This is a genomic window from Streptomyces afghaniensis (genome assembly GCF_044327915.1).
Classification (GTDB): Bacteria; Actinomycetota; Actinomycetes; order Streptomycetales; family Streptomycetaceae; genus Streptomyces; species Streptomyces afghaniensis.
Genome location: NZ_JBIRGJ010000005.1, coordinates 81,043 through 307,933, shown reverse-complemented (window position 1 = coordinate 307,933; position 226,891 = coordinate 81,043). Strand labels below are relative to the sequence as shown.

Here is a 226,891-nt window from a genome sequence, read left to right as displayed (position 1 = left end):
TCGCGGCACCGTCCGGCAGGCTGCCGGTCACGGTGAAGGTGCCGGCCTGGGCGTACTTCGACGCCGGTACGTCCTCCCAGGTGACCGCGACGGGACGCTTGACGCCGTCGGCGTACTCGGCGATCACCGTGGCCGGCAGCACCGGCGCCTTGCCGATCCCGGTCTTCACGGAGACGTCCTCGACGCTCTTCACGATCTGATCGGGCTGGTAGGCGCGCAGCAGCCGGTCGTACTCGGCCTGGGTGACCGGCAGCACCGTGCCGTGCCGGGGCTTGGCGGGCAGGTCGTAGCCGGTGGACGGGGTCCAGGTGCCGGAGTCGAGGTCGGTCGTCTCGAACGGGATGTAGCCGCGGCCGCCGAACTCGTCGAGGAACGCGTACCACTTCTCCTCGGTGTTGGACTTGAACACCAGCGGTCCCTCGGCGGCGTTCATCGCGCCCTTGCCGATGCCCTCGGCGACCGCGGTCCACGACGGGTCCAGGATCGAGTCGCTCTTCTCCTGGAAGATGAACTTGCTGTTGGGGGTGGAGGAGGTGTTGTTCCGCTCGTCCTTGGACAGGCGGTAGTACGTGCCGTCGTGGCGGATCATCGTGGAGTCGATGACCGAGTAGCCGCGGTCGATCCAGACCTTGGGCTCGCTGAAGGTGTGGAAGTCGCGGGTGGTGGCGTACATCATGCGGTTGTACGTGTCGCCGGAGTGGTCGGCGTTGTCGTACAGCTTCGACGCCCAGAAGACCACGTACTCGCCGCGCTCCGCGTCGTAGAACGCCTCCGGCGCCCAGGTGTTGCCCGCGCTGTCGGGCGACACCTCGACCAGGCGCTGGTCGGTCCAGTGGACGAGGTCGGTGGACTCCCAGACCATGATGGACTTGCTGCCGGTGCGCTGGGCGGCGTCCCAGTCGCCGTTGCCGTAGATCCTGAGGTCGGTGGCGATCTGGTAGAACTTGTCGCCCTCCGGGGAGCGGATGATGAACGGGTCGCGCAGGCCCTTCTCGCCGAGCGTGGAGGTGAGGACCGGCTTGCCGTCGTTCAGCTCGCGCCAGTGCAGCGGGTCGTTGCCCTTGCTGAGGGCGGCGTAGAGCTGTTCGCCGTCGGAGGTGCCCTCGCCGGTGAAGTAGCTGAACATGTAGCCCTTGAGGGCCGCTTCGGCGGGCAGTTCGGGCACCTTGGCCGTCATGACGCGCGTGGCCTCGGCCTCGCCCTTGGTGACGGTGGCGGTCAACTCGACGGTGGTGGCGCCGTCGCCGTGCGCGGGGCGGTTGACCTCGCCGCCGGCGGACACGACGTCGGGCTTCGCGGAGGACCAGGTGACGGCCGTGCCGAGGGCACCGCTCCTGGGGAGGGTGAGGTTGCCGCGGGCGTCGTCGAGGTTGTGGACCGTGAGCGCCTCGGCGGCCTGCCGGACGGCGGCCGCGTCGTCGAGTGCGGGCCGCACCGTGACGTCGAAGGTCTTGGTGCCGGTCACGGTGCCCTTCTTCAGGGTCGCCGTGAGAGTGGCGCGGCCGTCCGGTGAACCGGCCTCGGGGCGGGTGACCTTGCCGGTGTCGGACACCACGGACGGGTTGTCGCTGTTCCAGCTGATGGTGGAGCCGCCGGCCGGGCCGACCTTGGGCAGGTCCAGGTCCGAGGTGACGCCGCTGGTGTCACCGAGGCTCAGCGCCTCCTGGTCGGCGGCGACGCCCTGCGTGGCGACCGGGAGGGAGAGCTGCTCGGCCTCCGACCCGTCCAACGCCCGGTCGTAGACCCGGAAGTCACGTATCCGGCCCTTGAAGAGCTTGTCGCCGTCGTAGACGGACTTGCCGATGTAGTTGGCCTTGGTGGTGCCGGAGCCGATGGCGCCGGGCGTGATGGTGACCGAGGTGTTGCGGCCGACCTCGACGCCGTCCTCGTAAAGCACACCGGTGGAGCCGCTCTGGGCGTAGGTGATGTGCTTCCACACCCCGCGGGTCAGGTTGTGGGAGTCGGACGGCTTGGTGGTCTGCTCGGTCGACCAGTTGCCCGTCGCGACGGAGGTGCGGAAGGAGTTGCCGGTGGTGAACAGGTAACCGTTGCCGCTGCCCGCGCTGGTGTTGCCGAAGCCGTAGAGGAAGTAGGGCGTGCTCTGGGCGGAGTCGATCAGTACGTCCATGGAGACGGTGATCGAGTCCATGCCCTTCATGATGTCGTCCGGCACCTTGATGTAGGTGTCCGAACCGTTGAAGGCGAGCCCCTGACCTGATGCCGACCAGTCGGCGGTGCCGCTGACCGTGCCGTTCCGGCCGTTGCCGGAGGCGTCGGTCACGGTGCCGCCGGAGCCCGCGTCGAGCTTGTACCACAGGGCCAGGCCGTCGGTGATGTCCGCGGCTTCGGCCGCCGGTGCCGCCTGGTCCGCCTGGGCGGAAGGGGTGGGTCCGGCGAGGGTGAGCAGCATCGACGCGGCGGTCAGTCCGGCGAGTTGGCCCGCCCGACGTCTCGCGCGGCTGCGAAGTCGTGCGCATCGTGCGACGTGCGTCATGTCGAGGTTCCCTGCTGAGGCATGCGGACAGGCGGACAGGCGGAAAGCTGAACGAGGAGCCGACGAGGCGGCGGCAATCCCTTGCCGTGGGCCTGCCGTTACACACAGGTGACGTGTGTGTTGCGAGAGTCTCAGTCGACGCCCTGGGCAGCGTCAATAGGTTCCGAACAATGTCCGACAGGTCGAACAAATCCGTCCGACTCGCGGTGGTCTACGGGGGTGAGCCGTGTGCCCTGTGTCTGGGCCGGTCAGCGCGGAGTGCTGCGCGCGCCCAGGGCCAGTGCCGCCGCCAGGCCCCGGCCGTCGGCGATGCCGCCCGCGGCCACGACGGGCGTGTCTCCCGCGATGTCCACCACCTGCGGAACCAGCACCATCGTGGCCACCTCGCCACCCTGACCGCCCGCCTCGCCACCCTGGGCGACGATGACGTCCGCGCCCGCACCCACGGCCTGCTCCGCCTGCTGGACGTCCATGACCTGCTGGATCCACAGGATGCCCGCGTCGTGGGCGCGCTCGATCAGGTCGCCGGGAACACCGAGGTGGAACGAGACGGCGGCCGGGCGCTCGTCCAGGGTCGCCTGGAACGCCTCCTCGTTCAGCGGGCGGAGAGTGTGGTTGATGGCGCACCGCCGTGCCCAGACTGCCGAGGGCCCCCGCCCCGCACAGGGCGGCAGCGAGGTCGACCTGCTCGAACGGCCCGTACGGTGCGCCGATGACCGGCACCTCGATACCGAGTACGTCGCACAGCCGCGTCCGCAGCATCGTCGCCTCCTCCCGGCACAGGGTCGATCGGTGCCGTTCCCGACCATCCTGACCCGCCGGCGGCGTCGCCCCACGCCAGCCGGTGCACTACGGCTCCCCGGCGCCCGCGGCCGTGCGACGTCCGGTCCGAGAGCCGCGGTCAGGAGCCGAGCCGGTCGGCTGGGGCGACTGCCGCCGGCCGGCCGGCGGGAATGACCGGTGGCGTCTCCCGGGGCCGCCGCACCCGCACCCCGACCAGAGCCCGCGCCATCACCCCGGGGTTGAGCAGGACCGAAGGCTCCGCTGCCCGCATGCGAACATCGCCAGGCGACGGGCGATGCAGGGATCGGACACGGCTGCCGTCCGGACCGCCCGTTGGAGCGCGTCGGGCGGTTTCGCGAGCGCTTCCTTCCGGCCGAGGGCGTCGTACTTGTCGATGAACCTGTGCGCTCGGCGGTAGGAGCGCAGCGCCTGGCGCAGCTGCCCGCCCCCAGCCAGGGCTTCGGCGGTCGCGTCGGTCAGCCACGCCGCGGTGTGGGATCCCGGCGAACGCACGGACAGTCGGTGCCGACGAGGTCGACACCTGGCGCGCACCGGCGAGCGACTTACCGCTTGGCCGCGAGATTCCGGTCGATCCGCTCGTGCAGCGCGATTCCGAGGGAAACGGACACGTTGAGAGACTCGGTCGAGCTCATCATGGGGATGGAAACCGAGGCGGAAGACGCTTTCTCGAACAGGTCGGAAGGCCCGCCTTTTTCGCTGCCGAACAACAGGGCCAGCCGATCCGGACGGTCTCCGAGTTCCTTCACCGAAATGTCGCCGTCTGCCTTGAGCGTCATCAGCTGCAGACCGCTGTCCCGAATGAAGGCAATCGCCTCCTCGCGACCGGAGAGGACGACGGGAAGTGAGAAGACATAACCGCGGCTGGCCCTTTGCAGACGCCGGTCCGCGATGCTGGTGATGTCACTGTCGACCAGGACGATCCCCGACGCCCCGAGCGCGAGCGACGTTCGTACTATCGCGCCGATATTGCCGACGATCTTCACCCCGTCGAGAACGACGACGTCCCCGCTCCGGCTTTCGATGTCGCTGAACCTGGCCGGGCGGGGAACGCGGGCGATGCCGAACGTCTTGGCCTTCCGCTCCCCCTTGAACAACTGGTTGACGATCGAGGAGTCGATGAGGCGGACCGGTACGTTCTGCCGCCTGCACAGATCCAGCAACTCGGGTGGGAAAGGACTGCTGTCGCTGCCGTAGACCTCGATGAACTCCACCCCGGCCGTGATGCTGTGCATCAGGGGCTCGACGTCCTCGATCAACGTTGTCTTTATGTTGGATCGCGAAGGTTTGGTGACGTCGATGATCCGCTGCACCGCGGGATCGGACGGGTTTGCGATGGTGTCCAACTCAGTCATGGTCGTCCTACCGGCTGCTGTGTTCAGTGACGCGATTCCTGGGAGTCGCCGCTATTCGGCGAAACTCCCCGCTCTTCCCCAGGCCCGCGCGGCCTGTCCCCGCACGCCGAGTATTCGCCCAGATCATACCTTCACGGGCTGCGCCGAGCCAGTTCGGTTCACGGCAGCAAGGTCTCGTTCGCCCCGCGAGCGGCGGGGGCTGCGCCCTAAGGGACTGTAAGGACTTCGCTCCCGGCATTGAGCGCCCCTGTTCGCGCCGTCGACTCTGTGTGCTCCCAGGGCCGCAGACAAGGGAGTTCCGATGGCCACACAGACCACCGCCGAGCGTGCGCGCAAGCCGCGCCACGACGAACGCAGGGTCGTCAGCAACATCGTGCGCGGATCGATCGGCAACCTGATCGAGTGGTACGACTGGTACGCGTACACCGCCTTCAGCGTCTACTTCGCCTCCGTCTTCTTCCCCTCCGGCGACCAGACCGCCCAACTCCTGAACACCGCCGCGGTGTTCGCCGTCGGCTTCCTGATGCGGCCGATCGGCGGCTGGATCCTCGGCCGCTACGCCGACCGCCGTGGCCGCCGCGCGGCGCTGACGCTCTCGGTGACGCTCATGGCGGCCGGTTCACTGATCGTCGCGCTGACCCCGTCGTACGGCTCGATCGGGGTCGCGGCCCCAGTGCTCCTGGTCACCGCGCGGCTGCTGCAGGGTCTCTCGGTGGGAGGTGAGTACTCGACCTCCGCCACCTACATGTCCGAGGTGGCCTCGCCCGGCCGCCGCGGCTACTACTCCAGCTTCCAGTACGTCACCCTCATCGCCGGCCAGCTGACGGCGCTCGGTCTGCAGATCGTCCTGCAACAGGTGCTCAGCCCCGCGCAGATGGAGTCCTGGGGCTGGCGGATCGCGTTCGTCGTCGGCGCCGCGGGGGCGGTGGTCGTGCTGTGGCTGCGGCGCGGCATGGACGAGTCCGAGAGCTTCGAGCGTGCCGCCTCGGAGGGTGAGCAGGAGCGGAGCGGCCCGGCCCGCGGCAGCCTGCGGCTGCTGCTGTCCTACCCGCGGCAGTGCCTGGTCGTCGTCGGGCTGACCATGGGCGGCACGCTGTTCTTCTACACGTACACCACCTACCTGCAGAAGTTCATGGTCAACACCAGCGGCATCGACAAGCCCACGGCGGCCTGGATCAACTTCTTCGCGCTGCTCGTGTTCGTCGTGCTCCAGCCGGTCATGGGCCTGCTCTCCGACCGGGTGGGGCGGCGTCCCCTGCTGATCGCGTTCGGCGTGCTGGGCACCGTGGTGGTGGTGCCCTCGCTGACTCTGCTGTCGCACACCAGCGACCCCGTGTACGCGTTCCTGCTGATGGTCGTGCCGCTGGCCGTCAGTTCCCTGTACACCTCGATCAGCGCGGTGGTGAAGGCCGAGCTGTTCCCGACCTCGATCCGGGCGCTCGGCGTCGGCCTGCCGTACGCGCTGACCGTGGCCGTGTTCGGCGGGACCGCCGAGTACGTCGCCCTCTGGTTCAAGAACGCCGGACACGAGAACTGGTACTTCTACTACGTCACCGCCTGTGTCCTGATCTCGCTGCTCGTCTACATTCGGATGCGCGAGACCTCCGACGCGTCGCCGCTGGACGAGGACGTTTCCCGGTCTCGCGGCTGACGAGGCGGGAAGGAGGCGACCGTGCGGGTGCTGCTGGCCGAGGACGACGACGGGGTGGCGGGCGCGCTGACCGAGGCGCTGTACGACAACGGCCACCTGCCGTCCCGGGTGCGGCGCGGCGAGGACGTGCTCGCCCGTCATCGGCAGGCGGACCTGCTGCTGCTCGACCTCGGCCTGCCCGACGTGGACGGTCTGGAGGTGCTGCGCAAGCTGCGCGCGGTCAGTGCCCTGCCGGTGGTGGTGCTCACCGCGCGGGGCGACGAACGGTCGGTGGTGCGCGGCCTGCGGCTCGGCGCCGACGACTATCTGGTCAAGCCGGTCCGGCTGGCCGAGCTGCTGGCCCGCATCGAGGCCGTCACCCGTCGCGCCACGGCACCCGCCGCCCCGGCGCCGCGCACCGTGCGCGTCGCCGACGTCGAGGTCGACCTCGACGCACGCCGGGTGACGGTCGGCGGCGCGGAAGTGCGGCTGACCACCAAGGAGTTCGAGGTCCTCGCCGCCCTGGCGGCCCGGGCCGGCACGGCGGTCAGCCGCCAGCAGCTGATGGACGAGGTGTGGGGCGACGCCTTCCTCGCCGTGTCCCGCTCGCTCGACGTGCACCTCACCCAGGTGCGGGCCAAGCTCGGCCGCCCCGAGGTGCTGACCACCATCCGCGGCTTCGGCTACCGCTTCGGCGACTGAGCCGGTCACCGACGGCAGGCCCTGTTCATGCGCACCCGCGTCCTCACCGTGGTCCTGGCCTTCGTGGTCCTCGCCGTGGCCGGCTTCGCCGTCCCGCTGCTGGCCGTCACCGCCGCGCAGCGCACCCAGCAGCTCGTCGCCGCGCGCACCGCCGACCTCGACCGTTTCGCCGGGCTGGCCGAGCAGGCCGCCGAGAGCGACGACACCGGCGCGCTCACCGCCGACGTGCGCCGCTACACCGAGCTGTACGGCGAGGCCGTCGTGGTCGTCGACGCCCGCCGTGCCCCGCTGGTGCAGACGGGCGGCCTGCGCGCCGCCGACCCGGCCGTCGCCCGGCTCGTCGACGCGGCGCTGCGCAACCAGCCCGTCTCGCCCGGGGGGACGCTGCGGCCCTGGTCCCGGTCCGACCGGCTGCTCGCCCGCCCCGTGGGCACCGGCACCAGGGTGTCCGGCGCCGTGGTGCTGCGGGCCTCGGTGCGGGCCGCCGCGGACGACATCGCCCTGCGCTGGGCGCTCGTCCTGGCCGGCGCCGGCCTGTTCGCCGTGGCCTGTGTGCTGCTCGCCCGCCGGGCCACGCGGTGGGTCGTACGGCCGCTGCACCGCCTCGACCGCGCGGTCGGCACCCTGGCCGCCGGCCTGCCGCCCGAGCACGCGCGGGCCGGCGGCCCGCCGGAGCTGCGCCAGCTGGCCACCGGCTTCAACCGCATGGCCGACGCGGTCACCACCGCGCTGGAACAGCAGCGCCGGCTCGTCGCCGACACCTCTCACCAGCTGCGCAACCCACTGGCCGCCCTGCGGCTGCGCATCGACTCGCTCCAGCCCCACCTGCGCACCTCCGCCGGCCGCACCTACACCGGGGTGACGGCCGAGCTCGAACGCATGGAGCACCTCCTCGACGACCTGCTCACCCTGGCGAACGCCGAGCACCGCGCCGGCGAACTGGCCGTTACAAAGGCGCGGGCATCATGCTGCGACGCCACGGCGGTCGCCGCGGCCCAAGTCCGGCTGTGGCAGCCGGTGGCCGAACAGGCCGGAGTCCGCCTGAAGTTCGTCCCCGGCCCCGCCGTCCTCATGGCCTGCCCGGAGGGAGAGCTGGCCCAGGTGGCCGGCATCCTCTTCGACAACGCGATCAAGTACGCCGGGAACGGCGCCCGCGTGGAGGCCCGTTGTGTCACCGAGGGCGCGGACGCGGTGTTCGAGGTACGGGACGACGGACCGGGCCTGAGCTCGGGCGAACTCTCCCGGGCGGGCACCCGCTTCTGGCGCTCGGAACGCCACCGCGAGGTACGCGGCAGCGGCCTCGGCCTGGCGATCGCCGAGCGGCTGGTGGCCGGTCACGCCGGACACGTCGCGTTCACGGCGTCCGAACCGCACGGCCTGCGCGTCCGGGTCGTGCTTCCGAAGGGGCACGCGGCATGACCGGCCCCGCCCGCCCCACGACCCGCCGCACCGTGCTGCGCACCGCACTCGGCGCGGCGGGCACCGGCCTGCTCGCAGGCTCCACGGCGGCGGACGCGCGGCATGCGGACAGGGGCCCCGAGGGGCTTGTGAGGATCGCGACCGGCGAGACCGACGGGTTCTACGCGGCCTTCGGGCGACTGCTCGCGGCCCAGATCACGGCCGCCTACCCCCGGCTGTCCTGCGAGGTGGTCCTCAGCGAGGGCAGCGTGGCCAACGTACGGCTGCTCCGGGCCCGCCGGGCCGACGTGGCCCTGGCCCTGTCGGACATCGCGTGGGCGGCGTACGGGGGCACCGCACCGTTCGGCCGCCGCGTTCCGCTGTGTGCGATCGGCAGGGTCTACGAGAACTACGTCCAGCTGGCCGTGCGCGCCGAGTCGCCGCTGCGCACCGTGTCCGACCTGGCGGGCCGCACGGTCTCGCTGGGCGCGCCCGCGTCCGGGGGTGCCGTGCTCGGCGACCGTCTGCTGCGCGTCGCGGGCCTGACCCCCGGCACGGACGTGCGGGTCCGGCATCTGCTGATGCCACAGGCGGCCCGCGCGATGCGGACCGGTGAGATCGACGCGCTGCTGGTCGCGGGGGGTGTACCGCTCCCCGTACTGTCCGGGCTCGACACCCGCCCCGGCATCCGCTTGCTGCCCCTGTCCGGCCTGTTGCCCCGGCTGCGCGCCGGCCTCGGCCCGGAGGGGGCGGGTCTGGAGGCGGTGACGGTGCCGGCCGGGGCGTACCGGGAGACCCCCGAGGTCTCCACCATCGGCGTCGCCAATCTCCTGCTCTGCCGCCCCGGCCTCCCCTCCCCCGTCGCCGCCGCCCTCACCCACGTCCTGGTCCGCCGGGCCACCCGCCTCGTGCCCGCCCCGGCCCTCGGCACCCAGTTCCTCGACGCCCGCAGCCTGATCTCCACCGGCGCCGTCCCCCTGCATCCGGGGGCGGTCGCCGCCTATCGCGAACTGCACGGCTAGCAGGGCTAGGATCCTGGTCATGGCCCTGACCATGAACGACGTGGACCTGTTCGAGGCAGCCAGGCCCCGCCTGGAGGCCATCGCCTACCGTCTCCTCGGTTCCGCGAGCGAGGCCGAGGACGCCGTGCAGGAGACGTTCCTGCGCTGGCAGGCCGCCGACGTCGACCGCGTCGAGGTCCCCGAGGCCTGGCTGACGAAGGTGCTCACCAACCTGTGCCTCAACCAGCTCACCTCGGCCCGCGCGCGGCGGGAGACCTATGTGGGCCAGTGGCTGCCCGAGCCGGTGCTCGCCGGGGATCCCATGCTCGGCCCGGCCGACACCGCCGAACAGCGCGAATCGGTCTCGTACGCGGTCATGGCCGTACTGGAGCGGCTGTCCCCCAACGAGCGGGCGGTGTACGTCCTGCGGGAGGCGTTCGACTACCCGCACCGGGAAATCGCCGAGATCCTCGACATCACCGAGGCCGCCAGCCAGCAGATCCTTCACCGCGCCAAGAAGCACGTCGCGCGGGGCAAGGCCCGCACCGAGGTCGACGAGGCCGCCGCCCGGCGGATCGTCGACGAGTTCCTCGCGGCCGCCACCAGCGGACGGACCGAGCCGCTCGTGCGGCTGCTCACCCAGGACGCCATCGCGGTCGGCGACGGCGGCGGGAAGGTCCCGGCCCGCGCCAAGGCGTTCGAGGGTGCCCTCGCGGTCGCGAAGTTCATGCGGGGCCTGTTCAAACCCGGCAAGGCCAAGCGCGACCTGGTCGGCGGCTCGCCCGACGTCTACGCCACGACCGCCAACGGCGACCCCGCCCTCGTCGTGGTGCTCGACGGCCGGGTCATCGGCGTCATGTGCCTGGAGGTCACCACCGAGGGCATCACCGCGTTCCGCAGCCAGGTCAACCCCGACAAGCTCGAACGCGCGACCAGGCGGTGGGCGGCCACCGACCACGGCGATCCCCTGCTCAGGGCCTTCTGACCCTGCCGACCATGATGTGACGTGCTTCACACCGCGTTCCTGTCAGGAAACGGCGGGCTGCCCGGTTCAAGGGGCGAATCCCGCTCAAGAGCTCGAGACAGGAGCCCGGAAATGCAGCACCGCATCGTCGTCCTCGGAGCCGGCTACACCGGAGCCATCGCCGCCGGCCGCCTCGCCAGGCGGCTGCACCGCGCAGACGTCGCCATCACCCTCGTCAACGCCGAGCCCGACTTCGTCGAGCGGGTCCGGATGCACCAGCTCGCGACGGGTCAGGACCTCAGGCCCCGGCCCTTCAGCGAGATGTTCGCGGGCACCGGTGTCGAAGTGAGGCCGGCGGTGGTCAGCGGCGTCGACGTCGACCGCAGGACCGTCGCCGTCGTCGACGCGAACGGCCCCGGGGAACCTCAGGCGCAGGAGCTGGAGTACGACACCCTCGTGTACGCCCTCGGCAGCGGCTGGAACGACCAGGGTGTCCCCGGCGTCGCCGAGCACGCCCACCAGATCGCCGGCCGGCCCGGCGCGCTGCGGTTGCGCGAGCGCCTGGCCCGCCTGGAGGCCGGGGAGTCCGTGGTCGTGGTCGGCGGCGGACTCACCGGCCTGGAGGCCGCGACCGAGATCGCCGAGGCACGCCCGGATCTCGACGTGGCCCTCGCCGCCCGCGGCGAGCTCGGCGACTGGCTCTCGCCCAAGGGCCGCCGGCACCTGCGGAAGGTCTTCGACAAGCTCGGCATCACCGTCCACGAGCACGCCTCGGTCACCGCCGTCGAGGCCGACCGCGTCACCACCGCCGACGGCGGGACGATCCCCGCCGCGGTCACCCTGTGGACCACCGGCTTCGCCGTCCACCCGATCGCGAAGGCCACCACCCTGGACGTCACGGACACCGGCCGGATCGTGGTCGACGGGACCATGCGCTCGATCTCGCACCCGGACGTGTACGCCATCGGCGACGCCGCCCTGGCCATGGGCCCGGGCGACAAGCCGCTGCGGATGTCGTGCGCCTCCGGCACCCCCATGGCATGGCAGGCCGCCGACGCCATCGCGGCCCGCCTGACCGGCGGGAAGCTCCCGAACGCGCCGCTGCGCTACTTCAACCAGTGCATCTCGCTGGGCCGCAGGGAGGGTCTGATCCAGTACGTCACCGCCGACGACCGCGCCGTCCGGGCGGCCCTGACGGGCCGGCTCGCCGCCGTCTACAAGGAACTGGTCTGCAAGGGAGCGGTCTGGGGCGTCGCCAACCCGACGCTCGGCCTGCCGACCCGCCGCCGTCACGTCGTACGGCAGCCGGCCCGGGCGGGCTCGCCGGTCGGCACAGCGTCCTGACACGGTCCTTCGCACCCCCCTCTGAGTCACAGCGCCGGCCCGGTACCGCACCAGCCAGAATGGGGACGTGAGCCTCGACCATGTCTTCGTCTGCGGAAACCCGGCACTCGACTTCGCCGCCACGCTCCGGGCGCGCCGTTCGGCGCGCTCCGAGATGTTCGTGACGCCGGAGAGGCTGAACGCCTGGTACGTGGAATCGGGCATCGTCGACGCGGTCTCCCCCGGCCAGGAGGCTGACGTCGAGCAGGCGAAGAACGTACGGGAAGCCATCTACCAGTTGGTCAGCGCCCGCCGGCTCGGGCAGGGGTACGACGCGACGGCGCTGACCCTCCTGAACGACGCGGCACGCAAACCGCCGGCGGTGCCGCAGCTCACCCCGTCGGGCCGATGGACGCAGGCGACGCCGGACGAAGCCCTGGCCATGGTGGCGCGCCAGGCCGTGGAGCTCCTGAGCGGGCCGGATGTGCCCCTGCTCAAGGAATGCGGCAACCCGGAGTGCACCCGCGTCTACCTCGACCGCTCGCGGGGCATGCGACGGCAGTGGTGCGGGATGGACTCCTGCGGCAACAAGATCAAGGCGGCGGCGTACCGCGCCCGCAAGAGGACCGCACCCGCGGCCACCAACTGACGAGGCGCCTCAGCCCCGCATCCCGAACAGGAATCGCGTCACCCGCGTCCTGCGCACCAGCAGCTCGTACGCCGCGAGCGTCAGGGCGAGGGAGATCGTCACCAGCGCCACGTACTCGACCGGGATCGGCGCCGCCCAGCCCACCACGAAGTAGGCGACGGCGACGACGATCGGCTGGTGGAGGACATACAGCGGAAGGACGGCGGCGGCGAGGTACCCATAGCTGCGCTGACGCGTCGTCGGAGCCGTCGGAGCCGGGGGCTCCGGGGACGGCTGTGGGCGGGGGCGGTCGAGGAGGCCCGGGATGGCGACCACCAGGCACCAGCCCGCCGCCCCGAACAGGGCCCGGGAGACGACGGCCAGGGGGGTCGTCGCGGTGAAGGGGTCGTCGGCCGTGATGAAACCGGGGGCGGCGGCCGTGAACAGGAGGGCGCCGAGACAGGCCGTGGCGCGTGCGTCACGGCGCATGACCGCGCGGAAGCGGGCGTCGGCGGCGAGGGTGAAGCCGGCGGCGAAGAAGAGGAGGTACGACCAGCGGTGCCAGCCGGCGTAGTCCTCCTCCATGCCGGCGAAGGCGCAGATCGCCGCGAAGGCGAGGGCCGGGAGCAGCACGACGCCTCGTCGGCGCAGGGTCACGGCGGCCACGCGGTCGGCGAGCCGGCGGAAGGGCCCGTGCGGCAGGAAGCGGTGCAGGGGCGCCAGCATCAGGGAGAACGTCAGCAGGAGTACGACGAACCAGAGATGACCGGTCTCGAAGTGCTCGCCCTGGACGAAGAAGGGGAACTCGCCGAACTCCACGTGCACGTCGAAGAAGCGGGGCAGGAAGTCGACGTACGACTCGTCGTGGTCTGGGTCGGACGAGCGCTGCCGCAGCCACTGCGGGAGCGGGTTCAGAAGGAGGGTCCCGACGAGCAGGGGGACGCCCAGCCGGAGCAAGCGCTCTTTGGTGAAGATGCCCGCGCCACGGCGCTGCAGTGAGTGCCAGGCACCCAGACCGGAGATCAGGAACAGCAGAGGCATCGCCCAGACGACCCCGAACCCGGCGATGACCGTGATGGCTTCGGTGGTCTCGGTGTTCGTGACGTAGAAGTCGCCCTCGGTCGCGAACACCAGTGCCGAGTGGAAGAAGACCAGCCCGATGACCACCAGCATCCGCATCGCGTCCAACTCCGGCCGCCGCCGCTCCGGTAACGCCGCCCGCGGTGATTCCGTACCTGCCGCCATGCCGCTTCCTCCCCCGACTCGCCCGCGTTCCCACAGTGTTGGGCGGACGGCCGTCGAGGGCCATACCCGCGGCCGAGGACGTGCTCACGCTGCGGTCAACCGTTCGACGGCATCCCAGAGTTCGCCTTCGCGCCGTGGGTCATAGGACTCCTCGGACGAGCGGTCCACACGGTTGCGGTCGACGTAGGAGCCGGTCGGCGCCACGGTCGTGCCCAGGACGACGTCGGCGAGGTGACGGCCCGCGGCGTTGCGGCTGGTGGCGAACGGGGTGAGGGTCGTCATCGGCAGGATGTGCCGCATCGCGAACCGGGAGACGGGGTCGGCGTGGCGGGCGAGGCCGGTGCCGGGGACGAAGCCCGGGTTGTAGGCGACCGCGTCGATCCCGGCCGGCAGGCGGCGCGCGTACTCGTGCACGAGATGGACGACGGCCAGCTTGCTCGTGGAGTACGCGGTGCGCCCGGCGACCGCGGTGTCCGGCTCGGCGAAGGCACCGGTGCGGGCGAGGATGTCCGGGGACTTCCACTCCGGGCCCGGCACCATGCCCAGGTTGTGCCTGAAGTCGCCGAAGTGGGTGTCGCTGGCGGTGATCACGACCCGGGCGGGAGCGGCGAAGCGGTCCTGGAGCAGGCGGACGAACAGGTGGTTGGCGAGCACGTTGACCGTGAAGGTGGACTCGAACCCTTCCGGCCCCTCGGTGAGCGCGTTCGTGTACTGGATGCCCGCGTTGCCCACGAAGCCGCGCAGCGGCGGCAGTTCACCGTGATCGAGCCGGTCACGGATCCCGGTGGCGGCCGAGCGGACGCTGTCCAGCGAGCCGAGGTCCGCCGGGACGTGCGAGACCTCGTGCCCACCCGTGGCGAGTTCCGCGGCGAGCCGCGCACCGGAGGATCCGCGGGCGACGACGAGGAGGTGCACGTCCGTCGACCGGCGCAGGATGTGCCCCGCGGCCACGCGGCCGATCCCGCGGCTCGCGCCCGTCATCACGATGGTGTGCTTCATGGGTGGCTCCTTCAGTGGCCGGCGTCGGCGCCCGGCTCGGGCGCATGTCCACGTTCGCCGGGTGTGCCACCGCCAGCCAGTGCCGTCCCCGTCACCAGGACTGGCAGTACCCAGGCTGATGCGCCGCCGCGCGGCGAGAATGACCCCATGGCTCCCTCCCGATCCGGCTTCGCCGAACTCCTGCGCGCCTGGCGCGACCGCCTCTCCCCGGCCGACGCCGGCTTCACCGTGACGGACGGCCGCCGTGCCCCGGGTCTGCGCCGCGAGGAACTGGCGCAACTGGCCGGGCTTTCCGTCGACTACGTGCTGCGCCTGGAACAGGGACGCGCGAAGAACCCCTCGTCCCAGGTCGTCGGCGCCCTCGCCCGGGCCCTTCAGCTCTCCCGCACCGAGCGCGACCAGCTGTACCGCGGCGCCGGGCTCCTGCCGCCGCAGGACGGGACGGTCAGCACCCATGTGCCCGCGGGCGTCCAACGGCTCGCCGTTCGCCTCGGCGACGTTCCCATCGGCGTGTTCACCGCCGACTGGACCCTGGTGTGGTGGAACACCATGTGGAGCGCCCTGCACGGGGACCCCGCCGTCCTCCCGACCGCCGAACGCAACCTCGCCCGCGCGCTCTTCGGCAACGGCGCCGCACGCGCCTCGATGCTCCCCGTACGGTCCGAGCGTGGACCGGACGCCCTCGCGGCGTCGATCGTCGCCGACCTCAAGGACGCCGTCTCCCGCTACCCCGCTGACGCCCAGCTCGATCGCCTCGTGCGGGAACTGCGGGAAACATCCGGCGCCTTCGCTCACCACTGGGCCGCGCGTACGGCCGCCGCGCAGCACACGACCGACCGCAAGACGATCCGGCATCCCGGGGTCGGCGACATCCTGCTCGACTGCGACGTCCTCATCGTCCCGGGCGCCGACCTGCGCATGGTCACCTACACGGCGGCGGCCGGAAGCAGCGGCGCGGGGAAACTGGACCTTCTTCGCGTCACAGGCGGTGATCAGACCCGCACGAGCCGACCCGGCACCACTGCGGACGTGGGCCTGCGACCTGGCCGGGCCTCCTAGGAGGCCCGGTATCGGTCCCGGACCTCGGGGAGGCGCTGGAAGCCGGCTGACGTGTAGGTGGCGACGGCGCCGGAGTTGGAGCTCGGGGTGCAGACGAGTGCGCTCGACGAGCCCAGCTCCTTCAGTGCGGCCGCCGCGGCGACGGTGATCGCCCTGCCGTGGCCGTGACGGCGATGGTCCCGGTGCACGCCCATCGGTTCGAGCAACCCGGGCTTTCCCGGACCGGCCGACCACACCGTCACCGCCGCCACGCCGTTGCCGTGGTCGTCGTACGCGAGCAGACACCGGGCGTCGGCGTACGGCGAACCGGCCGCCATCGCGTGCCAGCGCTCGTGCGTGAAACTCGACCCCTCGAACGCCGCCCGATGCACGGCGGCGAACACGTGCGCCTGCTCCGGCCCGACCACCTCGATCCGCACGCCCGGGTCCTCCACCGGTTCCGTGAGGTCACGGCGCAGCGGCGTCCACGGCTCGTCGACGTCCCAGCCGTCCTCGGACAGCAGATCCTGGACCAGTGCGCCCACCGGCGCCTCGATGTTCGCTCTCCCCTCCGGCAGCACGCCGCGCTCCGGCTCGGTCACGTCGTCGACGAGCCGCTGCGCCAGCTCTTCGTCCCGCCGAGCGTCCGGCGCGATCGTCAGCCGCAGCAGCGCGGGACCGTCCAGCAGCCCGACGGCGAGGATCCGTCCGTCCCGCCTCCACGTCCTGACCGCGTCGGCGGTCGCTTCCGTACCCGATCGCCAGAACCATCCGAGGTCCCCCGGATGCAGTTGCATCGGCGCCCCGTCGTACTGCCAGTCCCGCAGCACGCCCACGGCCTCGCTCAGCCCGTCGACTCCCGGCTTGCCCAACGCGATCGCCATGCCCCCGATCACACACCACCGCACCGACGGTCCGCACCCGGTTTCCGACGGGTCCGTCCACGTCGGTGCGGGGGCCGGTGGTGCGTCAGCGGTCCTGCGACAGGGAGACGAGTTCCGCGAAGAGCCCTCCGGCGTTCGCCAGGTCCTCGTACGTGCCCTGTTCGATGACGCGGCCCCGGTCCATGACGAGGACGCGGTCGGCGAGCTTCGTGTTCTCGAGCTGGTGGGTGACGACGATCGTGATGCGCTCGGCGGCGATCCGCTTGATCTCCATGAAGATGGCGTGCTCGCCGCGGGCGTCCATCTGCGAGGTCGGTTCGTCCAGGATCAGGAGCGGGGTCCGCCTGTAGAGCGCCCGGCCGCACGCGAGGCGTTGCCACTGCCCGCCCGACAACTCGGCGCCGCCCCAGAGTTCTTTGGCGAGGAGGGTGTCGAGCTGCCGGGGCAGCTTCTCGATCGCCTCGCGCATGCCGACGGCGTCGACGACGTCCCACACCGGCCCGTCGTCGCTCGTCCGGGGCTGGCCGAGGGTGATGTTCTCGCGGGCGCGCAGGGGCCAGGCGGCGAAGTTCTGCGGGACGAGCGCGGTGCGTTTCCACACGGCGTCGGGTTCGGCCTCGGCGAGGTCGACACCGTCCCACAGAACGCGGCCCTTGTCGGCGAGCAGGATGCCGGTGATGAGTTTGGTCAGGGTCGACTTGCCCGAGCCGTTCTCGCCGACGACGGCCAGGATCTCGCCGCGCCGCAGGGTGAGCGAGACCCCCGCTACGGCGGGTTCCTCCTTGCCCGGGTACTGGTAGACGACCTCGTCGAGGCGGATCCGGTCCACCCGTTCCGGAATGGCCAGGTCCCCGCGGCTGGGCGCGCGTTCACTCGCCATGTCGAGGAAGGCCCGCATGTCGGCGAGGTAGAGCGAGGTGTGGAACATCGCGGCGCCGTGGATGACGAACTGGGAGAGCGCGGCCAGTGTGGTCTGCACGGCGACCACGGCGGTGGCCGCGACGGGCAGGGCGATGCGGCCGCCGGCGGCCAGCCAGGCGAGCGTGGCCCAGGTGCACAGCAGGAAGATCCCGCCCAGGGCGCTGGTGCCGAGGGTGATGCGCAGCATGCGCGGGGCAGCGGTCAGGGTGCGCTGGTCGATCCGGTCGGACAGGGCGCGGTACCAGTAGGTGAGGTAGCCGGTCATGCCGTTGGCGCGGACCTCGTCGCCGAACCGGGAGTAGGTGGCCCACCAGCGCATCATGGAGCGCACGTTGCGGTCGCCGAGGTTGAGGTAGTGGGTCTCGTAGTCGACGCGTGCCGACAGGACGGCTCCGGCGCCGGCCGGGAGGACGGCCAGCAGGAGCAGGGGCAGCAGCAGCGGGTGCAGCGTCGTGACGACCCCGCTCGCGGCGATCATGCGGATGAGGGCGGACATGAACCGCTGGGCGTCCTGCACCATCAGCCGGGTCCGGGTGACGCCGATTTCGGCGGCCTCCTGCCGGTCGGCGAATCCGTCCTCGCCGTAGGCGCTCGACTCCACGCGGCACACGGCGGTCACGAGCGCGATGTCCGCTTCGGTCGTCAGCAGCGGGGTGATCCGTCCGTCGGCGTACGAGGACAGGGCGCCGCTGATCCGGCCGAGGGCCGCGGCCGCCGTCACGACGATCAGGGCGGGCAGCGCGGCGTGCAGGCGTTCGGACACGGTGCCGGTGCCGAGGATGTGGGTCATCGCCCGTGCGGTGAACGCGAGGACGACGGCGGCCGCGCCGCCGGTCAGCACCTGGCAGGCGAGGAGCAGCACGACACCGGTCCTGTCGACGGCCCACGCCATCCGGGCCGTGTGCCCGAGCACGGCGGGCAGACGCCGGCACATCGCGGCGAAGCCGGCGTCCGCCAGCGGGTTCTTGCCGAACTTGCCCTCGAAGGTGATGGTGGCCGGGGGTGGAGGGGGCGGCGTCTCCGCCTGGCCGGACGCGGCGTCAGTCACGGTCACCTGCATCGCTCCTCGGGTCGTGCCGCACCTGGATGGCTCGGCGGTGCACGGCATAACGACGCAGCGCATGAATCGAACGCGATCGATTCCGGACGCGTGTGCCCCCGGACGCGGCAAGGGCTCGAACGGGTGGACGCGGTACTCAGGCCGCCTCCGGGCGGCCCGAGTTGGCCGAAACGCCGAGGTCTGAAACCCCTGTGACGGACGAGGTTGGTGGGCCTTGAGGGAGAAGCTGGTGCCGGTCAGCTCGCCGGGGCCGGGCCCGGCGGCAGATGGACCGTCATGATCAGGTGGCTGGCCTCGGTGCCCGAGCCGCGGTAGGTGTGCGGGGTGTCGCCGTCGAACGTGGCGGTCTGGCCCGCCTCGACGATGTGCTCGGTGCCGTCGACGATCAGGGTCATCCGGCCGGAGGTGACGCTGACGGTTTCCACGACGCCGCCCTGGTGGGGGTGACTGGGGTACTCCTCACCCGGTTCCAGCCGCCAGCGCCAGACCTCGACCGGCGCCGGCCCCGACGTCGTCAGCATCAGCCGGGCCTCGCTGCCCCGCTCCCCGGTCCATAGGGGGGCCACGGCCTCGGCGGACACGACACGGACACGGCCTTCGGGCGATCCCTGCATCAGGGCGGACACCGAGATGCCGAGGGTGTCGGCCAGCCGGACCAGGGTGGCCAGGTTGGGGTTGCCCTGCGCTTTCTCCAGACCCACCAGGGCGCCCTTGCTGACCTGGGCGCGCCGGCTGAGTTCCTCCAGCGTGAGACCCGCGCGGATGCGGGCCGCCCGGACGTTGTGCGCGACCGTCCGCAGGGCTGCGGCTGTCTCGGCCACCTGATCACCATCCTTGCCGACTGGAACATTCGACTGCACCGTCCGGTCGTTTGGTTGACACAGGACGGTCGTTCTGATGTACGGTCTGGTCGTTCCACTGAATAGTAAGGGATGCGCTGTGATCGCTCTGCTGCTGGCCCTGGGCAGCTCGCTCGCCTACGGATGCGCCGATTTCCTCGGCGGCCTCGGCGCCCGCAGGGCTCATGTGCTGCGCACCGTGATGATCGCGGCTCCGGCGAGCCTCGCGGTCGAGCTGGTGCTGTGGCCGGTGCTCGGAGCCTCGTTCAGCGTCGGCGCCCTCGGCTGGGGCGCCGCGTCCGGCGTCGCCTCCGCCGCCGCGTTCGCCCTGCTCTACCGCACGCTGGCGATCGGTCCGATGAACGTGCTGTCGCCCGTGACCGCCCTGGTGTCCGCCGCACTGCCGGTCGGTGTGGGCCTGGTGCAGGGCGAGCACCTGGCCACCGCGGGGCTGGTGGGACTGCCGCTCGCCCTGGTGGCGGTCGTGCTGGTCAGTGCCGGGCACGGCGCGGGCACGGCGCGCCCCTCCCGTACGGCGCTGCTGTCGGCCTTCGGAGCGGGCGCCGCCATCGCGCTCCAGCTGGTCTGCCTGCACCAGGCGCCGTCCGACAGCGGGGTAGCCCCGCTGGTCGTCGGCCGGGCGGTCTCCTCGGCCGTCACCCTGGCCGCGGCGGGGCTGATGTACCGCAGGCTGGGCGCCGAGCGGCCCGCGTACGCCATGTCCGCCGCCGCGGGTGCGCTGGACTCCGTGGCGAACCTGCTGTTCCTGCTGGCCGCCCGTAGCGGGGATCTCGCCGTGGTCGCCGTGATCACCGCCCTCTACCCGGCCGGTACGGTCCTGCTCGCCCGTGGCGTGCTGGCCGAACGGATCCACCGAGGTCAGCTCGTCGGCCTCGGCACCGCCGCTGTCGCGGTCAGCCTCCTCGCCCTGACCTGAGCAGCCCGGACCCTGAACGGCCCCGCTCCCGCGCACCACCGAACCAAGGCCCGCCCCCGAGTCGAGAAACGGAAAACCCGCCGTGCCCACCTTCCACCTCACCCCCGCCGTGGCGGAGGCGTTCCCCGGCACCCTCATCGCCCTGGTCACCGCCACCGGCCTGCGCGGCCGTGAACCCTGGCCGCACACCGCCACCGCCCTGGAGGAACTGGAGCAGCAACTCGCCGACGGCACCTGGCAGCCCGCCGACGAGACCGACCCGCGCATCGAGGCCTGGCACACCGCCTACCGCTCGTTCGGCACCAACCCGCGCCGCATCCGCCCCAGCGTCGACGCGCTCGGCCGCCGCCTCGCCAAGAAGGGAACACTGCCGCGTATCAACCCGGCCGTCGACTCCTACAACGCCGTCTCCGTCCGCCACGGCCTGCCCGCCGGTGCCTTCGACCTGGACCACGTCGCCGGGGACGTCGCCATCCGTCACGCGGACGGCACCGAGTCCTTCACCCCGCTCGGCGAACCCGGCACGGTCGAGCACCCCAAGTCCGGCGAGGTCGTCTACGCGGACGCCAACGGCGTCCTGACGCGCCACTGGAACCACCGCGACGCCCACCGCACCCGGGTCACCGAGGACTCCGCGCAGGTCGCCTTCGTCCTCGAAACCCTCCACGCCACCCGCGACGGCGACCTCCTCAAGGTCGCGGCGGACGAGTTGCAGGGTCTGCTCGCCCCGCACACCACGCGGACCGCCGTGCACTACCTCAGCCCGGCCGGGCCCCAGGCCACCGCCTGAGCTTTCACCCGGGAGTCGAGGGCACTGAATCGGGACGGGCTCGTCAGTCGGCGTCCGTGCCCGGGAGTCTCCTGGTGACGAGGCCGAGCGCGTGGGCGAGTTGTTCACGGTGATCGTCCAGCACCTCGGGGGTGATGCCCCGGCCGGCCGTCACACGGGCGAACTCGTCGGCCGCGACCTTGAGCACGGCGTTCATGGTGGCGGCCTGCACGCGCACCTCGAACGCCTCGGGCGGCATGCCCATGCGTGCGGCGAGCACTTCGGCGAACGTCTCTTCCGCGCGCTCCCGGAGCACGAGGTAGGCGGCGCGCAGCGCGGGTTCGTCATGGGTCATCCGGACCACGGCGAGAACAGCCTCGACGTCCTCACCGGATGACGAGTCGAGGACGGGGCGGTAGGCAGCGCGCAGATGCTCGATCAGGCCGGCGCCGGGCGGCCAGGCGTGCAGGACCGTCCGGAAGGCGTCGAGCATCTTCGTGAGCAGCGGTTCGACGCAACTCTCCTTCGTGGGGAAGTAGCGCCACAGCGTGCGCTCGGAGACCCCGGCGGCCCGCGCGATCTGCTCGCCGGAGGTGGCGGACACGCCCTGCTGGGCGAACAGCCGGACCGCGTGGCGGGAGATGTCGAGGCGTTGCCGCCCGCGCTGCTCGTCGCTCACCGGTGGCCGGCCCCGGCGGGATGTACGACCGCTGTCCACCATGACGTCCTCCATCAGGCGATCTAAACACGCGCGCGACAGGGGCGACGACTGGCCGAAACTTTAATGACAGTTACTGCCAATAAACTGCTACGGTCGGGGCGGCTCGAAGATCGCATGCGGAGATCACAGGAGGAGCGCCATGAGCGTTACCGCCGAGCGTCAGCAACTGCCCTTCCCGAGGCCCAACGTTCTCGACCTCGCGCCGCTGTACGACGTGCTGCGCCGCGAGGCGCCGGTCACGCCGGTCACCACACCGGCCGGTGACCCCGCCTGGCTGGTCACACGCTTCGAGGAGGTGCGCGACCTGCTCGGCGACAAGCGACTCGGCCGCTCCCACCCCGAGCCGGACCGGGCGTCACGCCTGACGTCCGCCGCGGTCCTGGACGGCCCCTCGGGCAACTACGACACCGAGGAGGCCGACCACACCCGGATGCGCCGGCTGCTGACCCCGGCGTTCTCGGCCAAGCGGATGCGGATGCTCTCCGACCACGTCCAGCACCTGGTCGACACGTGCGTCGACCGGCTCGTCACCGAGCACGCGGCCGCCCCCGACCGGATCGTCGACCTCCACGCCGGGCTGGCCTTCCCGCTGCCGGTCGCGGTCATCTGCCGGCTGCTCGGGGTGCCCGAGAGCGACCGTGAGCTCTTCGCGTCGTTGTCGGAGCGCATGTCGAACTACGCCATCGGCGACGAAGCCCACCGTGCGCGGGACGAGTTCAACGCGTACATGACGAAACTCGCCGAGACCAAGCGCGCACAGCCGGGCGAGGACGTGATCTCCGACCTCGTCCGCGCCCAGAGCACCGACGCGGACTACGACTACGCCGACATGATCCAGCTCTGCGTCGGTCTGCTGTTCGCCGGGCACGAGACCACGGTCAACCGCATCGGCCTGGGCACGCTCTTCCTGCTCACGCGTCTCGACCAGTGGCAGGCGCTGACCGCCGACCCCGACGGCCGGGTCAACGCCACCGTCGAGGAGATCATGCGCCTGGGCGCGCCCGGCGACCTCGGGCTGCTGCGGTACGCGCACACCGACGTCGACGTCGCCGGTGTCACCATCCGGCGCGGCGACGCCGTCATCCTGTCGGTCAACTCCGCCAACCGCGACGCCTCCGTCTACACGGACGCCGAGACCTTCGACCCCGACCGCCCCGAGCGCACGCACCTGGGTTTCGGCCACGGCGTGCACTTCTGCATCGGCGCGAGCCTGGCCCGGGTGGAGTTGCGCATCGTGTTCGCCACGCTGGCCCGCCGTCTGCCGGGGCTGCGGCTCGCCAGGGAGCTGGACGAGCTGGAGGTCCGCACCACCCTCACCGGTGGCGTCACGGAGCTGCCCGTGACGTGGTGAATCCCCGGGGGTGATCCGGTGTCAGTGCGACTCCCGGGTCACCTCGGAGCCGCTGGAGCCGACGAGGAAGTCGAGGTCGGCTCCGGTGTCGGCCTGCAGGACGTGGTCGACGTAGAGGCGTTCCCAGCCGCGCCGGGGAGCGGCGAAGCCGGTGACGGTGGCCTTGTCGGGGGCCCTGCGGGCGAGTTCGGCGTCCGGCACGTCGACGTCGATACGGCGGGACCCGACGTCGAGGGTGATGAAGTCCCCGGTCCGTACGAGGGCGAGGGGGCCGCCGGCCGCTGCCTCGGGGGCGACGTGCAGGACGACCGTGCCGTAGGCGGTGCCGCTCATCCGGCCGTCGCAGACCCGGACCATGTCCCGGACGCCCTGTTCCAGCAGCTTCTTGGGCAACGGCATGTTGGCGACCTCGGGCATGCCCGGATAGCCCTTGGGGCCGCAGCCGCGCAGCACCAGGACGGAGTCGGCGTCGACGTCGAGACCGGGGTCGTCGATCCGGGCGCGGAAGTCCTCGATGCTGTCGAAGACGACGGCCCGGCCCCGGTGCCGGAGCAGGTGCGGGGAGGCGGCGGCCGGTTTGACGAGCGCGCCGTCGGGTGCGAGGTTGCCGCGCAGGACGGCGATACCGCCCTCGGCGACCAGCGGCCGGTCGCGGGTGCGGATGACCTCGCCGTCCCAGATCCCGGCGTCGTCGAGGTAGGCGGCGAGCGGTCTGCCGGTGACGGTCAGCGCGTCGGGGTCGAGCAGGTCGCGTACCTCGCGCAGCACGGCGAGCAGGCCGCCGGCGCGGTGGAAGTCCTCCATGAGGAAGCGGCCGGCCGGCTGGAGGTCCACCAGGACCGGCACGCGGGAGCCGATGCGGTCGAAGTCGTCGAGCGACAGGTCGATGCCCAGCCGGCCCGCGACGGCCAGGAGATGGACGACGGCGTTGGTCGAGCCGCCGATGGCGGCCAGCGCGACGATCGCGTTGTGGAAGGACGCCTCGGTCAGGAACGTCGCGGGCCGCCGGCCGGCGCCCACCATGTCCACCGCGAGCCGCCCGGTGTGGTGCGCGGCCTCCAGCAGCCGGCTGTCGGGGGCGGGGGTCCCGGCGGTGCCGGGGATGACCGTGCCGAGCGCCTCCGCCACCAGCGCCATCGTCGAGGCCGTGCCCATCGTGTTGCAGTGGCCGCGGCTGCGGATCATCGCCGACTCGGAGCGGGTGAACTCCTCCTGGGTGAGCGTGCCCGCGCGGACCTCCTCCGACAGCTGCCACACGCCGGTGCCGCAGCCCAGCAGACCGCCGCGGAAGGTGCCGTTGAGCATCGGTCCGCCGGGGACCACCACCGCGGGCAGGTCCACCGAGGCCGCGGCCATGAGCAGCGAGGGGATCGTCTTGTCGCAGCCGCCGAGCAGGACCACGCCGTCGACGGGGTTGGCCCGCAGCATCTCCTCGGTGGCCATCGCGGCCATGTTCCGCCACAGCATGGCGGTGGGCCGCACCTGGGTCTCGCCCAGCGACACCACCGGCAGGTCCAGCGGGATGCCGCCCGCCTCGTACACGCCGTTGCGCACCGAGGCCGCGACCTCGTTCAGGTGCGCGTTGCAAGGGGTCAGGTCCGAGGCGGTGTTGGCGATGGCGATCTGCGGGCGGCCGGTGAACGCGTCGCCGGGCACGCCGCGCCGCATCCAGGCCCGGTGGATGTAGGCGTTGCGATCCTGTCCCTCGTACCACTGCGCGCTGCGGAGTCTCTCCATGGAGCCCTTCCAATGGACGGTACAGCGGTCTAGATTCCGGAACGTCATGAAGCATAGGCAGACGGTCGACCGAGCGACACGCCCACCGTGCGCCGCCCTGTGATGCGCGCGTTCGTCCTGACCGGGCCCGGCGCGTACGAGGTCCAGGAGCTTCCGGCGCCGGTGGCCGGTCCCGGTGAGGTCGTCGTCGACGTCGAGCGGGTCGGTGTGTGCGGCACGGACGCGGAGTTCTTCACCGGCGCGATGGCCTACCTCCACCAAGGCCACTCCACCTACCCGATGCGGCCGGGCCACGAGTGGGCCGGGCGGGTGGCGGCGGTCGGTGACGGTGTCGATCCCGCCTGGCTCGGCCGCCGTGTCATGGGCGACACCATGCTCGGCTGCGGCTCCTGCCGGCGCTGTGTGCGCGGCCGTCAGCATGTGTGCGAGCAGCGCCGGGAAGTCGGCATACGCGGGGGCCTTCCCGGCGCGCTGGCGGAGCAACTCGCCGTTCCCGCCTCCTCGTTGCACGCCCTGCCCGACTCCGTCGACGCGGTGCTCGGGGCGCTCGTCGAGCCCGGCGGCAACGCCCTGCGCGCCGCTCGGGCCGCCGCGCCGGCGCCCGGGGACCGCGCCGTGGTGCTGGGCCCGGGGACGATCGGGCTGCTGGTGGCGATGTTCCTGCGCGCTTCCGGTGCCGAGGTGCACCTCCTGGGCACGACCGGGAGCTCCCTCGGCTTCGCCCGCTCCCTGGGCTTCGAGCACGTATGGACACGGGAGTCCGTGCCGGACGTGCCCTTCGACGCGGTGGTGGACGCCTCGAACGCCGCCTCGCTGCCGGATCTGGCCCTGGAACTGGTCGAGCCCGGGGGCCGTCTCGTGTACATCGGGCTGGCCGGCGAACCGAGCAGGATCGACACCCGCACGCTCGTCCTCAAGGACGTGACCGCGACGGGTGTCCTGTCCGCCTCCCCCGGCCTCGACGCCACCATCCGGGCGTACGCCGCCGGATCGGTCGACCCGAGGCCGCTGGTCGCCGCGACCGTGGGCCTCGACGAAGTGGGCCCCGTCCTCGCCGGCGAGCGCCCGGCCGGCTGCGGGCCCGGCCCCAAGATCCATGTCGAACCCTGAGGGTCCGCCGTCGGGTCACCGGTCGAGGGCCGGTCCCCTGGGGGCAGGTGTGCGCAGGGCCAGGAGGGCGACGTCGTCCTCGTTGTCGGCGGGGCGGACGCGGCGCAGCAGGTGGTCCGTGAAGGAGGAGAGGGGGCGGTGGGCGAGGGCGGCGGCGTGCCGGCGCAGCCGGTTCAGGCCCTCGTCGAGGCTGTGGCCGGGTGCTTCGATCAGACCGTCGGTGTACAGCACGAGGGTGGATCCGGGCGCGAGCAGGGTCGTGGCGTCGGGGCGCGGGGTGCCGGCCCCGGCGCCCAGGACGATGCCGTGGCCGTCGGTGAGGTAGCGCGCCAGGCCGTCGCGGCTGATCAGCAGGGGCGGCGGGTGGCCCGCGTTGGTCCAGGACAGCTGCCACTGACCGGCGTCGGCCGCCTCGATCCGGGCGAAGATCATCGTGGCCATGTCGACGTCCGTGATGTGCTGGAGCGCTTCGTCGAGCCGGGTGACGATCCGGCTGGGCGGTTCGTGCTGGGACCAGGCGTAGGCGCGGAGCATGTTGCGCACCTGGGCCATGCCTGCCGCCGCATCCAGGTCGTGCCCGACGACGTCCCCGACAGCCAGGGCGGTGGATCCGTCGGACATGGGGAAGGCGTCGTACCAGTCGCCGCCGACCTGTGAGGCGTCGGGGGCGGGCAGGTAGCGGACGGTCATCTGGAGTCCCGGGACCCCCGGCATCTGGGGCAGCAGATGGTTCTGCATGGTCTCGGCGACCTTGCGCTGGCGCTGGTACAGGCGGGCGTTGTCCAGGGCGAGGCCGGCCCGGCGTGCGATGTCCTCGACCAGCGGGAGGTCGGCGGAGGTGAAGGCGACCGGGTCCTCGGCCCGGCCGAGGGTCAGGGCCCCCAGGACCGCGCGGGTGCTGCGGATGGGCGCGATGGCCGCCGAGTGCATCCCCGTGGCGTCGAACAGCCGCCGTTGCTCGACCGCGATACCGGAATCCGGTTCGCGCCGGTAGGTACCGGGCCCGGCCACCGTGGAGGCCACGCCGCGCAGGGCTCTGGACAGGGGCATCGGGGACTCCTCCGGGACGGGCGGCATCGGTCCCTGAAGGTCGTCCCGGCGCACCAGGGCGCCGCCTTCGGCGTGGACGACCGCGGTACGCCAGACTTCGTCGTGCTCGGTGATCAGATCGACGATCACCCAGTCCGCCAGTCGGGGCACGACCAGGCTCACCAGGCGTTCCAGCGCCTCGTCGACGTCGAGCGTGGAGGTCAGCCGCGTGGTGGCGTCGGCCAGCAGGGCCAGCCGTTCCAGTTCCCGCAACGGGCCGGTCGCCGGCTCCGGCCGCGGATCGGTTTGCGCGGTGTGTTCGACGGTGTGGAAGACCACGAGCGTGCCGGCTCCCTCGTCCCCGATGTCGTACGGGGTGAGCAGCCAGGCGATGGGCAGCAGGGAACCGTCTCCGCGTGCGAAGTAGTCCTCCTCGCCCTGGGCGGTGCGCCCGGCGTGGAAGGCCTGCCGCATTGCGCACCGGGACGTGGGCAGCGGCTGCCCGTGGGCGTCGCGGTGCAGCAGGTCGTGCGCGTCGTGCCCGAGCAGGTCCTCGGCGGTGCGGGCGAGCAGGTCCCGGGCGCGGGTGTTGACCGCGAGGATGCGGCCCTCCTCGTCCACGACGTAGGCGCCGGTTCCGATGGCCTCCAAGCCTCCGGTCAGCGAGGTGTCGAGTACGGCCACGGGCTGTTGCGCGGCAGTCTCCGTACGGTCCGGCCCTGCCATGTCGTCGCCTCCCTGCTGATCGGCCGCCGCTGCCGGCTGTCGGCTCGTCCCCCTCGGGATGCCGTCCGGCGTTCCCCGTGTGCCCCGTGGCGGCGAAACCAGCCCCCCGCGTGGCTGCTGCCGTTCGGTGCCTTGTGAAACACCCGGAGGTTGCCCTGGTATGTGTGGTCCGCGCCCGGGTAAACGCAGGGCGACAGAGCAACCCCGACAGGGGCGAAGACAACGAAAGAGCCTCCGTATGGTCCTCCCGCTTGGGAAGCAGGCGGCAGATCGGCCGGGCGCGGACGAGCACGCCACGCTGCGTTTCGGCGCGGCCTGGGCTGACGGCGCGGCAAGCGCCGTCGACGCACGTCTGGCGCTGCGCGCCTTCCTCGCCCACGGCCCGCACAATGCCCTCGCCCCGATTCCGGCCTCCGCGGCCATGGATGCCGAACTGGTCGTCAGCGAACTGGTCACCAACGCCATCCGGCATGCTCCCGGGCCCTGCGAGCTGATCCTTCGGCTGTTCAGGGGAAGGCTGGCCATCACCGTGCGGGACACCTCGGCGGAGCAGCCCACTGTGTACAAGGGTGACCGGTTCCGCGTCGGCGGCCACGGACTGCGGCTGGTGCACACGGTCAGCGACCGGGTCGCCGTGGCACCCCGCGCCAGGGGGAAGCAGATCACGGCCTACCTGGGGCTGGCCCGGAACGACCAGGTGAGCGCCGGTACCGGGAAGGCTGTGCTGGCCGCCGGCTGAGACAGGTCCCCGTACTCGGCCGGTGGTTCGGTTCCCAGGGCGCGCCTCGGGCTCAGTTCTGCCGGGCGTGTACGGGACTGTTGGCGACGTCCTCCGGGCACGTCCCGTGCTGCTGCCGGGTTCGCCGGTCGCGCCTCCAGTCGGACGTCGCGAGGGCCAGGGAGGCGAGCATGCCGAGGAGGGCGGCGCCCAGTGCGGTGGCGAGGGCGCCGCGGTAGTCGTCGCCACTGCCGAGCACCAGATAGAAGAGGCCGGGCACCGCGGCGGTGCCCACCGCGGCGCCGAGCCGCTGGCCGGTCTGGAGGGCGCCGCCCGCCGCGCCCGCCATGCGCACGGGCACGTCGCGCAGCGTCATGGTGATGTTCGGTGAGATCACGCAGCCACTGCCGAAGCCGCCGAGGAACAGCACCGGCGCGGCGACCCAGGGCGCGACGTCGAGGGGCGCGAAGCGGAGCAGCAGCGCGGTGCCGCCCAGGCCGGCGATCACGGCCGTGAGGCCGCCCACGGTGAGCATGCGGCCGAGCCGGTCCACCAGCCGGCCGGCGACCGCGGCGCCGCAGGCCGAGCCGAGGGCGAAGGGCGTCACGGCGAGGCCGGACCGGAGCGGGGAGAAGCCAAGGCCGTCCTGGTAGAAGAGCGCGAAGACCAGCCAGACGCCGCTGAAGCCGATGAAGTAGAGGGTGCCGACGCCGGCGCCGACGGCGTAGCCGCGCACGGTGGTGAACAGGCGGGGATCGAGCAGCGGCTGGGCGTCCCGCTCGACGAGACGACGCTGCCACCGGGCGAAGCCGAGGAGGATCGCGGCACCGGCGGGGAACATCCACCACAGCCGGCCGAGGCCGCCGGAGCCCGCCTGGACCAGCGGATACATCAGCGCGAGGACACCGAGGCCGAGGAGCAGCACGCCGGGCAGGTCCACGTGCTGCCGGCCGGACGGCCGGGTGCGGGGCAGCAGACGGCGGCCGAGGAGGACGGCGAGGATCCCGATGGGCACGTTGACGTAGAAGACCCACCGCCAGCCCTGGTCGCCGGAGGCCAGGGCGAGGATCAGGCCGCCGGCGAGCGGGCCGACGGCGGACGAGATGCCGACGGTGGCGCCGAAGAAGCCGAAGGCACGGCCGCGTTCGGCGCCGCGGAACATCTGCTGGATGAGCGCGGAGTTCTGGGGCGCCATGAACCCGGCCGCCAGACCCTGGGCGAGACGGGCCACCACCAGCAGCGTGATGCTGGGGGCCGCCCCGCAGGCCACGCTGAAGAGCACGAATCCGGTGAGGGCCAGCAGGAAGATGCGGCGCCGGTCCAGCGCGTCCCCGAGTCGGCCGGCGGTGACGAGCGCGAGGGCGAAGGCGAGGGCGTATCCGGACACCACCCACTGCACCTGCGCGGGAGAGGCGTCCAGGCCGCGCTGGACGGAGGGCAGGGCGACCACCACGATCGAGACGTCCAGCAGGCTCATGAAGCCTGCCACCAGGGTGACCCACAGGGCCCGCCACCGGCGCGGATCCGGCTCGTAGCCGGCCTCCTCTGCGCCCTGGTTCCGGTCGCCCGCCGCTGACGCTGTCACATGGGGCTCCTCTCACCGGGTGGGCACCGGCGAACCAAGTTCCCCCTCGAAGGCCCGGACACACCACAGCCGGTCAGCGGCATGGGTCTCACCGAAAGCACCCGGTCGTCACCCGGGGTAGTCGTCCGGGCGCCGTGCGAAGGGGGTCGTTTGAGCGGCCGAGATCTGTGCAGGCGTTGTGCTTGGGATGGACGACCGGCGAAAGGAACGACGTGATGGCGGCGCCCGACAACGACGAGTCGGTGGACCCCGCAGCCGTGAGACGACACCGGGTACTGTTCCGGGCGATCGAGAAGCGACGTCACCCGAAGCTGCGCCGCAGCGACATCACCGTGACCGACGAGGCAGCGGTCAAGCGCGCCACGAAGGCCGCCGCCCTCGGCAACGCGATGGAGTGGTACGACTTCGGCATCTACAGCTATCTGGCCTCGACCATCGGGAAGGTGTTCTTCCCCTCCGGGAACGACACGGCCCAGCTGCTCAGCTCCTTCGCCACGTTCGCGGTGGCCTTCCTCGTGCGACCGCTCGGCGGCATGGTCTTCGGGCCGCTCGGCGACAAGGTCGGCCGCAAGCGCATCCTCTCCCTCACCATGATCATGATGGCGGTGGGGACCTTCGCCATCGGCCTCGTCCCCTCGCACGCCGTCATCGGCCTGTGGGCCCCGGCCCTGCTGATCTTCTTCCGGCTGGTGCAGGGCTTCTCGACCGGCGGGGAGTACGGGGGCGCCTCGACGTTCATCGCGGAGTACGCGCCCGACAAACGGCGCGGCTTCTTCGGCAGCTTCCTGGAGCTGGGCACGCTCGCCGGCTACGTCGGGGCCTCCGGCCTCGTCGTCGTCCTCCAGATGCTCCTCAGCGACGACGAGATGCTGGCGTGGGGCTGGCGCATCCCCTTCCTGTTCGCGGCCCCGCTCGGCTTCATCGGCCTCTATCTGCGGCTGAAGCTGGACGAGACGCCCGCCTTCCAGAAGCTGGAGGGCGGCCAGGTCAAGGCGAGCGAGGCCGCCGAGGCCGTGGAGACCTCGGCCGCCGCCGACCTCGGCAAGATCTTCACCCGGTACTGGCGGCCGCTGCTGCTGTGTCTCGCGCTGGTCGCGGCGTACAACATCACCGACTACATGCTGCTGTCGTACATGCCGACGTACCTGTCCGACGAGCTGGGCTACGGGACCAACCACGGGCTGCTGATCCTGCTGATCGTGATGGTGCTCCAGATGTGCGTCATCAACCAGGTCGGGCGGCTGTCGGACCGCTTCGGGCGCAGGCCGCTGCTGATGGCGGGGATGCTGGGGTTCCTCTTCCTGTCCGTGCCGTCCTTCCTGCTCATCCGGCAGGGCAGTGTCGTCCTGATCGCCCTGGGGCTGCTGCTGTTGGGGCTCTCCCTGGTGACGATGCTCGGCACGATGTCGGCGGCGCTCCCGGCGATCTTCCCCACCCACGTCCGGTACGGCTCCCTCTCGGTCGCCTACAACCTGGCCACGTCGATCTTCGGCGGTACGACTCCCCTGGTGATCACCGCCCTGATCAGCGCGTTCGACTCGACCCTCATGCCGGCCTACTACTCCACGGTGGCCGCGGTCATCGGGGTCATCGCCGTCCTGTGCATGAAGGAGACCGCCAACATGCCCCTGGCCGGCTCCCCGCCGTCCGTGGAGACGGAGGCGGAGGCCGCAAAGATCGTCGAGGAGCAGGCCCCTCGCCCCAGGTTCTGACCCTCGTGGCCTTCCTGGGCTTCGCCCTGGCGGGCGCACGCATCATCACGCGGTGGACTCAGGAGGAGGCGGGCAAGGTCCACCTCCATCTGGCCCACGCGCTCGCCCACCTCGGCGAGCGCGCCGAGGCCGCCGCCGAGTACCGCGCCGCGCTCGCGCTGCACGACTGCCTGCCCGCGGGCCTCCGGGACGAGGCCCGCGCGGGCCTCGCCGCCCTGCCCGCGGGTGGGCCCCCAACTCCTAGTGCCTGCGGCCCGTCGTGGAGGCGAAGCCCAGCCAGGTGTGACGGTTGTTCCACCAGCACCAGCCGACCTTCGGGGCGTTGCGGCGCTCGCGGCCGTCGCGCCCGGTGCCGTTGCTGATCCAGATCGCCGGAGTGCGGGCGTCCAGGCTGCCGTCGGGCTTGCGCAGCCGGGAGCCGATGGTCATGAAGCAGCGGTTGCGCTCCAGGGCGTCCGGCTGCTGGAGCACCCAGTGGATGCCCTCGGTGAGCAGCAGAGGGGTGCGGTCCTCCTTGGTGAGGGCGGGGAGTGCCTCGTCCGGGCTCCAGTTGGCCATGTGGTCACCACGGTCGACGCCGGTGACGACGTAGAGGGGGGCGTCGGGCAGGTCGACGGCGCTGGGCGTGAACTCGTCGACGTCGGGCATGTCGACGACGACGAAGCCCGGTTTGCCGTCGCGGCGCAGCAGCGGCGCGAGCACGGAAGCGGGGGCTCTGTCCGGGTGCACGGCCAGCAGGGCACCCTCGCCGTCGGTCTCGGCGGCGAACGTACGGATCTCGTCGGCGGACAGCCCGGCGATCTCGTGCACCCCCAGCTCGATCAGCCGCTCGGCCTGTGCGCTCAGGGGCGGGAGTGCGGGGACGGTGGACGGACCGGTCGTGGTGTCGGGCACGATGCTCCCATGGTCGGTGACGTGGGCGAACTCCTGTGCAACGAGCCGGTTTGCGGAGGCGTTCCCTCCCTTTCCCCTCCGTTCCGACCGTCTTCGACTGCGTTCCGCCCGTCTCCGACCGCGTTCCGACCGTCGCCGGACAGGCCGTTCCTCTGCCACTCGCGCGGCGTCACGCCGTAGGCGGCGCGGAAGGCGCGGCTGAAGTGGCTGGGGCTCACGAAGCCCCAGCGCCGGGCGAGGGCCGCGACCCCGTACCCGAGTGCCGGGGGACGCAGAAGATCCCTGCGGCACCGCTCCAGCCGCTGCGTGCGGATCCACTCCCCGACCGTCGAGCCTTCGAGCTCGAACAGTTTGTGCAGGTAGCGCACCGACATGAAGTGTGCGGCGGCGATGCCGGGCGGTGACAGGCCGGGGTCGGAGAGATTGCGCAGAATGTGGTCCTTGACGCGCACGAGGGTGGCCGCGGCGGTCTCCGGAGCCTGGGAGGCGAAGTGCCCGCGCCGCTCGTTGATCAGCAGGGCCAGCAGGTCGAGCGCGGTGGCCGCGAACTGGCGGCCGACGAAGGCGTCCAGGCTCGGCGCTTCGCGGGCCAGGCGCTCGAGGTACGTCGCCACGAGTGCGGCACTGCCCTCCTGCCCGGAGAACGGCGTGGCGGTCACCGCCCGCAGATCCTCGTCGCGCACACGGAGATCCGTGCGGGGGAAGTGGAAGGAGGTGAAGGCGAAGTCGCTCTGCACTGTCTTCCGGAACGGCCGGGAGGAGTCGGAGAGGGAGAAGTCGCCCGGCCCGATCCGCGCCTGTCTGCCGTCCTGTTCCTTGATGGCGCCGCCCCGCTGCTGGAGGGTGAGGATGAGGTGCTCCTTGCCGTCCCTGATCAGCCGGCTGCTGCGCGTCACCCGCTGCGGACCCGCCTGGACCCGCGAGATCCGTAAGGAGCCCAACTGGTTGCTGACGATTGTTCCGGGCGACGGATCGTCCTCGAGGAGCTGTACGTCGAGCGGTATGAAGGTGTGTGACACCGCGTGGTGCCAGCGCTCCCTCCGGTCGGCCGCCGACAGTGACGCAGTGGACAGGACGACGGACACCTGGTTCCCCCCTGGGCATCATCACGGCCGGCAGCTCCTATGCGCTGCCGGCTTCGACGATGTCACCATCCCGGCCCGGCCCGGACCAGGAAGAATCGGTGGAAAGTCCGGATCACTTCTCCAGGAAGGCGAGCAGTGCCGAGTTGACCTCCTCCGCGTGGGTCCAGAGCAGGCCGTGCGGGGCGCCCTCGATCTCGACGTAGTCGGCGGCCGGAAGAGCCTTGTGGAACTGCCGGGCGGTGCCCTCCACGGGCAGGATGCGGTCGCCCGTGCCGTGCAGGATCAGGGCCGGCACGTCGATCGCCGGGATGTCGGCCCGGAAGTCGGTGTACCAGGTCGACGGCGCGGCGGCCGCCGCGAAGAAGCCGCCGCCCGCGGCGACGTTCCAGCTGTTGCGGACGGCCTCCTCGCTGATCCTGGTGCCGAGGTTCTCGTCGAGGTTGTAGAAGTCCTGGTAGAAGGCCGTGTAGTACGCGTAGCGGTCCGCCTTGACTGCCGCGACGATCCCGTCGAAGAACTCCTTCGGGGCGACCCCCTGCGGGTTGTCGTCGGACTTGAGCAGGCAGGGCTCCAGCGAGGCGAGGAAGGCGACCTTGGCGACCCGCCCGGTGCCGTACCGGGACACGTACCGGGCGACCTCGCCGGTGCCCATCGAGAAGCCGACGAGGACGGCGCCCCGCAGGTCGAGGGTCTCCATCACGGTGTTCAGGTCGGCGGCGAAGGTGTCGTAGTCGTAGCCGGTCGTCGGCTGCGAGGACTGCCCGAAACCGCGCCGGTCGTAGGTGATCACGCGGTAGCCGGCGTCGAGCAGCACGGCACTCTGCCGCTCCCAGGAGTGGCCGTCGAGCGGGAAGCCGTGGATGAGGACGACCGGCTGTCCGGATCCGTGGTCCTCGTAGTACAGGTCTATGGCGGTGGAGTTCTCCTGGCCCACGGTGATGTACGGCATGTGCTGGCTTCCTCGTTTCCGGGTGGCTGGTGACAGACCCGGCCACGCTAGTTCCGGGACCGCAGGGCCGGTTGCCGGGCAGCGCACCGGTTCTTGACCGGGGGCGCACGGGAGCACGCTTCGGAGGTCGTTAACCTGTCGCACGCCCGTGACCCGCGTGACAACATCGTCGGCATGGAAGGGTTTTTGACGTCTGATCAGATCGACGCCCGCACGTCCCGGGCCCTCGCCGCGGCCGTCGCCGCCGGTCGTGATCTGGGGCTCACGGTGACCGACGCGCGGGTGCTCTACGACGTGTTCTCGGTCGTGGTGCATCTCGCTCCGTCGCCCGTGGTGGTGCGGGTACCGACCGTCCTGCCGTCGTTCGCCGGTCCCGGGTACCAGGCGGCGCGGCAGCGGCTGGAGCTCGATGTGGCGGGGTGGCTCGCGGACCAGGGGCACCCGGTGATTCCACCGAGTCCGCTCGTGCCGCGGGAGCCCGTGCGGCGGGACGGTTTCTCGATGACGTTCTGGCAGTTCGTCGAGCTGGACCAGAGCGTCGAGCCCGACTACGTGCGCAACGCCCAACTGGTCGCCGGCCTGCACGCCGCGCTGCGCTCGTACCCGGGAGAGCTGCCGTTCCTGTCGGCGGCGGAACCGCGGTTCGTCTCCGAGGGGCTTGCCACGCTCGAAGGGCGGCCGGATCTGCTGGAGCCGGCCGATCTCGACCGCGCGCGGCGCGAGTGGGACGTCCTGGAGCCCCTCGTCAGCTCACGCGCGGCGTTCGAAGCGGCCTTCCCCGGCATCGAGTTCCAGCCGATCCACGGGGACTCCCCCGCGGCCAACATCGTCTCCGCTCAGGGCCGCGAGCTGTACTCCGACTTCGAGTTGACCACGTTCGGACCGGTCGAGTGGGACCTGGCTGCTCTGGGCCCCGCGTGCGAGGCCGCCTACAACGCGGCCGCCGAGCGCCGGGGGCTGCGGCGCCTGGACGAGGGTGTGCTGCGCGTCGTCAACGCCGTGGGCATGTCCCGCGCGGTGGCGTGCCTCGCGCTCGCGCCGCAACTGCCCCTGCTGGTGGAGGCGTTGAAGCCGGCCGTCGAACAGTGGCGGACGATGCCGTTCGCCGGTGGTCTGGACGGCTGAGCGAGCGGCGGCCCTGCTCACTCGGGCAGGGGCCGGTCGTCCACGACGTGTTTCATGACGAGGGTGGAGTTCAGGCGCTGGACGCCGGGCAGCCGGGCGAGCTGCCGGTCGTAGAGCTGCTGGAAGGCGGCCAGGTCGGTGGTGGCGACGCGCAGGAGGTAGTCGGGGTCGCCGAACAGGCGCTGCGCCTGGAGCACGTGCGGGACGGCGGCCACGCCTTCTTCGAACGCGGAGACGGTGTCGGCGTCCTCCCAGTGCAGGGTGACGAAGACGAGGGCCTCGAAGTTGAGGCCCACGGCGGCCGGGTCCACGACCGCCCGGTAGCCGCGGATCGCGCCCTCGCGCTCCAGGTCGCGCAGGCGGCGGTGGCAGGGCGAGACGCTCAGTTTCACGCGTGCGGCCAGCTCGGTGACCGTGAGACGGCCGTCCAGCTGGAGCTCGGTGAGAATTTTCCGGTCCAGGGCATCCATGGAGAAGATTCTGCCCCAGAACCCGCGATCAAGGGGTAAAGAAGGGAACACTTTCGGGCTGATCCGGCCTAGCCTTCCTCTCGCGACAAGGCACGTGAGAGGGACCGGTCCATGGATACGACGACACTGGCGGCATTTCTGGCAGTGGATCTGCTGCTGGTGTTCACCCCCGGTGCGGACTGGGCCTACGCGATCACCGCGGGCATCAGGGGCCGGTCGGTCGTCCCGGCGGTCGCCGGGCTGGTCGCCGGATACGCGGGATACACCCTGCTCGCGGTCGCGGGCCTGGTGGTGATCGTGGCGAACTCGGCGACCCTGCTCACCGCGCTGACCGTGGCCGGTGCCGGCTACCTGGTGTGGCTCGGCTGCGGCGTGCTGAGGCAACCTGCCGCCCTGACGGCTTCCGAGGGCGAGGACGAGGTGGGCTTGGGCTCCTCCCGCTTGCGGATCATGGTCAGGGGCGCCGGGACCAGTGGCCTGAACCCGAAGGCGCTGCTGCTGTACTTCTCGCTGTTCCCGCAGTTCATCGACCCCGCGGGCGGCTGGCCGGTGGCCACGCAGACCGGCCTGCTCGGCACGCTGCACATGACCGCCTGCGCCGTCGTCTACCTCGCCGTCGGAGTCCTGGCCCGCACCCTCCTGAGGACCAGACCCTCGGCGGCCCGGGCGGTCACCCGCCTCTCCGGCGCGATGATGATCGCCATCGGCGGCTTCCTGCTGGCGGAGCGTCTGGCCGGCTGACGGCGCACGCCCCGGGAAGCCGCGAGGGGTACCCGGCGGCCCTTCCTGAGATGATGACCGGGAAAGCGGCAGGGCGTCACATCCGGAGGCACCGTGCAGGGACGCGTACCGGAGGACCTGGCGGTCGTCGTCGACGCCCGTGGGGTGATCACGGTGTGGAGCGACGGCGCCCGACGGCTGCTCGGATACGAACCCGACGAGATCGTGGGCCGGGCCGTCGATCGTCTGCTCGCCGCCGGCCTGCCCGGTTCCACGCGACGTCACATGGCCGACGGACAGCGCTGGGCCGGTGAGGTGGCGCTGCGGCACCGGGACGGCGACCGGGTCGTGGTCCGGCTGCAAGGCACGCCGTTGCTGGGCGCCGACCGCGGGCGGCTCTGGCTCGTCACCGGCACCGCGGTGGCGCACACGGCGCGGCGGGCCGGGGACGGAGCCCTGCCCTTGTGGGACCTCACGCTCGCACAGCTGCCCGTGCCGGTGGCGGTCTACGACCGTGAGGCCCGGCTCGTGGCCGCGAACGAGATCATGACCCAGGTGATGGGCAGGTCCGAGGAGGAGATGAAGGGCCTGACGCTCCGGGAGATCGAGCCCGGCCCGCCCTTCGACGAGTACGACCGCCTTCAGCGTGAGGTCCTGCGCACCGGCGAGATGATCTTCCACGAGGAGCACGGCCGGGCGCCGGGCGAGACCCGGCCGCATGCCTGGTCGATGTTCATGGCGCCGCTGACGGACGAGACCGGTGCGGTGCAGGGCCTGTCCGCGACGGTTTTCGACACCACGGAGCAGTACTGGGCCCGCCGCCGGCTGGCGGTGCTCAACGACGCGAGCCTGCGCATCGGGAGCACCCTGGACGTGACCCGGACGGCCGAGGAGCTGGCCGAGGTGGCCGTGAGCGGGTTCGCGGACTTCGTCACCGTGGACCTGCTGGAGTCCGTCGCCCTGGGCGACGAGCCGGAGCCGGTGCCGCTGGACGCGCCGGTCACCGTGCGGCGCACCGCCCAGCGGTCGGTGCTTCAGGGCTGCCCGGAGTCGGTGGTCGCCACGGGCGACGCCACGCCCTATCCCGTGGACACGCTGCCGGTGCGGACGCTGGTCGCCGGCCGGGGATCCCGCTACCAGCCAGGGGACCCGGGGCTGCGGGAGTGGATCAGGTCCTCCCCGGCCCGCGCGGAGTCGGTGGCCAGGCACATGATCCACTCGGTGATGATGGTGCCGCTGCGCGCCCGCGGGGTGACCCTGGGGCTGGTGCACTTCGTGCGGCACCGCACGCCGGAGCCGTTCAGCGAGGACGATCTGCTGCTCGCGGAGGAGATCGTCACCAGGGCGGCGGTGAGTGTGGACAACGCCCGCCGCTACACCCGGGAACGCCGGACGGCGCTGGCGCTCCAGCGCAGCCTCCTGCCCGACCGGCCGCCGGTCCTGGCGGCGGTGCAGGTCGCCTACCGCTATCTGCCGGCCGGTTCCGGAGCGGACATCGGCGGCGACTGGTTCGACGTGATCCCGCTGTCCGGCACGCGGGTCGCCCTGGTCGTGGGTGACGTGGTGGGACACGGCATCCAGGCCTCGGCCACGATGGGCCGGCTGCGGACCGCCGTGCGGACGCTCGCGGACGTCGATCTCGCCCCCGACGAGCTGCTCACCCAGCTGGACGACCTCGTCATCCGGATCGACCGGGAAGAGGGCCCGGAGGCGCGCGGGCGGTCGGCGGAGGCGTCGGGGCAGGTCGGCGCCACCTGCCTGTACGCCGTGTACGACCCGGTGTCCCGCCGCTGCACGATGGCCCGGGCCGGGCATCCGCCGCCCGCCCTGGTCACGCCCGACGGCGCCGTACGGTTCCTGGATCTGCCGGCCGGGCCGCCGCTGGGCCTGGGCGGCCTGCCGTTCGAAGCCGTCGAGGTGGAGCTGGAGGAGAACAGCCTGCTCGCCCTCTACACCGACGGGTTGGTCAAGGCCGCCGACCACGACATGGACGTCGGGCGCACCCTGCTCCGCGAGGCACTGGGCCACCCTGCCGGGGCACTGGAGGAGACCTGTGACCAGGTGCTGAACACTGTGCTGACCGGGCGTCCCGCCGACGACATCGTGCTGATGCTGGCCCGGACCGCCGTGCTCGGCGCCGGGAAGGTGCGCACCTGGCAGCTGCCGCCCGAGCCCACGGCCGTGGCCCGGGCCCGCAAGATGGTGGGCGGGCAACTGGCCGCGTGGGGGCTGACGGAGGCGGAGTTCACCACGGAACTGATCGTCAGCGAGCTGGTCACCAACGCGCTGCGGTACGGCGGCTCCCCCATCGAACTGCGGCTGATCCGCGACTCGGCCCTCATCTGCGAGGTGTCCGACGGCAGCAGCACCGCACCCCACCTGCGCCGGGCCCGCGTGTTCGACGAGGGCGGACGAGGGCTGCTGCTCGTCGCCCAGCTCTCCGAACGCTGGGGCAGCCGCCAGACCCCGACGGGCAAGACCATCTGGGCGGAACAACCGCTGCCCGCCGGGTCCTAGGTCGTGTCCGCAAAGTCCCGCCTGCCCCGCGACGCCTAGCGCGTGTCGACGATGCCGCCGGTCACCGCGATGACCTCGCCGACCGTGTAACTGGAGTCGGCGTCGGAGGCGAGGTAGACGTACGTCGGTGCGATCTCCTCCGGCTGGGCCGCGCGTTCGAGCGGGGCCTCGCTGCCGATGTGGGCGAGTCCGTCCGGTGGCATGTGCTGGTCCGCCTCGTTGAGCGGCGTCCAGGTCGGGCCCGGCGCGACCACGTTCGCGCGCACGCCGCGCTTGGCCAGGTGCACGGCGACGGACTTGGTCAGGGTGATCAGCGCGGCCTTGGACGCCGCGTAGTCGATCATCGTCGTACTGCCCTTGAGCGCCTCTTCGGTCGCCGTGGCGATGACGGCGTCGCCGGGCTCGAGGTGGGGCAGCGCCGCCATCAGCAGGTGGAAGTACGCGTAGACGTTCGTCTTGAACGTCCGGTCGAAGTCCTCAGCGGTCAACTGGTCGAGTTCGAGCTTGCTGTTGAGGTACGCGGCATTGCTCACCAGGATGTTCAGCCCGCCGAGCTCCGCCGCGGTCCGCTCGACGGCCTCGCGGCAGAACTCCGGGTCGGTGAGGTCGCCGGGCAGCAGCAGGCAGCGCCGGCCCTGCTCCTCCACCTCGCGCCGGACCTGCTCCGCGTCCACCTGCTCCTCCGGAAGGTGGACGATGGCGACGTCGGCGCCCTCCCGCGCGTACAGCAGCGCCACCGCCCGTCCGATACCCGAGTCGCCGCCAGTGATCAGCGCGGCCTTGCCCTCCAGCTTCCCGCTGGCCCGGTAGCGGCTCGCCCGGTAGCGCGGCCGGGTGCGCATGTCGGCCTCCAGGCCGGGCCGTTGCTGCTTGTCGGAGTCGTAGGGCGGGTCGGGCTCGGACACGACCTGCGGTGCGGACCGTTCCTGCTCGGGCTGCACGGAATTTCCTTTCGCCGGTGTCGTCCACGGCGCGGCCGTTCACCTGGGGTCACGCCGCTTCTTCCCCGCACCGCGTTCCCATATCGGCGGCAGGCATGTTCCCCGGTGTCGCCGGGCCGGCGGCGCGCCGACCGGCATGGCCGCACCCGCGAGGGGTACTCAGTCGATCTTGGAAGGCCCGGCCGGAGGGCCTGCTGTCGGAAGGAGATCCGTGTCTGACGAGACGGTGAAGAACGTCTTCGTGATCGGGCTCGACGAAGCCAATCTGCCGACGCTGCGGGCGGTTCCCGGAGCTGACCGGCTGCGCTTTCACCAGCTGCTGACCGTGGAGGAACTCCAGGTCGGCGAAGTGCACCTGCCCACGCTGTTCGACAAGGCCCGGGAGGTGCTGGACGCCTTCGACGGCAGCATCGACGCGATCGTCGGCTACTGGGACTTCCCGGTCAGCACCCTCGTGCCGATGCTGAGCGAACGCTACGGGACGCGGAGCACCAGCCTGGAGTCGGTGGTCAAGTGCGAGCACAAGTACTGGAGCCGTCTTGAGCAGCAGAAGGCGACCGACCGGCACCCGGGCTTCGACAGGGTCGACCTGTCGGCGGAACCGCCTCGCCCGCCCGAGAACGTGACCTTCCCGATGTGGGTCAAGCCCGCGCTCTCCTATTCGTCCGAACTCGCCTTCGGAGTCGATGACGAAGAGGAGTTCCGCAAGGCCGTCACCGAGATCCGTGAGGGCATTTCCCGTATCGGCCGCCCCTTCGAGCACATCCTCGAACGCATCGACCTGCCGCCGGAGATGGACGGCGTCGGCGGCCGGGTCTGTCTGGCGGAGGAGGCGATGTCCGGCGTCCAGGTCGCCGTCGAGGGCTACACCCACCAGGGCGAGGTGACCGTCTACGGAGTGCTGGACTCCATCCAGTACCCGGACTCCCCCTGCTTCCTGCGCCACCAGTACCCCTCGACGCTACCGCCGGCGGTCGTCGCGGAGCTCCACGACGTCTCGGAGCGGGTGATGCGGCAGATCGGAATGGACTCGGCCACCTTCAGCATCGAGTACTTCTACGACCCGCGGACGCAGTCGATCAATCTGCTGGAGATCAACCCCAGGCACTCCCAGTCGCACGCGGAGCTCTTCCAGTACGTCGACGGCGTCCCCAACCACCACTGCATGGTCCGCCTCGCGCTCGGCGAGGACCCGCGCATGCCGCACCGCCAGGGCCCGTACGCGATGGCGGCGAAGTGGTACCACCGCTGGTTCACGGACGGCGTGGTGCGCCGGGTGCCGGGGCCCGAGGAGATCGAGCGCATCGAGCGGGAGACGCCGGGCGTGCGCATCGAGGTGGTCCCCGAGGAGGGCACCCGGCTCTCGGACCTCCCCGGACAGGACAGCTACAGCTACGAGTTGGCGCACATCTTCACCGGCGGGGCGGACGAGGAGGAGCTGCGGGAGAAGTTCGACCACTGCGTGGCCGCCCTGGGCCTCGCCTTCGACGAACCCCCGCAGGGGTGAAGCCCGGCCGGAGTGAACCCCGACAGTAAGGAGCACGTGGGTTCCATGCGTTACGTGACCAACCTGCCGTACGCGACGAAGGAAGAAGAGCACGTCACGATCCCGATGTCCGACGGGGTCCGGCTCTCCGCGCACATCTGGCGCCCCACTTCGTCGGACCATGAGCCCGTGCCCGCGGTGCTGGAGTACATCCCGTACCGCAAGCGCGACCTCACGGCCGTACGCGACTCGATCCACCACCCGTACCTCGCGGGGCACGGTTACGCCTGTGTCCGCGTCGACCTGCGCGGCACCGGCGACTCGGAGGGCGTGCTGCGGGACGAGTACCTGGAACGGGAGCAGGCCGACGCCGAGGAGGTCCTGGCCTGGCTGACGGAGCAGCCCTGGTGCGACGGCGGCGCGGGCATGATGGGCATCTCGTGGGGCGCGTTCGCGGCGCTCCAGGTGGCGGCCCGGCAGCCGCCGGGTCTGAAGGCCATCGCCATCGCCTCCTTCACCGACGACCGGCACGCCGACGACATGCACTACATGGGCGGCGCCCTGCTGTCGGACAACCTGGCGGAGGCGGGCACGATGTTCGCCTACGGCACCTGCCCGCCCGACCCGGCCGTGGTCGGCGACCGCTGGCGCGAGATGTGGCACGAACGGCTGGAGAACACCGAGCCCTGGGTCCTGCAGTGGCTGCGCCACCAGCGCCGGGACGACTACTGGCGGCACGCCTCGGTGTGCGAGGACTACAGCAGCGTGCGCTGCCCGGTCCTGGCCTCCAGCGGCTGGGCGGACGGCTACTCCAACGCGGTGACCCGGCTGCTCGGCCACCTGGACGTGCCCCGCAAGGGGCTGATCGGCCCCTGGTCGCACAAGTTCCCCCACCTCGGGGAGCCCGGCCCCGCGATCGGCTACCTCCAGGAGCTGGTGCGGTGGTGGGACCACTGGCTGAAGGGCGTCGACAACGGCGTGATGGACGGCCCCATGCTGCAGACGTGGATGCAGGACAGCGTGCCGCCCTCCACCGCGTACGAGGAGCGGCCGGGACGCTGGGTCGGCGAACCGGAATGGCCCTCCCCGCACATCCGGCAGGCCGTTCATCCGCTCACCCGGCACACGATCGGACCTCCGCGGGAGGCGGCCGACGAGGGGGACGCCCCCGAGGGCGACGCTCTGACCGTGCAGTCGCCCCTTTCCGTGGGCCAGTTCGCGGGCAAGTGGGCCTCCTACAACGCGCCCCCGGACCTGCCCTACGACCAGCGTGAGGAGGACGGCGGTTCCCTCGTCTTCGACACCGAGCCGCTGACCGAGCAGGTGGAGATCCTCGGCTCACCGACCGTGGAACTCGACCTGTCGGTCAGCGAACCGGTCGCCATGGTGGCCGCGCGGCTGTCGGACGTGAGCCCGGACGGCTCCGCGACCCGCGTCTCGTACGGCATCCTGAACCTCACCCGCCGTGACAGCACGGAGTCCCCCGAGCCGCTGGAGCCGGGCCGCCGTTACCGCGCCACCGTCCCGCTGAACGGAGTGGCCCAGGCGTTCCCGCCCGGCCACCGCATCCGGCTCTCCCTCTCCACGTCCTACTGGCCGCTGGCCTGGCCGGCGCCGAAGCCGGCCCTGCTGAGCGTCCACGAGCACTCCAGCACGCTCACCCTCCCGGTGCGGCCCGTGGAGGAACCGGACGAGGTGCCGGCGTCCCCCTTCGGTGAACCCGAGGGCACTCCCCCGCTCGCGATGAGCCAGGTGACGCCCCCCGAGGAGCGCTGGGAGGTCAAGCGGGACCTGATCGGCTACCACTCCGAGCTGGACATCGTGAAGGACCGGGGCACGGTCCGCTTCGAGGACATCAACCTGGAGGCGGGGCGCCGCGCCCACGAGCGCTACACGGCGGTCGCCGACGACTTCACCTCGGTCAGCGGCGAGTCCACCTGGACCATGCGGTTCCAGCGGGACGACTGGGACGTGCGGGTGGTGACACACACGCAGCTGACGTGTGACGACACGGACTTCTTCGTGGACGCGACCCTCGACGCGTACGAGGCCGACCGCCGGGTGTTCTCCCGCACCTGGAACGAGAAGGTCCCGCGCGACCTGCTGTAGCGGGGCCGGGGCGGGGTGACGAGGAGCCACCCGGGGAAAAGTTGCTTGACTTAGGCAACATGCATCTGCTTGCCTAAGTCAAGCAACCTAGCTCCCCTGCTCCACGGAGGCCCCGCCATGTCCGCCACCCCCGCCCGCCACGTGAAGGCGGGGTCGTCCGCCCCGCCCGGCCCGCCCAGACCGAACGCCGTGGTCGCGGTGCTCGCTCTCGCCGGGATCGTGGTCTCGCTGATGCAGACCCTGGTCATTCCGATCGTCCCCGAGCTGCCGCAGTACCTGGACGCCTCGCCGTCGAACGCCGCCTGGGCGGTCACCGCCACCCTGCTCGCCGCCGCCGTCGCCACCCCGGTCGTCGGACGCCTCGGCGACATGTTCGGCAAGCGCCGCATGCTCCTGGTCAGCATCGTGCTGCTGGTGTCCGGCTCGGTGGTCTGCGCCCTGAGCGACTCGCTCGTCCCGATGATCGTCGGCCGGACGCTGCAAGGCCTGGCAGCGGCCGTCGTTCCGCTCGGCATCAGCGTCCTGCGTGACGTCCTGCCCGCCGAGCGGCTGACCGGCTCCACCGCCCTGATGAGCGCATCCCTCGGCGTCGGCGGTGCCCTCGGACTGCCCACGGCGGCATTCATCGCCGACCACTACGACTGGCACACGCTGTTCTGGATCTCCGCCGTCCTCGGCGTCGCCTCCCTGGTGCTGGTGCTGCTGGTCGTGCCCGAGTCGAAGGTCCGCACCGGCGGCAGCTTCGACCTGGCCGGCTCGCTCGGACTGTCCGCCGCGCTGGTGTCCCTGCTGCTGGCCGTCTCCAAGGGCGGCGACTGGGGCTGGACCAGCGGCACCACCCTCGGGCTGTTCGGCGCCGCGGCCGTGATCTTCCTGGTGTGGGGGTGGTACGAGCTGCGTACCGCTCAGCCGCTGGTGGATCTGCGCACCACCGCGCGCCGGCAGGTGCTGTTCACCAACCTCGCCTCGGTCGCGCTCGGCTTCTCGATGTTCGCCATGTCGCTCGTCCTGCCGCAGGTCCTCCAGCTGCCCGAGCAGACCGGCTACGGGCTGGGCAGGTCGATGCTGGCCGTCGGCCTGATCCTGGCCCCGCAGGGTCTGGTGATGATGGCCATGTCCGCCGTGTCCGCCGCCCTCACCAAGGCGAAGGGCCCCAAGGTCACCCTGATGATCGGGGCGGTCGTCGTGGCCGCCGGGTACGGCCTGAGCCTCGTGCTGATGTCCGAGGTCTGGCACATCGTCCTGGTCGCCTGTGTCATCGGCGGCGGCGTCGGCTTCGCCTACGGCGCCATGCCCGCCCTGATCATGGGAGCGGTTCCCGCCTCCGAGACGGCCGCGGCCAACAGCCTCAACACCCTGATGCGCTCCATGGGCACGTCGTTCGCCAGCGCCCTCGCCGGCGTCATCCTGGCGCAGATGACCACCGACTTCGGCGGCCACGCCCTGCCCTCCGAGAACGGCTTCCGGACGGTCATGGCCATCGGTGCCGCAGCGGCCCTCCTGGCCTTCGTCCTCGCGTCCTTCCTCCCGCGTCGACAGGCCGCCGCCGAACCCGCCCCGGTCGCGGAAGGCCCTGCCGGGCAGGCGGAGTTCTTCGGCGCGCGTTCCTAGGACCTGCCGTTCGGAAACGCCGAACCGGTCTCCCTCCCCCTCCCCCTCCACCGCGTTCCAGCCCGAGAGGTACCCCCATGTCCCAACTCACCACCGCCGTCAAGGCGTTCGTCACCGACCTGCTGCTCTGGAGCTTCTTCGCCGCCGGCCTCGGCGCGGCCCTGGGCGCCGGTGCCGTCCTCGACGGCGCGCACAAGGACGTGGCCACCGTCGCCGGGTCCGCCGTCGCGCTCGTCACCGGGTCGCGTCTCGCGCGGAAGCCGCGGATCAAGGGCTTCCTGTCGAGGCCCGGCACGCTGTGGTTCCTGTTCCTGTTCAACGGCGGTGCGGCCGTGGCGATGTACGTCGCCCTGGACGGTGTGAAGGCAATCGCCGCCGCCGCTGCCATGGGGCTGGTCTCGCTCGGCGCGGCCGGCGGGATCGTCTCCGGCCACCGCACCCGTACCCGTGACTCTTCCACCTCCTTCGACCCGACTCCGGGATCCGGCAAGCCGGTTCCATCCGGACCCCCCTCCCCCACCCACCTCTGAGGAGATGTCATGTCCGATGCCCTGACGTGCCCCGTCACCGGCGCCTCCGGGCCGCTGCCCGAGTACCCGCTGCCGCGGGCCGCTCAACGGCCGCTGGCCCCCGCCCCGGCCGCGCAGGAGCTGCGGTCCGGGAAGCCGATCACCCGGGTGCGGATCTGGAACGGCAGCACGCCCTGGCTGGTCACCCGGCACGCCGACCAGCGGGCCCTGCTGCCCGACCCGCGCGTCAGTGACGACGACCTCGACCCCGGCTTCCCGTACGTCAACGCCCACCGGGCGGAGATCGCGCCGATCACACCGCGGCTGATCACCAACACCGACGCCCCGGAGCACACGCGGCTGCGGCGGACCGTCAACGGGCCGTTCGTGGTCAAGCGGATCGAGAAGATGCGCGAGCCGGTCCAGAAGATCGTCGACGACCTGATCGACAAGATGCTCGCCGGACCCGACCAGGCCGATCTGCTCACGGCGTTCGCGCTGCCGGTGCCGTCGCTGGTCATCGCCGAACTGCTCGGAGTGCCCTACGAGGACCACGACTTCTTCCAGCGCAGCAGCAGCCTGGTCCTGGACGGTTCGGCGCCGCCGGAGGAGGCCAGGAGGGTCAGCGGTGAGCTGGCCGCCTACCTGGACGACCTGATCACGCGGAAGACGGCCGACCCGGACGACGACGTGCTGTCGGAGATGGCCGGCCGCGTCCAGGCCGGGGAGATGACGCACACCGAGGCCGTCCACATGGGCGTGGCGATGCTGATCGCCGGTCATGAGACCACCGCGACGATGATCAGCCTCGGCACCCTCGCCCTGCTCCAGCACCCCGACCAGCTGGCTCTGCTGCGCGAGACCGACGACCCGAAGCTGGTCGCGAACGCGGTGGACGAGGTGCTGCGCTACCTGTCGATCGTCCAGACCGGGGTCCGCAGGGTCGCCAAGGACGACATCGAGATCGGTGACGTCGTCATCCGCAAGGGCGACGGCATCATCTTCGACCTGCACGCGGCGAACTGGGACCCGGAGGTCTTCCCCGAGGCGGAACGGCTGGACATCACCCGCCCGGCCCGTATCCACCAGGCGTTCGGGTACGGCCCGCACCAGTGCCTGGGCCAGAACCTGGCCCGCCTGGAGCTCCAGGTCGTCTACGGCACCCTCTACCGCCGCATCCCGACGCTGCGGCTGGCCACGGCGATCGAGGACCTGGAGTTCGACCACACCGGGACCACCTACGGCGTGCACAGCCTGCCCGTGGCCTGGTGACCCCTCCCCCCGCTCAGAAGCAACCGAGGTGACAAACATGCGTGTGGAACTGGACGTACCGAAGTGCGTGGCGTCGGGGCAGTGTGTGATGGCCGCTCCCGACGTCTTCGACCAGCGCGAGGACGACGGTGTCGCGATCCTGCTGGAGGAGCGGCCCGGTGAGGAACTGCTCGACGACGTGCGCGAGGCCGTGGCGGTCTGCCCGGCCGCGGCGATCAGGCTGGTGGAGCGGTGAGGCGCGTCGTGGTCGTCGGTGCCTCGGCCGCCGGGCTCGCGGCGGCCGAGACCCTGCGCCGGGCGGGATACGACGGCACCCTCACCCTCGTCGGCGACGAGCCGCACGCCCCGTACGACCGTCCCCCGCTGTCCAAGCAGATCCTGTCCGGCGAGTGGACCACCGGACGGCTGCCGCTGCGCCCGCAGGCCGACCTCGACGCCCTCGGCCTCGACCTGCGGCTGGGGACCGCGGCGACCGGTCTGGACACGACGGTCCGTGAGGTGTGTCTGGCCGACGGGTCGCGAGTGCCGTACGACGGGCTGATCGTGGCCACCGGGGTGCGCCCGCGGCGGCTGCCCGGTGACGGCGGCGCCCATGTGCTGCGCACCCTGGACGACGCCCTGGCGCTGCGCGAGAGGCTGAAACCGGGCTGCCGGCTGGTCGTCGTGGGCGCCGGGTTCCTGGGCGCCGAGGCCGCCGCGGTGGCCCGGCGGCTGGGCGCCCGCGTGACCCTGCTCGAACCGGCTCCCGTGCCGCTGGCGCACGCCGTCGGCACCGAGGTCGGCCAGGTGCTCTCCCAGGTCCATCTGGACCACGGCGTGGAGCTGCGGACCGGTGTCACCGTGGCCGAGGTGAGCGACGGGGGCGTGCGGCTCGCGGACGGCCAGGTGGTCGAGGCCGACGAGGTCCTGGTCGCCGTCGGCTCGCTGCCCAACACCGAGTGGCTGGCGGACAGCGGGCTGCGCGTCGGCGACGGCGTGCTCTGCGACGCGTACTGCGAGGCAGCGCCGGGAGTATATGCGGCAGGTGACGTGGCCCGCTGGGACAACCCGCTGTTCGGGACGTCGATGCGGATCGAGCACCGTACGAACGCCGCCGAGCAGGGCATGACCGCCGCCCGCAACCTGCTCGCCGCGCCGGACGCGCGCCGGCCGTTCGCGCCGGTGCCGTACTTCTGGTCCGACCAGTACGACCTGAAGGTCCAGGCGTACGGCTGTCTGCGCGGGCACGACGAAGTCGCCGTCGTGGACGGTGACTTGGCCGGGCGCAGGTTCGTGGCCGCCTACCGCACGGGCGAGCGGCTGACCGGCGTCCTGGCGGTCGGCATGCCGCCCAAGGCCGTCCGCGCCTGGCGGCAGGCCATCGCGGGCGGGACGGCCTGGCGCGACGCCGTACCGGCCGCCGGCACCGAGGCGGCCTGACCCCCGGCACCCCCACCCCGGGCGGGAGCGGACGCCGTGCCGCTCCCGCCCTTTTTCGGCTTCAGCAAGGAGATCGCACATGGACAACCGTACGGACGACGCACGTGACGTGGTCGTCGTCACCGGAGCGGGCGGGATGGGAACGGCGGTCGCGCGACGGCTGGGCAGCGGAAGGACGCTGATCCTCGCCGACCACGCACGCGAGCGGCTCGATCAGGTCGTGGCGGAGCTGGGGGCGGAGGGTTACGCGGTGCAGGGCGTGCCGACCGATGTCCGCGACCGTGCGTCGGTCGAGAGGCTCGCCCGGACCGCGGCGGAGCAGGGGCGGATCACCGCCGTGGTGCACACCGCCGGTGTCGCCGCCGCGACGGCCTCGGTCCGCAGGATCCTCGACGTGGACCTGCTCGGCACGGTGTACGTGATCGAGGCGTTCGAGAAGGTGGCCGTGCGCGGCACCTCGCTGGTCTGTGTCGCCAGCCTGGCCGGGCACATGGCCTCGATCGACGACGAGGACGAGACCGCCCTGGCGACGGCTCCCGCCGAGGAGTTGCTCGGGCTGAAGGCGGTCACGGCCCTCGGCGACGACCCGACCGCCGCCTACATCCTCGCCAAACGCGCCAACCAGGTACGCGTGCAGGCCGCCGCTCTCGCCTGGAACCGGCTCGGTGCCCGCGTCAACACCATCAGCCCCGGGGTCGTCGCCACCGCCATGGCGAAGGCGGAGGCCGACTCGGACGCCGACGGGCACATGCTCGCGATGCTCGACGCGTGCGGCGCCGGCCGGCCGGGCACGCCCGGCGAGATCGCCGACGCGGTGGCCTTCCTCACCGGACCCGAGGCGCGGTACATCACCGGCAGCGACCTCCTCGTCGACGGCGGGCAGGCGGCCTGGATCCGCCGGCACATGCGGCGTCCGGGCTGACGGTCACCGGGGCGACGGGTTTCCGGGACGGATGCTTCCGGGCGACCATGGCGGGGCACCCCTACCGCAGGGAGGTACCCCATGACCGACTCACCCGCCCCCGACCCCGGCGTGCTGCCGACGACCGCGCGCACGGGACGTGTCGAACTGACGCCGGCCGCCGAGGATCTGCTCCGGCGGCTGACCGGGACGCACGGGCCGGTGATGTTCCACCAGTCCGGCGGCTGCTGCGACGGCAGCGCCCCGATGTGCTACCCGCGCGGCGAGTTCCGGGTCGGTGCCGGTGATGTCCTGCTGGGACACGTGGCCGGGGACACTCCGTTCTGGATGAGCGGGGACCAGTACGCGTACTGGTCGCACACCCACCTCACCGTGGACGTGGTCCCCGGCCGCGGCAGCGGCTTCTCCCTGGAGGCCCCGGAAGGCGTCCGCTTCCTGCTCCGCTCCCGCCTCCTCACCGACGAGGAACTGCGCCGCATCGAGTCGGAACCGCCCCTGCCGACCGGGGCGGACCAAGGCGTTTAGGCCGGTCCTCAGCCCGTGAAGTCGGCCCCGCACACCGACGGCAGTGCCCGCCCGAGCGCCTTCAGGTGCAGCGTGTCGAACCCGTGGGTGTACGCGGACCAGCCGGCGGCCGTGGCCAGGCGCGGGCCGCACGACGGCAGACTCCGGGCCCGTTCCGTGTCGTCGAGCGCGGCCAGCAGCTGGGTGGTGATGCGGTCGAGGGCCGGGCGGACCTCCTTGGCCAGGTCGGGCCGCTCGGTGGGGCGCTCGGCGGGGTGCGCGTCCCAGCGGGCGTACAGACCGCGCTGCACCAGCTTGTTCGCCTCGATCTGGTCCCGGAACACGGCGGCCACGGCGTCCGGTTCGAGGCCGAGGCCGACCGCCCGGGCGCGGACGTCGTCCAGGATCCGCGCCTCGCGCTCCGGGTCGTCGATCGGCGTGTCCGTGCCGTACTTGGCGGCGGCGACCTTGTCGGCCAGCAGCAGTCGCTGGGCGAGCAGTTCGGTCACCGGCGTCAGGTCCGGCGTCGGGCCGTGCGCGACGGCCGTATGACGTACGGGAGCAGGCCGCTCGGCGGTGGTGGCCGGGCCCGCCGTACCGACGGCCAGAGCCGCCGCGGCCGTCAGGGTGCCGAGGAGGGTGAGACCGGGCCGGGGACGTCGAGGGAGCACAGGAGTGTCCTTCCGTGGGGGCGGGGGCGCCGGACCGCGGCGCCGTCCGCAACCTACCGAGCGGCGTCTGGCGCGTGTTCGCCGAGGTCCCAGAACAACCCCGCCATGATGCGCAGCCCTTCGCGGGCCACCGACCCCAACAGGTGCTCGTCGGGGGCGTGTTGGGAGCATGAGGGGTGGGAGTGCGGGACCCACACCGTGGGCAGGCCGAGGATGTCCGCGAAGGCGTCGTTGGGGAGGGTGCCGCCGAGGTTCGGCAGGACCGCCGGTTCCTTGCCCGTGGTGTGCCGCAGGGAGTCCACGGCCCGGCGGACCCACGGGTCGTCCGGGCTGAGGCGGGTCGCGGGGACGGCCTGGAGCACCTCGACGTCGACCATGGACAGGCCGTGGGCGTCGAGGTGGTTGCGGACGATGCGTTCGAGGTCGCGCCAGGGCGTGCCGACGACGAAGCGGAGCTGGACGTCGGCGTGGGCGGTGCCGGGGATGGCGCCGACGGGCTTGGCGGGGTCCCCGGCGGCCAGGGTGAGGACCTCCAGGGTGTTCCAGCCGAAGACGCGTTCGGCCGGGCTGAGGCCCGGCTCGCCCCAGTCGGTGTCCACGTCCGGGTCGCCGTCCCCGCCGCCCACGGTGAGGTCCGCCAGGGCGGCGGCGACGGGCCCGGGCAGTGCCGGCGGCCGCAGCCCCTCCACCAGGATGCGGCCCCGGGAGTCGACCAGGGCGGCCAGGGCGCCGGCGAGCACCGTGGCGGGGTTGCGCAGGGCGCCGCCCCAGTTGCCCGAGTGGTGGGCGCCCTCGCGCAGGGCCACCCGCAGACGGAAGTTGGCGGCGCCCCGGGAGCCGAGGAACAGGGTGGGGCGGCCGGCCGCGAGGCGGGGGCCGTCGGAGGCGACGAGCAGATCGGCGGCCAGGTCGTCCGCCAGGCTGCGGCATACCTCGTGCAGGCCCGGTGAGCCCGACTCCTCCCCCGTCTCCACGAGTACCTTCAGGTTGAAGCCCAGCCGGCCTCCGCGAGCGGCGAGGACCTGTTCGAGCGCGGCCAGGTTGACGGTGTGCTGGCCCTTGTTGTCGGCGGTGCCGCGTCCGTAGAGGCGGTCGCCCTCGACGACGAGTTCCCAGGGGGACAGGCCGGTGCGCCAGCGGCCGTCCTGCCCGGGGACGACGTCGCCGTGGCCGTAGACCAGGACGGTGGGCAGGCCGTCGGCCTCGTGCCGGTGGGCGAGCAGGAACGGGCCCGCGTCCGGCACCGGGTTGTCGACGATCCGCACGGTGGCGCCCAGGCGGCGTACGGCGGGGGCGAGTTCGTCGGCCAGGTAGGCGCGCAGCGGGCCCGTGCCGTCGGGCGGCGGGCTCTGGGTCGGGAACGCGACCCGGCGCCGCAGGTCGGCCAGGAAGCCGCCGGAGTCGAAGTAGGCCTCCGCCAGGCCGATGGCGGTCTCACGTGTCGTCATGCCGTGCGCTCCCGGTGTCCGTCGGGCCGGGTACGGCGGCCAGGCGGCCGTCCTCCCGGTCGAGCCAGTGCCGCCGCAGTGCCTGGAGCACGACGGAGACGTCGAAGGAGATCACCCCGTCGAGCTTCGCCAGATCCCGGGTGAGGAACTCCGCGAGCCCCTCCTCGTCGCGGAAGACGCCCTGGTGGACGACGGAGAAGGTGCCCGCGTTCGTCGACACGTACCGGGCGGAGGGATGCCGGGCGAGCGTCCGGGCGGCCTCGCGCACCCCGCCCGGCGACACGGTCAGCGCGACCACCGCCTCCAGGGCGTAACCCAGCAGTCCGGGCTCGATCTCCACGCGGGGCCGGACCAGTCCGCGCTGGAGCAGCGACTGGGTGACGCGGTAGGCCGTGGACTGCCCGATGCCCAGCTCCCGGGAGACCTGTGCGGCGGTCATCCGGCCGTCGGCGGCCAGCAGCCGCAGGGTGCGCAGCTCGTCACCGGCGGGGCGGGCGGGCCGGTCGGTGCCTCGCGGGTCCGTCTCGCGTTCCCCCGCCGTGTACGTGGCGAGCAGCCGGCGCTGGTCCTGCGTCAGGCGCGGCAGCCGCCAGGCGTCGGACTTGGTGTCCGCGCGCAGGACGAGTTCGGTCCGGGTGGACCGTACGCCGGGAAGGGTGGCGATACGCCGGGTGAGCAGGTCGCGGGTCTCGGCTCGGCGCGCGGGCTGGACGACGCAGTAGACGTCCGCCTGTCCGGCGGTGACCGCGACATGGGCTGCCTCGGGCAGTTCGACGAGCCGCCGGGCGACGTCGACGGCCCGTCCGGGCGCGGCGACCCACACGTGCCAGGGCGTGCCCTCGCCGGTGACCGACAGGTCGACCTGGCCGATCACCCGCAGCAGCCGGTTCGACTCCAGCCTGGCCAGCCGCCGTCCCACGGTGCTCGCCGACACGCCCAGCGCCTGGGCCAGCAGGCTGAGCGGGGCGCGCGGTGCGCGCTGGAGCGCGGCGACCAGGTCGAGGTCGTCGTCGTCCAGGGCGTTCTCCATGCGACCCATCCTCCTTGGAACGATTCCTTCAACCAGCGACTTCACACGACCGATACGACCGCAACAACCTTTTTACTTGCATGATTTCACCAAGAGGGTCGTCAATAGGGATGTGACCACCGCCACTTCACCCCCGCCGCCCGACGTCCCCTCGAAGCAGCTCTCCCGACTGCTCGCCGTCCTCGGTCGCATCGAGCGCCTCGGCAACAAACTGCCGCACCCCTTCTGGCTGTTCGGTGTCCTCAGCGTCGTCCTCGCGCTGGTCAGCTGGCTCCTGTCGGCCACCGGCGCCTCCGCGCTCAACCCCGCCACCGGCAAGACGGTGGGGGTGCGCAGCCTCGTCTCGGGCGAGGGGCTGCGGATGATGATCTCCGACGCGGTGACCAACTACGCCACGTTCCCGCCGCTCGGCACGATCCTCGTGGTCATGCTGGGCGTGGCCGTCGCCGACCGGTCGGGGCTGCTGCCCGCGATGCTGCGGGCGGCCGTCGCCCGGGTCCCGGCCCGGTGGCTGACGTTCACGCTCGCCTTCACCGCCATGGTCGCGCACGTCGCGTCCGACGCCGCCTACGTGGTGCTGGTGCCGCTGGGCGCGATGGCGTTCCGGGCGGTGGGCCGCAGTCCGATGCTCGGTGCCGTGGTGGCGTTCGTGTCGGTGTCCGCCGGGTACGACGCGAGCCCGCTGGTCACGCCGACGGACGCGATCCTGGCCGGTCTCACGACGGCCGCCGCGCACACGGTCGACCCTTCGTACGTGGTCAACCCGTTGTCCAACTACTTCTTCTCCGTGGCCTCGTCGGTCGTCCTGGCCATCGTGGTCACCGTCGTCACGGAGAAGGTCATCGCCCGGCGGGTGGCGGCGATGCCGGAGGAACCGGAGCCGGAGGACGCCCCCGAGGCCGCCGGTGCGGAGGACGGCGGGCTGACGCTGCGTCCGGTGGAGCGCACGGGCCTGCGCAACGCGGGTCTCGCGCTGCTGGCGTACGCCGCGCTGGTCGTGGTGGCGATGGCCCCGCCCTCGTCACCGTTGCGGGGCGAGGGCGGCAGCATCGTGGAGTCGCCGGTGCTCACGGGCATCGCGGTCGTGCTGGCGGTGGCGTTCCTGATCGTGGGCGCCGTGTACGGGCGCACGGTCGGGACCGTGCGGACCGGCCGGGACATCCCCGACCAGATGGCGCAGGGCCTGCGCGAGATGGCGCCGATCCTGGTGCTGTTCTTCGCCATCTCCCAGTTCCTGGCGTACTTCAAGTGGACCGGCGTCGGCGAGGTCCTGGCGATCCGGGGCGCCGGGCTGCTGAAGTCGGCGGGCATCACGGGCCCGGTCGCGTTCCTCGGCGTCCTGCTCGTCTGCACGGTCATCAACCTGCTCGTCACCAGCGGATCCGCCCAGTGGGCCCTGGTCTCCCCGGTGTTCGTGCCGATGTTCATGCTGCTCGACATCCCGCCCGAGGTGACCCAGGCGGTGTACCGCATCGCCGACTCCTGCACCAACGCGGCGACCCCGATGAGCGCCTACTTCGTGATGACCTTGGGTGTCGTCCAGCGCTACCGGCGCTCGGCCGGCATCGGCACGCTGCTGTCGCTGACCCTGCCGCTGTGCCTGGTCATGCTGGTGGCCTGGACGCTGCTGTTCTACGCCTGGTGGGCACTGGGCATTCCGCTGGGCCCCGGGGTGCCCGTCCGCTGACCTCCCGGCCGCTTCCATCCGTACGAGGAGGACCGTCCATGTCCCTGAGCCGCGTCGAGTCGTCGGCCCGCACCGCCCTGCCGGAGATGACCGGTGACCTGCGGAGGCTGGTCGAGCTGGAAACGCCCAGCGACGACAAGGAGTTGCTGACCGCAGGCCTCGCGGCCGTCGAGGCCTGGACCCACCACCGGCTCGGCCCTCCCGACGAGGCGCGCAGGTACGACGGCGGCCCGCACGGCGACATGCTGGAGCTGTTCTACCGGGGCACATCCCCGGCCGTGGTGCTGGTCCTGTGCCACTACGACACGGTGTGGCCGGCCGGCACCCTCGCCGAGTGGCCCTTCCGGGTGAGCGAGGACGGGCGGGCCACCGGTCCGGGCGTGTTCGACATGAAGTGCGGTCTGCTGCAGGCGGTGTGGGCGCTGCGCCTGCTGCGGGAACTGGAGCTGCCGCGTCCGTCGGTGCGGCTGTTCCTGAACGGCGACGAGGAGATCGGCAGCCCGGCCTCCCGCCCGCACATCGAGCGGCTGAGCGAGGACGCGACGGCCACGCTCGTGTGCGAGGCGTCGGCCGGGCCGGAGGGGGCGCTGAAGACGTCCCGCAAGGGCGTCGGCCTCTTCGAGGTGACGGTGGAGGGCGTGGAGGCACACGCGGGCCTCGATCCGTACCGGGGCGCGAGTGCCGTGCACGCCCTCGCCGAGCTGGTCACCCGGGTTGCCGGCCTGGGTTCCCGGGAGCGGGGCACGACGGTCAACGTCGGGGTGATCGGCGGCGGCACGGGCCGCAACGTCGTCGCCGGAAGGGCGAGCTGCGGCATCGACGTACGGATCCCCGACCCCGCCGAAGCGGCCCGCATCGACGCCGCACTGGCCTCTCTCCAACCCTCCGACCCCCGGGTACGGGTCTCGGTCACCGGCGGCTGGAACCGGCCCCCGATGGTGCCGACGCCCGCCTCCCGGCTCCTGTTCAAGCAGGCGCGCGCGGCTGCGGCGGAGCTGGGGTGGTCCCTGCGGGAGACGGCCGTCGGCGGGGCGAGCGACGGCAACTTCGTCTCCGCGCTCGGCCGTCCCGTCCTCGACGGCCTGGGCGCGGTGGGCGACGGCGCCCACGCACGGCACGAACACGTCCTGCTGGACCACATCCCGCCGCGCACGGCCCTGCTGGCGGGGCTGCTCATGGCAGGGGCGCAGTAGCCGGGGAATCGCCGGGCGGAGTAGCCAGGGAACGGCCGGGGCGCAGTAGCAGGGGAACGGCCGGGGCGGTGCACCGCGGACGCCTTCCGGCCTCTGGACGCCCGCACGCGGGCTCGCCTAGGGTGCGGTGCGATGGCAAGCGCTTTCTAGCCTGCTCATGCCAATCAGTCCGTTCCTACCATCCCACGTGCGCGCAGCCCCGCCGACGGCCCGGACGAGGAACCGACGCGGGCTGACGCGGAAAGGCAGTGCCCCGTGCCGCACAGCGAGCCCCGCAGACCGTCGCACCCGTCATGGACCCGCAAGTCGTTCTTACGGGGAATGGCAGCCGTCGGCGCCGCCCCCCTGCTCCCCGCCGCCGTACTCCCCGCCACCACCGCCGAAGCCGCCGCCTCGGCCCGACCGGACTTCCCGCTGCTCCGCGACGGCACCACCACGGACGTGTTCGTGGACGCGGCGGACGACCCCGCCGTGATCCGCGCGGCCGGTGACCTCGTGGCGGACGTGGAGCGGGTCGGCGGTGTCAGGCCGCAGCTGCTGCACGCCGTGCCCCGGCGGGCCGCACTCCTGGTCCTGGTGGGGACGATCGGCGCGAGCCCGGTGATCGACCGGCTGGTCCGGCACGGGCGCCTGGACGTCTCCCGGGTCCGGGGCCGCTGGGAGGCGTCCGTCACCCAGGTCGTGGAGCGTCCACTGCCCGGCGTGGACCGAGCCCTGGTCATCGCGGGCAGCGACCGGCGCGGCACGGTCTACGGCGTCTACGACACCTCGGAACGCATCGGCGTCTCGCCCTGGTACTGGTGGGCCGACGTCCCGGTGGTCCGCCGCGACACGGTGACGGTCCCGGCGGGCCCCTTCGTACGCCACGAGCCCGCCGTCCGCTACCGCGGCGTCTTCATCAACGACGAGCAGAACCTCACCACCTGGTCCCACCGCACCCAGGAGCCCGACAAGAACATCGGCCCCCGCACCTACGAGCGCGTCTTCGAACTGCTGCTGCGCCTCAAGGCCAACTACCTCTGGCCCGCGATGCACCCGTACTCCGACTTCTTCAACAAGCACCGCGAGAATCCCGAACTGGCCGATCGCTACGGCATCGTGGTGGGCTCGAGCCACCCCGAGGCCATGCTCCGCAACGGCGTGCACGAGTGGGAGCCGTGGGCCCAGGAGCACCGGAACCCCGACGGGACCGTGCCGCTCTACGACTACACGGTGAACCCGGCCGTCATCTCCGACTACTGGCGGGCGCGGGCCCGGCAGAACGCGGCCTACGAGAGCAGCTGGACGATCGGCATGCGCGGTCTGCACGACTCCGCGCTGGAGACGAAGTACGCCACCACGATCCCGGAGAAGGTCGGGGTGATGAACGACATCATCAGCGACCAGCGCCGCATCCTGGCCGAGGAGGTGGGCGAGGCGGCCGAGCCGCAGATCTTCATCCCGTACAAGGAGGTCCTGGAGCTGTACAACGCGGGCGTCCAGGTCCCCGACGACGTCACGCTGATCTGGCCGGACGACAACCACGGCAACATGCGCCAGCTCCCGGACGAGGCGGAGCGCCGCCGCTCCGGCGGCAACGGCATCTACTACCACCTGTCCTACTGGGGCCGCCCCCGGAGCTATCTGTGGCTGGACACCACGCAGTTGAGCAAGGTGTGGCAGGAGTTGCGCCGGGTCCACGACCACCGGGCCGACCGGATGTGGATCTTCAACGTCGGTGACATCAAGTCGATCGAGACGGGCCTGTCCTTCTGCCTGGACATGGCGTGGGACGTGGACCGCTGGGGGCCGGACGACGTCGAGGACTTCCTGGTGGAGTGGGCCGGGCGCCAGTTCGGCCAGCGCCACGGCTCGGAGATCGCCGCCATCCGCACGGAGTACTACCGCCTGGCGGCGGAGCGGCGCCCGGAGTTCATCGACAAGGCGATCTTCTCGACGGTGCACCACGGCGATGAGGCGGGCCGCCGGATGACCGCCTACGCGCAGTTGCTGGACCGGGTGCGCAAGCTGGGCGCGAAGCTGCCCGAGCCCTACCGCGACGCCTTCTACGAACTGGTCGAATACCCGGTGCACGGGGCCTGCTTGATGAACCTGAAGTACTACTGGGCGGACCGGAACGCGCTCGCCGTCCGTCAGGGGCGCGGCGCGGGCACCAACCGCTTCGCGGACCTGGCCGAGGCCGCGCACGCCGAGGAGCAGGCGATCACCCGCCGCTACAACGCGGAGGTCGCGGGCGGCAAGTGGGACGGCATCGTCAACCCCTACCCCTCCCAGATCCCCAAGGCCCCCGGCCGTCCTGCCGTCACACGGGTGCCACGCCAGGAGACCTCGGGCCTGGGGCTGGCCGCGGAGGGCAACGAAACGGGAGCGAGCCGGCCGCTCTCCTTCTCCTCCTACACCCGCGACCGCCGCTTCGTGGACGTCTTCAACACGGGGTTCCTCCCGCTGGAGTGGCAGGCCGAGCCGAGTCACCCCTGGATCCGGCTGAGCACGGCCGGCGGCGAACTCACGGACCAGACGCGGGTATGGGTGGAGATCGACTGGCCGCGGGCGCCGGAGGGCACACACCTGCCCACACTGACCTTCACCAGCGCCGGCTCGACCGCCGAGGTGCCGCTGCGGGTGGTCAACGACGGTGAACGGGCCCGGCAGCGCGCCCGCGGTTTCGTCGAGGCCCACGGCCATGTGTCCATCGACGCGGCGCACTTCGACCGCCGGGTGGCGCGCGGCGGGGCCCGGTGGCGGGTCGTCCGCGGCCTGGGACGCCGTACGGCCGCCGTCGAGGCGGTCCCGACGACCGCACCGCCGATCACCGAGGACCTGCCCACCCGGTCACCGGAGCTGCGCTACCGGGTGCGCTTCACCAGCACCGGCACCTTCCCGGTGACCGTCTTCCGGCTGCCCTCCCTCGACGAGCGGGGCCAGCGCCGGCTGGCGGTCGCCCTCGACGACCAGCCGCCGACGGTCCTGTCCGGCCAGGCGATCGCGACGGGCAACCGAGGTGACGCCTGGGCCCGCAACGTCGAGGAGGGCATCGAGAAGCTGACGGCCCGGGTGACCGTCACGGAGCCCGGGGAACACGTGCTGCGGGTGTTCATGGTGGACCCGGCGATGGCGGTGGACCAGATCGTCATCGACACGGGTGGCCTGGCGGCGAGTTGTCTCGCGCCCCCGGAGAGCTACCACCGCGTCTTCAACCCCGACCCGGCAAGCATGTCCATGCCAGCCGCGCCCGGACTGCCGTGGGCTTGAGGAGCACTGCCGGGAACACGGATTTCCGCGTGCACGGAAAACCAATAAAAAGCTGATACATGCCGCAACCGTGATTCGCTCGACGCCCCTCCATGCCTCCGTGCGCCCCTATAGAGAAAGGATTCGGCGCACCGGCGGCGGATTCCACTGGGCAGGACATGAGGCGAGCCCCAAACCGGTGCGCCCGCACCGAAATCCTGTGTGCCGAATGAGGCAGGTGGTATTCGATGAGCGGCTCCGTTCCCGGACCGGCCCGAGATTGGACAGTGGGCACTGCTCCAGGCATATTCCCATTCATCGGCCACGGTGTCGACCTGGTCCGTCGACCGCTGGCCTTTCTGAATTCTCTGTCCCAACACGGGGATCTGGTCGAGATACGCCTGGGTCCGCAGCGTGCCTGGATGGCGTGTCACCCCGACTTGGTCCACCAGGTGCTCAGGGACCCGCGCACGTTCGACAAGGGCGGCCCGCTCTACGACAGGTTACGGATGCTGCTGGGGGACGGCGTCGGCACCTGCCGCCATCAGGACCACCGGCGCCAGCGCAGGATGCTCCAGCCGGAGTTCCGCAAGGCCCGCGTCGCCGACCAGGTGCGGCTGATGGGCGAGGAAGTGGAGTCGGTGTGCCGCGCGTGGCGGGCAGGGCAGGTGGTCGACGTCAGCGCGGCCATGATGGACCTGTCCACACGCGTGGTCAGCCGCGTCCTCTTCTCCGACTCGCTCGACACCGACACGGCCGCCGAGATGCGCAGGTGCCTGGCCACCGTGTTCCGCGGCGTGTTCGTCCGGACGGTGATGCCGGTCGACGCGCTGTTCCGTGTTCCCACGCCGGCGAACCGGCGTTACCGGCAGGCTTCCGACCGCCTGCGCGCGATCGTCGACGCGGCCATCGCCCAGCGCCGGCGAGGCACTCCCCACGACGACCGCGACGACCTGCTCGGGACCCTGCTGTCGGCCACGCGGACCGGCGGCGGGACGGCGATCACCGACAGGGAAGTCCACGGCCAGGTGCTGACGCTGATGTTCGCCGGCGTCGAGAGCACCGCCCTGTGCCTCTCCTCCGCCTTGGAGCTCCTGGGGCGGCACCCCGAGGAGGAACGCCGCCTGCACGCCGAAGTCGACGCCGTGCTCGCTTCGGGGCAGCCGCCCGGCCCGGACGAGCTGCCGCGCCTCCTCCACACCCGGTGCGTCCTCACCGAGACCCTCCGCCACCGCCCGCCCGGCTGGCTCTTCACCCGCGTCACCACACAGGAGACGGAGCTCGCCGGGCACCGTCTGCCGCAGGGCGCCACCGTCATGTTCAGCCCCTACCTCCTGCACCACGACCCCGCCCTGTTCCCGGACCCCGATCGCTTCCTCCCCGGCCGCTGGCTGCCGGCGCAGGCCGACACGGTCCCGCCCGGAGCGATGATCCCGTTCGGCGCGGGCAGCCGGAAGTGCATCGGAGAGACACTCGCTCTGACGGAGGCCACGGTGGCCGTCGCGTTCATCGCCCGCCACTGGCGGCTGCGTCAGCTGCCCGGCCGCACCGAACGGCCGCGCCCCGCCGCGTCGTTGGGGCCGAGGGAACTGATGATGGTCAGCGAACCGCGAACGAGGCGACCGGCGGGCACACCGCCTCGCGCGGATTCCCGCGCACCCGGGACAACCGTCGTGCCCGTCGTCCACGACTCCCGAACGGCAGGTGGCCGCGATGTCCGCGACGCATGAGGAAATCACGCTCGCCCCGCAGGACGGAATTCAGGTCGTCGATCTGAGGGAACTGATCGACGCGAACCTCTACATGCCCTTCCCTTTCCAGCGCAATCCCCACGCCTGCGAAGCCGCGGCGGGCGTCGAGGAATGGCTGAGCACGTGGGGGCTGACCGATGACCCGGCGGTGGCGGCCATGATCTCCTGTACGCGCCCCGCCGAACTCGCCGCCTACAACAGTCCGACCATGGATTCCGGGCTCCTCCAGATCATGGCCAACCAGATCGCCTACCAGTTCATCTTCGACGACCGCGCGGAGGACGTCGGCCGGCACACGCCGGGCCGTCTGCTGCCCATGCTGTGCGAGAGCATCGCGATCCTGCGGGACGGCCAACCACCCACCACCCCGCTCGGGGCCGCCCTGGCCGACCTCCATCGACAGGTACAGGAGCGGTGCACACCCGCTCAGGCCGCACGATGGGCCTGGTACAGCCGCGAGTACGTGCACGGCCTGCTGTACGAAGCGGTGGCCCAGGCCCACCCCGTCCCGGTGGGCAGCGGGCTGTGCCGGTCCATCCGCTCCCTCATCGCGGGTGTCGAGCCGTTCTACCCGCTGTGCGAGGCCGCGCAGCCGTGCGAACTGACCCCCGAGGAGATCCACCACCCCGCCATGCGACGCCTGAGCCGGCTGTCGGCCGACGCGGCGGTGTGGATACCCGACCTCTTCTCCGCGGTGAAGGAACAGCGGGCGGGCGGCGTGATCAACCTGGCCCTCGCCTACCAGCGGACACACCGGTGCTCCCTGCCGGTGGCCGTCACGCTCGCCACACAGCACATCAACAGCACGATCCGCGAGTTCGAGGATCTCTTCGGTGAACTCAGGCCGCAGTTGTCCCCGTCCGGTGTCGGCTACGTGGAGGGCATGGCCGGCTGGATCCGCGGTTGCTACTTCTGGTCCCGGACCGTGCCACGGTACGCGGACACGATGGCGGCACCCGTGGTGCTCTGATCCGCTGCCCGACCGGTCCTCGCCACAGGTCCAAGAGAGAGGAAGAAACGCGACACTTTACCCGAAAGACTGAGAGCCGAACCGCTCCTGCCAGAAATTCACCCTCCCTGTCGACCTGCTGTTCCGACCCGGCCAAGAGGCGTGCACCAGGGCGTACGCTCGCCCCGTCCGGCGGGGAGCAACGACAGGAAGCGGTAGACCACATGGCCCATGGGCTGCGGCAACCGATCACCGAACACCGGCCTCTTCTCGAACGCGACGAAGAACTCCAGGCCACCGATCACGCGTTGGCGGCGCTCCGTGACACCGTCGACGGCGTCCCCCGGGTACCGCGCGGCGGGCTGCTCGCCTTCACCGGTGAGGCCGGGCTGGGCAAGACGACACTCATCGCGGCGGCGCGCGCCCGCGCCGCCGCCCTCGGGTTCACGGTGTTCTCCGGCAAGGGCGGCGAGAACGAGTCGGGGATGGCATTCCGTGTCGTCCGCCAGATCATGCAGCCCGTCCTGGCCAGGATGGGCGAGACGGAGCGCCGGGACTTCCTGGGCAGTTGGTACGACATCGTCGGCGCCGCGCTCGGTCTCGAGGCGACGGACACCGCCCGGATGCCGGACCCGACCGGAGTGCGCGACGGCCTCGACTGGGTCATGACGCGCCTGACGATGCTGAACTCCCCCGTCGTCCTGCTCCTGGACGACCTGCACTGGGCCGATGCCGAATCGCTCGACTGGCTCGCCTCCTTCGCACCCCGGGTCGCGGACCTCCCGCTGCTGATCGTCGTCGGCTACCGGCCCGATGAACTTCCGTCCGACGCGACCTCCTTCCGCACCCTCGTCGAACGCCACGAGCAGCGCCCGCACCTGCTGTCTCCGCTCGGTGAGGCCGGTGTGGCGCGGATCATCAGGGACGAGGTGGGTGAGGAGGCCGAGGACGAGTTCTGCGTCGAGTGCTGGACGGTCACCGGCGGAAGCCCCTTCGAGGCCGTCGAGCTGGCCATCAGGCTCCGTGAGCGGAAGGTGAGGGGCACCCAGGACGAGTTGCCCGTGATGCGGGACCTCGCCGCCGCGGTCAAGGGCCCCGGCCTGATCGAGCGCCTCAAACGGCTCGGCCCGGGCACCATCCGCTTCGCGTGGGCCGGCGCCGTCCTGGGCGGGCCCTTCTCACCGGAGGTCGCCGCCGACCTCGCGGTACTCGGCAGCGAGGAGGCCGCCGAGGCGGCCGAGAAGCTGCGCGCCCGGCGCATCCTCGCGGACGCCTACGAGCCCACGGGCGGCCTGGAGTTCGTCCACCCCCAGATCGCCACGACGATCTACCGCGACATCCCCGCGGGCCTGCGGGTCGGCATGCACAACGCGGCCGCCCATGCCGCCCAGGCGGTCGGGGCCGACCCCACCGTCGCCGCCCGGCACCTGCTGGAGGTTCCCTGCGACGGCCGGCCCGAGGCGGTCGCGTGCCTGCGCGCCGCCGGGCGTGAGTATCTGCGCGCCGGGGCTCCGGAGGCCGCCCGGCGCGTGCTGGCCCGGGCGCTGCGGGAACCGCCCCCGGCGGAGGACCGCGCCGCCCTTCTCCATGAGCTTGCCTGCTCCACTTTCCTGATCGAGCCCACGGCCACCGTCAGCCATCTCCGGGAGGCGCTGACGGAGCCGGGAATCGACCCCGACCTGCGCGCGTCCATCGTCTACCGGCTGACCCAGGCGCTGGCCCACACCGACCGGCTGACCGAGGCCGCGACCGTGGCCGCCGAAGAGGCGCGGCGCGCCACCAACGCGCGCGTCAAACTGCGCATGCAGGCCGATCACTTCGTGTGGAGCGCGTTCCGCGCCGACGAGCCCGACTCGTCCGCCCGCTCGCGCCGGCTGGCGCGCCTTGCGGACAAGCTGCCGGGCCGGGGCCTGGAGGAGCGCTACATCCTCGGTCTGCGGGCCTGGGACGCCCTCGTGCGCGGCGAGCCGCGGCGGACCGCCCTCGGGTATGCCGAGAAGGCCCTGCGCGGAGGGATGAGCTGGACCGACGAGAACCGCGGTTTCGAGGTGCCCGCGGCGGTCGCCCTGCTGTTCATGTACTGCGACCAGCCCCGGCGGGCCGAGGAGCTCTTCGCCGAAGGCATGGCCGAGTGCGAGCACATGGGGTGGCGCGGCTCCCACCTGGCGCAGGGCCAGACGCTCCTGGGCTACATCCGCTACCGACGTGGCTGCCTGCCCGAGGCGGAGGAACTCGTCCGGGCCGGGCTGCACACCGCCGAGCGCGTCGAAGGGGCGGTGCCCGCCCAGTGGTTCGCCATCGGCATTCTCATCCAGACCCTGCTGGCCCGCGGCCGCGTCGTGGCGGCACGCAGGCTCGCCGACAGCTACCACTACGGCGACGTGGTCCCCAACGCCGTCATCTTCCCGGATCCGCGCACGGTGTACGCCGACCTGCTCCTGGCGGAGGGGCGACTGGCGCAGGCGGCGCGGCTGTTGTCCGAGGTCGGGGACTGGCTGGACGCCCGGGACTGGCACAACCCCGCGTGGTGCCCCTGGCAGCTCGGGCTGGCCTCGGCACTCGCCCGTACCGCCCCCGACGAGGCGGTCCGCCACGCCCAGGACGCGGTCAAGCGGGCCCGGGACTTCGGTGCGGCGTCCGCGATCGGGCAGGCGCTGCACGTCCAGGCGGAGGTGACCGGCGGGCAGGCGGCACTCGATCTGCACACCCAGGCCGTCGACCATCTGGAGCGGTCGCCCGCCGCGTACGAACTGGCCCGTGCCCTGGTCGGCCACGGCGCCGCGCTGGCCCGCAGCGGCCGTCTGCACGACGCCGCCGACCGGCTCTACCAGGGCCTGGAGGGCGCGGTGCACTGCGGTGCCGAAGGTCTGGCCGCCCGGGCCAGGCGGGAGCTGTCCGCCGCGGGACTGCGCCCGCTGCCCCTGCGCTACGCGCAGACGGACATGCTGACGGCCCGGGAGCGCAGGGCAGCCGAGATGACGAGCACGGGCAGCCCGGCATCGGTCGTCGCGAAGGAGCTGCGGCTCACCGAGCAGGGCGTCCGGCAGCTCCTGTCCTCCGTGTACCGAAAACTCGGCACGGACGCGTCCGGCCTCGCCGACGCCCTGGCGAACCGCTCCCGGCACGACCGGTAGCGGCCGCCGGTCCGCTCACCGCTGCCTCGAGTTGTGCTGCGCCCGATGCCCCATCGACTCCCAGAACCTCCGCAGCTCCGTGGTGTTCGTGCGGCGCTGCCAGGAGGCCTTGGGACGGAACGGGAAGCGGGACAGAAGGGTGGACTGGGCGCGGCAGAAGGCCTCGCCGAGTTCCGCTCGGTGGCCGTCGAGGCCCTTGGGCGGGTACGGGCACAGTTCGAAGGCGCAGTCGTCGCGGCAGTTGGAGCCCGCCTGGGAGGAGGCCGTGCGGACGGTGGTGCCGCCCGGGTCCAGCGGGGTGCGGTCCAGGGTGAGGCAGGGCGGCAGGTCGGGCCGGTCGGTGTGCTGGAGGCGCCGGATGCGGTCGGTGGGCCAGTCTCCCCGTTCGGCCAGGTTCAGGAGCAGCAGCACGTCGGCGAGGAGTTGCTGCGCGGTCGGGTGCAGGGCGCTCCAGCCCGTGGAGGGCGGGATCCACAGATTGTGCTTGCGTGCCTCGCCCTGGGACGTCTGGGAGCCGACGTGCGCGGCGACGCCCGACTCGTCGATCCACAGGAACCGTTCGGGCTGCCGCGTCTCCAGGGCCCAGACGCAGAGTTTCCCGGCCGCGGTCACGAACGGGTGCTCCGGTTCGCCGTCCGGCCGGGCCAGCCACTGACGGACCTGCTGGGCGGGGTCGGACCCATGACCGCCTGACGGGCGACCTGCGACGTTGCCGTCGGGCAGGTCCCACAGGGTCAGCGCGTGCAGCAGCGTGAGGCGCGTGAACCAGAACCGGGAGCGCTTGAGCATGTCCCACGCCTGCTCGCTCAGGTACTCGCGGGCCTCGGGCCGGGCGTGCGGATGGCGGTGCCGGCGGTTCGCCGCGTACTTGAATCCCTGGGCCAGTGCCACCTCCACGCTGAGGTCGAGCCCGGCGACCCCGTCGAGACCGTCCGACCGGACGCCGACGCGCCGCACCCAGCTCTCCAGGAACGCGTACGGGGTGTCCTGGTGCCGGTGGGTGGTGACCGATCCGACGAGCAGCGGGATCAGCCAGGCGCACAGGGTGTTGTCCCGCCACTGCCGTTCCTCGGCCTCGCGGTCCTCGCGTTCCCGTCTGCGCTCCAGGCGCCGCTCGTCCTCACGCTCCTTCAGTTCCCGCTTCATGCGCGCGACCTGGCCCTCGCCCTGCCGGCGCAGTCTGGTCTCCCGCTCCCCCACCAGCTCCGGCTGCTGCCCGCCCCACAGCTTCTCCCGCCAGTCGGACTCCCGCTCGACCCGCAGGCCTTCGACCAGCTGCGGCCCGCGCAGCCTCGGCTGGAGCGCGGCGAAGGCGAGGTCCCCGCCGGCGCCGATCTCCTGCGCGATGGCCAGCCGCACCGGGTAGGAGGGCTCGAGTCGTGCGATCTCGAACATCTCCAGATAGGCGGGCCTGAGGGTCTGCCGCTGTGCGACGCCGCGCATGGCGTCGCCGAACCGGCCCACGAGCAGGGCCTTCGCGGTGCGCAGGGTGTGCGGGTCGCGGGCCCGCAGATCCGGCCAGGACGTGCACAGCCGCATGGCGATGAGGTGCTGCTCCGGCTGGGCGTCGACGCTGTCGATCTCCAGGGCGGCCGCGTACAGCTCCAGGGCCTTGCTGTGCAGGGTGCGGCCGAAGAGGGGCCGTACCTGGTGCTTGTCGTCGTTGTGGGGTGTGGTGTTCCTGACCGTCTGTGCCTGGCAGGCGGCGTCCATCAGCAGGTCCCGGGCGGCGCTCACCGGGCACCACAGTGTCCCGTCGGAGCCCGCCGCGCCCGGCTCTTCGTGGACGCACGCGCCGTCGGGCAGCCGGGAGTGCAGCACCATGGCGATCAGCAGTTCCCGGCCCGGTTCGCGCAGGGCCGCCGGGAAGTACGAGCCCTCCGTCGGCTGTGCCGGGACGTCGGGGTGGATCACCGCGTTCAGGAAGCGGGCCCCCAACTGGGCCTGGATCACGCTGTGCTGGAAGCGGACGCGGTCGCCGCCGAGCTCGACCAGCTCCATCCCGGCGCCCCAGTGGGCGGCGAGCCTGAGGTCGATGCCGCTGTCGCCGACCCTGCGGGCCAGCTCCCGGACGATCTCGGGGAAGCGGGAGCGGGCCGGGTCCTGCTCGTCGACGACGTCGGCGAACCGCACCTCGGAGGTGTCGAGGGCGAGTCCCACGCACGCCAGCGCGGACAGGTAGTGGACGACCGCGCGGCGCTCCTCCGGGGAGAGCGGCTGTTGCGGGCCGATGCGGCCGCTGATCAGGGCGCTGAGCCAGGTCTCGAACAGGTGGAACCTCAGGGACGCCCGGTCGCCGCCCCGCGTCTCGACGGCTTCCTCCTCCCCTTGGCCGGCGAGGGCGCGCTCCAGCAGTCCCTGCTCGTGCAGTTCGGCGGCGATCTCCAGGTAGGTCGGGGCCTCGGCGATGCCGGCCCGCTCGACGATCCAGTCCAGCCGCTGCCGGTCCTCCCCTGCGCCGCCGGACGAGATGTAGGTGAGGGCGGCTTCCTCGCTCAGCGGCTCCAGCTCGGTCAGGGACGCCTCCATGCCGTGCAGTGAGTCGTGCGGCCGGGAGGTGATGATCAGCGGCAGGCCCTCCTCGTTGGCACGGCGGATGGCCAGCCGGATGATGGTGTCGCGCTCCTCCGTCAGGTCCTCGGCGGTCAGCGCCTCTTCCAGGCCGTCCGCGAGCACCACGATCCGCCCCTGCTGGCACAGCCGCCGCCACACCTTCTCCGCCTCGGCGGCGGAGCGGATGTTGCCCTGCACCTCCCGGCAGAAGCGCTCGAAGGCCAGCTCCCGGAAGTCGAGGTTCTTGTCGGCTGCGCGCATCCGCAGCGGCACGGGCACCGCTCCGCGCTCCGCGAGCCGCTGCGTCAGCAGCACGACCAGCGCGGTCTTGCCGGTGCCGATGCCGCCGACGACGACGTGCGTGCGGCGGAAGCGGCGGTCCCGCAGGTCCTCCATGAGGACGGAGCAGAGCTGGTCGCGGCCCACGACCCGGCCGAAGATTCCGCCCGCGGTCTCCACGAGCTCGTGGGGTTCCTGGCGCGCCTTCCGCAGGTAGCCCCGGCGCACATGGCTGAACCGGAAGAAGAGGTAGGTGACGGTGGCCAGGGCGAGGGTGAGGAAGGGCATGAAGAGGGACTGGAGGACGGTGCAGCTGAAATCATCCTTTTTGCACTGGTCGCCCACCCATGCGGTGGGCGACCAGAAGCTCTTTTCCTGCGACAGGGTGATGACGGCCGTGACGACCAGGAACAGCAGGAGCAGCGCCCCGAGGAACGTCAGCACCAGCAGCGCCACGTACCCGCCGCTCTTGCGGACCCGCCAGGTCCGGGTCCGGTCGTAGCCCTGCCGCATCAGCCGGCGCCGGTGCAGCGCGCGGCGCAGGCCGAGCCCGTCACGGAGCATCCGCCCGAGCAGTCGCGACAGTCCTCCTCCTTCGAGTCGCGGGGCGGCAGGACCTTGAGAAGCACGCGTACCACCGTTCACCCCGTGAGGGTTCCGCGCCCGCAGGGTCCGGGGCGTCCGCGGGCGCCAGGTTCACCCGACGGAAGCCGCCGGGACCCGCCACCCGGCCGTACCCCGCCACGCCGGGCCGCGCGGACCCCCGTTCGCAACTTTCGCCCCTGCTGGACCACTTGACGTCTGAACCGTTTCACTGCTTCCCTCGAAACGCTGCTCATGGGAGCGCTCCCAACCACCCCCCACGTGAAAGGGAACCCCGTGCAGACCTCCCCCCATCCCTCCCCCAGACGGGCCCTGCCCGCTCTCCTCACCACCGCGCTGCTCGCCTGCCTGCTGTCCCTGACGGGCGGCTCTCCCGCGCGGGCCGCGGCGGGGGACGGCTCGGTGTCCGATCCCAACATCGCGTACGTCGGACGCTGGGACACCTCCTCCGGGACCGCGGCCGTGCCCAACTGGACCGGCGGCTACCTCCAGACCGGCTTCACCGGCACGACGGTGAAGGTCAGGGCCAGGAACGCGGTCAATTTCTACGCCAGCATCGACGGCGGCCCCGACGTCTTCCACGCCGGTGTGCGCGGCACGGTGAACCTCACCCCCCGGCCGCTCTCCCCCGGCACCCACACCCTGCGCCTGTCCTACCGCTCCGGTGACACCGTCTTCCAGGGTCTGGTCCTGGACTCCGGCGCGGGGACCGTCGCCGCCGGCGCCCCGTCCGGGCTGGTGGAGTTCGTCGGCGACTCCATCACGGCCGGGGCCCTGACCGAACGGCTGGCGCTGGACTCGTACGCCTGGAAGACCGGGGAACGGCTGGGGATGCGGCACACGCAGATCGCCCGCTCCGGGTACTGCCTGGTCGCGCAGTCGGGGTGCACCGGTCTGAGCGGGCAGTTCTTCAAGACGGCCAGCACGGGAGGCGCGAACTGGGACTTCTCCCGGTACCGGGCCGACGCGGTCGTCATCAACCTCGGCACCAACGACATCGGGCACGGCGTGTCCGGCGCCGCCTTCCAGTCGGCGTACACGACGTTCCTGCGGGACGTGCGCGCGAAGTACCCCACGGCGCATCTCTTCGCGGTGCAGACGCTGAAGAAGCGCTACGTCACCGAGACCAGGGCCGCCGTCAGCGCCCGCAACAGCGCCGGTGACGCCCGGGTGCACTACGTCGACACCTCGGGCTGGCTCACCGACGGCGCCGACTACGAGGACGGCAACGGGCATCCCAACGAGGCGGGTCACACCAAGTTCGCCGAGCGCCTGGCATCGGTCGTCCGCGCCCGGCTCGGCAGCGGCGCCATGGTGAAGGCGGCGGCTCCCGGGCAGCCCGGCGACCCGAACATCAAGTTCACCGGCCGCTGGGACACCACCAGCTCCGCCACCGCCTACACGCCGTACTGGGCGGGCGCCTACTACCGCGTCGGCTTCACCGGCCGGACGGTCAAGCTGAAGCAGCGGGGCACGATCGACCTGTGGGCGCGGATCGACAACGGGCCGGTGACGTTCTACGACGACGTCAAGGGAACGGTGAACCTGACCCCGTCGGCCCTCACCTCCGGCAACCACACGCTCCAGGTCAACTACCAGGTGGTGGCAGGCTCGTACAAGGGCGACGCCGTCTTCCAGGGGCTCGTCCTGGACAGCGGCGCGACGACCTTCGCCCCGCCGGCCCCGGCGAAGCTGGTCGAGTTCGTCGGCGACTCGATCACCGTCGGCACGACGACCTCGCAGAACGCCCGTACCGCGTACGGCTGGCTGATCGGGGAGCGGCTCGGCGTCGAGCACACGCAGATCGCACAGGGCGGGGCGTGCCTGGTGGCCGCGGCGGACGGCTGTGTGGGTCTCGAGCGGCAGTTCACCAAGCTCAGCCCCAACGCCGCGACGCCCGACTGGAACTTCTCCCGCTACCGGGCCGACGCGGTCGTCATCAACCTCGGCACCAACGACGTGGGGCACGGGGTGAGTTCCGCGCAGTTCCAGTCGGCGTACAGCAGTCTGCTGCGCAAGGTCCGCGCGGCGTATCCGCAGGCGTGGATCTTCGCGCTGGAGACGTTCCGCGGACGGTACGTCCCGCAGACCGAGGCCGCTGTGAAGGCCGCGGTCGCCGCCGGTGACGCTCGGGTCTCCTTCGTCGACACGACCGGCTGGCTGGGCTCCGGCGATCTGACGGACTCGGTGCATCCCAACGACCGGGGGCACCGGGTCATCGCCGACCGGCTGGCGCCGGTCATCGCGGCGAGGATCGGAGGGTAGGCCGCCGGGGCGGGCCTCACATCGGGCCGGGGCCCGCCCCGCCCTTGAGGCGGTCCAGGTCGGAGGGGCGGACCTGGATGACGATCAGGGCGATCAGCGCGGCGACGGCGGTGAAGATCGCCGCCATGATGAAGGCGGCCGAGACGCCGGCGGTGAGGATCTCGTCGGACCAGGGTTTCGGCAGTTGCCCGGTGCGTTCGAAGCGCAGGCGCTCGGCAGGGGGCGCCTGCTGAAGGAAGAGCGGTATCTGCTTCCCGGCTTCGTTGGTGCTGGCCGTGCCGTACATGGTGACCAGGATGGACAGGCCGAGGGAGCCGCCGACCTGCTGGGTGGCGTTGAGCAGTCCGGATGCGGCGCCGGTCTCCGGCGTGGACACGTTGGACAGCGCCATGAGGGTCAGCGACACGAACTCCATGCCCATGCCGAGGCTGAAGACGAGCATCGGGCCGAGGACGCTGCCCGCGTAGGTGGAGTGCACGTCGGTCAGGGTGAGCCAGGCCAGCCCGGCCGCGGCCAGGATCGCGCCGATCACCATGAACGGCTTGGGCCCGTAGACGGGCAGGAACCGCGAGGCCAGTCCGGCGCCGATGGCGATGACCGCGCTGACCGGCAGGAAGGCGAGGCCGGCTTCGAGCGGGCTGAACCCCAGTACGTTCTGCACGAAGAGCGTGAGGAAGAAGAACATGCCGAAGATCGCGGCGGCCAGGCACAGCATGATGCCGTACGTGCCCGCACGGTTGCGGTCGGCGAACATGTGCAGGGGCGTGATGGGCTGTCTGGAGCGCCGCTCGATCAGGATGAAGCCCGTCAGGACGACGGCCGCCGCACCGAACGAGGCGAGGGTGAGGGCGTCGCGCCAGCCCTCCTGCGCGGCCCTGATGAATCCGTAGACGAGCAGCACCATGCCCGCGGTGGAGGTGAGCGCGCCGGTGATGTCGAAGCGCCCGGGGTGGCGTTCGGACTCCCTGATCCAGCGCGGTGTGGCGAGCACGATGAGCAGGCCGATGGGCACGTTCACGAACAGCACCCACCGCCAGTTCAGCCACTCCACCAGGATTCCGCCCGCGAGCAGGCCGATCGCGCCGCCGCCCGCCGATACCGCGGCGAAGACCCCGAAGGCACGGTTGCGTTCCGGTCCTTCGCGGAAGGTGGTGCTGATCAGGGCGAGGGACGTCGGGGAGGCGATGGCGCCGCCGACACCCTGGAGGGCGCGTGCGCCCAGGAGTTGACCGGCGTTCTGGGCGAATCCGCCGAGGAGGGAGGCGAATACGAAGAGCAGCACGCCGAAGATGAAGACGCGCCGCCGTCCCAGGATGTCGCCCGCCCTGCCGCCGAGCAGCAACAGGCCGCCGAAGGTGAGGGTGTAGGCGTTGACCACCCAGGCCAGGCTCGTGGTGGAGAAGTCCAGCGCGCTCTGGATGTGCGGCAGCGCGATGTTCACGATCGTGATGTCGAGGACCACCATCAGCTGGCACGAGGCGATGACGAACAGTGCCATCGCGTTCCCGCCACCACCGGATTCCCTGGTGGTGGTCGCCTGTGGTGTAGCCGGCTGCGGGCTGCTGCCTGCGGTGTCCACCGTTCGACGGTACGCCCGGCTTCCGGGCCTCACCACTCGATCAACGGCGGTACCGCCGCACTGAAATTGCCATGGTTTGCGGTGACAATCGTTCAAGGCGGTCATCGGGCCGCGACGGCCGAGTGGGAGCGACAGTGATCCGCGTTCTTCTCGTCGAGAACACCCGCCTGGTGCGGGGAGCGTTCGCTGCGCTGCTGTCCCGTGAGGACGACATCGAGGTCGTCGCCGAGGCCGACGGCAACAGTGACGTGGTGGCGCGTGCCGTGGCGTGCCGGCCCGACGTGGCCGTGATCGACGTGGACTCCAGGGAAGGCGAGGCGGTCGCCGTCCGGGGCGAGCTGCGGGCGCGGCTGCCGGAGTGCCGGATGCTGCTGATGATGGCCTCGACGACGCCCGAGCGGCTGCGCCGCATGCTCGATCTGCACGCCGCGGGCGTCATCAGCACCAACGCCCCGCCGGACCGGCTGGTCCACGGGGTGCGCAAGCTGGTGCGGGGGCAGCGGTTCGTCGACCCCGAGTTCGCGCTGGCCGCGCTGGACGCGGGGGCCAACCCGCTGACCCCGCGCGAGGTGGAGGTGCTGCGGCTGACCGCCGACGGCACTCCCACCAGGGAGATCGCGCAGCGGCTGTGCCTGTCCGTTGCGACGGTCCGCAACCATCTGTCGGCGATCACCAGGAAGACGGGCGGCCGCAATCGGATCGATGCGATCCGGATCGCCGTGGAGTCGGGCTGGGTGTGAACCGGGCAGGTCATCGAGGTGAACCTGCCCGGCCCCCGCGGGCCCTCTCGCCCTGTCCCGCCGATCTCCGTCGAGCATCGCAGAGCGGGAAGCCGTGCAACAGCATCGTTCGTCACGCCGGCGCCGTGAGACCGTCACCCCCGGACCGGGAGGAACAGTGATACGGCATGGGCGTTCCGACCCGGCCGCCCGGTCAGCGGCCGCCTCGGATCAGGCCGGTCAGATAGCGCCACAGCGAGGAGCGCTGCCTGGCGGACTGGTCCGGCAGGACCTCCTGGGCCACCTCCGGCGCGGGTCCGTCCGCCGGCGGCCGGGCAGGCGCCGCGGAGAGTTCGTACCGCACGGGCAGCGAGCGCAGGCCGCGCATGAACGGGGAGGAGCGCCAGGGCAGTTGGTCGGCGGGCAGGGCGAGATCGAGGTGGTCGAACCGCTCGAACAGGCGCCCCACACCGGCCGCCGCGACCGTCGAGGCGAGCTCCCGCGACGGGCACTGGCGCGGTCCGGCTCCCCAGGACAGATGCGCCCGGGTGCTGATGGTGGTGCCGGAGGCGACGTGGTCGGCGAAGAGCGGGTCGGCGTGCGCGGCCGCCGAGGAGACCCACACCGGGTCGCCGGCCCGGATGGTGTAGTTGCCGAGCGGGGTGTCCTCGGCCGCGAAGCGCGGGACGAAGTTCACCAGGGGCGGCTTGCGCATGACGGACCGGTTCATGGCCTCCCTGACCATCCCGGCGGACAGGCTGGCGCGCACGCTGCCCTCGCCCGAGATGACCTCCACGACGGTGTTGGAGATGAGGATGCCGACGTGGTCGGAGGTCATGCCGAGCAGCATGAACAGTTCGCGGGCCAGATGGTCGAGCGACAGATCCGGGTGCGCGGCCAGCAGGTAGGAGGGGAAGTCGTCGCCCGGCTTCTCCAGCTTCGTCGCGGCCAGTTCCGCCAGTGTCGCGAGCAGGCGCTCCAGTGCGGCCTCCGCGTCCGGGCCCGCGTCGAGCACGCGCCACATGTCCATCAGCGCGTCGTCGCCCTGTGAGCCGGGGAAGCCGAGCAGATGGCTGGCCACCATCAGCGGCAGCGGCCGGGAGAACTGCGCGGACAGGTCCGCCACGCCCGTCTTCCCGCCCTGCCCGACCAGGGTGATCAGCTCGTCGGCGTAGGCGGTGACGGCGGCCTTGAGGCGCTTGGCCTGGGGGTGGCGCGGGTCCTGGAACGGCTTGAGGGCCACGTCCCAGGCCGTGCGCAGCGGCCGGTAACCGGGGCCGCCCTGGATCAGGATGTGGTTGACCTCCAGGGACGGGCCGAGCGGCCAGTCGGCCGGCACCCGGCCCTCGGAGCGGGCCCGCCAGTTCTCCAGCCCCTTGGGGAAGCCGTCGTTGTCCTGGAGGACCTGGAGCGCCTCGCGGTAGCCGAGGACCAGCCAGGCGGGTACGCCGAGCAGGTCGACCGGCGCGACCGGGCCGTGCTGCTGCCTCAGCCGCTCGTACACGAGCGCGGGGCGCGTCTCGTAGTCACGGGTCAGCAGCGGCTGGGGACTCAGCGCCTCCAGCCGCGTGTCGTCCAGGTCCACTGATCCGCCGTCACCCCACTGGGAGTCCATCGTCTTGCCACCCTCCGACACGCCCCGTACCGGTGCACCATCAGCCGGTAACCGGAAACGGTGGGGACCCTACCCCAGAGGCAACCGGCGGGTAACGACGGGGGGTGGGATCACACGGGGGTGATCCGGCGCCGGGCCGTGGATCAGGCAGCGGTGTAACCGAGTTGGCGCCGCATGTAGGGCGTCATGAGGGTCTTCGCCTTGGCCATGACGGTGGTACGGCTGCCGAGGACGGCGGACTCGCCGCCCGGCACGGGCAGCACGGTGAGTCCGTCGGCCGGGCCGAACGGCACGATGAGCGGGGTGCGCTGGACCGGCCGGTAGAAGCGTGGCTCCTTGCGGTGCCTGCCCGAACTCTGCAGGTAGGCGCGGATGTTGTGGGCGGCGATGTCCGCCTGCGCGAGGGCGGCGGGGGTGATCTTGAGTTCGCTGACGTCGTTCACGTCGCCGACGGCGAACACGTCCAGCTTGCCCTCGACCCGGAGCGTCCGGTCGACCTTGACGCGTCCGTCCCTGTTCAGCCAGTCACCGTGTCCGGCCAGGCGGAGCCAGAGCGTGTTGGGTGTGGTGCCCGTCGCCCAGAAGGAAAGGTCGGCCTCGATGACGTCGCCGCGGCCGTCGCGGTAGGTGCCGAAGTCGTTGCCGGGGGACATGAACGAGTCGAGCCGTACCTCGATGTCGTGGGACTCCAGCCACGACAGGGCCTTGCGTCCCGGCCGCGCGCTGCCCGTGGAGTCGAGCAGCGCGGGCCCGGAGTGGGCGAGCGTGACGCGGGCTTCCGGCCGGGCGAGGCGGATCTCGGCGCTGAGTTCGACGCCGCCGGGGCCGCCGCCGACGACGAGGACGTGCTCGGCCGTGGCGACGTTGCGCTGGTGTTCGGCGAACGACTTGGCCGCCTCCTCGACGGTGGTGCCCACGAAGCGGGCCGGCTCGGGGTAGTCGGCGCCGGTGGCGATCACGACCACGTCGTAGGGCAGCCGCTCGCCCGTGGCGAGGACGACCTGCCGCTCGGCGGTGTCGATACGGACGGCCTTGCCCGCGACGACGCGGCCGTGGTGGAGCAGCCGGTCGTACGGGATGAAGGGCGTGTGCGTCCACTCGGGGCGCACACCCGCGCGCAGGGAGGCGACGCGGTGGAAGAAGACCTCCTTGCGGTCCACCAGCGTGACCCGGGCCGTCGTGTCCAGCCGCTTCGCCAGCCTGACACCGCCGTAGCCGCCGCCGATCACCACTACGTCGCCGTCGTACACACCCAGTCTCCTGTGCCTGGTGGGGGGTGCGAGTGCCGCCGCGGAACGGGCCCCGCTCGGATCGGCCCCCGGCGGCCACTCGACTGACGGTGAGATTAGCTCTTGAAACTTAAAGAGATTCCGAGGTTCCGTGCATGTTCCGTGAAGGGATCGGCACCCTGACCGGACGTCACTTCCCCCAGATCTTCCGGTACGCCTCCCGGTAGCCCGACGGATCCCAGCTCGTGGCGCCGTCACTGTTGCCGGCCGTGGCGATGTGGACGGGGGCCGTGTAGCCGCTGGCCGGGCGGCCGGAGAAGGCCCGGTTGAACTCGTCGACGATCTGCCAGCCCTGGAGGGACAGCGGTTCGGGCACGGTGGCGGCCTGGTACTGCCTGCTGTTGATGCGCTGGAAGGCGGACGGATCACCGTCGCCCGCGCCGATGTTGTACGGCGGCCCCGAGCCCTTCTCGCCGGCCGCGCGGAAGGCGGGGGCGGCGTCGGCGAAGTACAGGTCGTTGATGGCGACGGAGTGCGTCCACCGGTCCTGGAACCGGGAGAGCAGCGAGGAGATCTCCCGGGGGGTGCGGCTGCTCGCGTCGGGGATCGGGATGTTCTCGACGGACAGCAACCGCACCCCCCGGCAGCTGGTGAGTTCCTTCCTGATCAGGTCGGATTTGTTCCTGGCGAAGGGGATCGACGCGTCGGTGATGAGCACGACCCCGGCGCGGCCGTCCGAGTCGGAGATGATCCACTGCGCGCTGATGCGGGCCACCTCCTGGACGCGGGTGGTGACGTTGGTGAAGAGGTCGGGCTGCCGGCTCGGGCCGGGCTCGGGGACCGCGTGCCAGCCGATGAGCGGGATGCGCTGCGCGTTGGCCCGGGCGGCCTGCTGTGCCGTCGAGTCGGGGTCGAAGCCGCCGATGACGATGCCCGACGGCCTGAGGGCCACGGCCTCGCTCATGGCCGCCTGGATGCCGGCGGGGGTGCCTTGGCCGTCGATCACGCGGACGTTCCACCCGATGACCCGTGCGGCTTCCCGCACCCCCCTCGCGGCGCCCGCGACACCGGGATTGGTCATGGTCTGGGCGACGTAGACGATGGTCCTGCCCGGCACCGCCTCCGGGCCGCTGGTGGGGCCGCCCCAGGGGATGTCGGTCCGCTCCGCCCGGGTGACGGCGGCCCGGGCCCCGGCCTGGACGTCGGGGCAGCCGCTCGGGCCCGTCGCGGTCTGGTCCGCGCCGTCCGACGAACCGCGTTCGCAGCCGAGGAGGGCGGTCGCCGTCGCCAGCAGGGCGCAGCAGGCGAGCCGCGTGGTGCGGGCTCCGGGGGCGGCCTTGCGATTGCGGTGCACGGGGGCTCCTGTGAGGGGATCGGCGCGGCGGAACGTGCCGAGGGGGTCAGGGGGGTGATCCCGCGGTACCGCCCTCCGGCGTCGGGGAGGACGGTGGCGGGGACGACGGTGCTGGGGTCGACGGTGGTGGGGGCGGCGCGGCGGGTGTGTCGCGGGCGGCGGCGCCGCCGCGCAGCCGGCGGCGGGCGGCGTATCCGGCCAGGCCCACGGCGATGAGCAGGGTCCCGCCGTGGAACAGCGGCACCGTCCAGAAGTCGGCGCCCAGCTGGGCGATGCCGGTGAGGCCTACGGCCAGGACGGCGACGGCGACGACGGTGCCGAGGGCGTTGGGCCGGCCGGGTTTGATCGCCGTCGAGCCGAGCAGGGCTCCGACGAAGGCGGGCAGCAGGTAGTCGAGGCCGACGCTCGGGTTGCCGATCTGCTGCTGGGACGCGAGCAGCACACCGGCGAAACCGACGATCAGCCCCGAGGCGGCGAACGCGTAGACGGTGTAGGTCCGGGTCGGAATGCCGACGAGGTCGGCCGCGCGCGGGTTCGATCCGACGACGTACAGGTACCGGCCGAGCGGCAGCCGCTCCAGCACCAGCCAGAGGATTCCCGCGAGGGCGAGCACGTAGAAGGCGGGGACCGGGAGGCCGAGGAACGTGGAGTCGTAGAGGTCGGTGAACCCGGGCGGGAGGCCCTGCGGGCCCGGGACGATCCGGCTGCCGTCGGTGATCCAGCCGGTCACGGCGTACATCATGCTGCCGGTACCGAGGGTGGCGATGAAGGAGTCGATCCGGCCGAACTCGACGATGACGCCGTTGAGGACGCCCACGACCAGCCCTCCGGCGAGCACGGTGAGGCAGGCGAGCGGCCAGGGCCAGTTCTCGTTGACGACGAGCTGCATCACCATGACGTGGGCCAGTCCGAGGCCGTAGCCGATGGAGAGGTCGAACGCGCCGGTCACGATGGGCACCATTGCGGCCAGCGCGAGGACGGCCGGGATCGACTGGTTGGACAGGATCGAGTCGACGGTGTCCAGGGTGGGGAAGGTGTCCGGCAGGGCGAGGGAGAAGACCAGGTAGAGCAGGGCGGTGAGGGCGAGCAGACCGTAGGCGCCGATGCGGTGCCCGCCGGGGGCGCGCGGGCGCTTGGAGCGGGGCGGGGAGGGGGCGGGCGGTTCGGTCATGGCTTCGTCACGGCCGTCGCGGTGGGCGCGGGCATGGCCGAGGCAGCCCGGGTGAGCCCGGTGACGGTGAGGGCGCTGCCGCTCAGCTCGGCCGTCACGGCCCCGCGGACGAAGACCAGCGTGCGCCCGCACACGCTCGCGATCTCCTCGAAGTCGGTGGACAGGAGCAGGACCGCGAGGCCCGCCGACAGCGCCTCGTCGAGCAGGCGGTGGATCGCGGCCTTGGCGCCGATGTCGACGCTCGCGGTCGGCTCCTCGAGGATCAGCAGCCGCAGCTCCGTCCGCAGCCAGCGGCCGATCATGACTTTCTGCTGGTTCCCGCCGGAGAGCGTGGCGATGGGGGCCTCGCTGTCGCGGGGACGCACCGAGAACCGGTCGATCAGGGCGGCGGCCTGGACGCGCTCGCGGCGGGGACCGATCCAGCGCGGCGCCGGCCGGCCGCCCGCGCGGGGATTGGCCAGGAGGTTCTCCCGCACGGTCAGTTCGGCGAGGCAGCCCTCGCGCAGCCGGTCCCCCGGTACGAAGCCGACGCCGCGGGCGACGGCCTCCGCGACCGTGCGGGGCTGATAGGGCCGCCCGAGCAGCACGGCCCGTCCTCCGAGGAGGGGCCGGTCCCCGGCGAGGGCCCGCCCCAGCTCCGTGTGCCCGGCATCCGACAACCCGACCAGCCCGAGGACCTCACCGGCCCCGAGCTCCAGACTCACCGGCCCGGCCCGCGCGGCCCGCACACCGTCGAGGGTCAGGACGGGCGGTGTACGGCCCGGGGGCTTGGCGGGGCGGGCAGCGGGCGGCGCCGTACCGCCAGGGCCGGCGGCGCCCCGAGGACTGGCCGCGCGATCGGCGGCCGAACCAGCGGCGGGACGATCCGCACCGCCACCGGCGATACGGTCACCAGCCGGAGTACCGCCCGGGCCGTCGACGGCCGGAACACCGGCGAGACCGTCGGAAGCCGGAGTGCCGGGCGGGCCGTCGGCGGGCGGAGCACCAGCCGGGCCGTCGGCAACCGGCGCACCGGCAAGGCCGTCGGCAGGCGAAGCGCCAGCGGGACGATCCCCACCCGGGGACACGGCCGAGCGGTCGACGGGCCGCATGCCGACGGGACCGTCCGCAGCCGGAGTACCGGCGGGACGGTCAGCACCCGGAGTACCGGCCGGGTGGCCGGCAACCGGAGTGTCAGCCGGGCCGTCGGCAACCCGCGCATCGGCGAGGCCGCCGGCAGCCGGAGTGCCAGCCGGGCCGTCGGCAGGCGGAGCACCAGCCAGGCCGTCGGCAACCGGCGCACCGGCCAGGCCGTCGGGCGGGCCCTCCGTGGCCGGAGTTTCAGGGGACTGGGGAGCCGGTGAGGGGCCGGTGGCAGGGGGTTCGGGGTGCTCGCCGACGATGTCGTGGACCAAGCTGGTGGGGGCGTGGTCCGCGAGTCTGCCGTGGCTGACGAGGCGGCCGTCTCGCAGTACGGCGTAGGTGTCGGCCACCTGGTACACCTCGTCCAGGCGGTGGCTGACGTAGAGGATGGCGTGGCCGCGGTCGCGCAGGTCGTGCAGGACGCCGAAGAGCCGGGCGCTGTCCGCGGCGGGCAGGCGGGCGGTCGGCTCGTCCAGGACGATGAGCTTCGCGCGGGCCGCCAGGGCCCTGGCGATCGCGACGAGTGAGCGCTCGGCCGGTGAGAGCCCGGAGACCGGCGCGTCGGGGTCGAGGTGCCCGGCGACGGTCCGCAGCGCGTCGACGCAGCGCTCGCGCGTGCGCCGCCAGGAGATCAGCCCGGTCCGGCGTGCGTACCCGGTGGTCAGGGCGATGTTCTCGGCGACCGTCATCCACTCCACGAGACCGAGGTCCTGGTGGATGAAGGACATGCTCCGGGACGCGGCGGGACTGCCGAGAGGCATACCGTCGACGGTGATCTGTCCCGCGTCGGCGGGGTGGACGCCGGCGAGGACCTTGATGAGCGTGGACTTGCCGGCGCCGTTGGGCCCGAGGAGGGCGAGCACGCTGCCGGCGTGGACGTCGAGGTCGACCCCGGCCAGCGCGACGGTCCCGCCGAACCGCTTGCCGAGCCCGCGGATACGGACCAAGGGCTCCGGCCCGAAGGGTGAAGCCGCCTTCACCGGCGTGTCAGGAGCGTCGCGCACCCGATCAAATTACAGCATTTCGGGCACCTTTCGGCCGCTGCGACTCCCACGCGGGTCGGCGGACCCGTCAGGCGGCGTCGAGCCCGCATTCGGCCCAGATGACCTTGCCCTCGGGGAGGTAGCGCGTGCCCCAGCTCTGCGAGAGCTGCGCGACGAGGAACAGTCCGCGTCCGCCCTCGTCCGTACTGGCCGCCCGGCGCAGATGGGGGGCGGTGTTGCTGACGTCGGAGACCTCGCAGATCAGGGTGCGCCCGTACAGCAGCCGGACCCGGATCGGCCCGGCGCCGTGCCGGATGGCGTTGGTGATCAGCTCGCTGAGGATCAGCTCCACGGCGAACGCCGTCTCGTCCAGCCCCCAGTCGGCCATGCGCCGCATGGCCGACGCCCGCGTCTCGGCGACCACCGCCGGGTCGGCGGGCAGCTCCCAGGTGGCGATCCGGCCGGGATCCAGGGCGTGCACGCGGGCGACGAGCAGGGCGATGTCGTCGTGCGGGTGCGCGGGCGCCACGGTGTCCAGGACCGCCTGGCAGGTGTCCTCGGGTGCCCGCTCCGGGTGGGCCAGGGCGGTACGCAACTGCTCCAGGACCACGTCGACGTCGCGGTTGCGGTCCTCGATGAGTCCGTCGGTGTAGAGCACCAGCTGACTGCCCTCGGGGAGGTCGATCCCGACCGTGTCGAACGGCAGACCCCCGAGACCGAGCGGGGGCCCGGCCGGAAGGTCGGGATAGGACACGGTGCCGTCGGGGTGGACGAGTGCGGGCGGCGGGTGACCGGCGCGCGCCATGAGGCACCGCTGCTCGGTCGGGTCGTAGACGGCGTACAGACACGTCGCGCCGATGACCCCCGCGCCCTTGCCGTCGGGGTCCTCCCGGTCCAGGCGTCCTACGAGGTTGTCGAGGTGGGTGAGGACCTCGTCCGGGGAGAAGTCGAGCTCGGCGAAGCTGCGCGCGGCGGTGCGCAGCCGGCCCATGGTGGCCGCGGAGAGCATGCCGTGGCCGACGACGTCGCCGACGAGGAGCCCGACACGGGTGCCGGAGAGCGGGATGACGTCGTACCAGTCCCCGCCCACGTCGGACTCGGCGGGCAGATAGCGGTGGGCGACCTCGACGGCGTCCTGGTCGGGCAGACCGTGCGGGAGGAGTCTGCGCTGCAGAGCCAGGACCATGGTGCGCTCGTGGGTGTAGCGCCGGGCGTTGTCGATGGACAGGGCGGCGCGGGCGGCGAGCTCCTGGGCCAGCGAACGGTCGTCGTCCCCGAAGGAGCTCCCGGCGCGGTAGAAACTGGCGATGCCCAGGACGACACCCCGGGCGAGCAGGGGCACCGCGATGAGGGACTGGACGTGGGCGAGCAGGTGTGCGGTGTGCTCGGGGTCCTGGGCGAGCCAGCCCGCGGCGGCCTTCAGGTCGGGTTCCAGCACCGCCTCGCCGCTGGTCAGGCAGCGCAGCTGGGGCGCGGTCGGGCCGAACTCGATGCGCTTGCCGGGCTGTGTGAAGGGCAGTCCGTCGCGGACGCCGTGCAGCACCGTGCGGCGCAGGTCGGCGAGGGGGTCGGCGGACTCCTCACCGCGCAGGACGGCGTCGGGCAGGTCGATGGTGACGAAGTCGGCCAGGCGCGGGACCGCCGTCTCGGCCAGTTCCTCGGCGGTACGGCGCACGTCCAGGGTCGTGCCGATGCGGGCGCTGGCCTCGGACAGCAGCTCCAGGCGCCGGCGCGCGGCCAGGGCGTAGGCCCCGACGTGCGGCTCCCCCACCATGACGAGCCCCCGGGCCGGGAAGGGCGAGCCGGTGCGGTCGTCCACCGCGCCACTGCCGCCGTACGGCGCGTCCCCACCGCCGTCGGCGGCATCCCCGCCAACGTCCCCGCCACCGTCCCCGCCACCGTCGACGGTGCCCGCACCGCCACCGGCCACACCGGGACCACCGTCAGCCACGCCCCCAGCGCCGTCCGCCGCCCCCCTGCCGCCCTCGGCCCCGCCGGTGTCGCCGTACCCCGCGGGCAGCCGGTCACCGTCGGGCGCGACGGCCGGGCCGGACGCGGCGGCGAGATATCCGGACGGCAGGGTGACCGACGGTCGGGCGGGCAGCTGGGCGGCCGCAAGGGCGGCGAGGTCCGGCAGCTCGTCCGCCTGGTGCGGGAGGACGAGAGCCCCTCCTGCCGGGGCGCCGGGCAGTACCGCCTCGACAGCGAAGCCCCGCACCCCGGAGGCGCTCGTCATCGGGCGGCTCACGAGAGTCACCCGCCGGCCTCCGGGCAGGGTCACGTCGATGGCGGCCCGCTGCCCGCGGGAGATCAGCTCGGCGGCCTTCTCCCTCAGGACCGCCTGGTCACGCGGGTGGAACTCGTCGGCCACCGCGTCGAGGGCGATGCCGCCGTGCGCGCCGGCCTCGCTCCCGGCGGCCAGGTACGTCCGCAGCAGGGCGCGCTCGTGCGCGGAGCTCTGCCCCAGCAGCCGCCGCTCGATGTTCTCGGCCGCCCGGCGGATCGCCGCGCCCAGCGCGGGCTGTTCGAAACTGCGCGGATAGCCGAAGCACAGGACGCCCTCGATCCGCCCGTTGAGCGGGTCACGGACGGGCATCGCGACGCAGGCGTTGCCCTGGGAGCGTTCCGCGAAGTGCTCGGCGCCGTAGACACGGATGAGCTGCCGCTCCGCCAGGGCGAGACCGATGCCGTTGGTGCCGGCGACCTGCTCGGCGAACACGAATCCCGGCACCCGCTGGATCGCCGGGAGGTTCCTGGCCATCGAGGGATCCCCGAACCGGCGCAGGAGGACCGTCCCGTTCGCGTCGGCGACCGAGATGTTGATCTGGCTGCCGGAGAACGCGATCTGGAGCCGGTCGAGCACCGGCACCGCCGCGCGGACGATACGGCCCCCGGCGTCGAAGTCCTCCCGGTAGGGGAGGTCGGTCCCGTCCGGCGACAGGCCCAGGGACCGGCTGCGCCGCCACGAGTTCAGGATGGACGTCCGGACACCCGTGTCGACCGGCTCGCCCTGGAGAAACCGCTCACGCAGCCGGGCGGGCCCCGTGCCCTCAGTCGCACGTCCCGCCGGCTTGGGTTCCTCGCCGGACCGAACCACGCTTCGCCTCGCTTGCGCCCGCGATCATCCGCTGCTCGGAAGAGAATCTGGCATTGACGAGGATACGGGCATTACGGGCACGCGTCACGGTGTGCCAGAGCCGTTCGGGCACCGCACCGAGGGCTCCGGCCGGGCGGACCCCGGTCACCCCAGGAAACTCAACCGCACCTTCCGCTCCGGGTTGTCCTTGTTCGTGTCCACGAGGCACACCGACTGCCATGTCCCGAGCTCCAGCCGGCCGCCCAGCACCGGCAGGGTTGCGTGCGGCGGGACGAGGGCCGGCAGGACGTGGTCGCGGCCGTGGCCGGGACTGCCGTGCCGGTGCTGCCAGCGGTCGTCGGCGGGCAGCAGGGTGTGCAGTGCGGCCAGGAGGTCGTCGTCGCTGCCGGCACCGGTCTCGAGAACGGCGATTCCGGCCGTCGCGTGCGGGACGAAGACATTGAGGAGGCCGTCACGCCCGGCCGCCGCCTCCCGCAGGAAGGACTCGCAGTCGCCGGTGATGTCGACGACCCTCTCCGTGGAACCGGTGCGGACGTTCAGAACTCGGGTGGTGAAGACATCTGACATGCCCCCATCCTGACGCACGCGCCCGGTTCCGCCCGGCTGCCCCCGCCCGGGTGGCGGTACCGGCGTCCACAGGACGAGACGCCCGTTGACCGTGCGCAGGCAAGCTGGCTAAGTTCAGCCGCATGTTGCGTTCAGCCCTGCTCACCACGCGCGGTCACATCGACCTGCTGCGGGTGGCATCCGCCGCGTGTCGCCGCGGCTGCTGACGCCCTCCCCCCCTCGCATTCCGGTTCCCTCGCCGTGGTTCCGCCTGCCCGCTGAACTTCCCTGTTCTCGCCTGAACTTCCCGGTTCTCACCTGAACTCCTCCGTTCTCGCCTGAACTCCCTGTTCTCGTCGGTGCGGCGGTGGCGAGGTGCGCCTCACCCTGCCCTCGCTCTTCCCTCGTGGAGCCTTCATGAGCATCAGCCATGCCCCGCCCAGGTCATCAGAACCCGATATTTCGCCTATATCGGCTCCTGACCTGGACCTCCAACCCCTCGTCCCCACCTCTGCCCGCCGCACCCGCGTCCCCCGCTGGCTGCGCCGCACCACCGGCCCGGTCCTGCTGCTGGCGTTGTGGCAACTCCTCAGCAGCACGGGCGCGTTGCAGCCGGACGTGCTCGCCTCGCCCGGCCGTATCGCCCAGGTCGCCGGGGACATGGTGGCCGACGGCTCACTGCCCGCGGCCATGGGCACCTCGCTCCAGCGGGTCGCGGCCGGACTGCTGCTCGGCCTGGCTGTCGGCACCGGACTCGCCCTGCTCTCGGGCCTGTTCCGGATCGGGGAGGACCTGGTCGACGCGCCAGTGCAGATGCTGCGGACCGTGCCGTTCGTAGGGCTCATCCCGCTGTTCATCATCTGGTTCGGCATCGGCGAGGCTCCCAAGGTCGCCATCATCACGCTCGGCGTGACCTTCCCGCTCTACCTCAACGTCTACGCCGGGATCCGCGGCGTGGACGCCCAGTTGATCGAGGCCGGGGAGTCCCTCGGGCTGTCGCGCTGGGGACTCGTACGGCACGTCGTCCTCCCGGGCGCGCTGCCGAACACCATGACCGGTCTGCGCTACTCGCTCGGCATCGCCTGGCTCGCGCTGGTCTTCGCCGAGCAGGTCAACGCCGACTCCGGCATCGGGTTCCTCATGGTGCAGGCGCGGGACTTCCTGCGGACCGACGTGATCGTGGTCTGCCTGGTCGTCTACGCCTTCCTCGGCCTGCTCGCCGACTTCATCGTCCGCTCTCTCGAAAAGGTGCTGCTGCAATGGCGACCGACGTTCACCGGCCGGTGACCCCCCAGGCGGTCCACGTCGAGGGGCTCACGCGGTCCTTCGACGGCCGTGCCGTCATCGACGATCTGCGACTGGACGTCCGGCCGGGCGAGTTCGTGGCCCTGCTCGGGCGCAGCGGCTGCGGCAAGTCGACGCTGCTGCGCATCCTCGCCGGGCTCGACCGCGACATCGAGGGCACCGTCCTGGTGCCGCGCCGCAAGGCCGTCGCCTTCCAGGCACCCCGGCTGATGCCGTGGAAGAAGGTGTGGCGCAACGTCCTGCTCGGCCTGCCCGGCAAGCCCGAACGGGCCGTCGCCGAGCAGGCCCTCGACGAGGTCGGCCTCGGCCACCGCTCGGCCGCCTGGCCCAAGACGCTCTCCGGCGGCGAAGCCCAACGTGCCTCGCTCGCACGGGCGTTGGTGCGCGAGCCCGATCTGCTGCTGCTCGACGAGCCGTTCGGCGCGCTCGACGCCCTCACCCGCATCAAGGCCCAGCGGCTCGTGGGCGAGTTGTGGCAGCGCCGGGGCTGCGCGGTGCTCCTCGTCACCCACGACGTGGAGGAGGCCGTACTGCTCGCCGACCGCGTCCTGGTGATGGACGGCGGCGTCATCGCCCACGAGCAGCGCATCGACCTCGACCGTCCCCGCGACATCACCGACCCGCGCTTCGCCGCACTGCGCGCCACTCTCCTCGAACGCCTGGGCGTCGAGGCGACGGCCGCCGAAGCCGCCTGAACTTCTTCACGCACGACCCACACGAACGGAACCGCCATGCGACGACGCCTCGCCCCCGCCGCCCTGCTCCTCCCCCTCGCCCTGCTGCTCACCGCCTGCGGCGGGAACTCGGCCGCCGGCACGTCGGACGGCGGCACCGACGGCCACGGCCCCGTCACGATCAACGTCGGTGACCAGAAGGGAGGTTCGGAGGCCATCCTGCGCGCGGCGGGGGAACTGAAGAACCTCGACTACAAGATCAAGTGGTCGACGTTCACCTCCGGCCCGCCCCTGCTGGAAGCCGTGAACGCCAAGGCCGTGGACATCGGCGGCGTCGGCAACACTCCGCCGGTGTTCGCGGCCGGGGCGGGTTCGAAGATCAAGGTCGTGGCCGCGTGGCACGGCACGTCCAAGGGCGACGCCGTCCTCGTGCCGGACGACTCGCCCCTGAAGAACCCCGCGCAGCTCAAGGGCAGGTCGATCGCCGTCGCCCAGGGATCCTCCGCTCACTTCCAGCTGGTCGCGTCCCTGAAGAAGGCCGGGCTGAAGCCGAGTGACGTCAAGGTCAAGTATCTCCAGCCGGCCGACGCGCTCGCCGCGTTCACCGCCGGCAAGGTCGACGCGTGGGCGGTGTGGGACCCGTACACCTCGCAGGTGCTGAAGGCCGGGCAGGGACGGGTCCTGACCGACGGCGACGGTGTGACCAACGGGCTCACCTTCCAGGTCGCGGCACCGGATGCGCTGAAGGACAAGAAGAAGGCCGCCGCCGTCAAGGACTACCTGGAGCGGCTGCGGCGCGCCTACACGTGGGTGTACGACCACGAGGAGGAGTGGGCGAAGGTCTGGGCGAAGGACACCGGGCTCCCCGAGGACGTGGCACTGGCGGCGGTGAAGCGCACCTACACCACCCGGGTCGAGGTCGCCGTCGACAAGCCGCTGATCGCCTCCGAGCAGGAGATCGCCGACACGTTCACGGCGTTGAAGCTCATCCCGCGCAAGGTCGACTTCGCCGACTTCACCGACACCCGGTTCAACGGCGACCTGCCTCCGTCGACGACCGCGCCCCGGCCCTCGGAGGGCTAGGGACGTCCGGTGATCGGCGGGGAAGATCGACGCCCCCGGCGCTGTTAGTAGAAGCGTGAACAACACACGCGAGGTCGAGGTAGTCGTCATAGGCGCTGGTCAGGCCGGTCTGGCCGGCGCCTATCACCTGCGGCGAGCCGGTTTCGAGCCGGACCGCGACTTCGTCGTGCTGGACCACTCCCCCGGTCCCGGCGGTGCCTGGCAGTTCCGCTGGCCGTCGCTGACGTACGGCAAGGTGCACGGGATGCACGCGCTGCCGGGGATGGAGCTCACGGACGCGGATCCGGCGCGGCCGTCCGCCGAGGTGATCAGCGACTACTTCGACCGGTACGAGCGGACCTTCGACCTGCGGGTGCGGCGCCCCGTCGACGTGCGGGCCGTACGCGAGGGAGTCCTTGGGGGAGGGCGGCTGCTGGTGGAGACCTCGCAGGGCGTGTGGTCGACGCGGGCGCTGATCAACGCGACCGGCACCTGGGACCGGCCGTTCTGGCCGCGCTATCCGGGCCAGGAGACCTTCCGGGGGCGGCAGTTGCACACCGCGCAGTACCGCGGACCGGAGGAGTTCGCCGGGCAGCGGGTCGTCGTGGTGGGCGGTGGCGCCTCGGGCACGCAGCATCTGCTGGAGATCGCCCCGTACGCGGCGTCCACCACCTGGGTGACCCGGCGCCCGCCCGTCTTCCGCGAGGGCCCCTTCGACGAGAACGCGGGCCGGGCGGCCGTCGCGCTCGTCGAGGAACGGGTTCGGCAGGGCCTGCCGCCCAGGAGTGTCGTCTCGGTCACCGGGCTGCCGCTCAACGACGCGATCCGGCAGGGCATCGAGGACGGGGTGCTCGACCGGCAGCCGATGTTCGACCGCATCACGCCGACGGGGGTGGACTGGCAGGACCGCCGGCACGTCGACGCCGACGTCATCCTCTGGGCCACCGGCTTCCGCGCCGCCATCGACCACCTCACCCCGCTGCGCCTGCGCGAGCCGGGCGGCGGCATCCGCCTGGAGGGCACCCGCGCGGCCGCCGACCCGCGTGTCCACCTCGTCGGCTACGGCCCGTCTGCCAGCACCATCGGCGCCAACCGCGCCGGCCGCGCGGCCGTCCGCGACATCAGGCGACTGCTGGCGCAGGAGCCGGTCGCCGCGTGACGCCCTGGCGGGTCATCCGGCCGCCCGCGCGGCGCCCTTCTTCTGGTGCGCGTTGAACTCCGCGACATTCCGCTGGTGTTCCGCGTAGTCCGCGGTGAAGCGGGTGTCGCCCGGGCGCACCGTGACGAAGTACAGCCAGTCACCCGGGGGTGGGTTGATGGCCGCGCGCATGGCCTCCTCGCCGGGGTTGTCGATGGGGGTGGGGGGCAGGCCCATGCGCTGGTACGAGTTGTAGGGGCTGTCGATCCGGGTGTCGTTCGCCGTGGTGCGGAGAGTGAAGCGGCCGAGCGCGTAGTTGATGGTGGAGTCCATCTGGAGCGGCATGCCGCGTTCGAGGCGGTTGAAGACGACGCGGGCGACCTTGCCCATGTCGGCCTTGGTGGCCGCCTCCGCCTGGACGATGCTGGCGATGGTGACGGCCTGGTAGAGGTTCATGGCGTTGCGCTGCGCCCCCGCGGCGATGGGCGCGCCGTTGTACTTCTCGTTCGCGGTGTCGACCATCTGCGCCAGGAGCTTCTCCGGGGTCGTCGTCTCCTCGAGCGAATAGGCCGCCGGGAAGAGATAGCCCTCCGGGTTGCCCTCGGCGTCGTTCGGCAGTTTGAGGGCGGCCTTCGGCAGGGACTTCTTCGTGCTGCCGGGAGGCAGGGCCAAGGCCTTGTCGACGGCGGCGTAGACCTGGCTCGCGCGCCAGCCCTCAGGGATCACCAGGGTCGAGGGCCGGCCGTGCTCCTCGTGGCCCAGGGTCAGCAGCGGCACCGCCACGGCGGTGCCCACCACGACGGCTCCGGTCGCGACGAGCGCGATACGGCCCCGGCGCGTCAGTCGAATCGTGCTCCGTGGCGGAGTGTTCTTCTGCATGCGGGCACGGTAACCCGCATACCGTCATAAACCTGGCATATTTTCATCTTGTCGGTTCCAGTTGGGCATCTCGGCGTACGAGCGCCGCGTACCGGCCGTGCCGCTCCAGCAGTTCCTCGTGCGTCCCGAGTTCGACCGCGCGTCCCGAGTCGAGGACCACGATCTGGTCGGCGCCCCGGACGGTGGACAGCCGGTGGGCGATGGTGAGCGTGGTGCGGTTCGCCGACAGCGCGTCGATGGCGTCCTGCACGGCCGCCTCGGTCCGCGTGTCCAGCGCGCTGGTGGCCTCGTCGAGGATGAGGACCGGCGGGTCGCGCAGGATCGTGCGGGCGATGGCCAGACGCTGCTTCTCACCGCCGGAGAAGCGGTGGCCGCGCTCGCCCACGACGGTGTCGTAGCCGTCGGGCAGGGACGCGATGTGGTCGTGGATCTGCGCCGCCTTCGCCGCCTGGTACAGCTCCTCGTCGGTGGCGCCGGGCTTGGCGAAGCGCAGGTTGTCGGCGACCGAGGCGTGGAAGAGGTACGTCTCCTGCGAGACGACGCCGACCGCGCGCGCCAGGGTGTCGAAGTCGAGGTCACGGACGTCGACCCCGTCGAGGGTGACGCGGCCGCCCGTCACGTCGTAGAGGCGGGGCACCAGGTAGCCGAGCGTGGACTTGCCGGCGCCGGTCGGGCCGACGATCGCGAGACTGCCGCCGGCCGGGACGGTGAGGTCGATGCCGTCGAGGACCGGGCCGCCCTTGTCGTCGTAGCCGAAGGAGACGTTCTCGAAGCGGACCTCTCCCTTGATCCGGTCGAGGCGGACCGGGTCCGGGCGCTCGGTGATGTCGATCGGCAGGTCGAGGTACTCGAAGATGCGCTGGAAGAGGGCGAGCGAGGTCTGGATCTGCACACCCGTCGACAGCAGGCTCACGGCCGGGCGGAACAGGCCCTGCTGGAGCGAGACGAAGGCGACGATCGTGCCGAGGGAGACCTCCGGGCCGCCCAGTTGGAGGGCCATGCCGGCGGTCCAGTAGATGACGGCGGGCAGGGCGGCCATGACGATCGTGATGACGGCCATGCGCCAGCGGCCGGCCATGTTCGACCGCACTTCCAGGTCGACGAGTTCCTCGGACTCCTCGGCGAAGGACTTCGTCAGCGAGTCGGAGCGGCCCATCGTGCGCCCGAGCAGGATGCCGCTGACGGAGAGCGACTCGGTGACCGTGGCGGCCATGGCGGCCATCTGCTTCTGGCGCTGGGTGGTGATCTTCCGCCGTTCGTTGCCCACCCGGCGGCTGATCCACACGAACACCGGCAGCAACAGCAGCGAGACGACGGTCAGGCGCCAGTCGAGGACCACCATCGCGACGATCGTGGCCACGACGCTGGTGAGGTTGGAGACCAGGGAGGTCGCCGTGGAGGTGACGGTGGCCTGCATGCCGCCGATGTCGTTGGCGATGCGGGACTGCACCTCGCCCGTGCGCGTGCGCGTGAAGAAGGCGAGGGACATGCGCTGGAGGCGGCCGTAGACGGCGGTGCGCAGGTCGTGCATGACGCGCTGGCCGACCGTCGTGGAGATCAGGGTCTGGAGGACGCCGAAGACGCTGGTGAGGACGGCGCTGAGGATCATGCCGAGGGCGAGCAGGCTGAGCAGGCCCGTACGCCCCTGCGGGATCGCGACGTCGAGGATCTCCTTCAGCAGGAACGGCGTGGCGACCGAGACCAGCGACGCGGCGCCGACCAGCAGGCCGACGATCGCGAGGCGGCCTCGGTAGGGGCGGAAGAGCCTGAGGATGCGGCGGACCTGCCGGGGCTGTTCCTTCGCGTCGGCGGGTGCGCTCCAGGGGGCTTCATGGTCGGGATGCATGGGCTCCTTCGAGAGAGCGATACGGGTGGCGATACGGGCGGGGGCGAGGCGGCGGATCGGATCGTAGCTCATTGTTACCTATACTCACAATGAACATCATCCTGATATTGTTCCCGCATGACCTCCCCCGATTCCGACGGCCTGCTCGCCGAGCAGTTGCTGCGGCTGACCCGCCGGGTGCACCGCATCCAGAAGCGCCATCTGGAGCAGCGCGACCTCGGCATCACACCGGCCCAGTCCCGGCTGCTGCGCACCCTCGCGCACTGGGGTTCGCCGCCGCGCATGGCCGATCTGGCCGAGCGTCTGGAAGTGGTGCCGCGGGCCGTGACGACCCTGGTCGACGGGCTGGAGGCGAGCGGCAAGGTGCGGCGGGTCCCGGACCCGGCGAACCGGCGGGTGATCCGCATCGAGCTCACGGACGACGGCCGGGGTGCGCTGCGCGAGCTGCGGGCGGCGCGCAGGTCGGCCGCGGAGGAGATCCTCGCGCCGCTGACGGAGGAACAGCGCGCGGCACTCGGGGGGCTGCTGAACACGCTGATCGACGGGACGCCGGTGGCACGGTGCTGAGGGCCTGGAGCGCGTTGAAGACTGCAGCACGCTGACGACCGGCGCACGAAACGGGCCCCGGTGCCACTCCCTGCGGGGAGCGGCACCCGGGGCCCGTTCGGTGACGGCCGGTTGTGGTCAACCGACCTCGGGAGCGGGTTCCTTTTGCTTCTGGGCGGGGATGCCCGGCGCCGGGTTCACCGCCGCGGGGGCGTCGCCGTCGCCCCCGTCGCCACTGCCGTCCAGCTCGTCATCGGGGTCGGACGTGTCCTCCCCGTCGAGCGTCTTCCTGGCCCGCTCGAGGTCCAGCGCACCCTCCCAGCGGGACACCGCGAACACGGCGACGCAGTTGCCGAGCAGGTTGGTGACGACGCGCATCGAGTCCATGATGCGGTCCACGCCGAGCAGCAGGGCGACGGCTCCGGCCGGGATGGCACCCAGGGACGAGGCCGTCGCGGACAGGGCGAGGAACGCCGAACCAGGGATGCCCGCCATGCCCTTGCTGGTCAGCATCAGCACCAGGACCACGGTGACCTGCTGCCCCAGGCTCAGATCCACGCCCACGGCCTGGGCGATGAACAGCGTGCCGATGGACAGGTAGAGCGAGGCGCCGTCGAGGTTGAAGGAGTAGCCCGTGGGCAGCACCAGGCCCACCGCGTCGTCGCGGGCACCGGCCCGGCGCAGCTTCTGCATCACGCGCGGCATGACCGACTCGGTGGACGCGGTGCCGAGCGCCAGCAGCATCTCCTCGCGGATGTAGCGCAGGAACTTCCACAGGCTCAGCCCGGTCACCATCCGCAGGGCGACGGCGAGCAGTGCGACGAACAGCGCGGCCGCCACGTAGCAGAGCACGATGAGCTTGGCGTACGTCTTCATCACGCCCAGCCCGTAGTTGCCGACCAGGTGGGCCATCGCGCCGAACACCGCGATCGGGGCGAGCCGCATGATGAACCCGACGACCGTGAAGATCACTTCCTGGGCCTGGTCGATCGCGGGCAGGATCTTCGGCACCTTGGTGTGTCCGAGGTGCAGCAGGGCGGCGCCCACCAGGCAGGCCAGGATGAGGACTTGGAGCAGTTCGTTCTCGGCGAAGGCACCGACGAAACTCTCGGGCAGCGCGTTGAGGACGAACTCGGTGGTCGAGGGCAGCTGGCCGCCGCCCGTCGTCTGGTTCACCGCGGCGGCGTCCAGCGAGGAGGGGTCGACGTTCATGCCCTTGCCGGGCCCGACGACGTTGGCGGCGACGAGGCCGATGACCAGGGCCGCCGTGGAGGCGACCTCGAACCAGATCAGGGCCTTGACGCCGATCCGGCCGAACGCCTTCAGGTCTCCGGCCTTGGCGATGCCGACGACGACCACGCAGAACACCAGAGGCGAGATCACCGTCTTGATGAGCCGGGTGAAACCGTCGCCGAGCGGCTGGAGAGCTGTGGCCGTATCCGGCCACAGCTTCCCGACGAGGATTCCGAGGACGAGCGCGCAGAGGACCTGCGCGAAGAGTGAGGTACGCAGGGTGCGTGCGACGCGCCGCGGCAGGGACGGTACGGACGGTGGCACGAGGCCTCCTAGGGGGACGGGAGACACAGAGGCCGGACGGGACTTCTGCGATACGGAAAGCGGCTTCCGTAGCCGTACACTCTGGAGGCTGTCTTGATCGCGCACAAGACCGCAACGTTTCAGCCAAGTAAAAGCGCCCTAAGTGGCGCATGTCACATCAGTCACACAGGCCCCTTCAGCAACGACGACGGTCCCCCGTGAGCACCCCCTGCACGGTGGTCAGCGTGCGGTCGTAGCAGCCGTGCGAGCCGAACAGCCGGTAGCGCTCACTCGTCGTGCCGACCGCGTGCCGCTGGTCCCGGGGCACGTTCGCCGTGTACGTGGCGTCGCCCGTGTAGGAGTCGTCGAGCCGTGACCACGCCGTGCGCCGGCCACCGCGGGTCTCGACGGCTGTGGCGCGGTCGCCGAGGGTCAGCACGGTGCGCAGCCGGTCGCCCGCGCCGAGGGTGGTCGTGCCGTCCATCGTGTAGGTCCGCTCCGTGCGGGTGGAGCGGGCCGGTCCGCGTCCGTCGACGGTCACCGACTCGTCGTCGGACCAGGTGGCCGTGAGGGCGTCGGTCGTCTCACCGTCCGTCCAGCGGTGCCCGGAGGTGTGGGCGAGCGAACGGCCGACGGTGGTCGTGACGCGGCCGTGCGAGGTGTCGACGTATCCGGCGACGGTGAGCCGGTGGGCGCCCTCGGTGTCGACCCGGTGCTCCGAACCGGGTGTGTACGAGGAGGAGTCGGCGAGGTCGCCCGCCCGGTGCACGGTGAGCTTCCCGGGCACGTGGGCGCGCTGCTCGTCCTGCCAGACGAGGACGTTCACGGGGGTGCTCCAGCCGGTCTGCCCCTCGGGCACGCCGACGACCGAGACCTCGACGCGGTGCGGGCGGCCGTCGTTGAGGAGCCCGGCGAAGGGGGTGAGGTCGTAGGTGATCGGCTTGACGTCGAAGGCGCGGGGGCCCGGGATCACGTGCCAGAGGAACGGGTTGGACCAGCCGCCGGTCCACACGGTGGGGAACGGTGCGGCGATGCCCGCGAGCCGGCCGTCCACGCGGATCTGCACCTCGCGGTAGGGGCCTCGGCCCGCCTTGCAGGAGTACGGCGCCGGGTCGGGCACCGTCAGGTACCAGTACTCCTCGCAGCCGCCGCCGGAGCCGGTGGCGTACACCTCGGCGACGACGCGTTCGCTGTTGCGCGGGGTCGTGAGGGTGGTCGCGCCGTCGGTCCCCCGGTCGAGGGTGAGGACCCGGTCGGGGCTGTCCTTCCCGTCGGGGCGGCCCGGGTGGAACGTCAGCGTGACCTTGACGTCGAGGACGCCCGTGTAGGTGTCGTCGACGACGTTCCCGATGAGCATCTCGACGTCCCTACGGCTGCGGAAGGTGTCGCTGTAGCGGGTGACGTCCTTCTCCACCGACCACTCGATACCGTCGGGCGAGGGTTGCGGTGTCGACGTACGGAAGATCTCGACCCCGCCGACGTGCAGATAGCCGAGCCGGTCGTACTGGCGCCCCTTGACCTTGCCGTCGAGCCGTAGCACCACCTTGCTCCAGCGGTCGCCGCAGTCGCGGGGCGGGGTGTACGTGCCCCGGTACGGGGTGAAGTCGCGGAACTGCGCCTGGGCGACGGTGACTTCGCAGGACCTGCCGCCGGGCTTGGTGACGGGCGGGGCGGCCGTGACCGGGTCGTGCCAGTCGGTGCCGAACTCGGCGGGGACGTCGGCCGCACGGGCCGGACCGGTCCCGAGGAGGGTGCTCGCCAGGAGGGTCGCTCCGGCAAGCATGGACATGACGATCCGTCTCTTCATGGGCGGTGTTCTACGGGGAGTCGGCCGCCTGGCGCAATGAGCACCGGCCCGCCGAGCCACCCTGTTCCCACCCCTGTCGGCCGGTTCCGTTCGGCGGGTCGAAAACCGTTTGCCTCCGACCACGTGGCGAGGCGAACCTGTCACGGTTTGCTGCCCTCGGCCGAACCCTCATCCCCCCATTCCCCCCATCGCGCATTCCCCATTCCCCCATCCCTCTTTCCCCTGACACGAGCCACTGGGACGTCATGCAGATTCAAGACCTTCCGTACCCCGACCCGGGCGTGCCGGACGCGCGTTCGGGTCCCCGATTCCTGTGGTGGCTCTTCCGCAAACAACTGGACGGGCAGCTCAAGTCGCTGGCCTGGGGTCTGCTGCACTTCGCGTCCGTCGCCGCGCTGCCGTTCTGCGTCGGAGTCGCCGTACAGGCCGTCGTCGACCGCTCCGGCACGCAACTCGCCCTGGCGGGCGGCCTGCTGGCGCTGGCCTGCGTCGGCAACGCCGTCGGCGACACCTTCCTGCACCGCACCGCCGTCACCAACTGGATCACTGCGGCCGCCCGCGTCCAGCAGCTGCTCGCCCGCAAGGCCGCCCAGTTGGGCTCGGCGCTGACCCGGCGCGTCGCGGCCGGTGAGGTCGTGGCCGTCTCCACGGGTGACGTCGAGAAGATCGGCTGGTTCGTGGAGGCCTGGTCGCGGTTCACCGCGGCGCTGGTCACCATCGTGCTGGTCTGCGCCGCGCTGCTCGTCTACCAGCCCGCGCTCGGCGTGGTGGTCGCCGTGGGTCTGCCCGTGCTGGCGCTCGCCGTGCTGCCTCTGCTGCCCCGCGCCACCCGGCGTGCCGACGTGCAGCGCGAGAAGGCCGGACGCGCCACCGAACTCGCCTCGGACACCGTCGCCGGTCTGCGGGTGCTGCGCGGCATCGGCGGTGAGGAACTGTTCCTCGACCGCTACCGCCGCGCCTCCCAGGAGGTCCGGCACGCGGCGGTGCGCAGCGCCCGGATGTGGTCCCTGATCTCCGCGATCCAGGTCCTGCTGCCGGGACTGCTGCTCATCGCCGTCGTCTGGTACGGCGTGCACCTGGCGCGCCAGGGCCGGATCACCGTCGGCGAACTGGTCACCGTCTACAGCTCGGTGATGGTCCTCACCTATCCGCTGCGGCACTTCGAGGAGATCGCCATGGCGTACTCCTTCTCCCGGCCGTCCGCCAAACGGGCCGCGGGCGTGCTGTCGCTGGAGCGGGCCACGGACACCGCCGGGTCCCGCGGGGCCGACCTGCCGTCCGGAGACCTGTACGACCCGGCCACCGGGCTGCTCGCGAACGCCGGCCTGTTCACCGCCGTGGTGTGCGGCGACCCGGACGCGGCCGGCCGGCTGGCGGAACGGCTGGGCGGGCACCCGCCGCAGGCGGGCACCTCGGCGCTGCTGGGCGGCGTGCCGCTCGACGAACTCCCGCTGGACAGTGCACGTACGGCCGTCCTCGTCCAGGACAAGGACCCGGTGCTGCTTTCCGGCTCGCTGCGCGAACTGCTCGACGTACCCGCCTCGGGCAACGTCGAACCGCGGGCGGCGCTGGCCGCCGCGCAGTGCGACGACGTGCTGGCGGCGCTGGTGCAGGGCTCGGTGGACGCCGCCGACCCCATGGACGCGCGGATCACCGAACGCGGCCGGTCCCTGTCCGGCGGCCAGCGCCAGCGGCTCGCGCTCGCCCGGTCGCTGCTCACGGACCCGGAGGTGCTCGTCCTGGACGAGCCGACCTCGGCCGTCGACTCGCACACCGAGGCGCGGATCGCCCAGGGCGTGCGGGGGCTGCGCGCCGGGCGCACGACCGTGGTGTTCACCTCCTCGCCGCTGCTGCTGGACCGCGCCGACCGGGTGGTGTTCCTGCACGACGGCGAGGTCGCGGCGACCGGCACGCACCGCGAGCTGCTGCACACCGAGCCCCGCTACCGGGCGGTCGTCACCCGCGAGACGGACGACGAGGTCGCCCTTCTCCAAGAACACGACTCGCCTCAAGAACACGAATCGCTTCAAGAACACGACTCGCTTCAGGAACACGACGTCCTGCACGAACTGGAAGAGATCGAGGAGAAGGCATGATCGGCGTGGCGCCACCGGCGTACGACCCGGCCGCCCCGACGACGGCGAACACCCTGCCGGTCGGCGCCCCCACGACCGTCCGCGCCTACGTGGCCGAACTGCTGCGCCGGCACCGCCGGGCGTTCCTGTTGCTCGTCGTCGTCAACACGGTCGCCGTCATCGCCTCGATGGCCGGTCCGTGGCTGCTGGGCGGAGTCGTGGAGCGGGTCTCCGACGGGGCGCGGGACCTTCGGCTGGAACTCACCGCGGGGCTGTTCGTGGCGGCGCTGGCCGTCCAGGCCCTGTTCGTCCGCCAGGTGCGGCTGCGCGGGGCGATGCTCGGCGAGCGGATGCTGGCCGACCTGCGCGAGGACTTCCTCGTACGGTCGGTCGGGCTGCCGCCCGGCGTGCTGGAGCGGGCCGGGACCGGCGATCTGCTGTCGCGGATCACCACGGACATCGACCGGCTGGCCAACGCCATGCGCGAGGCCGTGCCGCAGCTGTCGATCGGCGTGGTGTGGGTGGTGCTGCTGATGGGCGGGCTGGTCGTCACGGCGCCGCCGCTGGCGCTCGCCGTGCTGCTCGCCCTGCCGCTGCTGATCGTCGGCTGCCGCTGGTACTTCCGGCGGGCACCGGCCGCCTACCGCTCGGAGGCCGCCGGGTACGCCGCCGTGGCCGCCGCGCTCGCCGAGACCGTGGACGCCGGCCGCACCGTCGAGGCGCACCGCCTCGGCGACCGGCGCGTCGCGCTGTCGGAGCGCCGGATCAAGGAATGGACGGCCTGGGAGCGCTACACCATGTGGCTGCGGTCGGTCCTCTTCCCGGTCATCAACGTCACCCACGTGACGGTGCTCGCCTCGGTCCTTCTGGTCGGCGGCGTGTTCGCCCTGCACGGCTGGATCGACGTCGGCCAGCTCACCACGGGTGCGCTGATCGCCCAGATGCTCGTCGACCCGGTGGGCATGATCCTGCGCTGGTACGACGAGCTCCAGGTGGCCCAGGTGTCGCTGGCCCGGCTCGTCGGGGTCCGGGACATCGAGCCGGACGCGGGCGACCCCTCCGTGTCCCCCGACGGACGCCATGTGCACGCCGACCGGGTGCACTTCGGCTATCTGGAGGGCGTCGACGTCCTGCGCAAGGTGTCCCTGGAGGTCTCCCCCGGCACCCGGCTGGCCCTGGTCGGCCCGTCGGGTGCGGGCAAGTCGACGCTGGGCCGGCTGCTCGCCGGGATCTACGCGCCCCGGGACGGCCGGATCACCCTGGGCAGCGCCGAGCTGTCCCGGATGCCGGCGGAAAGCGTCCGCGCCCATGTCGCCCTCGTCAACCAGGAGCACCACGTCTTCGTGGGCTCCCTGCGCGACAACCTCCGGCTCGCCCGGACCGGCGCCGACGACGCCGAGCTGTGGGCGGCGCTGGGCGCGGTCGACGCGGACGGCTGGGCCCGGGCGCTCGACGACGGCCTGGACACCGAGGTCGGCTCGGGCGGCCTGACGCTCACCCCCGCCCAGGCCCAGCAGATCGCCCTGGCCCGCCTGGTGCTGGCGGACCCGCACACCCTGGTCCTGGACGAGGCGACGTCCCTGCTCGACCCACGCGCCGCCCGCCACCTGGAACGGTCCCTGGCCAAGGTCCTCGACGGCCGCACGGTCGTCGCCATCGCCCACCGCCTGCACACCGCCCACGACGCGGACGTCATCGCCGTCGTCGAGAACGGCCGCATCAGCGAACTGGGCAGCCACGAGGAACTGGTGGCGGCGGACGGGGCGTATGCGGCGCTGTGGAGATCATGGCACGGGTGACGAGCGGCTGAGGAGGGGGCATGAGCCGCACCGTCTCGGCGTACCGGGCGGGGGCGGGACTGGCCGGGCCGGGGCGGGACTGGCCGGGGCGGGACTGGCCGGGCCGGGGCAGGGCTGGCCAGGGCGGACCGGGCGGGGGCTGGCCGGGGCGGCAGGGAGCGGCGTCCCGAACGACCGGCTCTCCGGGGCCTCCCTCCGGCGCGACCCGGGGCTTGGTCGGGCCCGGACCCTGGTCGGCGGGGGGCCAGATTCGAAGCGGGGCCAGTCTCTCGGCGCGGGGCCAGATACGCCCGGTCCAAGCCCGGCGCGGCACCCGGCTCGGCTCGGCTCGGCCCAGGGCCCGGGCGGCCCGTGTCCCGGACCAACGCGGGCCTCGGGCCGGCGCGGGCCGCAGTCCACCGCAGGCGCGCAGGCCGACGCGGGACCCGGAGCAGCGGTCCCGTGCCGGCGGGGCCCCGGGGCAGCGGTCCCGGGCCGGTACGGACCCCGGGGTTGGTGCGGGCCCGGGCCGGGGTGCGAGCCCACCCGGTCAGCGCGCCCCCGGGTCGACCCCACCCCCTGCTCGGTGACCGCCGGAGGCGTTCCGTGGCGTTGCGCGGTTGCGAGGCGGGGTGGAAGGCTGGAATCAGGCACCGGCTCGGGGAAACGCCCGGGAACCGCGGCAGCGGTTCGGCGGCGGGCGGCGTCAGTGCTCCAATGGCGGCGGCCCGGCGCGGGCCCGGGTGTGAACGGGCCCGCCCCACCCCCTGGAGGTACCCGTGAAGAGCTCCGACGGCTGGGGAGACGACGTCTACCAGCCGGAACCATCCGAGCAGAGAGAGGACACGGGGCTGCTCGACGCCGAGGACACCCTGGAGTACGACGGCGTCGACGATCCCCTCGACCGGGGCTGGTCCCCTCCCGAGCGGCCCTGGGCCGTGGAGCACGACGGCGTCACGGCGGCGGAGCGGCGGCGGGGCGAGACGCTGGACCAGCGGCTCGCCGAGGAGCTGCCGGAGCCCGTCGCCCCGGACGGTGACGGCCTCGGGGACTGCCAGGGCACCGACGGGGAACTCCTGGACAACGAGGTTGGCGCCGCCCGCTCCGGCCGGCTCGTCGCCCCCGACGAGGGCGCGCACGAGGACGAGGAGAGCGCACTGGTCGCCATGGACGTGGGCATCGACGGCGCCGCGGCGTCGGCCGAGGAGGCAGCCGTGCACATCGTCGACGAGGACACCCTGCCCGGCTGACAGCAGCACCGACCCGAGCCGCACGAGGAGCATCCATGCAGCAGGACAAGCACCCCGACTACCACCCCGTCGTCTTCCGCGACCGGGCCGCCGGTTACGCGTTCCTGACCCGGTCCACCGCGACGAGCGACCAGACCATCGAGTGGGACGACGGCGAGACCTACCCGGTCGTGGACGTGGAGATCTCCTCGGAGAGCCACCCCTTCTACACGGGCAAGGCCCGCACGGTGGACTCGGAGGGCCGCGTCGCCGCGTTCGAGCGCCGTTACGGCGGCAGCTGAGCCCCGTTCTCCGGTCCCGGCCGGCGCTCAGATGACGTTGAGCGCCGCCGCGCAGCCCACCCCGCCGAGCAGCATGAACACCGGCATCAGCACCCTGAGCTCGACCCAGCTGCCCGCCCGGAACCGCAAGGCCTTCGGTGGCCCGACCGGGTACCAGCGCTTGCGCCCCACCGGTATGGGCCACAGGACCGGGCAGCCCGAGACGGTGAGCGCGTCCCCGAGGTCGTGCACCAGCGCCCCCAGGACGACCGGCAGCCCCAGCCAGAGGTACTCCTGACCCGGCGCCGTGAACAGCCAGTCCCCGCCGTTGCCCGGTTTGTCCAGGACGCCCGCGAGGATCCACGCGGTGGCCGCGGCCAGCAGCCACACCAGGACGTCGCTGCTGGAGCCGCGCGCCGCCCGCCACAGCAGGCCCTCGATGGCCAGCACCAGGTGCACGAAGAGGATCGCCAGCACCCCCCAGCGGTCGCTGGTGATCGCCACGGCCGAGGTGCCCGCACCGATCAGGACCGCCCACAGCCAGGTGTGCGTGAGCGTCCGGTGCCCACCGGAGCGACGCGGGTCGCCCTGCTTCTTGGTGGCCTTGTAGACGGCGTACGACAACTTGTCGACGATCTCGCACAGCCAGCGCGACAGCGGTCCGAAGGACCGGGAGATGGTGGCCGCCTTGTGGTCGAGGTCCGGGGCGAGCGCGGCACCGGCGCAGATCAGGGCGCCGACGAGGAGGACCGGCCAGGGCATCGGGTGCCCGGCCGCGGCGGCCGCCGCACCTACGCCGAGCCAGGCGGCGGCGCCCGACAGTGAGTGTGCTGGTCCCATCATCGGCGTGGCCCGCCCCATTCCTCGTGTACCGCTGTCCAGTTGACCGGCGCGCTGACATCCCGTCGGCGACACAGCGTAGCGTTCGCGATCTTCGAGACCGCAGCCGATTCCCGCATCGGGCGGGAGGCCAGGCAAGATGGGGGGCGTGACCCTCATCGATCAGCTGCCGCGGACCGCCGACCCCGACGCCCTGTACGAAGCCTTCGAGTCGTGGGCCGGTGAGCGGGGTCTCACGCTCTATCCCCACCAGGAGGAGGCGCTGATCGAGGTGGTCTCCGGCGCGAACGTGATCGTGTCGACGCCCACCGGGTCCGGCAAGAGCATGATCGCGGCGGGTGCGCACTTCGCCGCGCTGGCCCGGGACGAGGTCACCTTCTACACCGCCCCGATCAAGGCGCTGGTGTCGGAGAAGTTCTTCGAACTGTGCAAGATCTTCGGCACGGAGAACGTCGGCATGCTGACCGGCGACGCGTCCGTCAACTCCGACGCCCCCGTGATCTGCTGCACCGCCGAGGTGCTCGCGTCGATCGCGCTGCGCGACGGCAAGCAGGCGGACGTCGGCCAGGTCGTGATGGACGAGTTCCACTTCTACGCGGAGGGCGACCGCGGCTGGGCCTGGCAGATCCCGATCCTGGAGCTGCCGCAGGCGCAGTTCGTGCTGATGTCGGCGACGCTCGGCGACGTGTCCTTCTTCGAGAAGGACCTCACCCGCCGCACCGGCCGCCCGACGGCGGTGGTCCGCTCGGCGACCCGCCCCGTGCCGCTGTCCTACGAGTACCGCTACACGCCGCTCACGGAGACGCTCACCGACCTGCTGGCGGCCAGGCAGGCACCCGTCTACATCGTGCACTTCACACAGGCGCAGGCGGTGGAGCGGGCGCAGGCCCTCATGAGCATCAACATGTGCTCGAAGGAGGAGAAGGAGCAGATCGCCGACCTGATCGGCAACTTCCGCTTCACCACCAAGTTCGGCCGCAACCTCTCCCGCTACGTCCGGCACGGCATCGGCGTCCACCACGCCGGCATGCTGCCCAAGTACCGGCGCCTGGTGGAGAAGCTCGCACAGGCCGGCCTGCTGAAGGTCATCTGCGGCACGGACACGCTCGGCGTGGGCGTCAACGTGCCCATCCGCACGGTGCTGTTCACGGCCCTCACCAAGTACGACGGCACCCGCGTGCGCACCCTGCGGGCCCGGGAGTTCCACCAGATCGCGGGGCGTGCCGGGCGGGCCGGCTACGACACGGAGGGCTTCGTCGTCGCGCAGGCGCCCGAGCACGTCGTCGAGAACGAGAAGGCGCTCGCCAAGGCCGGTGACGATCCGAAGAAGCGCCGCAAGGTCGTCCGCAAGAAGGCCCCGGAGGGCTTCGTCGCGTGGTCGGAGCAGACCTTCGAGAAGCTCATCGCCTCCGAGCCGGAGCCACTGACCTCCCGCTTCCGGGTGACGCACACAATGCTGCTGTCGGTGATCGCCCGCCCCGGCAACGCCTTCGAGGCGATGCGCCACCTCCTGGAGGACAACCACGAGCCGCGCAAGCAGCAGTTGCGGCACATCCGCCGGGCCATCGCGATCTACCGCTCGCTGCTGGACGGCGGCATCGTCGAGAAGCTCGACGAGCCGGACGCGTCCGGCCGCATCGTCCGCCTCACCGTCGACCTCCAGCAGGACTTCGCGCTCAACCAGCCGCTGTCCACGTTCGCGCTGGCCGCGTTCGAGCTGCTGGACCCCGAATCTCCGTCGTACGCGCTCGACATGGTGTCCGTCGTGGAGTCCACCCTGGACGACCCGCGGCAGATCCTCGCCGCCCAGCAGAACAAGGCGCGCGGCGAGGCCGTGGCCGCGATGAAGGCGGACGGCGTCGAGTACGAGGAGCGCATGGAGCGGCTCCAGGACATCACCTACCCGAAGCCGCTGGAGGAGCTGCTCTTCCACGCGTACGACACGTACCGCAAGAGCCACCCCTGGGTCGGCGACCACCCGCTGTCGCCGAAGTCGGTCATCCGGGACATGTACGAACGGGCGCTGTCCTTCACGGAGTTGGTGTCCCACTACGAGCTGGCCCGCACCGAGGGCATCGTGCTGCGCTACCTGGCCAGCGCCTACAAGGCCCTCGACCACACCGTCCCGGACGACCTCAAGTCCGAGGACCTGCAGGACCTGATCGAGTGGCTGGGCGAGATGGTGCGCCAGGTCGACTCCAGCCTGCTGGACGAGTGGGAACAGCTGGCCAACCCGGAGGAGATGACCGCCGAGGAGGCCCAGGAGAAGGCCGACGAGGTCAAGCCGGTCACCGCCAACGCGCGCGCTTTCCGTGTCCTGGTCCGCAACGCCATGTTCCGCCGGGTGGAGCTGGCCGCCCTCGACCAGGTCGAGGAGCTCGGCGAGATGGACGCGGAGTCCGGCTGGGACGCCGACGCCTGGGGTGAGGCGATGGACAAGTACTGGGACGAGTACGACGACCTCGGGACCGGCCCCGACGCCCGCGGCCCCAAGCTGCTGATCATCGCGGAGGAGCCGGAGAACGCCCTGTGGCGGGTCCGGCAGATCTTCCACGACCCGAACGGCGACCACGACTGGGGCATCAGCGCGGAGGTCGACCTCACCGCTTCCGACGCGGAGGGCCGCGCGGTCGTCCGGGTCACCGACGTCGGCCAGCTGTGAACGGCCGGGCAGCAGCGAGCACAGGAGAATTCCACCGATGACGACGAACCCTGCCGAGAGACTGGTCGACCTGCTCGATCTGGAGCAGATCGAGGTCAACATCTTCCGTGGCCGCAGCCCGCAGGAGTCCCTGCAGCGGGTCTTCGGCGGCCAGGTGGCGGGGCAGGCCATGGTCGCCGCCGGCCGCACCACGGACGGCGACCGTCCCGTGCACTCGCTGCACGCGTACTTCCTGCGCCCGGGCATCCCGGGCGTGCCGATCGTCTACCAGGTCGAGCGGGTGCGCGACGGGCGGTCGTTCACGACCCGCCGGGTCACGGCCGTGCAGCAGGGCCGCACGATCTTCAATCTCACCGCCTCCTTCCACAAGCCGGAGGAGGGCAGCTTCGAGCACCAGCTGCCGCCCGCCCGCAAGGTCCCGGACCCGGAGTCACTGCCCACAGTCACGGACGAGATCCGGGAGCATCTGGGCACGCTGCCCGAGCAGTTGGAGCGGATGGCCCGCCGCCAGCCCTTCGACATCCGCTATGTGGACCGGCTGCGCTGGACCACCGACGAGGTCGCGGACGCCGAGCCGCGCAGCGCCGTGTGGATGCGCGCGGTCGGGCCGCTCGGCGACGACCCGCTCGTGCACACCTGCGCCCTCACCTACGCCAGCGACATGACCCTCCTGGACGCCGTCCGCATCCCGGTCGAGCCGCTGTGGGGCCCGCGGGGCTTCGACATGGCGTCACTGGACCACGCCATGTGGTTCCACCGCCCGTTCCGCGCGGACGACTGGCTGCTGTACGACCAGGAGTCGCCGATCGCGGTCGGCGGCCGCGGTCTGGCCCGGGGCCGGATCTACGACCGTGAGGGCCGGCTGGTCGTGTCGGTCGTGCAGGAGGGGTTGTTCCGGAAGCTGGGCTGACCTGGTCGCGTGCCGACCGGATCCGCTGCCGAGGGCTCCGATCGCGCGCGTGCCCGGTTCCGGCGACCATGGCAGGAGGAGGCACCGCCGGCGTCACACGCCCGCCGATCCGGGAGGTGGCCACGCTGCACACCGTGCTCCCCGTCGTCTTCGCGGTCTGCGCGGCCCTCAGCAACGCCGTCGCGACGGTGTTGCAGCGCAAGGCGGCGCTCACCGTGCCCCGCTCCCAGGGGCTCCGTGCCGGGCTGATCGCCGACCTGCTGCGCCGGCCCGTCTGGCTGGCCGGCATCGTCGCGGTGATCGGCGCCGCCGTCTGCCAGGCGCTGGCGCTGGCGACCGGGCCGCTGACGATCGTGCAGCCGCTCTTCGTGCTGGAGCTGCCGCTGACCCTGATCGTCGCGTCGCTGCTGATGCGCCGGCATCTGCCGCGCACGGGCTGGCTGGCCGTGGCGGTGGTGGTGGCCGGCCTGGCGGTCGCGCTCGCCGCCGCGTCCCCCGCCGGCAACCGCACGCATGTGGAGCTGGACCGCTGGATCCCCGCGCTCGCCGTGTGCGCGGGGGCCGTCGCCGGCCTCGCTGTCGCAGCCCTGCGACGCCCTGAGGGCCGGGCCCGGGCAGCATGTCTGGGTGCAGCGACGGCGATCAGCTACGCGGTGACCGCGGCGCTGATGAAGACCGCCGTCCACATCCTCGACGAGCAGGGACTCGTGGGCTTCCTCACGGCCTGGCAGACCTACGCGTTCGCCGTGACGGGGGTGTGCGCGCTGTTCCTGCTGGAGCACGCGATGCAGGCCGGCCCGCTGGTCGCCTCGCAGCCCGCGCTCACCCTCGGGGACGCCATGGTGAGCCTCGCCCTCGGCATCACCCTGTACGAGGAGACGGTCCGCTCCGGGTGGTGGCTGCTGCCCCAGCTCTTCGGTGTCGCGCTGATCGCCGCGGGTGTCCTCGCCCTGGCGCGGATTCCGTTCACACAGTCGGTCGTGGCGCCGGACGAGGAACACCGGACGGCTGGCGTGCTCTGAGAGCCGGCAGTGCCCGGGAGCGGGCAGGTCGCCATGGGACGTCTCGGTCGTCACCGACGCCACGCTTCCAGTGGCCTTCGGCGCGTGTCCGACCCCCGGCCGATCACCCGTCCGGCTGGCACCGCGGGCACCACACCGTGCCACGGCCCGCCATCCGGGACCGGCGCAGTCCGCTGCCGCAGCGCGGGCATCTGGGGTCGGGGTCGTCACGATGTCCGGTGAGCCAGGAGTCCCGCGGCGGCACGCACCCGGCCTTGACGGCGGACCGCAGGGTTCTGCGCATCTCGCTGTACAGCTGACGACGGTCGTCCTGTGTGAGCTCCCGCGCCCGGCGGTCGGGGCGCAGCCGGGCACGCCAGAGGATCTCGTCGGCGAGCAGATTGCCGAGGCCGGCCAGGACGGACTGGTCGGTGAGCGCGGTCTTCAGGTGTCCGCGGCGCTCCGAGAGCACGGCCTCGAACTCCGCACGGTCCACCGCCATCGCGTCGGGGCCCTGCCGCCGAAGCAGCCGGTCGAGATCGGAGTCGTCGTGGGCCAGCCACAGGCCCTGGAGTTTGCGCTGGTCACGAAAGCGCAGCTGACGGTTGCCGGTCAGGGTGAAGAGCACGCGGTCGTGGGCCTCGACGGGGTCCTCGGGGCGAGCGCAGACGAGTCGGCCGGTCATGCCGAAGTGCAGCACCAGGGTGGGGCCGCCGGTGCGGGCGAGCAGCCACTTGCCGTGCCGCTCCGGTGTGCCGAACCTCCGTCCCTCCAGCGCGTCACGCAGGCCCCGCACCCCGACCCCGCGCAGGACGCCCGCGTCCCGCACCTCGACACGCCGCACGACCCGTCCCTTCGCACAGGACTCGAGCACCTGCCGGAAGCCCTCGACGTCGGGCAGCTCGGGCATGACGGGCGGGTCAGATTTCCTGGAGGACGGACAGCACGTGCCCCGCCGCTATGTCGTTCACGGAGAACTCGCTGAACGCCTTCGTCGTACCGGACATGATCGCCTCCCGGTCCCAGTCTCCTCACAGGTCGGACCGGGACGCATCCGGAAAGTCATCGCTCATCGGGCGGACAGCGGGGCGCGCGCCCCGGCAGGGGGTGGGCAGGGTCATCCCGTAGGCCACCGGCTTCTGCGGCGCAGCCAGCCCAGGAGGCCATGGGAAGGAGTGTGGTCCGAGGCTGCCGGACCGTCCTCCTGCGGTAGGGCCGGTTCGGGGGACGGGCGTGGTGCCGGGTGCTGCCTTCGGGCCGTTTCCATCGTGTGGGCGAGGTCCGCGCGGAACCAGGCCACCTCGTCCGGCTCGCTCGCCGTCATGAGCTCTTGTGCCCGCTCGGCGGTGGGTGAGCCGGGCGCGCCGTGTGCCGGGAGCCGGGGGCGGCAGCGGTTCAGGTGGTCGCGCTCATACGGGTCCTCGACGACGTCCGCCACGTCGGCCGGGTCGAGGAGGCAGGCGACGGCCGCCGCGTGCGCCCACGGGTCGTTGCCCGCCTGCCGCAGCAGGAACCCGATGTGCCGTCCTCGCCAGTTGCGGGGCCGCCGGTCGGGCTTTGCCTTCATCGCGTCCCGCACTTCTGCGGGCATGCGGCCGGTCAGCAGCCGGGCGTTGCTCTTCTCGGCGGCGAACTGCCGTAGTTCCTCTGCCAGATAGAGCCAGACCACGGTGCGGTAGCGGTTCAGGTAAAAGCGGACGGGCACGAGCAGGCCGAAGCGCGCGAGGTTCGTGAACCTGGTGGGCGTCACTTCCATGATCTCGGCGCCCTCATGGGTGCCCACGGTCGCGACGCGCTCGCGCAGTGCGTCCGGGAAGCCGTCCTCGGCGCGCAGCCGGTCGATCTCGGCGCGGGCGACCCGTCGGCCTCCGCCTCCTTCGTCGGGAACGGTCCGGATGAGTCCGAGATTCACCGCCAGGTCGAAGTCGCCCCTCCTGAGGTCGAGTTCGCGGGCGGCCCGGCTCGGGGCGCAGGTGAGGCGGTCGGATTTCGCGATGGTGCCTGACATGGTCGTCTCCCCCGTGGAGTCAGCGGCTCACGCCGTGTGCGGTCGCCGTGAAAAAACCGTAGCCGCTTCGGCGGATCTCGCGGCGAGCCTGTGGAAAACTCCGCGGGGGATGACGAACGCCCAGGTCAGACGTCTGTTGCCGGTTTCCGTTCGGGCTGACGCGCATCCACGTCGAGGTGCTCGCCGACCCGGTTGACCAGAAGGGTCATCTCGTATGCGATCTGGCCGATGTCGGCCTCCGCGCCGCTGAGGACGCACAGACAGCTGCCCGTGCCGGCGGCGGTGACGAAGAGCACCGCGTCGTCGAACTCGATCATCGTCTGGCGTACGCTGCCCGCGCCGAAGTGCCGTCCCGAGCCCTTGGCCAGACTGTGCAGTCCGGACGACACGGCCGCGAGGTGCTCCGCGTCCTCGCGGCGCAGTCCGGTGCTCGCCCCTGTCACCAGGCCGTCGTTGGACAGGACCAGTGCGTGCCGCACCTGGTGGACGCGCTCGGTCAGGTCGTCCAGCAGCCAGTCCAGTCCCTGGTTCTGCGCCATGTTCCGATCTCCCCGTTTTCTCCCCGTGCGATTCTCCTCCTGGCCGGAGGATCTCCACGCCAGCCTTCCCCACGACCGCTGCCGGGGCAAGGAGGATGGGAGCCATGGCAGAGAAGATGACCGACGCGCAATGGCGAGAGTTCGTTTCCCGCGGTACCCGCACCGGAAAGCTCTCCACGGTCCGGGCCGACGGGAGCCCGCACGTGGCCCCGATCTGGTTCGTCCTGGACGGCGACGAGCTGGTGTTCAACACCGGCAAGAACACCGTGAAAGGGCGCAATCTCATCCGTGACGGCCGGGTCGCCCTGTGCGTGGACGACGACCGGCCGCCGTACTCCTTCGTGGTCGTGCGGGGGCGCGCCCGGGTCTCGGAGGACCTCGACGAGATACGGCACTGGGCCACCCGCATCGGCGCCCGGTACATGGGCGAGGAACGCGCCGAGGAGTTCGGTGCCCGCAACGGCGTCCCGGGCGAACTCCTCGTCCGGGTCGCCATCGACAGGGTCCTCGCGGAGCGGGACGTCGCGGACTGACCACGGGACCCGTGTTCCGCTCATCCGACCGAGTCGAGGAGCCGGGCGGTGTGCATCCGCCCGGCGTACTCGACGAGCCGGATCAGCACCTCCTTCCCCGAGTCGCGGTCCCGGGCGTCGCACAGCACCACGGGCGTCCCCCGGTCGAGGTCGAGGGCGCGCGAGACGTCGGGGGCGCCGTGCCGCCGGGCGCCCGCGAAGCAGTTGACGGCCACCACGAACGGGATGCGCCGGTGCTCGAAGTAGTCGACCGCGGGGAAACAGTCCTCCAGGCGCCGGGTGTCCGCGAGGACGACCGCGCCGAGTGCCCCTTGCGACAACTCGTCCCACAGGAACCAGAACCGGTCCTGGCCCGGCGTGCCGAACAGGTACAGGGAGAGGCCGGAGCGGATGGTGATGCGTCCGAAGTCCATGGCGACGGTCGTGGTGGTCTTGTGGTCCACGCCGTCGGTGTCGTCCACCAACTGGCCGGCTTCGCTGAGCAGTTCCTCGGTGCGCAGCGGCCGGATCTCGCTGACGGCGCCCACCAGGGTGGTCTTGCCCACGCCGAACCCGCCGGCGACCAGGATCTTCAACGCCAGTGCGGAGGCCTCGCCGCCGGTGGCGTCGGAGTGCTCGGAGACCATTGATCACTTCTCTCTGGAGTGCCGGCAAGGGGTGAGGTGTGGGGAGGTGAGTACGGGATGGTGTGCGTGCGACTACAGCGCCCTCAGTCCTGCGATCACCTCGCGCAGAATGCGCTCGTCGGGCAGTTGCGCCGGTGGCACCGGGCGGCTGACGGTGACGCAGCCCAGTTCCAGGAGGTCGCCGAGGAGGACCCGCACCACACCCACGGGCAGGTCGGCGCCCGCGGCGAGTTCGGCGACCGACTGGGTCTCCGTACGGCACAGGTCGAGCAGGTTCCGGTGTTCCGGCCCGAGCGGGGCGTCGTCCACTCCGGGTGCGGCCGGGTCCAGCGTGACCAGGGCGATCAGGTCGAACCGCACGCCGGTGGGTCCGGGCCGGGTGCGTCCGCCCGTCATGGCGTAAGGGCGTACGAGCGGGCCGGCCTCGTTGTCGTACCACTGGCTGCCCTGCTCGGCCGGGGTGCCCGTCATGTCCTCGGTCATCTGCGCGGACCGCCCTTTCGGTTCATCCGGCGGCGGGTGGCCGGGCGCCGACGCGGGGCGCGGTGCCGAGGTGCTCGCCGACGCGTTTGACCAGGCGTGCCATCTCGTAGGCCACGAGGCCGATGTCGGCGGTCACGGCGGTGAGGAGGGCGAGGCAGGAGCCGTCGCCCGCGGCGGCCACGAACAGGAAGCCCTCGTCCATCTCCACCATGGTCTGGCGGACACCGCCGGCACCGAAGTGCCGTCCGGCTCCCTTGGCGAGGCTGTGGAAGCCCGAGGCGACCGCAGCGAGGTGTTCGGCGTCCTCGCGGCGCAGGTCGCTCGAGGCGCCCACGGCGAGGCCGTCGTTGGACAGCACAACGGCGTGCCGTATCTCGCTCACGCGGAGCACCAGATCGTCCAGCAGCCAGTCGAGTTCGCCGGAGCTCCGGGCGGAATGCGTGCTCGGGTCCTGGATCATGCGGGGTCTCCTTCGCTGCTGTCGCTGCCCGTCGGGCCGGGAGTGATTCCGCGGCCGGGTTGCCTGCCGCCGCCGCGCGCCCAGCCGGCGCGGTACGCCGCCATGCGGTCCCGGACGACCTCGGGCGTGCGTTCGTCGTCCCGGGGTGCGGGCGAGGGCGGCGGCTCCTCGGGGCGCCCCTCGCGCAGTTGGGGCGCGAGGCTGGCCTGCCGTACGCGGCGCGGGAGGTCGTCGGAGTCTTCGGGCTGCTCCTTGGGCCGATGCAGTCGCAAGGCGGCGACTCCTGGGGGTGTGGTGTGGCTCGTGGTCTCCGCGACGGCCGGGACGGGAGCCACCAGGGAGCGCCGGTCGGCCGGTGCAGGGACGGCGTCGGGGACGGTTTCCTGACGCGGGAGGTCGTCGGGCACGCGCGCGTGGGCGCGCTCCTCGGGCTGCCGCGCGTGCACCGTTTCACCGTGGGAACGTGCCGCGGCACCGGTGTGCAGCAGGGCGGTGGGCACCAGGACGACCGCGGTGGTGCCGCCGTACGGCGAGGTCCTCAGGTGGACCTTGACGCCGTGCCGGGCGGCGAGCCTGCTGACCACGAACAGGCCGAGCCGATCGCTGTCGAACAGGTCGAGCGCCTCGGACTGCTCGATGCGGCGGTTGGCCTCGGCGAGGGTCTCCTTGCCCATGCCGAGGCCGCGGTCCTCGACCTCGACGGCGTAGCCGTTGCCGACGGGTTCGCCTGTGATGCGCACGCGCGTGTGGGGCGGCGAGAACTGTGCGGCGTTCTCGATGATCTCGGCCAGGAGGTGCGTGAGGTCGGCGACGGCCGCGCCGACGACGGCCGCCTCGGGGAGTTGCCGTACCTCCACGCGCGCGTAGTCCTCCACTTCGGAGACGGCCGCGCGGACCACGTTGGTCAGGGAGACGGGCATGCGCCAGGCCCGGCCGGGGGCTGCTCCGGAGAGGATGATCAGGCTCTCGGCGTGGCGCCGCATGCGGGTGGTGAGGTGGTCCAGGCGGAAGAGGTCGCTCAGTTCGTTCGGGTCGTCGGAGCGGCGTTCCATGCTGTCGAGGAGGCTCAGCTGCCGGTGGACGAGGATCTGGCTGCGGCGGGCGAGGTTGACGAAGACGCCGGAGATGCCGCTGGCGAGTTCGGCGCGCTCGACGGCGGCCCGCAGCGCGGCCCGGTGGACGGTGCCGAGGGCCTCGGCGACCTGCCCGGTCTCGTCCTCGGCGGCCGGTCCCGGCGGTGCCTCGGCGCGGATGTCGATCTCCTCGCCCGCGCGCAGTCTCCGCATGGCCTCGGGCAGTTTGCGCCGGGCGATCTCCAGGGCGCCGTTGCGCAGGCTCACGAGCTCCACCACGAGACCGCGGCCGATGCGCACGGAGATGACGAGCGAGGCAGCGACGGCGGCGAGACCGAGCAGGACGGCCGCGCCGGCCGGGGTGAGCAGCCCCCGGGTGAACGGGTCGGCCCGCTGCGCGACGGATCGTGCGGCGTCGTCCTCGATCGTGCGCATGCCGTTCTGCACGCGCGCGTGGGCGGTGTTCCAGGTGCTCACGGGTGCCGCCTCGATCGCCTTGGCGCCCGGTCCGGCGGCGAGGATCGCGTCCTCGGCGTCGCCCAGCCCGGCGTAGGAGCTGCCGGCGGTGAGGGCGTTCCAGGCGGAGCGTTCGGTGCCGCGCAGGTCGGCGACGGCCGACTCGGTCAGGGTGCGGCGCAGCTCGACGGCGCCGGTGAAGAGCCGGAGCCGCTCCCCGGTCAGGGTGCCGGACAGTCGGGCACTCGCCAGAAGGGCGTCCTCCCGGGCCAACGCTTCGCCCGCGCGGGAGAATTCGAGCAGCACGCGCGCGTCGGAGCCGAGATCGGCGTCCTGGATGCCGGTGAGGGCACCGCCGACGCCGAGAGCCTGCGAGATGGTCCGGGTGTAGCGGCGGTACGTCTCGGACCAGCCCGCGCGCCGGTCCTGCACCTCGGTCCGCAGGGCACGCAGTTGCCCGGCACCCGTGACGAACGCCTCCAGCCGACGGGCGACTCCGGCGGGCAACTCCTCGCTGTCCGCGACGGTGCTGTCCTCGTCGAGCCGCAGTTTCGCGACGGCCCGGTCGGTGCGCCGGGCGAGGTCGTCCAGCTCGTCGGTCTGTGCGGCGGAGGGGTCGGTGGCGTGGCGAACGGCGGCCGCGCGTTCCGCCTGCAGGGCGGCGACCGCGGCGGAGACGGGGGCGCGGACCGTGGCGTCCACGCGCTGGACCTGCCGCAGCCGGGAGACGTCCTGGGCGGTGGTGACGGTGGCGTGGGCCCACAGGGCCAGGAGGGAGACGACCGGCACCATCAGCAGGCAGACGATCTTGGCGCGCACGGTACGGGGGCGTATGTGCCAGCGCTCCGCGCGCGTGGCCGCTGCGTCCGGTGTGGCCTCCGCGGGGGCCTCGCCGTCCTCGTCGGCCGGTGGTCCGGCGTGCGCGCGGCGACCGCGCACGGGCGGTGGCGGCGCCTCGGCGCCGGCCGTGGGGGTCCTACGGGGTGTACGCATGAACTCCTCGCTCGGGGGTGGTTCGGGGCGTGTCACCCCGGCTTCAGGGCGTGCCGTCCGGGCTTCGGGGTCTGCCGTCCGGACCGCGGGGCGTGCCCGGGAGGGCCTGTCGCCTGCCCCGCCGGGCCCGGTCGCGGCTATGGGGCGGCGCTCCCGACCGGCCGCTGGGCCGACGCGGACGCCTCACGCTCCCCCGCCGTCGGCGACAGCGCGACGAAGGCGGAGGTCAGGAAGAGGTAGGACCCGAGGCCGACGGCGAGGGGGAAGATGAACTGCATCGCCGTGGCCCCGGGCAGTGCCTCCCCGGAGGGCATCACGCGCACGCTCACCGCGAACATCCCGGTGTAGTGCATGCTGCTGACGGCCGCGCCCATGATCAGGGAGGCGATGGTGACCGCGACGGGCGACTTGATGTTGAGTGCCGCCCACAGCGCCGCCGTCGCGGCGACGACGGCGATCAGGACGGAGAGCCCGACGAGCACCGGGTCATAGGTCACGTCGCCGTGCAGGCGGACGGCCGCCATGCCCAGGTAGTGCATGCTCGCGACACCGAGGCCGGTGGTGAGCCCGCCGATCAGCAGGGCCCGGCCGCGGTCCCGGCTGTAGCCGACGGCGAAGACGCCGGCGCAGACGACGACCATGGCGACGAGCAGGCTCAGCAGAGTGAGCGGCACGTCGTAGCGGATATCGGTGCCGGCGACGCTGAAACCGAGCATGGCCACGAAGTGCATGGTCCAGATGCCGGTGCCGATCGCCGAGGCGGCGGTGACGAGCCAGTTGCGGCGCGAGCGCCCGGTGGCGGCGAGCGCGCGGACGGTGCAGCGCAGTCCGAGCGCGGCGCCCGTGCAGGCCATCACGTACGACAGCGCGGGGGTCAGCCACCCCAGGGCGGCGTGGTCCAGGTGTCCCATGGCCCCGGGACGCTAGACCCAGCAGGGGCGCGCGAAGGGGGCGCATTTCGAAAGGTGTTGGAATATGACGCAAGGATGTACCGGAACGATCGGGTCACGCTCGAACGTGTGCACTGAAGCGTCATCCGTGCCGGTGAGGAATCATGCCGTACATGAGCGACGACCAGACGCGTGTCCAGGAGTTCTTCACCGCCCGCGCCGCCGACTGGGACAGCCGGTTCCCCGACGACGGTCCGGCCTACGCGGCCGCGGTCGCCGAACTCGGACTGCGCCCGGGCGACCGCGTGCTCGACGCGGGGTGCGGCACCGGACGCGCCCTGCCGCCCCTGCGTGCCGCCGTGGGGCCCTCTGGAGTGGTCCTCGGAGCCGATCTGACCCCGGCCATGCTGCGGGAGGCCGTGCGGGCCGGACGGGACCGTGACGGGGCGTTGCTGCTCGCGGACGTCGCCGCGCTGCCGCTGCGCTCGCACTCACTGGACGCCGTGTTCGGGGCGGGCCTGATCTCGCACCTGCCGAGTCCGGCCGAGAACCTGCGGGAGCTGGCACGCGTGGTGCGTGCCGGCGGCGTGCTCGCGCTGTTCCACCCGATCGGCAGGGCGGCCCTGGCCGCGCGCCACGGCCGCGCGCTCACCCCGGACGACCTGCGCGCCGAGCCCAACCTCCGGCCGCTGCTGGCCGCTTCGGGGTGGCGCATGACGTCGTACGTCGACGAGGACTCCCGTTTCCTGGCGCTCGCCGTCCGCGAGGACTGAGCAGTCTCTGTCCGCGAGGACGCAGCACTCGCTGTCCGCGTGGACTCAGCACTCGCTCTCCGCGTGGACTCAGCAGCCGCGTCACCCGGCCTCGGTGTCCGGCGCCGCCACGTGCCGCGCGGGACAGCCCCGGACGCCCGGGACCGGGCGCGTGCCCAGGTCGGCGAGCCGGTACCCGTACGGGTAGCCCTTGATCTCCCAGTTCTGCCGGGCGAAGTGCGGGGCGCGCCGGGGTGGCAGCAGCCGGACGGCGCGGCCCCGCAGCCGTACCGCGCGGCGCGCCCACGCACGCGTGGCGGCGCCCGGCGGGGTGTAGCGGAAGGCACGCAGCAGCGAGTCGTCGAGCAGCGCGAGGGTCGTGGTCCGCAGCAGCGGGGCGAGCGGGCTCGGGTACCAGGAGGCCATCAGGTCGAGCGTGGCGTCCGAGACCCGCCGGGCCTGCTCGTCCCAGGCGAAGTGGGCCGCCTCGTAGCTGTCGAGGCAGGTCTCGAACTCCTCGTAGGTCTCGGGGATGTCCTTGATGCCCATGTGCCGGCCCAGCGTGCGGTGGTGGACGACACTCGCGACGATCTCGTGGCGCGACATCCTGCGCCACCCGTAGGCGTCGATCCACCGCTTGGGCATCACGACGAACGTGCAGAGCACGTAGCGCATGTCGTCGTCGCTGATGTCGTAGCTGCGGTGCATCTGGTTGATGCGGCGGATCGCGGTCCTGCCCTGGTCGCTGCCGAAGCCGTGCTCGACCACGGCGTCCAGGAGCAGCGACGTGTCGTCGTAGCGCTTCTGGGTCCGCTCCGTGAGCTCCGCCGTCCCGGCGAGCAGCCGGCCGATGCCGGGGACGGCGTAGGTGCGGAACAGGGCCAGCTCCAAGGCGCGGGTGAAGTCCCACGGGAACTCATACGCCACGCTCAGCCGGTAGATCTCCGTTGCCTGCCGGTACGGGTCCATCCGCCGTATCTGTTCCAGCCGCGCGAAGCGCTTCACAGTGCCGTCCCCCTTCTGTCACCGGAGCTGCAACTTTACGTTGGTGTCCGGAAGATGACCGGCACGCGGGACATCCGCACAGGGGGAAGGTGGTCAGCATGTGGGGCAAGGTCCGGAAGGCCGGAGGCAGAGTCACTCATGCCTTGCGCACGGAACCGAAGGCCGGTGGGGACAAACGTCCACACAATCTTTTCGAGGCGGCAGCGGCCTACGTCACGGCGAGCGCGGAGGACGACCAGGAGCGGGCCGACGAGGCCGCCGGCTGGGTGTCGCCCGAGGCGCTGTCGTTCGGGGTGAACGAGCTGGCCTGCCGGGCCGTCATCGCGCTCGCGCGGGAACGCGGCCAGTCACCCCGGACCGTGGCCCGTGAGTTGCTGGGACTGCCCGCGGAGTGACGCGCCCGGACGGGGCGGCCGATTCGCCCCGTCCGCCGGAAAACGGCAGCTCCGCGTGTACTCGCGGGGCCGTGACAAGGGGCTTCCGCGCACACTAGGGTGCGCGCCGGTGGACGAACCGATGGGGAGGCTGGGATGGCCGGGACGGACGAGGACACCGTCGCCGCCGCGGACGATGCGCTCTATGTGCTCACGGCGGTGCTGCTGACGCCGGCGAAGTTCCCGAGCGTGCTGGGCGACGACTATCCGGAGGCGTGCGCGGCGCTCGGTCTCGCGCCGCTCGCCGACGGGTACGGGCTGGTGCTCGGCCAGGACGGTGACGGCGCCCGGTGGACCGTGGTCATCGACGACGTCTCTCTGGTGGCCGTCGCGATCGCGTCCTGGGACTGCGGGATGGAGTACGAGCTGTCTCCCGACGAGCGCACGGTCGTCGCGGCGCTGCCCGGCTGGCCCCTCGCGGTCGCCGTCGCGGCGCCCGGAGTGCCCGCGCCGCACGATCCCGGTCCGGAGGCTGACGACCGGCCGCCGCTGGCTCCGCCGGACACCACGGTCTGGGGCCCCGCCCAGCGGCGCCTTGGCGCGGACGAGATCGCGCTCCAGTGGGCGACGTGGCGGGAACAGGTCGACGACTCCGCCTTCCCCGCACCGGGGCCGTCGGCGGCACCGGGCGACGCAGGCGCGGCGGCCGAGGGTCCGGGCGGAGGCGGGGAGAACGGGCAGGGCCACAGCGGCATCCGGCGCGTCCTCGCGGAGGCCCGCACCTACATCGACTCGCCGCCGCCGCTGGGCCGGGTCCGGTCGTCGTTCGCGCCGGGTGACGCGCGGACCCTGCGGGCCGACGGTCCCGGCTGGTCGCTCGTGGCCAGGACCGACGACATCGCCTTCGTGCTGCTCGACGAGGAACCCGGCGAGGTCCTGCCGGTGGGGCGGGGACCGGAGCTGCCCGGTCTCCTCGAGGCCCTCGACAAGATGGCCGTACGGCCGAACTGAGCCGGTGGGACGTACGGCCGGTGCGGGCCCGTGGGCCGTAGGACCGGTGCGAGCCGGTGCGGCCTTCGGCCGCGCCAGTCAGCGGCGCGTCAACGGCCCAGCTCCTTGCGGGTGGCGCGGCGCAGCCTGCGCCGCTGTGAGGGGTCGAGCGTGAGATACGCCGCGGCCGGGACTCCCAGGATGATCAGGAGCGATGCCCACCAGGGCAGCCAGATCAACAGGATGAGCCCGACCGCCACACCACCTGCGGCGATCTTGGCGTTCTTGGACATGGTGTCGCCTCCTTCGCGGCCACTGCCGCTCTCTGTCTCGAGAACGGGCCCGCGCTTGCGGCAGTTCCGGACCGCGACCCTGAGACATCCCTGAGGTGCGCCCCCTACACACCCCTGACCTCCTCATAGTGACCCAGGCCACACCTCAGTCATACCCGTGTGCGCCGGAAGTGCTGTACCCTCGGCGACTCCGACCTACTAGTCAAATTTGAGGAATAAGCCATAGCCGAGCATCCGACTCTCCCGGCACCCTCCTTCGAATTCCCCGAACTGGCCCACTGCCACACCGTGTTCGTGCCCGGCGACCCGGCCCGAACCGGCAGCGTCGCCTTCTGGCGACCCGACGGCGAGGCCCCGCCGGCCGTGACGTCGGCGTCCGCCGCGCACCTGACCGTCGTCGTGCCCGGCGCTGACGGCGTCGAGCCGCTCGGTGTGCCCGCGGTTCTGCTGCCGGTACGCGCGGCCCTGCCGGTCCTCACGCGCGCGCGTGCCGAGGCTCATGGGCACCGGTCCACCGTGTTCTGGGGCGCGGCGGCCGCGCACGCCCTGCACCTCGTGGCGCGCGGACTGCTGCTGCCGGGGCTGTCCCCGGGCGACCACGACGCCTGGCGGGCGGGCCCGCTGCGCGCCCAGGACGTCGAGGCCCTGCGGCACCTCGCCGCCGCGATGCCGCCCGAGGCACACGCCGTCCCGCTGGCGGGCGCCGGGCCGCTGCGGCTGCCCGACCCGGAGCGGCTGCTGCGCGCCTTCCTCGACGCGGTCGCCGACACCCTGCCCCGCTCCCCCGCCGCGCCGCTGGTCACCGGCGGCCCCGCCTACGCGTCGCCCGAGCCGGTGCGTCTGCCCGAGCAGCGCGCGTGGGCCGCCGACGTCGCCGCGGGACACGACGCGGGGGTGCGGCTGTCGCTGCGGATCGAGGCGGACGGTCTGACGGACGCGGCGGACGACTCGGACGACTCGGACGTGACGTTCCGGGCCGTGCTCCAGGTGCACAGCGTGAGCGATCCCGCGCTCGTCGCGGACGCCGCGGGCATCTGGGCCGGCGCCGGGGCCGAGGCCTTCGGCCCGCGCGCGCGGATGGACGCGCTGCTCGCCCTGCGCCGCGCGGCCCGGGCCTGGGCCCCGCTCACGCCCCTGCTGTCGGCGACCGTGCCGGACGCGGTCGAGCTCGCCGACGAGGAGGTCACCGAGCTGCTCGGTGCGGGCGCCCGGGCGCTGGCGGCGGCCGGAGTGGACGTGCACTGGCCGAAGGGGCTGACCCGTGAGCTCACCACGCGCGCGGAGGTGGGGCCTTCCGACGACGAGGCGGGTTCCGGCCGGGACTTCCCGACCATGCCGTCGTTCCTCTCCGCCGACGCGCTGCTCGCCTTCGACTGGTCGTTCGCGCTGGGCGACCGGCGGCTGAGCCGCGAGGAGCTGGACCGGCTCGCCGAGGCCAAGCGCCCCGTGGTGCGGCTGCACGGCCAGTGGGTCCTGGTCGACCCTCAGGAGGTCCGCCTGGCCCGCTCCCGGCAGGACCACAAGGTGACGCCGGTGGACGCGCTGGGCGCAGCGCTGACGGGCTGGGCCGAGGTGGACGGCCACCGGGTCGAGGTGCGGCCCACCGGATGGCTGGCGGCCCTGCGGGAGCGGCTCGCGGACCCCGAGGCGCAACAGCCCGTGGAGCAGCCGGCCGCCCTCGCCGCCACCCTGCGGGACTACCAGCGGCGTGGCCTGAACTGGCTCGCCGGCATGACCTCGCTGGGCCTCGGCTGCTGCCTCGCCGACGACATGGGGCTCGGCAAGACGATCACACTCATCGCCCTGCACCTGCACCGGCAGACCGACGCCCGGTCGGCCGGGCCCACCCTGGTGGTCTGCCCGACGTCCCTGATGGGCAACTGGCAGCGGGAGATCGAGCGGTTCGCGCCCGGCACACCCGTGCGGCGCTTCCACGGCGCGCGGCGCGGCCTCGACGGCCTGGCCGACGGGGAGTTCGTGCTCACCACGTACGGCACGATGCGCCTGGACGCGCCCCGGCTCGCCGAGGTGCCGTGGGGCATGCTCGTGGCGGACGAGGCCCAGCACGTGAAGAACCCGCACTCCTCGACCGCGCGGGCACTGCGTTCGATCGGCGCACGCGCGCGTGTCGCGCTCACCGGCACCCCGGTGGAGAACAACCTGTCGGAGCTGTGGGCGATCCTCGACTGGACCACTCCGGGGCTGCTGGGCCGGCTCGGCACGTTCCGCAGGCGGTACGCGGAGGCCGTCGAGGGCGGTCAGGACCCGGCCGCGGCCGGCCGGCTGGCCCGGCTCGTACGGCCGTTCCTGCTGCGCCGCCGCAAGTCGGACCCGGGGATCGCCCCCGAGCTGCCTCCGAAGACGGAGACCGACCACGCCGTGTCGCTCACCCAGGAGCAGGCAGCCCTGTACGAGGCCGTGGTGCGCGAGGCGCTCGCGGAGATCGCCGGCGCGGACAGCATGGCGCGGCGCGGACTGATCGTGAAGCTGCTGACCGGCCTCAAGCAGGTCTGCAACCACCCGGCGCAGTACCTCAAGGAGGAGCGGCCGGTGGTCGCCGGACGCTCCGGGAAGCTGGAGCTGCTGGACGAACTGCTCGACACCATCCTCGCCGAGGAGGCGGGCGTACTGGTCTTCACGCAGTACGTGCAGATGGCCCGCCTCCTCGAACGGCACCTGGCGGCCCGCGGCACGCCCTCGCAGTTCCTGCACGGCGGGACGCCCGTCGCCGAACGCGAGGCCATGGTGCGGCGCTTCCAGGACGGTGAAGTGCCCGTGTTCCTGCTGTCGTTGAAGGCTGCGGGCACCGGCCTGAACCTCACCCGGGCCGAGCACGTCGTGCACTACGACCGCTGGTGGAACCCGGCGGTGGAGGCCCAGGCGACCGACCGCGCCTACCGCATCGGTCAGACCCGGCCCGTGCAGGTGCACCGGATCGTCGCCGAGGGAACCATCGAGGACCGCATCGCCGAGCTGCTGGCCCGCAAGCGGGAGCTGGCCGACGCGGTCCTGGGCTCCGGCGAGGCCGCCCTGACGGAGCTGACGGACGCGGAACTGGCGGATCTGGTCGCACTACGAGGGGGTCTGCGATGACTCGGCACGACGGTGACATGGAGCGCACGTTCGCCGCGCTGCCGCCCGCGCACGGGCGGGGCTTCGCACAGACCTGGTGGGGCCAGGCGTGGCTCAAGGCACTGGAGGACACGGCACTGGACTCGGCGCAGCTGAGGACGGGCCGCCGGCTCGCGCGCGCGGGAGCGGTCGGCGCGGTGTCGGTGCGCCCGGGGCGGCTCACAGCCGTCGTCCAGGACCCCGACCGCACGGCACACCGGGCCGACGTCCTGCTGGAGGAGCTCTCGCCCGGACAGTGGGACCACTTCCTGGACATGGCCGTCGAGCGGGCCGGTCATGTGGCGGCGCTGCTGGACCGGGATATGCCGCCGCACCTGGTCGAGGACGCGGCGGCCGCGGGCGTCGAACTGCTGCCGGACCTGGGCGATCTGGAGCCGGAGTGCGGCTGCGGGGCCTGGGACCACTGCGGGCACACGGCGGCGCTCTGCTACCAGGTGGCACGCCTGCTGGACCAGGACCCCTTCGTCCTGCTCCTGATGCGGGGACGCGACGAAGCCACCCTGCTGAACGATCTCCAGTCGCGCAGCGGCGGCGCGTCGGCCACGCTGCGTTCGGGCCAGGAGGGCGTGGACGCGGCCGAGGCGTACGCGGCCGGCGACATCCTGCCTCCGCTGCCGCCCCTGCCCGCACTCCCCGACGAGCCGGGGGTGCCGCCGTCCCTGGACACCGAGACGCCGCCCGCCCCGGGCATCGACCCGGCCGCGCTGGAGTTCCTGGCCGCGCGGACCGCCGTACAGGCCCACCGCCTGCTCGCCGAGGCGCTTCGAGGCAGGCACCCTTCCGGGGCGGACTCGACCGTCCCGGAAGACGCCGTACGGCTGGCCGCGGGCGACCCCGGGCAGGAGGTGGCGGACCGTCTGGCCGCCGGTTCGGGACGCGGCCGGGAGGGGCTGGCGGCGGCGGTCCGTGCCTGGCGGCACGGCGGTACGGCCGCGTTGGCCGTGCTCGACGAGGAGTGGAAGGCTCAGGGCGAGACGCTCGCACGCGCGCGTGCCGCACTGGAGTCGGCCTGGGACGCGGACGAGCGGCCTGAGCTGCGGGCGCGGGGCAACCGCTGGACGGTCGTCGGCGCACCGGTCCAGCTGCGCCTCGGCCGGGACGGCCGGTGGTGGCCGTACCACAAGGAGCGCGGCCGCTGGCTGCCCTCGGGAGGCGCCGCACAGGACCCGGCGACGGCACTGACGTCGGCGGAACTCGCCGCCGGGGACGGGGCTGCTCAGAGCTCAGGGCAGTAGCCCGCCGGTATCCAGGGACGGCAGGAGCGATTCCAGTTCGCTGGGCAGATCGCTCGGCAGCCGGCTGGGAAAGCCCGACGGCAGCCGGGTCGGCAGGTTGCTGGGCAACGCGGTGGGCAGCTTTGTCGGGATGCCGAAGGACGGGGCGGGGGTGGCGCTCGTGCTTTCGGCGGGCGGCTCCGGGTCCGCCGAGTCGTCGCTGCCCCTGGCCATCAGCACCACGACGGCCACGGCTGCGACGGCCACGAGCACGGCGAGCAGGACGAACAGGGGATTCCGGCGCCGGGGAGGCCGCGGCGGATGAGGCGGTACGGGTGGCATGGCCATACCGACCAGAGTCGCCGCGCGCCGCTCAAGGCGGGAGGGGCGCACGGAAGTTGGTACGGGCCTATGGCGCGGATCGCATGATTCCGGAGCATTGCGGTCCCTCGGCCGGTCACACACGCCGTGACCGGCCGAGGGACCCACACGCGGGCCGACGAGCCCGCACGCGCGCGTGCGCTCAGCCGCGCGCCCCCAGCAGGTGGTCCATCGCCAGCTGGTCGAGACGCTCGAAGGCCATGCCGCGGGCGGCGGCCGCCTCGACGTCGAAGGTCTCGAAGGCCGACCGGTCGGCGAGCAGGGCCTGGAGGCCGTCCGCGGCGGTGGGCTGGGCCAGCTCGTCCAGGCGGGCCGCGCGCAGGGCCTCCTGGACCTCCGGGTCGGCGCGGAAGGCGGCGGCGCGCTCCTTGAGGATGAGGTAGTTGCGCATGCAGCCGGCCGCCGAGGCCCACACCCCGTCGAGGTCCTCGGTCCGCGGCGGCTTGAAGTCGAAGTGCCGCGGGCCGGTGTAGCCGGCCGATTCCAGCAGGTCGACCAGCCAGAACGCGGCACGCAGGTCACCGGCGCCGAAGCGCAGGTCCTGGTCGTACTTGATGCCGGACTGGCCGTTGAGGTCGATGTGGAACAGCTTGCCCGCCCACAGCGCCTGCGCGATGCCGTGCGGGAAGTTCAGCCCGGCCATCTGCTCGTGCCCGACCTCGGGGTTGACGCCGTACAGCTCCGGACGCTCCAGGCGCTCGATGAACGCCAGGGCGTGGCCGACGGTGGGCAGCAGGATGTCGCCGCGCGGCTCGTTCGGCTTGGGCTCGATCGCGAAGCGCAGGTCGTAGCCCTGGGAGGTGACGTACTCGCCGAGCAGGTCGAAGGCCTCCTTCATCCGGTCCAGGGCCGCGCGGACGTCCTTGGCGGCGCCCGACTCGGCACCTTCCCGGCCGCCCCAGGCGACGTACACCTGGGCGCCGAGCTCGACGGCGAGGTCGATGTTGCGGATGGTCTTGCGCAGGGCGTAGCGGCGCACGTCGCGGTCGTTCGCGGTGAAGGCGCCGTCCTTGAAGACCGGGTGCGTGAAGAGGTTGGTGGTGGCCATCGGGACCTTCATGCCCGTGGCGTCCAGCGCCTGCCGGAAGCGCTTGATGTGGGCCTCGCGCTCGGTGTCGCTGGAGCCGAAGGGGATCAGGTCGTCGTCGTGGAAGGTGACGCCGTGGGCGCCGAGCTCGGCCAGGCGCTGCACCGTCTCGACCGGGTCGAGGGCGCGCCGCGTGGCGTCGCCGAAGGGGTCCCGTCCCTGCCAGCCGACGGTCCACAAGCCGAAGGTGAACCTGTCCTCGGGGGTGGGCTGGTAGCTCATGCCGCGGCTCCTCGCTCGCTGAGACTATTTCGTCATGCCGATTTACAAATTAGTATGCGAGCACCTTCCTGGGAAGAGACAAGGTGTCTCGGGACGAGAGCAGAGGGAGAAACCCGATGTCAGCAGCCGAGGGTCCGCTCGTCGTCGGCGTGGACTCGTCCACCCAGTCCACCAAGGCGCTGGTCGTCGACGCGTCGACCGGCCGGGTCGTCGCGAGCGGCCAGGCGCCGCACACGGTCTCCTCGGGGGCCGGGCGCGAGAGCGATCCGCGTCAGTGGTGGGACGCGTTGTGCGAGGCGCTGCGCCAGTGCGGCGACGCGGCGCACGAGGCCGCCGCGGTGTCGGTCGGCGGGCAGCAGCACGGCCTGGTCGCCCTGGACGACCGGGGCGAGCCGGTGCGGCCCGCCCTGCTGTGGAACGACGTGCGCTCGGCGCCGCAGGCACGCCGGCTCACGGAGGAACTGGGCGGCGCCAAGTTCTGGGCCGAGCGCACCGGGCTCGTCCCCGCCGCCTCCTTCACGGTCACCAAGTGGGCCTGGCTGGCCGAGCACGAGCCGGAGGCGGCGCGCGCCACCAAGGCCGTGCGCCTCCCCCACGACTACCTGACCGAGCGGCTCACCGGGCAGGGCACGACCGACCGCGGCGACGCCTCCGGGACGGGCTGGTGGGCATCCGGGACGGAAGGCTACGACGAGGAGATCCTGGCGCACGTGGGGCTCGACCCGGCCCTGCTGCCCCGGGTGGTCCGGCCCGGCGAGGTGGCGGGCACGGTGCGCGACAGTCATGATCTGCCGTTCTCCAAGGGCACCCTGGTCGCGCCCGGCACCGGCGACAACGCCGCCGCGGCGCTCGGCCTCGGGGTGCGTCCGGGCGTGCCCGTGATGAGCCTCGGCACCTCGGGCACGGTGTACGCGGTGTCGCAGCGGCGGCCCGCCGACCCGACCGGCACGGTGGCCGGTTTCGCCGACGCCCGCGGTGACTGGCTGCCGCTGGCCTGCACCCTGAACTGCACGCTCGCCGTCGACCGCGTGGCGACACTGCTGGGCCTGGACCGCGAGGCCGTCGAGCCCGGCACGGCCGTCACGCTGCTGCCCTACCTGGACGGCGAACGCACCCCGAACCTGCCCAACGCCTCCGGTCTGCTGCACGGCCTGCGCCACGACACGACCGCCGGCCAGCTGCTCCAGGCCGCCTACGACGGCGCCGTGCACTCCCTGCTCGGCGCGCTCGACCTGGTCCTCGACGAGGACGCGGACCCCGCGGCGCCCCTGCTGCTGATCGGCGGCGGCGCCCGCGGCACGGCCTGGCAGCAGACCGTGCGGCGGCTGTCGGGGCGTCCCGTGCAGGTGCCCGAGGCGAAGGAGCTGGTCGCGCTCGGCGCCGCCGCACAGGCGGCCGGGGTGCTGACCGGGGAGGACCCCGCGGCGGTCGCCCGGCGCTGGAACACGGCGGCCGGGCCGGTGCTCGACGCCGTCGAGCGGGACGAGGAGACGCTGGCCAGGATCGCCGGGGTACTCTCCGACGCGGCTCCGCTGCTGGAGCGGCCCACGGACACCCACTGAGGACTGGCGTCAGGCATGACCGCACCGCTGCACCAGGACCGTCCGGCCGGACCGGGACGTGCCCTGCCGGACACCCAGCAGGGCATGCGCCGCCGCAACCTCGCCCGGGTCCTGCACGCCGTCCGTGCCGGGGGACCGCTGTCGCGGGCCGCCGTCGCGTCGCGGATCGGCCTGACCCGGGCGGCGGTGTCGACGCTCGTCGACGAACTGATCCGCTCGGGGCTGCTGGAGGAGCTGGGGCCCGAACGGCCCGGCCGGGTGGGCCGCCCCGGGTCCGCGCTCGCGCTGAGCGGACGCGGCCCGGCGGGGATCGGTGCGGAGATCGGCGTCGACCATCTCGCGGTCTGTGCCGTGGACCTGCGCGGCCAGACCCGGTCGCGGGCGATACGCCAGGGCGCGAACCGCGGCCGCTCCCCCGGGCCCGTGCTCGCCGAGCTCACCGAACTCATCCGCCGGGTGGTCGCCGAGGCGGAGGGCGAGGGCCTGTGGCCGGCCGGTCTCGCCGTGGCCGTGCCCGGTCTGGTGGCGCGCGACGCCCGGACCGTCGTACGCGCCCCGAACCTCGACTGGCACGACACGGACCTCGGTGACCTGCTGCCGGCGGACCTGCCGCTGACGGTGGACAACGAGGCCAACTTCGGCGCCCTCGCCGAACTCTGGCTGGGCGAGGGCACGCCGCGCGACTTCCTGCATGTGTCGGCGGAGATCGGCATCGGCGCGGCGGTCGTGGTGGACGGCGGGCTGCTGCGCGGAACCCGCGGTTTCGCGGGCGAGTTGGGGCACGTGCCGGTCCAGCCGGACGGCCCGGAGTGCGCGTGCGGCGGGCGCGGGTGCCTGGAGCAGTACGCCGGCGAGGAGGCGGTGCTGCGCGCGGCCGGCCTGGAGCCGGACGAGGACCGGGTCGGGCTGCTCGCGGGGCGCGCGGCGGAGGGCGACGAGGACGTACGCCGAGCCCTGCGCGACGCGGGCACCGCACTCGGGGTCGCCCTGACCGGGGCGGTGAACCTGCTCGACCCGGAGAGCGTGGTGCTGGGCGGGGAGCTGTCCGGGCTGGCGCCGTGGCTGCTGCCGTCGTTGCACGACGAGTTGGCGCGCCGCACGGCGGGTCCGGCCTGTCCCGTGTCCGTGTCCGGGCTGGGGCCTCAGGGGCCGCTGCTGGGGGCAGCGCACTCGGTCGTGCGGACGGTGCTGGACGATCCGGCCACCGTCGCCGAGCGGGCCTGAGACAGCCCGGCCTGCCAGGGCGAGGCCGATCCGGGCCGCCACCGGGACTGGAAGCGCTGCCTGAGACCGGTCGGCAACTCCGCCTGAGACCGAGGCACTTCCCGACCCTGTCGCCCGGCCGTCACCTCACGTCCCGGTTACAAAACGCTCAACCTCTGGTTGCGGCACGGTAAGCACGCGACCATGGGACCATGACCCTGGCCCAGCGCGCCCTGGAGCGTCTGCAGGCCTGGCCCGACCTGATGGCGGGCCCGGCGAGTTGCGGTACCGGACGGGCGCTCCGCTGCGTCCGTGACGAGATCGTCCACTTCCACTCGACGCGGGACGTCGATCTCCACCTCACCCGCCGGGCCATCCAGCGTTTCCACTACGACCTCGCCGCATCGAGTGCGATCCACCTGGTTCCCGGATCGTGCTGGGTGACGGTCCACCTCGACTGCGAGGCGGACATCGAACTGCTGATGAGCCTGGTGAGCATCGCCCTCAAGGCCCACCAGACCCGGCCCGCCGGTGAGGAGCAGGGGCTCGCCGGGTGCAACTTCCACCGGGTCACGGTCCTGCCGCGCGACGCCGTAGCGGGCGGCTGAGCCTTGGCGACCCGGCCGGAGTCCGTCAACGCCGAGGCCTGGCGCACGTACGGAGCACACCACCTGCGGCGGGGCACGGTGCTGCCCGAGGTGGCCCGGATCGACTGGGGGTTCGAGGGCGCCGGGCCGGGGACCGAGGTGCTCGGGGAGCTGACGGGACGGCGTGTGCTGGACCTCGGGTGCGGTCCGGCGCGGCACGCCGCCCACCTGGTCCGTGCTCACGGCGCGCTGGTGGACGCGGTCGACTCCTCGGCCGGGCAGTACGAACGGGCCCGCGCCCGCTACGGCTCCCTGCCCGGGCTGCGCCTGGTCCGGGCGGACGCGGTGGAACATCTGCGCTCGGCGGAGCCGTACGACGTCATCTACTCGGTCAACGCCGTGCCGTACATCGACCCGCACCGGCTGCTGCCCGCCCTGGCCGCTGCGCTCAAGCCGGGCGGCAGGCTCTGCTTCACCGTGCTGCACACCAACTCGCACGGTGACGGACCGTCGGACCAGGTCGTCGCCCGGCCGGAGATCCTGCGGCTGGCCGGCGGCGGGGACGTCACCGTCCAGATGTGGGTCCTCGAAACGGAGCTGTGGACGGCCCTGCTCGCCGAGCACGGGCTGCGCGTGGAGCAGGTCGACGTCCTCGACACGCCGCAGACCGGCAACCACGCCTCCTACCGGCTCTTCCGCGTGACACGGCCGGTCCGTGTCTCCTCCCGGCCGCGCACCGCCAAGCCGCCGGTGGCCCATGCCGCGCTCGGGGTCGGCGCCGTCCTGCACGGTCCCCGCGGACTGCTCCTGGGCCGGCACCGGCACGGGACGTGGGAGCTGCCCGGCGGGACGGTGGAGCCCGGCGAGTCGCTGCGGGAGGCGGTCGTGCGCGAACTCGGTGAGGAGACGGGGCTCGACGCCCGGCCTGAGGACGTCCGGCTGCTGGGCACGCTCCTCGACGACGCCGGCGGTGTCGTGCGGGTGACGGTGGCCGCCCGGGTCACCGCCTGGCGGGGAGAGCCGTCGGACCAGCCCGGGGAGAGCGTGGGCCGCTGGCGCTGGTTCGCCCTGGACCGGCTGCCGGAGGAGCTGTTCGTGTGCAGCGCGCAGGCCCTCACCGCGTGGCGGCCGGGTCTGCCGATCGACCACGCGCCCGCTCACTTCACGCCGTACGACACCGGAACGGGCGACGGCTGAAGCACCCAGAGGGGTGCGTTTTTTCAGCCGTTCCCGTGGAGTCGGCGCACAGCCGCCCTGCCGGCACCCGTGGTCTGGTGCACTGCCCCTGAGGATCCGGTCGGTTGACGAGGCATCAGGGGGCACGGTGGCAGGTCGTCGCGGGCGACGGGGAGCAGGCAGAGCGGTACTGGCGTTTCTCACGGCGTTCGGCGCGCTGACAGGTGCGGCCCTGGCGGGGGCGGCTCCGGCCGCCGCCATCCACAAGGGCGTACGGGTCGCGCCGGGTGTCACGTACGAGCAGTTCGACATCGAGGCCGCCAAGGGGGTGACGCACGCGCACGTCCTGAGGGTCGACCTTGGCCATCCGCGGGTACGGGTCGATCTGCTGTACCCCGGGGCGGTGGCCTCGCGTGCGCAGGTCTCGCGGATGGCCGACGCCCAGGGGGCCGTCGCCGGTGTCAACGGCGACTTCTTCAACATCACCGAGACGCAGCACCCGGGCGTCGAGGTGACCGGTGCGAGCGTGGGCCCGGCGATCGCGGCCGGGCGGACGCTCAAGGCGGCCGTGCCGGACGGTCAGCGTTTCGGCCCGGCGCTGCCGCCCGGCACGAACACCGAGGACGTGTTCGGCGTCGGTACCGACCAAGTGGCGCGGCTGGACCGGCTGGCCCTGGACGGCTCGGTCCGTACGGCCGAGGCGCAGCTTCCGCTGGGCGGGCTCAACCAGTACGCGCTGCCGGTGGGTTCCGTCGGCGCGTTCACCTCCGACTGGGGCAGCGTCTCCCGCGTGCGCGCCACGTGCGGCACGGACACGGACCGGGCCGCGCCGTGCAGCACGGACACGTACGAGGTGACGGTCCGCGACGGCAAGGTCGTGTCGGCCGCCGACACACCCGGCAGCGGCCCCATCGCCGCGGGCACCACCGTGCTGGTCGGCCGGGAGGCGGGGGCACAGCAGTTGCGGAAGCTGTCCACCGGTGAAGCGGTCGAGGTCGAGCACCGTCTCGTGGCGGCCACGGACGGCGTCGCGTACCGCCTCGCCCTCGGCGGCTACCCGGTCCTCGCGGGCGGCCGGCCGCTGCCGGGTCTGGACGACACGACGTCGGCCGTTCGCACGGCGGTGGGAATCGCCGACGGCGGGCGGCGCATGCTGCTGCTCGCGCTGGACGGCGCCGCCGCCTACCGCAGCGGCCTGACGATCGCCGAAGTGGCCGACACCATGCGGAAGCTGGGCTCGGACGACGCCTTCAGCCTGGACGGCGGCGGGTCGTCGACGCTGGTCGCCCGGAAGACGGGCGCGAGCACCGTCTCGGTGCGCAACCACCCCAGCGGCGGTGCCGAACGCGCCGTCCCGAACGGCATCGGCGTGTTCTCGGCGCCGTGACCTCAGGGCCGCAGGCTGCTGACGATGTCAGCCGTCGCCGTGAGGCCGCTGTGGATGGTGGGGGCGATGCTGGTGCTGGCCAGGTAGAAGCCGAGCAGCAGGCAGACCAGGGCATGGGAGAGCTTCAGCCCGCCGTTGCGCAGGAAGATCACCGCAAGGACCGAGAGCAGCAGCACCACAGAGATGGAAATGGCCATCGTCAACTCCTCCGCCACGCCGCCATGTCCGGTTCACGGCGTTCGGCCGTAAGTGTGGCGTAGCGGAGGGTTCATCCGGGCAGCTGACCTGTCCGCCGAACGTGTGATGTCCTACGCGGCCCGCCGGGCGTCCAGGAACGCTTCCAGTCCGGCGAGGTCGTCGGTGTTGAGGTGGTCGACGTCCGCGGCGAGCAGTTCGGCCCACACCGCGTCCCGGGCGGGGCCGGCCAGGTCCGGGGTCGCCCAGAACCGTACCCTCTGCCCCCGCTGGTGCGCGGTCCGGACGATACCCCGCAGCTTCTCCCGCTCGGCGTCCGGGAACGCGCCCACGCCCCGCCAGGTGAAGTTGAGCGTCCAGTTGTCGCTGATCAGCGGGATGAAGGCGGCGGGCGCCTGGCTGCCGAGGTCGGCGAGCCGGCCGTCGTAGAAGGCGCGCCGGACGGTCTGGGCCTCCATCGGGGCGCGGGCCGCGCGGTCGCCGGAGACGACGGCGGTGACCGGGCCGGGGAGGACCCGGCCGTGGGCGTACGTCGTGAACAGGTGCCGGTAGCGGCTGAGGTGGCGGTCGAGTGCGAGGTACGTCGACGAGCCCTCGGTCTTGATGTCGACGAGCAGTTGCAGTGACCCGCGGTACCCCCGGTACACGCGGCCGCGGTTGGCCCGCACGCGCGCGGCGAGCGGGTCGAGGTAGAGGGACTCCAATGTGCGGGCCGGGTCGAGGTCCTCCGGGTCGTGGGCGACGAGGAGCTGGTCGCCGACGAGGTGGATGTCGGCCTCGACGCTGCCGAAGCGGTGGTCGAGGGCGTCGAACAGGGGGCGCGGGTGCTCGTAGTCGTTGTGGGCATGGGCCCGCCACAACGGGCGGGGTCCGTGCCGCCGTTCGCCGGCGAGGGCGTGGCCGGCGGGCAGGGCGACCGAGCCCGCGAGGGCGGCGCCGAGGGTGGTGAGGGCTCTGCGACGGGTGGTGAGGTCCATGCTCTGCCTCCCTGGGAGTGCCGTACGGGAACCCTGCGAGTATGGGGTTCGCGCAGGGCCAAGGAGCAGGGCCTTGCGGGGAGTTGGCCGGAGTGCCGTCGGGTGTTCACTTCACGCAGGCAGGGCACACGAAAAAGCCCGCCCCTGGTGGGGCGGGCTTTTCACCGGCGTCGGCGTGACGTCGGCATGGCGTCGATCAGGTGTGCCTCAGGGTGCTTGGAGGCCGACCAGTCCGGCCAGTGCCTCGCGGTGGGCGCCGGCCGTGCCGTAGGCGATCGAGTCGGCCTTGGCGCGCTTCAGGTACAGGTGCACCGGGTGCTCCCACGTCATGCCGATGCCGCCGTGCAGTTGCAGGGCTTCCTCGGCGGCGTGGACGGCCACGGGTGCCGCGTAGGCCTGGGCGACCGTGACGGCCACGTCGGTGTCCTCGCCGGTCGACAGGGCGTCGGCGGCGTTGCGGGCGGCCGCGCGGAGGTTGGCCACCTCCAGCCACAGCTGGGCCAGCCGGTGCTTGAGCGCCTGGAAGCCGCCGACGGGCCGGTTGAACTGCTTGCGGTCCTTGAGGTAGCGGACGGTCTCCGTCAGCGTCCAGTCGGCCAGGCCGAGCTGTTCGGAGGCGAGCAGCCCGGCTCCGGCGCGCAGGGCCCGGCGCACGGCGGGTTCGGCATCGCCCAGCAGGCGGCCCGGCGCGCCGTCGAGGGTGACGGTCGCCAGCGGCCGGGTCAGGTCAAGGGAGATCTGCGGTGTGACGGTCGCGGCGGTGGCGTCGACCGCGTACAGGCCGCCGTCGTCGGCGGGCACGAGCAGCACGTCCGCAACGGCCGCGTCCGCGATGCCGGTCAGTTCGCCGCGCAGCAGACCGTTCTCGTGCCGGACGACCTTGTAGGCGGCGCCCGGTGCGACGTCGAGGGCGACCGCGAGGCACCCGATCGACGTCCCGGAGGCGAGCTCGCCGAGCAGGTCGCCGGTCCCGCAGGCCAGCAGCGCCTCGGTGGCGACGACCGCGCTCGTGAGGTACGGGACGGGCGCGACCGCACGCCCCAGCTCCTCCAGCACCACGGCGGCCTCCCGGTGCGTGGCACCCTGGCCGTCCAGTTCCTCCGGCACCAGCAGGCCCGCGAGGCCCATGCCGTCGGTGAGGGCCTTCCACAGCGCCGGGTTGTGCGGGGCGTCCGATTCGATGCGGGCGATGACGCCCGGGGCGCCGCTGTGGTCGGCGAGCAGGTCGCGGACGGCGGCCCGCAGCGCCTCTTCCTCTTCCGAGTACAACAGGTCGGGCGATGCGCTCATCGGGCCAGGTCCTTCCAGGCGACGTCCTTGTCGGTGCGCGGTTCGGCGGGCAGGCCGAGGACGCGCTCGGCGACGATGTTCAGCAGGACCTCGCTGGTCCCGCCCTCGATGCTGTTGCCCTTGGAGCGCAGGTAGCGGTAGCCGGCCTCGCGGCCGGTGAAGTCGACCAGCTCCGGGCGGCGCATGGTCCAGTCGTCGTACAACAGGCCCTCGGCACCGAGGAGTTCCACCTCCAGACCGCTGATCTCCTGGTTGAGGCGGGCGAAGGCGAGCTTCATGCCGGCGCCCTCGGGGCCGGGCTGGCCGGCCACGAGCTGCTGGCGCAGCCGCTCACTGGTGAGCCGCGCGACCTCGGCCTCGACCCAGAGCTTCAGCAGGCGCTGGTGCAGGTCGTGGGTGCGCAGCTCGGGGCGTTCCCGCCAGGTCTTCGAGATCGGGCCGATCATGCCGCCCTCGCGGGGCAGCCGCATGCCGCCGATGGCGACGCGCTCGTTGTTCAGGGTGGTCTGCGCGACCCGCCAGCCGTCACCGACCTCGCCGAGGCGGCGGGAGTCCGGGATGCGGACGTCGGTGAGGAACACCTCGTTGAACTCGGCCTCGCCGGTGATCTGCCGCAGCGGCCGCACCTCGACGCCGGGGTCGGTCATGTCGCAGACGAAGTACGTGATGCCCCGGTGCTTGGGCACGTCCGGGTCGGTGCGCGCGATGAGGATCGCCCAGCGGGCCACATGGGCGCTGGACGTCCACACCTTCTGCCCGTTGACGACCCAGTTGTCGCCCTCCCGCACCGCTCGCGTACGCAGCGCGGCCAGGTCGGACCCGGCACCCGGCTCGCTGAACAGCTGGCACCAGACCTCCTCGCCCACCCAGAGAGGCCTGAGGAATCGCTGCTTCTGCTCTTCGGTGCCGTACTTGAGGATCGTCGGCGCGGCCATCCCGAGGCCGATGCCGATGCGCCGCGGATCGTTGTCGGGCGCCCCGGCCGCCTCCAGCTCGGCGTCCACGACGGCCTGGAGGGACCGCGGAGCGCCGAGTCCGCCGAGGCCCTCCGGGTAGTGCACCCAGGCCAGTCCGGCGTCGAAGCGGGCCCGGAGGAAGTCCAGGCGGTCGGTCGAGGCCGGCGGGTGAGCGGCCAGCAGGTCCTGTGTGCGACGGCGCAGTTCCTCGGCGTCGGTCATGCGGCGGCTCCCTTCTCCAGGACGACGGCCACCCGGCCGGTCGTCACGCCGTCGGCGACCCGCTGCACGGCGGCGGCCGCCCCGCCGAGCGGAACGCGTTCACTCACCAGCGGCTTGATCGCGCCCCGGGCGGCCAGCTCGGTGAGCTGCTCGTGGCAGTGCTGGACCAGCTTCGGGTTCTTGGTGTTGTACAGCCCCCAGTGCAGGCCGAGGATCGAGTAGTTCTTCACCAGGGCGTGGTTCAGCCCCGGGCTGGGGATCGTGCCGCTGGCGAAGCCGACGACGACGATCCGCCCCTCGAAGGCGACGACCTTGGTGGACTGCGTGTAGGCCTCGCCGCCGACCGGGTCGTAGATCACGTCGGCGCCCCGGCCGCCGGTGGCCTCCTTGACGGCGGCGACGACGTCCTCGGAGCGCCGGTCGATCACGACGTCACAGCCCAGCTCGCGGGCGACGGCCGCCTTCCCGGAGCCGCCGACGACACCGATGACGGTGGCGCCGGCGGCCTTCCCGAGCTGCACGGCCGCGCTGCCGACCCCTCCTGCGGCAGCGTGGACGAGCAGGGTCTCGCCGGCCTGCAGACCGGCCCGGCGGTGCAGACCGAACCAGCCGGTCTGGTAGCCGATGTGCAGGGCCGCGGCCTGAGCGTCGTCCAGGGCGTCCGGCGCGGGCAGCAGGGCGGCGGAGTCCGCGACGGCGTACTCGGCGAAGCCGCCGTACGGCAGGACCGGGTTGGCGATCACCCGGCGGCCGTCCTCCGTCTCGCCGCAGATCTCCACACCCGGGGTGAACGGCAGCGGCGGCCTGACCTGGTAGTGACCGCGGCACAGCAGGGCGTCGGGGAAGTTGATGTTGGCGGCCCGTACCTTCAGCAGGAGCTGGCCGTCACCGGGTGTGGGCGGCTCCACGTCCACGAGCCGCATCACCTCGCCCGGCTCGCCGTTCTCGTGCACTTGCCATGCCTGCATGCGGGGCCTCCACGGGGGACTGCTTCGTCTGACCGGGGTCGGTTCGCATACTAAGCGGTCGCTTGCCGATCAGGGAACAGCCTCCGGGAGAAGAGTCCCGCGAACGCGCGTCTCGTGCGTCACGACCGCTTCGGCCGCGCCCGCACGTGCATCCGCTCCCCCTGCGGCCCGAACAGGCTGAGGAACTCCACGGGCCCCTCCCCCGTCGACCCGAACCAGTGCGGCACCCGGGTGTCGAATTCCGCGGCCTCCCCCGCCGTGAGCACCACGTCGTGCTCGCCCAGCACCAGGCGCAGCCTGCCGGACAGCACGTACAGCCACTCGTAGCCCTCGTGCGTGCGCGGGTCCGGCTCCTGTGTGCGCTGGGGTTCCAGCACCTTGTAGGCCTGCAGGCCGCCGGGCTGGCGGGTGAGCGGCCAGTGGGTGCGGCCGAACATCTCGATCGGCTTCGACCGTACCCGCGGGTCACCGGCCGACGGGGCTCCCACCAGCTCGTCCAGGGCCACCTGGTGCGCCCGGGCGATCGGCAGCAGCAGCTCCAGGCTGGGTTTGCGCAGGCCGGACTCCAGGCGCGACAGGGTGCTGACGGAGATGCCGGTGGTCTCGGAGAGCGCCGCCAGGGTCACCTCCCGCTCCTTGCGCATCTGCCGCAGCCGGGGGCCGACGCCCGCGAGTACCTCGTCCGTAGTCATGGTGGTATTGCAGGTTCGGCAAACGAGTTTGTCAATCCCGCGGCAACGCGCGACTCTCGGCGGTGGAGGTGGTCACCATGACCGAGAGGTACGCAGTCGTAGTCGTGGGCGGCGGTACGGCGGGCCTGTCCGCGGCGCTGGTGCTGGGACGGGCCCGGCACCGCACGCTGGTCGTCGACGCGGGTGAGCCGCGCAACGCGCCCGCCGCGCACATGCAGGGCTATCTGTCGAGGGACGGCATGCCGCCCGCCGAGTTCCTCGCCGCCGGCCGGGAGGAGATCGCGCGGTACGGCGTGGAGCTCGTGCGGGACCGGGTGGTGGAGGTGGACAAGAGCGAGGACTTCGCCGTGGTACTGGCCGGCGGGCGGACCGTGCGGGCCCGGCGGCTGGTGATCGCGACCGGGCTGAAGGACGAACTGCCGGCGGTCCCCGGGGTCGCCGAGCGGTTCGGCCGGGACGTGCTGCACTGCCCGTTCTGCCACGGCTGGGAAGTGCGCGACCAGCCGTTCGGAGTGCTGGCGTCGAGCCCGGCGAGCGTGCACCAGGCGCTGATCGTGTCCCAGTGGTCGAAGGACGTGCGGTTCTTCCTGCACACGGTCGCCGAGGAGGAGCTGTCCGACCAGGACCTGCGCCGGCTCGCCGCGGCCGGGGTGGACGTGGTGCCCGGCGAAGTCGCGGGGCTGGTCGTCGAGGACGACCGGCTCACCGGTGTCCGGCTCGCCGACGGCACGACGCACGGGCGCTCCGTACTGTTCGTCGCCCCGCGCCCCGTCCCGCAGACCGGCCTGCTGGAGCGGCTCGGTGCCGAGCTGCACGAGACGCCCTTCGGCGCGTATCCGGTGGTCGACCCGACCGGGCTGACGACCGTCCCGGGCGTGTGGGCCGCGGGCAACGCGATCGGCTTCGCCGAGCAGGTCGTGCACGCGGCGAGCGGCGGCTACCGGGCGGCGGCCGCGATCGTCGGGGACCTGCTGATGAGCGACCTCGACGCGGCCGTCCAGGAGTAGGGGTGCCGGCTACCCGATCGCGGGCGGCCGGACGGCGAACCGCGAGCCCCACCGTCCGGGTGTAGAGGCGGCTCCCCCGGTGCACCATGGCTGCATGCTGTTGCACCGGCTGGCCCGAGTGTCCCAGGAGGTCGCCGCCACCTCGGCGCGGTCCCGGAAGACGGCCCTGCTCGCGGACCTCTTCCGGGACGCGGAGGCGGACGACGTGCCGATCGTCATCCCGTATCTGGCGGGCCGGCTGCCGCAGGGCCGGATCGGCGTCGGCTGGAAGGTGCTGAGCCGCGCGGTCGCCCCGGCCGCCGAGCCGGGCCTGACCGTGCGGGACGTGGACGCCCGGCTGTCGGATCTCGCCGAGGTGTCCGGCCCCGGGTCCCAGGCGGAACGGGCCCGGCTGGTCGGGGAGTTGATGGGCGCGGCCACCGAGGACGAGCAGCGGTTCCTGATCGGGCTGCTCACCGGCGAGGTACGGCAGGGCGCGCTGGACGCCGTCGCGGTCGAGGGACTGGCCCAGGCGACCGGGGCGTCCCCGGCGGACGTACGGCGGGCCGTGATGCTCGCGGGCTCCCTCCAGACGGTGGCCGAGGCGCTGCTCGCGGACGGCCCCGCCGCCCTGGACCGCTTCCGTCTCACCGTCGGCCGCCCGGTCTGGCCGATGCTGGCGCACAGCGCCTCCTCGGTCGCCGAGGCGGTGGACAAGCTCGGCGCCTGCGCGGTCGAGGAGAAGCTGGACGGCATCCGCGTCCAGGTGCACCGGGACGGCGACACGGTACGGCTCTACACCCGCACCCTCGACGACATCACCGACCGGCTGCCGGAAGTGACCGCCGCCGCACTGGAGTTGCGGGGCGAGCGGTTCATCCTCGACGGCGAGGTGATCTCCTTCGACGAGGGCGGCCGCCCCCGCTCCTTCCAGGAGACCGCCGGCCGTGTCGGCTCGCGCACGGACGTGGCGACGGCCGCACGCGCGGTGCCGGTCTCCCCCGTCTTCTTCGACGCGCTGTCCGTGGACGGCCGCGACCTGCTCGACCTGCCCTTCGCCGAGCGGCACGCGGAGCTCGCCCGGCTGGTCCCCGAGCCGATGCGGGTGCGCCGCACCACCGTGTCCGGCCCGGACGACCTGGGCACGGCGGAGGAGTTTCTCGCCGAGACCCTGAAGCGCGGCCACGAGGGCGTCGTCGCCAAGGCGCTGGACGCCCCCTACAGCGCGGGCCGGCGTGGTGCGTCCTGGCTGAAGGTCAAGCCCGTGCACACCCTCGATCTGGTCGTCCTGGCAGCCGAGTGGGGACACGGCCGCCGCACCGGCAAGCTCTCCAACCTCCATCTGGGCGCCCGCACCGCCGACGGCGGCCTCGCCATGCTCGGCAAGACCTTCAAGGGCATGACCGACGCGATGCTGGCCTGGCAGACCGAACGGCTGCAGCAGCTCGCCGTCGACGACAACGGCTACGTCGTGACCGTACGCCCGGAACTCGTCGTCGAGATCGCCTACGACGGCCTCCAGCGCTCCACCCGCTACCCGGCCGGGGTCACCCTGCGCTTCGCCCGCGTGGTCCGCTACCGGGAGGACAAGCGCCCCGAGGACGCCGACACGGTGGAGACGCTGCTGGCCGTGCACCCGGAGGTGAGGCCGTGAAGCGCAGTGCCGGCCTGCTGCTCTTCCACCACACCGACGACGGCCTCGCAGTGCTGCTCGGCCACATGGGCGGCCCGTTCTTCGCCCGGCGCGACGCCGGGGCGTGGACCATCCCCAAGGGCGAGTACGAGCCCGACGAGTCCGCCTGGGCGGCGGCCCGCCGCGAGTTCGAGGAGGAACTGGGGCTGCCCCCGCCCGACGGCGAGGCCCTCGCCCTGGGCGAGGTCCGGCAGACCAATGGCAAGATCGTCACGGCTTGGGCGATCGAGGCGGACCTCGACCCGGCGACGATCGCGCCCGGCACGTTCCGGATGGAGTGGCCGCCGAGGTCGGGCCGGCTCCAGGAGTTCCCCGAGCTGGACCGGGTCGCGTGGTTCGCTCTCGATCGCGGCCGCGAGGTGATCGTCAAGGCGCAGGCGGCGTTTCTCGACCGCCTGGCGGAGCACTCGCCCTGAGGAGACGCTCCCGCGTTGCGGTCCCCTCCGCCACGCGGGAAGGTCGGACTACAGCCCGCTCCGAGGGAGGTCAGCCATGCCCATCGCAACGGTGAACCCGGCGAACGGCGAGACGCTCAAGACGTACGAGGCCATGGGCGAGGAGGAGATCGAGCGGCGGCTCCAGCTCGCGGAGGCCACCTTCCGCACGTACCGGACGACGACGTTCGACGAGCGCGCCCGGCTGATGAGGAAGGCCGCCGATCTTCTCGAAGAGGACCAGCGGGACATCGCCCGCGTGCTGACCACCGAGATGGGCAAGCCGATCCAGCAGGCCCGGGCCGAGGCGGCGAAGTGCGCCAAGGCGATGCGCTGGTACGCCGACCACGCCGAGGAACTGCTCGCCGACGAGGAACCCTCCGACACCGACGTGAAGGACTCCGGCGCCTCGCGCGTGCGGGTGCGCTACCGGCCGCTGGGGCCGGTGCTGGCGGTCATGCCGTGGAACTTCCCGCTGTGGCAGGTGGTCCGCTTCGCCGCGCCCGCCCTGATGGCGGGGAACGTCGGCCTGCTCAAGCACGCCTCGAACGTCCCGCAGACCGCCCTCTACCTGGAGGACCTGTTCCACCGGGCGGGCTTCACCGAGGGCTGCTTCCAGACCCTGCTGATCGGCTCCGCCGCGGTCGACGAGATCCTGCGCGACGAGCGGGTCAAGGCGGCCACCCTCACCGGCAGCGAGCCCGCGGGCCGCGCGGTCGCCTCCACCGCCGGAGAGATGATCAAGAAGACGGTGCTGGAGCTGGGCGGCAGCGACCCCTTCGTCGTGATGCCCTCCGCCGACATCGACCGGGCCGCGAAGGTCGCGGTGACCGCGCGGGTGCAGAACACCGGGCAGTCCTGCATCGCGGCCAAGCGGTTCATCGTGCACTCGGACGTCTACGACGCCTTCGCCGAGCGGTTCACCGAGGGCATGAAGGCGCTCAAGGTCGGCGACCCCATGTCCGACGACACCGAGGTCGGGCCGCTCTCCAGCGAGCAGGGACTGCGCGATCTGGAGGAGCTGGTCGACGACGCCGTGCGCGGCGGTGCCGGGGTGCTGTGCGGCGGCGAACGCCCCGACGGGCCCGGCTGGTACTACCCGCCGACCATTCTCGCCGGCATCACCCGGGAGATGCGCATCCACCGGGAGGAGGCGTTCGGTCCGGTCGCGACGCTGTACCGGGCGGCCGACCTGGCCGAGGCCGTGCTGATCGCGAACGACTCGCCGTTCGGGCTGAGTTCGAACGTGTGGACGCGGGACGAGTCCGAGGTGGACCGGTTCGTCCGGGACCTGGAGGCGGGCAGCGTGTACGTCAACGGCATGACGGCCTCCCATCCGGCGTTCCCGTTCGGCGGAGTGAAGCGGTCCGGTTACGGGCGTGAGCTGTCCGGGCACGGAATCCGGGAGTTCTGCAACATCACGACCGTTTGGCACGGTGCGTGAGTGTTGCGGAGCTACGATCCCGTCTGTGAACCGCGAAGTGACTCTGCCTCTGATCGTCGACGACCGCGGGACCTTGCAGGTGGCTGCGGCCGATGTCAGCAAGCTGCTGCGGACGGTGGGGGGTCGGTGGGTGCGGCTTGTCGAGGCCGGGGAATCGGGGCTCGACGAGGACACGGTCGCCGCGTTGACGATCGAGCTGGCGAAGCTGGCCGACCGTATCGATGTGGCCTGTATCGCGCACAGCAGTGGGGGTGCGCCGTAGTCAGGGGGCCGCGGTCAACGCGTTCCAGAACATGGCCTCGTACGTCTGCAGGAGACGTCCGTAGCGCCGCGCGCTCGTCTCGTCGAGTCGCCCCGCGTCCAGGCCGGCCCGCACTGCCGCCGTCGCCTGGCTCTCCAGCTCCGGGGACGGCTCCCCGAAGAAGTCGAAGAAGGCACACGCCTCGTCCGTGAAGCCGTACCGCGTGCGCAGGGCCCGGGCGATGGTCGCGCAATAGCCTCCCCACGCGGAGAAGTTGGCGGTCAGGGCCAGGACGACGTCCGCCGGTGCGGCGTTGAGAGCCAGCCAGGCCACGTACGCGGGGTACGCCTGGCATCCCGGGAGCGGCTCGTACGCTGCCGTCCGTACCTCGTGCACGCCGCACGCCCGGGCGAACGACGGCAACCGCTCCTCCGCCAGCGCCTCGCCCTTGGCGAGTGTCCCGAAGAAGACCGCGGCCTCCGGGTCCCTCGCCAGGGAGCGCTCCGCCAGATACCCGAAGGCCCGGCGGTCGGCGGGGATCACCCAGGACTGTTCCAGGGCGAGCGCGGCGAGGGTGGAACGCGGTGCTGTGCCGTCGGCGATCCGGGGGACCAGGGGGTTGGACCGCGGGTCCGGAGCGAGGTCCGCCGTGGTCGTCCGCAGCAGGTCCCGGGCCGGGTGCGTCATCGCGTCCTCCGTCGTCGAGGTGTCGGGACGAGCCTGGCATGGAGTCCCCGGTACGGAGTAGTCCGGCGCGAGATCGGTGCCCCACCGGGTGATCGTGAAAGGACCACCCTCTGCGGTGAACCAGCTTCTGACCGGGGGCAAGGATGAGCGAAGAGACGATCGTCGAAACGCCGCCGGTCACTCGGCCGGCCCCGCATTCCTTCCCGGCCCTCGATGCGGTCGGATTCCTGGACGCGCCGGACCAGGCCCGGCTGCGCCGCAGCGTCGCCGCGGCGTTCACGGCGCGCCGGGTGGAGCGGGTACGGGAGCGGTCCCGCCGCATGCTGGCGGAACTGGTCGACGAGATGCTCCAGGACGGCCCGCCCGCCGACCTGACCGAGGCCGTGCTCAGCCCGTTCCCTGTCGCGGTGATCTGCGAGCTGATGGGTGTCCCGGCCGCCGACCGGCAGGGCGTGCACACCTGGACACAGCTGGTCCTGTCCTCCTCGCACGGCGCCGAGGCCGCCGAGAAGGCGAAGAAGGACATGACCGCCTACTTCTCCGAGCTGATCGGGCTGCGCGAGGGCAGCACCGACGAGGACGTCACATCCCTGCTCGGCGCCGCCGTGAGCCGCGGCGAGCTCACACTGGAGGAGGCGGCGGACTTCGCGGTGCACCTCCAGATCGGCGGCGAGGCGGTCACCGGCAACGGCGGCCAGATGCTGTACGTCCTGCTGACCCGCCCCGAACTCGCCGAGCGGCTGCGCGCCGAACCGATCCATGTGTCGTACCCGGACGTGTCCTTCGGACTCGGCCCGCACTACCGTCCCGGCGGCACGCTGGCCCGGCTGGTGTCGGAACTCCTGATGGACGCGCTCCTCGACGGTGTGCCCGGACTGCGGCTCGCCGTCCCCGCCGAGGAGGTGCCGTTCAAGAAGGGCGCGCTCGTCCGCGGCCCCGAGGCCCTGCCCGTGACGTGGTGAGCCGGCGATGACGACGCAAGGACCGCTCGTACCACCTGGCCGCGTCCGGGCCGGGCTCACCGCGGGTCAGGTCAGCTTCCACTCCCCTGTCTCGTCGGCGAAGCCGGAGTCCATCGCGAACTGGACCGTCGCCATCTTCGACGCCTTCGGCACCTCGAACACGACCCAGCCGAGCGCCTTCGCGCCGGGCTTCAGGCGGACGTCGGAGGACATGGACGGGCCGGCGGTGACGTCGGCGAAGGTGGACTGGAACTGCTGACCCTGGTCGTCGGCCACCTGGGTGCCGTTCTGCGGGCTGTCCGAGTAGGCCTTGGTCCCGGTGTTGACGAGCTGGAACTGGACGGCGATCCAGCGGTTGCCCGACTCGGGAGCGGTGAACTCGTCGCCGGACTTGGCGTTGTCGACGACCTTGACGACGGTGACGTCCAGCTTGCTGCCGGCCTCCATGCCCTTCAGGGCGAGAGTGTCGCCGGGCTCGGCGACCTCCGGTGCGGCGCTCGCCTTGGCGGCGGGCTTCTTCGCGGCCTGCTGCCCGCTGCCGGCCTTGGCGGACGCCTTGGCCTTGGGCTTGTCGACGACCGTGTCGCCGGAGCTGCACGCGGTGACGGTGAGCGCACCGATCACGGCCACCGCTGCGGCGGTGAGTCTGATGCGGCTGTTGTTGTTCATGATCCCCCCAGGGTTCTGTGACACGTAAGTGAAGGACCCGTGAAGAGAGAACATGGTTGCACGGTTAATCAAAAAATTTTCGGGGTCGCGGGCAACCTCCGGGGGCCTTGTCGCGTCCGCCCCGCAACGCGACGGCCCCCTCGAGGAGAACGCCGGTTACCGGATCGGCGTGCCCGACAGCGTCCGGGCGATCACCAGGCGCTGGATCTCGCTGGTGCCTTCGAAGATCGTGTAGATCGCCGCGTCCCGGTGCATCCGCTCCACCGGGTACTCCCGCGTGTAGCCGTTGCCGCCGAGGATCTGGATCGCCTGGGCCGTGACGTTCTTGGCCGTCTCGCTCGCGAACAGCTTGGACATCGAACCCTCGGCCGCCGTGAACGGCTTGCCGTTGACCGCCATCCAGGAGGCGCGCCAGACGAGGAGCCGGGCCGCGTCGATGGACGTGCGCATGTCCGCGAGCTGGAACGCCACGCCCTGGTTGTCGATGATCGGACGCCCGAACTGCTCCCGGGTCCTGGCGTAGTCGAGGGCGACCTCGTACGCGGCGCGGGCGGTGCCGACCGCCATGGCGCCGACGGCCGGGCGCGAGGCCTCGAAGGTGGCCATGGCCGCGTTCTTCACGCGCTCCCCGCCCTGCTTGGCCTTCTCACGGGCCCGGGCGAGCCGCTCGTCCAGCTTCTCCTTGCCGCCGAGCAGACAGGAGCCGGGAACGCGCACGTTGTCCAGGATGACCTCGGCGGTGTGCGAGGCGCGGATGCCGTGCTTCTTGAACTTCTGCCCCTGGGACAGGCCTTCGGTGCCCGGCGGGACGATGAAGGAGGCGTGGCCCTTGGAGCCGAGCTCCGGGTCGACGACCGCGACCACGACATGGACGTTGGCGATACCGCCGTTGGTCGCCCAGGTCTTGGTGCCGTTGATCACCCACTCGTCCTTGGCCTCGTCGTACACGGCCCGGGTGCGCATGGAGGCCACGTCGGAGCCGGCGTCGGGCTCGGAGGAGCAGAAGGCGGCGACCTTGACGTCGCTGGCGTCGCCGTACATCTGCGGGATCCAGGTGCCGATCTGCTCCTCGGTGCCGTTGGCGAGGACACCGACGGCGGCGAGACCGGTACCGACGATGGACAGGGCTATGCCCGCGTCGCCCCAGAACAGTTCCTCCATCGCCATGGGGATGCCGAGGCCGGTGGGGTCGAAGTACTGCTGGGCGTAGAAGTCCAGGGAGTAGATGCCGACCTTGGCGGCCTCCTGGATGACCGGCCAGGGAGTCTCCTCACGCTCGTCCCATTCGGCGGCCGCGGGGCGGATCACATCGGCCGCGAAGCCGTGCAGCCAGTCCCGGACCTCCTTCTGTTCGTCGTTGAGCTCCATGGTGAACTCGGCCATGTCGTCCCCTCCAGCGGCACACCTGCGTGTTACTTGCGGTAACACCATACCAGTCTGTTACCGGCGGGTAGTGGAAGTCAACTCCTACCGACCGGTCGGCACCCGTTCGATGTCCGGGGCATGTTTGAGTGTTAGTTTGCGCAGGCGTCATCGAATCAGCACGGGTGGGGAGAGCACATGGACACCACGCAGCGGACGGACCAGCAACGGTCCGCCGACCGCCGACGGCGTGAGCTGCTGGAAGCCGCCGACCGAGTGGTGCTGCGCGACGGTCCGCATGCCTCGATGAACGCGATCGCCGCGGAAGCGGGTATCACCAAGCCGATTCTGTACCGGCACTTCGGCGACAAGGGCGGACTTTACGCGGCCCTTGCCAAACGGCACACCGACGCCCTGCTGGACTCGCTGCGGGCTGCGCTGGACGCGCCGGCGGAGAGACGGGAGCGGGTCGAGGCGACACTGGACACGTACCTCGCCGCGATCGAGGCGCGGCCCCAGGTGTACCGGTTCCTGATGCATCCGGCGGAGGGGGGCCAGCCGGGGGATCAGGGGTTCGATGTCGGCAAGCACAGTGCGCCGTTGCTGCGGCGGATGGGGGAGGAACTCGCCCAGGTCATCGAGGAACGGCTGGATCTCGGGCCGGGCGGGCAGCAGCTGGCGCGGGTGTGGGGGCATGGGATCGTCGGCATGATGCATGCGGCCGGGGACTGGTGGCTGGGGGAACGGCCTTGTTCTCGTGCCGAGTTGGTGCGGAGTCTGGCTGATCTGTTGTGGGGGCGTCTTGCGGCTGCGGGGGACAAAATGGGCGGGCCGGGGTTCTGACCGTCGTCCTTCGGCTGCGGGCCGGTGGGGGTTGTTCGCGCAGTTCCCCGCGCCCCTAGGGTCGGACACCTCACCCGCGCCATGAAGCCCGGGCCACCTTGCGCATCAGTCTGCGGTGGCGCCAGCCCTTGAGGTGGTCCGCGTAGATGCGGCCCTCCAGATGGTCGTACTCGTGTTGCAGGCAGCGGGCGAAGAAGCCCGTGCCGTGGATGGTGACCGGCTCTCCGGTCATGGTGAAGCCCTCGACCACCGCGTGGTCGTAACGCTCCGTGCCCGCTTCCAGGCCCGGTAGGGACAGGCAGCCCTCCGGGCCCCGGATCACCACTCCGTCCGCCTCGGCCAGGCGCGGGTTGACCACATGGCCCAGGTGCCGGACGTCCTCGTCGTCGGGGCAGTCGTAGACGAAGACCCGCAGCGGCTCGCCGATCTGGTTGGCGGCGAGGCCGACGCCCTGGGCGGCGTACATGGTTGCGAACAAGTCCTCCACGAGGCGGGCCAGTTCGGGGCCGAAGTCGGTGACCTCCGCGCAGGGTGTGTGCAGGAGCGGGTCTCCGTGCAGGGTGAGGGGTCTCACGTGGCCGTGGGCGCCGGGGATGGAGCTGTTTCGCATGGCGGCAAGAGTAAGGTCCCTGTCATTCCGCGCCTCCCACACGAGTTCACCACAGTGCCGCGGTTCGGGAGTGCTAATGGATCTCGATAGGCTGAGGTCCACACCACGTGGCCGTCAGGCTTCAAGGCGCGGCGCGTACGCAAGGAGGATCGAGAACTGATGGCAGGCAACTCGGACCCGCTCTCGCCGCGGGCCAAGCTGGCCGTGACCGCGGGCAAGGCGGTCGCGGCGGCATCGCGCGCCGCGGGGCGCGGCAGCGGTTCGGTGATCGGCGGCCGGGTGGCGCTCAAGCTCGACCCCGACCTCCTCGCCCGGCTCGCCCAGAACCTGGACGTGATCCTGGTCTCCGCGACGAACGGCAAGACCACGACCACCCGGCTCATCGCCGAGGCCCTGCGCGCCGCGGGACCGGTCGTCTCCAACGCGCTCGGCGCCAACATGCCGGCCGGCATCACCTCGGCGCTCGCGGGCAGCTCGGACGCCCGGTACGGCGTCATCGAGGTCGACGAGAAGTACCTCGCCGGCGTCGCCCGGGACACCGCGCCGAAGTGCATCGCCCTGCTCAACCTCTCCCGCGACCAGCTCGACCGCGCCGCCGAGACCCGCATGCTCGCCGAGAACTGGCGGGAGGGGCTCGCCGGCTCCAAGTCCGTGGTGGTGGCCAACTGCGACGACCCGCTGGTGGTGTGGGCCGCGTCCTCCTCCCCCAACGTGATCTGGGTCGCCGCCGGCCAGATGTGGAAGGACGACGCCTGGTCCTGCCCGTCGTGCGGTGGCGTGATGCAGCGCCCGGGCGACGACTGGTACTGCGGTGAGTGCGGCTTCCGCCGTCCGACGCCGAGCTGGGCCCTCTCCGGCGACCACGTGCTGGACCCGCACGGCTCCGCCTGGCCGATCCACCTCCAGCTGCCCGGCCGCGCCAACAAGGCCAACGCCGCCTCCTCGGCCGCCGTCGCCGCCGTGTTCGGCGTGCCGCCGCAGGTCGCGCTGGAGCGCATGTACCAGGTGCAGGCGGTGGCCGGCCGGTACGACGTCGTCCAGTTCCAGGGCCGTGACCTCAGGCTCCTCCTCGCGAAGAACCCGGCCGGCTGGCTGGAGACGTTCTCCCTGATCGACCCGCCGCCCGCCCCGGTCATCCTGTCCGTGAACGCGCGCTCCGCCGACGGCACCGACACCTCCTGGCTGTGGGACGTCGACTACACGCGTCTGACCGGCCACCCGATCTGCGTCGTCGGCGACCGTCGGCTGGACCTCGCGGTGCGCCTGGAGGTCGCCGACCAGCACTTCCAGGTCTACGAGAACCTCGACCAGGCCGTGCAGGCGTGCCCGCCGGGCCGGATCGAGGTCATCGCCAACTACACGGCGTTCCAGGACCTGCGCCGCCGGGTCGGCAACTGAGCACGAGACGTCAGGGGACTTTTGTGAGCGACAACCAACTGCGGGTCGTCTGGATCTATCCCGACCTGCTCAGCACCTACGGCGACCAGGGCAACGTCCTCGTCGTGGAGCGCCGGGCCCGGCAGCGCGGCCTGGACGTGGCGCGACTGGACGTGCGCAGCGACCAGGCGATCCCGACCTCCGGTGACATCTACCTGATCGGCGGCGGCGAGGACCGTCCGCAGCGGCTCGCGGCCGAGCGGCTGCGCCGGGACGGCGGACTGCAACGGGCCGTGGAGAACGGCGCCATCGTGTTCTCCGTGTGCGCCGGCTACCAGATCCTCGGCCACGAGTTCATCAACGACCTCGGGCAGCGCGAGCCCGGCCTCGGCCTGCTGGACGTGGTGTCCGTACGCGGCGAGGGCGCGCGGTGCGTCGGCGACGTGCTGGGCGACATCGACCCGCGCCTCGGCCTGCCCCCGCTGACCGGCTTCGAGAACCACCAGGGCGTCACCCACCTCGGACCCACGGCCCGCCCGCTCGCCAACGTGCGCTTCGGCAACGGCAACGGCACGGGCGACGGCACGGAGGGGGCGTACAACGACACCGTCTTCGGCACGTACATGCACGGCCCGGTGCTGGCCCGCAACCCGCTGATCGCGGACCTGCTGCTGAAGCTGGCCCTCGACGTCAACGCGCTGCCGCCGACGGACGACCGCTGGTACGAGGCTCTTCGCAACGAGCGCATCGCGGCCGCGCAGCAGCCTGCCTGACCAGAAGCGTGTGTGGAGCACGCGTCAACCTGCTGGTCAACAGCCCGTCTGACGGCACATCCGCACAGGTGAGCGGGGTCGTCCAGCAGGCGGACGCGTGCTTCGGTCCGGCCCCTCGATGCCGCTAGGGTGGCGGGGATTCGAGCCGGACAACGTGGTCCGGTCCCGGCCCACGTTGAGAAGGTTTTCGGGCTATGCGCATTGGTGTCCTCACGTCCGGCGGCGACTGCCCCGGTCTGAACGCCGTCATCCGGTCCGTCGTGCACCGCGCCGTCGTCGACCACGGCGACGAGGTCATCGGCTTCCGGGACGGCTGGAAGGGCCTTCTGGAGTGCGACTACCTCAAGCTCGACCTCGACGCGGTGGGTGGCATCCTCGCCCGCGGCGGCACGATTCTGGGGTCCTCCCGGGTCCAGCCCTCCCATCTGCGGGACGGTGTGGAGCGGGCCAAGGGCCATGTCGAGGAGCTCGGCCTCGACGCGATCATCCCTATCGGCGGTGAAGGCACCCTCAAGGCCGCGCGGCTGATGTCGGACAGCGGCCTGCCCGTCGTGGGTGTGCCGAAGACCATCGACAACGACATCGCGGTCACGGACGTCACGTTCGGCTTCGACACCGCCGTCGGGGTGGCGACCGAGGCCCTGGACCGGCTGAAGACCACCGCCGAGTCCCACCAGCGGGTGTTGGTGGTGGAGGTCATGGGCCGGCACACCGGCTGGATCGCGCTGCACTCCGGCATGGCGGCCGGCGCGCACGCCATCGTCGTACCCGAGCGGCCCTTCGACATAGAGGAGCTGACCCGGCGGGTCGGCGAGCGGTTCGAGGCGGGCAAGCGCTTCGCGATCGTGGTGGCGGCGGAGGGGGCCAAGCCCCGCGCGGGGACCATGGAGTTCGACGAGGGCGGCAAGGACATCTACGGGCACGAGCGGTTCGCCGGGATCGCCCGTCAGCTGTCGGTCGAGCTGGAGGGGCGGCTGGGGAAGGAAGCCCGGCCGGTGATTCTCGGGCATGTGCAGCGGGGCGGCACTCCGACCGCCTACGACCGGGTGCTGGCCACGCGGTTCGGGTGGCACGCGGTGGAGGCCGTGCACCGGGGCGAGTTCGGGCAGATGACCGCGCTGCGGGGCACCGACATCGTGATGGTGTCGTTGGCCGAGGCCGTGGAGACGCTGAAGACCGTGCCGGAGGACCGGTACGCCGAGGCGGAGACCGTTCTCTGAGGCCCCCGCGCCCCTGAGCACCGCTTACCGCCCCCGGTCACCTGTGTGGCCGGGGGCGGTTCTACTCTTGGGGCGGACAGATTGCTGCACACCCCCACGAAACAGGAGCCGGCGGTATGGATCACAGCGGGCACGGCATGACCATGGATCTGCCGCCGTTCACGCTGGGACGAGGTCTGGAATGGTCGACGGACCCGTTCTTCCTCGTCGCGTGCCTGGCCGGGCTGGCGCTGTACGGGTGGGGTGTCGTGCGGCTGCTGCGGCGCGGTGACAAGTGGCCGGTGGGACGTACGGTCGCCTTCGCCATCGGCGTGCTGAGCATCGTGCTCATGATGTGCACCCGGCTGAACGACTACGGCATGGTCATGTTCAGCGTGCACATGGTGCAGCACATGGTGATCAGCATGGTGTCGCCCATCCTGATCCTGCTCGGGGCGCCGATCACGCTGGCCCTGCGCGCGCTGCCGACGGCGGGGCGAGGCCGCAAGGGGCCGCGTGAGCTGCTGCTGATGTTCCTGCACAGCCGGTACATGCGGATCATCACGCACCCGGCGTTCACGATCCCCCTGTTCATCGCGAGCCTGTACGGGCTGTACTTCACGCCGCTGTTCGACACCCTGATGGGCTCCAAGGCGGGGCACATCGGGATGATGGTGCACTTCCTCGCGGTCGGCCTGGTGTTCTTCTGGCCGATCATGGGCGTGGACCCGGGCCCGCACCGGCCGGGCTATCTGATGCGGATGCTGGAGCTGTTCGCGGGCATGCCGTTCCACGCCTTCTTCGGGATCGCCCTGATGATGGCGTCCGAGCCGATGGTCGAGACGTTCAAGAACCCGCCCGCCTCGCTCGGCATCGAGGCGCTCTCCGACCAGAACGCGGCGGGCGGCATCGCCTGGGCGTTCAGCGAGATCCCGTCCGTGCTGGTACTGGTAGCGCTGCTGTTCCAGTGGTACGCCTCGGACCAGCGTCAGGCCAGGCGTGAGGACCGGGCCGCCGACCGCGACGGGGACAAGGAACTCGAGGCGTACAACGCCTATTTGAGCTCGCTGCACGCACGGGGAAACTGACTTTTCCCACGCCCCAGTTCGCCCGTCCGTCCTCGTTCTGCTCTTTCTCCACAACGCGGCTGAATAGCATTTTCCTTCAGTAGCATGAAACGCGTCGGGGGAACCGCAGGGGGGAGCGGTGATGCGGAGGTTCGCTGTCCTGGTCGCTTTTCTGCTGGCGCTCGGGGGGTGCGATTCTGGTGGGTCTTTGCTCGAGGTGAAGGCGGTCGCCGCGGGAGTTCCGTCCCTGGCGCCCTTCTTCGCCGAGGACATCGGGCTCGGCCGGGACGGGCAGGTGCGGTCGCGGGCCGTGCCGGGTGGCCTGCAGCAGGGGGACACACCGGGGCTGTACGGCGGGACGAAGCAGCCGGGGATCTGTGATGTCGAGCGGCTGAAGCGGTTCCTCACCGCGCCGCGCAACGATCGTAAGGCGCGGGCCTGGGCGGCGGCCCTCGACCTTCGTACGGACGAGATTCCGGGATATCTCGACCGGCTCACACCGGTTCTCCTGCGCCACGACACTCTCGCACTGAACCACGACTACAAAAAGGGAAAGGCTGTTCCCTTCCGTGCCCTCCTCCAGGCGGGAATCGCGATTCTCGTCGACGAGCAGGGACTTCCGTCGGTCAAATGTTCGTGCGGAAATCCGCTGCGGCCCTTCGAGGACGACACGAGCCGGATATCCGTCACGTTCGGGGACGGCAACGAGAAGTGGCAGGGATACGACCGTGCCGAGGTGGTGGTCGTACGGCCCGCTCCCCGGAAGCTGGAGCGCATCGCCCTCGTCGACGTCCAGGACCCCGGCCGGGGCATCGAGCGGCCCGTCGGCACGACCGGTGAGGCCGACGCCGGCTTCGACGCGACGGAGCGGCGGGCCGTGCCGCGTCTTGCCGGGACGACGTTCGGGGAGGCGAGCCGACGGCTTGCCGATGCGGGACTGGCGGTCGCGTTGAGGGGTGCGGAGCCACCTTCGGACCGTGCGCGGGTCATCGCGTCCGACCCGGGCGCGGGGGTCCGGCTGCGGTTCGGCGCGCATGTGACGCTGACCGTGGCGGCGGAGTCGGGGACGGACGGGCGTACGGAGGATACGGCGACACCTGCGCCCTCGGCGTCCTCCACTCCCCCGGTCGGCTCCAGGCCTCCGACGGGTGCCGAACCCACGCCGTCGCGGCAGTCCCCGTCGAAGGCGCCGCCCGGCTCCGTGCCGCCGCCCGCGTCGAGCGCCGCGCCCAGGAGCAGTGCGCCGCCCACGGAGACCGGCTCACCGCCGCAGGTCAGCAGCTCCCCTCCGCCGCAGGTCAGCAGCTCGCCGCCGATTCGTGAACCGGTCACGAGCAGCGCGCCGCCGCCGGTGAGCAGCACGCCCGTGTCCAGCGCTCCCGCGACGACCGCCCCGGGGACAACCGCCCCCACGACAAGCGCACCGGCGACGACCGCCTCAGCGTCCAGCGCCCCGGCGACCACCCCGACCACCCCGACCACCCCAGCCACGCCGGCCATCACCGTCTAGCACCGCACCCCCGCCGAACCCTGGAGTCACCGGATGTCCTCAGGATCACCGACGTCGGGAGTGGGCCGGGTCGTCGCCGGCCGTTATCTGCTGCTGCGCCGGCTCGGCAGCGGCGGCATGGGGCACGTCTGGCTCGCCCACGACCAGAGACTCGCCTGCGAGGTCGCGTTGAAGGAGATCGTGTTCCGCGACCCGGCCGAGGCAGGAAACGAGCGGGAGGCGCGGGTCGCGCGGGCCCGGGCGGAGGCCCGGCACGCGGCCGGGCTGCGCGGACACCCGCACGTGGTGACGGTGCACGACGTGCTGGAGCACGAGGGGCTGCCGTGGATCGTCATGGAGTACGTGACGGACGCCGTGGACCTGCGGGAGCTGGTGACCCGGCGCGGACCGCTCGCCCCGGCCGAGTGTGCCCGCGTCGGCCTCGCCGTGCTGGACGCGCTGACCGCGGGACACGAGCGGGGCGTGATGCACCGGGACGTGAAGCCGGCCAACATCCTGCTCGCGCCGGACCGCGCGGGCTCGCCGTACGGTCGGGTCCTGCTCACCGACTACGGCATCTCCGTGCAGCCCGAGGCCGGTGAGACGCGGTACACCATGGCGTCCGCGCTGGTCGGCACGGCGGGGTATCTGGCGCCGGAGCGGGCCTCCGGCGGTACACCGACGCCGGCCGCCGACCTCTTCTCGCTGGGCTGCACGCTGTACTTCGGCGTCGAGGGCCGCGGCCCCTTCGAGCGGGAGTCGCACCTGGCGGCGCTCACCGCGGTGGTCATGGAGGAGCCGCTTCCGCCGCTACGGGCCGGGGCTCTGGAACCCGTGCTGCACGGGCTGCTCGCCAAGGATCCGGAGCTGCGGACGACCGCCCAGGAGGCGGAGGCCGGGCTGTCGGCGCTCGTCACGCCCCATGCGGAGGCGTACGAACGGACCCGGACGGACCCCGGGTCGCCGTCCCCGTGGGAGACCCCGCCCGTGCCAGCCCCCGGGCCGGGCGGTGTCGGACCGGTCACCGCCGAGCCCGGCGCACGGCGTCGCCGGCGCTCCCCCGCTCTCCGGGCCGTCGCCGCCTGCGGTCTAGGGCTGGTCCTCGCGCTCGGCGGCGTCTGGTACGCGCTGGCCGACCGGGCGGGCGGTGGGACGGCCGCGCCGTACGGAGAGACCGTCGGGCTGAGCAAGCCGCTCGCGGACGGGGACTGTGTGCTCGCGGACTGGCCGGGCGGGGCCCGGTTCGCCGGCCCGCCCCGGCTCTCCCTGGACCCGAGTTGCCGGGACCAGGCGCCCGACGGGCAGGTGGTGGCGTTCGCCGAGGCGGCCTCGGCGGACGAGGCGCGGAAGCTGGGACCGGCCCGGTGCGAGGAGCTGACCCGGGAGCTGCGGGACCGGCTCGCCGATGTGCGCAGCCACGCCGTCGTGCCGAGCGGCACCGGGTTCGAGGCGGCGGGGCGGCGCACCGCCTGCCTGGTCCTCGGCGCCCACGGGCCGCTGTACGGGCCGCTCGGGGAGCGACGTAGATTCGGTACGGCGTTCGCCGACACCGCGACCATGCAGAAGCGGGACTGTCTGGACGTCCGTTCGAACCGGGAGGCGCGGCTGGTGCCGTGCGGCGGGCGGTACGACCAGCAGGTGCTCGGATTCACCCGGCTGGGCGCCGATGTGACGCTCGCCGAGGCCCGGACCTCGTCGGACGCGGCATGCGCCCGGGACGTGGCGCCGCGCGACTACGGCTTCGACCCGTCCGTCTACGAAGCCGGTTCGTGGACCAGCGACGGACCCTGGAAATCCGGTACTCATGTCGTCGTCTGCACCGTCAGGAGGCAGAACGGGGGCACCATGGGGGGAACAGAACCATGAGGAGGGTGTTGCGATGCCCGGTTCCACGAACGGTTCGAACGCGACGAAGACCATGGGAGGCATCACCGTCGGCGGCCTCGTCCTGGTGACGGCCTACACGGTGGCGCTCGGCAGCAACGGCTGGCTGTGGTTCGGCTGGGTCGTCCTGGGCCTGATCACCCTCGGGATGGTGGTCACCACGAAGAGCACCTGAGAGCTCACTCCTGGATCAGCCGTCCGGCCGAATGCACGCCCGGCTGGTACTTCGGGAGCCGGACGGTGATCTTCATGCCCGCGCCCGTGGCGGTCTCGATGACGAGGCCGTGGTCGTCGCCGTAGACCTGGCGGAGCCGGTCGTCGACGTTGGAGAGCCCTATGCCGCCCGAGGGGCTGACCTCGCGGGCGAGGATGCGGCGGAGCAGGCCGGGGTCCATGCCGGCGCCGTCGTCCTCGATGACGACCAGGGCCTCGGCGCCCGCGTCCTGGGCGGTGATCTGGATGTGGCACTTGTCGGCCTTGCCCTCCAAGCCGTGCTTGACGGCGTTCTCGACGAGCGGCTGGAGGCACAGGAAGGGCAGGGCGACGGGCAGTACCTCCGGGGCGATCTGGAGGGTGACCGAGAGGCGGTCGCCGAAGCGTGCCCGCACGAGCGCCAGGTAGTGGTCGATGGCGTGGAGCTCATCGGCGAGGGTCGTGAAGTCACCGTGCCGGCGGAACGAGTAGCGGGTGAAGTCGGCGAACTCCAGGAGCAGTTCGCGGGCGCGCTCGGGGTCGGTGCGGACGAACGAGGCGATCACCGCGAGCGAGTTGAAGATGAAGTGCGGGGATATCTGGGCCCGCAGCGCCTTGATCTCGGCCTCGATGAGGCGGGTGCGGGACTGGTCCAGGTCCGCGAGCTCCAGCTGTACGGACACCCAGCGGGCCACCTCGCCGGCCGCCCGGACGAGGACCGCGGACTCGCGGGGCGCGCAGGCGACGAGGGCGCCGTGCACGCGGTCGTCGACGGTGAGCGGGGCGACGACCGCCCAGCGCACCGGGCAGTCGAGGAGGTCGCAGGTCAGCTGGAAGGCCTCGCCGCGGCCGGTCTCCAGAGGGCCGGCGAGGCGTTCCATGATCTCGGTGCGGTGGTGGGCGCCGTCGCCGTCCCAGACCAGGACCTGTTTGCGGTCGGTGAGGCACAGGGCGTCCGTGCCGAGCAGGGAACGCAGTTTGCGGGCGGACTTGCGGGCGGTCTCCTCCGTCAGCCCGGCCCGCAGCGGGGGTGCGGCGAGGGTGGCGGTGTGCAGGGTCTCGAAGGTGGCGTGTTCGACGGGCGTGCCCAGACCACCGAGGCTCTTGGGACGTGCCGTGCGCCGGCCGAGCCAGACCCCCAGGGCCAGGACCGGGAGCACGGCGACGCACAGGCCCGCCAGGAATCCGCTCATGCCGTCACCTCCGTGCGCAGTTCCTCGGGCAGGTGGAACCGGGCCAGCACCGCCGCCGTGCCCGGTGGCACCCGGCCGGGGGTGGCCAGGGAGACCAGGATCATGGTGAGGAAGCCCAGCGGCACCGACCAGAGCGCGGGCCAGGCGAGCAGCGCGTGCAGCGCGCCCGCGCCCGGGTAGCCCGCCATGGTCGCGGCGACGGCGAGCAGGGCCGAGCCGCCGCCGACCAGCATGCCGGCGGCCGCGCCGGGCGGGGTGAGCCGCCGCCACCAGATGCCGAGGACGAGCAGCGGGCAGAACGACGACGCGGACACGGCGAAGGCGAGCCCCACCGCGTCGGCCACCGGGAGTCCGCCGACCAGGACGCTCGCCGCGAGGGGCATCGACATCGCGAGGACGGTCCCGAGCCGGAAGTGCCGTACGCCGCGCGCGGGGAGGACGTCCTGGGTGAGCACGCCCGCGACGGCCATGGTGAGCCCCGAGGCCGTGGAGAGGAACGCGGCGAAGGCGCCGCCCGCCACCAGCGCGCCCAGCAGATCGCCGCCCACTCCCCCGATGATGCGGTCGGGCAGCAGGAGGACGGCGGCGTCCGTGTCGCCGGTGAGGGTGAGTTCGGGGGCGTAGAGGCGGCCGAGGGCGCCGTAGACGGGTGGCAGGAGGTAGAAGGCGCCCACCAGGCCGAGGACCGCGACGGTGGTGCGGCGGGCGGCGACGCCGTGCGGGCTGGTGTAGAAGCGGACCACGACGTGCGGCAGGCCCATGGTGCCGAGGAACGTGGCGAGGATCAGCCCGTACGTGGCGTACAGCGGGCGTTCCTCGCGGCTCTCGGCCTGTGCGGGCGACAGGTCGCCGCCGCCGGTGCGCTGTGCCTCGGGGACGGGCGCTCCCTCGGCGAAGGTGAGGCGGGTGCCGCGTTCGACGCGGTGGGTGCCGGTGGGGAGTTCGAGGCGGGTATCGGTGTGCGTACGGCCGTCCACGGTGCCGGTCACCGTCACGGCGAGGGGCCGGTCCAGTTTCAGGTCGATGCTGTCGCCGACACGGACGACGCGCTGCTCGCGGAAGGTGGCCGGTTCGTCGAAGGCGTGGCGGGGGGCTCCGTCGCTCTGCCAGGCGAGGACCAGGAACAGGGCGGGGACGAGCAGGGCGGTGAGTTTCAGCCAGTACTGGAAGGCCTGGACGAAGGTGATGCTGCGCATGCCGCCGGCGGCGACGGTGGCGGTCACGACGACGGCGACGATGACTCCGCCCAGCCAGTCGGGCGCCCCGGTCAGCACGGTCAGGGTCAGTCCGGCCCCCTGGAGCTGGGGCAGCAGATACAGCCAGCCGACGCCGACGACGAAGGCTCCGGCCAGCCGCCGCACGGCCTGGGAGGCGAGGCGGGCCTCGGCGAAGTCGGGGAGCGTGTAGGCACCGGAGCGGCGCAGCGGGGCGGCGACGAAGAGGAGCAGGACCAGGTAGCCGGCGGTGTAGCCGACCGGGTACCAGAGCATGTCGGGGCCCTGGACCAGGACCAGGCCCGCTATGCCCAGGAAAGAGGCGGCGGAGAGGTACTCGCCGCTGATGGCGGCGGCGTTGAGGCGGGGGCCGACGGTGCGGGAGGCGACGTAGAAGTCGGAGGTGGTGCGGGAGATGCGCAGGCCGAAGGCGCCGACCAGGACCGTCGCGACGACGACCAGGGCGACGGCGGGGACGGCGTAGTTGGAGTTCATCGGGCGCCAGTTCGATCGTCGTTCATCGGTCTTCGACGAGGCGTACGAAGTCGCGCTCGTTGCGCTCGGCGCGGCGGACGTACCAGCGGGCGAGCAGGACCAGCGGGGCGTAGAGGCCGAAGCCGAGGACGGCCCACTCCAGGCGGCGGGTGCCGGGCATCGCCGCGAAGAGCAGCGGGAGCGGGCCGATGAGCAGGCCGAGGATCGCGAAGACGGTGAGGGCGGCGCGCAGCTGGGTGCGCATCAGGGAGCGGACGTAGGTGTGGCCGAGGGTGGTCTGCTCGTCGATCTCGGTGCGCGGCCGGTAGTAACCGGAAGCCCTGCGGGTCCGGCGGGGCGGCCCGGTGACGACGACGCGGCGCTCGGTGTGGTCCTGGGGCACCGTCACGTCCTCCTCATGAGCAGGTCGCGCAGTTCGCGCGTGTGGCGCCGGCTGACCTGGAGCTCCTCGGAGCCGACCAGGACGCTGACGGTGCCCGCGTCGAGGCGGAGCTCGCCGATGTGGCGCAGGGCGACGAGGTGGCGGCGGTGGATGCGGACGAAGCCGCGGGAGCGCCAGCGCTCCTCCAGGGTGGACAGCGGGATGCGGACCAGGTGGCTGCCCTTGTCGGTGTGCAGCCGGGCGTAGTCGCCCTGGGCCTCGACGTGGGTGATGTCGTCGACGGCGACGAAGCGGGTCACGCCGCCGAGCTCGACGGGTATGTGGTCGGGGTCGGGCTCGCTCACGGGGATGCGGGGCGCGGCCCCGCGGAGCTCGGCGGCACGCCGTACGGCCTCGGCGAGCCGTTCCTTGCGGACGGGCTTGAGGACGTAGTCGACGGCCTTGAGGTCGAAGGCCTGGACGGCGAAGTCCTCGTGGGCCGTGACGAACACGACGAGCGGCGGCCGGGCGAACCCGGTGAGCAGCCTGGCCAGGTCGAGGCCGTCGAGGCCGGGCATCTGGATGTCGAGGAAGACGACGTCGATCGCCTCCGGCCCGCCCGGACCGGACTCCAGGGCCCGGTTGATGCGGCGCAGCGCCTCGGTCGCGTCGCCGGCGCCCTCCGCGCTGCCGATGCGGGGGTCCGCGTGCAGCAGGTAGAGCAGTTCCTCCAGCGAGGGGCGTTCGTCGTCGACAGCCAGGGCGCGCAGCATGAACCCGGAGTGTAGGGGTGATCCGTACGTCTGGACATGTGCCGGGGGTGGACGTTCGCGCTGGACGCGGTGGCCGCGTCGGGCCGGGCGCGGGGCGGGGTGCCGGTGGATACAGTGCCCGCATGAACAGCAGGTCCTCGCCGTTCGACGAACTCGACCGGAAGATCATCACCGCGTTGATGGCGAACGCCCGGACGTCCTTCGCCGAGATCGGCACGGCGATCGGGCTGTCGGCCACGGCGGTCAAGCGCCGGGTCGACCGGCTGCGGGAGACGGGCGTGATCACCGGCTTCACGGCCACGGTGAAGCCGTCGGCGCTGGGCTGGCGGACCGAGGCCTACGTCGAGGTGTACTGCGAGGGCGCGGCCCCGCCGCGACGGCTCGCGGAGGTCGTGCGCGACTACCCGGAGATCACCGCGGCGATGACCGTGACGGGCGGTGCGGACGCGCTGCTGCACGTGCGGGCGCGGGACGTGGAGCACTTCGAGGAGGTGCTGGAGCGGATCCGCCAGGAGCCCTTCATCCGGAAGACGATCAGCGTGATGGTGCTGTCCCATCTGCTCCCGGAGAGCCCGGAGGCGGGCGCCAGCCAGCCGGCGCCGGAGGAGGTTCCGGGCGGCGCAGCAGACGTGCGCTGACCGGCCGCAAGACGCAGCGTTCCTGCGCGAACACGCAACCTTTGTTCCTTGTCGGCCACCTCCGTCAGTTCCTACCGTTGTGTCAATCCCCAGTCACACACCGTGAGGAAGCGGAGGGACCCCTCTGTGCCCGACTCCCGTGTGCCGCGCCGGCGGCGCTACCTCGTCTGCGAACCCAGACACTTCGCCGTGCAGTACGCGATCAACCCGTGGATGCATCCCGACGAACCCGTCGACGTCATCCGCGCACTGGACCAGTGGCAGGCGCTGGTCGACACTTACCGCGCCCACGGCCATACCGTGGACACTGTGAAACCCGTTCCCGGTCTGCCCGACATGGTCTTCGCCGCGAACGCGGCGGTCGTCGTGGACGGCCGCGTCTTCGGCTCCCTCTTCCACGCGCCCGAGCGCCGCCCCGAATCCGTGCCGTACGAGGCGTGGTTCAAGTCGGAGGGCTACGAGGTCTACCACCCCGAGTCGGTGTGCGAGGGCGAGGGCGACCTGGTGCCGGCCGGCCGCTGGATCCTGGCCGGGACGGGCTTCCGGACCACCCGGGAGGCGCACAGCGAGGTGCAGGAGTACTTCGGGACGCCGGTGATCAGCCTGACGCTGGTCGACCCGTACTTCTACCACCTGGACACGGCGCTCTTCGTCCTCGACGACGACAACATCGCCTACTACCCCGAGGCGTTCTCGCCGGGCAGCCGCGAGGTGCTGGCCCGGCTGTACCCGGACGCGGTGCTCGCCACCCGCGAGGACGCGATGGCGTTCGGGCTCAACTCCGTCTCCGACGGGCGGCACGTGTTCATCTCACCGGGGGCGACGGCCCTGGCCGGCCGGCTCGCCGGCCGTGGTTACGTCCCCGTCCCCGTCGACCTGTCCGAGTTCCAGAAGGCCGGTGGCGGCATCAAGTGCTGCACCCAGGAGATCCGGGAGATCCGCTCATGACCGCACCCGTCCGTACCCAGGACCCGCAGGGGACCCGCGGCTCCCAGGAGCTCATCCGCGCGGAGGAGCCGGTCCTCGCGCACAACTACCACCCGCTGCCCGTGGTCGTCGCCCGCGCCGAGGGCACCTGGGTGGAGGACGTGGAGGGGCGGCGCTACCTCGACATGCTGGCCGGCTATTCGGCGCTCAACTTCGGGCACCGGCACCCGGCACTGATCGAGGCGGCCCATCGCCAGCTCGACCGGCTGACCCTGACCTCGCGGGCCTTCCACAACGACCGGCTCGCCGAGTTCGCGGAGCGGCTGGCGGCGCTGACCGACATGGACATGGTGCTGCCCATGAACACCGGTGCGGAGGCGGTGGAGAGCGGGGTGAAGGTGGCCCGCAAGTGGGCGTACGACGTCAAGGGCGTCCCGGCGGACCGGGCGACGATCGTGGTCGCGGCGGACAACTTCCACGGCCGGACGACGACGATCGTCAGCTTCTCCACGGACGAGACGGCCCGGGCGGGCTTCGGGCCCTTCACGCCGGGCTTCCGGATCGTGCCGTACAACGACCTGGCCGCGCTGGAGGAGGCGGTCGACGAGACCACGGCCGCGGTGCTGATCGAGCCGGTCCAGGGCGAGGCCGGGGTGATCATCCCGGACGACGGCTACCTGGCCGGCGTGCGGGAGCTGACCCGCCGCAAGGGGTGCCTGTTCGTCGCGGACGAGATCCAGTCCGGGCTCGGCCGTACGGGCAGCACGCTGGCCGTCGAGCACGAGTCGGTCGTGCCGGACGTGGTGCTGCTGGGCAAGGCGCTGGGCGGCGGCATCGTGCCGGTGTCCGCGGTGGTCGGGCGCCGGGAGGTGCTCGGGGTGCTGCACCCCGGAGAGCACGGGTCGACCTTCGGCGGCAACCCGCTGGCGGCCGCGGTCGGCACGGCGGTGGTCGAGCTGCTGGAGACGGGCGAGTTCCAGCGCCGCGCGACCGAGCTGGGCGCGGTCCTGCGGGACGGTCTGACCGGGCTGGTCGGCAAGGGCGTCGTCGGCTTCCGCTCGCGGGGGCTGTGGGCGGGCGTCGACGTCGACCCCGCGCTCGGCACGGGCCGCGAGATCAGCGAACGCCTCATGCGGGAGGGAATCCTGGTCAAGGACACTCACGGCTCCACGATCCGGCTGGCCCCACCGCTCACCATCACGACCGAGGAGCTCGAAGGGGCACTCGGCTCGCTGGAGAAGGTGCTGCGGTAGGAGACAGAGGGGCTGCGGCGGACCGAGGGCCGAACGCGCCACGAGCCGCCCGGCGAGTGCGCCGTCAACCGCCCCGACCGGCCCCGTACAAGCCGCCCCCGCGTGCCGGAAGGGTGAAGATTGGGGCAAGAGGTGGTAGACCACTCTCAGCGACAGAGAGGTCGGCCGTGGGCGCACACGAGGAGTACGGTCGGCGGCGGTTCGACGTGGCCGACGCCGTGCCCCTGTTGCTCGATCCGCAGGGCGTGGTGACGGGCTGGACCAGCGAGGCCCGGCGGCTGCTGGCGTACCCGGCTGCCGAGGCGGTCGGCAGGAAGCTGGCGGATCTGCTGACCGCCGAGGACGCGCAGCGCGTGCCGGACCTGGTCGAGCGGTGCCGCAGGGACGGCGGCTGGACGGGGCTGCTGACGGCCCGCCACCGGGACGGGCAGCCGGTGAGGGTCGCGGCCCGAATCACCTCGGCCGAGGAGGCGCACGGCGCCTCACGCTGGCTGGTGCTGCTGTCGGAGCTGGCCGACGCGCCCGGCTGGGACATGAGCCGCACGGTGCTGGAGCGGATGGTGGCCGACGCCCCGGTCGGTATCGCGATCGTGGACACGGACCTGCGTTTCGTGTGGTCGAACGCCGCTCTGGAGCAGTTCGGCGGCGGACCGCCACCCCGGCGGCTCGGCCTGCGCTTCGCGGACGTGCAGCCGGGCCTGGACGCCCAGGCGGTCGAGGCGCAGATGCGGCACGTGCTGGAGACCGGTGAGGCCGTGGTCGGGTACGAGCACGTGGGCCGTGTGGTGTCGGCGCCGCTGCGCGAGACCGCGCACATGCTGTCGTTCACCCGGCTGGAGGACGACCGGGGCCGTCCGTTGGGCGTGTACTACACGGTCGTCGACATGACCGAGCGGCACCGCGCCCGGCAGCGGCTGGCACTCCTCGACCGGGCCAACGAGAACATCGGCCGCAGCCTGGACCTCACGCGCACCGCGCAGGAACTGGCCGACGTGACCGTGCCGGGACTGGCCGACCTCGTCACCGTGGACCTGCTGGAGACGGTGCTGAGGGGCGCCGAGGTGACGCCCGGGCCGCTCGCGGACACCGATCCGGTGGCGCTGCGCCGGGCGGGCCACCGGTCCACGCAGGAGGGCGTCCCGCAGGCCGTCGTCGGGATCGGCGAGGTCGCGACGTACCCGGCCGGGTCGCCCCCGGTCCGCTGTCTGACCACGGGACGGACCTGGCACGCGGAGCGGCTCGACCCACTGGACCGGGTGTGGGTCACGGACGTCCCGGGCGGCCGGCGATCCACGTTCTCGGAGCTGGGCCTGCACAGCGTGATGGTCGTGCCGATCCGGGCTCGCGGCACCACCCTCGGGATCACCACCCTCTTCCGGCGCCACGGCCGGGAGCCCTTCGACGGGGAGGACCTGCGACTGGCCGAGGACCTCGTCTCCCGCGCGGCCGTCTGCGTGGACAACGCCCGGCGCTACACGCGCGAGCGCGACGCCGCGCTCGTCCTCCAGCGCAGTCTGCTCCCCCACCGGCTGCCCGAGCAGGACGCGGTCGAGGTGGCCGCGTGTTACCGGCCCGCGGACGAGCTGACCGGCCTGGGCGGCGACTGGTACGACCTCATCCCGCTGTCCGGGGCGCGCGTCGCGCTCGTCGTGGGCGAGGTGCCCGGGCACGGCATCGACGCCGCCGCGGCCATGGGGCAGTTGCGGACGGCCGTACGGACGCTGGCCGTTCAGGATCTGCCACCCGAGGAGGTACTGGCCCATCTGGACGACCTGGTGGCGCGGTCGGCCCGGGAAGAGGGCGCCGAACCGGGCACGGTGGGCTCCGCGGGCACGCAGCGCGTGGGCTCCGGATGTGTGTACGTCGTCTACGACCCGGTCGACGGCGGGTGCGCGATGGCCGCCGCGGGCCATCCGGTGCCGGCCGTGGTCCGGCCCGACGGCTCGGTCACGTTCGTCGATCTCCCGCAGGGGCCGCCGCTCGGCGTGGGCGGTCCGCCCTTCGAGGCGGTCGAGCTGTCCCTCGAGGAGGGCAGCACCCTCGCCCTGCACACGGACGGGCTGCTGGCCCGGACCGAGACCTGGGCCGTCGACGCCGGCCGGGAACGGCTGCGCCGGGCGCTGCAGGGGGCGGGCCCGCTCGATGCGCACTGCCGGAGCGTCGTCGACGCGCTGGTCCCGGCGCGCCCCTACGACGACGTGGCCCTGCTGATGGCCCGTACGAAGCGCCTGGGCACCGAGCAGGTCGCGGCCTGGGATCTGGACCCGGACCCAGCCCTCGTCGCCGACGCCCGCCGCCGGGCCACCCGGCAGCTTGCCCGCTGGGGGCTGGAGGAACTGGCGTTCACCACGGAACTGGTGGTGAGCGAGCTGGTCACCAACGCCATCCGGCATGCCGGCGGGCCCATCCGGCTCCGCCTGATCCGGGAGCGCGCCCTGGTCTGCGAGGTCTTCGACAGCGGCGCCACCGCGCCCCATCTGCGCCATCCCCGCACCACGGACGAGGGCGGGCGCGGTCTGCTGCTGGTCTCCCAGCTGACCCAGCGGTGGGGCACGCGGTTCGTCCCCGAGGGGAAGGTCATCTGGGCGGAGCAGTCCCTGACGGAGCTCGCCGAGCTGCCCGTGGCGGCGCTCCTGGAGTGAAGCCGGAGCCAGGTTCGCCCATACCGTGGGAAACTGGTCAGACCCGGCAGTGGTGAGGCGGCAGCCATGACGGATTCGGCGATCGACTACTCGGCGGTGTTCCAGGCCCTGCCCGGCATGGTGGCGCTGCTGACGCCCGAGCTGGTGTACGCGGACGTCAACGAGGAGTTCGTCCGGGTGTCCGGCCGCTCCCGCGAGCAGCTGGTCGGGCACTACCTGTTCGACGTCTTCCCCGACAACCCCAACGATCCGGCCTCGACGGGCATGCGCAACCTGGAGGCCTCGCTGTACCGGGTCCTGGCGACCGGGGAACGTGACGCCATGGCCCTCCAGCGCTACGACGTCGAGGATCCCGAGCGGCCCGGGCAGTGGCAGGAGCGCTACTGGAGTCCGGTGAACGCGCCGCTGCTCGGCCCCGACGGCAAGGTGGCGCTGATCCTGCACCGGGTGGAGGAGGTCACGGAGCTGATCCGGGCCCGGGGCCGCTCGGGGGGAGGCCGGGGCGGCCGGTCCCGGGTCCTGGAAGCCGAGCTGTACACCCGCGCCCGCGAGCTCCAGGAGCTCAACGAGCGGCTGCGTCAGGCGCACTCCCGGGAGCGGGAGGTGGCCATGGCGCTCCAGGAGGCGATGCTGCCCGACCGCCGTCAGGTCAGCCACCACCACCGGGCCGCCGTCCGGTACCGGCCCGCCGTGGGCGCGCTGAACGTGTGCGGGGACTGGTACGACCTGGTCGACCTGGTCGGCGGCAACCGGGTCGGCGTGTCCGTGGGTGACGTGGTCGGGCACGGGCTGGCGGCCGCCGGTGTCATGGGCCAGCTGCGCAGCGCGCTCAGCGCGGCCTCCCGGGTCGCCGAGGGCCCGGCCCAGGCCCTGGACGTGCTGGGGCGCTACGCCCATGTGGTCGAGGGCGCCGAGTCGGCGACCGCCGTGACGACCTTCATCGACTTCGACCGGCACGCCATCGCCTACAGCAGCGCCGGCCATCTCCCGCCCGTACTGATCCACCCCGACGGCCGTGCCGAGTTCCTCGACGGGGCCACGGACACGCCGCTCGACGCCCGCCCCGACCCGATCCCGAGACCACAGGCCGAGACGGCGTTCACGCCGGGTGCCACGCTCGTGCTGTACACCGACGGCCTGGTCGAGCGGCGCGGCGAGGACATCGACACCGGCCTGGCGCGTCTCGCCGACGCGCTGTACCGGAACCGGGAGCAGGATCCCGAGCGCCTCGCCGACACCGTCCTGCTGGAACTGCTGCCGCCCGGCGGCGCCACCGACGACACCGCCCTGATCATCGTGCGGCTGTGAGCCGGGCTTCAGCGGCGGGTGCCGCCGTGGTCGAGCAGCCGTACGCGGTCCACGTTCTGCCGGTCCTCGGCGTCCGCGCTGGGCTCGCCGGCGAACCACGCGTCGAGGATCTCCTTCAGCAGCGGCTCGGACGTGAGCCGCAGGCTGAGCGCGAGGACGTTGGCGTCGTTCCAGCGGCGGGCCCCGTCGGCCGTGTAGGCGTCCGTGCACAGGGCGGCCCGGACGCCCGGCACCTTGTTCGCGGCGATCGAGGCGCCCGTGCCGGTCCAGCAGCACACCACCGCCTGGTCGGCCGCGCCGTCGGCGACCTCGCGGGCCGCGGCCTGAGAGCACACCGCCCACTGGGGGTCGTCCCCGGGGCGCAGCGCGCCGTGCGGGCGCACCTCGTGTCCTCGCTCGCGCAGCGCGGCCACGAGGGCGCGGGCGACGGGCTCGTCCATGTCCGAGGAAACAGAGATCCGCATGCTTCGCAGACTACTCGCCGGGGCCGCAAGAACCAGGGGTTGGCCAGGCACCCCTCGTATCCCGCCACGCGGGCCGTTCGGCTTGCCGGTCACCCGCATGGAGCAGCACGCTGGTCCCGCGGTCCTCCCCAGCCGCATGAGCACCACCGGAGACACCTCCCTGACTGACCGTCAGTCAATCTGCAAAGGATCGGCGCGGTCCGGTCGCACGAGGTGCCCGGTGGCCATGCCTGCACCTACACTGGCACCCCACGACATGCCGGTTGACCTGCTGGAACGCGGCGGTTGAAGTCCACCGCAAGAGTCGAGGAGCGCCCGCTTTGTTCTACTACCTGCTGAAATACGTGCTGCTGGGACCGCTGCTGCGACTGGTTTTCCGGCCTCGAATAGAAGGCCTGGAGCACGTCCCTTCGGAGGGCGCCGCCATCATCGCCGGCAATCACCTGTCGTTCTCGGACCACTTCCTGATGCCCGCGGTCCTCAAGCGGCGCATCACCTTCCTCGCGAAGGCCGAGTACTTCACGGGCCCCGGCATCAAGGGCCGCCTGACGGCGTCGTTCTTCCGCAGCGCCGGGCAGATCCCCGTCGACCGCTCCGGCAAGGACGCCGGGCAGGCCGCGATCCGCGAGGGACTCGGCGTGCTGAGCAAGGACGAGTTGCTCGGCATCTACCCGGAGGGCACGCGCTCGCACGACGGCCGGCTCTACAAGGGCAAGGTCGGCGTCGCGGTCATGGCCCTCAAGGCCGGTGTCCCGGTCATCCCCTGCGCGATGATCGGCACCTTCGAGGCCCAGCCGCCCGGCAAGGTCATCCCCAACGTCCACCCCGTCGTGATCCGCTTCGGCAAGCCCCTCGACTTCTCCCGCTACGAGGGCATGGAGAACGAGAAGGCCATCCTGCGCGCCGTCACCGACGAGATCATGTACGCGATCCTCTCCCTGTCCGGGCAGGAGTACGTCGACCAGTACGCGGCCGTCGTGAAGGCCGAGGAGGCCGCCGCCGCGAAGGAGCGGAAGTTCCCGCGCATACCGCTCAGTTGAGGTGTCTGCTGTCGGCAGAAGCCGTATCCGCGGCCGCCTCGGCGATCTAGGGTCGCAGGATGAGACGTGCTGTGGTGATCGGGGCCGGCGGGCAGATCGGGCGGCCGGCGGTGGAGGCGCTGGCGCGGGACGGCTGGGAGGTGACGGCCGCGTCGCGCGGCGGGGCACGGGACGAGGGCTGGCCCGGCGAGGTTCGGGCGGTGCGGCTGGACCGCGAGGACGACGCGGCGCTCGGCGCGCTGATCGGCGACGGCTGCGACCTCGTGGTCGACATCGTCGCCTACGGAGCCCGGCACGCACGGCAGTTGACCGGGGCGGCCGACCGCATCGGCTCGGCCGTGGTCGTGTCGACGGTGTCGGTGTACGAGGACGGCACGGGCCGCGGCTTCGACACGATGAGCGAACCGGGCGGTTTCCCGCAGTACCCCGTGCCCGTCTCGGAGGACCAGCCGACGGTCCCGCCGGGGGACGCCACCTACAGCACCGGCAAGGCCGCACTGGAGCGGGAACTCCTCGCGGCGGGCGACCGGTTGCCCGCGACCCTGCTGCGCGCGGGGGCGATCCACGGCCCCCACAGCCCGCTCCCCCGCGAGCTGTACTTCGTGAAACGGAACCTCGACGGCCGGCGCAGGCGGGTGCTCGCCCACCGGGGCGAGAGCCGCTTCCACACGTCGGCCGCCCGGAACATCGCCGAACTGATCCGGCTGGCGGCCGCCCGGCCCGGCTCGCGGGTGCTCAACGCCTGTGATCCGCAGCCGCCGACGGTGGCCGAGATCGGAGCGGCGGTGGACGCGGTGATGGGAGTGGAGACGGAGACCGTGCTGGTGGACGGGGCGGCACCCTCGCCGTCCGTGGGCAGCTCGCCCTGGTCGGTGGAGCTGCCGGTGGTCTTCGACATGACGGCGGCGGAACGGGAGTTGGGCTACCGGCCGGTCGTGTCCTACGCCGAGAGCCTGCCGGAGACGGTCGACTGGCTCACCCGCCGAGTGTCCGGGCAGGACTGGCAGGATGCGTTCCCGACGCTCGCACGGATCTATCCCGACCTGTTCGACTACGCGGCGGAGGACGCCTCCTTCGGGACCTGAGGGAGGCCTACGCCTCCATGAGAGACGCCGACGCCTCGTCCAGCAGCCGTCGCAGCCGCAGCGCGTCCGGCGCCACGGCGGTCACCAGGGCGGCGGGACCGGCGAGCGGGACGACCGAGGCCCCTTCTCCGAGTGCCCGGGCCGGCACCGGCTCGGCGGCGAACTCCGGTCGTACGACGACCAGTTGCCCGACCGCCCGGTGACCGGCGAGCACCGCGGGGCCGTCCCAGCCGCCCGGCGCGCCGGGCCCGCAGGCCAGTTCCTGGTCGAGCACGACCTGCCCGGCGACCCGCACGGTCAGCCGGCTCGTCAGCCGCCCGGGCTCTTCACCGGCCCGGCCGAGCACCTGCTCCTCGCGCAGCACGAGCCGGGCCGTGGCGGCGAGTTCGATGCGGGTCGTCACGTACAGATCACTGCCCTGGGCGGAGATCAACTGCTCGGGCAGCCAGTGCAGTTCGGCCCGGTCGGCGACATCGAGCCGGACGTCGTAGCGGGCCTCTCCCTTGGCCTGACCCGGCAGGGCGATGGTGGCGGCGGCCGAACCGACGGACAGCCGCGCTCCCTCCTCCACCCGGGCCCGCACGGTGAAGTGGTCGCCGCCGAGCGGCCCGCTCATCGCCCCGACCAGCATGACCCGTGCCTCGGTGCCGCTCGCCCGCGTGCGCCGCAGCGCCAGAGGCCCGTCACTCTCCAGCACGGGCAGGGCCGTGCTGCCCCGGCCGTCGTCCCGGGCGACGATCCTCGCGACGGAGCGCACCCCGGCGCTGTTCACGCCCGTGCCGTCCACGCGGCGAGCTGCGCACGCACCCAGGCGGCGACATCCGACACCCCGGGCTCGCTGCGCAGCGACTGGAAGACGACCGGCAGCTCGGCCCGCTGCGCCTTGGCGTCGGCCGCCATCCGCGCGAGGTCCGAGCCGACGTACGGCGCGAGGTCGGTCTTGTTGACGACGAGCAGGTCGGCGGTGGTCACGCCCGGCCCGCCCTTGCGCGGAATGTCGTCGCCCCCTGCCACGTCGATCACGAAGATCTGCGCGTCGACGAGCCCCTTGGAGAAGGTCGCGGTGAGGTTGTCCCCGCCGGACTCCACGAGGACCAGGTCCAGCGGTCCGACCGCGTCCTCCAGGTCCTCCACCGCTTCCAGGTTGGCGGAGATGTCGTCCCGGATCGCGGTGTGCGGGCAGGCTCCCGTCTCCACCGCGGTGATCCGCTCGGGCGGCAGCACGGCCTCCCGGAGCAGGAACTCGGCGTCCTCGCGGGTGTAGATGTCGTTGGTGACGACCGCGAGGGACAGCTCGTCCCGCAACGCGCGGCACAGCGCGGCGACGGTGGCGGTCTTCCCGGACCCCACGGGCCCGCCGAGTCCGATCCGCAGGGCCCGGCGGCTGCCGTCGGGGCGGAGGGCGTCGGCGCTCACGGCCCCGGGGCCGTCGTGGGTGAGGTCGTGGTCGAGGTGCATGGGGCGGCTCCTGCGTTCTTGTCCGACTGATTCGAGTGGTGGTCCGGGGGGATTGATCGAGTGCCTATGAGGCGAACAGCCGCACGGGCCAGGCCGCGTGCACCTCCGCCCCGATCTCCAGCAACGGCGCCGACCCCGCCGGCAGGGCGTCGACCCCCTCGTCGACCACCCTCCGTGCCGCCTCCACCGCCCGGTCCACGACGCGGTCCACGTCCGGCGCCAGCCGGGCCAGCACCCCCGTCGCGTCGAAGGGGTCAAGACTCAGCAACCGCACCGTCGCCGTGGCGGGCCCGCTGACGCTCTCGTACGCCGCGCAGTACGCCGCGTCGACCGGCCCGAGACCGGCCGCCCGCGCCGCCAGCCCCAGCACCACCGGCTGGTGGGCGCCCTTGGGGAACTCCCTCGCCAGCGCGTCCAGTTCGGCGGACGGCCAGGTCGCCCGGGCGGCCCGCATCAGCTGCCGTCCCAGCTTGCGCGCGGCGCCCCGCAGCGCGGGCGAGGGCGTACGGGCGTCCGCGGCACGGTCCAGCGTGACCGGGTCGATCCCCAGCGCGGCAGCCGCGGAAAGGGACGCCGCCACCGAACCGGCGGTGTGCAGCCGCCCCCGGCAGAAGTCCGCCAGGCTCGCCGCTCCCCTGATCCGCCCGGCCTTGACGGCCGCCTCCGCCCCGCCGGAGTGGGCGTGGCCGCCGGCGGGGAACCGGCCGTCGGCCAGGACGAGAAGTGCCGCACGTGACATCAGGACGTCCTCAGAACAGGAAGTACCGCTGGGCCATGGGCAGTTCGGCCGCCGGTGCCGCCTCGACCAGCTCGCCGTCGATGTGCACGGCGAAGCTGTCGGGATCGACCCGTACCTCGGGCCGGGCGTCGTTCTCCCGCATGTCGGCCTTGGTGACCCCGCGCGTCGACTCGATCGCCACGAACCGCTTCCCGAGGCCCAGCCGCTCCGGCAGCCCGTCCTCGACGGCCAGGGGCGCGACGAAGTTCACGGAGTTGGCGGCGGGCGACCGCCCGATCGCCCCGAACATCGGGCGCGGCAGGACCGGCTGCGGTGTGGGGATCGAGGCGTTGGCGTCGCCCATCTGCGCGTAGGCGATCTGCCCGCTCTTGATCACGAGGTGCGGCTTGACGCCGAAGAAGGCCGGCTCCCACAGCACCAGGTCGGCCAGCTTGCCGCTCTCCACCGACCCGATCTCCCGGGCCAGGCCCTGGGCGAGCGCCGGGTTGATCGTGTACTTGGCGACATAGCGACGTACCCGCCGGTTGTCGGCGCGGCCGTCCCCGGGCAGCGCACCCCGGCGCCGCTTCATCACGTGCGCGGTCTGCCAGGTCCGCATGACGACCTCGCCCACGCGCCCCATGGCCTGGGAGTCGGAGGAGATGATCGAGATCGCGCCCAGGTCGTGCAGCACGTCCTCGGCGCCGATCGTGGACGGCCGGATCCTGGATTCGGCGAAGGCCAGGTCCTCCGGCACGGCCGGGTTGAGGTGGTGGCACACCATCAGCATGTCGAGGTGTTCCTCGGCGGTGTTGACGGTGAACGGCCGGGTCGGATTCGTGGAGCTCGGCAGCACGTGCGGCTCGGAGACCACGGTCATGATGTCCGGCGCGTGCCCGCCGCCCGCGCCCTCGGTGTGGTACGCATGGATGCCCCGCCCGGCGATCGCGGCGAGCGTGTCGCCGACGAAACCGGCCTCGTTCAGCGTGTCCGTGTGGATGGCGACCTGGACGCCGGTCTGTCCGGCGACGGTCAGCGAGGCGTCGATGACGGCCGGGGTCGAGCCCCAGTCCTCGTGCAGCTTCAGGCCGAGTGCCCCGCCCCGGATCTGCGAGAGCATCGCCTCGTGGGAGACGGTGTTGCCCTTGCCTAGCAGACCGATGTTGAGCGGATAGGCCTCCATGGCCTCCAGCATCCGCGCGAGATGCCAGGGCCCGGGGGTCACCGTGGTGGCCTTGGAGCCCTCCGCGGGGCCCGTGCCGCCGCCGACGAGGGTCGTGATGCCCGCGGACAGCGCCTCGTCGGCGATCTGCGGGCAGATGAAGTGCACGTGGGCGTCGATCGCGCCGGCCGTGAGGATCCGCCCGTTGCCGGCGATGATCTCGGTCTCGGGGCCGATGACCAGGTCCGGGTGCACACCGTCCATGGTGTCGGGGTTGCCGGCCTTGCCGATCCCGGTGATCCGCCCGTCGCGGATACCGACGTCGGCCTTGACGATGCCCCAGTGGTCGATGATCACCGCGCCGGTGACGACGGTGTCCGGGGTGCCCTCCGCACGGGTGGTGCGCGCCTGGCCCATGGACTCGCGGATGACCTTGCCGCCGCCGAACACGGCCTCGTCGCCGGCGCGCCCGGGCCCGCCGGAACGATCCTCCTCGATCTCGACCACCAGATCGGTGTCGGCGAGCCGGATCCGGTCGCCGGTCGTCGGGCCGAACAGGTCGGCGTACGCGGCACGCGAGATCTCAGGCATCGAGGGCACCTCCGGTCTCCCCGCGCAGACCGGGCACGACGCGGGCGCCGGTCAGCGGAACGAGTTCGACATCGACGGGGATCCCGGGTTCGAAGCGCACGGCCGTGCCGGCGGCGACGTTCAGCCGCTTGCCGCGCGCGGCGGCGCGGTCGAACTCCAGACCGGGATTGGCCTCGGCGAAGTGGTAGTGGGAGCCGACCTGGACGGGCCGGTCGGCGGCGTTGAGGACGGTGAGCCGGGTGACCTCGCGGCCCTCGTTGTACGCAATCGGTCCGTCGGCGAAGAGGATCTCTCCGGGAATCACGGCGGTCTCCTCGTCAGACGATCGGATCGTGAACGGTGACGAGCTTGGTGCCGTCCGGGAACGTCGCCTCCACCTGCACGTCGTGGATCATCTCCGGGATGCCCTCCATGACGTCGTCCCTGGTGAGCAGCTTGCGCCCGGAGGACATGAGCTCGGCGACGGTACGGCCGTCACGCGCGCCTTCGAGGATGTGCGACGTGATGAGCGCGATGGCCTCGGGGTGGTTGAGCTTCAGCCCTCGGGCCCGGCGCTTCTCTGCCACGTCGGCCGCCACGTGGATCAGCAGCCTCTCTTGCTCGTGCGGGGTCAGTTGCACGTCCCACCTCACAGTCCTCGCTCCGGACCGTGCGGGGCCCGGCTGCCGCAGCCACGGGGGAAAAGCCCTGGTGGCGTGGCGGCAGGCTAATTGGGCCGCGTTTCGGGCACGTTAACCGAGCTGTGATCCACCGGTTGTGGTGTTCTCGTCCCCCATGCTCATCAGTGCCCGCAGACCGTCCCGGAGGACCTCGACCGGGGTGGGGCCGAAGAGGGACTGCTGGGCGATGAATCCGAGCACGGCGGCGATCATCGTGCGGGCCACATGGTCCGGTTCGATGTCCGGCCGCATCATCCCGGTCTGCTGGTAGTCCTCGACGATCTTCGCCCAGGCTGCGCGGACGGACCCGTAGCCCTCCCGCAGGACGGCCGCCAGTTCCTCGTTGCGCAGCGTCTCCGGCCACACCTGGATGACGAGGCTCGGGAACGCGGGCTTGCCGTCGACGCGCAGGGACTCGCGGGCGGCGAGCACCGTGCCGAGGACGGTCGCGACGAGTTCGTCCGGCGGTGGGGGCGGGCTCTGCCGCAGCGCCTCCTCGAAGGCGGCGCGGACAGAGCCGAGCACCTCGCCGACGATCGCCGCGATCAGCTCCTCCTTGCCACTGAAGTAGCGGTAGACGGCACCGGCGGAGAGGCCGACCTCCTTCAGCACGTCCTGCATGGACGTGGCGTGGAAGCCGTTGCGGGCGAAGCAGAGCGCGGCGCCGTCGAGGATCTGCCGGCGGCGGGCATCGAGGTGTTCCTGGGACACGCGGGCCATGGTCCACAACGTAAAACGAATATTCATTCTTGACAAGCGACGGTGGGCGCCGCACGGTGGTGGCAACGCAAAAACGAACGATCCTTCTTTTTAATCGCCCGGCACCACCGTCTGCCGCTCCAGGAGATCCTCATGCCCGCCACCCAGACCCGCCGCCTGATAGCGGTCGTCGTCCTCGTGCCCGCGCTCGCGGCCCTGGCCCTGTGGGCCTTCGCCTGGCCGGCCGCCCGCACCGCGCCGCGCGACCTGCCGCTGGGCGTGGCGGGACCGCCCGCCGCGACAGCACAGCTGGAGAAGCGACTGGAGCAGCGTGAGGGCGCCTTCGAGATCCACCACTACGCCGACGAGGCCGCAGCCCGGGACGCCATCGAGGATCGGACCGTGTACGGCGCGATGGTCGTCACTCCGCAGGGTCCTGAACTGCTCACCGCGTCCGCCGCGGGGCCGGCCGTCGCCCAGTTCCTCCAACAGGCGGTGGCGCAGCAGGCCGCCGCCGAGGGCACGCAGGTCAGGACGGTCGACGTCGTGGCCACTCCGGCGAGCGATCCGCGCGGGGCCGCCTTCAACGCCGCCGTGCTGCCCCTCGCCCTGGCCGGCATCGCGGCGGGCGCGGTGGTCACCGTGCTGGGGCTGCGCGGTGTCCGGGCCGTGGCCGCGCTGCTCGGCGCGTCCGCACTGGTGGGCATGGCCGCGGCCGGGATCGCGCACAGCTGGCTCGGGGTGCTCACGGGCGACTGGTGGACGGAGGCCGCCGTGCTCGGACTGTCGGCACTGGCCGTCAGCGGCGCCGTCGCCGGCCTCGCCGCCCTGGTCGGCACCGCCGGCATCGGGATCGCCGGAGCCGTGGTGATGCTCCTCGGCAACCCCTTCTCCGGCGCCTCCTCGGCCCCGCAGATGCTGCCGGAGCCGGCCGGCGCGATCGGCCAGTGGCTGCCGCCCGGCGCGGGTACGACGCTGCTGCGCTCGGTGTCGTACTTCGACGGCGCGGCGGCGACCGGCCCCGCCCTGACCCTGACCTGGTGGGCGGCGCTGGGCCTGGGTGCCGTACTGCTCGGCAGCTCGCTCAGGGCACGGAAGACGGACGGTGAGCCCGCGTCCGACCGGCGGGAGCTGTCGGCCATCGGCTGACCACCGCCCCGCCGGGCAGCGTCACAGAAAGCGACCGTGCGTCCCCGCCGTAGCGGACGGGGATGCACGGTCTTTCATCAGGCCGGGCCGGCCCTCCGGTGCTCCGCCGCGATCCCGAACCGCTGCTGTTCGCGAGGAGCGGACGCGACCTCGCGGACCGTGGAGACCGCGCTGATCACCTGCTCCTCCGCGGGCTCCGCGAGCTCCTGGGTCTCGTCGAGTCGCCGCAGGTCATCGGCTGAGACGAGGGCGACGAGGGGCTTGCCGTGCCGCGTGACGACGACGCGCTCGCCGCCGTACACCACGCGGTTGATCAGGTCGGCGAGCTCAGCCCTGGCTTGCGTCACCGGAATCTCGTAGGCCATGCCCCCATCATAACGTCACGTACGTCCTGTACATTTTTTACAGAGACAGCTGTCGCTGGAGACGGCTCTGCCCGCGAGGAGGGGTTCACCATGACCCGACCGTCCGCCCGTCACGTGCTGCCCGAGTTCACCGAACGCACGTCGTCCGGGCAACGGACGATGGACCCGTACTCCAAGCTCCTGGAGGGACGGATCGTCTTCCTCGGGGCGCCGGTGGACGAGACCTCGGCGAACGACGTGATGGCCCAGTTCATGTACCTCGAGCACCAGGCCCCCGACCGCGACATCTCGCTCTACATCAACTCCCCGGGCGGCACCTTCCACGCCATGGCGGCCATCTACGACACGATGCAGTACGTCGCCTGTGACGTGGAGACGACCTGCCTGGGACAGGCCGGCGCGGCCGCCTCGGTGCTGCTGGCGGCGGGCACACCCGGCAAGCGGTCCGTGCTGCCGGACGCGCGTCTGGTGATCCATCAGCCCGCCCTGCCCGAGCCGGTCCGCGGACAGGCCAGCGATCTGGCGATCCAGGCCGACGAGTTGACGCGCATCCGGACCCGCATGGAGGAGATGCTCGCCCGGCACACGGGCCGCACCCGGGAGCAGGTGAGCGCGGACATCGAGCGCGACAAGGTCCTCACCGCCCAGGAGGCGTTGGAGTACGGCCTGGTGGACCGGATCGTCCCCAACCGCAAGGCCACCCTGGCCCCGCCGACCGGAGAGTGAGCCGCCGGTGCTCCCGCCCGAACTGCCGCCGCTGCCCGCACTGACACGCGCCGAGGCCGACTTGATCGACCGTTATCTGGAGGTCGTCGACCTGCTCGGCCGGATCAACCCGGCGCTGCCCGGCGACACCTACCGTGGACTGCGCGCCGCCCAGGCCCTGGTGGGCAGGGCGACCGCGCTGCGTGACGCGCTGACGCTGATGCACCAGCGGGGCGAGACGGAACTGCACGCCGCCACCCTCGGCCGGGCGCTGCGGGTGCTGGACGGCGAGCGGCGCACGGCCCGCCTCACTCTGCCCCCGGAGTCCGTCAGTTGACGCGGCCTCACCGGCCCGGACGCCCGCCCTGTCGACGGAGCGTCCGGGCCTGAGTCGAAACGGGCCGAACGACGTACCGCTGTTCGGAGTAGACGAGGGTCCTTTTTTCGGCCCCTCACAGTTGCGCAACGCGCGTGGCCGAGGGGCGGAATGGGACATTCCATCGCTGGTCCGGCGGCCAGTGGACCTGTGGACCGCGGCTCGAACACAGACGTGTCCACCCGAACGGGTGAGTGGTGAGTAACAACACAAATCCCCGGTTCCGTTGGGATTTCGGGACAACCATGAGCCAAGATCCCGTCTGACGACAAGCCCCCGCCACAGCGGCGGGGCGGTCCGGGCGGACGCCGAGTCCTGCCGCCGCCCGGATGACCGGTCGACAGGATTGGATCGGCAGGAGTGGAGGACCCAAGCACGACGGGTCGCCGGGACGGTCACGCCATGACCGGGTCCGAGCAGCCCTTGGGGTGAAGCCGCGTCAGCGGCCGGGCAACTTCGCCAGCCCGAATCCGACAGGTCATCCTTCACAGGCGGCTGACGAAGGGTTGCGCATGACTGCGCTCAATCGTGTCCCGTCGCTCATGGTCCGGGCCGGTACGGCCTCGGCCCTCACCATCGCCGCCGTGGGCGGCTCGATCGTGGCTCCCGGCTTCTCCTCCGAGGCAGCGGCAGCAACACCGGCGACCAAGGCACTCCAGATAGCGGCCTCGAAGAAGGGATCGCCCTACAAGTACGGGGCCACCGGCCCGCACAGGTTCGACTGCTCGGGCCTGACGCTGTACTCGTTCAAGAAGGCGGGCAAGAAGCTCCCCCGCACGGCCGCCCAGCAGTACAACAAGACGCGCCACATCTCCGCCAAGAACCGCAAGGCGGGAGACCTGGTGTTCTTCCACTCGGGCAGCAACGTGTACCACGTCGGTATCTACGCGGGTAAAAACAAACTCTGGCACGCCCCCAAGAGCGGGGACGTGGTGCGGCTGCAGAAGATCTGGACCAAGAGCGTCTGGTACGGGCGCGTGAAGTGATCCGCCCGGCGTGCGGCGGCGCCCCTGACGCGCCGCCGCACGCCGGAGCGTGACACGGCCTCAAGTGGTTACCCGTCCTCCATGGCCGAGCACCGTCCCTGCACCGCACGCGGCGAGACCCCGCTGCAACGCGCCGACCGGAACTTCGTCGAGCTGCTCCAGGAGCTCCGGGTCACCCAGACGGGCGTACAGATCCTCTTCGCGTTCCTGTTGTCGCTCGCGTTCACCTCGCGCTTCGCGTCCCTCGACACGGCCCAGCGCGTCACCTACGTCATCACGCTGCTGCTGGCGGTCCTGGCCGCGGCCCTGTTCACCGCGCCGGCCGCGCTGCACCGTTCGCTCTTCCAGCAAGGTGCCAAGCCGCGCATCGTGCAGGTCTCCTCACGACTGGCCACCACCGGCCTGATCGTGCTGGTGTTCGCTTTCAGCGGTTCGGTCCTGCTGGTGGTGGATGTGACGACCAGTCGGGCCGGCGGCATCGCCGCGGGCGTGGCGACGTTCCTGGTCTGCGTCGGCCTGTGGGGGCTGCTGCCCCGGCTGGTGCGGCGGGCGGGGCTGCGCCAGGAGACGCAGGGCGACCACGAACGGCCGGAAGCCGCCGCCGAGGAGCCGGCGTCCCGGGGCACCGTCGGGATCCCCGCGCCGCTGCGCGGCACCATCAGGCAGCCCTCAGGGGTTCGAGAAGGAGCAGCACGCCGAGAAGTGTCAGCGCGGCGCCGGTGACCCCCTCGACGGCCCGCGCGGCACGCGGCTCGCGCAGCCACCGCCCGAGCCGGTCCACCAGCAGCGCCACAGCCGGGAACCACAGCAGGGCGAGGACCACCACGATCAGCGCCAGCAGCAGCGTCCTGGGCAGCGCGGGAGTGCCCGCGGGCACGAACTGCGGCAGCAGGCTGAGGAAGGTGATGGGCGCCTTCGGGTTCAGGGCGTTCGTGACGAAGCCCTGTCGCAGGGGACGCGCGGCGGACGAGCCGGTCCCGGCGGCTTCGGCGGCCACGGCACGGGGCCGGCGCAGCGACCACAGCGTCCGCGCTCCCAGGTACAGGACATAGCCGCCGCCCAGCAGCTGGAGCGCGCGGAACAGCGCGGGCACGGCGGCCAGGACCGCGGCGACCCCCGCCACGGCCAGCGCGGTGTGCAGGAGCAGCCCGCCCGCGATGCCGAGCGCGCAGGCGACGCCGGCCCGGCGGGAGACCAGGGCGTTGCGTACGACGACGGTGAAGTCGGCGCCCGGCATGGCGACCATGCCCGCCGCCACCCCGGTGAAGGCGATGAGTTGTGCGTCCATACGGTCAGCCTGCCGGGCCAGGGCCTTCAGCAGGTATTTCGAATATCCTGGGTGGGCCTTAAGCACTGCTTTGGTCTGTGGAGGTCAGTGGCATGTACGACCCGACCCGGCTCGCGGCGCTGGTCGCCGTCGCGGAGGCCGGGTCCATCACCCGGGCCGCCGAGCGCCTCGGCTACACCCCGCCCGCGCTCTCCCAGCAGCTGGCGAAATTGGAGCGGGAGACGGGCTCGGCGTTGCTGGTCCGGCATCACCGCGGGGCGCGGCTGACGGGCGCGGGCGAGCTGCTGGTGGCACGGGCCCGGCGCGTCCTCGACGAGTTGGAGCAGGCCCGCCACGAACTGGCCCGACTGGCCGGGCTGTCGGGCGGCGTGCTGCGGCTCGGCACGTTCCAGACGGCGGGCATCCATCTGCTGCCGCCGGTGCTCAGCGCGTTCCGCCGGGCTCACCCGGATGTGGAGCTGTCCGTCGCCGACTACGAGCCGCCGGCCGGTGTCACGGCCGTGGCCGCCGGTGACATCGACCTGGCCCTGACGCACACGTACGAGCCCGCCGACACGCTGGCGCTGCCCGCCTCCGTCCGCCTGGAGCCGGTCCTGGTGGAGGAACTGGTTCTGGTGACCGCCCCGGGTCATGCCCTCGCCGACGGCACGTCCAGGCTTCCCCTGACGGAACTGGCGGGTCAGCCGCTGATCAGCATGGCGCCGGAGCATCCGTCCCGGCAGGGTGTGGAGGCGGCGCTGGCGAAGGCCGGGGCCAGTGCGTCGGTCCTGGTCTCGACACCCGGGTATGCACTGGTGTGCGCGCTGGTCAGCGCGGGTCTCGGGGTGGGTGTCGTACCGGAGATGGTGGCGCGGACGTCGGTCACGCCGGTCGGGGTGCGCCCGCTCGGGGCGGGCGAGCTGCGCCGTACGATCTCGGTCGCCTACCGGGGTGCGGAGGCGGCGCCTGCCGTGGAGGCCTTCCGGGCCTTGTTGCGCGGGGCGTTCGGCCGCGCGCGGCACACGTCACAGACGCGGTGAGATCACGGCTCCTGCTGTCCCGCCGCCGGCACGGGCTGGGCCGGGACGGTCCACGGGAGTTCGATCGAGATGGTCTTGCCGCCCTCGCGGGTGGGGCGGATCCGGAGCCTGCCGCCCCATTCCGCGGCCAGCCAGCGAATGATGACCAGGCCACGGCCGTTGTCCTGCTGGACGGCCGCGGGCAGGCGTCTGGGCAATCGTGGGTGGCTGTCCGTGACACCGATGCGCAGGTGCTCGTCGCGGTCGAGTGCGACGTCCACCGTGAAGGTGGGCGACTGTCCGAAGGTGTGCTGGACGGCGTTGGTGGCGAGTTCGGAGATGATGAGCCGGATGGCCTCGGACACTTCCGTGTCCGCCGGCAGGCCCCACTCCGCCAGCGTGCCCACGACGTAGGCGCGCGCGGCGGAGACCGAGGCGGGATCGCTCGGCAGAGTGACGGATGCTTCCAAATGGTCTGCCATGGCGACGTCGTCCCTTTCCCACGGGACCGCAGTCCGACACGGAGCGGAAGGTTCGAGTACGGTCCCGGACTGGTGCTTCGTCGCCAGAGTGCCACCAGAACACCCCTGAAGGGCGGCGATCCACCAAGATATGCATATATCTGTCGCTCAAAGCGGTGAACTCTGCGACGCGAGACCGTATTTGGGTGGCTCGGAAGGAGTAAGGAGTAGCCCATGCAGCACGGTCCCGCGGTGCGCCGGCGGAAACTGGGCGCCGAACTTCGCGCGCTGCGCACCTCGGCGGGGCTCACCAGTGGTGAGGCGGCCCGGCTGGTGGGCTGGCACCAGTCGAAGGTCAGCCGTATCGAGACGGGCACGAGCGGGGTGAAACCGGCCGATGTGCGGTTACTTCTCGACGCGTACGCCGTGGCGGACAGGCAACTGCGCGAGTTGCTCATGGTGTTGGCGGGGTCCGAGGACAGCGGCGGCCGGACCCACTGGTGGCACGCCTACCGCGGGGTGCTGCCGCCGACCTACCGGGACTTCATCAGCCTGGAGTCCCAGGCCGGCGCGATGCGCACGCTGGAGACCACGGTCGTCCCGGGGCTGCTCCAGACGCCCGAGTACGCCCGTGCGGTGACGAAGGCCGCGGTGGAGGGCCTGCCGGAGGACCGGCTCGACACGCTGGTCGAGGTGCGGCTGGCCCGGCAGGACGTGCTGCGGGCGGATCCGCCGCTGGAGCTGAGCGCCGTCCTGGACGAGGCGGTGCTGCGGCGGGAGGTGGGCGGGCCCGGGGTGATGGCCCGGCAACTGGAACGGCTGGTCGAGGCGGCGCGGCTGCCCCAAGTGCGGCTCCAGGTGCTGCCGTTCGCCGCCGGAGCGCACATCGGCGTCACGGGACCTTTTGTTATCTTCTCATTTTCGAGCACATCTGATCTGGATGTGGTTGTTCTCGACCACTTGACGAGTAGCCTCTACCTCGAACGGAAAGAAGACCTCCAGGCCTACACGGAGGCCTTCAACGCCCTTCAGATCCACGCCCTTTCGCCCGAGGACTCGTTGGATTTCATCGCCGGGACAGCCGCCGGCGCGTAAGGAGGCACCATGCGTGCACTGCCTCGTCACGTCCCCTCAAGCATCGAACTGCACGGTGTGCGGTGGTTGCGCAGCAGCTACAGCACCGGCGCGAACAACTGCGTCGAAACCGCCCGTCCGGCCGCACCGCCGTGGGCCGGACTGCTCGCCGTGCGCGACTCCAAGGACCCGGCCGGGCCCGCACTGCTCTTCTCACCGGGGAGCTGGGCGGAGTTCACGGCCGCGGTCGACCGCATCTGAGCCGTATCCCGACCACCGCTGATCAGTCCGTCGTCGAGCGACGCACGGCCGTGTCACGCCGACTCATGGCCGCGTCTCGCCGATCAGTCGTACAGCGCGTTCGATCTGTTCCCCGGTCAGGTCCGCGCGGGCGGTCAGCCTGAGCCGTGAGATGCCGTCGGGCACGGAAGGAGGACGGAAGCAGCCCACGGCCAGGCCCGCCGCGCGGCATTCGGCCGCCCAGCGCACGGCGTCCTCGGGAGAGGGCGCCCGCACCGAGACCACCGCGGCGTCCGGACGTACCGCTTCCAGACCCGCGGCGGTCAGGCGTGTGTACAACTCGCCCGCCACCGCACGGGCCCGTGCCGCGCGCTCCGGCTCGCGGCGCAGCAGCCGCAGTGCCGACAGGGCCGCCCCCGCCGCCGCGGGGGCGAGACCCGTGTCGAAGATGAACGTCCGTGCCGCGTTGACCAGGTGGTCGATCACCCGGGCCGGGCCGAGGACGGCTCCGCCCTGGCTGCCGAGCGACTTGGACAGCGTGACCGTCACGACGACGTCGTCGGCGCCCGCGAGCCCCGCCGCGTGCGGGGCGCCGCGGCCGCCGTCGCCGAGGACGCCCAGGCCGTGGGCGTCGTCCACCACCAGTCCGGCGCCGTGCTCCCGGCAGGCCTCGGCGAGCGCGGCGAGCGGGGCCGCGTCGCCGTCGACCGAGAAGACCGTGTCGGACACGGTGATCGCCGTGCCCTCGTGCGTGTGCAGCGCCTTGCGCACGGCCTCCGGCTCGGCGTGCGCCACCACCTGTGTGGTGCCGCGGGCCAGCCGGCAGCCGTCGATGAGCGAGGCGTGGTTGCCCGCGTCGGAGACGATGAGGGAGCCGTGCGGGGCCAGCGCGGTGACCGCCGCGAGGTTGGCCGCGTAGCCGGAGGAGAAGACGAGGGCCGCCTCGGCACCGCAGAAATCGGCCAGTTCCTGTTCGAGTTCGGCGTGCAGTTCGGTGCTGCCCGTGACGAGCCGGGAGCCGGTCGAGCCGCCGCCCCAGAGCCGTGCGGCCCGGGCCGCACCCTCGGTGACCTCGGGATGGTGGGCCAGTCCCAGGTAGTCGTTGCTCGCCAGGTCGAGGAGCGGCGAAACGGCCGGACGGGGGCGCAGAGTCCGTACGAGTCCGGCACGGCGGCGCAGCCGCGCCTGCTCGTCGATCCAGCCGAACGCCATGGGGGCTCCTCCGGGGAATTTGTAGGCAGTGCACAGACACTAGCGGGACCTCCAGCAGGTCACTGTGTGGCAATACCCACACCTCGAAGCGGCTCTGTTGTACGAACTCTCCTTGGCCGCGGGCGGCTCCGTACGACAGGATCGGCTCCCATGGACCTGCTGAACACGCTGGTGGACAAGGGGCTTCGGCGCGAGCTGCCGACCCGCGAAGAGGCGCTGGCCGTCCTCGCGACGTCCGACGACGACCTGCTCGATGTGGTGGCCGCGGCCGGGAAGGTGCGCCGGCACTGGTTCGGCCGGCGGGTGAAACTCAACTATCTCGTCAACCTGAAGTCCGGCCTGTGTCCCGAGGACTGCTCGTACTGTTCGCAGCGGCTCGGCTCCCAGGCCGGGATCCTCAAGTACACCTGGCTCAAACCCGACCAGGCCTCCGACGCGGCGGCGGCCGGGGTGGCCGGGGGCGCCAAGCGGGTGTGTCTGGTGGCCAGCGGGCGCGGCCCGACCGACCGGGACGTGGACCGGGTCTCCGAGACGATCAAGGCCATCAAGGAGAACAACGAGGGCGTCGAGGTGTGCGCCTGCCTCGGGCTGCTCTCCGACGGACAGGCCGAGCGGCTGCGCGAGGCGGGCGCGGACGCCTACAACCACAACCTCAACACGTCCGAGGCGACGTACGGGGACATCACCACCACGCACACGTACGCCGACCGCGTGGACACCGTCGAGAAGGCCCACGCGGCAGGGCTGTCCGCCTGCTCCGGGCTGATCGCCGGCATGGGCGAGTCGGACGAGGACCTGGTCGACGTCGTCTTCTCGCTGCGCGAGCTGGACCCGGACTCGGTTCCGGTCAACTTCCTGATCCCGTTCGAGGGCACCCCGCTCGGCAAGGAGTGGAACCTGACGCCGCAGCGCTGCCTGCGGATCCTGGCCATGACGCGGTTCGTGTGCCCGGACGTCGAGGTGCGGATCGCGGGCGGGCGCGAGGTCCATCTGCGCACGATGCAGCCGCTCGCCCTGCATCTGGCCAACTCGATCTTCCTCGGCGACTACCTCACCAGTGAGGGCCAGGCGGGCAAGGCTGACCTGGAGATGATCGCGGACGCCGGGTTCGAGGTGGAGGGCACCGACCAGGTGACGCTGCCGGAGCACCGCGCGGCCGGGGGCTGTCACGACGGCGGCGGAGGCTGCGGTTCCGAGGGCGGTGGAGTCTGCGGTTCCGCCGCCGCCCCGGAGGCCGCGGAGACCAGCACGGCAGCCGGGTCGCGGACGGCCGCCGATCCCCGGACCGACCTGGTCGCCGTCCGCCGCCGGGGCGCCGGAACGGATCTCGCGCCCAATGCCTGAACTGACGGTGCCCGAACTGCTGGAGCTCGACCGACGGCACGTTTGGCACCCGTACGGGCCGATGCCCGGCCGGCAGGAACCGCTCGTCGTGGAGTCGGCGAGCGGGGTCAGGCTGCGGCTCGCCGACGGCTCGGGAGAGCTGGTCGACGGCATGTCGTCCTGGTGGTCGGCGATCCACGGCTACAACCACCCGGTGCTCAACGAGGCGGCGCGCGGGCAACTGGAGCGGATGAGCCACGTGATGTTCGGCGGGCTCACCCACGAGCCCGCCGTACGGCTGGCGAAGCTCCTTGTCGACATGTCGCCCGAAGGTCTGGAGCATGTGTTCCTCGCCGACTCCGGGTCCGTGTCGGTCGAGGTCGCGGTCAAGATGTGCCTCCAGCACTGGCGCTCGCTGGGCCGCCCCCGCAAGCAACGGCTGCTGACCTGGCGCGGCGGATACCACGGCGACACCTGGCAGCCGATGTCGGTGTGCGATCCCGAGGGCGGGATGCACGAGCTGTGGACCGGGGTACTGCCCCGTCAGGTGTTCGTCGACCCGCCTCCGGTCGAGTACGAGGAGTCGTACGCCGAACTGCTGCGCGCGTCGATCGAGCGGCATGCCGACGAGCTGGCCGCGGTGATCGTGGAGCCGGTGGTGCAGGGCGCGGGCGGGATGCGGTTCCACTCCCCCGCCTATCTGCGGGTGCTGCGCGAGGCGTGCGACGCGCACGACGTGCTGCTGGTGTTCGACGAGATCGCGACCGGCTTCGGCCGTACGGGCGCGCTGTTCGCGGCGGAGCACGCGGCCGTGACGCCGGATGTGATGTGCGTGGGCAAGGCGCTGACCGGCGGCTATCTGACCATGGCGGCGACGCTGTGCACCTCGCGGGTGGCCGACGGCATCTCGCGCGGCGAGGTGCCGGTGCTGGCGCACGGCCCGACCTTCATGGGCAATCCGCTGGCGGCGGCGGTGGCCTGTGCCTCGATCGGGCTGCTGCTCGGCCAGGACTGGCGCACGGAGGTCAAGCGGATCGAGACGGGGCTGCGGGACGGGCTCGCGGCGGCCTCGGACGTGCCGGGCGTGAAGGACGTGCGGGTCCTCGGCGCCATCGGGGTGGTTCAGCTCGACCACGCGGTGGACATGAAGGCGGCCACGCAGGCGGCCCTGCGCGAGGGCGTGTGGCTGCGGCCGTTCCGCGATCTGATCTACACCATGCCGCCGTACGTGACGGGCGACGCGGACGTGGCACGGATCGCGCGGGCGGTGTGCGCGGCGGCGCGGGAGGGATGACATGTCGGTACTGGTGATCACGGGCACGGGCACGGAGGTCGGCAAGACGGTCGTGACCGCCGCGGTGGCCGCGACGGCGCTGGCGGCCGGCCGTTCGGTGGCCGTGCTGAAGGCCGCGCAGACGGGCGTACGGCCGGACGAGCCGGGGGACGCCGCCGAGGTCGCGCGGCTCGCGGGTGCCGTGACGACGGCGGAACTCGCCCGCTATCCCGAGCCGTTGGCGCCCGCCACGGCAGCCCGCCGGGCCGGTCGCGCCCCCGTGCACCCGCACGAGGTCGCGGAGGCCGCCGCGAAGCTGGCCACCGAGCACGACCTGGTGCTGGTCGAGGGCGCGGGCGGACTGCTCGTACGGTTCGATCCGGCGGGCGGCACCCTTGCGGACGCGGCCCGGCTGCTGTCGGCGCCGGTGCTGGTCGTGGCGTCGGCGGGGCTCGGCACCCTGAACACGACGGAGCTGACGGCGCGTGAACTCCGCTCCCGGGGGCTGGCCCTGGCGGGGATCGTGATCGGGAGCTGGCCCGCCGCGCCGGACCTCGCCTCGCGCTGCAATCTCGCGGATCTGCCGGACGTGGCCGGTGCACCGCTGCTGGGCTCCGTTCCCGAGGGGTCGGGGGCCCTCTCCCCCGCCGCCTTCCGGGCGGCCGCGCCGCAATGGCTGGCCCCGCGCCTGGACGGTACGTGGGACGCGGAGGCGTTCCAGGTGCGTCAGGCGCCCCCGGCGTTCTGAGAGTTCCGGCGAGCGGGCGGTGAAACCGGCGCGGATGTGATCGCGTGTTGGACTACGTACGTGATCACCTCCGAAGGGAACACCGTGCACACCACACCCCTACGCCCGTCCCGCCGCACGGCCCTCGCGCTGGGCGCCGCCGCCGCTCTCTCGCTGGGCGGCGGCACCGCCTCCGCCTCAACCGGCACGGGCGGCGTCACCGCACGGCTGCGGAAGCTGGAGCGGGAGCACACCGCCCGGCTCGGCGTGTACGCCCGCAATCTGCGCACGGGCCGGACGGTGGCGTACCGGGCCGACGAACGCTTCCCGATGGCCTCGGTGTTCAAGACGCTCGCCGCCGCGGCGGTCCTGCGCGACCTCGACCGCGACGGCGAGTTCCTGGCCCGGCGCATCCACTACACCCAGGATTACGTCACGAAGTCCGGCTACTCCCCCATCACCGAGGACCACGTCACGACCGGCATGACCGTCGGCGAACTGTGCGACGCCACCATTCGCTTCAGCGACAACACGGCGGGCAATCTGCTCCTGGAGGAGCTGGGCGGGCCGACCGCCATCACGCGCTTCGCCCGCTCCATCGGTGACGGTGTCACCCGGCTCGACCGGTGGGAGCCCGAACTCAACAGCGCGGAACCGTGGCGCACCACCGACACGACCACTCCGCGCGCGATCGGCCTGTCCTACGCCCGTCTCGTGCTCGGCGACGCGCTGGAGCCCCGGGACCGGGCACGGCTCACGGACTGGCTGCTGCGCAACACCACCAGCACCGAGAAGTTCCGTAAGGCCCTGCCCGCCGACTGGCTGATCGCCGACAAGACCGGCGGCGGACGGTACGGCGGCAACAACGACGTGGGCATCACCTGGCCGCCGGACGGGCCGCCGATCGTGATGTCCGTCCTGACCACCCAGCCGGAGGAGGACGCCCCGGCCGACAACCCGCTGGTGGCCAAGACGGCCGCGTTGCTGGCGGCGGAACTGCGGTGACCGGCAGGGGTGCGCCGGGCCCGCCCGGGGGACAATCGGGGTAAGGCCAGCCTCGTCAGGGAGGTCCCCATGCCGCTCCGCTCCGGCAAGGTGCCGCGGGATGCCGTGCACCATCCGCTGTTCGCCCGCTGTTACGCCCGGGTCAGCGTCACCGCCGAGACCCGGATGGGCGTGGGCCGGATGCGCGAGAGACTGCTCGCCGGGCTGTCCGGGCGGGTGATCGAGATCGGCGCGGGCAACGGGCTGAACTTCGCGCACTACCCGGGCACCGTCGCGGAGGTCGTGGCCATCGAGCCGGAGCGGCGGCTGCGGCAGCTGGCCGTGGAGGCCGCCCTGCGCGCTGAGGTGCCGGTGGACGTGGTGCCGGGTGCGGCCGAGGCGCTGCCGGTCAAGAGCGAGGGCTTCGACGCCGCCGTGGTGTCGCTGGTGCTGTGCAGCGTGCGGGACGTGCCCCGGGCGCTCGGGGAACTCCGGCGGGTACTGCGGCCGGGCGGTGAGGTGCGCTTCCTCGAGCACGGCCGGGGCGGCGGCCGTGCGATGACCTTCACGCAGCACGCGCTGGACCGGACGGTGTGGCCGCTGCTGAGCGGAGGCTGCCACCTGGCGCGGGAGCCGGTGCGGGCGCTGCGGGACGCCGGGTTCGAACTCGGCCCCTACCGGCAGGTGCTGCTGCCGGAGCAGGGGCCGGTGCTGCCCGGCTCGTACTGCGTGCTGGGCACGGCGTGGCGGCCGGTCAGTTCGTAGTCACCGCGTCACAGGCTCCACTGGCGCAGCTCCTGCTCGATGTCCCGCACGGACGCCTCGCCGCTCTTGACCAGCCTGGCGAGGTCGCGGACCTGCTCGGGTGAGGTGACGACCTTGGCGCCGCTGGCGACGAGGTACGCGTAGGCGACGGCGGAGGCGAACAGGGCGTTGGAGCGTTCCAGCGCGGGGACGTGGATCAGGAGCTGGAGGAGCGCGGCGGCGCGGGCGTGCGGGCTGTCGTAGACGGGGACGTCGAATATGGCGGCCTGGTGGCGTGCGACGGCGGCGACGAGGGCTCCCCAGTCGGTGACCTGGGGGTCTCCCGGGGTCTTCTGCTCGGCGAGCATCAGCAGCCAGGCGAGGTCGATCTCGAGGTTGTTCAAGGGTTCAGTGGCGACCTTCGCGCGTGCCTTCACGGTCCGGGCCGAACTCCTCGGCGAAGACGGACTCGTACTGCTTCATGAAGTCGGCGGCGGCCTCGACGAACGTGTGGCCCACCTCGCCGGTGTCCTGTCTGACCAGCTCCTCGATGTAGCGGTTGACGCTGATGCCGCGGGCCAGGGCGCGTTCGCGGGCGGCTCGGGCGGTGCCCTCGTCGACTCGCACGTTCAGCTGGGTCTTCGCCATACCTCGAAGCTAGCGCGGAGGCGCTAGCACCGGCAAGGGAGGAACTCCGACCCGAGGAGGATACGAGTGTGGGCCGCGTCACATTACCCTCGGGCAAGGTGACGGAATCCGGCGTCCACCACGAGGAGGCGGCCTTGTCCACACCTGCTGCGGAGCACGTCCCCGGCCTCGCGTCGGCCGACGGGATCGCGGCCCGCGCCCGCGGTCTGACCAAGGCGTACGGCTCGGGCGAGACGGCCGTGCTCGCACTCGACGCGGTGGACGTCGACATCGTCCGCGGCCGTTTTACCGCCGTGATGGGGCCGTCGGGCTCGGGAAAGTCCACGCTGATGCACTGCCTGGCGGGGCTCGACACCGTCTCGGCGGGCCAGGTGTGGCTCGGCGACACGGAGATCACGGGTCTGAAGGAGCGCGAGCTGACCCGCCTGCGCCGCGACCGGATCGGGTTCATGTTCCAGTCGTTCAACCTCATCCCGACGCTGAACGCGCTGGAGAACATCACCCTGCCCATGGACATCGCGGGCAAGAAGCCCGACGAGAAGTGGCTGGACCAGGTGATCGACACGCTGGGCCTGCGGGACCGGCTCGGGCACCGGCCGTCGCAGCTCTCCGGGGGCCAGCAGCAGCGCGTGGCCTGTGCGCGGGCGCTGGCCTCCCGGCCCGAGCTGATCTTCGCGGACGAGCCGACCGGAAACCTCGACTCGCGCGCCGGCCTGGAGGTGCTCGGCTTCCTGCGCGAGGCCGTGGACCAGCTCGGGCAGACCGTCGTCATGGTCACCCACGACCCGGGCGCCGCCGCCCACTCCGACCTGGTGCTCTTCCTCGGGGACGGCCGGCTCGTCGACGAGATGCGGCGGCCGACTGCGGAAAGCGTGCTGGAGCGGATGAAGCGGTTCGACGTGATCCGGACCCGTTTCGACGACGCACCGGCACCGTCCGAGGAGACCTGATCCCGTGCTCAGGGCGACCCTGAGGAGCTTCCTGGCGCACAAGGGGCGGCTGCTGCTCTCGGCGCTCGCCGTCCTGCTGTCCGTCGCGTTCGTCACGGGCAGCCTGATCTTCTCGGACACCGTCAGCCGTACGTTCGACCGGCTGTTCGCCTCCACCGCGGCCGATGTCACCGTCAGCCCGAAGGAGGACCTCGACGAGGCCGTGCCCTCCGGCCGGACGGCCACCCTGCCGGCCGCGCTGGCCGAGCGCGTGCGGCAGGTCGACGGGGTAGCGGCGGCACGCGCCGAGGTCGACGTGGAGGGCCTCACCGTCGTCGACGAGGAGAACGAGCCGGTCGGCCCGACCACCGGCGCCCCCACGCTCGGCACCGCCTGGAACCCGACCGAGCGCAGCCCCGTGGAGCTGACCACCGGGCACGCCCCGCACGGCGACGGGCAGGCGCTGCTCGACTCGGAGACCGCCGACCGCAAGGACGTGCGCATCGGCGACACCCTCACCGTGATCGCACCGCCCGGGTCGTTCGAGCTCCGGGTCGTCGGCATCGCCACGTTCACGACCACCAACCCCGGCGCCGCGCTGGTCTTCCTCGACACCCGCACCGCGCAGACGAAACTGCTGGACAGCCCGCGGGCCGCCACCAGCATCTCGGTCGACGCCGCCGACGGTGTCGGCGACGAACAGCTCAAACAGCGCGTGGCCGCCGCGCTCGGCGCGCACACCTACGACTTCAGGACCGCCGACGAGCAGGCGAAGTCGGACGTCGAGCAGCTGGGCGGATTCCTCGACGTCATCAAGTACGTCATGGTCGGCTTCGCCGGGATCGCCGTGCTGGTGGGCGTGTTCCTGATCGTCAACACCTTCTCCATGCTCATCGCCCAGCGCACCCGCGAGCTGGGGCTGCTGCGCGCGCTCGGCGCCGACCGGCGCCAGGTCCGCCGCTCGGTGCTCACCGAGGCCGTCCTGCTCGGTCTGGTCGGCTCCACGCTGGGACTCGCCGCCGGGATCGGGCTCGCGGCCGGGCTCATCGAACTGATGGGCCTGCTCGGCATGAACATCGACGCGGGCGAAATGGTCATCGGCTGGGTGACGCCCGTGACGGCGTACGTCGTGGGTCTCGGGGTCACCTTCGTCGCCGCGTACCTGCCGGCGCGGCGGGCCGCCGGGGTCTCGCCGATGGCCGCGCTCTCGGACGCCGAGGTCGCAGGGGTGGGACGGCCGCTGCGGGTGCGTGCGGTGGCGGGCGCGGTCGTCGGGGCGGCCGGTGCGGCGGCGCTCGTGGGGTGCGTGGTGGCGGAGCAGACGTCGTCGGCTGCGTCCCTGCTGGGGCTCGGTGTCGTGCTCTCCCTGATCGCGACCGTGATCGCCGGGCCGCTGCTGGTGCGCCCGGTGATCCGTGTGCTCGGCGCGGCCTTCCCCGCCCTCTTCGGGTCGATCGGCCGGATGAGCCAGCGCAACGCCCTGCGCAATCCCCGCCGTACCGGGGCCACCGCGGCAGCGCTCATGGTGGGCCTCGCCCTGGTCGGCGGGATGTCGGTGGCGAGCGCCTCGATGACCAGCTCGTTCGACCAGCAGATCGACAAGACGCTGGGCGCCGACTTCGTGATCCAGAACACCAACTTCCTGCCGTTCCCGAAGGAGGTCACCGACAAGGTGCGCGGCACCGAGGGCGCGGGCCTCGTCGTGCGGGGGCGGTTCACGCCGGTCGCGGTGCGGCTCCCGGACGGCGACCGTGTGGAGACGACCGCCGCGGGCTACGATCCGCGACTCGACGAGGTCGCCAACATCACCTACGTACAAGGGGATACGGCGGCCGCGCTCGCGGACGGGCGCCTGGCCATGGACCGGGACTTCGCGCGCGACCACGGCGTACGGGTGGGCAGCACTGTCCCGGTGGAGTTCCCGGGCGGGCGCAGGGCCGGGCTGACGGTCGGCGCGCTCACCGACCAGGACTCCGCCGAGGGATTCGGCACGCAGGGCGGGCTCTACTTCGGCCTCGCCACCCTGGAGCGTTACGCGCCGGGCGGGCAGGACTCCGCGCTGTACGTCAACGCCGCCCCCGGCACGAGCGACGACGACCTGCGCGCGAACCTGGAGCGGACCCTGGACCCCTACCCCCAGGTGCAGGTGCGGGACCTGGCCGACTACAAACAGCTGGTGCACGACCAGATCGCCGTCCTGCTGTACCTCGTGTACGCGCTGCTGGGACTGGCGATCATCATCGCGGTGCTCGGCGTGGTCAACACCCTCGCGCTGTCGGTCGTCGAGCGCACCAGGGAGATCGGCCTGCTGCGGGCGATCGGGCTGGCGCGTCGGCAGCTGCGGCGGATGATCCGGCTGGAGTCGGTGGTGATCGCGGTGTTCGGGGCCGTCCTGGGGCTCGCGCTGGGGCTGGTGTGGGGTGTGTGCACCCACGAGGTGCTGGCCCTCCAGGGCATGACGGCCCTCGCGATCCCGTGGACCACGATCGTCGCGGTGGTGGTCGGCTCGGCGGTGGTGGGGGTCGTGGCGGCGCTGCTCCCGGCGTTGCGCGCCTCCCGCATGAACGTACTGGCGGCCATCGCGCACGAGTGATGGAATCGCGGCGGGTACTCAAGTCGCTCCCGTGTGAGGAGAGTTCATGTCGCGTCCGTTCCGCTTCGGGGTCAACCTGCTCGAACCGGCGTCCGCCGAGGAGTGGCGCGCCAAGTGCCGCCGGGCCGAGGAGCTCGGGTACGACGTGATCCTCGTCCCCGACCATCTGGGGATGCCGGCGCCCTTCCCGGCGCTGGTGGCGGCCGCCGAGGCAACCGAGCGGCCGAGGCTCGGCACCTTCACGCTCAACGCGGGCTTCTGGAATCCGACACTGCTGGCCCGCGAAGTGGCCACGACGGACGCGTTGACGGGCGGCCGTCTGGAGCTCGGGCTCGGCACCGGCTACGTACGGGCGGAGCACGAGAGCGCCGGACTGCCGTTCGGCTCGCCGGGCGAGCGGGTGGACCATCTGCGGCGCACGGTCGAGGAGCTGAGGCGGCTGCTGGGCTCGGACGAGCACCAGCCGCAGGCGGCGCAGCGGCCCCGGGTGCCGCTGCTGATCGGCGGAAACGGCGACCGGATGCTGCGGCTGAGCGCCGAGCACGCCGACATCGCGGCGTTCACCGGGGCACGTACGGTGCCGGGCAGCACCACCGGGCAGTTGACGCCGATCACCGCGGACGAGCTCGACGAACGCGTGGCGCGGTACCTGAAGTTCGCGGAGGACCACCGCGAGGAGCCGCCCGAGCTGAACCTGCTGCTGCAGATGGTGATCGGCACCGAGGACCGCGAGGCCGCGGTCCAGCCGTTCCTCGAACTGGTCCCGGACATGACGGTGGATCAGGTGCTGGACCTCCCGGTCTCCCTGGTCGGCACCCTGGACGAGCTCGCCGAGCAGGTCCTGGCCCGGCGCGAGCGCTACGGCTTCACGTATCTGACGGTGCTGGAGCCCTACATGGAGGCGTTCGCGCCGGTCATGGAGCGGGTGCGCGGGACCTGACGTCCGGATTCTGGAATGGTGCGCACGAGGGCTGCCCTGCGTGATGTGGTCATGGCATGACCGAGCTGCACATCCGGGCCGCGACGCCCGAGGATCTCGACACCGTGCTGGCCTTCTGGAAGGTGGCCGCCGAGGGCACGAGCATCAGCGACGACCGCGGTGGCGTGGAGCGGCTCGTCGCACGCGACCCCGAGGCCCTGATCCTCGCGGAGCGGGGCGGCGAGTTGGCCGGCACGGTGATCGCGGGGTTCGACGGCTGGCGCTGCCACCTCTACCGGCTGGCCGTGCATCCGGACCACCGCCGTCAGGGCATCGCATCCGCGCTGCTCGCCGCGGCCGAGGAACGGTTCGTCACGCTCGGCGGGCGGCGCGCGGACGCGATGGTGCTCACGCGCAACGAGACCGCGCACCACGCGTGGGGCGCCGTCGGGTACGCGCCCGAGGAGCAGTGGCGACGCTGGGTGAAGCCGCTCACCGACTGAGGACTCCTGCCACGAGCCGGTGGGCGTAGGCGGTGTCGAGTCCGTCCGGGCGGAACAGGATGCGGTACATCATGGGCGCGACGACCTGGTCGATGACCGTCTCGGCACCGGGTACCGGCTCCCCCCGCTCGGACGCCCGACGGAGGATGACGTCGATCTGCTCGGCCGCGTAGGCGGAGCACTGGCCGGCGTTGCCGCCGTCCGGGTCGCCGAGGAGGGCGTCGCGGATGTAGGCGCGGCCGGCGGGCGAGGACATCTCGTCGAGGAACTGCTCGGCCCAGGCCGTCAGGTCGGACGCCAGGGTGCCGAAGTCCCCGGGTTCGGTCTCGGGTCGCAGCCGCTCGACCGCCACGTCCGACAGCAGCACCTGCAGGTCTCCCCAGCGGCGGTAGATCGTGGACGGCGTCACGCCCGCGCGCTGGGCGACCATCGGCACCGTCAGCGCGTCCCTGCCGACCTCCGAGGCGAGTTCGCGCACGGCGGTGTGCACCGCCGCCTGGACCCGGGCGCTGCGCCCGCCGGGGCGCACCATCTGCCTGCTCACGGAACCCAGCTTAAAGCGAACCCTTTGCTTCTGGTGAAGTGAACCCTTTGCTTCTGATGCGGCACGAGGCGCTCGCTCAGGCCCCGGGCGCGAGATCGTGTGCAGGCCGGGTCTGTTCGCAGGCGTGCCCGACCCGCAGCAACACGTCCTCCCCGAGCGGCGGCCCGAGGAGCTGCATACCGATCGACAGGCCGGCCGTGTCGTGGCCGACCGGGACGGAGAGGGAGGGCAGGCCGGTGATGTTGGCCGGGGCCGAGAGCCGCACATAGGCGTCCGAGACGCCCTCGACGGTGCCGTCGGCCCAGGTGACCGTCTCCTGACCGGCCGGGACGGCGGTCATCGGCACGCTGGGGGCGGCGATCAGGTCGACCTCCCGCAGCAGCCGCGCCCACTCCTGCCGCATGAGGGTGCGCGAGCGCTGGGCACGCAGGTAGTCCCCGGCGGGCATGAGTTCACCGGCCTCCAGGAGGATCCGGACGTCGCCCTGGTAGAGCTCGGGGACCGTGCGCAGGCTGCTCTCGTGGTAGGCGGTGGCCTCCGGCACCATCAGGCCCCAGTGGGTGGCCTGGATGTAGCGGGCCATGGGGATGTCGACGTCGACGAGGCGGGCACCGAGTGCCTGGAGCCGGCCGATCGCGCTCCGGACGGCGGCTGCCACCTCCGGGTCGACGTGGTCGAAGTAGTAGGTGCGCGGCACTCCGATCCGCAGTCCGGCCAGATCCGTGTCAGGGCCCGGCCGGTAGTGCGCCGGGGGTGCGGTCAGCGACGCGGGGTCGCGGGGATCGTGGCCGGCCAAGGCCGCGAGGACCAGGGCCGCGTCCTCGGCGGTGCGGGTGATCGGGCCGACGTGATCCAGCGACCAGGACAGGGGCGTGACGCCGTGGCGCGGGACGAGGCCGTAGGTCGGTTTGAGGCCGACGACCCCGTTCAGCGCGGCGGGCACCCGGATGGATCCGCCGGTGTCGGTGCCCAGGGCGAAGGTGGCGGTGCCGGCGGCGACGGCGACGGCTGATCCGCCGCTGGAGCCGCCGGCGACCCGGCCGGGGTCCCAGGCGTTGTGGGTCTGCGGGGTGGTCAGTCCGTAGGCGAACTCGTGCGTGTGGGTCTTGCCGAGCAGGACCGCTCCGGCCGCCGACAGACGTGCGGCGACGGCGCTGTCGGTCTGCGCGCGGTGGCCGGACCGTACCCGGGAACCGGCCGCGGTGGCCGTACCGGCGACATCGATCAGGTCCTTCAGGCCCATCGGGACGCCGTGCAGCGGACCGCGGTGGCGGCCGGCCGCGAGGTCGTTCTCGGCTCGGCGCGCTGCCCGGCGCGCACCCTCGGCGTCGACGGTGACGTAGGCCCGCAGGTGCGGCTCCACTTGCTCGATGCGCTCCAGTACGGAGTCGGCCAGCTCGACGGGGGACAGCCGGCCTGCCCCGATCTCGTCGGCGGCGGCAGCGAGCGTCAGTTCATACGGCTGCATCGTGCGTCTCCTTCGCCACTGCCGCGCGGTAGGCGAGGGCGGGCGGGGTGTCCCCGAAGTCCAGCTCCCTCAGGACCGAGACGACGGAGTGGATGTGGTCGGCGGTGGCCGCGACCGCCGCGTGACGGCCGGCGGGCAGTGCGAGCCCGGCGCGGCGGGCCCAGCGGGCCGCTTCGGGTGGCGTGAGTGCCGGGTAGGACATGAGGCTCCCCTGTAAAGGCTAATCGTTTGCGTTAGGAGACTTTAGGATCTACCGTCGCCTTAACGCAAACGGATTGCGTTAAGTGCACCGAGGAGGACCCTTGACGACACCCGCTTCCTGGACCGTGGGCGACATCACCGTTCACCGCATCGACGAGATCCCGCTGCCGCCCGCCACCGGAGCCTGGCTGCTGCCCGACGCCACCCCCGACGTCGTCGCCGGGCAGGACTGGCTGCGCCCCCACTTCGCCGACGACGAAGGCGTCCTGCGCGCCGACAGCCACAGCTTCGCCTTCACGGCCGGCGGGCTGCGCGTCCTGGTGGACACCGGCATCGGCAACGGCAAGGAGCGGGCCGATCCCGCCTGGCACGGCCTGGACACCGACTACCTCCAGCACCTCACCGCCGCCGGTTTCCCCCCGGACTCCGTCGACCTGGTGATCCTCACCCACCTGCACGCCGACCACGTCGGCTGGAACACCCGGGAGGTGAACGGCGCGTGGGTGCCCACCTTCCCGAACGCCCGCTACCTGACCTCCCGCACCGAGCGGGAGTTCTGGGCCGGGTACGACATGGACGAGGCGCGCCGGCAGATGTTCCGCGACTCCGTGATTCCGGTGGAGGAGGCGGGGCTCCTCGACCTCCCCGACGTCCCCGCGGAGGGCCTCGAAGTCGCCCCGGGACTGCGCCTGGTCCCGACCCCCGGGCACACCCCCGGCCATGTCGCCGTCGAACTGACCAGCCGCGGACGGACGGCACTGATCACCGGCGACTGCGTCCACCACCCCGTCCAGCTCGCCCACCCCGGCATCGGCGCCTGCGTCGACATCGACCCCGGGCGGTCGGAGGCCGCACGCCGTGAGCTGCTCGGCGCGCTCGCCGGCACGGACACCCTCCTCCTGGGCACCCACTTCGCACCGCCCACCGCCGGACACGTCATCGCCCACGAGGGCGCCTACCGGCTCGCTCCGGTGCCCGCCGACTCCCGCTGAGCACTCCGGCCGCAGGACTTTGCTGATCCTTTACCCTTGGATGGCCACTCGGTTCTGCATGAAAGGTTGTGAGCGTCCGCCCATGGGCGAGCCTCCCCGTGCGCGACACCGCGCGTTCCGCCCGGTCCTGGAGAACCATGGAACGGGGGTGAACCGATGACCGAAGTGCTCCTCCTCCTGGCGGCGATCCTGCTCTCGCTCGCCTGCGGTGCCTTCGTGGCGGCCGAGTTCTCCCTCACCACGGTCGAGCGCGCCGAGCTGGAGCAGGCGGTGGCACGCGGCGAGCGGGGCGCGCAGGGCGCCCTGAAGGCCGTACGGAACCTGACGTTCCAGCTCTCCGGGGCGCAGCTCGGCATCACGGTCACGAACCTGGTCGTCGGCATGCTCGCCGAGCCGTCGATCGCCGCGCTGATCGCCGGGCCGCTGGAGGACATCGGCGTGTCACGCTCGGCGTCGCACAGCCTGGCGCTGGTGCTGGGCACGGCCGCGTCGACGGTGTTCCTCATGGTCGTCGGCGAGCTGGTGCCCAAGAACTGGGCGATCTCGTCGCCGCTGGCGGTCGCCAAGACCGTGGGCAACGCCCAGCGCTGGTTCAGCGCCGCGTTCCGGCCCTTCATCAGGCACCTCAACAACACGGCGAACCGGGTCGTGCGCCGGATCGGTGTGGAGCCCGCCGAGGAGCTGGCGTCGGCGCGCGGGCCCCAGGAGCTGGCGGCGCTCGCCCGGCACTCCGCCAAGGAAGGCGTCCTGGAGGCCGACACCGCCGAGCTGTTCGTACGGACGCTGAACCTCGCCGACCTGACCGCGGAGAACGTGATGACGCCCCGGGTGCAGGTCGTCGCCCTGGAGGTGCGGGCGACCCTGGAGGACGTGGCGAACGCGACCCGGGCGACCGGCCTGTCCCGGTTCCCCGTCTACCGCGACACGCTCGACTCGGTCGTCGGGACGGCCCACGTCAAGGACGTGCTGGCGGTCCCGGCGGAGCGCCGGACCCGGATCTTCGTCTCCGAGCTGATGCGCGAGCCGCTGCTGGTCCCGGAGACCCTCACCGTCGACCGGCTCCTGGACCGGCTCTCCGGCAAGCGCACGATGGCCGTCGTGATCGACGAGTACGGCGGCACTGCGGGCGTGGCCACCCTGGAGGACATCGTCGAGGAGGTCGTCGGCGAGGTGCGCGACGAGCACGACCCGCACGAGCTGCCCGACCTCGCGCTGGCCGGCACGGACGAGGCCGGCCGCCCCCTGTACTCGGCCGACGGCTCCGCGCGCGTGGACCACCTCGAACGCGTCGGGCTGCGCGCCCCGGAGGGGCCGTACGAGACGCTCGCCGGGCTGGTGGCGACGGTGCTCGGCCGGATACCGGCCGCCGGTGACACCCTCGAGGTCGCCGGCTGGCGGATGGAGGTCCTGGACGCCACCGGACGGCGGGCCGCCCGCGTCCGGCTGCGAGCGCCCCTCGACGACGAGAAGCCCGACGAGAAGGGAGCGGAGCTGTGACCGCCGTCCAGCTGCTGATCGGTCTGGCGACGCTCGTCGTCAACGCCTTCTTCGTCGGCGCCGAGTTCGCGCTGATCTCGGTGCGCCGCAGCCAGATCGAGCCCTACGCCGACCGGGGCGACCGGCGCGCCAAGAGCGTGCTGTGGGGCCTGGAGCACGTCTCCGCGCTGATGGCGGCCGCGCAGCTCGGCATCACGCTGTGCACGCTGGTGCTGGGTGTGGTGGCCGAGCCGGCGATCGCGCACCTGCTGGAGCCGGTGTTCCACGCGGTGGGCGTGGCCGAGGGCGCGGGACACGCGGTGTCCTTCGTGATCGCGCTGGCCCTGGCCACGTATCTGCACATGCTGCTCGGCGAGATGGTGCCGAAGAACATCGCGCTCGCCGAGCCGGTGCGCAGCGCGCTGACGCTCGGCCCGCCCCTGGTGACGCTGTCCCGGGCGCTGCGTCCGGTGATCTTCACGGTGAACGCCTTCGCCAACGCCCTGCTGAAGCTGCTGCGCGTGGAGGCGCGGGAGGAGGTCGCCGCTTCCTACTCGGACGCCGAGATAGCGCAGATCGTGAAGGACTCCAGCGAGGCCGGCCTCATCGACGACCGCGCCCAGGAGCGGCTGCACGACGCGCTGGAACTGGGCCGCCGCCCGGTGCGCGATGTGGTGCTGCCGCTGGAACGCGTGGTGTACGCGCGCGTGGGCGTCACTCCGGACGGGCTGGAGCGGCTGTCGGCGGAGTCCGGGTTCTCCCGCTTCCCGGTGGTGGACGAGGGGCGGCGGATCGTCGGCTACCTGCATGTCAAGGACGCGCTGGACGCCGCCGGACGCGATGTGCCGTTCCGGCTGCGGGACATGCGGCCCATCGCGCGCGTACGGGAGCACACGCCGCTGGACGACGTCCTCACGGCGATGCGGGGCAGCCGTACGCACCTCGCGGCCGTCCTCGGGGCGGACGGCCGGCTGGCCGGGCTCGTGACGATGGAGGACGTCCTGCGGGAGCTGTTCGGCCAGCGCGCGTGAGGGACCGGTCGCCGGTGACCCGGGTGGGTGACCGACTGCTGGGTATGTGCACGGGATACTATTTCCGCCGCCATGGACACGAACCCCACCTACAGCAGCCTCGTCGCGGTCGGCGACTCCTTCACCGAGGGCATGTCGGACCAGTTGCCCGACGGCACGTACCGGGGCTGGGCCGATCTCCTCGCCGCGCGGATGGCGGCCCGCACGCCCGGCTTCCGCTACGCCAACCTCGCGGTGCGCGGCAAGCTGATCCGGCAGATCGTCGACGAGCAGGTGGACGTGGCGGCGGCCATGGAGGCCGACGTCGTCACCCTGGTCGGCGGGCTCAACGACACCCTGCGGCCGAAGTGCGACATGGGCCGGGTGCGCGGACTCCTGGAGGAGGCCGTGGAGCGGCTGGCCCCGTCGTGCAAGGAGCTCGTGCTGATGCGCAGCCCGGGCCGCCGGGGTCCTGTGCTGGAGCGGTTCCGGCCGCGCATGGAGGAGCTGTTCAGCTGCGTCGACGAGCTCGCCGCACGGCACGGCGCGATCGTCGTCGACCTCTACGGCGCCCCCTCCCTCGCCGACCCTCGGCTGTGGGACGTGGACCGGCTGCACCTGACGGGCGAAGGCCACCGCCGGGTCGCTGAGGGGGTGTGGCAGGCGCTCGGCTACGAGCCCGAGGACACCGAGTGGCGCACCCCGATGCCGACGACGCTGCCGCCCGGCTGGGTCATGCGCCGCGCGGCGGACCTGAGCTTCGCCCGGCAGCACCTGCTGCCCTGGATAGGCCGCCGCCTGACGGGCCGCTCCTCGGGCGACGGCCTGCCGCCGAAGCGGCCGGAACTGCTGCCGTACGAGGATCAGGCGTAGGCGTTTCCCGCGCCGCCGCGGGCGGCCGGCGGGCTCGTGGCGGGGACGCCGGAACGCTCTTGTAGGTTCCCACGAACGCACCCGTTGCGCTGGCCTGCACGAATCGCCAGTAGAATCCGTCCACGTGACTTCCGCTCCCGCCAAGCCCCGCATCCCCAACGTCCTCGCCGGACGCTACGCCTCCGCCGAGCTCGCCACGCTCTGGTCGCCCGAGCAGAAGGTGAAGCTGGAGCGGCAGCTCTGGCTCGCCGTGCTGCGGGCTCAGAAGGACCTCGGGATCGAGGTGCCGGACGCGGCGCTCGCCGACTACGAGCGTGTCCTCGACACCGTCGACCTGGCCTCCATCGCCGAGCGCGAGAAGGTCACGCGGCACGACGTGAAGGCGCGGATCGAGGAGTTCAACGCCCTCGCCGGGCACGAGCACGTGCACAAGGGCATGACCTCCCGCGATCTCACGGAGAACGTCGAGCAGCTCCAGATCCGCCTCTCGCTGGAGCTGATGCGCGACCGCACGGTGGCCGTCCTGGCCCGCCTGGGCAAGCTGGCCGGTGAGTACGGCGAGCTGGTCATGGCCGGCCGCTCGCACAACGTCGCCGCGCAGGCCACCACCCTCGGCAAGCGCTTCGCGACCGCCACCGACGAACTGCTCGTCGCCTACGGCCGCATCGAGGAGCTGCTGGGCCGCTACCCGCTGCGCGGCATCAAGGGTCCGGTCGGCACCGCTCAGGACATGCTGGACCTGCTGGGCGGGGACGCCGCGAAGCTCGCGGACCTGGAGCAGCGGATCGCCGCGCACCTGGGCTTCTCGCAGGCGTTCACCTCGGTCGGCCAGGTCTACCCGCGCTCGCTGGACTACGAGGTCGTGACGACGCTGGTGCAGCTGGCGGCGGCGCCGTCGTCGCTGGCGAAGACGATCCGGCTGATGGCCGGGCACGAACTGGTCACCGAGGGCTTCAAGCCGGGCCAGGTCGGCTCCTCGGCGATGCCGCACAAGATGAACACCCGCTCCTGCGAGCGCGTCAACGGCCTGATGGTGATCCTGCGCGGCTACGCCTCGATGACCGGCGAGCTCGCGGGCGACCAGTGGAACGAGGGCGATGTGTCCTGCTCGGTGGTGCGCCGGGTCGCGCTGCCGGACGCGTTCTTCGCGCTGGACGGTCTGCTGGAGACGTTCCTCACGGTGCTCGACGAGTTCGGCGCGTTCCCCGCGGTCGTGGCGCGTGAGCTGGACCGCTACCTGCCGTTCCTCGCGACCACCAAGGTGCTGATGGGTGCCGTGCGCGCGGGCGTGGGCCGGGAGCTCGCGCACGAGGCGATCAAGGAGAACGCCGTGGCCTCCGCGCTCGCGATGCGCGAGCAGGGCGCCGCGCGCAACGAACTGCTCGACAAGCTGGCCACCGACGCGCGCATTCCGCTCGACCGCGCCGAGCTGGACGCGCTGATGGCCGACAAGCTGTCCTTCACGGGTGCCGCGGGCGACCAGGTCGCCGTCGTCGTCGCCCGGGTCGAGGAGATCGTGAAGCAGCACCCCCAGGCCGCGGGCTACACACCCGGCGCGATCCTCTGACGCGCCGCACGCGATGCCCCGTTTCACGCCCGAGGAGCTTCAGGCCGCCCGCGACCGTGCCGTGCCGGACGTGGTCGCGGACGGTCTGCGGGTGCTGTTCTGCGGCATAAATCCCGGCCTGATGACGGCCGCGACGGGCCATCACTTCGCCCGCCCCGGCAACCGCTTCTGGCCGGTGCTGCACCGCTCCGGGTTCACGCCGCGGCTGCTGAAGCCCTCCGAACAGCAGGAGTTGCTGTCGTACGGGCTCGGCATCACCAATGTCGTGGCGCGGCCGACCGCTCGGGCCGACGAGCTGAGCGCCGAGGAGTACCGGGAGGGCGGGCGGCTGCTCGCGCTGAAGGTGGGGCGGCTGCGGCCGCGCTGGCTCGCCGTGGTCGGAGTGACCGCGTACCGCGCCGCGTTCGACGACCGGAAGGCCCGGGTCGGGCCGCAGTCCCGGCTGATCGGGGACACCCGTGTGTGGGTGCTGCCCAATCCGAGCGGGCTGAACGCGCACTGGACGACCGAGACGATGGCCGACGAGTTCGCGCGGCTGCGGGAAGCCGCCGGGAGCTGATCGCTCACGGCGGGTCCGTCTCCGTGACCAGGGCCAGCAGCCGCACCTCGTGCGACGTGTCGCGGTCGGTGACCGCCACGGCGACCCAGCGGCCGGTGCCCTCCACCTCCCACACGTACGCGACACTCGCGCACTCGCTCAACTCGGCCCACGGCCGGGGTATCTCCTCCCGCTCCGTGCGCAGCAGGACCGTCTGCAAGTTGTAGGGGGGCGTGTCGCCCCAGCGTGAGGCGAGGAGTTCGTAGACGGCGTCCCGGTCCTTCTCGAACTGGTCGATCGTCACCGCCCGGAACGCCGGGTCGTCGTCGCCCGCGGCCTCTAACACCGCGGTGTGCCGGCCGGGTCCGGAAACGCCGACGTCCGACGGGCCGTGCTCCGCCGGAAAGGGGCGGAAGCACAGCTCGTCGATGAGGGCGATGTGCTGTGCGATGCTCATGAGTCCAGTAAACCCGGCCTCACTGACACTTGGCGGGGCGTCAACCTGTTCCCGCCGTTCTGCGGTCAGGCGTCCCGGCGGCGCAGGCTCCACGCCCCCGCCAGCAGGGCGGCCGCCGCCCACAGCGCGGTCACCGCGAGCCCCGACCACGGCCCGAGGGTGCCGTCGTAGGTCTCCCGCAGGACCAGCTGTCCCGCCTTGTCGGGCAGGAAGTCGGCGACCGTGCCCGTCGCGTCGCCGATCACGAACGACACGACGAGGATGAACGGGATCAGCAGGGACAGCGTGGCCACGCCGCTGCGCAGCAGGGCGGCGAGTCCGGCGGCGAACAGGGCCATCAGCATGAGGTAGACACCGCAGCCCACGACACCGCGCACCTGCTCGCCGGTGCCGAGCCCGTCGGCGGCGGGGCCGAGCCCCGCCCGGGCCACGAGGAGGGCGGCGAGGGCGGTCACCAGTCCCACGAGCAGAGCAGGTACGGCGATGACGGCCGCTTTGGCCGCGAACCACCGGCCGCGCCGCGGAACCGCGGCCAGCGAGAGCCGGAGCCCGCCCGACTGGAACTCCGACGACACGGCCATGGCCCCGAAGGAGACGGCCGCGATCTGCCCCGGCACGACACCGGACAGGGCCGTGAACAGCGGGTCGAAGTCAGGGTCCGACGTCCCGGAGACACCGGCGATCGCGGAGAACGCCGTGGTCGCGGCGAACAGGGCCAGGAGCGCCCCGGGAAGCGGGCGGAGCGTACGGATCTTCAGCCACTCGGAGCGGAGGACAGGGGTGAGTTCCATGGTCATGCCTCCTGCGGCTGCTGTGCGGTGAACTCGGTCTCCGCCGACGTGAGGTCGAAGTACGCCTGCTCCAAGGTGCCCTCCTCCGCCGCGAGTTCGAGCACCGGAACACCCGCGGCCGAGGTGATGCGGCCGATGTCGTCCACGCGTGCGTGGTGCACGGTCCAGTGACCGTCCACGTGCTCCACGGCCTCGTGGCCGTGCGGAGCGAGAGCCCTCCTGAGAGCCACGGGGTCGGTCGTACGAATGCGTACGCAGGGCTGCACGCGCGCGTGGATGAAGTCCCGCATCGGCGTGTCGGCGAGCAGCCGGCCGCGGCCGAGGACGACGAGGTGGTCCGCGAAGGACGCGGTCTCGTTCATCAGATGGCTGGAGACCAGGACCGTGCGGCCCCCTTCCGCGAGCCGGCGCAGCAACTGCCGGATCCACACGATGCCCTCGGGGTCGAGTCCGTTGGACGGCTCGTCCAGCATGACCACCTCGGGATCACCCAGCAGGGCGGCGGCGATGCCGAGGCGCTGGCGCATGCCCAGGGAGTACGTCCGCACACGACGCCGGGCCACCGAGGCCAGGCCCGTCTCCTCCAGCACCTCGTCCACCCGGCGGTCCGGGATGCGGTTGCTCACCGCCAGGACACGGAGGTGGTCGCGGGCGGTGCGGGAGCCGTGCGCGGCCTGCGCGTCGAGCAGGGCGCCGACGTGGCGCAGGGGTTCGCGCAGGGTGGAGTAGGCGCGGCCGCCGATCGTGGCGGAACCGGCGGTCGGCCGGTCGAGGCCGAGCACCAGTCGCATGGTGGTGGACTTGCCGGCGCCGTTGGGGCCGAGGAAGCCGGTGACGCGGCCGGGCAGAACCCGGAAGGTGAGGCCGTCGACGGCTCGTGCGGTGCCGAACTCCTTGGTGAGGTCCTGGACTTCGATGCTGGTCATGGCAGCAGCGTGGCCGGTGGTCCGGGCGGCGGGCCTCCCCCGGTGGTGGAGATCGTCTCCCCCGTGCGGGGGAGGCTCGTTGTCGGTGGCGGCTGGCACGATGACGGGATGGTCCGCATGCTGCGCCCGTTGACGCGGGCGGTGACGTACAAACGATGGCTGCACATGGTGGTGGCCATCGTGTGGCCGTCGCTGTGGCTCTTCGTCGACGAGGCGTGGTGGACCCAGATCACGGCCGCCGTGCTGCTCGGACTCGCGGGCCTCGTGCCCGTCACACGGGTCGTCGAAGGGTTTCAGGCCAGACTGCTGCTGATCGACCGTCGACAGGACAGTGAGAGCGCCGGCATCGCGAGCACCCCGTCGGCCACGTGGGCCGATCGCGGGCGGACGGTGGTGTGGCTGGAGGCGCGGCTGTGCCTCGGCTGGATCGTGGCCCACCTCTCCGTCCAGTTGCCCCTCCTCGCGATCGACCTGCTGACGACGGGGCTCGGTCACGAGCCCGCCGCTGACGGGTTCGTGACCGTCGAGGAGAACCACTGGTGGCACGCCGTGCTCGCACCCGTGCCTTTGATTCTGGCCGTCGTGGTCGTGGTGTGGTCGGGCCACTTCGTCACCGCGCTGGCCGAGCGACTCCTCGGGCCGTCCCACGCCGAGCGGATGGCGGCGCTGGAGGAACGCACCGACCAGCTGCTGGAACGCACCCGGATCGCCCGCGAGTTGCACGACTCCATCGGGCACGCGCTCACGGTCGCCGTCGTGCAGGCCGGGGCGGCCCGGGCGGCCGGTGACGCGGAGTTCACCGAACGGGCGCTGTGCGCCATCGAGGAGACCGGCCGTGCCGCCCTGGAGGACCTGGAGCGCGTGCTCGGCATCCTGCGCGAGTCGGAGAAGCCGGTGAGCGGCAGACCGACCCTCGCGGACGCCGACCGCCTGCTGGAGTCCGCGCGCGCCTCGGGGGCGAAGGTCGACGCCGAGGTGACCGGCCCCGTGGGCACCGTGCCCGGCCCGGTGTCCCGGGAGGGCTACCGGATCCTCCAGGAGGCGCTGACCAACGTGCTGCGGCATGCGGGGGCGGTCCCCGTACGGGTACGTGTCCGGGTCGCCGACGGCACCCTCGTCCTCGCGATACGCAACCCGCTGACCGCCCCGACACCCGGCCCGGGCCGTGGCAGCGGCCTGCGCGGCATACGCGAGCGTGCCGCCCTGCTCGGCGGGCTGGCCCGGACCGGCCCCGACGAAGGTGACTGGCAGGTTCATGTCGAGCTGCCACTGAGTTGATCTACGCTGGCCCGATGCCGGTCACCGTTCTCCTCGTCGACGACGAACCCCTCGTGCGCGCGGGCCTGCGGGCCGTGCTGGAGGCACAGCCCGACATCGAGGTGGTCGGGGAGGCCGCGGACGGGGCGGCGGTGATACCGCTGGTGCGGCAGCTGCGGCCCGACGTGGTCGCCATGGACGTACGGATGCCGCTGCTGGACGGTATCGAGGCCACCCGGGCGCTGCTGCGGACGGTCGACACACCACCACGGATCCTCGTCGTGACGACGTTCGAGAACGACGAGTACGTGTACGAGGCGCTGCGTGCCGGCGCCGACGGATTCCTGCTGAAGCGGGCCCGGCCGGCCGAGATCGTGCACGCGGTGCGGCTGATCGCCGAGGGCGAGTCGTTGCTGTTCCCGGCCTCGGTACGGCAGCTGGCCGCCGAGTACGGCGAGGGCGGCGGCAACCGGGCCGCGCGGGCGGCGATGGAGCGGGCCCAGCTGACCGAGCGGGAGGGCGAGGTGCTGCGGCTGATGGCGCGGGGCCTGTCGAACGCGGAGATCGCCGCCCGGCTGGTGGTGGGAACCGAGACGGTGAAGTCGCATGTGAGCGCCGTACTGGCGAAGTTGGGAGCCAGGGACCGTACGCAGGCGGTGATCGCGGCGTACGAGTCCGGGTTCGTGGCGCCGGGCTGATCGGCGAGGGCCGGTGAGTGCCCCTCGCCGGGGTCCGCCGCGCCGAGTACGATCCGGCCAACACGCGCACGAGCTGGGAGGACGGACGGTGGGGCGGCTGACCGGCGGGGATCCCTCGCTGCTGCGCAGGATCAACTCCGCGGTGGTGCTGCACGCGCTGCGTGCCACGGACTGCGCGACGCTGACCGAGATCACCCGGGTGACGGGGCTGTCCCGGCCGACCGTCGAGGGCGTCGTCGAAGGGCTCATCGAGGCCGGTCTCGTCGTCGAGAAGGCGGCCGAGGAGGGTGCCGCCCGGCGGCAGGGACGGCCGGCGCGGCGGTTCCGGTTCCGGGCGGAGGCGGGGCATCTGCTGGGGCTGGAGATCGGCGCGCACCGGGTCGCCGCGCTGCTGGCCGACCTGGACGGCCGGGTGATCGGCTCCCAGGCCAGGGACGTGCCCGAGACGGCCGAGGCGGACGAGCGGTTGGAGCGGCTGCGCGGCGCCGTCGCCGAGCTGCTGCGCCGGGCCGGTGTCGCACGCGGCTCGCTGCGGGCCGTGGGCGTGGGGACGCCCGGGATCGTCGAGGCGGACGGCACGGTACGGCTGGGCACCGCGCTGCCCGGGTGGACGGGGCTGCGGCTGGGCGAGCGGCTGGGCAGGTCGTTCAAGTGCCCGGTCCTGGTCGAGAACGACGCCAACGCGGCGGCCGTCGCGGAGCACTGGAAGGGTGCGGCCACCGAGTCGGACGACGTGGTGTTCGTGCTGGCGGGGCTCAGCCCGGGCGCCGGTTCACTGATCGGTGGGCGGCTGCACCGGGGCTACGGCGGGGCGGCCGGCGAGATCGGCGCGCTGCATCTCCTCGGCCGGGAGGTGACACCGGAGACGCTGCTGTCCACCACGGACGAACCGCTGCACCCGCTCGACGAACAGGCCGTCGCCGGCGTCTTCGCGCAGGCCCGCGAGGGCGACCAGCGGGCCCGCGCGGCCGTCGACCGCTTCCTCCAGCGTCTGGTCCACGACGTGGCGGCGCTGGTCCTCGCCCTCGACCCGGAACTGGTCGTCGTCGGCGGCTGGGCAGCGGGCCTGGACGGTGTCCTTGACCCCCTCCGCCATGAACTGGCCCGCTACTGCCTGCGTCCCCCCGAGGTGACTCTCTCCCGCCTCGGCGACGCGGCAGTCGCCACCGGCGCCCTGCGCCTGGCCCTCGACCATGTGGAGGACGAACTGTTCACCGTGGAACGCCGCTGAACGACAACGCCCCTCCAGGGGCGCGGGGCTGTGTCGATATGCGGCTCCGCCGCGTGGGCGCGACCAGCCACGACGAACCGGCAGTCCCCCACGCACCGCACCCCTACGGCGCCCGTCTCAAGAGGCCTGCCGCTGCGGCCCGGCGTGGATCTCCACACCCCCCGCGTCCCCGAAGGTCAACCGACACGTGTCAGCGCGGTACGTCGCGACGGACAACGCCGCTACACGCCCCGCAACCACGAACCGCGTCGTCACCACCAGCACGGGCGCCCCGGGCAACCGGTCCAGTTCCCTCGCGTCGTCGGCCCCGGCGGAGCCGAGCTCCACCGCGTTCTCCTGCCGGTCCAGCTCCAGCCGCTGCAGCTCGCGCAGCACCGCACGCGCGCGTGCCGACCCGGACGGAGCGTCGATGCCGGTCAGGTCGGGCACCGAGGAGCGCGGGATGTACAGCAGCTCGGCGGCCACCGGCCGGCCCTGCGAGACGCGGGAGCGGCGCACGATGTGCACGGGCTCGTCGCTGCCGGTCCCCAGCGCGTCGGCGACGGCCCCGGGCGGCACGGCGGCAGTGCAGTCGACGGGCTGCCAGGCGTCCTCGGGGCCGCCCGGCCAGGTGTGCGGGCCGGTACCGAGCGAGACGCCCATGCGGGGCGGAGCGACGGTCGTACCGACGCCGCGGCGGCGCTGGAGCCTGCCCTCCAGTTCGAGCTGCTCCAGGGCCTGGCGGAGCGTGGCGCGGGCGACGCCGAAGCGGGCCGCGAGGTCGCGCTCGTTGGGCAGGATCTCCCCGACCGAGAACTCCGAGTCGAGCGCTTCACTGAGCACGGTCTTGAGATGCCAGTACTTCGGTTCCGGCACCGATTCCAGCTGCGTGGTCCCCACCCTGTCCTCCGCAATCGCCGTGGTCGGCGGCTTTTTCGCGCCCTTGTTTTTTAAAGGTTGTTTCACTTCTCTGCGACCATAGGGCGGCCCTGATCCTTGGTCAAGACCAATGGCCGGGAACGTTCACGGGACGTTCGTACGAGGCCGCGGCGGGCTGCCGCGGCGCCGTCTAGAGAGCGGCCAGCGAGCGCAGCTTGTCGGGGTTGCGGACGATGTAGACCGCTTGGACGCGGCCGTCGGCGACGTCGAGCTGGAAGACGGAGTCCGGCTTGCCGCCGGACAGGACCAGCACGGCCGGGCCGCCGTTGACTTCCAGGAAGCGCAGGGAGAAGTCGGGAACGCCCTTCTGCGCGGCGCCGACGAGGAAGCGGCCCACCTTGTCCGCCGTCCGGAGGACCCGCAGCGGCGCCCGCGACTTGCCGCCGCTGTCGCCGACGAGCCGGACGTCCGGGGCGAGCAGCTCCATCAGCCCTTCGAGGTCGCCGTTCGCGGCGGCTGCGAGGAACCGTTCGGTGAGGTCGCGCCGCTGGACGGGGTCGACCTCGTAGCGCGGCCGCCGCTCCTCGACGTGCTTGCGCGCCCGCCCGGCCAGCTGGCGCACGGCCGGTTCGCCGCGGTCGAGCATGGCGGCGATGTCGGCGTACGGGAAGGCGAAGGCCTCGCGCAGCACGAACACCGCCCGCTCCAGCGGCGACAACGACTCCAGCACGACGAGGACGGCGAGGGAGACGGAGTCCGCGAGCACGGCCCGCTCGGCGGTGTCCGGCACGGTGTCGCCGAAGTCGGTGACATACGGCTCGGGCAGCCAGGGACCGACGTAGGTCTCACCGCGGGCCTTGATCTGGCGCAGCCGGTCGATGGCGAGACGGGTGGTGATCCGTACGAGGTAGCCGCGCGGCTCCCGCACGTCGCCGCGGTCGCTGCCCGACCAGCGCAGCCAGGCCTCCTGGACCACGTCCTCCGCGTCGGCGACGCGGCCCAGCATGCGGTAGGCGACGCCCAGCAGGACGGGGCGGTGCGCTTCGAAGACGTCGGTCGCGGTCTCGGTGGTCACGGGCTCCATCCCAACCCACCGGTGCGGCCCTGTCCAGGCGGAATCGCCCCTCCCGGACAGCCGCGGCCGTGAAGGCGGCGACAGCTTGGGGCTACCCGCCGGTAGCAATTGCTGACAAGCTGTCTACGGCGTCCGTCAGCGAGTACAGCCGAGGAGCACCCCATGTCCGCCACCGTCTCCTTCAAAGTCGCCTCCGCACACGGCGAGCAGAACGTGACCCTGTCCTACACGCGTCAGGGCAGCGGCGAACCGTTGCTCCTGCTGCACGGCATCGGCCACCACCGGCAGGTGTGGGACCCGGTGATACCCGCGCTGGCGGCCGAGCGGGACGTGATCGCCGTGGACCTCCCCGGATGCGGCGCCTCACCGGCGCTCCCGGACGGCATGGCGCACGACCTGCCGACCATGAACACCGTCCTGGCCGCGCTCTGCGAGGCCCTGGACATCGAGCGGCCGCACGTGGCGGGCAACTCGCTGGGCGGCCTGCTGGCCCTGGACCTGGCCCGGGCGCAGCTCGTCCGCTCGGTCACCGCGCTGTCCCCCGCGGGGTTCTGGAACGAGGCCGAGCGCCGCTACGCCTTCACGGTGCTGATGACGATGCGGCAGATAGCCCAGCGGATGCCGCAGTCGGTCGTCGAACGGCTGGCCCGGCCGGCTATCGGCCGCACCCTCCTGACGAGCACCATCTACGCCCGCCCGGGCCGTCGTTCGCCCGAGGCCGTGGTCGCCGAGACGCTCGCGCTGGCCCGGGCGCAGGGGTTCTCCGAGACCCTCCGCTCCGGCAGGACCGTGCAGTTCACCGACGACATCGTGGGCACGCCGGTCACCGTGGCGTGGGGAAACCGGGACCGGCTGCTGATCCCCCGCCAGGGCGTGCGCGCCAAGAGCGTCATCCCCCGCGCCCGGCTGGTACGGCTGCCCGGCTGCGGTCATGTCCCGATGAACGACGACCCGGCACTGGTCGCCCGGGTCGTCCTCGACGGCAGCCGCTGACCGGCGGGGCGGCACCCGGCTCGGCAGAAAGCCCGGCCGTGGATCCGGCAGACTGACCGCATGGACCGCATGGACGACCGCAACGAGCCCGTGTCGCCCGCCTGGGAGCTGCTGCTCCCGGCCGCTTCCGCGCCGGCACGCACGCGTGGCCGTTCCCTGCAGGCGGCGCTGCGCGAGGCGGTCCGCTCGGGCCGGCTCGCGCCGGGCACCCGGCTGCCGTCGAGCCGGGATCTCGCGGCCGACCTGGGGGTGTCGCGCGGGCTGATCACGGAGGCGTACGAGCAGTTGACGGCGGAGGGCTATCTGCGCAGCGGCCGGGGCGCCGGCACCTGGGTGGGCTCGGCCGTACGGGCCGCCCGGGCGCGGGCGCACGACCTCGCTCCGCGCTCCGCCGGTGACCGGGCGGACTTCGTGCCCGGGACTCCGGACCTGTCACTGTTCCCGCGCTCGGCGTGGGCCGCCGCGCAGCGCGCCGTGCTGGCGGAACTGCCGCACCAGGAGCTGGGGTATCCCGATCCGCGCGGGCTGCCCCGGCTGCGTACCGCGCTGGCCGGACTGCTCGCCCGGCGGCGGGGTGCGGTGGCCGACCCGGAGCGGATCGTGGTGGTCTCCGGGGTGGCCCAGGCGACGACGCTGCTGGGTTTCGCGCTGCACGCGCGCGGGGTGCGCACGGTGGGTGTGGAGGACCCGGGCAGTCCCCAGCACGACGCGCTGTACGCCTCGGCCGGGGTCACCACCGTGCCGCTGCCCGTGGACGGGGAGGGAATCGCCCTGGAGCCGCTGCGGGCGTCGGGCGTACGGGCCGTGGTGACGACGCCGGCCCACCAGTTCCCCACCGGCATCGCCTACTCGGCCCGCCGTCGCGCCGAACTGCTGGACTGGGCGCGGTCCGTGGACGGCATCGTCCTGGAGGACGACTACGACGGCGACTTCCGCTACGACCGCGCTCCCGTCGGCGCGCTCCAGGGCCTCGACCCGGACCGCGTCGCCTACACGGGCTCGGTCAGCAAGTCCCTGGCGCCGGGGCTGCGGCTGGGCTGGCTGCTGGTGCCCGAGTCCTGGGCGGAGGAGATCGTCGAACGCAAGCGCACCATGGACCTCGGACACCCGGCCCTGGACCAGGCGCTCTTCGCCCGGTTCCTGGAACGCGGCGACTACGACCGCCAGTTGCGCCGCTGCCAGCGCGCCTACCGCGAGCGCCGTGACGCGCTGGTCGCCGCCCTCGACGAACACTTCCCCGGCTCCGGGGTCTCGGGCATCGCCGCCGGCCTGCACGTGATCGCCACACTGCCGGAGCGTTACGGCCCCGAGGACCGTTTCCTCGCCCGCGTGACGGCGGCCGGGGTGGCGGTACGCCCCCTGTCGGCCTACGCACACCCGAGTCCGGCGCGGGAGGAGACCGACGGGCCGAAGCGGATACGGCTGGTGCTGGGCTACGCGCACGTCCCGCCCGCCCGGATCCACGAGGGCGTACGCCTGATGGCGGAGGCGGCCACGGAGTGACTCCCCCGGCGGAGCTCACGGATTCCCGCCGGTTCCCCTCCCGCCGCGGTCAGTTGTTCACTTGGGGTTCGTGTGTGCGCCGCGGCGTGCCAGTAGGTGTGGCTGTGCACACTGGCCGGATCCCGTCCCTGGAGGCGCATCCATGTCACACCGTCCGCTCCCCGCACGCCGTAGCGTCCTGCGGGGCTCCCTCGCCGCGTCGGCGGCCCTCACCCTGCCCACCGCTCTCGGCGCGGCGCCCGCCTTCGCACGGTCGGGGCGTCCCGAGGCGGGGTGGGGTGTGCAGGCGGGAGACGTGACCCGCGACTCCGGGCTGGTGTGGGTCCGGTCGGACCGGCCCGCCCGGATGATCGTCGAGACGTCGGCGACCGAGTCGTTCCGCAACCCGCGCAGATGGCACGGCCCGCTGCTGGGCCCGGGCACCGACTTCACCGGCACGACCCGGCTGCACGGCCTGCCGTCCGGCGAGCAGATCCACTACCGGGTGCTCCTCGCCGACCCGGACGACCCGCGCCGCACCGGCGAGCCGGTCACCGGCACCTTCCGCACGGCGTCCGACAAGCGCCGTGACGGCGTACGGTTCGTCTGGTCCGGCGACCTGGCCGGTCAGGGCTGGGGCATCAACCCGGAGCTCGGCGGCTACCGGATCTACGAGGCGATGGCCGCCCTGGACCCGGACTTCTTCATCTGCAGCGGCGACAACATCTACGCCGACGGCCCCCTCACCGAGACCGTGGCCCTGCCCGACGGGCGCACCTGGCGGAACATCACCACCGAGGAGAAGGCGAAGGTCGCCGAGACCCTGGCCGAGTTCCGCGGCAACTTCCGGTACAACCTGCTGGACGAGAACCTGCGCGCCTTCAACGCCCAGGTCCCGTCCATCATCCAGTGGGACGACCACGAGGTCACCAACAACTGGTACCCGGGCGAGATCCTCGGCGACACCCGGTACACCGAGAAGAACGTCGACGTGCTCGCCGCCCGTGCCCGCCGCGCCTTCTCGGAGTACTTCCCGATCTCCACGCTGCGCCGCCCCGACGGCCGCGTCTACCGCGTGCAGCACCACGGCCCGCTGCTGGACGTCTTCGTGCTGGACATGCGCACCTACCGCAACGCCAACTCCCCGGACGACCAGCCCACCGACCCGCAGGGCATCCTCGGCCGCGAGCAACTGGAGTGGCTCAAGCGTGAGCTGTCCCGCTCCCGCGCGGTGTGGAAGGTGATCGCCTCCGACATGCCGATCGGCCTGGTCGTCCCGGACACCGGCGACGGCAAGCCGAACATCGAGGCCGTCGCCCAGGGCGACCCCGGGGCCCCGCTGGGCCGTGAGCTCCAGATCGCCGAGCTGCTGCGCTTCATCAAGCACCGCCGGATCACCGGCACGGTGTGGCTCACGGCCGACGTCCACTACACCTCGGCGCAGCACTACCAGCCGTCGCGGGCCGCGTTCACCGACTTCGAGCCGTTCTGGGAGTTCGTGTCGGGCCCTCTCAACGCCGGCGCCTTCCCCGCGAACACGCTCGACGGCACTTTCGGTCCGGACCGTGTGTTCCTGAAGGCGCCGACGACCGCCAACGTCTCCCCCGCCGGCGGCTACCAGTTCTTCGGCGAGGTCGACATCGACGGCGGCAGCGGTGAGCTGACGGTACGTCTGCGCGAGCAGGACGGAACCGTGCTGTTCACGAAGGAGCTTCAGCCGGGTCTGGTCGGCCAGTAAGTTTGAAGGGTTGATAAAGCGGGCAAGCCAGCCCTTTTACCCGCCAGTCACAATACGTTCGTGATCACGCAACACCGTTCGGTCACAGTGGGTGCATGACGCGAAAAGTGACTGAAGTGACCGAACTGAAGAACGACTGCCGCCCCGCCAACCCGTGGCAGCGGGTCACGGCGGCGCTGCACACCTGGCGAACACGACGCCACGAACACGCGCCGCCGGCGGACGATACCGGGTCCCCGGCACCGGAGCCGGTGCCGGGGGCGAACACGCTGTGGCGGATGCGGACCACGGTGAAGGACGAACCGGGATCACTGGCGGCCCTGTGCACGGCCCTGGCCGAGCACAGGGTCGACATCCTCAGCCTCCAGACACATCCGCTGGCCGAGGGCACGGTTGACGAGTTCCTGCTGCGTGCCCCGGGCGAGCTGCCGGCCTCCGGGATCACCACGGCGGTGCGGACGGCCGGCGGCACCGACACCTGGATCGAGCGGGCCGACGCCCACGACCTGGTGGACGCGCCGACCCGGATCCTCGGACTCGCCGCCCGCACCGCCTTGGACGCCGCGGAACTTCCCCTGGCACTGCGCCAGTTGCTGGGAAGGTGCACGATCCGTTCCCAGCCCGCACGAGCCGGCAGCGGCCGGGCGTCGGAGGGTGTCCCGGTGGAGGGGGCCCTCGACGACACGGTGATGCGCCTGCGCGCCCCGGAGGGCGGCGTGATCACCGTGGAGCGGCCGTACCTGCCCTTCACACCAACCGAGTTCGCCCGGGCCAGGGCCCTGGTGGAACTGGACGCCCGGCTCGGACCGCGCGTCCCGCACGGCCGGGACGTGCTCACTCTGGCCGAGGGCAGTGACATCACCGTACGCCGGGCCGACACCCGTGATCTGGAGGCGGCCAGGGCCATGCACGAGCGGTGCTCGGACCGCACGCTCCGGTTGCGCTACCACGGGCCGGTCGGTGACGCCGACCGCTATCTCAACCACCTGCTCAGTCCGCGCTTCGGCCGGACCCTCGCCGTGCAGACGGCCTCCGGGCGGCTCGTCGGGCTCGGGCATCTGCTGTGGGACGGGGACGAGACGGAGGTCGCGTTGATCGTCGAGGATGCGTGGCAGCGGCGCGGTGTCGGCGGGGAGTTGCTGGCGCGGCTCGTCGCGATGGCCGCGGAGGGGGGCTGCAGGAGTGTGTATGCCGTGACGCAGGCGTCCAACACGGGGATGGTCGCGGCGATGCGGGGGCTGGGCCTCCCCCTCGACTATCAGGTCGAGGAGGGGACCCTGGTGATCACTGCCCGGCTGGGTGAGACCGTTTCGACGAGTGCGGGTGAGGTGGGGAGCACCTCAGCGCCGTAGGGGTCGTGATCAGACGGCGGGTGCGGGTTCGTTGTGGCTTGTCGCGCCCACGCGGCGGAGCCGCATATCAGTACAGCCCCGCGCCCCTGTCGGGACGCTTCAGCGCCCGGTCGAGATCCGACCAGAGGTCGTCCACGTCCTCCAAGCCCACCGACATGCGCAGCAGACGGTCGCTCACCCCGGCTCCTCGGCGGTCGTCCGCGTCCACGATGCGGTGGCTGATGGAGGCCGGGTGCTGGATGAGGGTGTCCACGCTGCCGAGGCTCACGGCCGGGGTGATGAGGCGGACGGCGGCGATCACCTCGTGGGGGTCGCCGTGTATCTCGAAGGAGATCATCGCGCCGCCGATGCGCGGGTAGTGCACGCGGGCCACGCGCGGGTCGGCGGCGAGGCGGTGGGCGAGTTCGGCGGCGTTGGCGGAGGCGGCTCGTACCCGGACGGGGAGGGTGGACAGGCCGCGCAGCAGCAGATAGCCGGCCAGGGGGTGCAGGACGCCGCCCGTGGCGAAGCGGACCTGCCGCAGCCGTCCCGCGAACTCCTCGTCGCAGGCGACCACGCCCGCCAGCACGTCCCCGTGGCCGCCGAGGTACTTGGTGGCGCTGTGCAGCACCAGCCGTGCGCCCTGTTCGGCGGGGCGCTGCAGCACCGGCGTGGCGAACGTGTTGTCCACGAGCAGGGGCACCGAGCCGCAGGCGTGTGCGACGGCCCGGAGGTCGACCTCGGCGAGCGTGGGGTTGGCCGGGGACTCCACGATCACCAGGCCGGTGTCCGGGCGCACTGCCTCCGCGATTCCGGCCGGGTCGGTCCAGGTCACCTCCGAGCCCAGCAGCCCGGCGGTCAGCAGATGGTCGCTGCACCCGTAGAGGGGACGTACGGCCACCACGTGCCGCAGCCCCATGGAGGCGCGGACGAGCAGGACGGCGCTCAGGGCCGCCATGCCGCTGGCGAACGCAACCGCCGCCTCGGTGCCCTCCAGGCGGGCCAGCGCGGTCTCGAAACGGGCGACGGTCGGGTTGCCCAGCCGCCCGTAGACGGGCGGGCCGTCCGGGTCCGCGCCGGTGGCGGCGAACGTGTCGATCCGGGCCGCCTCGCCCCGGCTGTCGTACGACGGGTAGGTGGTGGACAGGTCGATCGGCGGGGCGTGCAGACCCTGCCGGGCGAGGTCGTCCCGCCCGGCGTGGACGGCCTCGGTGGCGAGTGCTCTCGGTGCGGTGCGTACGGCGTCGTGGGCGCCCATGCTCGCTGTGTCCATGGCGAAAGGGTGAACAGCGACCGGGCTCATGGGCGGGAACCCCGTGTTACGTTCGGCCAATGGCCGAATCTGTCGTACTGGACCCGGTGGATCTCCACCTGCTGCGCCTGTTGCAGAACGACGCCCGGACGACGTACCGGGATCTCGCCGCTCAGGTCGGGGTGGCGCCATCGACCTGTCTGGACCGGGTGACCCGGCTGCGCCGCTCGGGCGTGATCCTCGGGCACCGGCTGGAGCTTGATCCGGCCAAGCTGGGGCGGGGGCTGGAGGCCTTGCTGTCGGTGCAGGTCAGGCCGCACCGGCGGGAGCTGGTGGGGCCGTTCGTGGAGCGGATCCGCGCCCTGCCGGAGTCGCGGACGGTCTTCCATCTGACCGGGCCGGACGACTACCTCGTCCATGTGGCGGTCGCCGACATGTCGGACCTTCAGCGGCTCGTGCTGGACGAGTTCACCTCACGGCGTGAGGTGGCGCGCGTGGAGACCCGGTTGATCTTCCAGCAGTGGGAGTGCGGGCCGCTGTTGCCGCCTTCGCCCTCGGCTCAATCCGCGTGACGTGCGCCGCACGCCGTACCAGGATGGACCGCATGTCTGAGATCAAGAGCCCGCTGCCCCGTGAGGTCGCCGACGCCTACGTCGACGAGCTCGTCGCCCTCGACCCGATCACCGGCACGTTCCTCGGCGTCAAGGAGTGCTCGAGCAGGCTGCCCGACACCTCGCCCGCGGGTCAGGAGGCGTTCGCGGAGCTGGCGCGCCGGACGCTGGCCCGGCTGGACGAGGCGGAGCGGCAGCCCGGCGCGGACAGTGACATCGAGCGCCGCTGCGGGCGACTGCTGCGCGAGCGGCTCATCGCGGACCTCGCCGTGCACGAGGCCGAGGAGAGCCTGCGCTCCGTCAGCAATCTGAGCTCCCTCCCGCATGCGGTGCGGCAGGTCTTCACCGTGACGCCGGCGCAGTCGGAGGAGGACTGGGCGGCGATCGCCGAGCGGCTGCGCGCGGTCCCGGCCGCGCTGGAGGGGTACCGGGAGTCCCTGGCGCTCGGCCTGGAGCGGAAGCTGTACGGCGGGCCGCGTGCCACGGCCACCTTCGTGGAGCAGCTCGGCGAGTGGGCGGACGCCGACGGCGAGGGCCGTGGCTGGTTCGAGACCTTCGCGGCCGCCGGCCCCGAGGCGCTGCGGCCCGAGCTGGACACGGCGGCCCGCTCCGCCACCGAGGCGGTCCTGCGGCTGCGCGACTGGATGCGGGACGAGTACGCGCCGGCGATCGAGGGCGCGCCGGACGTGGTCGGCCGGCAGCGGTACGCGCGCTGGGTGCGCTACTACAACGGCACGGACCTCGACCTGGACGAGGCGTACGCGTACGGCTGGTCCGAGTACCACCGCCTCCTCGGCGAGATGAAAGCGGAGGCCGAGAAGATCCTGCCGGGTGCCGCCACACCGTGGGTGGCGCTGGCGCACCTGGACGAGCACGGCACTCACATCGAGGGCGTCGACGAGGTCCGCGACTGGTTGCAGTCCCTGATGGACGAGGCGATCGACGCGCTCGACGGCACCCACTTCGACCTGGCCGAGCGGGTGCGCCGGGTGGAGTCGCGCATCGCCCCTCCGGGCAGTGCCGCGGCCCCGTACTACACGCCGCCCTCGGACGACTTCACGCGCCCGGGCTGCACCTGGCTGCCGACCATGGGCGAGACGAGGTTCCCCGTCTACGACCTGGTGTCGACCTGGTACCACGAGGGCGTCCCCGGGCACCACCTCCAGCTCGCCCAGTGGAAGCACGTCGCGGAGAACCTCTCCCGCTACCAGGCGAGTGTCGGCATGGTGAGCGCCAACGCCGAGGGCTGGGCCCTGTACGCCGAGCGCCTGATGGACGAACTGGGCTTCCTGACGGACCCGGAGCGCCGACTCGGGTACCTGGACGCGCAGATGATGCGTGCCGTGCGCGTCATCATCGACATCGGCATGCACCTGGAGCTGACGATCCCGGACGACTCCCCCTTCCACCCGGGCGAGCGCTGGACGCCCGAGCTGGCGCAGGAGTTCTTCGGCTCGCACAGCAGCCGGCCCGCGGACTTCGTGGAAAGCGAGCTGACCCGCTATCTGTCCATGCCGGGCCAGGCCATCGGCTACAAGCTCGGCGAGAGGGCCTGGCTGCTGGGCCGCGAGAAGGCCCGCGCCCGGCGCGGTGAGGCCTTCGACCCGAAGGCCTGGCACATGGCGGCCCTCTCGCAGGGCTCCCTGGGCCTGGACGACCTGGTCGACGAACTGTCCCGGCTGTAGCTCCGGCTCCAGGGGGTTTCAGCGGCGGAAGCCGCCCTCGGAGTCGATGACCTGCCCGGTGACCCACTCCGCCTCGTCCGTGGCGAGCCACGCGAGGAGGCGGGCCGGGTCGTCGGGCATGCCCCACCGCCCGGCGGGGAAGCGCTCCGCGACGGCCTCGTAGTCCTCGCCGGTCATGTAGTCCGTGTCGACGGGCCCCGGATTGACGGTGTTGACGGTGACCGCGTGGTCGGCGAGCGCCGTCGCAAGGGAGCGGGTGACGGAGGCCAGGGCACCCTTCTGCAGGGCGTAGGCGAGCTCCCCGGGCATGCCGCCCGCGATGTCCTGGCCGGAGGTCATCATCATCACGCGTCCGCCCGGGCTGCGCGGCGGCAGTGCGGACCGCAGCCGTGCATAGGCCTGGATCAGCAGGATGACGGAGCGGGTGTCGACCGCCCAGTGCCGGTCGAGCATCGACGTGTCGATCTCGTCCAGGGAGCCGTCGAACCCGCTCTGCGCGTGGTTGGCGACGAGGATGTCCAGCCGGCCGCCGAGCGCCTCGGCGGCCCTGCCGACAAGTTCACCGGCCACGGCGGGATCGCCCAGATCCCCGGGCCCGGCGACGACCCGGGCTTCGGGGTCCCCGAGCGCCTCCCGCACGGAGGCGACAACGTCCTCGGGACGATCGGCGCCCCAGGACTGGCCGACATCGTGCGGCACATGGTGGTGCAGGTAGACACTGGCCCCATAGGCGGCAAGCCGCCGGGCCACGGCGTGCCCAATACCACCACGCCGGCTGGCCCCGGTCACCAGGGCGGTACGCCCCCGCAAGGGCAGGGGCTCACGGCGCAGTTCTTCGGGACTGGGCTGAGGAAGTCGAGGCATACGATCATCGTGGCCGGGCCTCCTGACCGCCGCACGCGAATATCGCCCCGCCAAGGGGCGCGGGGAACTGCGCGACCAGCCACAATCAACCCGCACACGCCGAACAGCCGACACCCTCACGGTCACCTAGGCGCAAGCAACCGCAACTGAACCAACCCCAGCCACGTTTCAGCCCCCGGCTGCACCCGAGCCGCCCGAACCGCGTAGCGCCCCGGCTCCAGACCCACCCGAACCCGCTCGCTCCCCGAAGACCCTGGCCACGCCGCATCAAAGAGCAGCACAGCGCCTGGCACCTCCCAGTGCACCTCCGGCTCCCACTCCGCCGCATCGACAGCCGCCGGCACACTCGCCAGCAACTCGTCCTCGGAATTCCCCGCGCACCACCGGACGAACATCCCCTGGTCGGGCAGATACGCCGTCGAGGCGGGCTCGTCACCCAGAACCAGCGCCGTACAGTCGCCGACCGGCAGCAACCCGACGTGCCCGTCCACCTCACAGGCCCGGTCGTAGTCCGACGCCGTCTCCTCGCCGTCGGCACCCGCCCAGAACGGCAGAACCGTCTCCGGCACCGCTATCAGCGGCCCGCCGCCCGACTCCACCCATTCCACGACGCCCGGCTCCGCGTATCGCACCATGGCGCAAGAACCTACAGGGTCAACTCCGGCCAAAATCCCGGGGGTCGGCGGGCCCGGCCTCAGCCCACGCCGCGCTGTCGCAGCACCGACCCCGACCTGCCCTTGACGACCTCCAGTTGGGCGTGGATGCGCCGCCGCAGGTCGGGCACGTGGCTGACGATGCCGACGCTGCGGTCGCGTTCGCGCAGGGAGTCGAGGACATCGAGGACCTCGTCGAGGGTCTGGTCGTCGAGGCTGCCGAAGCCCTCGTCGATGAAGAGGGTGTCCAGCCGCACCCCGCCCGCCTCGTCCGTGACGACGTCCGCGAGGCCGAGGGCGAGGGCGAGCGAGGCGAAGAAGGTCTCGCCGCCCGACAGCGTCGCCGTGTCCCGCTCGCGGCCGGTCCAGGCATCGACGACGTGCAGTCCGAGTCCGCTGCGGCCGCGTCCGGTGCGGTCGTCGGAGTGGACGAGGGTGTAGCGGCCGGACGACATGCGCCGCAGCCGTACGGTCGCGGCGGCGGCGACCTGTTCGAGGCGGGCCGCGAGCACGTACGACTCCAGGCGCATCCGGCGTTCGTTGTCCGCAGAGGTGCCGGCGGTGAGACCGGCCATGCGGGCGACCCGGTCGTACTCCTCGCGCAGCGGCGCCAGCCGGCGGACGGAGGCGGTCGCCCGGGCGGAGAGCCGGTCGAGTTCGGCGCAGCGCCGGACGGCGGCGTCGTGCGCCGAGGCGGCCTCGCGCAGCCGGCGGGCCGCGACGTCGGCGGCGAGCTGCGCCGACGCGAGGTCGGCGGGCTGCTGCCGGGCGGCGGCCGCGGTGTCGGCCTCGGCGAGGACAGCCCGTACGGCGGCCTCCTCGTGCTGCCAGGCGTCCAGGCGGCGTTGCAGTTGGCGGTGGGCGTCGTCGTCGAGGAGGGCGGCGGCCGCGTCCCGTGGGGTGTCGAAGCCGGCGCGGAAGGCGGCGTCGGCGAGGCGGGCGTCGGCGTCCTTGAGCCGCTGGGCGGTGTCCTCGGCGGCGCGGGCGGCGTCGGCGGCGTCCGTGAGCAGCGCGGTCCGGCGCTCCAGTTGCGCGGCCCGGGCGGCGACGCTGTCCAGGGCGCCCCTCGCCCGGTCCAGCTCCTCTTCCAGGGCGGCGCGTTCGCTCTCCAGCCGCTCCCGGTGGCCGACCCGGGCGGCGCTGCGCACGGCGGCCTCCTGCCGGGCGGCGACGCGCCGCTCGTGCTCGTGCCCGGCCTGCCGCAGCCGCTCCCGGGCGGCGTGCAGCTCGGCGGCGCCCCGGCGGGCCTGCTCGTACTGCTCCTCCAACTCCTCTGCTTCGAGGGCGAGTTGCTCGGTGGGTGAGTCACCGGCCTCGGCGGTGGCGGCGGCCAGCGCCTCTCGCACGATCCCGAGGTTCCGCTCGTGCTCGGCGCGCTGTTCGTCGGCGCGCCGGTAGGCGGCCAGGGCCTGTTCCTCGGCCTCGCGGTCGACGTGCCCGGCGACCTTGCGGGCGGGGGCGGGGTGTTCGGTGGCGCCGCAGACGGCGCAGGGTTCGCCGTCGGTGAGGTGCGCGGCCAGTTCGGCGGCGATGCCGGTCAGACGCTGTTCCTTGAGGTCGAGCCAGTGCTGCTGGGCGCGCAGCGCCTCCTCCTGCGCGGTGCGGGCCCGCTCGACGGCCCGGTCGGTGTCCTCGGCGAGCTGGTCGCGCAGCCGGGCGGCCTTCAGCCGCTGCCGCGCGGGCTCACGCCGTACGGCGAGCTGTTCGGCGAGGGCGGCGGCCTGCTGCGCGGAGTCGACGCGGGCCTGGAGGTCGGTGCGCGTCTCCTCCCAGCCGTCGAGCCAGGCCTCCGCCTCCTGGAGGACGTCGGCGTCGGCGCGTTCCTGGCGGTCCAGGCCGGCGCGTTCGTCGAGGAGTTCGGCCAGCCGCCGTTCGGCGCGGCGGGCCGAGTCCAGTCCGCCCAGTTCCTCGGCGGCCCGGCGGGCGGCGGCGGCGAGTCCGGCCGCGCCCGCGTCGGCGAAGGTCTCGGGCAGCAGGGCACGCGCGCGTGCCTCGGCGGCGGCCGCCCGCCGGTGCTCGGCGTCGGCGGACTCCCGCAGGTCCAGGGCGGGCGCGACCGCCTCGGCCTTGCGGGACCGCTCCATGAGCGCCTGCGCCTCCCGGTAGGCCCCGGCTCCCTCCTCCAGGCGCGCCGCCCGTTCCCGCGCCTGAGTGAACCGCTGCTGGAGCCGGGCGAGTTCGCGTACGTCGTCGAGGGCGCGGCCGGCGGCGGCCTGCGCGGACTCGGCGGCGGCGAGCGTGCACTCGGCGACGGTGAGCTGTTCGCGGGCGGTGCTGCGGGCGACGGCGGCGGCGCCCAGCACGGCCTCGGCGAGTCCCGGTTCGCCGGGGGCCAGTTCCGGCAGCCGCATGGCGTCGCCCGCGGCCTGCTGCATGCGGTGGGCGTCGGCCAGCAGCGCGGCGTCCCCGTCCCGGACCTGGGCCTCGGTGGCGCGGCGGCGCTCGGCGAGGCGCTTCTCGACGTCGGCGAAGCGGCGGGTGTCGAACAGGCGGCCCAGCAGCTTGCCGCGGGCCTCCGCGTCGGCGCGCAGGAACCGTGCGAAGTCGCCCTGCGGCAACAGCACGACCTGGCAGAACTGCTCCCGGCTCATACCGAGCAGCTGGGTGATCTCCTCGCCGACCTCCTGGTGGGAGCGGCTGAGGTCCTTCCAGGCCGCGGCCGTGGCGTCGTACTCGCGGAGCCAGGTCTGGGCCTTGTCCAGGGTCGTGCCGGTGCCGCGTTTCTTGGGGCGTTCCCAGGGCGGCTGCCGGGTGACCTCCAGGCGGCGTCCGCCCACGGTGAGTTCGAGGGTGACCTCCGTGCGGGTCGCCGGCGCCGCGTGGTCGCTGCGCAGGGCCGTGCCCTGTCCGCCGCCCTGCCGGGCGCCCGGCACCGAGCCGTACAGGGCGTAGCACACGGCGTCGAGGACGGAGGTCTTGCCCGCGCCGGTGGGTCCGTGCAGCAGGAACAGCCCGGCCGCGGACAGCTCGTCGAAGTCGACGGTCTGGGTGCCGCCGAAGGGTCCGAAGGCGGTGACCGTCAGCCGGTGGAGCCTCACCGGGCCACCTCCCGTACGGTCTCGTCGGCCCGCACCGCGTCGAACGCCTCCCGCAGGACGCCCTGTTCCTGCGCGTCGGGCCCCGCGCCGCGCACGTGGGCGACGAAGTCCTCCGCGATCTGCTGGTCGCTGCGGCCGGCGAGGCGCCGGGCGTACGACACCTCGGGGTCGTCCTCGGCCCGCTCGGGGTCGAAGACGAGGCTCAGGGTGTGCGGGAAGCGCTCGGCGAGCCGGGCCATCGGGTCGGCCGGGCGGACCGGGTCGGTGAGCGTCGCCTCGACCCACGCCTCCTCGTGCCGCGCCAGCTCCGGGTCGGCGAGCAGGTCCTCCAGGGTGCCCCGGATCCGGGCCAGGGCGCGCGGCACGGGGCAGTCGAGCCGCTCGGCGTCGACGGTGCCGTCGGCGGCCAGGTCGACGAGCCACATGCTCTTGCGGTGGGCGGCCTCCGAGAAGGAGTAGGGCAGCGGGGAGCCGGAGTAGCGGACGCGGTCGGTGAGGGTCTGGCAGCCGTGCAGGTGCCCGAGCGCCACGTAGTCGACGCCGTCGAAGACGCCGGCGGGCACCGCGGCGACGCCGCCGACGGTGATGTCCCGTTCGCTGTCGCTGGGTTCGCCGCCGGTGACGAAGGCGTGCGCGAGGACCACGGAGCGGGTGCCGGGCGCCCGCGTGGCGAGGTCGGCGCGGACCCGGTCCATGGCGGCGGCGAGCACGGCCTCGTGCCCGGCCTTCTCCACGCCGAACTCGTCCTTCACCAGGGCCGGTTCCAAGTAGGGAAGTCCGTAGAAGGCGACGTCCCCGTGGGCGTCGGCCAGCACCACGGGGGTGCCGGCCGCCGACGGCTCGGTCCGCAGGTGGATGCCGGCCCGCCCGATGAGGCCCGCACCGACGCCCAGCCGGCGGGCCGAGTCGTGGTTCCCGGAGATCATCACCGTCGGCACGCCGAGATCGGCGAGGCGGTGCAGGGCGTCGTCGAACAGCTCGACCGCGGCGAGCGGCGGCACGGCCCGGTCGTACACGTCCCCCGACACGACCACCGCGTCCACGTCCCGCTCGCGCGCTGTCGTGACGAGGTGGCCGATAAACTCGGCCTGGGCGGCGAGCATGTTCACGCGGTGGAACGACCGGCCGAGGTGCCAGTCGGACGTGTGCAGCAGTCTCACGACGCCGCTCCGACCTGCATGACTCCCCCTGCTACCGCTCCACGACCCGCACGAGCCGGTACGGCTCGCTGTCAGCACCCACCACGCTAACCCGTGCGGGCACCTGGTCCACCACGAACCCCGGGATGCCCCACCCATCGGGCGTCAATTCAGCGGAAATGTGCACACCGGGCCGGCTCCCGGGCGCCGGGCGAGAGACCGATCGCGCGTCAGACGTCGCCGTACGCCTCCCCGCCCGGTTCGAAGCCGGCGGTTCCGGCGGTCGCGTCGGCGAGCCAGGCCCGGAACGTCTCCACGTCGGCGTCCGGGAGGGCGATCTCGATCGTGACCGCCTCCCCGTAGCGGACGTCCCGCACCTCGCGCCCGGTGGTCCGCAGGTCGTTCTCCAGCTTGCCGGCCCGCTGGTGGTCGACGGTGACCGTGGCCAGCCGGAACCGGCGGCGGGTGCGGGTGCCGAGGGTGTCCAGGGCCTCGCCGACCGCTCCGCCGTACGCCCGGATGAGCCCGCCCGCACCGAGCTTGACCCCGCCGAAGTAGCGCGTGACGACGGCGACGACGTACCGCATGTCGCGGCGCAGCAGCATCTGGAGCATGGGGACGCCGGCGGTGCCGCCGGGTTCGCCGTCGTCGCTCGCCTTCTGGACGGAGGCGTCGGCGCCGATGACGTAGGCCCAGCAGTTGTGGGAGGCGTCGGCGTGCTCCTTGCGGACCGCGGCGATGAAGTCCTGCGCCTCCTGTTCGGTGGCCGCCGGGGCGAGGGCGCACAGGAAGCGGGATCGGTTGACCTCGGTCTCGTGCACGCCGGCGCGGGCGACCGTGCGGTATTCGTCCTGCATCCGGCCACCCTATGCGGGGGCCCGGGCCGGACCGGGCCGGCCGGGGCTACTTCTTCGCGCCCCGGGGCACGGTCATGGAGGTGAGCAGCGCCGCGCCGGGGGTGAGGGCCCGCCAGGTCGTGCCGTGCCAGGACAGTACGGCGACGGCCGAGGTCGGGAACTTGGTGCGGACCCGCTCCAGCGTGTCGTCGAGGCCGTCACCGGCGAGCGCCAGGACGAGTTCTTCCAAGCCCGGGTTGTGCCCGATCAGCAGGAGTGTCTCCACTTCGGGGGACACCTCGTGCACGACGGCCAGCAGACCGGCGGGGCTCGCGGCGTACAGGCGCCGGTCGAACCGGACCGGCGGGGGCGTGCCCCACTCAGCGGCGGCCAGTTCCCAGGTCCGGCGGGCGCGTACGGCGGTGGAGCACAGCGCGAGGTCGGGCAGGCAGTCGGCCTCGGCCAGGGCCTGCCCGGCCGCGGGGGCGTCGCGCCGGCCACGCGGGGCCAGCGGGCGCTCGTGGTCGGCGACGTCCAGGGGCCAGGCGGACTTGGCGTGCCGCAGCACGACCAGGCGGCGCAGCGGGCCCGCTCCGGCGCGCTCCATCATGACGGTGCTCCCAGATCGCGGGTGAGTTCGAGGCCGAGGAGCCGGTCGGCGTAGGCGTACGTCTCGAAACGGGCGCCGTCCGGCAGGTCCGGCTCGTTCTCCACGCCCCGCAGCACGTCGAGCACCCCGGGCACGTCCAGGTCGTCGTCCCAGGCGTCGCGCAACCGCCCGCGCACGTCGTCGGGCACGGGCCGAGAGGGCCGCCGGGCCCAACGCGCAACGGCACCGCGCCACCGGACGAGGGTGGCCTGGGCCTCGCCGAGGACACCCGCCTCCAGCCGGACGGGGGCGCTGTGGTGCCGAGCGAGCAGGGCGAGGCGCAGGACGGCGGGGTCGACGCCGCCCAGGGGACCGGATCCCACCGACTGGCCGCCCGGCGGGTTCGACGCTGCCGAGTCACCGGCCGGCAAGCCTGGCCCACCCGACCGGCCACCCGACAGATTCGACGCTGCCGACTCACGAGCCTGCGGGCCCCACTCCGCCGGGCGGCCACCCGGCGGACCGGACTTCGCCGCTTCACCGACCGACAGGCCCGGCCCCGCCGGCTCGCCGGCCGACGTGGCCGGTCCCGGCGTCTCCACGGGCGCGACGGCGATCCGCACCCCGTCAGGCGCTGTCCCGCCCTCGACGGTGACATGGACGACCTGGGCCTCGCCCAGCCCGGCGCTGACGTCGGGGCTGTCCTCGAAGGGGCGGATGCCGAGGGCCGTGGCGTCCGCGCGCAGCTCGGCCTGGCGGTGCCCGCCGGTCAGCAGGGCCCACACGGGTGTGCCGCCGAGCTCCAGCGCCCGCACGAGCAGGTCCGCCACGAGCAGCACCCGCAGGTTCGTCAGGTCGGAGCCGGTCGCGTGAACTTCGACACGGGTCAGGCCCCGGCGGGCCGGAGCGGCGTCGACCGGCTCGCCGGTCCGGGCGTCGATGATGCGCAGCACGAGGCGAGCGTAGGCCGGGCGGGCGGGCGCACGCAGGCATGTGCGGCTTTTTCCGGCCACCGTGGCGGGAACACCCCACCAATGGCGCGGCGGATGGACCAGGTCGCCACCCGCCGCTCAGCCCAGCGTCCCCAGGAACCGCACATGCGGCCGCTGCTCGGGGCCCTCACGGCTGACGGCGGCCCGCACCCCGTACACCTCGGCGATGAGTTCCTCCGTCAGGACGTCGCCCGGAGCTCCACCCGCCACGACCCGCCCCTCGCTCAGGACGACGACCTCGTCGCAGTACATCGCCGCGAGGTTGAGGTCGTGCAGGGCGACGACGGTGGTGACCGGCAGGCCGGTGACCAGGGCGAGCAGGTCGAGCTGGTGGTGGATGTCGAGATGGTTGGTGGGCTCGTCCAGGAGGAGTTCCCGGGGCTCCTGGGCGAGCGCGCGGGCGATCTGCACCCGCTGGCGTTCGCCGCCCGAGAGAGTGTGCCAGGGCTGGTCGGCCCGGTCGGCGAGGCCGGTGCGCTCCAGAGCCTCGCGCACGGCCCGTTCGTCGTCCGCCGAGCCGGGCGTCCAGGCCCGGCGGTGCGGCACCCGGCCCAGCCGAACGACGTCCCCGACCGTCAACTCGACCTGCGTGTCGGCCTGCTGCTCGACCACGGCGAGCCGGCGGGCGACGGTACGGCGGGGCAGGTCGCCCAGCGGCGTGCCGTCGAGGGTGACGACTCCGGCGGTCGGCGTGAGCAGCCCGGCCAGCAGCCGCAGCAGCGTGGACTTGCCGGAGCCGTTGGGACCGAGGAGGCCGACCGTGGAGCCGGTCTCCGGCGCGAGGACGACACCGTCGAGGATGAGGCGCCCGTCGGCACGGCGAGCGACCCGGTCGGCCCGCAGCCCGGCGCCGGACACCGCTGCTTCCGCTGCCCCGCTCACCGCACCCTCCGTGTCCGGTACAGCACCACCACGAACGCCGGCACCCCGATCAGCGACGTCACGACTCCCACCGGCACCTCCTGGGGATCCAGCACCGTACGGGCGAGGGTGTCCACCCACACCAGGAACACCGCTCCGGCGAGGGCGGTGACCGGCAGCAGCCGGGCGTGCCCGGGACCGGTCAGTGCCCGCGCGGCGTGCGGCAGGACCAGCCCGACGAAGCCGATCGCCCCCGCCGAGCTGACCAGCGCGGCCGTGAGCAGGGCCGTGACACACAGCAGCACCAGACGGGTGCGGGCCACGGACACCCCGAGCGCGGCCGCCGCGTCCTGCCCGAAGGCGAAGGCGTCGAGGGTGCGGGCGTACGACAGGCACACCACCAGCGTCACGGCCAGGACGGCCAGGCACAGCCACACGTCGGTCCAGCCCGCGCCGCCGAGCGAGCCGAGGAGCCAGAACAGCACGCCCCGGGTCGTCTCGGCGTCGGCGGCGGTCATCACGACGAAGGAGGTGAGCGCGGAGAAGAGCTGCATGGCGGCGACGCCCGCGAGGACGACCCGGTCGGTGGTGCCGCCGAGGGTGTGGCTGAGCAGCAGCACCAGCGCGAAGGACACCAGGGCGCCGAGGAACGCGCCCGCGGACACCGAGACGGCACCGCCGCCCACGCCCAGGACGACGACCACGACCGCGCCGGTGGAGGCGCCGGAGGACACCCCGAGTACGAACGGGTCGGCGAGCGGGTTGCGCAGCAACGACTGCATAACCGCCCCGCACACGGCGAGTCCGGCCCCGCACACGGCCGCGAGCAGGGTGCGCGGCAGCCGCAGCTGCCAGACGATCCCGTCGCGGATCGGCGTCAGGTCCGAGCTGCCGAGCCCGAGGTGGGCCGCGACGACCGACCAGACGTCCGCGACCCGGATGTCGGCCGGGCCGACGGTGATCGCCAGGGCCAGGGAGACGGCCAGCAGGAGGGCCCCTCCGGCACCGAGCGCGAGCCCGCGGACGGTCACTTCTTCACGAGCCCGAACTCGCGCAGCTTGGCGGCGACCTGTTCCACGCCCTCGACCGTGCGGATGGTCGGGTTCATGGCCTGCCCGCTGAGCAGCACGTACCGCTTGTGCCGGACCGCGTCCATATTCCTGGTGACCGGGTCGGACTCCAGGAAGGCGATCTTCTTCGCGGCCGACTCGGCGGTCTGCGACTTGCGGGTGAGGTCGCCTATGACGAGGACGTCGGGGTCGCGTTCGGCGACCGTCTCCCAGTTGATCTGCGGCCACTCCTCGTGCGTGTCGTCGAAGACGTTCTTCGCGCCGAGGGCCCGGGTGATGATGCCGGGCGCCCCGCAGCATCCCGCCATGTAGGGCGACTCGGAGTTGGCGAACCAGTACAGGAGAGTGACGTCGGAGGCGTGGATGCCCCGCGTGGCCTTCGCCATGCGCCGCTGGAGGGAGGCCACGAGCCTGTCTCCCCGTTCCTGCACCCCGAACACGGTGGACAGGTCGCGTACTTCGCCGTAGATGGTGTCGATGCCGAGCGCCTTGTCGCGCGCGCCGTCGCCGTCGCCGGAGTTGTCCTTGCCGGAGCAGTCGGACGGGGAGACGTATGTGGGGACGCCGAGCTTCTCGAACTGCTCCCGGGTGGCGACGCCGCCCTTGCCGAGGGTGGAGACGAAGGACGCCGCGACGAAGTCGGGGCCGGCGTCCAGGACCCGTTCGAAGGACGGGTTGTTGTCGGCGATGCGCGGCACGTTGGCGTTGGCCTTCGCCAGCCCCTTCATCACGGGGTCGGTCCAGGTGGCGGTGCCCGCGAGACGGTCGGCGAGGCCGAGGGAGAGCAGGATCTCGGTGGTGCCCTGGTTGAGGGAGACGGCGTGCTTCGGCGGGGCCTCGACGCTTACCTGGCGGCCACAGTTGTCGAGGGTGACGGCGGCCTTGGCGGTGGTGGCCTTGGAGTCGCCGCAGCCGGTCAGGAGCAGGGAGCCGGCCGCGAGCAGGGCGGCGGCACGGGCGGGTCGAGCGAGGGGCACGGAAACAGTCCTCAG

The 226,891-nt window shown here is 72.4% G+C and carries 204 protein-coding genes, 1 pseudogene and 1 riboswitch (1 of these 206 cut by a window edge); of the genes and pseudogenes, 111 read left to right on the top strand and 94 right to left on the bottom strand.

What is annotated here, in order from left to right; all coding sequences use genetic code 11:
- From ACH4G3_RS20120 to nshR, 4 genes are all read right to left on the bottom strand, one after another.
- Positions 1-2,494 carry the start of a family 43 glycosylhydrolase gene (locus ACH4G3_RS20120; RefSeq protein WP_397625766.1) on the bottom strand. Its footprint begins 2,732 nt before the window's first position, so the window shows 2,494 of its 5,226 coding nt (coding positions 1-2,494); it begins with the start codon at positions 2,492-2,494; its stop codon lies off the left edge, out of view.
- Positions 2,495-2,742: 248 nt separating this feature from the next.
- Positions 2,743-3,303 carry a nitronate monooxygenase gene (locus tag ACH4G3_RS20115; protein ID WP_397626169.1) on the bottom strand — a complete coding sequence of 187 codons (561 nt, stop codon included), beginning with the start codon at positions 3,301-3,303 and terminating at the stop codon, positions 2,743-2,745.
- A 202-nt stretch (positions 3,304-3,505) separates the two neighbouring features.
- Positions 3,506-3,790, bottom strand: coding sequence for a hypothetical protein (locus ACH4G3_RS20110; protein ID WP_397625765.1), 285 nt, complete (start codon positions 3,788-3,790; stop codon positions 3,506-3,508).
- Between the two features lie 50 nt (positions 3,791-3,840).
- On the bottom strand, positions 3,841-4,650 hold the full coding sequence (gene nshR / locus ACH4G3_RS20105; RefSeq protein WP_397625764.1) for an NshR/TsnR family 23S rRNA methyltransferase: 810 nt from the start codon (positions 4,648-4,650) through the stop codon (positions 3,841-3,843).
- A 301-nt stretch (positions 4,651-4,951) separates the two neighbouring features.
- Here nshR and ACH4G3_RS20100 point away from each other — a divergent pair, with 301 nt between their 5' ends.
- The 7 genes from ACH4G3_RS20100 (at position 4,952) to ACH4G3_RS20070 (ending at position 12,317) form a co-directional block, all read left to right on the top strand.
- Entirely contained in the window at positions 4,952-6,301 is a 1,350-nt protein-coding gene (locus ACH4G3_RS20100; RefSeq protein WP_397625763.1) for an MFS transporter, read from the top strand.
- A 21-nt stretch (positions 6,302-6,322) separates the two neighbouring features.
- Positions 6,323-6,982, top strand: coding sequence for a response regulator transcription factor (locus tag ACH4G3_RS20095; RefSeq protein WP_397625762.1), 660 nt, complete (start codon positions 6,323-6,325; stop codon positions 6,980-6,982).
- A 27-nt stretch (positions 6,983-7,009) separates the two neighbouring features.
- Positions 7,010-8,401, top strand: a complete 1,392-nt coding sequence (locus tag ACH4G3_RS20090) for a sensor histidine kinase (protein ID WP_397625761.1) — start codon at positions 7,010-7,012, stop codon at positions 8,399-8,401.
- Positions 8,398-9,402, top strand: a complete 1,005-nt coding sequence (locus tag ACH4G3_RS20085; protein ID WP_397625760.1) for a TAXI family TRAP transporter solute-binding subunit — start codon at positions 8,398-8,400, stop codon at positions 9,400-9,402. The genes ACH4G3_RS20090 and ACH4G3_RS20085 overlap by 4 nt, the downstream gene beginning before the upstream one ends.
- A gap of 19 nt (positions 9,403-9,421) precedes the next feature.
- Positions 9,422-10,366, top strand: a complete 945-nt coding sequence (locus ACH4G3_RS20080; protein ID WP_397625759.1) for an RNA polymerase sigma-70 factor — start codon at positions 9,422-9,424, stop codon at positions 10,364-10,366.
- 111 nt (positions 10,367-10,477) lie between these two features.
- A complete protein-coding gene (locus tag ACH4G3_RS20075; RefSeq protein ID WP_397625758.1) occupies positions 10,478-11,689 on the top strand; it encodes an NAD(P)/FAD-dependent oxidoreductase in 1,212 nt (403 codons plus the stop codon).
- A 67-nt stretch (positions 11,690-11,756) separates the two neighbouring features.
- On the top strand, positions 11,757-12,317 hold the full coding sequence (locus ACH4G3_RS20070; RefSeq protein ID WP_397625757.1) for a CGNR zinc finger domain-containing protein: 561 nt from the start codon (positions 11,757-11,759) through the stop codon (positions 12,315-12,317).
- A 9-nt stretch (positions 12,318-12,326) separates the two neighbouring features.
- On the opposite strand, the gene ACH4G3_RS20065 is transcribed toward ACH4G3_RS20070, so the two are convergent.
- Both ACH4G3_RS20065 and ACH4G3_RS20060 read right to left on the bottom strand, forming a co-directional pair.
- On the bottom strand, positions 12,327-13,541 hold the full coding sequence (locus tag ACH4G3_RS20065) for an acyltransferase family protein (RefSeq protein WP_397625756.1): 1,215 nt from the start codon (positions 13,539-13,541) through the stop codon (positions 12,327-12,329).
- An 84-nt stretch (positions 13,542-13,625) separates the two neighbouring features.
- Positions 13,626-14,540: an SDR family NAD(P)-dependent oxidoreductase gene (locus tag ACH4G3_RS20060; protein ID WP_397625755.1), complete on the bottom strand. Its 915-nt coding sequence runs from the start codon at positions 14,538-14,540 to the stop codon at positions 13,626-13,628.
- A 147-nt stretch (positions 14,541-14,687) separates the two neighbouring features.
- On the opposite strand from ACH4G3_RS20060, the gene ACH4G3_RS20055 reads away from it, so the two are divergent.
- Positions 14,688-15,599, top strand: coding sequence for a helix-turn-helix transcriptional regulator (locus tag ACH4G3_RS20055; RefSeq protein WP_397625754.1), 912 nt, complete (start codon positions 14,688-14,690; stop codon positions 15,597-15,599).
- Here ACH4G3_RS20055 and ACH4G3_RS20050 read toward each other — a convergent pair.
- From ACH4G3_RS20050 to ACH4G3_RS20040, 3 genes are all read right to left on the bottom strand, one after another.
- Positions 15,596-16,462 carry a GNAT family N-acetyltransferase gene (locus tag ACH4G3_RS20050; RefSeq protein WP_397625753.1) on the bottom strand — a complete coding sequence of 289 codons (867 nt, stop codon included), beginning with the start codon at positions 16,460-16,462 and terminating at the stop codon, positions 15,596-15,598. The genes ACH4G3_RS20055 and ACH4G3_RS20050 overlap by 4 nt on opposite strands.
- Positions 16,463-16,547: 85 nt before the next feature.
- A complete protein-coding gene (locus ACH4G3_RS20045; RefSeq protein ID WP_397625752.1) occupies positions 16,548-18,443 on the bottom strand; it encodes an ATP-binding cassette domain-containing protein in 1,896 nt (631 codons plus the stop codon).
- A gap of 236 nt (positions 18,444-18,679) precedes the next feature.
- Positions 18,680-19,264 carry a helix-turn-helix domain-containing protein gene (locus tag ACH4G3_RS20040; protein ID WP_397625751.1) on the bottom strand — a complete coding sequence of 195 codons (585 nt, stop codon included), beginning with the start codon at positions 19,262-19,264 and terminating at the stop codon, positions 18,680-18,682.
- A gap of 118 nt (positions 19,265-19,382) precedes the next feature.
- Here ACH4G3_RS20040 and ACH4G3_RS20035 point away from each other — a divergent pair, with 118 nt between their 5' ends.
- The gene (locus ACH4G3_RS20035) at positions 19,383-20,219 is read left to right on the top strand and encodes an EamA family transporter (RefSeq protein ID WP_397625750.1); all 837 of its coding nucleotides are present in this window, start codon (positions 19,383-19,385) and stop codon (positions 20,217-20,219) included.
- An 82-nt stretch (positions 20,220-20,301) separates the two neighbouring features.
- Positions 20,302-21,009 carry a B3/B4 domain-containing protein gene (locus ACH4G3_RS20030; protein ID WP_397625749.1) on the top strand — a complete coding sequence of 236 codons (708 nt, stop codon included), beginning with the start codon at positions 20,302-20,304 and terminating at the stop codon, positions 21,007-21,009.
- A gap of 43 nt (positions 21,010-21,052) precedes the next feature.
- Here the strand turns inward: ACH4G3_RS20030 and ACH4G3_RS20025 are convergent, their stop codons facing one another.
- A complete protein-coding gene (locus tag ACH4G3_RS20025) occupies positions 21,053-21,721 on the bottom strand; it encodes a TetR/AcrR family transcriptional regulator (protein ID WP_397625748.1) in 669 nt (222 codons plus the stop codon).
- A gap of 127 nt (positions 21,722-21,848) precedes the next feature.
- On the opposite strand from ACH4G3_RS20025, the gene ACH4G3_RS20020 reads away from it, so the two are divergent.
- On the top strand, positions 21,849-23,060 hold the full coding sequence (locus ACH4G3_RS20020; RefSeq protein ID WP_397625747.1) for a cytochrome P450: 1,212 nt from the start codon (positions 21,849-21,851) through the stop codon (positions 23,058-23,060).
- A 21-nt stretch (positions 23,061-23,081) separates the two neighbouring features.
- Here the strand turns inward: ACH4G3_RS20020 and ACH4G3_RS20015 are convergent, their stop codons facing one another.
- Positions 23,082-24,797 (bottom strand): IlvD/Edd family dehydratase, encoded by a 1,716-nt coding sequence (locus tag ACH4G3_RS20015; RefSeq protein WP_397625746.1) that lies wholly within the window; start codon positions 24,795-24,797, stop codon positions 23,082-23,084.
- Positions 24,798-24,899: 102 nt separating this feature from the next.
- Between ACH4G3_RS20015 and ACH4G3_RS20010 the strand changes: the two genes are divergently transcribed.
- The gene (locus ACH4G3_RS20010) at positions 24,900-25,907 is read left to right on the top strand and encodes a zinc-dependent alcohol dehydrogenase (protein WP_397625745.1); all 1,008 of its coding nucleotides are present in this window, start codon (positions 24,900-24,902) and stop codon (positions 25,905-25,907) included.
- 15 nt (positions 25,908-25,922) lie between these two features.
- Here ACH4G3_RS20010 and ACH4G3_RS20005 read toward each other — a convergent pair whose 3' ends face one another.
- A complete protein-coding gene (locus tag ACH4G3_RS20005; RefSeq protein WP_397625744.1) occupies positions 25,923-27,662 on the bottom strand; it encodes a SpoIIE family protein phosphatase in 1,740 nt (579 codons plus the stop codon).
- 238 nt (positions 27,663-27,900) lie between these two features.
- Between ACH4G3_RS20005 and ACH4G3_RS20000 the strand changes: the two genes are divergently transcribed.
- Positions 27,901-28,401: an ATP-binding protein gene (locus tag ACH4G3_RS20000; protein WP_397625743.1), complete on the top strand. Its 501-nt coding sequence runs from the start codon at positions 27,901-27,903 to the stop codon at positions 28,399-28,401.
- Positions 28,402-28,453: 52 nt separating this feature from the next.
- On the opposite strand, the gene ACH4G3_RS19995 is transcribed toward ACH4G3_RS20000, so the two are convergent.
- Complete coding sequence (locus ACH4G3_RS19995) at positions 28,454-29,965, bottom strand: MFS transporter (RefSeq protein WP_397625742.1); 1,512 nt, start codon at positions 29,963-29,965, stop codon at positions 28,454-28,456.
- 215 nt (positions 29,966-30,180) lie between these two features.
- Here ACH4G3_RS19995 and proP point away from each other — a divergent pair, with 215 nt between their 5' ends.
- On the top strand, positions 30,181-31,677 hold the full coding sequence (proP, locus tag ACH4G3_RS19990) for a glycine betaine/L-proline transporter ProP (protein WP_397625741.1): 1,497 nt from the start codon (positions 30,181-30,183) through the stop codon (positions 31,675-31,677).
- 240 nt (positions 31,678-31,917) lie between these two features.
- On the opposite strand, the gene ACH4G3_RS19985 is transcribed toward proP, so the two are convergent.
- The 3 genes from ACH4G3_RS19985 to ACH4G3_RS19975 form a co-directional block, all read right to left on the bottom strand.
- Positions 31,918-32,571: a DUF5701 family protein gene (locus ACH4G3_RS19985; protein WP_397625740.1), complete on the bottom strand. Its 654-nt coding sequence runs from the start codon at positions 32,569-32,571 to the stop codon at positions 31,918-31,920.
- Complete coding sequence (locus ACH4G3_RS19980; protein ID WP_397625739.1) at positions 32,520-33,656, bottom strand: AraC-like ligand-binding domain-containing protein; 1,137 nt, start codon at positions 33,654-33,656, stop codon at positions 32,520-32,522. Before ACH4G3_RS19980 ends, ACH4G3_RS19985 begins: the two co-directional genes overlap by 52 nt.
- Before the next feature lie 112 nt (positions 33,657-33,768).
- Positions 33,769-34,605 carry an alpha/beta fold hydrolase gene (locus ACH4G3_RS19975; protein WP_397625738.1) on the bottom strand — a complete coding sequence of 279 codons (837 nt, stop codon included), beginning with the start codon at positions 34,603-34,605 and terminating at the stop codon, positions 33,769-33,771.
- 174 nt (positions 34,606-34,779) lie between these two features.
- Here ACH4G3_RS19975 and ACH4G3_RS19970 point away from each other — a divergent pair, with 174 nt between their 5' ends.
- Positions 34,780-35,730, top strand: a complete 951-nt coding sequence (locus ACH4G3_RS19970; protein ID WP_397625737.1) for a phosphotransferase — start codon at positions 34,780-34,782, stop codon at positions 35,728-35,730.
- A gap of 17 nt (positions 35,731-35,747) precedes the next feature.
- Here the strand turns inward: ACH4G3_RS19970 and ACH4G3_RS19965 are convergent, their stop codons facing one another.
- Positions 35,748-36,200, bottom strand: coding sequence for an Lrp/AsnC family transcriptional regulator (locus ACH4G3_RS19965; RefSeq protein WP_020275150.1), 453 nt, complete (start codon positions 36,198-36,200; stop codon positions 35,748-35,750).
- A gap of 111 nt (positions 36,201-36,311) precedes the next feature.
- On the opposite strand from ACH4G3_RS19965, the gene ACH4G3_RS19960 reads away from it, so the two are divergent.
- Positions 36,312-36,941 (top strand): LysE family translocator, encoded by a 630-nt coding sequence (locus ACH4G3_RS19960; protein ID WP_397625736.1) that lies wholly within the window; start codon positions 36,312-36,314, stop codon positions 36,939-36,941.
- A 93-nt stretch (positions 36,942-37,034) separates the two neighbouring features.
- A complete protein-coding gene (locus ACH4G3_RS19955; RefSeq protein ID WP_397625735.1) occupies positions 37,035-39,437 on the top strand; it encodes a SpoIIE family protein phosphatase in 2,403 nt (800 codons plus the stop codon).
- A gap of 35 nt (positions 39,438-39,472) precedes the next feature.
- Here ACH4G3_RS19955 and ACH4G3_RS19950 read toward each other — a convergent pair whose 3' ends face one another.
- On the bottom strand, positions 39,473-40,378 hold the full coding sequence (locus ACH4G3_RS19950; protein WP_397625734.1) for an SDR family oxidoreductase: 906 nt from the start codon (positions 40,376-40,378) through the stop codon (positions 39,473-39,475).
- Positions 40,379-40,589: 211 nt separating this feature from the next.
- On the opposite strand from ACH4G3_RS19950, the gene ACH4G3_RS19945 reads away from it, so the two are divergent.
- The 9 genes from ACH4G3_RS19945 (at position 40,590) to ACH4G3_RS19905 (ending at position 50,231) form a co-directional block, all read left to right on the top strand.
- Positions 40,590-41,885, top strand: a complete 1,296-nt coding sequence (locus ACH4G3_RS19945) for an ATP-grasp domain-containing protein (protein ID WP_397625733.1) — start codon at positions 40,590-40,592, stop codon at positions 41,883-41,885.
- Positions 41,886-41,930: 45 nt separating this feature from the next.
- Positions 41,931-43,973 carry a CocE/NonD family hydrolase gene (locus ACH4G3_RS19940; protein WP_397625732.1) on the top strand — a complete coding sequence of 681 codons (2,043 nt, stop codon included), beginning with the start codon at positions 41,931-41,933 and terminating at the stop codon, positions 43,971-43,973.
- A 117-nt stretch (positions 43,974-44,090) separates the two neighbouring features.
- Positions 44,091-45,584, top strand: a complete 1,494-nt coding sequence (locus ACH4G3_RS19935) for an MFS transporter (protein ID WP_397625731.1) — start codon at positions 44,091-44,093, stop codon at positions 45,582-45,584.
- Positions 45,585-45,661: 77 nt separating this feature from the next.
- Positions 45,662-46,114, top strand: a complete 453-nt coding sequence (locus ACH4G3_RS19930; protein WP_397625730.1) for a hypothetical protein — start codon at positions 45,662-45,664, stop codon at positions 46,112-46,114.
- A 9-nt stretch (positions 46,115-46,123) separates the two neighbouring features.
- Positions 46,124-47,365, top strand: coding sequence for a cytochrome P450 (locus ACH4G3_RS19925; protein ID WP_397625729.1), 1,242 nt, complete (start codon positions 46,124-46,126; stop codon positions 47,363-47,365).
- A gap of 37 nt (positions 47,366-47,402) precedes the next feature.
- Complete coding sequence (locus tag ACH4G3_RS19920; RefSeq protein WP_397625728.1) at positions 47,403-47,600, top strand: ferredoxin; 198 nt, start codon at positions 47,403-47,405, stop codon at positions 47,598-47,600.
- Positions 47,597-48,784, top strand: coding sequence for an NAD(P)/FAD-dependent oxidoreductase (locus ACH4G3_RS19915; RefSeq protein ID WP_397625727.1), 1,188 nt, complete (start codon positions 47,597-47,599; stop codon positions 48,782-48,784). Before ACH4G3_RS19920 ends, ACH4G3_RS19915 begins: the two co-directional genes overlap by 4 nt.
- Before the next feature lie 79 nt (positions 48,785-48,863).
- On the top strand, positions 48,864-49,706 hold the full coding sequence (locus ACH4G3_RS19910) for an SDR family oxidoreductase (protein WP_397625726.1): 843 nt from the start codon (positions 48,864-48,866) through the stop codon (positions 49,704-49,706).
- A gap of 81 nt (positions 49,707-49,787) precedes the next feature.
- Entirely contained in the window at positions 49,788-50,231 is a 444-nt protein-coding gene (locus tag ACH4G3_RS19905) for a DUF779 domain-containing protein (RefSeq protein ID WP_397625725.1), read from the top strand.
- A gap of 8 nt (positions 50,232-50,239) precedes the next feature.
- On the opposite strand, the gene ACH4G3_RS19900 is transcribed toward ACH4G3_RS19905, so the two are convergent.
- The 3 genes from ACH4G3_RS19900 to ACH4G3_RS19890 are packed head-to-tail and all read right to left on the bottom strand — an operon-like array spanning position 50,240 to position 53,359.
- Entirely contained in the window at positions 50,240-50,881 is a 642-nt protein-coding gene (locus tag ACH4G3_RS19900; protein ID WP_397625724.1) for a chorismate mutase, read from the bottom strand.
- 53 nt (positions 50,882-50,934) lie between these two features.
- Positions 50,935-52,329 carry a M20 family metallopeptidase gene (locus tag ACH4G3_RS19895; protein ID WP_397625723.1) on the bottom strand — a complete coding sequence of 465 codons (1,395 nt, stop codon included), beginning with the start codon at positions 52,327-52,329 and terminating at the stop codon, positions 50,935-50,937.
- Positions 52,316-53,359 carry an Lrp/AsnC family transcriptional regulator gene (locus ACH4G3_RS19890; protein WP_397625722.1) on the bottom strand — a complete coding sequence of 348 codons (1,044 nt, stop codon included), beginning with the start codon at positions 53,357-53,359 and terminating at the stop codon, positions 52,316-52,318. The genes ACH4G3_RS19895 and ACH4G3_RS19890 overlap by 14 nt, the downstream gene beginning before the upstream one ends.
- Positions 53,360-53,471: 112 nt before the next feature.
- Here ACH4G3_RS19890 and ACH4G3_RS19885 point away from each other — a divergent pair, with 112 nt between their 5' ends.
- The 6 genes from ACH4G3_RS19885 (at position 53,472) to ACH4G3_RS19860 (ending at position 65,304) form a co-directional block, all read left to right on the top strand.
- On the top strand, positions 53,472-55,046 hold the full coding sequence (locus ACH4G3_RS19885) for an AbgT family transporter (protein ID WP_397625721.1): 1,575 nt from the start codon (positions 53,472-53,474) through the stop codon (positions 55,044-55,046).
- A 38-nt stretch (positions 55,047-55,084) separates the two neighbouring features.
- Positions 55,085-56,239 (top strand): M20 family metallopeptidase, encoded by a 1,155-nt coding sequence (locus tag ACH4G3_RS19880; RefSeq protein ID WP_397625720.1) that lies wholly within the window; start codon positions 55,085-55,087, stop codon positions 56,237-56,239.
- A 321-nt stretch (positions 56,240-56,560) separates the two neighbouring features.
- The gene (locus tag ACH4G3_RS19875; protein ID WP_397625719.1) at positions 56,561-59,491 is read left to right on the top strand and encodes a glycosyl hydrolase 115 family protein; all 2,931 of its coding nucleotides are present in this window, start codon (positions 56,561-56,563) and stop codon (positions 59,489-59,491) included.
- 227 nt (positions 59,492-59,718) lie between these two features.
- Positions 59,719-61,200, top strand: coding sequence for a cytochrome P450 (locus ACH4G3_RS19870; protein ID WP_397625718.1), 1,482 nt, complete (start codon positions 59,719-59,721; stop codon positions 61,198-61,200).
- Positions 61,184-62,191, top strand: coding sequence for a (-)-alpha-amorphene synthase (locus ACH4G3_RS19865; protein WP_397625717.1), 1,008 nt, complete (start codon positions 61,184-61,186; stop codon positions 62,189-62,191). Before ACH4G3_RS19870 ends, ACH4G3_RS19865 begins: the two co-directional genes overlap by 17 nt.
- A 203-nt stretch (positions 62,192-62,394) precedes the next feature.
- On the top strand, positions 62,395-65,304 hold the full coding sequence (locus ACH4G3_RS19860) for an ATP-binding protein (RefSeq protein WP_397625716.1): 2,910 nt from the start codon (positions 62,395-62,397) through the stop codon (positions 65,302-65,304).
- 15 nt (positions 65,305-65,319) lie between these two features.
- Here ACH4G3_RS19860 and ACH4G3_RS19855 read toward each other — a convergent pair whose 3' ends face one another.
- Positions 65,320-68,700 (bottom strand): NACHT domain-containing protein, encoded by a 3,381-nt coding sequence (locus ACH4G3_RS19855; protein ID WP_397625715.1) that lies wholly within the window; start codon positions 68,698-68,700, stop codon positions 65,320-65,322.
- Positions 68,701-69,015: 315 nt separating this feature from the next.
- Here ACH4G3_RS19855 and ACH4G3_RS19850 point away from each other — a divergent pair, with 315 nt between their 5' ends.
- Positions 69,016-71,004, top strand: a complete 1,989-nt coding sequence (locus tag ACH4G3_RS19850; protein ID WP_397625714.1) for a GDSL-type esterase/lipase family protein — start codon at positions 69,016-69,018, stop codon at positions 71,002-71,004.
- Between the two features lie 16 nt (positions 71,005-71,020).
- Here the strand turns inward: ACH4G3_RS19850 and ACH4G3_RS19845 are convergent, their stop codons facing one another.
- The gene (locus tag ACH4G3_RS19845; protein WP_397626168.1) at positions 71,021-72,502 is read right to left on the bottom strand and encodes an MFS transporter; all 1,482 of its coding nucleotides are present in this window, start codon (positions 72,500-72,502) and stop codon (positions 71,021-71,023) included.
- A gap of 215 nt (positions 72,503-72,717) precedes the next feature.
- Here ACH4G3_RS19845 and ACH4G3_RS19840 point away from each other — a divergent pair, with 215 nt between their 5' ends.
- Positions 72,718-73,323, top strand: a complete 606-nt coding sequence (locus tag ACH4G3_RS19840) for a response regulator transcription factor (protein WP_397625713.1) — start codon at positions 72,718-72,720, stop codon at positions 73,321-73,323.
- 193 nt (positions 73,324-73,516) lie between these two features.
- Here ACH4G3_RS19840 and ACH4G3_RS19835 read toward each other — a convergent pair whose 3' ends face one another.
- The 7 genes from ACH4G3_RS19835 to ACH4G3_RS19805 all read right to left on the bottom strand — a co-directional run bounded on the left by ACH4G3_RS19835 (position 73,517) and on the right by ACH4G3_RS19805 (position 84,440).
- The gene (locus tag ACH4G3_RS19835; RefSeq protein ID WP_397625712.1) at positions 73,517-74,917 is read right to left on the bottom strand and encodes a cytochrome P450; all 1,401 of its coding nucleotides are present in this window, start codon (positions 74,915-74,917) and stop codon (positions 73,517-73,519) included.
- A gap of 143 nt (positions 74,918-75,060) precedes the next feature.
- Positions 75,061-76,167, bottom strand: a complete 1,107-nt coding sequence (locus ACH4G3_RS19830; protein ID WP_397625711.1) for an FAD-dependent oxidoreductase — start codon at positions 76,165-76,167, stop codon at positions 75,061-75,063.
- Positions 76,168-76,336: 169 nt separating this feature from the next.
- A complete protein-coding gene (locus ACH4G3_RS19825) occupies positions 76,337-77,500 on the bottom strand; it encodes a substrate-binding domain-containing protein (RefSeq protein WP_397625710.1) in 1,164 nt (387 codons plus the stop codon).
- 46 nt (positions 77,501-77,546) lie between these two features.
- Positions 77,547-78,671: an ABC transporter permease gene (locus ACH4G3_RS19820; RefSeq protein ID WP_397625709.1), complete on the bottom strand. Its 1,125-nt coding sequence runs from the start codon at positions 78,669-78,671 to the stop codon at positions 77,547-77,549.
- A complete protein-coding gene (locus ACH4G3_RS19815; RefSeq protein ID WP_397625708.1) occupies positions 78,668-80,797 on the bottom strand; it encodes an ATP-binding cassette domain-containing protein in 2,130 nt (709 codons plus the stop codon). Before ACH4G3_RS19815 ends, ACH4G3_RS19820 begins: the two co-directional genes overlap by 4 nt.
- Positions 80,798-80,864: 67 nt before the next feature.
- On the bottom strand, positions 80,865-83,873 hold the full coding sequence (locus ACH4G3_RS19810) for a SpoIIE family protein phosphatase (RefSeq protein ID WP_397625707.1): 3,009 nt from the start codon (positions 83,871-83,873) through the stop codon (positions 80,865-80,867).
- A gap of 144 nt (positions 83,874-84,017) precedes the next feature.
- Positions 84,018-84,440 (bottom strand): secondary thiamine-phosphate synthase enzyme YjbQ, encoded by a 423-nt coding sequence (locus ACH4G3_RS19805; protein ID WP_037671216.1) that lies wholly within the window; start codon positions 84,438-84,440, stop codon positions 84,018-84,020.
- Between the two features lie 122 nt (positions 84,441-84,562).
- Between ACH4G3_RS19805 and ACH4G3_RS19800 the strand changes: the two genes are divergently transcribed.
- From ACH4G3_RS19800 to ACH4G3_RS19780, 5 genes are all read left to right on the top strand, one after another.
- Complete coding sequence (locus tag ACH4G3_RS19800) at positions 84,563-84,646, top strand: putative leader peptide (protein WP_349817350.1); 84 nt, start codon at positions 84,563-84,565, stop codon at positions 84,644-84,646.
- A 190-nt stretch (positions 84,647-84,836) separates the two neighbouring features.
- Positions 84,837-85,706, top strand: a complete 870-nt coding sequence (locus ACH4G3_RS19795) for an ABC transporter permease (RefSeq protein WP_397625706.1) — start codon at positions 84,837-84,839, stop codon at positions 85,704-85,706.
- Positions 85,679-86,419, top strand: coding sequence for an ABC transporter ATP-binding protein (locus ACH4G3_RS19790; RefSeq protein WP_397625705.1), 741 nt, complete (start codon positions 85,679-85,681; stop codon positions 86,417-86,419). Before ACH4G3_RS19795 ends, ACH4G3_RS19790 begins: the two co-directional genes overlap by 28 nt.
- A gap of 36 nt (positions 86,420-86,455) precedes the next feature.
- Complete coding sequence (locus ACH4G3_RS19785) at positions 86,456-87,481, top strand: ABC transporter substrate-binding protein (RefSeq protein WP_397625704.1); 1,026 nt, start codon at positions 86,456-86,458, stop codon at positions 87,479-87,481.
- A 55-nt stretch (positions 87,482-87,536) separates the two neighbouring features.
- The gene (locus ACH4G3_RS19780) at positions 87,537-88,619 is read left to right on the top strand and encodes an NAD(P)-binding domain-containing protein (protein ID WP_397625703.1); all 1,083 of its coding nucleotides are present in this window, start codon (positions 87,537-87,539) and stop codon (positions 88,617-88,619) included.
- A gap of 12 nt (positions 88,620-88,631) precedes the next feature.
- Here ACH4G3_RS19780 and mltG read toward each other — a convergent pair whose 3' ends face one another.
- Both mltG and ACH4G3_RS19770 read right to left on the bottom strand, forming a co-directional pair.
- Complete coding sequence (gene mltG, locus ACH4G3_RS19775; protein WP_397625702.1) at positions 88,632-89,477, bottom strand: endolytic transglycosylase MltG; 846 nt, start codon at positions 89,475-89,477, stop codon at positions 88,632-88,634.
- Positions 89,478-89,520: 43 nt separating this feature from the next.
- Positions 89,521-91,323 (bottom strand): ABC transporter ATP-binding protein, encoded by a 1,803-nt coding sequence (locus ACH4G3_RS19770; RefSeq protein ID WP_397626167.1) that lies wholly within the window; start codon positions 91,321-91,323, stop codon positions 89,521-89,523.
- A 117-nt stretch (positions 91,324-91,440) separates the two neighbouring features.
- Here ACH4G3_RS19770 and ACH4G3_RS19765 point away from each other — a divergent pair, with 117 nt between their 5' ends.
- On the top strand, positions 91,441-91,890 hold the full coding sequence (locus tag ACH4G3_RS19765; protein WP_397625701.1) for a MarR family winged helix-turn-helix transcriptional regulator: 450 nt from the start codon (positions 91,441-91,443) through the stop codon (positions 91,888-91,890).
- Positions 91,891-92,007: 117 nt separating this feature from the next.
- On the opposite strand, the gene ACH4G3_RS19760 is transcribed toward ACH4G3_RS19765, so the two are convergent.
- Positions 92,008-93,426, bottom strand: coding sequence for a cation:dicarboxylate symporter family transporter (locus ACH4G3_RS19760; RefSeq protein ID WP_397625700.1), 1,419 nt, complete (start codon positions 93,424-93,426; stop codon positions 92,008-92,010).
- 175 nt (positions 93,427-93,601) lie between these two features.
- A complete protein-coding gene (locus tag ACH4G3_RS19755; protein WP_397625699.1) occupies positions 93,602-95,212 on the bottom strand; it encodes a peptide-N4-asparagine amidase in 1,611 nt (536 codons plus the stop codon).
- 245 nt (positions 95,213-95,457) lie between these two features.
- On the opposite strand from ACH4G3_RS19755, the gene ACH4G3_RS19750 reads away from it, so the two are divergent.
- From ACH4G3_RS19750 to ACH4G3_RS19735, 4 genes are all read left to right on the top strand, one after another.
- The gene (locus tag ACH4G3_RS19750) at positions 95,458-97,308 is read left to right on the top strand and encodes an ABC transporter ATP-binding protein (RefSeq protein WP_397625698.1); all 1,851 of its coding nucleotides are present in this window, start codon (positions 95,458-95,460) and stop codon (positions 97,306-97,308) included.
- Positions 97,305-99,086, top strand: a complete 1,782-nt coding sequence (locus tag ACH4G3_RS19745; RefSeq protein ID WP_397625697.1) for an ABC transporter ATP-binding protein — start codon at positions 97,305-97,307, stop codon at positions 99,084-99,086. The genes ACH4G3_RS19750 and ACH4G3_RS19745 overlap by 4 nt, the downstream gene beginning before the upstream one ends.
- Positions 99,087-99,844: 758 nt before the next feature.
- Positions 99,845-100,315, top strand: coding sequence for a DUF5709 domain-containing protein (locus ACH4G3_RS19740; RefSeq protein WP_397625696.1), 471 nt, complete (start codon positions 99,845-99,847; stop codon positions 100,313-100,315).
- A gap of 35 nt (positions 100,316-100,350) precedes the next feature.
- Complete coding sequence (locus ACH4G3_RS19735) at positions 100,351-100,596, top strand: type B 50S ribosomal protein L31 (protein WP_397625695.1); 246 nt, start codon at positions 100,351-100,353, stop codon at positions 100,594-100,596.
- A 27-nt stretch (positions 100,597-100,623) separates the two neighbouring features.
- Here ACH4G3_RS19735 and ACH4G3_RS19730 read toward each other — a convergent pair whose 3' ends face one another.
- Entirely contained in the window at positions 100,624-101,418 is a 795-nt protein-coding gene (locus ACH4G3_RS19730) for a metal-dependent hydrolase (protein WP_397625694.1), read from the bottom strand.
- A 145-nt stretch (positions 101,419-101,563) separates the two neighbouring features.
- On the opposite strand from ACH4G3_RS19730, the gene ACH4G3_RS19725 reads away from it, so the two are divergent.
- The 3 genes from ACH4G3_RS19725 to ACH4G3_RS19715 all read left to right on the top strand — a co-directional run bounded on the left by ACH4G3_RS19725 (position 101,564) and on the right by ACH4G3_RS19715 (position 106,009).
- Complete coding sequence (locus ACH4G3_RS19725) at positions 101,564-104,077, top strand: DEAD/DEAH box helicase (protein WP_397625693.1); 2,514 nt, start codon at positions 101,564-101,566, stop codon at positions 104,075-104,077.
- A 37-nt stretch (positions 104,078-104,114) separates the two neighbouring features.
- Entirely contained in the window at positions 104,115-104,987 is an 873-nt protein-coding gene (locus ACH4G3_RS19720) for an acyl-CoA thioesterase (RefSeq protein ID WP_397625692.1), read from the top strand.
- 68 nt (positions 104,988-105,055) lie between these two features.
- A complete protein-coding gene (locus ACH4G3_RS19715; RefSeq protein ID WP_397625691.1) occupies positions 105,056-106,009 on the top strand; it encodes a DMT family transporter in 954 nt (317 codons plus the stop codon).
- 103 nt (positions 106,010-106,112) lie between these two features.
- On the opposite strand, the gene ACH4G3_RS19710 is transcribed toward ACH4G3_RS19715, so the two are convergent.
- The 3 genes from ACH4G3_RS19710 to ACH4G3_RS19700 all read right to left on the bottom strand — a co-directional run bounded on the left by ACH4G3_RS19710 (position 106,113) and on the right by ACH4G3_RS19700 (position 108,535).
- On the bottom strand, positions 106,113-106,898 hold the full coding sequence (locus ACH4G3_RS19710) for an Fpg/Nei family DNA glycosylase (RefSeq protein WP_397625690.1): 786 nt from the start codon (positions 106,896-106,898) through the stop codon (positions 106,113-106,115).
- 207 nt (positions 106,899-107,105) lie between these two features.
- Complete coding sequence (locus ACH4G3_RS19705; protein WP_397625689.1) at positions 107,106-107,996, bottom strand: DUF6397 family protein; 891 nt, start codon at positions 107,994-107,996, stop codon at positions 107,106-107,108.
- Between the two features lie 125 nt (positions 107,997-108,121).
- The gene (locus ACH4G3_RS19700; protein ID WP_215122924.1) at positions 108,122-108,535 is read right to left on the bottom strand and encodes a roadblock/LC7 domain-containing protein; all 414 of its coding nucleotides are present in this window, start codon (positions 108,533-108,535) and stop codon (positions 108,122-108,124) included.
- A 104-nt stretch (positions 108,536-108,639) separates the two neighbouring features.
- Here ACH4G3_RS19700 and ACH4G3_RS19695 point away from each other — a divergent pair, with 104 nt between their 5' ends.
- The gene (locus ACH4G3_RS19695; protein WP_397625688.1) at positions 108,640-109,068 is read left to right on the top strand and encodes a PPOX class F420-dependent oxidoreductase; all 429 of its coding nucleotides are present in this window, start codon (positions 108,640-108,642) and stop codon (positions 109,066-109,068) included.
- Between the two features lie 20 nt (positions 109,069-109,088).
- Here ACH4G3_RS19695 and ACH4G3_RS19690 read toward each other — a convergent pair whose 3' ends face one another.
- The 5 genes from ACH4G3_RS19690 to ACH4G3_RS19670 form a co-directional block, all read right to left on the bottom strand.
- Positions 109,089-109,694, bottom strand: a complete 606-nt coding sequence (locus ACH4G3_RS19690; protein WP_059418962.1) for a GTP-binding protein — start codon at positions 109,692-109,694, stop codon at positions 109,089-109,091.
- A 72-nt stretch (positions 109,695-109,766) separates the two neighbouring features.
- Complete coding sequence (locus ACH4G3_RS19685) at positions 109,767-110,177, bottom strand: DUF742 domain-containing protein (RefSeq protein WP_010040964.1); 411 nt, start codon at positions 110,175-110,177, stop codon at positions 109,767-109,769.
- A gap of 22 nt (positions 110,178-110,199) precedes the next feature.
- Complete coding sequence (locus tag ACH4G3_RS19680; protein WP_397625687.1) at positions 110,200-110,637, bottom strand: roadblock/LC7 domain-containing protein; 438 nt, start codon at positions 110,635-110,637, stop codon at positions 110,200-110,202.
- A complete protein-coding gene (locus tag ACH4G3_RS19675; RefSeq protein WP_397625686.1) occupies positions 110,634-113,159 on the bottom strand; it encodes a sensor histidine kinase in 2,526 nt (841 codons plus the stop codon). The genes ACH4G3_RS19680 and ACH4G3_RS19675 overlap by 4 nt, the downstream gene beginning before the upstream one ends.
- 137 nt (positions 113,160-113,296) lie before the next feature.
- Positions 113,297-114,070, bottom strand: a complete 774-nt coding sequence (locus ACH4G3_RS19670) for an MHYT domain-containing protein (RefSeq protein ID WP_397625685.1) — start codon at positions 114,068-114,070, stop codon at positions 113,297-113,299.
- 152 nt (positions 114,071-114,222) lie between these two features.
- On the opposite strand from ACH4G3_RS19670, the gene ACH4G3_RS19665 reads away from it, so the two are divergent.
- Entirely contained in the window at positions 114,223-114,822 is a 600-nt protein-coding gene (locus tag ACH4G3_RS19665; RefSeq protein WP_397625684.1) for a class I SAM-dependent methyltransferase, read from the top strand.
- An 81-nt stretch (positions 114,823-114,903) separates the two neighbouring features.
- On the opposite strand, the gene ACH4G3_RS19660 is transcribed toward ACH4G3_RS19665, so the two are convergent.
- Positions 114,904-115,806, bottom strand: a complete 903-nt coding sequence (locus ACH4G3_RS19660; protein ID WP_397625683.1) for an oxygenase MpaB family protein — start codon at positions 115,804-115,806, stop codon at positions 114,904-114,906.
- A gap of 98 nt (positions 115,807-115,904) precedes the next feature.
- On the opposite strand from ACH4G3_RS19660, the gene ACH4G3_RS19655 reads away from it, so the two are divergent.
- Positions 115,905-116,201, top strand: coding sequence for a hypothetical protein (locus tag ACH4G3_RS19655; protein WP_397625682.1), 297 nt, complete (start codon positions 115,905-115,907; stop codon positions 116,199-116,201).
- Between the two features lie 135 nt (positions 116,202-116,336).
- Positions 116,337-117,191, top strand: coding sequence for a hypothetical protein (locus ACH4G3_RS19650; RefSeq protein ID WP_397625681.1), 855 nt, complete (start codon positions 116,337-116,339; stop codon positions 117,189-117,191).
- A gap of 89 nt (positions 117,192-117,280) precedes the next feature.
- Here ACH4G3_RS19650 and ACH4G3_RS19645 read toward each other — a convergent pair whose 3' ends face one another.
- Entirely contained in the window at positions 117,281-117,463 is a 183-nt protein-coding gene (locus tag ACH4G3_RS19645; protein WP_010040978.1) for a hypothetical protein, read from the bottom strand.
- A 294-nt stretch (positions 117,464-117,757) separates the two neighbouring features.
- On the opposite strand from ACH4G3_RS19645, the gene ACH4G3_RS19640 reads away from it, so the two are divergent.
- Together ACH4G3_RS19640 and ACH4G3_RS19635 are read left to right on the top strand one after the other, a co-directional pair.
- The gene (locus tag ACH4G3_RS19640) at positions 117,758-120,556 is read left to right on the top strand and encodes a DEAD/DEAH box helicase (RefSeq protein WP_397625680.1); all 2,799 of its coding nucleotides are present in this window, start codon (positions 117,758-117,760) and stop codon (positions 120,554-120,556) included.
- Positions 120,553-121,830: an SWIM zinc finger family protein gene (locus tag ACH4G3_RS19635; protein WP_397625679.1), complete on the top strand. Its 1,278-nt coding sequence runs from the start codon at positions 120,553-120,555 to the stop codon at positions 121,828-121,830. The genes ACH4G3_RS19640 and ACH4G3_RS19635 overlap by 4 nt, the downstream gene beginning before the upstream one ends.
- Here the strand turns inward: ACH4G3_RS19635 and ACH4G3_RS19630 are convergent.
- Together ACH4G3_RS19630 and xylA are read right to left on the bottom strand one after the other, a co-directional pair.
- Entirely contained in the window at positions 121,819-122,157 is a 339-nt protein-coding gene (locus tag ACH4G3_RS19630; protein ID WP_397625678.1) for a hypothetical protein, read from the bottom strand. The two genes, ACH4G3_RS19635 and ACH4G3_RS19630, sit on opposite strands and share 12 nt — an antisense overlap.
- A gap of 175 nt (positions 122,158-122,332) precedes the next feature.
- Positions 122,333-123,499, bottom strand: coding sequence for a xylose isomerase (xylA, locus tag ACH4G3_RS19625; RefSeq protein ID WP_397625677.1), 1,167 nt, complete (start codon positions 123,497-123,499; stop codon positions 122,333-122,335).
- A gap of 116 nt (positions 123,500-123,615) precedes the next feature.
- On the opposite strand from xylA, the gene xylB reads away from it, so the two are divergent.
- The 5 genes from xylB to ACH4G3_RS19600 all read left to right on the top strand — a co-directional run bounded on the left by xylB (position 123,616) and on the right by ACH4G3_RS19600 (position 129,414).
- On the top strand, positions 123,616-125,061 hold the full coding sequence (xylB, locus tag ACH4G3_RS19620) for a xylulokinase (RefSeq protein ID WP_397625676.1): 1,446 nt from the start codon (positions 123,616-123,618) through the stop codon (positions 125,059-125,061).
- Positions 125,062-125,076: 15 nt separating this feature from the next.
- Positions 125,077-126,285, top strand: coding sequence for an ROK family protein (locus ACH4G3_RS19615; protein ID WP_397625675.1), 1,209 nt, complete (start codon positions 125,077-125,079; stop codon positions 126,283-126,285).
- Positions 126,286-126,476: 191 nt separating this feature from the next.
- Positions 126,477-126,872: a luciferase domain-containing protein gene (locus ACH4G3_RS19610; RefSeq protein ID WP_397625674.1), complete on the top strand. Its 396-nt coding sequence runs from the start codon at positions 126,477-126,479 to the stop codon at positions 126,870-126,872.
- Between the two features lie 3 nt (positions 126,873-126,875).
- On the top strand, positions 126,876-128,048 hold the full coding sequence (locus ACH4G3_RS19605) for a bifunctional class I SAM-dependent methyltransferase/NUDIX hydrolase (RefSeq protein WP_397625673.1): 1,173 nt from the start codon (positions 126,876-126,878) through the stop codon (positions 128,046-128,048).
- A 127-nt stretch (positions 128,049-128,175) separates the two neighbouring features.
- Positions 128,176-129,414: a phosphodiester glycosidase family protein gene (locus ACH4G3_RS19600; RefSeq protein ID WP_397625672.1), complete on the top strand. Its 1,239-nt coding sequence runs from the start codon at positions 128,176-128,178 to the stop codon at positions 129,412-129,414.
- Between the two features lie 2 nt (positions 129,415-129,416).
- Here the strand turns inward: ACH4G3_RS19600 and ACH4G3_RS19595 are convergent, their stop codons facing one another.
- The 6 genes from ACH4G3_RS19595 to ACH4G3_RS19570 form a co-directional block, all read right to left on the bottom strand.
- Positions 129,417-129,611 (bottom strand): hypothetical protein, encoded by a 195-nt coding sequence (locus tag ACH4G3_RS19595; protein ID WP_037674060.1) that lies wholly within the window; start codon positions 129,609-129,611, stop codon positions 129,417-129,419.
- A 111-nt stretch (positions 129,612-129,722) separates the two neighbouring features.
- On the bottom strand, positions 129,723-130,586 hold the full coding sequence (locus tag ACH4G3_RS19590; protein ID WP_397625671.1) for a phosphatidylinositol-specific phospholipase C/glycerophosphodiester phosphodiesterase family protein: 864 nt from the start codon (positions 130,584-130,586) through the stop codon (positions 129,723-129,725).
- A gap of 207 nt (positions 130,587-130,793) precedes the next feature.
- Positions 130,794-131,876, bottom strand: a complete 1,083-nt coding sequence (locus ACH4G3_RS19585; protein ID WP_397625670.1) for an acyl-CoA dehydrogenase family protein — start codon at positions 131,874-131,876, stop codon at positions 130,794-130,796.
- On the bottom strand, positions 131,873-133,054 hold the full coding sequence (locus ACH4G3_RS19580) for an acyl-CoA dehydrogenase family protein (RefSeq protein ID WP_397625669.1): 1,182 nt from the start codon (positions 133,052-133,054) through the stop codon (positions 131,873-131,875). The genes ACH4G3_RS19585 and ACH4G3_RS19580 overlap by 4 nt, the downstream gene beginning before the upstream one ends.
- The gene (locus ACH4G3_RS19575; RefSeq protein ID WP_397625668.1) at positions 133,051-134,022 is read right to left on the bottom strand and encodes an NADPH:quinone oxidoreductase family protein; all 972 of its coding nucleotides are present in this window, start codon (positions 134,020-134,022) and stop codon (positions 133,051-133,053) included. The genes ACH4G3_RS19580 and ACH4G3_RS19575 overlap by 4 nt, the downstream gene beginning before the upstream one ends.
- A 119-nt stretch (positions 134,023-134,141) precedes the next feature.
- The gene (locus ACH4G3_RS19570) at positions 134,142-134,714 is read right to left on the bottom strand and encodes a helix-turn-helix domain-containing protein (RefSeq protein ID WP_397625667.1); all 573 of its coding nucleotides are present in this window, start codon (positions 134,712-134,714) and stop codon (positions 134,142-134,144) included.
- Between the two features lie 77 nt (positions 134,715-134,791).
- On the opposite strand from ACH4G3_RS19570, the gene ACH4G3_RS19565 reads away from it, so the two are divergent.
- The 5 genes from ACH4G3_RS19565 to ACH4G3_RS19545 all read left to right on the top strand — a co-directional run bounded on the left by ACH4G3_RS19565 (position 134,792) and on the right by ACH4G3_RS19545 (position 139,533).
- Positions 134,792-135,721: an NAD(P)/FAD-dependent oxidoreductase gene (locus tag ACH4G3_RS19565; RefSeq protein WP_397625666.1), complete on the top strand. Its 930-nt coding sequence runs from the start codon at positions 134,792-134,794 to the stop codon at positions 135,719-135,721.
- 94 nt (positions 135,722-135,815) lie between these two features.
- Positions 135,816-137,354 (top strand): ATP-dependent DNA ligase, encoded by a 1,539-nt coding sequence (locus tag ACH4G3_RS19560; RefSeq protein WP_397625665.1) that lies wholly within the window; start codon positions 135,816-135,818, stop codon positions 137,352-137,354.
- The gene (locus tag ACH4G3_RS19555; RefSeq protein ID WP_397625664.1) at positions 137,351-137,809 is read left to right on the top strand and encodes an NUDIX hydrolase; all 459 of its coding nucleotides are present in this window, start codon (positions 137,351-137,353) and stop codon (positions 137,807-137,809) included. Before ACH4G3_RS19560 ends, ACH4G3_RS19555 begins: the two co-directional genes overlap by 4 nt.
- A gap of 76 nt (positions 137,810-137,885) precedes the next feature.
- Entirely contained in the window at positions 137,886-139,271 is a 1,386-nt protein-coding gene (locus ACH4G3_RS19550; protein WP_397625663.1) for an NADP-dependent succinic semialdehyde dehydrogenase, read from the top strand.
- Positions 139,272-139,296: 25 nt separating this feature from the next.
- Positions 139,297-139,533 (top strand): DUF6213 family protein, encoded by a 237-nt coding sequence (locus ACH4G3_RS19545; RefSeq protein ID WP_020275373.1) that lies wholly within the window; start codon positions 139,297-139,299, stop codon positions 139,531-139,533.
- Here ACH4G3_RS19545 and ACH4G3_RS19540 read toward each other — a convergent pair whose 3' ends face one another.
- Positions 139,534-140,199, bottom strand: a complete 666-nt coding sequence (locus tag ACH4G3_RS19540; RefSeq protein ID WP_397625662.1) for a thiaminase II/PqqC family protein — start codon at positions 140,197-140,199, stop codon at positions 139,534-139,536.
- Positions 140,200-140,339: 140 nt separating this feature from the next.
- On the opposite strand from ACH4G3_RS19540, the pseudogene ACH4G3_RS19535 reads away from it, so the two are divergent.
- Positions 140,340-141,161 (top strand): annotated as a pseudogene (locus ACH4G3_RS19535) (cytochrome P450); the annotation flags it as partial.
- A 66-nt stretch (positions 141,162-141,227) separates the two neighbouring features.
- On the opposite strand, the gene ACH4G3_RS19530 reads toward ACH4G3_RS19535, so the two are convergent.
- Positions 141,228-141,830 (bottom strand): DUF4352 domain-containing protein, encoded by a 603-nt coding sequence (locus ACH4G3_RS19530; protein WP_397625661.1) that lies wholly within the window; start codon positions 141,828-141,830, stop codon positions 141,228-141,230.
- 156 nt (positions 141,831-141,986) lie between these two features.
- On the bottom strand, positions 141,987-143,213 hold the full coding sequence (locus ACH4G3_RS19525) for an acyl-CoA dehydrogenase family protein (protein WP_397625660.1): 1,227 nt from the start codon (positions 143,211-143,213) through the stop codon (positions 141,987-141,989).
- A 177-nt stretch (positions 143,214-143,390) separates the two neighbouring features.
- On the opposite strand from ACH4G3_RS19525, the gene ACH4G3_RS19520 reads away from it, so the two are divergent.
- A complete protein-coding gene (locus ACH4G3_RS19520) occupies positions 143,391-144,035 on the top strand; it encodes a TetR/AcrR family transcriptional regulator (protein ID WP_397625659.1) in 645 nt (214 codons plus the stop codon).
- 70 nt (positions 144,036-144,105) lie between these two features.
- Here ACH4G3_RS19520 and def read toward each other — a convergent pair whose 3' ends face one another.
- Complete coding sequence (gene def / locus ACH4G3_RS19515; RefSeq protein ID WP_397625658.1) at positions 144,106-144,645, bottom strand: peptide deformylase; 540 nt, start codon at positions 144,643-144,645, stop codon at positions 144,106-144,108.
- Positions 144,646-144,804: 159 nt separating this feature from the next.
- On the opposite strand from def, the gene ACH4G3_RS19510 reads away from it, so the two are divergent.
- The 7 genes from ACH4G3_RS19510 (at position 144,805) to ACH4G3_RS19480 (ending at position 152,609) form a co-directional block, all read left to right on the top strand.
- Positions 144,805-146,043 carry a MurT ligase domain-containing protein gene (locus ACH4G3_RS19510; RefSeq protein ID WP_354739857.1) on the top strand — a complete coding sequence of 413 codons (1,239 nt, stop codon included), beginning with the start codon at positions 144,805-144,807 and terminating at the stop codon, positions 146,041-146,043.
- A 23-nt stretch (positions 146,044-146,066) separates the two neighbouring features.
- Positions 146,067-146,795, top strand: a complete 729-nt coding sequence (locus tag ACH4G3_RS19505) for a type 1 glutamine amidotransferase (RefSeq protein WP_397625657.1) — start codon at positions 146,067-146,069, stop codon at positions 146,793-146,795.
- Positions 146,796-146,989: 194 nt separating this feature from the next.
- Positions 146,990-148,015, top strand: coding sequence for a 6-phosphofructokinase (locus ACH4G3_RS19500; protein WP_397625656.1), 1,026 nt, complete (start codon positions 146,990-146,992; stop codon positions 148,013-148,015).
- A gap of 116 nt (positions 148,016-148,131) precedes the next feature.
- Complete coding sequence (locus ACH4G3_RS19495) at positions 148,132-149,082, top strand: cytochrome c oxidase assembly protein (RefSeq protein ID WP_397625655.1); 951 nt, start codon at positions 148,132-148,134, stop codon at positions 149,080-149,082.
- Positions 149,083-149,278: 196 nt separating this feature from the next.
- A complete protein-coding gene (locus ACH4G3_RS19490) occupies positions 149,279-150,571 on the top strand; it encodes a DUF6777 domain-containing protein (protein ID WP_397626166.1) in 1,293 nt (430 codons plus the stop codon).
- A gap of 33 nt (positions 150,572-150,604) precedes the next feature.
- Entirely contained in the window at positions 150,605-152,416 is a 1,812-nt protein-coding gene (locus ACH4G3_RS19485; RefSeq protein ID WP_397625654.1) for a serine/threonine-protein kinase, read from the top strand.
- Between the two features lie 13 nt (positions 152,417-152,429).
- The gene (locus tag ACH4G3_RS19480; RefSeq protein ID WP_020275386.1) at positions 152,430-152,609 is read left to right on the top strand and encodes a hypothetical protein; all 180 of its coding nucleotides are present in this window, start codon (positions 152,430-152,432) and stop codon (positions 152,607-152,609) included.
- A gap of 4 nt (positions 152,610-152,613) precedes the next feature.
- Here the strand turns inward: ACH4G3_RS19480 and ACH4G3_RS19475 are convergent, their stop codons facing one another.
- The 4 genes from ACH4G3_RS19475 to ACH4G3_RS19460 are packed head-to-tail and all read right to left on the bottom strand — an operon-like array spanning position 152,614 to position 156,662.
- Positions 152,614-153,819 (bottom strand): sensor histidine kinase, encoded by a 1,206-nt coding sequence (locus ACH4G3_RS19475; RefSeq protein WP_397625653.1) that lies wholly within the window; start codon positions 153,817-153,819, stop codon positions 152,614-152,616.
- The gene (locus tag ACH4G3_RS19470; protein ID WP_397625652.1) at positions 153,816-155,528 is read right to left on the bottom strand and encodes a sodium/solute symporter; all 1,713 of its coding nucleotides are present in this window, start codon (positions 155,526-155,528) and stop codon (positions 153,816-153,818) included. Before ACH4G3_RS19470 ends, ACH4G3_RS19475 begins: the two co-directional genes overlap by 4 nt.
- Before the next feature lie 22 nt (positions 155,529-155,550).
- Complete coding sequence (locus ACH4G3_RS19465; RefSeq protein ID WP_397626165.1) at positions 155,551-155,910, bottom strand: hypothetical protein; 360 nt, start codon at positions 155,908-155,910, stop codon at positions 155,551-155,553.
- 2 nt (positions 155,911-155,912) lie between these two features.
- Positions 155,913-156,662: a LytR/AlgR family response regulator transcription factor gene (locus tag ACH4G3_RS19460; protein WP_086558796.1), complete on the bottom strand. Its 750-nt coding sequence runs from the start codon at positions 156,660-156,662 to the stop codon at positions 155,913-155,915.
- Positions 156,663-156,784: 122 nt separating this feature from the next.
- On the opposite strand from ACH4G3_RS19460, the gene ACH4G3_RS19455 reads away from it, so the two are divergent.
- From ACH4G3_RS19455 to ACH4G3_RS19435, 5 genes are all read left to right on the top strand, one after another.
- Positions 156,785-157,300 carry an Lrp/AsnC family transcriptional regulator gene (locus ACH4G3_RS19455; protein WP_397625651.1) on the top strand — a complete coding sequence of 172 codons (516 nt, stop codon included), beginning with the start codon at positions 156,785-156,787 and terminating at the stop codon, positions 157,298-157,300.
- A 126-nt stretch (positions 157,301-157,426) separates the two neighbouring features.
- Positions 157,427-158,248 (top strand): dimethylargininase, encoded by an 822-nt coding sequence (gene ddaH, locus ACH4G3_RS19450; protein WP_354739839.1) that lies wholly within the window; start codon positions 157,427-157,429, stop codon positions 158,246-158,248.
- Positions 158,245-159,480 carry an ornithine--oxo-acid transaminase gene (gene rocD / locus ACH4G3_RS19445; RefSeq protein WP_397625650.1) on the top strand — a complete coding sequence of 412 codons (1,236 nt, stop codon included), beginning with the start codon at positions 158,245-158,247 and terminating at the stop codon, positions 159,478-159,480. The genes ddaH and rocD overlap by 4 nt, the downstream gene beginning before the upstream one ends.
- A gap of 167 nt (positions 159,481-159,647) precedes the next feature.
- Complete coding sequence (locus tag ACH4G3_RS19440) at positions 159,648-162,122, top strand: SpoIIE family protein phosphatase (protein ID WP_397625649.1); 2,475 nt, start codon at positions 159,648-159,650, stop codon at positions 162,120-162,122.
- Positions 162,123-162,188: 66 nt separating this feature from the next.
- Positions 162,189-163,430, top strand: a complete 1,242-nt coding sequence (locus ACH4G3_RS19435) for a PP2C family protein-serine/threonine phosphatase (RefSeq protein ID WP_397625648.1) — start codon at positions 162,189-162,191, stop codon at positions 163,428-163,430.
- Positions 163,431-163,438: 8 nt separating this feature from the next.
- Here ACH4G3_RS19435 and ACH4G3_RS19430 read toward each other — a convergent pair whose 3' ends face one another.
- Positions 163,439-163,894, bottom strand: coding sequence for an RpiB/LacA/LacB family sugar-phosphate isomerase (locus ACH4G3_RS19430; protein ID WP_397625647.1), 456 nt, complete (start codon positions 163,892-163,894; stop codon positions 163,439-163,441).
- 320 nt (positions 163,895-164,214) lie between these two features.
- Between ACH4G3_RS19430 and ACH4G3_RS19425 the strand changes: the two genes are divergently transcribed.
- Both ACH4G3_RS19425 and ACH4G3_RS19420 read left to right on the top strand, forming a co-directional pair.
- Complete coding sequence (locus tag ACH4G3_RS19425; protein WP_397625646.1) at positions 164,215-164,934, top strand: lysophospholipid acyltransferase family protein; 720 nt, start codon at positions 164,215-164,217, stop codon at positions 164,932-164,934.
- A gap of 59 nt (positions 164,935-164,993) precedes the next feature.
- On the top strand, positions 164,994-166,019 hold the full coding sequence (locus ACH4G3_RS19420; protein WP_397625645.1) for an NAD-dependent epimerase/dehydratase family protein: 1,026 nt from the start codon (positions 164,994-164,996) through the stop codon (positions 166,017-166,019).
- 7 nt (positions 166,020-166,026) lie between these two features.
- Here the strand turns inward: ACH4G3_RS19420 and ACH4G3_RS19415 are convergent, their stop codons facing one another.
- The 7 genes from ACH4G3_RS19415 to ACH4G3_RS19385 form a co-directional block, all read right to left on the bottom strand.
- A complete protein-coding gene (locus ACH4G3_RS19415) occupies positions 166,027-166,806 on the bottom strand; it encodes an urease accessory protein UreD (RefSeq protein ID WP_354739825.1) in 780 nt (259 codons plus the stop codon).
- The gene (gene ureG / locus ACH4G3_RS19410) at positions 166,788-167,477 is read right to left on the bottom strand and encodes an urease accessory protein UreG (RefSeq protein WP_397625644.1); all 690 of its coding nucleotides are present in this window, start codon (positions 167,475-167,477) and stop codon (positions 166,788-166,790) included. The genes ACH4G3_RS19415 and ureG overlap by 19 nt, the downstream gene beginning before the upstream one ends.
- Positions 167,478-167,541: 64 nt before the next feature.
- Positions 167,542-168,216: an urease accessory protein UreF gene (locus tag ACH4G3_RS19405; protein WP_397625643.1), complete on the bottom strand. Its 675-nt coding sequence runs from the start codon at positions 168,214-168,216 to the stop codon at positions 167,542-167,544.
- Positions 168,217-168,226: 10 nt separating this feature from the next.
- Complete coding sequence (locus tag ACH4G3_RS19400; protein WP_397625642.1) at positions 168,227-169,948, bottom strand: urease subunit alpha; 1,722 nt, start codon at positions 169,946-169,948, stop codon at positions 168,227-168,229.
- Positions 169,941-170,252 (bottom strand): urease subunit beta, encoded by a 312-nt coding sequence (locus tag ACH4G3_RS19395; protein WP_190050893.1) that lies wholly within the window; start codon positions 170,250-170,252, stop codon positions 169,941-169,943. The genes ACH4G3_RS19400 and ACH4G3_RS19395 overlap by 8 nt, the downstream gene beginning before the upstream one ends.
- Before the next feature lie 13 nt (positions 170,253-170,265).
- Complete coding sequence (locus ACH4G3_RS19390) at positions 170,266-170,568, bottom strand: urease subunit gamma (RefSeq protein WP_020270782.1); 303 nt, start codon at positions 170,566-170,568, stop codon at positions 170,266-170,268.
- 111 nt (positions 170,569-170,679) lie between these two features.
- Positions 170,680-171,327 carry a TetR/AcrR family transcriptional regulator gene (locus ACH4G3_RS19385; protein WP_397625641.1) on the bottom strand — a complete coding sequence of 216 codons (648 nt, stop codon included), beginning with the start codon at positions 171,325-171,327 and terminating at the stop codon, positions 170,680-170,682.
- 132 nt (positions 171,328-171,459) lie between these two features.
- Between ACH4G3_RS19385 and ACH4G3_RS19380 the strand changes: the two genes are divergently transcribed.
- A complete protein-coding gene (locus tag ACH4G3_RS19380) occupies positions 171,460-172,455 on the top strand; it encodes an ABC transporter permease (protein WP_397625640.1) in 996 nt (331 codons plus the stop codon).
- A 77-nt stretch (positions 172,456-172,532) separates the two neighbouring features.
- Here ACH4G3_RS19380 and ACH4G3_RS19375 read toward each other — a convergent pair whose 3' ends face one another.
- Positions 172,533-172,820, bottom strand: a complete 288-nt coding sequence (locus ACH4G3_RS19375; protein WP_397625639.1) for a type II toxin-antitoxin system Phd/YefM family antitoxin — start codon at positions 172,818-172,820, stop codon at positions 172,533-172,535.
- Positions 172,821-172,910: 90 nt separating this feature from the next.
- On the opposite strand from ACH4G3_RS19375, the gene ACH4G3_RS19370 reads away from it, so the two are divergent.
- The 4 genes from ACH4G3_RS19370 to ACH4G3_RS19355 all read left to right on the top strand — a co-directional run bounded on the left by ACH4G3_RS19370 (position 172,911) and on the right by ACH4G3_RS19355 (position 175,610).
- Complete coding sequence (locus ACH4G3_RS19370; protein ID WP_397625638.1) at positions 172,911-173,546, top strand: ATP-dependent Clp protease proteolytic subunit; 636 nt, start codon at positions 172,911-172,913, stop codon at positions 173,544-173,546.
- A gap of 7 nt (positions 173,547-173,553) precedes the next feature.
- On the top strand, positions 173,554-173,862 hold the full coding sequence (locus tag ACH4G3_RS19365) for a hypothetical protein (protein ID WP_397625637.1): 309 nt from the start codon (positions 173,554-173,556) through the stop codon (positions 173,860-173,862).
- 367 nt (positions 173,863-174,229) lie between these two features.
- A riboswitch (cyclic di-AMP (ydaO/yuaA leader) is annotated at positions 174,230-174,410 on the top strand.
- A 3-nt stretch (positions 174,411-174,413) separates the two neighbouring features.
- Positions 174,414-174,887 (top strand): C40 family peptidase, encoded by a 474-nt coding sequence (locus tag ACH4G3_RS19360; protein WP_397625636.1) that lies wholly within the window; start codon positions 174,414-174,416, stop codon positions 174,885-174,887.
- A gap of 81 nt (positions 174,888-174,968) precedes the next feature.
- Positions 174,969-175,610 carry a DUF6328 family protein gene (locus ACH4G3_RS19355; protein WP_397625635.1) on the top strand — a complete coding sequence of 214 codons (642 nt, stop codon included), beginning with the start codon at positions 174,969-174,971 and terminating at the stop codon, positions 175,608-175,610.
- Here the strand turns inward: ACH4G3_RS19355 and ACH4G3_RS19350 are convergent.
- The gene (locus ACH4G3_RS19350) at positions 175,546-176,175 is read right to left on the bottom strand and encodes a LysE family translocator (RefSeq protein WP_397625634.1); all 630 of its coding nucleotides are present in this window, start codon (positions 176,173-176,175) and stop codon (positions 175,546-175,548) included. The genes ACH4G3_RS19355 and ACH4G3_RS19350 overlap by 65 nt on opposite strands.
- A 92-nt stretch (positions 176,176-176,267) precedes the next feature.
- On the opposite strand from ACH4G3_RS19350, the gene ACH4G3_RS19345 reads away from it, so the two are divergent.
- Positions 176,268-177,194, top strand: a complete 927-nt coding sequence (locus ACH4G3_RS19345; protein ID WP_397625633.1) for a LysR family transcriptional regulator — start codon at positions 176,268-176,270, stop codon at positions 177,192-177,194.
- 2 nt (positions 177,195-177,196) lie between these two features.
- Here ACH4G3_RS19345 and ACH4G3_RS19340 read toward each other — a convergent pair whose 3' ends face one another.
- Entirely contained in the window at positions 177,197-177,655 is a 459-nt protein-coding gene (locus ACH4G3_RS19340; RefSeq protein WP_397625632.1) for an ATP-binding protein, read from the bottom strand.
- Positions 177,656-177,868: 213 nt separating this feature from the next.
- On the opposite strand from ACH4G3_RS19340, the gene ACH4G3_RS19335 reads away from it, so the two are divergent.
- A complete protein-coding gene (locus ACH4G3_RS19335) occupies positions 177,869-178,729 on the top strand; it encodes a helix-turn-helix domain-containing protein (protein ID WP_020270790.1) in 861 nt (286 codons plus the stop codon).
- Positions 178,730-178,738: 9 nt separating this feature from the next.
- A complete protein-coding gene (locus ACH4G3_RS19330) occupies positions 178,739-178,969 on the top strand; it encodes a DUF397 domain-containing protein (RefSeq protein ID WP_397625631.1) in 231 nt (76 codons plus the stop codon).
- 63 nt (positions 178,970-179,032) lie between these two features.
- Here the strand turns inward: ACH4G3_RS19330 and ACH4G3_RS19325 are convergent, their stop codons facing one another.
- The gene (locus tag ACH4G3_RS19325; RefSeq protein ID WP_397625630.1) at positions 179,033-180,160 is read right to left on the bottom strand and encodes an 8-amino-7-oxononanoate synthase; all 1,128 of its coding nucleotides are present in this window, start codon (positions 180,158-180,160) and stop codon (positions 179,033-179,035) included.
- Positions 180,161-180,310: 150 nt separating this feature from the next.
- Between ACH4G3_RS19325 and bioB the strand changes: the two genes are divergently transcribed.
- The 5 genes from bioB (at position 180,311) to ACH4G3_RS19300 (ending at position 185,232) form a co-directional block, all read left to right on the top strand.
- Positions 180,311-181,504 (top strand): biotin synthase BioB, encoded by a 1,194-nt coding sequence (gene bioB, locus ACH4G3_RS19320; RefSeq protein ID WP_397625629.1) that lies wholly within the window; start codon positions 180,311-180,313, stop codon positions 181,502-181,504.
- Positions 181,497-182,777 carry an adenosylmethionine--8-amino-7-oxononanoate transaminase gene (locus ACH4G3_RS19315; RefSeq protein ID WP_397625628.1) on the top strand — a complete coding sequence of 427 codons (1,281 nt, stop codon included), beginning with the start codon at positions 181,497-181,499 and terminating at the stop codon, positions 182,775-182,777. The genes bioB and ACH4G3_RS19315 overlap by 8 nt, the downstream gene beginning before the upstream one ends.
- A gap of 1 nt (position 182,778) precedes the next feature.
- Positions 182,779-183,504 (top strand): dethiobiotin synthase, encoded by a 726-nt coding sequence (gene bioD / locus ACH4G3_RS19310; protein WP_397625627.1) that lies wholly within the window; start codon positions 182,779-182,781, stop codon positions 183,502-183,504.
- 60 nt (positions 183,505-183,564) lie between these two features.
- Entirely contained in the window at positions 183,565-184,488 is a 924-nt protein-coding gene (gene bla, locus ACH4G3_RS19305) for a class A beta-lactamase (RefSeq protein WP_397625626.1), read from the top strand.
- 69 nt (positions 184,489-184,557) lie between these two features.
- Positions 184,558-185,232 carry a class I SAM-dependent methyltransferase gene (locus ACH4G3_RS19300; RefSeq protein WP_397625625.1) on the top strand — a complete coding sequence of 225 codons (675 nt, stop codon included), beginning with the start codon at positions 184,558-184,560 and terminating at the stop codon, positions 185,230-185,232.
- An 8-nt stretch (positions 185,233-185,240) separates the two neighbouring features.
- Here ACH4G3_RS19300 and ACH4G3_RS19295 read toward each other — a convergent pair whose 3' ends face one another.
- Positions 185,241-185,615, bottom strand: a complete 375-nt coding sequence (locus tag ACH4G3_RS19295; protein WP_010041116.1) for a hypothetical protein — start codon at positions 185,613-185,615, stop codon at positions 185,241-185,243.
- Positions 185,616-185,619: 4 nt separating this feature from the next.
- A complete protein-coding gene (locus ACH4G3_RS19290; protein ID WP_397625624.1) occupies positions 185,620-185,859 on the bottom strand; it encodes a toxin-antitoxin system HicB family antitoxin in 240 nt (79 codons plus the stop codon).
- Positions 185,860-185,993: 134 nt separating this feature from the next.
- On the opposite strand from ACH4G3_RS19290, the gene ACH4G3_RS19285 reads away from it, so the two are divergent.
- Genes ACH4G3_RS19285 through ACH4G3_RS19270 form a run of 4 tightly spaced genes read left to right on the top strand, consistent with a single transcriptional unit; the run spans position 185,994 to position 190,803 of the window.
- Complete coding sequence (locus ACH4G3_RS19285) at positions 185,994-186,809, top strand: ABC transporter ATP-binding protein (RefSeq protein WP_397626164.1); 816 nt, start codon at positions 185,994-185,996, stop codon at positions 186,807-186,809.
- Between the two features lie 4 nt (positions 186,810-186,813).
- Positions 186,814-189,381, top strand: coding sequence for an ABC transporter permease (locus ACH4G3_RS19280; RefSeq protein ID WP_397625623.1), 2,568 nt, complete (start codon positions 186,814-186,816; stop codon positions 189,379-189,381).
- Between the two features lie 46 nt (positions 189,382-189,427).
- On the top strand, positions 189,428-190,321 hold the full coding sequence (locus ACH4G3_RS19275) for an LLM class F420-dependent oxidoreductase (protein WP_397625622.1): 894 nt from the start codon (positions 189,428-189,430) through the stop codon (positions 190,319-190,321).
- 56 nt (positions 190,322-190,377) lie between these two features.
- Positions 190,378-190,803 carry a GNAT family N-acetyltransferase gene (locus ACH4G3_RS19270; protein WP_397625621.1) on the top strand — a complete coding sequence of 142 codons (426 nt, stop codon included), beginning with the start codon at positions 190,378-190,380 and terminating at the stop codon, positions 190,801-190,803.
- Here ACH4G3_RS19270 and ACH4G3_RS19265 read toward each other — a convergent pair.
- The 3 genes from ACH4G3_RS19265 to ACH4G3_RS19255 form a co-directional block, all read right to left on the bottom strand.
- Positions 190,793-191,335, bottom strand: coding sequence for a TetR/AcrR family transcriptional regulator (locus ACH4G3_RS19265; RefSeq protein WP_397626163.1), 543 nt, complete (start codon positions 191,333-191,335; stop codon positions 190,793-190,795). The two genes, ACH4G3_RS19270 and ACH4G3_RS19265, sit on opposite strands and share 11 nt — an antisense overlap.
- A gap of 88 nt (positions 191,336-191,423) precedes the next feature.
- The gene (locus tag ACH4G3_RS19260; RefSeq protein ID WP_397625620.1) at positions 191,424-192,815 is read right to left on the bottom strand and encodes an amidase; all 1,392 of its coding nucleotides are present in this window, start codon (positions 192,813-192,815) and stop codon (positions 191,424-191,426) included.
- On the bottom strand, positions 192,802-193,017 hold the full coding sequence (locus tag ACH4G3_RS19255) for a hypothetical protein (protein WP_397625619.1): 216 nt from the start codon (positions 193,015-193,017) through the stop codon (positions 192,802-192,804). Before ACH4G3_RS19255 ends, ACH4G3_RS19260 begins: the two co-directional genes overlap by 14 nt.
- A 100-nt stretch (positions 193,018-193,117) precedes the next feature.
- Here ACH4G3_RS19255 and ACH4G3_RS19250 point away from each other — a divergent pair, with 100 nt between their 5' ends.
- The 6 genes from ACH4G3_RS19250 (at position 193,118) to mug (ending at position 199,493) form a co-directional block, all read left to right on the top strand.
- Entirely contained in the window at positions 193,118-194,008 is an 891-nt protein-coding gene (locus ACH4G3_RS19250; protein WP_397625618.1) for an MBL fold metallo-hydrolase, read from the top strand.
- 156 nt (positions 194,009-194,164) lie between these two features.
- On the top strand, positions 194,165-195,505 hold the full coding sequence (locus ACH4G3_RS19245; RefSeq protein WP_397625617.1) for a hemolysin family protein: 1,341 nt from the start codon (positions 194,165-194,167) through the stop codon (positions 195,503-195,505).
- Positions 195,502-196,515 (top strand): hemolysin family protein, encoded by a 1,014-nt coding sequence (locus ACH4G3_RS19240; protein ID WP_397625616.1) that lies wholly within the window; start codon positions 195,502-195,504, stop codon positions 196,513-196,515. Before ACH4G3_RS19245 ends, ACH4G3_RS19240 begins: the two co-directional genes overlap by 4 nt.
- Positions 196,516-196,587: 72 nt before the next feature.
- The gene (locus tag ACH4G3_RS19235) at positions 196,588-197,367 is read left to right on the top strand and encodes an SGNH/GDSL hydrolase family protein (RefSeq protein ID WP_397625615.1); all 780 of its coding nucleotides are present in this window, start codon (positions 196,588-196,590) and stop codon (positions 197,365-197,367) included.
- 124 nt (positions 197,368-197,491) lie between these two features.
- A complete protein-coding gene (gene purB / locus ACH4G3_RS19230) occupies positions 197,492-198,934 on the top strand; it encodes an adenylosuccinate lyase (protein ID WP_397625614.1) in 1,443 nt (480 codons plus the stop codon).
- 13 nt (positions 198,935-198,947) lie between these two features.
- Positions 198,948-199,493 carry a G/U mismatch-specific DNA glycosylase gene (gene mug / locus ACH4G3_RS19225; protein ID WP_397625613.1) on the top strand — a complete coding sequence of 182 codons (546 nt, stop codon included), beginning with the start codon at positions 198,948-198,950 and terminating at the stop codon, positions 199,491-199,493.
- Between the two features lie 4 nt (positions 199,494-199,497).
- Here the strand turns inward: mug and ACH4G3_RS19220 are convergent, their stop codons facing one another.
- From ACH4G3_RS19220 to ACH4G3_RS19210, 3 genes are all read right to left on the bottom strand, one after another.
- Entirely contained in the window at positions 199,498-199,929 is a 432-nt protein-coding gene (locus tag ACH4G3_RS19220) for a hypothetical protein (protein WP_397625612.1), read from the bottom strand.
- Between the two features lie 65 nt (positions 199,930-199,994).
- The gene (locus tag ACH4G3_RS19215; protein ID WP_397625611.1) at positions 199,995-200,720 is read right to left on the bottom strand and encodes an ABC transporter permease; all 726 of its coding nucleotides are present in this window, start codon (positions 200,718-200,720) and stop codon (positions 199,995-199,997) included.
- A gap of 2 nt (positions 200,721-200,722) precedes the next feature.
- On the bottom strand, positions 200,723-201,646 hold the full coding sequence (locus ACH4G3_RS19210; RefSeq protein WP_397625610.1) for an ABC transporter ATP-binding protein: 924 nt from the start codon (positions 201,644-201,646) through the stop codon (positions 200,723-200,725).
- 108 nt (positions 201,647-201,754) lie between these two features.
- Here ACH4G3_RS19210 and ACH4G3_RS19205 point away from each other — a divergent pair, with 108 nt between their 5' ends.
- The 3 genes from ACH4G3_RS19205 to ACH4G3_RS19195 all read left to right on the top strand — a co-directional run bounded on the left by ACH4G3_RS19205 (position 201,755) and on the right by ACH4G3_RS19195 (position 204,832).
- Complete coding sequence (locus ACH4G3_RS19205; protein ID WP_397625609.1) at positions 201,755-202,924, top strand: sensor histidine kinase; 1,170 nt, start codon at positions 201,755-201,757, stop codon at positions 202,922-202,924.
- A 14-nt stretch (positions 202,925-202,938) separates the two neighbouring features.
- Positions 202,939-203,601, top strand: coding sequence for a response regulator transcription factor (locus ACH4G3_RS19200; protein WP_397625608.1), 663 nt, complete (start codon positions 202,939-202,941; stop codon positions 203,599-203,601).
- 88 nt (positions 203,602-203,689) lie between these two features.
- Positions 203,690-204,832, top strand: a complete 1,143-nt coding sequence (locus ACH4G3_RS19195; RefSeq protein ID WP_397625607.1) for an ROK family transcriptional regulator — start codon at positions 203,690-203,692, stop codon at positions 204,830-204,832.
- Between the two features lie 117 nt (positions 204,833-204,949).
- Here the strand turns inward: ACH4G3_RS19195 and ACH4G3_RS19190 are convergent, their stop codons facing one another.
- Together ACH4G3_RS19190 and ACH4G3_RS19185 are read right to left on the bottom strand one after the other, a co-directional pair.
- Positions 204,950-205,711 (bottom strand): GntR family transcriptional regulator, encoded by a 762-nt coding sequence (locus tag ACH4G3_RS19190; protein WP_397625606.1) that lies wholly within the window; start codon positions 205,709-205,711, stop codon positions 204,950-204,952.
- A 169-nt stretch (positions 205,712-205,880) separates the two neighbouring features.
- The gene (locus tag ACH4G3_RS19185; RefSeq protein WP_397625605.1) at positions 205,881-206,765 is read right to left on the bottom strand and encodes an RNA polymerase sigma-70 factor; all 885 of its coding nucleotides are present in this window, start codon (positions 206,763-206,765) and stop codon (positions 205,881-205,883) included.
- A 162-nt stretch (positions 206,766-206,927) separates the two neighbouring features.
- Between ACH4G3_RS19185 and ACH4G3_RS19180 the strand changes: the two genes are divergently transcribed.
- From ACH4G3_RS19180 to ACH4G3_RS19165, 4 genes are all read left to right on the top strand, one after another.
- Complete coding sequence (locus ACH4G3_RS19180) at positions 206,928-207,758, top strand: alpha/beta fold hydrolase (protein ID WP_397625604.1); 831 nt, start codon at positions 206,928-206,930, stop codon at positions 207,756-207,758.
- A gap of 60 nt (positions 207,759-207,818) precedes the next feature.
- Positions 207,819-209,261, top strand: coding sequence for a MocR-like pyridoxine biosynthesis transcription factor PdxR (gene pdxR / locus ACH4G3_RS19175; RefSeq protein ID WP_397625603.1), 1,443 nt, complete (start codon positions 207,819-207,821; stop codon positions 209,259-209,261).
- Positions 209,262-209,403: 142 nt separating this feature from the next.
- Entirely contained in the window at positions 209,404-210,978 is a 1,575-nt protein-coding gene (locus ACH4G3_RS19170) for an alkaline phosphatase D family protein (RefSeq protein WP_397625602.1), read from the top strand.
- 95 nt (positions 210,979-211,073) lie between these two features.
- Positions 211,074-212,330: a GNAT family N-acetyltransferase gene (locus tag ACH4G3_RS19165; RefSeq protein WP_397625601.1), complete on the top strand. Its 1,257-nt coding sequence runs from the start codon at positions 211,074-211,076 to the stop codon at positions 212,328-212,330.
- Between the two features lie 67 nt (positions 212,331-212,397).
- Here the strand turns inward: ACH4G3_RS19165 and ACH4G3_RS19160 are convergent, their stop codons facing one another.
- Positions 212,398-213,582 carry a trans-sulfuration enzyme family protein gene (locus tag ACH4G3_RS19160; RefSeq protein ID WP_397625600.1) on the bottom strand — a complete coding sequence of 395 codons (1,185 nt, stop codon included), beginning with the start codon at positions 213,580-213,582 and terminating at the stop codon, positions 212,398-212,400.
- A gap of 59 nt (positions 213,583-213,641) precedes the next feature.
- Between ACH4G3_RS19160 and ACH4G3_RS19155 the strand changes: the two genes are divergently transcribed.
- Both ACH4G3_RS19155 and ACH4G3_RS19150 read left to right on the top strand, forming a co-directional pair.
- Positions 213,642-214,133, top strand: a complete 492-nt coding sequence (locus tag ACH4G3_RS19155) for an Lrp/AsnC family transcriptional regulator (protein WP_243381446.1) — start codon at positions 213,642-213,644, stop codon at positions 214,131-214,133.
- Positions 214,134-214,165: 32 nt separating this feature from the next.
- Positions 214,166-215,857, top strand: a complete 1,692-nt coding sequence (locus tag ACH4G3_RS19150; protein WP_397625599.1) for a DUF885 domain-containing protein — start codon at positions 214,166-214,168, stop codon at positions 215,855-215,857.
- A gap of 18 nt (positions 215,858-215,875) precedes the next feature.
- Here ACH4G3_RS19150 and ACH4G3_RS19145 read toward each other — a convergent pair whose 3' ends face one another.
- The 10 genes from ACH4G3_RS19145 to ACH4G3_RS19100 all read right to left on the bottom strand — a co-directional run bounded on the left by ACH4G3_RS19145 (position 215,876) and on the right by ACH4G3_RS19100 (position 226,876).
- Entirely contained in the window at positions 215,876-216,721 is an 846-nt protein-coding gene (locus ACH4G3_RS19145; protein WP_397625598.1) for an SDR family oxidoreductase, read from the bottom strand.
- A gap of 122 nt (positions 216,722-216,843) precedes the next feature.
- The gene (locus tag ACH4G3_RS19140) at positions 216,844-217,356 is read right to left on the bottom strand and encodes an immunity 21 family protein (RefSeq protein ID WP_397625597.1); all 513 of its coding nucleotides are present in this window, start codon (positions 217,354-217,356) and stop codon (positions 216,844-216,846) included.
- A 59-nt stretch (positions 217,357-217,415) separates the two neighbouring features.
- Positions 217,416-220,412 carry an AAA family ATPase gene (locus tag ACH4G3_RS19135; RefSeq protein WP_397625596.1) on the bottom strand — a complete coding sequence of 999 codons (2,997 nt, stop codon included), beginning with the start codon at positions 220,410-220,412 and terminating at the stop codon, positions 217,416-217,418.
- Positions 220,409-221,572, bottom strand: coding sequence for an exonuclease SbcCD subunit D (locus tag ACH4G3_RS19130; protein WP_397625595.1), 1,164 nt, complete (start codon positions 221,570-221,572; stop codon positions 220,409-220,411). The genes ACH4G3_RS19135 and ACH4G3_RS19130 overlap by 4 nt, the downstream gene beginning before the upstream one ends.
- 209 nt (positions 221,573-221,781) lie before the next feature.
- The gene (locus tag ACH4G3_RS19125; RefSeq protein ID WP_397625594.1) at positions 221,782-222,408 is read right to left on the bottom strand and encodes a YigZ family protein; all 627 of its coding nucleotides are present in this window, start codon (positions 222,406-222,408) and stop codon (positions 221,782-221,784) included.
- Between the two features lie 46 nt (positions 222,409-222,454).
- Positions 222,455-222,997, bottom strand: coding sequence for a SixA phosphatase family protein (locus ACH4G3_RS19120; RefSeq protein WP_397625593.1), 543 nt, complete (start codon positions 222,995-222,997; stop codon positions 222,455-222,457).
- A complete protein-coding gene (locus ACH4G3_RS19115; protein WP_397625592.1) occupies positions 222,994-223,929 on the bottom strand; it encodes a hypothetical protein in 936 nt (311 codons plus the stop codon). The genes ACH4G3_RS19120 and ACH4G3_RS19115 overlap by 4 nt, the downstream gene beginning before the upstream one ends.
- Positions 223,930-224,046: 117 nt before the next feature.
- On the bottom strand, positions 224,047-224,826 hold the full coding sequence (locus tag ACH4G3_RS19110) for an ABC transporter ATP-binding protein (protein ID WP_397626162.1): 780 nt from the start codon (positions 224,824-224,826) through the stop codon (positions 224,047-224,049).
- Positions 224,827-224,846: 20 nt separating this feature from the next.
- The gene (locus ACH4G3_RS19105) at positions 224,847-225,860 is read right to left on the bottom strand and encodes a FecCD family ABC transporter permease (RefSeq protein WP_397625591.1); all 1,014 of its coding nucleotides are present in this window, start codon (positions 225,858-225,860) and stop codon (positions 224,847-224,849) included.
- Entirely contained in the window at positions 225,857-226,876 is a 1,020-nt protein-coding gene (locus ACH4G3_RS19100) for an ABC transporter substrate-binding protein (protein WP_397625590.1), read from the bottom strand. Before ACH4G3_RS19100 ends, ACH4G3_RS19105 begins: the two co-directional genes overlap by 4 nt.
- Positions 226,877-226,891: the final 15 nt, after the last annotated feature.

Coding starts and splice junctions, on each gene's coding strand:
- ACH4G3_RS19685 (WP_010040964.1), bottom strand. CDS start 110,177: ATGACCGAGGACATGACGGGCACCCCGGCCGAGCAGGGCAGCCAGTGG.
- ACH4G3_RS19495 (WP_397625655.1), top strand. CDS start 148,132: ATGGATCACAGCGGGCACGGCATGACCATGGATCTGCCGCCGTTCACG.
- ACH4G3_RS19650 (WP_397625681.1), top strand. CDS start 116,337: ATGGCCGGGACGGACGAGGACACCGTCGCCGCCGCGGACGATGCGCTC.
- ACH4G3_RS19480 (WP_020275386.1), top strand. CDS start 152,430: ATGCCCGGTTCCACGAACGGTTCGAACGCGACGAAGACCATGGGAGGC.
- ACH4G3_RS19475 (WP_397625653.1), bottom strand. CDS start 153,819: ATGAGCGGATTCCTGGCGGGCCTGTGCGTCGCCGTGCTCCCGGTCCTG.
- ACH4G3_RS20055 (WP_397625754.1), top strand. CDS start 14,688: ATGGCTCCCTCCCGATCCGGCTTCGCCGAACTCCTGCGCGCCTGGCGC.
- mltG (WP_397625702.1), bottom strand. CDS start 89,477: ATGCAGAAGAACACTCCGCCACGGAGCACGATTCGACTGACGCGCCGG.
- ACH4G3_RS19200 (WP_397625608.1), top strand. CDS start 202,939: ATGCCGGTCACCGTTCTCCTCGTCGACGACGAACCCCTCGTGCGCGCG.
- ACH4G3_RS19580 (WP_397625669.1), bottom strand. CDS start 133,054: ATGACCGACGCCGAGGAACTGCGCCGTCGCACACAGGACCTGCTGGCC.
- ACH4G3_RS19235 (WP_397625615.1), top strand. CDS start 196,588: ATGGACACGAACCCCACCTACAGCAGCCTCGTCGCGGTCGGCGACTCC.
- rocD (WP_397625650.1), top strand. CDS start 158,245: ATGACCGCACCCGTCCGTACCCAGGACCCGCAGGGGACCCGCGGCTCC.
- ACH4G3_RS19905 (WP_397625725.1), top strand. CDS start 49,788: ATGACCGACTCACCCGCCCCCGACCCCGGCGTGCTGCCGACGACCGCG.
- ACH4G3_RS19715 (WP_397625691.1), top strand. CDS start 105,056: ATGGCAGGAGGAGGCACCGCCGGCGTCACACGCCCGCCGATCCGGGAG.
- ACH4G3_RS19550 (WP_397625663.1), top strand. CDS start 137,886: ATGCCCATCGCAACGGTGAACCCGGCGAACGGCGAGACGCTCAAGACG.
- ACH4G3_RS19460 (WP_086558796.1), bottom strand. CDS start 156,662: ATGCTGCGCGCCCTGGCTGTCGACGACGAACGCCCCTCGCTGGAGGAA.
- ACH4G3_RS19345 (WP_397625633.1), top strand. CDS start 176,268: ATGTACGACCCGACCCGGCTCGCGGCGCTGGTCGCCGTCGCGGAGGCC.
- pdxR (WP_397625603.1), top strand. CDS start 207,819: ATGGACCGCATGGACGACCGCAACGAGCCCGTGTCGCCCGCCTGGGAG.
- ACH4G3_RS19925 (WP_397625729.1), top strand. CDS start 46,124: ATGTCCGATGCCCTGACGTGCCCCGTCACCGGCGCCTCCGGGCCGCTG.
- ACH4G3_RS19735 (WP_397625695.1), top strand. CDS start 100,351: ATGCAGCAGGACAAGCACCCCGACTACCACCCCGTCGTCTTCCGCGAC.
- ACH4G3_RS19315 (WP_397625628.1), top strand. CDS start 181,497: ATGCCTGAACTGACGGTGCCCGAACTGCTGGAGCTCGACCGACGGCAC.
- ACH4G3_RS19895 (WP_397625723.1), bottom strand. CDS start 52,329: ATGACGACACGTGAGACCGCCATCGGCCTGGCGGAGGCCTACTTCGAC.
- ureG (WP_397625644.1), bottom strand. CDS start 167,477: ATGCACCTCGACCACGACCTCACCCACGACGGCCCCGGGGCCGTGAGC.
- ACH4G3_RS19565 (WP_397625666.1), top strand. CDS start 134,792: ATGACCGAGAGGTACGCAGTCGTAGTCGTGGGCGGCGGTACGGCGGGC.
- ACH4G3_RS19680 (WP_397625687.1), bottom strand. CDS start 110,637: ATGATCCAGGACCCGAGCACGCATTCCGCCCGGAGCTCCGGCGAACTC.
- ACH4G3_RS19430 (WP_397625647.1), bottom strand. CDS start 163,894: ATGCGGATCTCTGTTTCCTCGGACATGGACGAGCCCGTCGCCCGCGCC.
- ACH4G3_RS19670 (WP_397625685.1), bottom strand. CDS start 114,070: ATGGGACACCTGGACCACGCCGCCCTGGGGTGGCTGACCCCCGCGCTG.
- ACH4G3_RS19520 (WP_397625659.1), top strand. CDS start 143,391: ATGGACACCACGCAGCGGACGGACCAGCAACGGTCCGCCGACCGCCGA.
- ACH4G3_RS19215 (WP_397625611.1), bottom strand. CDS start 200,720: ATGGAACTCACCCCTGTCCTCCGCTCCGAGTGGCTGAAGATCCGTACG.
- ACH4G3_RS19155 (WP_243381446.1), top strand. CDS start 213,642: ATGGCCGAATCTGTCGTACTGGACCCGGTGGATCTCCACCTGCTGCGC.
- ACH4G3_RS19585 (WP_397625670.1), bottom strand. CDS start 131,876: ATGAGCGCATCGCCCGACCTGTTGTACTCGGAAGAGGAAGAGGCGCTG.
- ACH4G3_RS19785 (WP_397625704.1), top strand. CDS start 86,456: ATGCGACGACGCCTCGCCCCCGCCGCCCTGCTCCTCCCCCTCGCCCTG.
- ACH4G3_RS19690 (WP_059418962.1), bottom strand. CDS start 109,694: ATGGTCTCCGAGCACTCCGACGCCACCGGCGGCGAGGCCTCCGCACTG.
- ACH4G3_RS19360 (WP_397625636.1), top strand. CDS start 174,414: ATGACTGCGCTCAATCGTGTCCCGTCGCTCATGGTCCGGGCCGGTACG.
- ACH4G3_RS19375 (WP_397625639.1), bottom strand. CDS start 172,820: ATGGCCTACGAGATTCCGGTGACGCAAGCCAGGGCTGAGCTCGCCGAC.
- ACH4G3_RS19405 (WP_397625643.1), bottom strand. CDS start 168,216: ATGTCACGTGCGGCACTTCTCGTCCTGGCCGACGGCCGGTTCCCCGCC.
- ACH4G3_RS19470 (WP_397625652.1), bottom strand. CDS start 155,528: ATGAACTCCAACTACGCCGTCCCCGCCGTCGCCCTGGTCGTCGTCGCG.
- def (WP_397625658.1), bottom strand. CDS start 144,645: ATGCGAAACAGCTCCATCCCCGGCGCCCACGGCCACGTGAGACCCCTC.
- ACH4G3_RS19245 (WP_397625617.1), top strand. CDS start 194,165: ATGACCGAAGTGCTCCTCCTCCTGGCGGCGATCCTGCTCTCGCTCGCC.
- ACH4G3_RS19965 (WP_020275150.1), bottom strand. CDS start 36,200: ATGGATGCCCTGGACCGGAAAATTCTCACCGAGCTCCAGCTGGACGGC.
- ACH4G3_RS19935 (WP_397625731.1), top strand. CDS start 44,091: ATGTCCGCCACCCCCGCCCGCCACGTGAAGGCGGGGTCGTCCGCCCCG.
- ACH4G3_RS19165 (WP_397625601.1), top strand. CDS start 211,074: ATGACGCGAAAAGTGACTGAAGTGACCGAACTGAAGAACGACTGCCGC.
- ACH4G3_RS19220 (WP_397625612.1), bottom strand. CDS start 199,929: ATGAGCATCGCACAGCACATCGCCCTCATCGACGAGCTGTGCTTCCGC.
- ACH4G3_RS19380 (WP_397625640.1), top strand. CDS start 171,460: ATGCCCGCCACCCAGACCCGCCGCCTGATAGCGGTCGTCGTCCTCGTG.
- ACH4G3_RS20045 (WP_397625752.1), bottom strand. CDS start 18,443: ATGCAGGTGACCGTGACTGACGCCGCGTCCGGCCAGGCGGAGACGCCG.
- ACH4G3_RS19570 (WP_397625667.1), bottom strand. CDS start 134,714: ATGACTACGGACGAGGTACTCGCGGGCGTCGGCCCCCGGCTGCGGCAG.
- ACH4G3_RS20025 (WP_397625748.1), bottom strand. CDS start 21,721: ATGGAGGACGTCATGGTGGACAGCGGTCGTACATCCCGCCGGGGCCGG.
- ACH4G3_RS19260 (WP_397625620.1), bottom strand. CDS start 192,815: ATGCAGCCGTATGAACTGACGCTCGCTGCCGCCGCCGACGAGATCGGG.
- ACH4G3_RS19770 (WP_397626167.1), bottom strand. CDS start 91,323: ATGCATCCCGACCATGAAGCCCCCTGGAGCGCACCCGCCGACGCGAAG.
- ACH4G3_RS19855 (WP_397625715.1), bottom strand. CDS start 68,700: ATGCTCCGTGACGGGCTCGGCCTGCGCCGCGCGCTGCACCGGCGCCGG.
- ACH4G3_RS19705 (WP_397625689.1), bottom strand. CDS start 107,996: ATGTCAGGCACCATCGCGAAATCCGACCGCCTCACCTGCGCCCCGAGC.
- ACH4G3_RS19835 (WP_397625712.1), bottom strand. CDS start 74,917: ATGGACTCCCAGTGGGGTGACGGCGGATCAGTGGACCTGGACGACACG.
- ACH4G3_RS19150 (WP_397625599.1), top strand. CDS start 214,166: ATGTCTGAGATCAAGAGCCCGCTGCCCCGTGAGGTCGCCGACGCCTAC.
- ACH4G3_RS19575 (WP_397625668.1), bottom strand. CDS start 134,022: ATGCAGGCATGGCAAGTGCACGAGAACGGCGAGCCGGGCGAGGTGATG.
- ACH4G3_RS19655 (WP_397625682.1), top strand. CDS start 115,905: ATGTGGGGCAAGGTCCGGAAGGCCGGAGGCAGAGTCACTCATGCCTTG.
- xylA (WP_397625677.1), bottom strand. CDS start 123,499: ATGAGCTACCAGCCCACCCCCGAGGACAGGTTCACCTTCGGCTTGTGG.
- ACH4G3_RS20080 (WP_397625759.1), top strand. CDS start 9,422: ATGGCCCTGACCATGAACGACGTGGACCTGTTCGAGGCAGCCAGGCCC.
- ACH4G3_RS19845 (WP_397626168.1), bottom strand. CDS start 72,502: ATGGCACTGTTCGTCATCGCCTCGTGCCAGCTGATGGTGGTCCTCGAC.
- ACH4G3_RS19755 (WP_397625699.1), bottom strand. CDS start 95,212: ATGAAGAGACGGATCGTCATGTCCATGCTTGCCGGAGCGACCCTCCTG.
- proP (WP_397625741.1), top strand. CDS start 30,181: ATGGCGGCGCCCGACAACGACGAGTCGGTGGACCCCGCAGCCGTGAGA.
- ACH4G3_RS19630 (WP_397625678.1), bottom strand. CDS start 122,157: ATGGCCATGCCACCCGTACCGCCTCATCCGCCGCGGCCTCCCCGGCGC.
- ACH4G3_RS19400 (WP_397625642.1), bottom strand. CDS start 169,948: ATGCCTGAGATCTCGCGTGCCGCGTACGCCGACCTGTTCGGCCCGACG.
- ACH4G3_RS19795 (WP_397625706.1), top strand. CDS start 84,837: ATGAGCATCAGCCATGCCCCGCCCAGGTCATCAGAACCCGATATTTCG.
- ACH4G3_RS19485 (WP_397625654.1), top strand. CDS start 150,605: ATGTCCTCAGGATCACCGACGTCGGGAGTGGGCCGGGTCGTCGCCGGC.
- ACH4G3_RS19420 (WP_397625645.1), top strand. CDS start 164,994: ATGAGACGTGCTGTGGTGATCGGGGCCGGCGGGCAGATCGGGCGGCCG.
- ACH4G3_RS19275 (WP_397625622.1), top strand. CDS start 189,428: ATGTCGCGTCCGTTCCGCTTCGGGGTCAACCTGCTCGAACCGGCGTCC.
- ACH4G3_RS19370 (WP_397625638.1), top strand. CDS start 172,911: ATGACCCGACCGTCCGCCCGTCACGTGCTGCCCGAGTTCACCGAACGC.
- ACH4G3_RS19540 (WP_397625662.1), bottom strand. CDS start 140,199: ATGACGCACCCGGCCCGGGACCTGCTGCGGACGACCACGGCGGACCTC.
- ACH4G3_RS20085 (WP_397625760.1), top strand. CDS start 8,398: ATGACCGGCCCCGCCCGCCCCACGACCCGCCGCACCGTGCTGCGCACC.
- ACH4G3_RS19455 (WP_397625651.1), top strand. CDS start 156,785: ATGAACAGCAGGTCCTCGCCGTTCGACGAACTCGACCGGAAGATCATC.
- ACH4G3_RS19910 (WP_397625726.1), top strand. CDS start 48,864: ATGGACAACCGTACGGACGACGCACGTGACGTGGTCGTCGTCACCGGA.
- ACH4G3_RS19170 (WP_397625602.1), top strand. CDS start 209,404: ATGTCACACCGTCCGCTCCCCGCACGCCGTAGCGTCCTGCGGGGCTCC.
- ACH4G3_RS19510 (WP_354739857.1), top strand. CDS start 144,805: ATGGCAGGCAACTCGGACCCGCTCTCGCCGCGGGCCAAGCTGGCCGTG.
- ACH4G3_RS20065 (WP_397625756.1), bottom strand. CDS start 13,541: ATGGCGGCAGGTACGGAATCACCGCGGGCGGCGTTACCGGAGCGGCGG.
- ACH4G3_RS19340 (WP_397625632.1), bottom strand. CDS start 177,655: ATGGCAGACCATTTGGAAGCATCCGTCACTCTGCCGAGCGATCCCGCC.
- ACH4G3_RS19350 (WP_397625634.1), bottom strand. CDS start 176,175: ATGGACGCACAACTCATCGCCTTCACCGGGGTGGCGGCGGGCATGGTC.
- ACH4G3_RS19125 (WP_397625594.1), bottom strand. CDS start 222,408: ATGCAGGACGAATACCGCACGGTCGCCCGCGCCGGCGTGCACGAGACC.
- ACH4G3_RS19355 (WP_397625635.1), top strand. CDS start 174,969: ATGGCCGAGCACCGTCCCTGCACCGCACGCGGCGAGACCCCGCTGCAA.
- ACH4G3_RS19920 (WP_397625728.1), top strand. CDS start 47,403: ATGCGTGTGGAACTGGACGTACCGAAGTGCGTGGCGTCGGGGCAGTGT.
- ACH4G3_RS19940 (WP_397625732.1), top strand. CDS start 41,931: ATGCGTTACGTGACCAACCTGCCGTACGCGACGAAGGAAGAAGAGCAC.
- ACH4G3_RS19160 (WP_397625600.1), bottom strand. CDS start 213,582: ATGGACACAGCGAGCATGGGCGCCCACGACGCCGTACGCACCGCACCG.
- ACH4G3_RS20020 (WP_397625747.1), top strand. CDS start 21,849: ATGAGCGTTACCGCCGAGCGTCAGCAACTGCCCTTCCCGAGGCCCAAC.
- ACH4G3_RS19970 (WP_397625737.1), top strand. CDS start 34,780: ATGGAAGGGTTTTTGACGTCTGATCAGATCGACGCCCGCACGTCCCGG.
- ACH4G3_RS19710 (WP_397625690.1), bottom strand. CDS start 106,898: ATGCCCGAGCTGCCCGACGTCGAGGGCTTCCGGCAGGTGCTCGAGTCC.
- ACH4G3_RS19800 (WP_349817350.1), top strand. CDS start 84,563: ATGTTGCGTTCAGCCCTGCTCACCACGCGCGGTCACATCGACCTGCTG.
- ACH4G3_RS19635 (WP_397625679.1), top strand. CDS start 120,553: ATGACTCGGCACGACGGTGACATGGAGCGCACGTTCGCCGCGCTGCCG.
- ACH4G3_RS19875 (WP_397625719.1), top strand. CDS start 56,561: ATGGCAGCCGTCGGCGCCGCCCCCCTGCTCCCCGCCGCCGTACTCCCC.
- ACH4G3_RS19255 (WP_397625619.1), bottom strand. CDS start 193,017: ATGTCCTACCCGGCACTCACGCCACCCGAAGCGGCCCGCTGGGCCCGC.
- ACH4G3_RS20005 (WP_397625744.1), bottom strand. CDS start 27,662: ATGGCAGGGCCGGACCGTACGGAGACTGCCGCGCAACAGCCCGTGGCC.
- ACH4G3_RS19890 (WP_397625722.1), bottom strand. CDS start 53,359: ATGGAGAACGCCCTGGACGACGACGACCTCGACCTGGTCGCCGCGCTC.
- xylB (WP_397625676.1), top strand. CDS start 123,616: ATGTCAGCAGCCGAGGGTCCGCTCGTCGTCGGCGTGGACTCGTCCACC.
- ACH4G3_RS19615 (WP_397625675.1), top strand. CDS start 125,077: ATGACCGCACCGCTGCACCAGGACCGTCCGGCCGGACCGGGACGTGCC.
- ACH4G3_RS19145 (WP_397625598.1), bottom strand. CDS start 216,721: ATGCCTCGACTTCCTCAGCCCAGTCCCGAAGAACTGCGCCGTGAGCCC.
- ACH4G3_RS20075 (WP_397625758.1), top strand. CDS start 10,478: ATGCAGCACCGCATCGTCGTCCTCGGAGCCGGCTACACCGGAGCCATC.
- ACH4G3_RS20090 (WP_397625761.1), top strand. CDS start 7,010: ATGCGCACCCGCGTCCTCACCGTGGTCCTGGCCTTCGTGGTCCTCGCC.
- ACH4G3_RS19695 (WP_397625688.1), top strand. CDS start 108,640: ATGGCAGAGAAGATGACCGACGCGCAATGGCGAGAGTTCGTTTCCCGC.
- ACH4G3_RS19765 (WP_397625701.1), top strand. CDS start 91,441: ATGACCTCCCCCGATTCCGACGGCCTGCTCGCCGAGCAGTTGCTGCGG.
- ACH4G3_RS19750 (WP_397625698.1), top strand. CDS start 95,458: ATGCAGATTCAAGACCTTCCGTACCCCGACCCGGGCGTGCCGGACGCG.
- ACH4G3_RS19530 (WP_397625661.1), bottom strand. CDS start 141,830: ATGAACAACAACAGCCGCATCAGACTCACCGCCGCAGCGGTGGCCGTG.
- ACH4G3_RS19730 (WP_397625694.1), bottom strand. CDS start 101,418: ATGATGGGACCAGCACACTCACTGTCGGGCGCCGCCGCCTGGCTCGGC.
- ACH4G3_RS19525 (WP_397625660.1), bottom strand. CDS start 143,213: ATGGCCGAGTTCACCATGGAGCTCAACGACGAACAGAAGGAGGTCCGG.
- ACH4G3_RS19180 (WP_397625604.1), top strand. CDS start 206,928: ATGTCCGCCACCGTCTCCTTCAAAGTCGCCTCCGCACACGGCGAGCAG.
- ACH4G3_RS19610 (WP_397625674.1), top strand. CDS start 126,477: ATGACCCTGGCCCAGCGCGCCCTGGAGCGTCTGCAGGCCTGGCCCGAC.
- ACH4G3_RS19210 (WP_397625610.1), bottom strand. CDS start 201,646: ATGACCAGCATCGAAGTCCAGGACCTCACCAAGGAGTTCGGCACCGCA.
- ACH4G3_RS19865 (WP_397625717.1), top strand. CDS start 61,184: ATGTCCGCGACGCATGAGGAAATCACGCTCGCCCCGCAGGACGGAATT.
- ACH4G3_RS19595 (WP_037674060.1), bottom strand. CDS start 129,611: ATGGCCATTTCCATCTCTGTGGTGCTGCTGCTCTCGGTCCTTGCGGTG.
- ACH4G3_RS19960 (WP_397625736.1), top strand. CDS start 36,312: ATGGATACGACGACACTGGCGGCATTTCTGGCAGTGGATCTGCTGCTG.
- ACH4G3_RS19300 (WP_397625625.1), top strand. CDS start 184,558: ATGCCGCTCCGCTCCGGCAAGGTGCCGCGGGATGCCGTGCACCATCCG.
- ACH4G3_RS19560 (WP_397625665.1), top strand. CDS start 135,816: ATGCTGTTGCACCGGCTGGCCCGAGTGTCCCAGGAGGTCGCCGCCACC.
- ACH4G3_RS19140 (WP_397625597.1), bottom strand. CDS start 217,356: ATGGTGCGATACGCGGAGCCGGGCGTCGTGGAATGGGTGGAGTCGGGC.
- ACH4G3_RS19975 (WP_397625738.1), bottom strand. CDS start 34,605: ATGCCGTACATCACCGTGGGCCAGGAGAACTCCACCGCCATAGACCTG.
- ACH4G3_RS19590 (WP_397625671.1), bottom strand. CDS start 130,586: ATGGACCTCACCACCCGTCGCAGAGCCCTCACCACCCTCGGCGCCGCC.
- bioB (WP_397625629.1), top strand. CDS start 180,311: ATGGACCTGCTGAACACGCTGGTGGACAAGGGGCTTCGGCGCGAGCTG.
- ACH4G3_RS19820 (WP_397625709.1), bottom strand. CDS start 78,671: ATGACCGAACCGCCCGCCCCCTCCCCGCCCCGCTCCAAGCGCCCGCGC.
- ACH4G3_RS19860 (WP_397625716.1), top strand. CDS start 62,395: ATGGCCCATGGGCTGCGGCAACCGATCACCGAACACCGGCCTCTTCTC.
- ACH4G3_RS19325 (WP_397625630.1), bottom strand. CDS start 180,160: ATGGCGTTCGGCTGGATCGACGAGCAGGCGCGGCTGCGCCGCCGTGCC.
- ACH4G3_RS20100 (WP_397625763.1), top strand. CDS start 4,952: ATGGCCACACAGACCACCGCCGAGCGTGCGCGCAAGCCGCGCCACGAC.
- ACH4G3_RS19700 (WP_215122924.1), bottom strand. CDS start 108,535: ATGGCGCAGAACCAGGGACTGGACTGGCTGCTGGACGACCTGACCGAG.
- ACH4G3_RS20015 (WP_397625746.1), bottom strand. CDS start 24,797: ATGGAGAGACTCCGCAGCGCGCAGTGGTACGAGGGACAGGATCGCAAC.
- ACH4G3_RS19330 (WP_397625631.1), top strand. CDS start 178,739: ATGCGTGCACTGCCTCGTCACGTCCCCTCAAGCATCGAACTGCACGGT.
- ACH4G3_RS19265 (WP_397626163.1), bottom strand. CDS start 191,335: ATGGTGCGCCCCGGCGGGCGCAGCGCCCGGGTCCAGGCGGCGGTGCAC.
- ACH4G3_RS19870 (WP_397625718.1), top strand. CDS start 59,719: ATGAGCGGCTCCGTTCCCGGACCGGCCCGAGATTGGACAGTGGGCACT.
- ACH4G3_RS19290 (WP_397625624.1), bottom strand. CDS start 185,859: ATGGCGAAGACCCAGCTGAACGTGCGAGTCGACGAGGGCACCGCCCGA.
- ACH4G3_RS19385 (WP_397625641.1), bottom strand. CDS start 171,327: ATGGCCCGCGTGTCCCAGGAACACCTCGATGCCCGCCGCCGGCAGATC.
- ACH4G3_RS19645 (WP_010040978.1), bottom strand. CDS start 117,463: ATGTCCAAGAACGCCAAGATCGCCGCAGGTGGTGTGGCGGTCGGGCTC.
- nshR (WP_397625764.1), bottom strand. CDS start 4,650: ATGACTGAGTTGGACACCATCGCAAACCCGTCCGATCCCGCGGTGCAG.
- ACH4G3_RS19335 (WP_020270790.1), top strand. CDS start 177,869: ATGCAGCACGGTCCCGCGGTGCGCCGGCGGAAACTGGGCGCCGAACTT.
- ACH4G3_RS19205 (WP_397625609.1), top strand. CDS start 201,755: ATGGTCCGCATGCTGCGCCCGTTGACGCGGGCGGTGACGTACAAACGA.
- ACH4G3_RS20010 (WP_397625745.1), top strand. CDS start 24,900: ATGCGCGCGTTCGTCCTGACCGGGCCCGGCGCGTACGAGGTCCAGGAG.
- ACH4G3_RS19930 (WP_397625730.1), top strand. CDS start 45,662: ATGTCCCAACTCACCACCGCCGTCAAGGCGTTCGTCACCGACCTGCTG.
- ACH4G3_RS19745 (WP_397625697.1), top strand. CDS start 97,305: ATGATCGGCGTGGCGCCACCGGCGTACGACCCGGCCGCCCCGACGACG.
- ACH4G3_RS19790 (WP_397625705.1), top strand. CDS start 85,679: ATGGCGACCGACGTTCACCGGCCGGTGACCCCCCAGGCGGTCCACGTC.
- ACH4G3_RS19675 (WP_397625686.1), bottom strand. CDS start 113,159: ATGCGTACACCCCGTAGGACCCCCACGGCCGGCGCCGAGGCGCCGCCA.
- ACH4G3_RS20060 (WP_397625755.1), bottom strand. CDS start 14,540: ATGAAGCACACCATCGTGATGACGGGCGCGAGCCGCGGGATCGGCCGC.
- ACH4G3_RS20000 (WP_397625743.1), top strand. CDS start 27,901: ATGGTCCTCCCGCTTGGGAAGCAGGCGGCAGATCGGCCGGGCGCGGAC.
- ACH4G3_RS19435 (WP_397625648.1), top strand. CDS start 162,189: ATGACGGATTCGGCGATCGACTACTCGGCGGTGTTCCAGGCCCTGCCC.
- ACH4G3_RS19805 (WP_037671216.1), bottom strand. CDS start 84,440: ATGTCAGATGTCTTCACCACCCGAGTTCTGAACGTCCGCACCGGTTCC.
- ACH4G3_RS19720 (WP_397625692.1), top strand. CDS start 104,115: ATGACGACGAACCCTGCCGAGAGACTGGTCGACCTGCTCGATCTGGAG.
- ACH4G3_RS19120 (WP_397625593.1), bottom strand. CDS start 222,997: ATGATGGAGCGCGCCGGAGCGGGCCCGCTGCGCCGCCTGGTCGTGCTG.
- ACH4G3_RS19270 (WP_397625621.1), top strand. CDS start 190,378: ATGACCGAGCTGCACATCCGGGCCGCGACGCCCGAGGATCTCGACACC.
- bioD (WP_397625627.1), top strand. CDS start 182,779: ATGTCGGTACTGGTGATCACGGGCACGGGCACGGAGGTCGGCAAGACG.
- ACH4G3_RS19665 (WP_397625684.1), top strand. CDS start 114,223: ATGAGCGACGACCAGACGCGTGTCCAGGAGTTCTTCACCGCCCGCGCC.
- ACH4G3_RS20050 (WP_397625753.1), bottom strand. CDS start 16,462: ATGGCGATCGCGTTGGGCAAGCCGGGAGTCGACGGGCTGAGCGAGGCC.
- mug (WP_397625613.1), top strand. CDS start 198,948: ATGCCCCGTTTCACGCCCGAGGAGCTTCAGGCCGCCCGCGACCGTGCC.
- ACH4G3_RS20115 (WP_397626169.1), bottom strand. CDS start 3,303: ATGGTCGGGAACGGCACCGATCGACCCTGTGCCGGGAGGAGGCGACGA.
- ACH4G3_RS19500 (WP_397625656.1), top strand. CDS start 146,990: ATGCGCATTGGTGTCCTCACGTCCGGCGGCGACTGCCCCGGTCTGAAC.
- ACH4G3_RS19880 (WP_397625720.1), top strand. CDS start 55,085: ATGTCCCTGAGCCGCGTCGAGTCGTCGGCCCGCACCGCCCTGCCGGAG.